This window comes from Rhizobium sp. 01T437 (assembly GCF_056398505.1).
Genome location: NZ_JBFTPM010000006.1, coordinates 1 through 225,105, shown reverse-complemented (window position 1 = coordinate 225,105; position 225,105 = coordinate 1). Strand labels below are relative to the sequence as shown.

The 225,105-nt window shown below is 60.0% G+C and carries 217 protein-coding genes, 5 tRNA genes, 1 pseudogene and 1 riboswitch (1 of these 224 only partly in view); of the genes and pseudogenes, 126 read left to right on the top strand and 97 right to left on the bottom strand.

Annotated features, from left to right (window positions below):
- The 4 genes from AC1DM5_RS14135 to truA form a co-directional block, all read left to right on the top strand.
- A protein-coding gene (locus AC1DM5_RS14135) for a methyl-accepting chemotaxis protein (protein WP_477975148.1) crosses the window boundary here: on the top strand, window positions 1-1,075 show its 3' portion. It extends 425 nt beyond the left edge of the window; only the last 1,075 of its 1,500 coding nucleotides appear in the window; the start codon falls outside the window, past its left edge; its stop codon occupies window positions 1,073-1,075.
- A gap of 96 nt (window positions 1,076-1,171) precedes the next feature.
- Window positions 1,172-1,687 (top strand): peptide deformylase, encoded by a 516-nt coding sequence (def, locus tag AC1DM5_RS14130; protein ID WP_007814989.1) that lies wholly within the window; start codon window positions 1,172-1,174, stop codon window positions 1,685-1,687.
- A 110-nt stretch (window positions 1,688-1,797) separates the two neighbouring features.
- Entirely contained in the window at window positions 1,798-2,733 is a 936-nt protein-coding gene (gene fmt, locus AC1DM5_RS14125) for a methionyl-tRNA formyltransferase (RefSeq protein ID WP_477975146.1), read from the top strand.
- Window positions 2,733-3,539 (top strand): tRNA pseudouridine(38-40) synthase TruA, encoded by an 807-nt coding sequence (gene truA / locus AC1DM5_RS14120; protein ID WP_477819071.1) that lies wholly within the window; start codon window positions 2,733-2,735, stop codon window positions 3,537-3,539. The genes fmt and truA overlap by 1 nt, the downstream gene beginning before the upstream one ends.
- 123 nt (window positions 3,540-3,662) lie before the next feature.
- Here the strand turns inward: truA and AC1DM5_RS14115 are convergent, their stop codons facing one another.
- The 3 genes from AC1DM5_RS14115 to dapD form a co-directional block, all read right to left on the bottom strand.
- Window positions 3,663-4,259, bottom strand: a complete 597-nt coding sequence (locus AC1DM5_RS14115) for a hypothetical protein (protein WP_477819070.1) — start codon at window positions 4,257-4,259, stop codon at window positions 3,663-3,665.
- A 2-nt stretch (window positions 4,260-4,261) separates the two neighbouring features.
- Complete coding sequence (dapE, locus tag AC1DM5_RS14110; protein ID WP_477819069.1) at window positions 4,262-5,455, bottom strand: succinyl-diaminopimelate desuccinylase; 1,194 nt, start codon at window positions 5,453-5,455, stop codon at window positions 4,262-4,264.
- Between the two features lie 102 nt (window positions 5,456-5,557).
- Complete coding sequence (dapD, locus tag AC1DM5_RS14105; protein WP_477975144.1) at window positions 5,558-6,415, bottom strand: 2,3,4,5-tetrahydropyridine-2,6-dicarboxylate N-succinyltransferase; 858 nt, start codon at window positions 6,413-6,415, stop codon at window positions 5,558-5,560.
- A 195-nt stretch (window positions 6,416-6,610) separates the two neighbouring features.
- Here dapD and AC1DM5_RS14100 point away from each other — a divergent pair, with 195 nt between their 5' ends.
- Window positions 6,611-7,477: an LOG family protein gene (locus AC1DM5_RS14100; RefSeq protein WP_113182119.1), complete on the top strand. Its 867-nt coding sequence runs from the start codon at window positions 6,611-6,613 to the stop codon at window positions 7,475-7,477.
- Between the two features lie 133 nt (window positions 7,478-7,610).
- Here AC1DM5_RS14100 and AC1DM5_RS14095 read toward each other — a convergent pair whose 3' ends face one another.
- On the bottom strand, window positions 7,611-8,240 hold the full coding sequence (locus AC1DM5_RS14095) for a calcium-binding protein (protein WP_477819067.1): 630 nt from the start codon (window positions 8,238-8,240) through the stop codon (window positions 7,611-7,613).
- A gap of 102 nt (window positions 8,241-8,342) precedes the next feature.
- The gene (locus AC1DM5_RS14090; protein WP_477819066.1) at window positions 8,343-9,050 is read right to left on the bottom strand and encodes a pyrimidine 5'-nucleotidase; all 708 of its coding nucleotides are present in this window, start codon (window positions 9,048-9,050) and stop codon (window positions 8,343-8,345) included.
- A 187-nt stretch (window positions 9,051-9,237) separates the two neighbouring features.
- On the opposite strand from AC1DM5_RS14090, the gene bchE reads away from it, so the two are divergent.
- The 3 genes from bchE to AC1DM5_RS14075 are packed head-to-tail and all read left to right on the top strand — an operon-like array spanning window position 9,238 to window position 12,660.
- Window positions 9,238-10,767, top strand: a complete 1,530-nt coding sequence (gene bchE, locus AC1DM5_RS14085; RefSeq protein WP_477819065.1) for a magnesium-protoporphyrin IX monomethyl ester anaerobic oxidative cyclase — start codon at window positions 9,238-9,240, stop codon at window positions 10,765-10,767.
- A gap of 55 nt (window positions 10,768-10,822) precedes the next feature.
- Window positions 10,823-11,893: a bifunctional transcriptional activator/DNA repair enzyme AdaA gene (locus AC1DM5_RS14080; RefSeq protein WP_477819064.1), complete on the top strand. Its 1,071-nt coding sequence runs from the start codon at window positions 10,823-10,825 to the stop codon at window positions 11,891-11,893.
- Window positions 11,890-12,660 (top strand): isocitrate lyase/PEP mutase family protein, encoded by a 771-nt coding sequence (locus AC1DM5_RS14075; protein ID WP_477819063.1) that lies wholly within the window; start codon window positions 11,890-11,892, stop codon window positions 12,658-12,660. Before AC1DM5_RS14080 ends, AC1DM5_RS14075 begins: the two co-directional genes overlap by 4 nt.
- Here AC1DM5_RS14075 and AC1DM5_RS14070 read toward each other — a convergent pair.
- A complete protein-coding gene (locus AC1DM5_RS14070) occupies window positions 12,645-13,562 on the bottom strand; it encodes a LysR family transcriptional regulator (protein ID WP_477819062.1) in 918 nt (305 codons plus the stop codon). The genes AC1DM5_RS14075 and AC1DM5_RS14070 overlap by 16 nt on opposite strands.
- A 119-nt stretch (window positions 13,563-13,681) precedes the next feature.
- On the opposite strand from AC1DM5_RS14070, the gene AC1DM5_RS14065 reads away from it, so the two are divergent.
- Window positions 13,682-14,527, top strand: coding sequence for an oxidoreductase (locus AC1DM5_RS14065; RefSeq protein ID WP_477819061.1), 846 nt, complete (start codon window positions 13,682-13,684; stop codon window positions 14,525-14,527).
- Window positions 14,528-14,558: 31 nt separating this feature from the next.
- On the opposite strand, the gene argB is transcribed toward AC1DM5_RS14065, so the two are convergent.
- Window positions 14,559-15,446 carry an acetylglutamate kinase gene (gene argB / locus AC1DM5_RS14060; protein ID WP_037100983.1) on the bottom strand — a complete coding sequence of 296 codons (888 nt, stop codon included), beginning with the start codon at window positions 15,444-15,446 and terminating at the stop codon, window positions 14,559-14,561.
- 156 nt (window positions 15,447-15,602) lie between these two features.
- Between argB and AC1DM5_RS14055 the strand changes: the two genes are divergently transcribed.
- The 3 genes from AC1DM5_RS14055 to AC1DM5_RS14045 all read left to right on the top strand — a co-directional run bounded on the left by AC1DM5_RS14055 (window position 15,603) and on the right by AC1DM5_RS14045 (window position 17,522).
- Complete coding sequence (locus AC1DM5_RS14055; RefSeq protein ID WP_477819060.1) at window positions 15,603-16,139, top strand: sigma-70 family RNA polymerase sigma factor; 537 nt, start codon at window positions 15,603-15,605, stop codon at window positions 16,137-16,139.
- Complete coding sequence (locus AC1DM5_RS14050; protein ID WP_477819059.1) at window positions 16,136-16,855, top strand: anti-sigma factor; 720 nt, start codon at window positions 16,136-16,138, stop codon at window positions 16,853-16,855. The genes AC1DM5_RS14055 and AC1DM5_RS14050 overlap by 4 nt, the downstream gene beginning before the upstream one ends.
- 109 nt (window positions 16,856-16,964) lie before the next feature.
- A complete protein-coding gene (locus AC1DM5_RS14045) occupies window positions 16,965-17,522 on the top strand; it encodes a fasciclin domain-containing protein (protein WP_477819058.1) in 558 nt (185 codons plus the stop codon).
- A gap of 44 nt (window positions 17,523-17,566) precedes the next feature.
- On the opposite strand, the gene yihA is transcribed toward AC1DM5_RS14045, so the two are convergent.
- From yihA to rpmH, 4 genes are all read right to left on the bottom strand, one after another.
- Entirely contained in the window at window positions 17,567-18,220 is a 654-nt protein-coding gene (gene yihA / locus AC1DM5_RS14040; RefSeq protein WP_007815033.1) for a ribosome biogenesis GTP-binding protein YihA/YsxC, read from the bottom strand.
- 129 nt (window positions 18,221-18,349) lie between these two features.
- Window positions 18,350-20,143, bottom strand: coding sequence for a membrane protein insertase YidC (gene yidC / locus AC1DM5_RS14035; RefSeq protein WP_477819057.1), 1,794 nt, complete (start codon window positions 20,141-20,143; stop codon window positions 18,350-18,352).
- Window positions 20,143-20,544, bottom strand: a complete 402-nt coding sequence (gene rnpA / locus AC1DM5_RS14030) for a ribonuclease P protein component (RefSeq protein WP_037100997.1) — start codon at window positions 20,542-20,544, stop codon at window positions 20,143-20,145. Before rnpA ends, yidC begins: the two co-directional genes overlap by 1 nt.
- A 22-nt stretch (window positions 20,545-20,566) precedes the next feature.
- Entirely contained in the window at window positions 20,567-20,701 is a 135-nt protein-coding gene (gene rpmH / locus AC1DM5_RS14025) for a 50S ribosomal protein L34 (protein ID WP_016552555.1), read from the bottom strand.
- Between the two features lie 454 nt (window positions 20,702-21,155).
- Here rpmH and AC1DM5_RS14020 point away from each other — a divergent pair, with 454 nt between their 5' ends.
- The 8 genes from AC1DM5_RS14020 to AC1DM5_RS13985 all read left to right on the top strand — a co-directional run bounded on the left by AC1DM5_RS14020 (window position 21,156) and on the right by AC1DM5_RS13985 (window position 28,672).
- Window positions 21,156-23,147 (top strand): methyl-accepting chemotaxis protein, encoded by a 1,992-nt coding sequence (locus tag AC1DM5_RS14020; RefSeq protein WP_477819056.1) that lies wholly within the window; start codon window positions 21,156-21,158, stop codon window positions 23,145-23,147.
- A gap of 153 nt (window positions 23,148-23,300) precedes the next feature.
- Complete coding sequence (locus AC1DM5_RS14015; RefSeq protein WP_477819055.1) at window positions 23,301-24,821, top strand: ATP-binding protein; 1,521 nt, start codon at window positions 23,301-23,303, stop codon at window positions 24,819-24,821.
- 123 nt (window positions 24,822-24,944) lie between these two features.
- Window positions 24,945-25,021: transfer RNA gene (locus AC1DM5_RS14010), tRNA-Arg, on the top strand.
- A gap of 495 nt (window positions 25,022-25,516) precedes the next feature.
- Window positions 25,517-25,831 (top strand): hypothetical protein, encoded by a 315-nt coding sequence (locus tag AC1DM5_RS14005; RefSeq protein WP_477819054.1) that lies wholly within the window; start codon window positions 25,517-25,519, stop codon window positions 25,829-25,831.
- A 201-nt stretch (window positions 25,832-26,032) separates the two neighbouring features.
- Window positions 26,033-26,404 carry a cell surface protein gene (locus AC1DM5_RS14000; protein WP_477975142.1) on the top strand — a complete coding sequence of 124 codons (372 nt, stop codon included), beginning with the start codon at window positions 26,033-26,035 and terminating at the stop codon, window positions 26,402-26,404.
- 155 nt (window positions 26,405-26,559) lie between these two features.
- A complete protein-coding gene (locus AC1DM5_RS13995) occupies window positions 26,560-26,838 on the top strand; it encodes a hypothetical protein (RefSeq protein WP_477819052.1) in 279 nt (92 codons plus the stop codon).
- Window positions 26,839-27,330: 492 nt separating this feature from the next.
- Window positions 27,331-27,996, top strand: a complete 666-nt coding sequence (locus tag AC1DM5_RS13990) for a class I SAM-dependent methyltransferase (RefSeq protein WP_477975140.1) — start codon at window positions 27,331-27,333, stop codon at window positions 27,994-27,996.
- A 16-nt stretch (window positions 27,997-28,012) separates the two neighbouring features.
- Entirely contained in the window at window positions 28,013-28,672 is a 660-nt protein-coding gene (locus tag AC1DM5_RS13985; RefSeq protein WP_477819164.1) for a TetR family transcriptional regulator, read from the top strand.
- On the opposite strand, the gene AC1DM5_RS13980 is transcribed toward AC1DM5_RS13985, so the two are convergent.
- Entirely contained in the window at window positions 28,669-29,598 is a 930-nt protein-coding gene (locus AC1DM5_RS13980; RefSeq protein ID WP_477819050.1) for a LysR family transcriptional regulator, read from the bottom strand. The two genes, AC1DM5_RS13985 and AC1DM5_RS13980, sit on opposite strands and share 4 nt — an antisense overlap.
- A gap of 128 nt (window positions 29,599-29,726) precedes the next feature.
- On the opposite strand from AC1DM5_RS13980, the gene AC1DM5_RS13975 reads away from it, so the two are divergent.
- The 5 genes from AC1DM5_RS13975 to AC1DM5_RS13955 all read left to right on the top strand — a co-directional run bounded on the left by AC1DM5_RS13975 (window position 29,727) and on the right by AC1DM5_RS13955 (window position 35,741).
- Window positions 29,727-30,566, top strand: coding sequence for an oxidoreductase (locus tag AC1DM5_RS13975; RefSeq protein ID WP_477819049.1), 840 nt, complete (start codon window positions 29,727-29,729; stop codon window positions 30,564-30,566).
- Window positions 30,567-30,593: 27 nt separating this feature from the next.
- Window positions 30,594-31,475: an aldo/keto reductase gene (locus AC1DM5_RS13970; protein WP_477819048.1), complete on the top strand. Its 882-nt coding sequence runs from the start codon at window positions 30,594-30,596 to the stop codon at window positions 31,473-31,475.
- Window positions 31,476-32,009: 534 nt separating this feature from the next.
- Window positions 32,010-33,287, top strand: a complete 1,278-nt coding sequence (locus tag AC1DM5_RS13965) for an alpha/beta hydrolase (RefSeq protein ID WP_477819047.1) — start codon at window positions 32,010-32,012, stop codon at window positions 33,285-33,287.
- Window positions 33,288-33,363: 76 nt separating this feature from the next.
- Complete coding sequence (locus AC1DM5_RS13960) at window positions 33,364-34,614, top strand: NAD(P)/FAD-dependent oxidoreductase (RefSeq protein WP_477975138.1); 1,251 nt, start codon at window positions 33,364-33,366, stop codon at window positions 34,612-34,614.
- An 89-nt stretch (window positions 34,615-34,703) separates the two neighbouring features.
- Window positions 34,704-35,741, top strand: a complete 1,038-nt coding sequence (locus AC1DM5_RS13955) for a 4-hydroxyproline epimerase (protein ID WP_477819045.1) — start codon at window positions 34,704-34,706, stop codon at window positions 35,739-35,741.
- A gap of 58 nt (window positions 35,742-35,799) precedes the next feature.
- On the opposite strand, the gene AC1DM5_RS13950 is transcribed toward AC1DM5_RS13955, so the two are convergent.
- A complete protein-coding gene (locus tag AC1DM5_RS13950) occupies window positions 35,800-36,276 on the bottom strand; it encodes an RbsD/FucU family protein (protein WP_477819044.1) in 477 nt (158 codons plus the stop codon).
- Window positions 36,260-37,507 carry an ROK family transcriptional regulator gene (locus AC1DM5_RS13945; RefSeq protein WP_477819043.1) on the bottom strand — a complete coding sequence of 416 codons (1,248 nt, stop codon included), beginning with the start codon at window positions 37,505-37,507 and terminating at the stop codon, window positions 36,260-36,262. The genes AC1DM5_RS13950 and AC1DM5_RS13945 overlap by 17 nt, the downstream gene beginning before the upstream one ends.
- Before the next feature lie 235 nt (window positions 37,508-37,742).
- On the opposite strand from AC1DM5_RS13945, the gene AC1DM5_RS13940 reads away from it, so the two are divergent.
- From AC1DM5_RS13940 to AC1DM5_RS13910, 7 genes are all read left to right on the top strand, one after another.
- Window positions 37,743-38,762 carry a substrate-binding domain-containing protein gene (locus tag AC1DM5_RS13940; protein ID WP_477819163.1) on the top strand — a complete coding sequence of 340 codons (1,020 nt, stop codon included), beginning with the start codon at window positions 37,743-37,745 and terminating at the stop codon, window positions 38,760-38,762.
- A 158-nt stretch (window positions 38,763-38,920) separates the two neighbouring features.
- Window positions 38,921-39,985, top strand: coding sequence for an ABC transporter permease (locus AC1DM5_RS13935; protein WP_477975136.1), 1,065 nt, complete (start codon window positions 38,921-38,923; stop codon window positions 39,983-39,985).
- Window positions 39,986-39,987: 2 nt separating this feature from the next.
- Window positions 39,988-40,770, top strand: coding sequence for an ATP-binding cassette domain-containing protein (locus AC1DM5_RS13930; protein WP_477819041.1), 783 nt, complete (start codon window positions 39,988-39,990; stop codon window positions 40,768-40,770).
- Window positions 40,767-41,399: a nucleoside triphosphate hydrolase gene (locus AC1DM5_RS13925; protein ID WP_477819040.1), complete on the top strand. Its 633-nt coding sequence runs from the start codon at window positions 40,767-40,769 to the stop codon at window positions 41,397-41,399. Before AC1DM5_RS13930 ends, AC1DM5_RS13925 begins: the two co-directional genes overlap by 4 nt.
- A gap of 64 nt (window positions 41,400-41,463) precedes the next feature.
- Window positions 41,464-42,504: a dihydroorotase gene (pyrC, locus tag AC1DM5_RS13920; RefSeq protein ID WP_477819039.1), complete on the top strand. Its 1,041-nt coding sequence runs from the start codon at window positions 41,464-41,466 to the stop codon at window positions 42,502-42,504.
- 176 nt (window positions 42,505-42,680) lie between these two features.
- On the top strand, window positions 42,681-43,859 hold the full coding sequence (locus tag AC1DM5_RS13915) for a GGDEF domain-containing protein (RefSeq protein WP_477975134.1): 1,179 nt from the start codon (window positions 42,681-42,683) through the stop codon (window positions 43,857-43,859).
- A gap of 187 nt (window positions 43,860-44,046) precedes the next feature.
- Complete coding sequence (locus AC1DM5_RS13910) at window positions 44,047-44,583, top strand: glyoxalase superfamily protein (protein ID WP_477819037.1); 537 nt, start codon at window positions 44,047-44,049, stop codon at window positions 44,581-44,583.
- Between the two features lie 86 nt (window positions 44,584-44,669).
- Here AC1DM5_RS13910 and AC1DM5_RS13905 read toward each other — a convergent pair whose 3' ends face one another.
- Together AC1DM5_RS13905 and AC1DM5_RS13900 are read right to left on the bottom strand one after the other, a co-directional pair.
- Complete coding sequence (locus AC1DM5_RS13905) at window positions 44,670-45,152, bottom strand: anthrone oxygenase family protein (protein WP_477819036.1); 483 nt, start codon at window positions 45,150-45,152, stop codon at window positions 44,670-44,672.
- 2 nt (window positions 45,153-45,154) lie between these two features.
- Window positions 45,155-45,979: an SDR family oxidoreductase gene (locus tag AC1DM5_RS13900; protein ID WP_477819035.1), complete on the bottom strand. Its 825-nt coding sequence runs from the start codon at window positions 45,977-45,979 to the stop codon at window positions 45,155-45,157.
- A 100-nt stretch (window positions 45,980-46,079) separates the two neighbouring features.
- On the opposite strand from AC1DM5_RS13900, the gene AC1DM5_RS13895 reads away from it, so the two are divergent.
- From AC1DM5_RS13895 to AC1DM5_RS13885, 3 genes are all read left to right on the top strand, one after another.
- A complete protein-coding gene (locus AC1DM5_RS13895; protein WP_477819034.1) occupies window positions 46,080-46,733 on the top strand; it encodes a TetR/AcrR family transcriptional regulator in 654 nt (217 codons plus the stop codon).
- A 75-nt stretch (window positions 46,734-46,808) separates the two neighbouring features.
- A complete protein-coding gene (locus tag AC1DM5_RS13890) occupies window positions 46,809-47,504 on the top strand; it encodes an orotate phosphoribosyltransferase (RefSeq protein ID WP_477819033.1) in 696 nt (231 codons plus the stop codon).
- A 62-nt stretch (window positions 47,505-47,566) separates the two neighbouring features.
- Window positions 47,567-48,493, top strand: coding sequence for a carbohydrate kinase family protein (locus AC1DM5_RS13885; protein WP_477975132.1), 927 nt, complete (start codon window positions 47,567-47,569; stop codon window positions 48,491-48,493).
- Window positions 48,494-48,607: 114 nt separating this feature from the next.
- On the opposite strand, the gene AC1DM5_RS13880 is transcribed toward AC1DM5_RS13885, so the two are convergent.
- Complete coding sequence (locus AC1DM5_RS13880) at window positions 48,608-48,973, bottom strand: metalloregulator ArsR/SmtB family transcription factor (protein WP_477819031.1); 366 nt, start codon at window positions 48,971-48,973, stop codon at window positions 48,608-48,610.
- A 169-nt stretch (window positions 48,974-49,142) separates the two neighbouring features.
- On the opposite strand from AC1DM5_RS13880, the gene AC1DM5_RS13875 reads away from it, so the two are divergent.
- Window positions 49,143-50,075 carry an acyl-CoA desaturase gene (locus tag AC1DM5_RS13875; protein ID WP_477819030.1) on the top strand — a complete coding sequence of 311 codons (933 nt, stop codon included), beginning with the start codon at window positions 49,143-49,145 and terminating at the stop codon, window positions 50,073-50,075.
- Window positions 50,076-50,099: 24 nt separating this feature from the next.
- Here AC1DM5_RS13875 and AC1DM5_RS13870 read toward each other — a convergent pair whose 3' ends face one another.
- The 3 genes from AC1DM5_RS13870 to AC1DM5_RS13860 all read right to left on the bottom strand — a co-directional run bounded on the left by AC1DM5_RS13870 (window position 50,100) and on the right by AC1DM5_RS13860 (window position 54,487).
- Window positions 50,100-50,903 carry an alpha/beta fold hydrolase gene (locus AC1DM5_RS13870; protein WP_477819029.1) on the bottom strand — a complete coding sequence of 268 codons (804 nt, stop codon included), beginning with the start codon at window positions 50,901-50,903 and terminating at the stop codon, window positions 50,100-50,102.
- Window positions 50,904-51,020: 117 nt separating this feature from the next.
- Window positions 51,021-52,646: a glucose-6-phosphate isomerase gene (gene pgi, locus AC1DM5_RS13865; protein ID WP_477819028.1), complete on the bottom strand. Its 1,626-nt coding sequence runs from the start codon at window positions 52,644-52,646 to the stop codon at window positions 51,021-51,023.
- Window positions 52,647-52,786: 140 nt separating this feature from the next.
- The gene (locus tag AC1DM5_RS13860; protein WP_477819027.1) at window positions 52,787-54,487 is read right to left on the bottom strand and encodes a long-chain-fatty-acid--CoA ligase; all 1,701 of its coding nucleotides are present in this window, start codon (window positions 54,485-54,487) and stop codon (window positions 52,787-52,789) included.
- 247 nt (window positions 54,488-54,734) lie between these two features.
- On the opposite strand from AC1DM5_RS13860, the gene AC1DM5_RS13855 reads away from it, so the two are divergent.
- Complete coding sequence (locus tag AC1DM5_RS13855) at window positions 54,735-55,127, top strand: PRC-barrel domain-containing protein (protein ID WP_477819026.1); 393 nt, start codon at window positions 54,735-54,737, stop codon at window positions 55,125-55,127.
- 49 nt (window positions 55,128-55,176) lie between these two features.
- Here the strand turns inward: AC1DM5_RS13855 and AC1DM5_RS13850 are convergent, their stop codons facing one another.
- The 7 genes from AC1DM5_RS13850 to AC1DM5_RS13820 all read right to left on the bottom strand — a co-directional run bounded on the left by AC1DM5_RS13850 (window position 55,177) and on the right by AC1DM5_RS13820 (window position 62,292).
- Window positions 55,177-57,627: a glycoside hydrolase family 2 protein gene (locus AC1DM5_RS13850; protein WP_477975130.1), complete on the bottom strand. Its 2,451-nt coding sequence runs from the start codon at window positions 57,625-57,627 to the stop codon at window positions 55,177-55,179.
- Between the two features lie 16 nt (window positions 57,628-57,643).
- Window positions 57,644-58,039, bottom strand: a complete 396-nt coding sequence (locus tag AC1DM5_RS13845) for a VOC family protein (RefSeq protein ID WP_477819024.1) — start codon at window positions 58,037-58,039, stop codon at window positions 57,644-57,646.
- A gap of 48 nt (window positions 58,040-58,087) precedes the next feature.
- The gene (locus AC1DM5_RS13840; RefSeq protein WP_477819023.1) at window positions 58,088-58,837 is read right to left on the bottom strand and encodes an ABC transporter permease; all 750 of its coding nucleotides are present in this window, start codon (window positions 58,835-58,837) and stop codon (window positions 58,088-58,090) included.
- Entirely contained in the window at window positions 58,834-59,778 is a 945-nt protein-coding gene (locus AC1DM5_RS13835) for an ABC transporter ATP-binding protein (RefSeq protein ID WP_477819022.1), read from the bottom strand. The genes AC1DM5_RS13840 and AC1DM5_RS13835 overlap by 4 nt, the downstream gene beginning before the upstream one ends.
- Window positions 59,775-60,941, bottom strand: a complete 1,167-nt coding sequence (locus tag AC1DM5_RS13830; protein WP_477819021.1) for an ABC transporter permease — start codon at window positions 60,939-60,941, stop codon at window positions 59,775-59,777. Before AC1DM5_RS13830 ends, AC1DM5_RS13835 begins: the two co-directional genes overlap by 4 nt.
- A 57-nt stretch (window positions 60,942-60,998) precedes the next feature.
- Window positions 60,999-61,907, bottom strand: coding sequence for a glycine betaine ABC transporter substrate-binding protein OsmF (osmF, locus tag AC1DM5_RS13825; protein ID WP_037101085.1), 909 nt, complete (start codon window positions 61,905-61,907; stop codon window positions 60,999-61,001).
- Between the two features lie 199 nt (window positions 61,908-62,106).
- A complete protein-coding gene (locus tag AC1DM5_RS13820; protein WP_477819020.1) occupies window positions 62,107-62,292 on the bottom strand; it encodes an acetyltransferase in 186 nt (61 codons plus the stop codon).
- A gap of 46 nt (window positions 62,293-62,338) precedes the next feature.
- Here AC1DM5_RS13820 and AC1DM5_RS13815 point away from each other — a divergent pair, with 46 nt between their 5' ends.
- Window positions 62,339-63,553 (top strand): LysR family transcriptional regulator, encoded by a 1,215-nt coding sequence (locus tag AC1DM5_RS13815; protein WP_477819019.1) that lies wholly within the window; start codon window positions 62,339-62,341, stop codon window positions 63,551-63,553.
- Window positions 63,554-63,586: 33 nt separating this feature from the next.
- Entirely contained in the window at window positions 63,587-64,309 is a 723-nt protein-coding gene (locus AC1DM5_RS13810) for a copper homeostasis protein CutC (protein WP_477819018.1), read from the top strand.
- A 98-nt stretch (window positions 64,310-64,407) separates the two neighbouring features.
- Here AC1DM5_RS13810 and AC1DM5_RS13805 read toward each other — a convergent pair whose 3' ends face one another.
- The 7 genes from AC1DM5_RS13805 to AC1DM5_RS13775 all read right to left on the bottom strand — a co-directional run bounded on the left by AC1DM5_RS13805 (window position 64,408) and on the right by AC1DM5_RS13775 (window position 72,371).
- Entirely contained in the window at window positions 64,408-65,427 is a 1,020-nt protein-coding gene (locus tag AC1DM5_RS13805) for a zinc-binding alcohol dehydrogenase family protein (protein WP_477819017.1), read from the bottom strand.
- A 65-nt stretch (window positions 65,428-65,492) separates the two neighbouring features.
- Window positions 65,493-66,467 (bottom strand): ABC transporter permease, encoded by a 975-nt coding sequence (locus tag AC1DM5_RS13800; RefSeq protein ID WP_037101094.1) that lies wholly within the window; start codon window positions 66,465-66,467, stop codon window positions 65,493-65,495.
- Between the two features lie 27 nt (window positions 66,468-66,494).
- On the bottom strand, window positions 66,495-68,048 hold the full coding sequence (locus AC1DM5_RS13795; protein ID WP_477819016.1) for a sugar ABC transporter ATP-binding protein: 1,554 nt from the start codon (window positions 68,046-68,048) through the stop codon (window positions 66,495-66,497).
- 103 nt (window positions 68,049-68,151) lie between these two features.
- A complete protein-coding gene (locus tag AC1DM5_RS13790; RefSeq protein ID WP_113322902.1) occupies window positions 68,152-69,141 on the bottom strand; it encodes an ABC transporter substrate-binding protein in 990 nt (329 codons plus the stop codon).
- A gap of 211 nt (window positions 69,142-69,352) precedes the next feature.
- Complete coding sequence (locus AC1DM5_RS13785; RefSeq protein WP_477819015.1) at window positions 69,353-69,799, bottom strand: RbsD/FucU family protein; 447 nt, start codon at window positions 69,797-69,799, stop codon at window positions 69,353-69,355.
- Window positions 69,800-69,808: 9 nt separating this feature from the next.
- Window positions 69,809-70,828 carry an aldo/keto reductase gene (locus AC1DM5_RS13780; protein WP_477819014.1) on the bottom strand — a complete coding sequence of 340 codons (1,020 nt, stop codon included), beginning with the start codon at window positions 70,826-70,828 and terminating at the stop codon, window positions 69,809-69,811.
- A 40-nt stretch (window positions 70,829-70,868) separates the two neighbouring features.
- Window positions 70,869-72,371 (bottom strand): UxaA family hydrolase, encoded by a 1,503-nt coding sequence (locus AC1DM5_RS13775; RefSeq protein WP_477975128.1) that lies wholly within the window; start codon window positions 72,369-72,371, stop codon window positions 70,869-70,871.
- A gap of 258 nt (window positions 72,372-72,629) precedes the next feature.
- Here AC1DM5_RS13775 and AC1DM5_RS13770 point away from each other — a divergent pair, with 258 nt between their 5' ends.
- Window positions 72,630-73,535, top strand: coding sequence for a GntR family transcriptional regulator (locus tag AC1DM5_RS13770; protein WP_477975126.1), 906 nt, complete (start codon window positions 72,630-72,632; stop codon window positions 73,533-73,535).
- A gap of 15 nt (window positions 73,536-73,550) precedes the next feature.
- On the opposite strand, the gene AC1DM5_RS13765 is transcribed toward AC1DM5_RS13770, so the two are convergent.
- Complete coding sequence (locus tag AC1DM5_RS13765) at window positions 73,551-75,044, bottom strand: MDR family MFS transporter (protein WP_477819011.1); 1,494 nt, start codon at window positions 75,042-75,044, stop codon at window positions 73,551-73,553.
- Between the two features lie 369 nt (window positions 75,045-75,413).
- Here AC1DM5_RS13765 and AC1DM5_RS13760 point away from each other — a divergent pair, with 369 nt between their 5' ends.
- The 4 genes from AC1DM5_RS13760 to AC1DM5_RS13745 all read left to right on the top strand — a co-directional run bounded on the left by AC1DM5_RS13760 (window position 75,414) and on the right by AC1DM5_RS13745 (window position 80,467).
- The gene (locus tag AC1DM5_RS13760; protein ID WP_477975125.1) at window positions 75,414-76,256 is read left to right on the top strand and encodes a glycosyl transferase; all 843 of its coding nucleotides are present in this window, start codon (window positions 75,414-75,416) and stop codon (window positions 76,254-76,256) included.
- 63 nt (window positions 76,257-76,319) lie between these two features.
- The gene (locus AC1DM5_RS13755; RefSeq protein WP_477819009.1) at window positions 76,320-76,823 is read left to right on the top strand and encodes a hypothetical protein; all 504 of its coding nucleotides are present in this window, start codon (window positions 76,320-76,322) and stop codon (window positions 76,821-76,823) included.
- 894 nt (window positions 76,824-77,717) lie between these two features.
- Window positions 77,718-78,884 (top strand): HlyD family secretion protein, encoded by a 1,167-nt coding sequence (locus AC1DM5_RS13750; protein ID WP_477819008.1) that lies wholly within the window; start codon window positions 77,718-77,720, stop codon window positions 78,882-78,884.
- A 20-nt stretch (window positions 78,885-78,904) separates the two neighbouring features.
- Window positions 78,905-80,467 carry a DHA2 family efflux MFS transporter permease subunit gene (locus AC1DM5_RS13745; protein ID WP_439014013.1) on the top strand — a complete coding sequence of 521 codons (1,563 nt, stop codon included), beginning with the start codon at window positions 78,905-78,907 and terminating at the stop codon, window positions 80,465-80,467.
- Between the two features lie 516 nt (window positions 80,468-80,983).
- Here AC1DM5_RS13745 and AC1DM5_RS13740 read toward each other — a convergent pair.
- Both AC1DM5_RS13740 and AC1DM5_RS13735 read right to left on the bottom strand, forming a co-directional pair.
- Window positions 80,984-81,059: transfer RNA gene (locus AC1DM5_RS13740), tRNA-Thr, on the bottom strand.
- Between the two features lie 125 nt (window positions 81,060-81,184).
- The gene (locus tag AC1DM5_RS13735) at window positions 81,185-82,144 is read right to left on the bottom strand and encodes an NAD(P)H-dependent flavin oxidoreductase (protein WP_477819007.1); all 960 of its coding nucleotides are present in this window, start codon (window positions 82,142-82,144) and stop codon (window positions 81,185-81,187) included.
- A gap of 280 nt (window positions 82,145-82,424) precedes the next feature.
- Here AC1DM5_RS13735 and AC1DM5_RS13730 point away from each other — a divergent pair, with 280 nt between their 5' ends.
- Complete coding sequence (locus tag AC1DM5_RS13730) at window positions 82,425-83,651, top strand: hypothetical protein (RefSeq protein WP_477819006.1); 1,227 nt, start codon at window positions 82,425-82,427, stop codon at window positions 83,649-83,651.
- Window positions 83,652-83,777: 126 nt separating this feature from the next.
- Here the strand turns inward: AC1DM5_RS13730 and ppk2 are convergent, their stop codons facing one another.
- On the bottom strand, window positions 83,778-84,659 hold the full coding sequence (ppk2, locus tag AC1DM5_RS13725) for a polyphosphate kinase 2 (protein WP_477819005.1): 882 nt from the start codon (window positions 84,657-84,659) through the stop codon (window positions 83,778-83,780).
- 245 nt (window positions 84,660-84,904) lie between these two features.
- On the opposite strand from ppk2, the gene phoR reads away from it, so the two are divergent.
- The 7 genes from phoR (at window position 84,905) to phoB (ending at window position 92,731) form a co-directional block, all read left to right on the top strand.
- Window positions 84,905-86,128 (top strand): phosphate regulon sensor histidine kinase PhoR, encoded by a 1,224-nt coding sequence (gene phoR / locus AC1DM5_RS13720; RefSeq protein ID WP_477819162.1) that lies wholly within the window; start codon window positions 84,905-84,907, stop codon window positions 86,126-86,128.
- Window positions 86,129-86,326: 198 nt separating this feature from the next.
- A complete protein-coding gene (locus AC1DM5_RS13715; protein ID WP_477819004.1) occupies window positions 86,327-87,361 on the top strand; it encodes a substrate-binding domain-containing protein in 1,035 nt (344 codons plus the stop codon).
- Window positions 87,362-87,528: 167 nt separating this feature from the next.
- Window positions 87,529-89,010, top strand: coding sequence for a phosphate ABC transporter permease subunit PstC (gene pstC, locus AC1DM5_RS13710; RefSeq protein ID WP_477819003.1), 1,482 nt, complete (start codon window positions 87,529-87,531; stop codon window positions 89,008-89,010).
- Window positions 89,007-90,329 (top strand): phosphate ABC transporter permease PstA, encoded by a 1,323-nt coding sequence (gene pstA, locus AC1DM5_RS13705; protein ID WP_477819002.1) that lies wholly within the window; start codon window positions 89,007-89,009, stop codon window positions 90,327-90,329. Before pstC ends, pstA begins: the two co-directional genes overlap by 4 nt.
- 14 nt (window positions 90,330-90,343) lie before the next feature.
- A complete protein-coding gene (pstB, locus tag AC1DM5_RS13700) occupies window positions 90,344-91,159 on the top strand; it encodes a phosphate ABC transporter ATP-binding protein PstB (protein WP_037101137.1) in 816 nt (271 codons plus the stop codon).
- Window positions 91,160-91,203: 44 nt separating this feature from the next.
- On the top strand, window positions 91,204-91,917 hold the full coding sequence (phoU, locus tag AC1DM5_RS13695; RefSeq protein WP_007821274.1) for a phosphate signaling complex protein PhoU: 714 nt from the start codon (window positions 91,204-91,206) through the stop codon (window positions 91,915-91,917).
- Between the two features lie 130 nt (window positions 91,918-92,047).
- The gene (gene phoB / locus AC1DM5_RS13690; protein WP_003570612.1) at window positions 92,048-92,731 is read left to right on the top strand and encodes a phosphate regulon transcriptional regulator PhoB; all 684 of its coding nucleotides are present in this window, start codon (window positions 92,048-92,050) and stop codon (window positions 92,729-92,731) included.
- A gap of 127 nt (window positions 92,732-92,858) precedes the next feature.
- Here the strand turns inward: phoB and AC1DM5_RS13685 are convergent, their stop codons facing one another.
- Both AC1DM5_RS13685 and AC1DM5_RS13680 read right to left on the bottom strand, forming a co-directional pair.
- A complete protein-coding gene (locus AC1DM5_RS13685) occupies window positions 92,859-93,647 on the bottom strand; it encodes a pyrroline-5-carboxylate reductase (RefSeq protein WP_477819001.1) in 789 nt (262 codons plus the stop codon).
- A 302-nt stretch (window positions 93,648-93,949) separates the two neighbouring features.
- Window positions 93,950-94,480, bottom strand: a complete 531-nt coding sequence (locus AC1DM5_RS13680) for a GcrA family cell cycle regulator (protein ID WP_113322922.1) — start codon at window positions 94,478-94,480, stop codon at window positions 93,950-93,952.
- A 424-nt stretch (window positions 94,481-94,904) separates the two neighbouring features.
- Between AC1DM5_RS13680 and AC1DM5_RS13675 the strand changes: the two genes are divergently transcribed.
- The 3 genes from AC1DM5_RS13675 to AC1DM5_RS13665 all read left to right on the top strand — a co-directional run bounded on the left by AC1DM5_RS13675 (window position 94,905) and on the right by AC1DM5_RS13665 (window position 98,151).
- Window positions 94,905-96,104 carry an acetylornithine transaminase gene (locus AC1DM5_RS13675; RefSeq protein WP_477819000.1) on the top strand — a complete coding sequence of 400 codons (1,200 nt, stop codon included), beginning with the start codon at window positions 94,905-94,907 and terminating at the stop codon, window positions 96,102-96,104.
- 45 nt (window positions 96,105-96,149) lie between these two features.
- Window positions 96,150-97,067, top strand: a complete 918-nt coding sequence (gene argF, locus AC1DM5_RS13670) for an ornithine carbamoyltransferase (protein ID WP_477818999.1) — start codon at window positions 96,150-96,152, stop codon at window positions 97,065-97,067.
- Window positions 97,068-97,158: 91 nt separating this feature from the next.
- Window positions 97,159-98,151, top strand: coding sequence for an Hsp33 family molecular chaperone (locus tag AC1DM5_RS13665; protein WP_477975121.1), 993 nt, complete (start codon window positions 97,159-97,161; stop codon window positions 98,149-98,151).
- 102 nt (window positions 98,152-98,253) lie between these two features.
- On the opposite strand, the gene apaG is transcribed toward AC1DM5_RS13665, so the two are convergent.
- Window positions 98,254-98,646: a Co2+/Mg2+ efflux protein ApaG gene (gene apaG / locus AC1DM5_RS13660; protein WP_037101151.1), complete on the bottom strand. Its 393-nt coding sequence runs from the start codon at window positions 98,644-98,646 to the stop codon at window positions 98,254-98,256.
- A 286-nt stretch (window positions 98,647-98,932) separates the two neighbouring features.
- Window positions 98,933-100,117, bottom strand: a complete 1,185-nt coding sequence (locus AC1DM5_RS13655; protein WP_477818997.1) for an O-succinylhomoserine sulfhydrylase — start codon at window positions 100,115-100,117, stop codon at window positions 98,933-98,935.
- A gap of 46 nt (window positions 100,118-100,163) precedes the next feature.
- Window positions 100,164-100,242, bottom strand: a riboswitch (SAM riboswitch).
- Window positions 100,243-100,315: 73 nt separating this feature from the next.
- On the opposite strand from AC1DM5_RS13655, the gene AC1DM5_RS13650 reads away from it, so the two are divergent.
- Window positions 100,316-101,410: a 2'-deoxycytidine 5'-triphosphate deaminase gene (locus AC1DM5_RS13650; RefSeq protein WP_477975116.1), complete on the top strand. Its 1,095-nt coding sequence runs from the start codon at window positions 100,316-100,318 to the stop codon at window positions 101,408-101,410.
- A 60-nt stretch (window positions 101,411-101,470) separates the two neighbouring features.
- Window positions 101,471-101,544, top strand: a tRNA-Gly gene (locus AC1DM5_RS13645).
- Between the two features lie 10 nt (window positions 101,545-101,554).
- On the opposite strand, the gene AC1DM5_RS13640 is transcribed toward AC1DM5_RS13645, so the two are convergent.
- From AC1DM5_RS13640 to AC1DM5_RS13625, 4 genes are all read right to left on the bottom strand, one after another.
- On the bottom strand, window positions 101,555-101,836 hold the full coding sequence (locus AC1DM5_RS13640) for a hypothetical protein (protein ID WP_477818995.1): 282 nt from the start codon (window positions 101,834-101,836) through the stop codon (window positions 101,555-101,557).
- Window positions 101,837-101,970: 134 nt separating this feature from the next.
- Window positions 101,971-102,936, bottom strand: coding sequence for a hypothetical protein (locus AC1DM5_RS13635; protein WP_477818994.1), 966 nt, complete (start codon window positions 102,934-102,936; stop codon window positions 101,971-101,973).
- Window positions 102,911-104,326 carry an MBOAT family O-acyltransferase gene (locus tag AC1DM5_RS13630; RefSeq protein WP_477818993.1) on the bottom strand — a complete coding sequence of 472 codons (1,416 nt, stop codon included), beginning with the start codon at window positions 104,324-104,326 and terminating at the stop codon, window positions 102,911-102,913. The genes AC1DM5_RS13635 and AC1DM5_RS13630 overlap by 26 nt, the downstream gene beginning before the upstream one ends.
- 383 nt (window positions 104,327-104,709) lie before the next feature.
- Window positions 104,710-106,707 carry a methyl-accepting chemotaxis protein gene (locus AC1DM5_RS13625; RefSeq protein ID WP_477818992.1) on the bottom strand — a complete coding sequence of 666 codons (1,998 nt, stop codon included), beginning with the start codon at window positions 106,705-106,707 and terminating at the stop codon, window positions 104,710-104,712.
- 451 nt (window positions 106,708-107,158) lie between these two features.
- On the opposite strand from AC1DM5_RS13625, the gene AC1DM5_RS13620 reads away from it, so the two are divergent.
- Window positions 107,159-108,034 carry a transporter substrate-binding domain-containing protein gene (locus AC1DM5_RS13620; protein ID WP_477818991.1) on the top strand — a complete coding sequence of 292 codons (876 nt, stop codon included), beginning with the start codon at window positions 107,159-107,161 and terminating at the stop codon, window positions 108,032-108,034.
- Window positions 108,035-108,096: 62 nt separating this feature from the next.
- Here the strand turns inward: AC1DM5_RS13620 and AC1DM5_RS13615 are convergent, their stop codons facing one another.
- The 5 genes from AC1DM5_RS13615 to AC1DM5_RS13595 form a co-directional block, all read right to left on the bottom strand.
- The gene (locus AC1DM5_RS13615) at window positions 108,097-108,510 is read right to left on the bottom strand and encodes a tellurite resistance TerB family protein (RefSeq protein ID WP_007821246.1); all 414 of its coding nucleotides are present in this window, start codon (window positions 108,508-108,510) and stop codon (window positions 108,097-108,099) included.
- Between the two features lie 48 nt (window positions 108,511-108,558).
- Complete coding sequence (locus AC1DM5_RS13610) at window positions 108,559-109,332, bottom strand: thermonuclease family protein (protein WP_477818990.1); 774 nt, start codon at window positions 109,330-109,332, stop codon at window positions 108,559-108,561.
- 10 nt (window positions 109,333-109,342) lie between these two features.
- Window positions 109,343-110,011, bottom strand: a complete 669-nt coding sequence (locus AC1DM5_RS13605; RefSeq protein WP_477818989.1) for a S24 family peptidase — start codon at window positions 110,009-110,011, stop codon at window positions 109,343-109,345.
- Window positions 110,012-110,230: 219 nt separating this feature from the next.
- A complete protein-coding gene (locus tag AC1DM5_RS13600) occupies window positions 110,231-110,878 on the bottom strand; it encodes a response regulator (RefSeq protein WP_113184061.1) in 648 nt (215 codons plus the stop codon).
- Between the two features lie 90 nt (window positions 110,879-110,968).
- Window positions 110,969-111,367, bottom strand: coding sequence for a hypothetical protein (locus AC1DM5_RS13595; RefSeq protein WP_439014028.1), 399 nt, complete (start codon window positions 111,365-111,367; stop codon window positions 110,969-110,971).
- A 113-nt stretch (window positions 111,368-111,480) separates the two neighbouring features.
- Between AC1DM5_RS13595 and AC1DM5_RS13590 the strand changes: the two genes are divergently transcribed.
- Window positions 111,481-111,834 (top strand): DUF952 domain-containing protein, encoded by a 354-nt coding sequence (locus AC1DM5_RS13590; RefSeq protein ID WP_477818988.1) that lies wholly within the window; start codon window positions 111,481-111,483, stop codon window positions 111,832-111,834.
- Window positions 111,831-112,919, top strand: a complete 1,089-nt coding sequence (locus AC1DM5_RS13585) for a quinone-dependent dihydroorotate dehydrogenase (RefSeq protein WP_477818987.1) — start codon at window positions 111,831-111,833, stop codon at window positions 112,917-112,919. Before AC1DM5_RS13590 ends, AC1DM5_RS13585 begins: the two co-directional genes overlap by 4 nt.
- On the opposite strand, the gene AC1DM5_RS13580 is transcribed toward AC1DM5_RS13585, so the two are convergent.
- From AC1DM5_RS13580 to AC1DM5_RS13570, 3 genes are read right to left on the bottom strand one after another with little or no spacing between them, the layout of a single operon-like run.
- A complete protein-coding gene (locus AC1DM5_RS13580; protein WP_477975114.1) occupies window positions 112,895-114,241 on the bottom strand; it encodes an MATE family efflux transporter in 1,347 nt (448 codons plus the stop codon). The genes AC1DM5_RS13585 and AC1DM5_RS13580 overlap by 25 nt on opposite strands.
- A gap of 32 nt (window positions 114,242-114,273) precedes the next feature.
- Complete coding sequence (locus AC1DM5_RS13575; protein WP_477975112.1) at window positions 114,274-114,771, bottom strand: CAP domain-containing protein; 498 nt, start codon at window positions 114,769-114,771, stop codon at window positions 114,274-114,276.
- A gap of 1 nt (window position 114,772) precedes the next feature.
- Complete coding sequence (locus AC1DM5_RS13570; RefSeq protein ID WP_442206011.1) at window positions 114,773-115,039, bottom strand: DUF6460 domain-containing protein; 267 nt, start codon at window positions 115,037-115,039, stop codon at window positions 114,773-114,775.
- 140 nt (window positions 115,040-115,179) lie between these two features.
- Between AC1DM5_RS13570 and AC1DM5_RS13565 the strand changes: the two genes are divergently transcribed.
- The 3 genes from AC1DM5_RS13565 to AC1DM5_RS13555 all read left to right on the top strand — a co-directional run bounded on the left by AC1DM5_RS13565 (window position 115,180) and on the right by AC1DM5_RS13555 (window position 117,246).
- Window positions 115,180-116,112 carry a class I SAM-dependent DNA methyltransferase gene (locus tag AC1DM5_RS13565; RefSeq protein ID WP_477975110.1) on the top strand — a complete coding sequence of 311 codons (933 nt, stop codon included), beginning with the start codon at window positions 115,180-115,182 and terminating at the stop codon, window positions 116,110-116,112.
- Window positions 116,113-116,306: 194 nt separating this feature from the next.
- Entirely contained in the window at window positions 116,307-116,942 is a 636-nt protein-coding gene (locus AC1DM5_RS13560) for a YitT family protein (RefSeq protein ID WP_477818983.1), read from the top strand.
- Window positions 116,943-117,075: 133 nt separating this feature from the next.
- Window positions 117,076-117,246, top strand: a complete 171-nt coding sequence (locus tag AC1DM5_RS13555; RefSeq protein WP_007821222.1) for a hypothetical protein — start codon at window positions 117,076-117,078, stop codon at window positions 117,244-117,246.
- Between the two features lie 65 nt (window positions 117,247-117,311).
- Here the strand turns inward: AC1DM5_RS13555 and AC1DM5_RS13550 are convergent, their stop codons facing one another.
- Window positions 117,312-117,773 carry a carboxymuconolactone decarboxylase family protein gene (locus AC1DM5_RS13550; RefSeq protein WP_477818982.1) on the bottom strand — a complete coding sequence of 154 codons (462 nt, stop codon included), beginning with the start codon at window positions 117,771-117,773 and terminating at the stop codon, window positions 117,312-117,314.
- A gap of 34 nt (window positions 117,774-117,807) precedes the next feature.
- Window positions 117,808-118,308, bottom strand: coding sequence for an RrF2 family transcriptional regulator (locus AC1DM5_RS13545; RefSeq protein ID WP_477818981.1), 501 nt, complete (start codon window positions 118,306-118,308; stop codon window positions 117,808-117,810).
- Window positions 118,309-118,404: 96 nt separating this feature from the next.
- On the opposite strand from AC1DM5_RS13545, the gene AC1DM5_RS13540 reads away from it, so the two are divergent.
- Window positions 118,405-120,915, top strand: a complete 2,511-nt coding sequence (locus tag AC1DM5_RS13540) for a ligase-associated DNA damage response DEXH box helicase (RefSeq protein ID WP_477975108.1) — start codon at window positions 118,405-118,407, stop codon at window positions 120,913-120,915.
- Between the two features lie 23 nt (window positions 120,916-120,938).
- Entirely contained in the window at window positions 120,939-121,664 is a 726-nt protein-coding gene (gene pdeM, locus AC1DM5_RS13535) for a ligase-associated DNA damage response endonuclease PdeM (protein WP_477819161.1), read from the top strand.
- Between the two features lie 36 nt (window positions 121,665-121,700).
- On the opposite strand, the gene AC1DM5_RS13530 is transcribed toward pdeM, so the two are convergent.
- Together AC1DM5_RS13530 and AC1DM5_RS13525 are read right to left on the bottom strand one after the other, a co-directional pair.
- Window positions 121,701-122,282 (bottom strand): transglycosylase SLT domain-containing protein, encoded by a 582-nt coding sequence (locus tag AC1DM5_RS13530; RefSeq protein ID WP_310378984.1) that lies wholly within the window; start codon window positions 122,280-122,282, stop codon window positions 121,701-121,703.
- Window positions 122,283-122,339: 57 nt separating this feature from the next.
- Window positions 122,340-123,287 (bottom strand): alpha/beta hydrolase family protein, encoded by a 948-nt coding sequence (locus tag AC1DM5_RS13525; RefSeq protein WP_477818979.1) that lies wholly within the window; start codon window positions 123,285-123,287, stop codon window positions 122,340-122,342.
- Window positions 123,288-123,370: 83 nt separating this feature from the next.
- Between AC1DM5_RS13525 and AC1DM5_RS13520 the strand changes: the two genes are divergently transcribed.
- Window positions 123,371-123,952, top strand: a complete 582-nt coding sequence (locus AC1DM5_RS13520; protein ID WP_477818978.1) for a TetR/AcrR family transcriptional regulator — start codon at window positions 123,371-123,373, stop codon at window positions 123,950-123,952.
- Here the strand turns inward: AC1DM5_RS13520 and AC1DM5_RS13515 are convergent, their stop codons facing one another.
- The 8 genes from AC1DM5_RS13515 to AC1DM5_RS13480 form a co-directional block, all read right to left on the bottom strand.
- On the bottom strand, window positions 123,953-124,513 hold the full coding sequence (locus AC1DM5_RS13515; RefSeq protein WP_477818977.1) for a dihydrofolate reductase family protein: 561 nt from the start codon (window positions 124,511-124,513) through the stop codon (window positions 123,953-123,955).
- 226 nt (window positions 124,514-124,739) lie between these two features.
- Window positions 124,740-125,540, bottom strand: a complete 801-nt coding sequence (locus AC1DM5_RS13510; protein WP_477818976.1) for a TIGR02186 family protein — start codon at window positions 125,538-125,540, stop codon at window positions 124,740-124,742.
- On the bottom strand, window positions 125,540-126,463 hold the full coding sequence (locus AC1DM5_RS13505; RefSeq protein WP_477818975.1) for a sulfite exporter TauE/SafE family protein: 924 nt from the start codon (window positions 126,461-126,463) through the stop codon (window positions 125,540-125,542). The genes AC1DM5_RS13510 and AC1DM5_RS13505 overlap by 1 nt, the downstream gene beginning before the upstream one ends.
- A 224-nt stretch (window positions 126,464-126,687) precedes the next feature.
- Window positions 126,688-130,455, bottom strand: a complete 3,768-nt coding sequence (locus AC1DM5_RS13500; RefSeq protein ID WP_477818974.1) for a peptidoglycan-binding protein — start codon at window positions 130,453-130,455, stop codon at window positions 126,688-126,690.
- A 285-nt stretch (window positions 130,456-130,740) separates the two neighbouring features.
- The gene (locus tag AC1DM5_RS13495) at window positions 130,741-131,106 is read right to left on the bottom strand and encodes a VOC family protein (protein WP_477818973.1); all 366 of its coding nucleotides are present in this window, start codon (window positions 131,104-131,106) and stop codon (window positions 130,741-130,743) included.
- 89 nt (window positions 131,107-131,195) lie between these two features.
- On the bottom strand, window positions 131,196-131,897 hold the full coding sequence (locus tag AC1DM5_RS13490; protein ID WP_477818972.1) for an SDR family NAD(P)-dependent oxidoreductase: 702 nt from the start codon (window positions 131,895-131,897) through the stop codon (window positions 131,196-131,198).
- Between the two features lie 77 nt (window positions 131,898-131,974).
- Window positions 131,975-132,658 (bottom strand): DNA-3-methyladenine glycosylase I, encoded by a 684-nt coding sequence (locus tag AC1DM5_RS13485; RefSeq protein ID WP_477818971.1) that lies wholly within the window; start codon window positions 132,656-132,658, stop codon window positions 131,975-131,977.
- A 96-nt stretch (window positions 132,659-132,754) separates the two neighbouring features.
- Window positions 132,755-133,144, bottom strand: a complete 390-nt coding sequence (locus AC1DM5_RS13480) for a hypothetical protein (protein WP_477818970.1) — start codon at window positions 133,142-133,144, stop codon at window positions 132,755-132,757.
- Between the two features lie 233 nt (window positions 133,145-133,377).
- Between AC1DM5_RS13480 and AC1DM5_RS13475 the strand changes: the two genes are divergently transcribed.
- The 5 genes from AC1DM5_RS13475 to AC1DM5_RS13455 all read left to right on the top strand — a co-directional run bounded on the left by AC1DM5_RS13475 (window position 133,378) and on the right by AC1DM5_RS13455 (window position 139,732).
- Complete coding sequence (locus AC1DM5_RS13475) at window positions 133,378-135,171, top strand: acyl-CoA dehydrogenase C-terminal domain-containing protein (protein ID WP_477818969.1); 1,794 nt, start codon at window positions 133,378-133,380, stop codon at window positions 135,169-135,171.
- Between the two features lie 140 nt (window positions 135,172-135,311).
- On the top strand, window positions 135,312-136,520 hold the full coding sequence (locus AC1DM5_RS13470; protein WP_477818968.1) for an acetyl-CoA C-acetyltransferase: 1,209 nt from the start codon (window positions 135,312-135,314) through the stop codon (window positions 136,518-136,520).
- A gap of 12 nt (window positions 136,521-136,532) precedes the next feature.
- A complete protein-coding gene (locus AC1DM5_RS13465; RefSeq protein ID WP_477818967.1) occupies window positions 136,533-138,746 on the top strand; it encodes a 3-hydroxyacyl-CoA dehydrogenase NAD-binding domain-containing protein in 2,214 nt (737 codons plus the stop codon).
- A 159-nt stretch (window positions 138,747-138,905) separates the two neighbouring features.
- On the top strand, window positions 138,906-139,253 hold the full coding sequence (locus AC1DM5_RS13460) for an ArsR/SmtB family transcription factor (protein ID WP_477818966.1): 348 nt from the start codon (window positions 138,906-138,908) through the stop codon (window positions 139,251-139,253).
- An 8-nt stretch (window positions 139,254-139,261) separates the two neighbouring features.
- On the top strand, window positions 139,262-139,732 hold the full coding sequence (locus AC1DM5_RS13455) for an SRPBCC family protein (RefSeq protein ID WP_477975106.1): 471 nt from the start codon (window positions 139,262-139,264) through the stop codon (window positions 139,730-139,732).
- An 82-nt stretch (window positions 139,733-139,814) separates the two neighbouring features.
- On the opposite strand, the gene AC1DM5_RS13450 is transcribed toward AC1DM5_RS13455, so the two are convergent.
- On the bottom strand, window positions 139,815-140,126 hold the full coding sequence (locus tag AC1DM5_RS13450) for an ArsR/SmtB family transcription factor (protein ID WP_477818964.1): 312 nt from the start codon (window positions 140,124-140,126) through the stop codon (window positions 139,815-139,817).
- A 258-nt stretch (window positions 140,127-140,384) separates the two neighbouring features.
- Here AC1DM5_RS13450 and AC1DM5_RS13445 point away from each other — a divergent pair, with 258 nt between their 5' ends.
- Complete coding sequence (locus AC1DM5_RS13445; RefSeq protein WP_477818963.1) at window positions 140,385-141,407, top strand: LLM class flavin-dependent oxidoreductase; 1,023 nt, start codon at window positions 140,385-140,387, stop codon at window positions 141,405-141,407.
- 73 nt (window positions 141,408-141,480) lie between these two features.
- Here the strand turns inward: AC1DM5_RS13445 and AC1DM5_RS13440 are convergent, their stop codons facing one another.
- Window positions 141,481-142,668, bottom strand: coding sequence for an MFS transporter (locus tag AC1DM5_RS13440; protein ID WP_477818962.1), 1,188 nt, complete (start codon window positions 142,666-142,668; stop codon window positions 141,481-141,483).
- A 206-nt stretch (window positions 142,669-142,874) separates the two neighbouring features.
- Here AC1DM5_RS13440 and AC1DM5_RS13435 point away from each other — a divergent pair, with 206 nt between their 5' ends.
- Window positions 142,875-143,438: a TetR/AcrR family transcriptional regulator gene (locus AC1DM5_RS13435; protein ID WP_477818961.1), complete on the top strand. Its 564-nt coding sequence runs from the start codon at window positions 142,875-142,877 to the stop codon at window positions 143,436-143,438.
- A gap of 3 nt (window positions 143,439-143,441) precedes the next feature.
- On the opposite strand, the gene AC1DM5_RS13430 is transcribed toward AC1DM5_RS13435, so the two are convergent.
- Window positions 143,442-146,942 carry a PAS domain-containing hybrid sensor histidine kinase/response regulator gene (locus AC1DM5_RS13430; protein WP_477818960.1) on the bottom strand — a complete coding sequence of 1,167 codons (3,501 nt, stop codon included), beginning with the start codon at window positions 146,940-146,942 and terminating at the stop codon, window positions 143,442-143,444.
- 219 nt (window positions 146,943-147,161) lie between these two features.
- On the opposite strand from AC1DM5_RS13430, the gene mscL reads away from it, so the two are divergent.
- Complete coding sequence (gene mscL, locus AC1DM5_RS13425; RefSeq protein WP_477818959.1) at window positions 147,162-147,602, top strand: large conductance mechanosensitive channel protein MscL; 441 nt, start codon at window positions 147,162-147,164, stop codon at window positions 147,600-147,602.
- 122 nt (window positions 147,603-147,724) lie between these two features.
- Window positions 147,725-148,891, top strand: a complete 1,167-nt coding sequence (locus AC1DM5_RS13420; protein ID WP_477818958.1) for a pyridoxal phosphate-dependent aminotransferase — start codon at window positions 147,725-147,727, stop codon at window positions 148,889-148,891.
- Here the strand turns inward: AC1DM5_RS13420 and AC1DM5_RS13415 are convergent.
- On the bottom strand, window positions 148,888-149,568 hold the full coding sequence (locus tag AC1DM5_RS13415; RefSeq protein WP_477818957.1) for a Type 1 glutamine amidotransferase-like domain-containing protein: 681 nt from the start codon (window positions 149,566-149,568) through the stop codon (window positions 148,888-148,890). The two genes, AC1DM5_RS13420 and AC1DM5_RS13415, sit on opposite strands and share 4 nt — an antisense overlap.
- A gap of 472 nt (window positions 149,569-150,040) precedes the next feature.
- Between AC1DM5_RS13415 and galE the strand changes: the two genes are divergently transcribed.
- The 3 genes from galE (at window position 150,041) to AC1DM5_RS13400 (ending at window position 154,270) form a co-directional block, all read left to right on the top strand.
- Entirely contained in the window at window positions 150,041-151,075 is a 1,035-nt protein-coding gene (gene galE / locus AC1DM5_RS13410; RefSeq protein WP_477818956.1) for a UDP-glucose 4-epimerase GalE, read from the top strand.
- Window positions 151,076-151,184: 109 nt separating this feature from the next.
- Window positions 151,185-153,140, top strand: a complete 1,956-nt coding sequence (locus AC1DM5_RS13405; protein WP_113184029.1) for an EAL domain-containing protein — start codon at window positions 151,185-151,187, stop codon at window positions 153,138-153,140.
- Between the two features lie 68 nt (window positions 153,141-153,208).
- On the top strand, window positions 153,209-154,270 hold the full coding sequence (locus AC1DM5_RS13400) for an enoyl-CoA hydratase/isomerase family protein (protein WP_477818955.1): 1,062 nt from the start codon (window positions 153,209-153,211) through the stop codon (window positions 154,268-154,270).
- 58 nt (window positions 154,271-154,328) lie between these two features.
- Here the strand turns inward: AC1DM5_RS13400 and AC1DM5_RS13395 are convergent, their stop codons facing one another.
- Together AC1DM5_RS13395 and AC1DM5_RS13390 are read right to left on the bottom strand one after the other, a co-directional pair.
- Window positions 154,329-156,389, bottom strand: a complete 2,061-nt coding sequence (locus AC1DM5_RS13395) for an ATP-dependent helicase (protein WP_477818954.1) — start codon at window positions 156,387-156,389, stop codon at window positions 154,329-154,331.
- A 114-nt stretch (window positions 156,390-156,503) separates the two neighbouring features.
- The gene (locus AC1DM5_RS13390; RefSeq protein WP_477818953.1) at window positions 156,504-156,782 is read right to left on the bottom strand and encodes a hypothetical protein; all 279 of its coding nucleotides are present in this window, start codon (window positions 156,780-156,782) and stop codon (window positions 156,504-156,506) included.
- A 212-nt stretch (window positions 156,783-156,994) separates the two neighbouring features.
- Between AC1DM5_RS13390 and AC1DM5_RS13385 the strand changes: the two genes are divergently transcribed.
- Both AC1DM5_RS13385 and AC1DM5_RS13380 read left to right on the top strand, forming a co-directional pair.
- Window positions 156,995-157,213: a BON domain-containing protein gene (locus tag AC1DM5_RS13385; RefSeq protein ID WP_477818952.1), complete on the top strand. Its 219-nt coding sequence runs from the start codon at window positions 156,995-156,997 to the stop codon at window positions 157,211-157,213.
- Between the two features lie 83 nt (window positions 157,214-157,296).
- Complete coding sequence (locus tag AC1DM5_RS13380; protein WP_007821148.1) at window positions 157,297-157,560, top strand: hypothetical protein; 264 nt, start codon at window positions 157,297-157,299, stop codon at window positions 157,558-157,560.
- 235 nt (window positions 157,561-157,795) lie between these two features.
- Here AC1DM5_RS13380 and AC1DM5_RS13375 read toward each other — a convergent pair whose 3' ends face one another.
- The 4 genes and pseudogenes from AC1DM5_RS13375 to AC1DM5_RS13360 form a co-directional block, all read right to left on the bottom strand.
- Entirely contained in the window at window positions 157,796-158,038 is a 243-nt protein-coding gene (locus tag AC1DM5_RS13375; RefSeq protein ID WP_007821147.1) for a DUF982 domain-containing protein, read from the bottom strand.
- Between the two features lie 749 nt (window positions 158,039-158,787).
- Window positions 158,788-161,189: pseudogene (locus AC1DM5_RS13370) on the bottom strand (arylsulfatase).
- A 481-nt stretch (window positions 161,190-161,670) separates the two neighbouring features.
- Entirely contained in the window at window positions 161,671-161,958 is a 288-nt protein-coding gene (locus AC1DM5_RS13365; protein ID WP_477818951.1) for a hypothetical protein, read from the bottom strand.
- A gap of 134 nt (window positions 161,959-162,092) precedes the next feature.
- Window positions 162,093-162,167, bottom strand: a tRNA-Thr gene (locus AC1DM5_RS13360).
- 154 nt (window positions 162,168-162,321) lie between these two features.
- Between AC1DM5_RS13360 and AC1DM5_RS13355 the strand changes: the two genes are divergently transcribed.
- From AC1DM5_RS13355 to AC1DM5_RS13310, 10 genes are all read left to right on the top strand, one after another.
- Window positions 162,322-162,531 carry a hypothetical protein gene (locus tag AC1DM5_RS13355; protein ID WP_037071850.1) on the top strand — a complete coding sequence of 70 codons (210 nt, stop codon included), beginning with the start codon at window positions 162,322-162,324 and terminating at the stop codon, window positions 162,529-162,531.
- Window positions 162,532-162,647: 116 nt separating this feature from the next.
- Window positions 162,648-163,940, top strand: a complete 1,293-nt coding sequence (gene murA, locus AC1DM5_RS13350) for a UDP-N-acetylglucosamine 1-carboxyvinyltransferase (RefSeq protein WP_477818950.1) — start codon at window positions 162,648-162,650, stop codon at window positions 163,938-163,940.
- Window positions 163,941-164,054: 114 nt separating this feature from the next.
- On the top strand, window positions 164,055-164,492 hold the full coding sequence (locus tag AC1DM5_RS13345) for a DUF2948 family protein (RefSeq protein WP_477818949.1): 438 nt from the start codon (window positions 164,055-164,057) through the stop codon (window positions 164,490-164,492).
- A 34-nt stretch (window positions 164,493-164,526) separates the two neighbouring features.
- Window positions 164,527-165,825: a histidinol dehydrogenase gene (hisD, locus tag AC1DM5_RS13340; RefSeq protein WP_477818948.1), complete on the top strand. Its 1,299-nt coding sequence runs from the start codon at window positions 164,527-164,529 to the stop codon at window positions 165,823-165,825.
- A 4-nt stretch (window positions 165,826-165,829) separates the two neighbouring features.
- Window positions 165,830-166,303, top strand: coding sequence for a UPF0262 family protein (locus AC1DM5_RS13335; protein ID WP_007821133.1), 474 nt, complete (start codon window positions 165,830-165,832; stop codon window positions 166,301-166,303).
- Entirely contained in the window at window positions 166,300-166,785 is a 486-nt protein-coding gene (locus AC1DM5_RS13330) for an arsenate-mycothiol transferase ArsC (RefSeq protein WP_193385624.1), read from the top strand. The genes AC1DM5_RS13335 and AC1DM5_RS13330 overlap by 4 nt, the downstream gene beginning before the upstream one ends.
- A 120-nt stretch (window positions 166,786-166,905) precedes the next feature.
- The gene (gene infA / locus AC1DM5_RS13325; RefSeq protein WP_003545338.1) at window positions 166,906-167,124 is read left to right on the top strand and encodes a translation initiation factor IF-1; all 219 of its coding nucleotides are present in this window, start codon (window positions 166,906-166,908) and stop codon (window positions 167,122-167,124) included.
- Between the two features lie 58 nt (window positions 167,125-167,182).
- Complete coding sequence (locus AC1DM5_RS13320; protein WP_007821131.1) at window positions 167,183-167,803, top strand: Maf-like protein; 621 nt, start codon at window positions 167,183-167,185, stop codon at window positions 167,801-167,803.
- Between the two features lie 122 nt (window positions 167,804-167,925).
- Window positions 167,926-168,138, top strand: a complete 213-nt coding sequence (yacG, locus tag AC1DM5_RS13315; protein WP_310378916.1) for a DNA gyrase inhibitor YacG — start codon at window positions 167,926-167,928, stop codon at window positions 168,136-168,138.
- Window positions 168,139-168,384: 246 nt separating this feature from the next.
- Window positions 168,385-168,460: transfer RNA gene (locus AC1DM5_RS13310), tRNA-Phe, on the top strand.
- Between the two features lie 536 nt (window positions 168,461-168,996).
- Here AC1DM5_RS13310 and AC1DM5_RS13305 read toward each other — a convergent pair.
- Window positions 168,997-169,230 (bottom strand): hypothetical protein, encoded by a 234-nt coding sequence (locus AC1DM5_RS13305; protein ID WP_477818947.1) that lies wholly within the window; start codon window positions 169,228-169,230, stop codon window positions 168,997-168,999.
- Window positions 169,231-169,413: 183 nt separating this feature from the next.
- Between AC1DM5_RS13305 and ku (AC1DM5_RS13300) the strand changes: the two genes are divergently transcribed.
- Window positions 169,414-170,220: a non-homologous end joining protein Ku gene (gene ku / locus AC1DM5_RS13300; RefSeq protein ID WP_477818946.1), complete on the top strand. Its 807-nt coding sequence runs from the start codon at window positions 169,414-169,416 to the stop codon at window positions 170,218-170,220.
- 33 nt (window positions 170,221-170,253) lie between these two features.
- On the opposite strand, the gene ligD is transcribed toward ku (AC1DM5_RS13300), so the two are convergent.
- The 4 genes from ligD to AC1DM5_RS13280 are packed head-to-tail and all read right to left on the bottom strand — an operon-like array spanning window position 170,254 to window position 174,163.
- Window positions 170,254-172,776 carry a DNA ligase D gene (ligD, locus tag AC1DM5_RS13295; protein WP_477818945.1) on the bottom strand — a complete coding sequence of 841 codons (2,523 nt, stop codon included), beginning with the start codon at window positions 172,774-172,776 and terminating at the stop codon, window positions 170,254-170,256.
- Window positions 172,777-172,778: 2 nt separating this feature from the next.
- Entirely contained in the window at window positions 172,779-173,621 is an 843-nt protein-coding gene (ku, locus tag AC1DM5_RS13290; RefSeq protein WP_477818944.1) for a non-homologous end joining protein Ku, read from the bottom strand.
- Between the two features lie 12 nt (window positions 173,622-173,633).
- Entirely contained in the window at window positions 173,634-173,867 is a 234-nt protein-coding gene (locus tag AC1DM5_RS13285; protein ID WP_007821093.1) for a DUF2188 domain-containing protein, read from the bottom strand.
- 32 nt (window positions 173,868-173,899) lie between these two features.
- A complete protein-coding gene (locus AC1DM5_RS13280; RefSeq protein WP_477818943.1) occupies window positions 173,900-174,163 on the bottom strand; it encodes a hypothetical protein in 264 nt (87 codons plus the stop codon).
- 156 nt (window positions 174,164-174,319) lie between these two features.
- Between AC1DM5_RS13280 and AC1DM5_RS13275 the strand changes: the two genes are divergently transcribed.
- The 4 genes from AC1DM5_RS13275 to AC1DM5_RS13260 all read left to right on the top strand — a co-directional run bounded on the left by AC1DM5_RS13275 (window position 174,320) and on the right by AC1DM5_RS13260 (window position 179,067).
- Window positions 174,320-174,748 carry an OsmC family protein gene (locus AC1DM5_RS13275; protein WP_477818942.1) on the top strand — a complete coding sequence of 143 codons (429 nt, stop codon included), beginning with the start codon at window positions 174,320-174,322 and terminating at the stop codon, window positions 174,746-174,748.
- Window positions 174,749-174,844: 96 nt separating this feature from the next.
- The gene (locus AC1DM5_RS13270) at window positions 174,845-176,296 is read left to right on the top strand and encodes an FAD/NAD(P)-binding protein (protein WP_477975104.1); all 1,452 of its coding nucleotides are present in this window, start codon (window positions 174,845-174,847) and stop codon (window positions 176,294-176,296) included.
- A gap of 114 nt (window positions 176,297-176,410) precedes the next feature.
- Window positions 176,411-177,304 carry a DMT family transporter gene (locus AC1DM5_RS13265; RefSeq protein WP_477818940.1) on the top strand — a complete coding sequence of 298 codons (894 nt, stop codon included), beginning with the start codon at window positions 176,411-176,413 and terminating at the stop codon, window positions 177,302-177,304.
- A gap of 65 nt (window positions 177,305-177,369) precedes the next feature.
- Complete coding sequence (locus tag AC1DM5_RS13260; RefSeq protein WP_477818939.1) at window positions 177,370-179,067, top strand: hypothetical protein; 1,698 nt, start codon at window positions 177,370-177,372, stop codon at window positions 179,065-179,067.
- 1 nt (window position 179,068) lies between these two features.
- Here the strand turns inward: AC1DM5_RS13260 and AC1DM5_RS13255 are convergent, their stop codons facing one another.
- The 4 genes from AC1DM5_RS13255 to AC1DM5_RS13240 are packed head-to-tail and all read right to left on the bottom strand — an operon-like array spanning window position 179,069 to window position 184,830.
- Complete coding sequence (locus tag AC1DM5_RS13255) at window positions 179,069-180,709, bottom strand: VOC family protein (protein WP_477818938.1); 1,641 nt, start codon at window positions 180,707-180,709, stop codon at window positions 179,069-179,071.
- A 22-nt stretch (window positions 180,710-180,731) separates the two neighbouring features.
- Window positions 180,732-182,327: a response regulator gene (locus AC1DM5_RS13250; protein ID WP_477818937.1), complete on the bottom strand. Its 1,596-nt coding sequence runs from the start codon at window positions 182,325-182,327 to the stop codon at window positions 180,732-180,734.
- Window positions 182,328-182,330: 3 nt separating this feature from the next.
- Entirely contained in the window at window positions 182,331-182,756 is a 426-nt protein-coding gene (locus tag AC1DM5_RS13245) for a response regulator (protein WP_007821084.1), read from the bottom strand.
- Window positions 182,743-184,830 (bottom strand): sensor histidine kinase, encoded by a 2,088-nt coding sequence (locus AC1DM5_RS13240; protein WP_477819160.1) that lies wholly within the window; start codon window positions 184,828-184,830, stop codon window positions 182,743-182,745. Before AC1DM5_RS13240 ends, AC1DM5_RS13245 begins: the two co-directional genes overlap by 14 nt.
- Before the next feature lie 258 nt (window positions 184,831-185,088).
- Between AC1DM5_RS13240 and AC1DM5_RS13235 the strand changes: the two genes are divergently transcribed.
- From AC1DM5_RS13235 to AC1DM5_RS13225, 3 genes are all read left to right on the top strand, one after another.
- Window positions 185,089-185,460, top strand: a complete 372-nt coding sequence (locus tag AC1DM5_RS13235) for a response regulator (protein WP_477818936.1) — start codon at window positions 185,089-185,091, stop codon at window positions 185,458-185,460.
- 455 nt (window positions 185,461-185,915) lie between these two features.
- Window positions 185,916-186,620 carry a response regulator transcription factor gene (locus AC1DM5_RS13230; protein WP_477818935.1) on the top strand — a complete coding sequence of 235 codons (705 nt, stop codon included), beginning with the start codon at window positions 185,916-185,918 and terminating at the stop codon, window positions 186,618-186,620.
- Window positions 186,621-186,650: 30 nt separating this feature from the next.
- A complete protein-coding gene (locus AC1DM5_RS13225; RefSeq protein WP_007821076.1) occupies window positions 186,651-187,088 on the top strand; it encodes a response regulator in 438 nt (145 codons plus the stop codon).
- Window positions 187,089-187,154: 66 nt separating this feature from the next.
- Here the strand turns inward: AC1DM5_RS13225 and AC1DM5_RS13220 are convergent, their stop codons facing one another.
- The 4 genes from AC1DM5_RS13220 to ybaL all read right to left on the bottom strand — a co-directional run bounded on the left by AC1DM5_RS13220 (window position 187,155) and on the right by ybaL (window position 192,870).
- Window positions 187,155-187,871, bottom strand: coding sequence for a sensor histidine kinase (locus AC1DM5_RS13220; RefSeq protein WP_477818934.1), 717 nt, complete (start codon window positions 187,869-187,871; stop codon window positions 187,155-187,157).
- A 96-nt stretch (window positions 187,872-187,967) separates the two neighbouring features.
- Window positions 187,968-190,520 carry a protein translocase subunit SecD gene (gene secD, locus AC1DM5_RS13215; RefSeq protein ID WP_477818933.1) on the bottom strand — a complete coding sequence of 851 codons (2,553 nt, stop codon included), beginning with the start codon at window positions 190,518-190,520 and terminating at the stop codon, window positions 187,968-187,970.
- 94 nt (window positions 190,521-190,614) lie between these two features.
- Entirely contained in the window at window positions 190,615-191,034 is a 420-nt protein-coding gene (locus AC1DM5_RS13210; RefSeq protein ID WP_477818932.1) for a hypothetical protein, read from the bottom strand.
- A 15-nt stretch (window positions 191,035-191,049) separates the two neighbouring features.
- Window positions 191,050-192,870 (bottom strand): YbaL family putative K(+) efflux transporter, encoded by a 1,821-nt coding sequence (gene ybaL / locus AC1DM5_RS13205; protein ID WP_477818931.1) that lies wholly within the window; start codon window positions 192,868-192,870, stop codon window positions 191,050-191,052.
- Between the two features lie 34 nt (window positions 192,871-192,904).
- On the opposite strand from ybaL, the gene AC1DM5_RS13200 reads away from it, so the two are divergent.
- Window positions 192,905-193,210 carry a helix-turn-helix domain-containing protein gene (locus AC1DM5_RS13200; protein ID WP_477818930.1) on the top strand — a complete coding sequence of 102 codons (306 nt, stop codon included), beginning with the start codon at window positions 192,905-192,907 and terminating at the stop codon, window positions 193,208-193,210.
- 6 nt (window positions 193,211-193,216) lie between these two features.
- Here AC1DM5_RS13200 and AC1DM5_RS13195 read toward each other — a convergent pair whose 3' ends face one another.
- Window positions 193,217-194,641 carry an ArnT family glycosyltransferase gene (locus tag AC1DM5_RS13195; protein ID WP_477818929.1) on the bottom strand — a complete coding sequence of 475 codons (1,425 nt, stop codon included), beginning with the start codon at window positions 194,639-194,641 and terminating at the stop codon, window positions 193,217-193,219.
- A 649-nt stretch (window positions 194,642-195,290) separates the two neighbouring features.
- On the opposite strand from AC1DM5_RS13195, the gene AC1DM5_RS13190 reads away from it, so the two are divergent.
- The 13 genes from AC1DM5_RS13190 to visR all read left to right on the top strand — a co-directional run bounded on the left by AC1DM5_RS13190 (window position 195,291) and on the right by visR (window position 207,638).
- On the top strand, window positions 195,291-196,919 hold the full coding sequence (locus AC1DM5_RS13190; RefSeq protein WP_477818928.1) for a globin-coupled sensor protein: 1,629 nt from the start codon (window positions 195,291-195,293) through the stop codon (window positions 196,917-196,919).
- A 63-nt stretch (window positions 196,920-196,982) separates the two neighbouring features.
- On the top strand, window positions 196,983-197,279 hold the full coding sequence (locus tag AC1DM5_RS13185; RefSeq protein WP_007821057.1) for an STAS domain-containing protein: 297 nt from the start codon (window positions 196,983-196,985) through the stop codon (window positions 197,277-197,279).
- Window positions 197,276-197,641, top strand: coding sequence for a chemotaxis response regulator CheY1 (gene cheY1 / locus AC1DM5_RS13180; RefSeq protein WP_003570362.1), 366 nt, complete (start codon window positions 197,276-197,278; stop codon window positions 197,639-197,641). The genes AC1DM5_RS13185 and cheY1 overlap by 4 nt, the downstream gene beginning before the upstream one ends.
- Window positions 197,642-197,659: 18 nt before the next feature.
- Window positions 197,660-199,954 (top strand): chemotaxis protein CheA, encoded by a 2,295-nt coding sequence (locus AC1DM5_RS13175; RefSeq protein WP_477818927.1) that lies wholly within the window; start codon window positions 197,660-197,662, stop codon window positions 199,952-199,954.
- A gap of 6 nt (window positions 199,955-199,960) precedes the next feature.
- Entirely contained in the window at window positions 199,961-200,428 is a 468-nt protein-coding gene (locus AC1DM5_RS13170) for a chemotaxis protein CheW (protein ID WP_477818926.1), read from the top strand.
- Window positions 200,425-201,336, top strand: coding sequence for a protein-glutamate O-methyltransferase CheR (cheR, locus tag AC1DM5_RS13165; RefSeq protein WP_477818925.1), 912 nt, complete (start codon window positions 200,425-200,427; stop codon window positions 201,334-201,336). Before AC1DM5_RS13170 ends, cheR begins: the two co-directional genes overlap by 4 nt.
- Window positions 201,333-202,379: a protein-glutamate O-methylesterase CheB gene (gene cheB / locus AC1DM5_RS13160; protein WP_477818924.1), complete on the top strand. Its 1,047-nt coding sequence runs from the start codon at window positions 201,333-201,335 to the stop codon at window positions 202,377-202,379. Before cheR ends, cheB begins: the two co-directional genes overlap by 4 nt.
- Window positions 202,379-202,768 carry a response regulator gene (locus AC1DM5_RS13155; RefSeq protein ID WP_007816129.1) on the top strand — a complete coding sequence of 130 codons (390 nt, stop codon included), beginning with the start codon at window positions 202,379-202,381 and terminating at the stop codon, window positions 202,766-202,768. Before cheB ends, AC1DM5_RS13155 begins: the two co-directional genes overlap by 1 nt.
- Complete coding sequence (gene cheD, locus AC1DM5_RS13150; protein WP_007816127.1) at window positions 202,765-203,319, top strand: chemoreceptor glutamine deamidase CheD; 555 nt, start codon at window positions 202,765-202,767, stop codon at window positions 203,317-203,319. Before AC1DM5_RS13155 ends, cheD begins: the two co-directional genes overlap by 4 nt.
- 16 nt (window positions 203,320-203,335) lie before the next feature.
- Window positions 203,336-203,725 carry a chemotaxis protein CheT gene (gene cheT, locus AC1DM5_RS13145; protein ID WP_477818922.1) on the top strand — a complete coding sequence of 130 codons (390 nt, stop codon included), beginning with the start codon at window positions 203,336-203,338 and terminating at the stop codon, window positions 203,723-203,725.
- 114 nt (window positions 203,726-203,839) lie between these two features.
- A complete protein-coding gene (fliF, locus tag AC1DM5_RS13140) occupies window positions 203,840-205,534 on the top strand; it encodes a flagellar basal-body MS-ring/collar protein FliF (RefSeq protein WP_477818921.1) in 1,695 nt (564 codons plus the stop codon).
- 602 nt (window positions 205,535-206,136) lie between these two features.
- Window positions 206,137-206,883, top strand: coding sequence for a transcriptional regulator VisN (gene visN / locus AC1DM5_RS13135; protein WP_477818920.1), 747 nt, complete (start codon window positions 206,137-206,139; stop codon window positions 206,881-206,883).
- Between the two features lie 8 nt (window positions 206,884-206,891).
- The gene (visR, locus tag AC1DM5_RS13130) at window positions 206,892-207,638 is read left to right on the top strand and encodes a transcriptional regulator VisR (protein WP_477818919.1); all 747 of its coding nucleotides are present in this window, start codon (window positions 206,892-206,894) and stop codon (window positions 207,636-207,638) included.
- A gap of 151 nt (window positions 207,639-207,789) precedes the next feature.
- Here the strand turns inward: visR and AC1DM5_RS13125 are convergent, their stop codons facing one another.
- The 6 genes from AC1DM5_RS13125 to motA form a co-directional block, all read right to left on the bottom strand.
- Window positions 207,790-208,230, bottom strand: coding sequence for a hypothetical protein (locus AC1DM5_RS13125; protein WP_112541535.1), 441 nt, complete (start codon window positions 208,228-208,230; stop codon window positions 207,790-207,792).
- Window positions 208,231-208,235: 5 nt separating this feature from the next.
- Window positions 208,236-209,315, bottom strand: coding sequence for a flagellar biosynthesis protein FlhB (flhB, locus tag AC1DM5_RS13120; RefSeq protein WP_477818918.1), 1,080 nt, complete (start codon window positions 209,313-209,315; stop codon window positions 208,236-208,238).
- A gap of 132 nt (window positions 209,316-209,447) precedes the next feature.
- The gene (fliG, locus tag AC1DM5_RS13115; protein ID WP_477818917.1) at window positions 209,448-210,485 is read right to left on the bottom strand and encodes a flagellar motor switch protein FliG; all 1,038 of its coding nucleotides are present in this window, start codon (window positions 210,483-210,485) and stop codon (window positions 209,448-209,450) included.
- Window positions 210,486-210,513: 28 nt separating this feature from the next.
- Window positions 210,514-211,140, bottom strand: coding sequence for a flagellar motor switch protein FliN (gene fliN, locus AC1DM5_RS13110; protein ID WP_477818916.1), 627 nt, complete (start codon window positions 211,138-211,140; stop codon window positions 210,514-210,516).
- Window positions 211,141-211,206: 66 nt separating this feature from the next.
- Window positions 211,207-212,154, bottom strand: a complete 948-nt coding sequence (locus AC1DM5_RS13105; RefSeq protein ID WP_477818915.1) for a FliM/FliN family flagellar motor switch protein — start codon at window positions 212,152-212,154, stop codon at window positions 211,207-211,209.
- Window positions 212,155-213,027, bottom strand: a complete 873-nt coding sequence (gene motA, locus AC1DM5_RS13100; protein WP_477818914.1) for a flagellar motor stator protein MotA — start codon at window positions 213,025-213,027, stop codon at window positions 212,155-212,157.
- A 249-nt stretch (window positions 213,028-213,276) separates the two neighbouring features.
- On the opposite strand from motA, the gene flgF reads away from it, so the two are divergent.
- From flgF to fliP, 13 genes are all read left to right on the top strand, one after another.
- Window positions 213,277-214,011 (top strand): flagellar basal-body rod protein FlgF, encoded by a 735-nt coding sequence (flgF, locus tag AC1DM5_RS13095; RefSeq protein WP_477818913.1) that lies wholly within the window; start codon window positions 213,277-213,279, stop codon window positions 214,009-214,011.
- 15 nt (window positions 214,012-214,026) lie between these two features.
- Window positions 214,027-215,427, top strand: coding sequence for a flagellar protein export ATPase FliI (gene fliI / locus AC1DM5_RS13090; protein WP_477818912.1), 1,401 nt, complete (start codon window positions 214,027-214,029; stop codon window positions 215,425-215,427).
- Between the two features lie 2 nt (window positions 215,428-215,429).
- Window positions 215,430-215,972, top strand: coding sequence for a hypothetical protein (locus AC1DM5_RS13085; RefSeq protein WP_007816102.1), 543 nt, complete (start codon window positions 215,430-215,432; stop codon window positions 215,970-215,972).
- Window positions 215,973-216,142: 170 nt separating this feature from the next.
- A complete protein-coding gene (flgB, locus tag AC1DM5_RS13080) occupies window positions 216,143-216,535 on the top strand; it encodes a flagellar basal body rod protein FlgB (protein WP_007816099.1) in 393 nt (130 codons plus the stop codon).
- 4 nt (window positions 216,536-216,539) lie between these two features.
- The gene (flgC, locus tag AC1DM5_RS13075; RefSeq protein WP_477975101.1) at window positions 216,540-216,959 is read left to right on the top strand and encodes a flagellar basal body rod protein FlgC; all 420 of its coding nucleotides are present in this window, start codon (window positions 216,540-216,542) and stop codon (window positions 216,957-216,959) included.
- Window positions 216,959-217,300 carry a flagellar hook-basal body complex protein FliE gene (fliE, locus tag AC1DM5_RS13070; RefSeq protein ID WP_310378846.1) on the top strand — a complete coding sequence of 114 codons (342 nt, stop codon included), beginning with the start codon at window positions 216,959-216,961 and terminating at the stop codon, window positions 217,298-217,300. The genes flgC and fliE overlap by 1 nt, the downstream gene beginning before the upstream one ends.
- Before the next feature lie 19 nt (window positions 217,301-217,319).
- On the top strand, window positions 217,320-218,108 hold the full coding sequence (gene flgG, locus AC1DM5_RS13065) for a flagellar basal-body rod protein FlgG (protein WP_477818910.1): 789 nt from the start codon (window positions 217,320-217,322) through the stop codon (window positions 218,106-218,108).
- Between the two features lie 16 nt (window positions 218,109-218,124).
- The gene (gene flgA / locus AC1DM5_RS13060) at window positions 218,125-218,607 is read left to right on the top strand and encodes a flagellar basal body P-ring formation chaperone FlgA (protein ID WP_310378842.1); all 483 of its coding nucleotides are present in this window, start codon (window positions 218,125-218,127) and stop codon (window positions 218,605-218,607) included.
- Window positions 218,604-219,725 (top strand): flagellar basal body P-ring protein FlgI, encoded by a 1,122-nt coding sequence (locus AC1DM5_RS13055; protein ID WP_477818909.1) that lies wholly within the window; start codon window positions 218,604-218,606, stop codon window positions 219,723-219,725. Before flgA ends, AC1DM5_RS13055 begins: the two co-directional genes overlap by 4 nt.
- Window positions 219,722-220,261 carry a MotE family protein gene (locus AC1DM5_RS13050; protein WP_477818908.1) on the top strand — a complete coding sequence of 180 codons (540 nt, stop codon included), beginning with the start codon at window positions 219,722-219,724 and terminating at the stop codon, window positions 220,259-220,261. Before AC1DM5_RS13055 ends, AC1DM5_RS13050 begins: the two co-directional genes overlap by 4 nt.
- Window positions 220,258-220,971: a flagellar basal body L-ring protein FlgH gene (gene flgH / locus AC1DM5_RS13045; RefSeq protein WP_477818907.1), complete on the top strand. Its 714-nt coding sequence runs from the start codon at window positions 220,258-220,260 to the stop codon at window positions 220,969-220,971. The genes AC1DM5_RS13050 and flgH overlap by 4 nt, the downstream gene beginning before the upstream one ends.
- 12 nt (window positions 220,972-220,983) lie before the next feature.
- Window positions 220,984-221,487, top strand: coding sequence for a flagellar basal body-associated FliL family protein (locus AC1DM5_RS13040; RefSeq protein WP_477975099.1), 504 nt, complete (start codon window positions 220,984-220,986; stop codon window positions 221,485-221,487).
- Complete coding sequence (fliP, locus tag AC1DM5_RS13035) at window positions 221,484-222,221, top strand: flagellar type III secretion system pore protein FliP (protein ID WP_007816083.1); 738 nt, start codon at window positions 221,484-221,486, stop codon at window positions 222,219-222,221. The genes AC1DM5_RS13040 and fliP overlap by 4 nt, the downstream gene beginning before the upstream one ends.
- A 107-nt stretch (window positions 222,222-222,328) precedes the next feature.
- On the opposite strand, the gene AC1DM5_RS13030 is transcribed toward fliP, so the two are convergent.
- Window positions 222,329-224,248, bottom strand: coding sequence for an O-linked N-acetylglucosamine transferase, SPINDLY family protein (locus AC1DM5_RS13030; RefSeq protein ID WP_477818905.1), 1,920 nt, complete (start codon window positions 224,246-224,248; stop codon window positions 222,329-222,331).
- Window positions 224,249-224,649: 401 nt separating this feature from the next.
- Between AC1DM5_RS13030 and AC1DM5_RS13025 the strand changes: the two genes are divergently transcribed.
- A partial coding sequence (locus tag AC1DM5_RS13025) for a flagellin N-terminal helical domain-containing protein (protein WP_477975097.1) occupies window positions 224,650-225,105 on the top strand: 456 nt, incomplete at its 3' end.

Sequence of the window (225,105 nt, the reverse complement as noted above, 5' to 3'; positions counted from 1 at the left end):
CGAAAAGCTGACCGCCGTCATCAAGGCGGCGATGCTCGACATGGATTATTCCATCTCCGTCTATCTGGAAGCGCTCGAGGAAAAGCGCCACACGCTGGAAGAAGAACGCGCCCGCTCAGAAGCTGATCAGGCGCTGGCACTGGAACATCTGCGCCGCGGCCTTGAAGCACTGTCGCGCGGCGATCTGGAAGCGACCCTTCCTGCCGATCTGCCCGGCAATTTTCGCCAAATGGCCGAAGACTATAACAGGGCCGTCAACGCTCTTCGCGAATCTTTCACGTCTGTCCGCACCACGTCCGGCCACATTCTCGAAGGTGCCGATGTGATGTCCAAGGCGACAGACGATCTCGCCTTGCGCACCGCGCAGCAGGCAGCCGGCGTCGAAGAAAGCTCGGCTGCGCTGCAGCAGCTCTCCGTCAGCGTCAGCCAGACCGCCGCCAACGCCGAAAAGGCGTCCGGTGCCGTGCGCGAAACGCAGGAGAAAGCCAAGAATTCCGGCGAACTCGTCACCAGCGCCGTTTCGGCCATGGCGGGTATCGAGAAGTCCTCCACCGAGATTGCCAAGATCATCGGCGTCATCGATGAGATCGCCTTCCAGACCAACCTGCTGGCACTGAATGCCGGCGTCGAAGCTGCGCGTGCCGGTGATGCCGGTAAGGGCTTTGCGGTCGTCGCACAGGAAGTCCGTCAGCTTGCCCAGCGCACCGCCGATGCCGCCAAGGCGATCAAGAATCTGATCTCCGAAAGCTCGACACAGGTGAACGAGGGCGTCAGCATCGTCAGCAGCACCGGTGAGGCGCTGAGCGACATGATCAGCCGTATCGACATCATCAATAGCTTCGTCGCCGATATTGCGGCTGCCGCTCGCGATCAGGCGACCGGCGTCAACGAGGTGAGCGTGGCGATCCGCAACATGGACACGATCACCCAGCAGAATTCCGGCATGGTCGAGCGTACGTCTGCCGAAACCCGCAGGCTGAAGGATGGGGTCGAGAACCTCATCGAACTGTTGCAGCGTTTCCGCGCTCGTGCTGAAGGTCGGCAGGTTGCCGGTACCGCCCGCCGCGCGGCCTGAATAATCCAGGCAAAATCCGGGCAGGCGCTGCAAAAAACCGCAATCCCTGCCCGGCGGATAATTCCCTAGTTTGAAAAGATGGGTTATGGGAACGCCATGACCATCAAGCCACTCATCATTCTTCCCGATCCCGTTCTCCGTCAGGTTTCCAAGCCGATCGAGCGGGTCGATGCCGATCTCCAGCGCCTTACGGACGATATGCTGGAAACCATGTATGACGCACCGGGCATCGGCCTTGCCGCAATCCAGGTCGGTGTTCCACGCCGCATGCTGGTCATCGATCTTTCGAAGGAAGGCGAGGAAAAGCAGCCGCTCGTCTTCATCAATCCGGAGATCGTCAGCTCCTCGGATGACCGTTCCGTCTATGAGGAAGGCTGCCTTTCCATTCCCGACTACTATGCGGAAGTCGAACGTCCCGCGAAGGTTACCGTCAAATATCTGGATCGCGAAGGCAAGGAACAGAGCGTAGAGGCCGACGGTCTCCTGGCGACCTGCCTCCAGCACGAGATCGACCACCTGAATGGCGTGCTCTTCATCGATCATATCTCGCGGCTGAAGCGTGAAATGGTCATCAAGAAGTTCACCAAGGCTGCCAAGTCCAAGGTACTCTGAGCGAGCCCTCAGCGGCGTGTACGAAAGATTTCGAGCGGGCTTGCGAGTGGGCTTGATTGTGAGCCCGTAAACCCGTTTGAAGACGGTTGATCCTCAATTGGCGAGATAGAATGTCTCTTCGTATCGTTTTCATGGGAACGCCCGACTTTTCCGTCCCGACGCTGCGCCTGCTCGTCGAAGCCGGCCATCAGATCGTGGCCGTCTATACCCAGCCGCCGCGGCCGGGCGGACGGCGCGGGCTCGATCTCCAGAAATCGCCGGTGCACCAGGCGGCCGAGATGCTCGGCCTCCCGGTCTTCACGCCGGTCAACTTTAAGGATCCTGAAGAGCGTGAGCGCTTCCGTGCGCTCGGTGCCGATGTCGGCGTCGTCGTTGCCTATGGCCTGCTGCTGCCCGAGGCTATCCTGACCGGCACGCGTTACGGCTGCTATAATGGCCATGCCTCGCTGCTGCCGCGCTGGCGTGGTGCTGCTCCCATCCAGCGGGCGATCATGGCCGGCGACGAGAAGACCGGCATGATGGTCATGAAGATGGACAAGGGCCTCGATACCGGCGATGTCGCGCTGACTCGTGAAGTCGAGATCGGCCCGAACATGACGGCTGGCGAACTGCACGACCGCCTGATGCAGACAGGCGCGAAGGCGATGGCCGAGGCCATGGTCAAGTTGGAGACGGACGATCTGCCGCTGACCCCGCAGCCAGCCGAAGGCGTGCTCTATGCCGCCAAGATCGACAAGGCGGAAACGCGTATCGATTTCAGCCGCGACGCCAAAGACGTTCACAATCATATCCGCGGCCTCGCACCTTTCCCGGGCGCCTGGTTCGAGCTCGAGAGCAATGGCAAGGCGGAGCGCATCAAGGTGCTCGGCTCCGAACTTGCGGCGGGTGAGGGCGCAGCCGGCGCACTTCTGACCGATGATCTCGTGGTTGCCTGCGGGGCGGGCGCCGTCCGCCTCACGAAGCTTCAGAAGGCCGGCGGCAAACCGCTCGCCGCTGCCGATTTCCTGCGCGGCACACCGCTTGCTGCGGGCACGAGGCTCGTCTGATGCCGCGATACCGCATGATCGTCGAATATGACGGCGGCCCCTATGTCGGATGGCAGCGACAGGACAACGGACCTTCGGTGCAGGGCGCGATCGAAAAGGCGATCTTCTCGGCAAGCGGCGATACCGTGTCCGTCCGCGGCGCGGGCCGCACCGATTCCGGCGTCCACGCCATGGGGCAGGTCATCCATGCCGGTCTTTCGAAGGACTGGTCGCCCTACAAGCTGCAGAACGCGTTGAACGCACATCTAAGACTTGCCGGCGAAAAGGTCGCGATCCTCGATGTCGAGGTCGCGAGCGAATTCTTCGACGCGCGCTTCTCCGCGCTCCGCCGGCATTATCTCTACCGCATCATCAGCCGTCGCGCTCCGCTGGCGCTGGAGGCGGGCAAGGCATGGTGGGTACCGAAGACGCTCGATCATGAAGTCATGCATGCCGCAGCCCAGACGCTCGTCGGCAAGCATGATTTCTCGACTTTCCGTTCGGCTCACTGCCAGGCAAACAGCCCCGTGCGCACGCTCGACCGGCTGGATGTGACCCGTAATGGTGAACTGATCGAGATCCGTGCCACCGCCCAGAGTTTCCTGCACAATCAGATCCGTTCCTTTGCGGGAACTCTGAAGCTTGCAGGCGAGGGCAAGTGGACGCCTGAGGATGTGCGGGCGGCACTTGAGGCGCGTGATCGCAAGGCCTGCGGCCCTGTGGCCCCACCGGATGGGCTCTATTTCATGCAGGTGGATTATCCCGAGGTGATCACTGATCGCCGCAAACCGGTGGATGAAAACGATGATGGTAACGATCTATCGTAGTCCGGCCTGCGGCACGTCGCGCAAAACGCTGGCCGTGATCCGCTAGTCCGGCGAAGACCTCCGAAGTCATCGAATATCTGAAGACGCCGCCGACGCGATGGCGAAGTCGTCAATCCACGCAGATCAAGCCGGATAGATGCCGAGGAAGTTCTGCAGATATTCCGACAGCACCATCGATGGCACCAGGAGTACCAGCGTCAGGGCGCCGACCATAAGGGCATGACCATGGCAGATCATCCTGAGGATGCGCGCCAGCACGAAGACCTGTGCCAGCATGAAGATGAGAAGCAGCATCGACACGAGGCCGACCAAGCCGGGCAGGAAGAAGACCAGCGCCAGCAGCAGCCCGTTAACATAGGCGAGCGGCACGTTAAGCCAGTTGACACTGACGACGACGGGCGCGAAGCGCTCACCCATACGGACGGCAAGCAGCAACAGGCCGGCAAAGACCAGCGGCACGAACCAGTTCGCAAGCTCCACGAGCCCAAGCCGGAAGTAGAAGGGAAGTCCGACGTCCGTCTCCGGCGGCATGGAGCGCAGATAGGCGTTGCGCCACCAGAGCCAGGAAATGCCTGTAGGCGGCAAGCACCAGATGATTGCCCAGAAGGATCGGTTGACGCCGCGATCCGATATGTCGAGGAAGCGGAAACCGCGCGGATCGAGCTTGATCAGCAGCCAGATGCCGGCGAGATAATATTGAACCTCTCTAAAGCCGGGCATTCTCAAACCCCGGCATTTTGAAACCAACGTTCGATGAAAGTCTCGTAGATCGCCGTCAGCGTCTCCATATCCGCAACGGCGACCCGTTCGTCGACCATGTGCATGGTCTGGCCGACAAGGCCGAATTCCACGACCGGGCAATAATCCTTGATGAAACGCGCGTCCGAGGTGCCGCCCGTGGTCGACAGCGCCGGCGATGCGCCGGTGACGCTCTCGACCGCCGACGACAGCGAGGCGATCAGCGCATTGTTGCGGGTCAGAAAAACATGGCTCGGGCGGTCGGCCCAGATGATCTCGTATTTCACCGGCTCGCGGCCCGGCCGCAATGTGCCGTCAGTGGCAGCTGCATCAAGGCGCCGGACAATCTCGGCTCGGAGTGTATCGGCCGTCCAGGTATCGTTGAAGCGAATGTTGAAGCTCGCCGAAGCCCTGGCCGGAATGACGTTCGTCGCCGGATTGCCGACATCGATGGTCGTCACTTCGAGGTTGGACGGCTGGAAATTGTCCGTGCCGGCGTCGAAGGGCGGATCCATGAGCGCCTGGGTGAGTTGCAGCATGCCGCGCACCGGATTGTCGGCAAGATGCGGATAGGCCGCATGCCCCTGTACGCCGTGCACGACGATCTTGCCGGACAGCGAACCGCGCCGGCCGATCTTGATCATGTCGCCGAGCTTGTTCGGATTGGTTGGCTCGCCGACGACGCAGGCATCCCACGTCTCGCCGCGCTCAGTCGCCCACTGCAACAGCTTGATCGTCCCGTTGATCGACGGGCCTTCCTCGTCGCCGGTGATCAGGAAGGAAATCGAGCCCTTGGGCGCTCCATGTTTTTCGACATGCCGGGCAACGGCTGCGGCAAAGCAGGCAATGCCACCCTTCATGTCGACTGCGCCACGGCCGAAAAGCTCGCCATTGGCAATCTCGGCGGCAAAGGGCGGATGCGTCCAGGCGGCTTCGTCACCGACGGGTACCACATCGGTATGTCCTGCAAACATCAGATGCGGTCCCTCGGTGCCTAGGCGGGCATAGAGGTTCTCGACATCAGGCGTGCCATCTTCCCTCGCGATCATTCGGTCGACCTTGAAACCGAGCGGAGCAAGCATCGCTTCCAGCGCGGAAAGCGCGCCGCCTTCTGCCGGCGTCACGGACGGGCAGCGGATCAGGGTCTGAAGATTGGCAACAGGATTCGTGGCGGTCATGGCGGTCGAATTATCCGGTGGGAATGGCAAAGGCGTGGCAAGGCGTGAGACCGCCTCGCCCAAAAGACGCCGATTGTTTACCGAATCAATATCGGGCTGTCATCAATCTCGGAGCAGTTCGTTGATGCCCGTCTTGGAACGGGTCTTCTCGTCGACGCGCTTGACGATCACGGCGCAATAGAGGTTAGGCGCCTGCTGGCCGTTTGCCATCGTCTTGTCTGATGGCAGCGAGCCCGCAACGACGACCGAATAGGGCGGTACTTCGCCATAGCTGATCTCACCGGTAGCACGGTCGACGATCTTGGTCGACTTGCCGATGAAGACGCCCATGCCGAGCACCGAGCCTTCACGCACGATGCAGCCTTCGACGACTTCCGAACGCGCACCGATGAAACAATTGTCCTCGATGATCGTCGGACCGGCCTGCATGGGCTCCAGAACGCCGCCGATGCCGACGCCGCCGGAGAGATGCACATGCTTGCCGATTTGTGCGCAGGAACCGACGGTGGCCCAGGTGTCGACCATCGTGCCTTCGCCGACATAGGCGCCGAGGTTGACGAAGGACGGCATCAGGATGGCGTTCGGAGCGATATAGGCTGAGCGGCGCACGACCGCATTCGGCACGGCGCGGAAGCCGGCGGCGCGGAACTGGTTCTCGCCCCAGCCTTCGAACTTCGAGGGCACCTTGTCCCACCAGGTCGCCTGACCGGGACCGCCCTTGACGACTTCCATGTCATTAAGGCGGAAAGACAGCAGCACCGCCTTCTTAAGCCACTGATTGACCTTCCAGACGCCGTCGGCGCCGCGCTCGGCCACACGTGCCTTGCCCTCGTCGAGCAGGTTGAGAGCCGCCTCGACCGCATCGCGGACCTCGCCCTTCGTCGACGTGTTCACATTGTCGCGATTGTCGAAGGCAGTTTCGACGGTCTTTTCGAGGGATGCGAGGTCGATGGCGCTCATGGGAATTCCTTAAACTTCGATCTTTATCGTGGAGACAGCGGAGTCTCCGGAATTGCGGTTGGCGGGCTGTAACCCGATCTACAGCATGCGCCCGTAAAATGGAATGATTTTTCGGACAAGATCATATCTGGATTCAAGGCGTTATAGCGACATATCCGATCACTTGTGACCGGTGATACTGAAAGGCATTTCGATATGGCAAAAGCAAGAAACGGCGGCGGACGGCGCAAGGACGGCGTCTGGGATCCGTTGAAGAGCAGTTCGAGCGACAGGCAGCGCGCGGAAGCGGTTCCGAAGACGCCGCAGACGCTCTCGCCGGCCTATCGCCTTGCCTATGTGGATGAGGATTTCCTCTGCCGCGAGGAGCTGCGACCGATCCGCCTGCAGCTCGAACTTCTGAAGGTCGAGATGATGATGGCCGAGCGCGGCATCAAATCGACCGTCGTCATGTTCGGCGGCGCCCGCATTCCGGCCCCCGGCCAGAGCGCCTGGGCAGCCCGCAACGAGACCCAGCGTGCAAACCTCGAAGCCGCATCGGTCTATTATGACGAAGCTCGCAAATTCGCCCGCCTCTGCTCGCGTTATGCAGCCGGTTTCGATTTCCACGAATATGTCGTCGTCACCGGCGGTGGCCCGGGCGTCATGGAAGCGGGAAACCGTGGTGCGGCGGATGAGGGAGCCCCTTCGATCGGCCTCAACATCGTGCTGCCGCACGAGCAGGCGCCGAATGCCTATGTGACGCCCGAGCTCAGCTTCAACTTCCACTATTTCGCGATCCGCAAGATGCATTTCATGGTCCGCGCCAAGGCGGTCGCAGTCTTCCCCGGCGGCTTCGGCACGCTGGACGAATTCTTCGAATGCCTGACGCTGATCCAGACCGGCCGCATGGAGCGCATCCCGCTGTTGCTCTTCGGCTCGAAATTCTGGCACAGCATTATCAATTTCGATGCGCTCGCCGAATTCGGAACGATCGCGCCTGAGGACGTAAACCTGATCAGCTTCGTCGATACTGCCGATGAGGCCTGGAAGATCGTGCAGGACTTTTACGAACACCGCGAATAGAGCAGTTCAAGCCAAACTGGTCAGCGGCTTTACGCCCGGTACAAACGAAAAACCCTCCTCCCGTGGACGGGAAGAGGGCTTCGGGTGAGGGGCAAACCCCTCGCGATATCCAGGGAACGCTTTGTTATTCCCTTCAAAGGAAGGGCTGGTCCGGCATATCGTCGATCGAGATCACGCCGTCCTTGTTGCGGTCCATGCGATCGAAGAATTTGTTGAAGGCGGTTTCCGCTTCCTGCTTGCTGATCTGGCCGTTCTGGTCAGTGTCGATGCGGCCCATCATCATGGTGATTGCCATGAAGCGGGCATTGCCATGCATCCAATGGTGACCGTCGTGGCCGTGACGGCCATGGTCCTTGTCGTCGCCTGCCTGCGGCGCCGCATTCTGATCCGCATCGCCCTGCTTGGCCGATACCGCTTCACGACGCGCCTTGAACTGTGCTTCGCGGTACGCGCGGATTTCGCCTGGCGTCAGCGAGCCGTCATGGTTGGTGTCGATGGCGGCGAAGATCTTCTCCATGCCATCGGTCGCCTCCTGCTTGGTAATCTGCCCATCCTTGTTCGTGTCGAACTGTTTCAGCATGCGCACGAAGAGGATTTCGCGGAAGGCCGCGCCACGCGGACCATCCATCATGCCATGCTCCATTTTTCCATGGTGGCCTGGATGATCAGCCTGATCGCCTGGTGCTGCGAAGCTGGCCCCGGCGGCTGCGCCGAGAAGAAGAACAGAGGAAAGCGCCGTCAGGATAAGCTTGTTGCGGTACATGTCAGTGCGTCCTTTCGTAGGATGTCCCTCGATACGAAAGGTAGGACCGAACCCTGCCACAGCCCAATTAAACATCTGTAAGATGGATGAAACTTTGGTAAGTTAGGTCGTAATCTTCTTCAGGAAATCAGCGAGATCGTCGGTAACGAAATCGATGTGGTCGTCCTCGCCGCTCGTTCTCTCCCACCATTCGACGACAGTCTCTTCCAGATTGCGCGGCACGAGCAGAACGGTCTGCATGCCGAGCGCTTTCGGTACGGTGAGATTGCGCGGCAGGTCCTCGAACATCGCAGCCCTGCCCGTCTCGACCTTCTTCAGCGCCGTGAACTTGTCATAGGTCGCCTGTGCCGGCTTCGGCAGGTAGTCGGCCGCAACGATATCGAAGATGTCGTCGAAATGGTCGAGGATACCGAGCGCGCCGGCCGTCGCCTGCGCATGCTGGACGCTGCCATTGGTGAAGATGAACTTGCGGCCCGGCAGGGATTTGATGGCTTCGGCAAGCTCCGGCTGCGGGGTGAGCGCTGAATAATCGATCGCATGCGCCTTTTCGAGGAAGTCGTTGGGATCGACCCCGTGATGGATCATCAGGCCCTGCAACGTCGTGCCGTGATCGTAGTAGTACTGCTTCTGCAGCTTGCGGGCCTCTTCCTGCTCCATTTGCAGAAGCGCCGAGACATAGGCCGTCATGTTCTTGTCGATCTGCGCAAAGAGATTGACATGATGCGGATAGAGCGTGTTGTCGAGGTCGAAGACCCATTCGGTCACATGCTCGAAATCGTTTTTGGTAGGCGTGCGGTCGATCTTTGTCATAGCCGCCCTTATGGCACGGTCGCGGCGGGAAACCAAAGGCTTTTGCTCGCAGGCCCAGCCTGCCAAGGCTCTCCCAAAAATGCCGCCAGATTTTCACAACTTTAGAGAGATTTTGACTGACTTTCGCCATTGATCACTGGTGACCTCTGCCTGCGTCAGACAGGGGGACCCGCAAGGGTGAAGTCGCATGAAGATCGTTCTGATAAACCCGCCGCATACCGCAATCGGCAGCCGTATTCCCGATGATCATCTTCCACCGCTCGGCCTTCTTTCGGTTGGAGGTCCGCTGATCGACGATGGTCACGCCGTCAGCCTCATCGATGCAGAATTCGGGCCGATGACGGTTGCAGACATTGTCAGCCGAGTGATGGCTGACAGTCCCGATCTGGTGCTGATCGGCCATTCCGGCTCGACGTCGGCGCATCCGACTGCCCGCGTGATCGCAGAAGCTATCAAGCGCAGCGATCCAAAAATCTCCATCATCTACGGCGGCGTGTTCCCCACCTATCACTGGCGGGAGGTGCTGGCCGAGACTGAGGCATTCGATATCCTCGTGCGCGGCGAGGGCGAGGAAACCATGCGACGCCTAGCCGATGCGCTGGTGACGAATCGCCCGCTCGCGACCATCCCCGGAATCGCCTTTCGCGATGGCCATGGCGAAATCCTGGCAACGCAGCCGACACAGGCGATCGCCGATCTCGATGCCTATCGTGTCGGCTGGGAACTGATCGACCATCGCAACTATAGCTACTGGGGCGGCAAGCGTGCCGTCGTCATGCAGTTTTCCCGCGGCTGCCCGCATCTCTGCAATTATTGCGGCCAGCGTGGTTTCTGGACCCGCTGGCGTCACCGCTCGCCGGAGCTTTTCGCCCGCGAGATTGCCAGGCTCTATCGCGAAGAGGGCGTCGAGCTCATCAATCTCGCCGACGAGAACCCGACATCCTCGCGAAAAGCCTGGCTGGCCTTCCTCGAAGCGATGATCGCCGAGAACGTACCGGTGCAGATCGTCGGCTCGACACGAGCGGATGATATCGTCCGCGATGCCGACATCCTCCACCTCTACCGAAAGGCTGGTGTCGTGCGCTGGCTGCTCGGCATGGAAAACACCGATGAGGCGACGCTTGCCCTGATCAAGAAGGGCGGCGCCAAGACGACCGACCGAGAAGCGATCCGCCTTCTGCGCAAGCACGACATCCTTTCCATGGCGACCTGGGTCGTCGGTTTCGAAGAGGAGAGGCTGAGCGATCTCTGGCGCGGCTTCCGGCAGTTGCTCTCCTATGATCCCGACCAGATCCAGGCGCTCTATGTGACACCGCATCGCTGGACGCCCTTCTTCCGCATCGCTCGCGAGCGGCAGGTGATCGAGACCGATATCCGCAAATGGGACTACAAGCATCAGGTCCTGAAGATGCGGCATCTGAATCCGATCGTGCTGGTCGCCTGCGTCAAGCTGATCGAGGTCGCGGTCCAGGCGCGGCCGAAGGCGCTGCTGCGCATCCTCTTTCATCGCGATCCGCAACAGCGTCATTCCATGCGCTGGTACACGCAGATGGGCCGCCGCGTCTGGTTCCACGAGATCCTCGAATTCCTCTTCCGCCGCCGCCATCTCAAGGATGGTCCGACGCTTGAGAGCTTCTGGGGAGCACCACAGGATGCGGAGGAGGAATCCATGCTTCGCCCGCTGCGGCATGTGAAGAGCCTCGACGCTGCGGAATAAAATAGACGCCCGATTTTCGGCGGACGACACAGGCGCGGAGTGCTAGAAAGCGGACATGCTTTTCGAACGCCCCGATGATGACACGCTCTATGATACCCTGATCGCGCGCAGCGCCGATTACGAGGGCCAGGCCTATGTCTGCGTGAAGACGACAGGCATCTTCTGCCGTCTGACCTGCCCGGCGCGCAAGCCGAAGCGGGAAAACACCATCTTCTTCGACACGATCGCCGCCTGCATGTATTCGGGTTTCCGCCCGTGCCAGCGCTGCAAGCCGCTGGAGCAGCCGGGCAGGGAGCCGATCGTTGACGAGCTGCTGACCCGGCTCGACAGCGATCCAGAGGTGCGCTGGACAGAGGAAGAGCTGGTGCGCAGGGGCTATGATCCCTCGACTGTGCGCCGCGCCTTCAAGCGGGGGCTTGGCATGACCTTCCACGAAATCGTCCGCTATCGGCGGTTGGGCGAGGCGGCCCGGCAGCTTGCCGATGGCGCCCGCGTCATCGACGTGCAATTCGAGGCGGGGTATGAATCGGGAAGCGGTTTCCGAGCGGCTTTCCAGCGGCTAGTCGGCAAGGCGCCGGCGCTTTCGCAAAACCGCGAACTGCTCTTTGCCGACTGGTTCGATACACCGCTCGGACCGATGATAGCAGTCGCCGACAAGACGCATCTGCATCTCCTCGAATTTCACGACCGCAAGGCTTTGCCGACCGAACTCGAAGCCCTGCAGAAGCGTGTCCGTTCCTCGGTCGCGATCGGCCGCACGCCTGTTATCGACCAGATCGAGGCGGAGACCAGGGACTATTTCGAAGGGCGGCTAACCATGTTCAAGACGCCGCTGGCGCTTGGCGGCACACCCTTCGAAAAGCATGTCTGGGCAAAGCTCATCGAAATTCCCGTCGGCCAGACGCGCGCTTATGGCGATCTCGCAAGAGAGATGGAAAGGCCGGAGGTGGTGCGTGCCGTCGGCCGCGCCAACGGTGCCAATCAGCTCGCCATCATCGTGCCCTGCCATCGCATCCTCGGTGCGGACGGCTCACTGACGGGTTACGGCGGCGGGCTCTGGCGCAAGCAATGGCTGCTGCGGCACGAGGAAAAGATCAATGCGCATAAGATGGAGAGGACAGCATGAACCAGATTGAGAAGGCCGAGCTTTTCGGCACGCTGCATCGCAAGGGCAATCCCGTTATTCTCTACAACATTTGGGATGCTGGAACGGCCAAGGCTGTAACGGAGGCCGGTGCGAAGGCACTTGCGACCGGAAGCTGGTCCGTCGCGGCCGCCAATGGTTATGGCGACGGCCAGAAGCTGCCGATGGATGTGCTTATCGAGACCGCGCGCTCGATCACGGCCGTCAACGACCTGCCGCTCTCGGTCGATTTCGAAGGCGGCTATTCCACGGAACCCGCCGGTGCCGCGGCCAATGTTGCAAAGCTCATCGAGGCCGGCGCCGTTGGGATCAACTTCGAGGACCAGCGCGTCGGCGAGACTGGTCTTCATCCCATCGAAGCGCAGGCAGCACGCATCCGCGCGATCAGGGAAATGGCCAAGGCACGGGGCATCGATTTCTTTATCAACGCCCGCACCGATCTCTTCCTCCAGGAAGGTGACGGCTCCAGGCATGCAGGGTTGGTCGATGCAGCGATCGAGCGCGGCAAGGCTTATGCAGCAGCAGGCGCCAGCGGCTTCTTCGTACCGGGCCTGATTGAACCGGCCTTAATCGAAAAAGTCTGCGCTGCATCCACGCTGCCGGTCAATATCATGATGAAGGCGGGTGCACCCGATCCGGCAGCCCTCGCAAGGCTCGGTGTTTCGCGCATCAGCTATGGTCCCGGACCGTATCGGGCCATGATGGAAAAGCTGAAGGAAGCCGCGACCGCGATCTATTCGGCGATCTGATTATTGTTGGCGAAGCTTTTCTGCGTGGCGATGGCCTGAGCTATGAAGTTACGAATGATGGAAGAGCGCTCGTCACGTCGGGTGGCGAGCGCCAACCGTGCTGCGGGTGCTTCGCCCGCAATTGCAATGTAGCGAACGCCGGGAACATTGATCTTTGCCATTTCCGCCGGCACGATCGAGACGCCGAGACCGACTGCGATCAGGCTGGCGATCGAGGTGATCTGCGGCGCCGACTGGCCGAGCTGCGGTTCAAATCCCGCTCGCCGGCATGCGGCCATGATATCGTCGAAGAAGCCGGCACCCGCCTCGCGTGGAAAGAGAACGAACCTCTCTCCGGCCAGCGCGTCGAGGCGCAATGTCCGTGCCTCTGACAGCGGGTGCCTTTCTGGAAGCACGATGACCATGGGGTCTTCGGCCAGCAGCTGACATCGGACCTGCAGCTCATCACCACTACCCGGGCGGATAAAGACAGCGTCTAGCTCTTCCCCATCGAGCCGCTCCAGCAGTTGCGTGGTAGGCGCTTCCTCCAGGCTGAACTCGACGGCTGCATATTTCTCGCGAAAGGCGTTCACGATGGCGGGCACGACCGGATTGAACACCGCAGAGCTGGTGAAGCCAATCCGCAGCCGCCCGCTCTGGCCGCGCGCCGCCCGGAGGGCGGATTGTTTGGCCTGTTCCGCCTGAAGCAAAATCGCCTGGGCCTCCGGCAGGAAAGCCTTGCCTGCCTCCGTCAGTTCCGCACCGTTCGACAGGCGGCGGAAAAGGGGCGCGCCAATCTCGTTTTCAAGATCGCGTATCTGATTGCTGAGTGGCGGCTGGCCGATGCCGATCTTTCGTGCGGCGCGCGTGAAATTGAGTTCTTCTGCGACAGCGATGAAATAGCGAAGATGACGAAGCTCCATGCGATACTTTTAAAGTATCGCATTCACTTGTGCAATATATTGGAACTACCTCTCCTGCGCCGCCACATGACGGGGCGAGCCGTTTGTATGTCGCGGCTGCATCAGGACAGGAGTTCACGATGAGTTCGATCGAAAAGCAGTTTCTCATTACCGGTGTCAGCTCGGGCTTTGGCCGTGCCTTTGCGCAGGCCGCATTGGAGAAGGGGCATCGCGCGGTGGGGACAGTGAGGAATGAGGAAGCCGCAGCTCTGTTCGAGAGCTTGGCACCGGGTCGTGCAACGGCGGTCCGCCTAGACGTTACCGATATCGAAGCAATCGAACCGGCCGTTGCTGGTATCGAGAGAACAATCGGTCCGGTGGACGTTCTCATCAACAATGCCGGCTACGGGCACGAGGGGACATTGGAGGAATCGCCGATCGAGGAAATGCGTCGGCAATTCGAGGCCAATGTCTTCGGCGCTGTCGGAATGATGAAGGCCGTTCTGCCGTTCATGCGCCAGCGACGGGCGGGCCACATCATCAACATCACATCGATGGGCGGGTTCATCACCATGCCGGGCATCGCTTATTATTGCGGCAGCAAATTTGCGCTCGAAGGCATCAGCGAGGTTTTGGCGAAGGAAGTGAAGGCGTTCGGCATCGCAGTCACGGCGGTCGCTCCCGGCTCATTCCGCACCGACTGGGCTGGACGATCGATGATCCGCACCGACAGGAGCATCGCCGACTATGATTCGCTCTTCGATCCCATCCGCAGGGCCCGCGAGGAAAAGAGCGGCAAACAGGCAGGCGATCCTCGCAAAGCGGCTGCCGCCGTGCTGGCGCTGGTCGAGGCTGAAAACCCACCCGTGCATCTCTTGCTCGGCGCCGATGCGCTGGCGCTCGTCCGCGACAAGCTGAAGAACCTGAGCGCTGAAATCGATGCCTGGGAAGATCTGACGCTCTCGACGAGCTTTGCCGAAGCATAAGAAAAGGCGCCCGGAAGGGCGCCTTTTTCGATCAGGGAACGATCAGCGTGCCGACGCCGTGCTCGGTGAAGATTTCGAGCAGCACGGAATGGGCCGTCTTGCCGTTCAGGATGACGACGCCCTGCACGCCCGCCTTGATGGCGTCGATGCAGGTCTCAACCTTCGGGATCATGCCGCCGGAAATCGTGCCGTCGGCAATCAGCGCATGCGCTTCGGCGACGGAAAGCTCCTTGATGAGCTTGCCCTGCTTGTCGAGCACACCGGGCACATCCGTCAGGAACAGCAGGCGGGTGGCGTTCAGCGCACCGGCGATGGCGCCCGCGAAAGTGTCGGCGTTGATGTTGTAGGTCGCGCCGTCGCGGCCGGGAGCAACGGGAGCGATGACTGGGATCATCTCGGAGCGGGCAAGAAGGTCGAGCAGCGTACGGTCGACTTCGACGACTTCGCCGACGAAGCCGAGATCGAGCACACGCTCGATGTTGGAATCGGGATCCTTGACGGTCTTGCGGGCCTTTTCGGCGAAGACCATGTTGCCGTCCTTGCCGCAGAGGCCGATCGCCCATTCGCCGGTCTGGTTGATCAGCGCGACGATTTCCTTGTTGATCGAGCCGGCAAGCACCATTTCGACGATCTCGACCGTCTTCTGGTCGGTAACGCGCAGGCCGCCTTCGAATTTGGATTCGATACCCATCTTCGTGAGCATCGCGCCGATCTGCGGACCGCCGCCATGCACGACGATCGGGTTGACGCCGGATTGCTTCAAAAGTGCGATATCGCTGGCGAAGGCCTTGCCGAGCTCGGGATTGCCCATGGCATGGCCACCGTACTTCACGACGATCGTCTTGTTTTCGTAGCGCTGCATGAAGGGCAGCGCCTGCGCGAGAAGACGCGCCTGGATTTCGCTTTCGGACTCGTTCATGGGGGACCCCGCGGAATTGATCGCGGCCTTTTATCTCAAGTTTTTGACAGATGGAATAATCCGGCACGCAATAGTTTTTCGTATCTAAGGCCGACCTGGGAACCTGCCAGCTCATATTGAAACTATCGAATCGGAAATCGTTCATTCGAGGGCGACATGACTGGGGATTTTGCAGATTTAATCAGCCGCGTAGCGCTCGGCGACCGCAAGGCCTTCGCCGCACTCTATAACCAGACCAGTCCGAAACTTCTGGCGATCTGCCTTCGTATTCTTGGAAGCAGGAACGAGGCGGAAGAGGTGCTGCAGGAGGTCTACATCAAGATATGGCAGCGCGCCGGTGCCTTTACTGCTGGCTCCTCGACATCGGTCGCCTGGCTTGCGGCAATTGCCCGCAATCAGTCGATCGATGCGTTGCGGGCGCGCAAGCCGGTAGCCGACGAAATCGACAAAGCGCTCGATCTTGCCGATGCCGGTCCCGATCCTGAAGCGCAAGTCGTGATTAAGGATGAAGGAAGGCGGATTGACACCTGCATGGAAGAGTTGGAAGCTGATCGTGCGGTCGCGGTGAAACGGGCTTATGTCGAAGGGCTAAGCTATCAGGAACTGGCCGATCAGTTTGGTGTCCCGCTGAACACGGTGAGGACATGGCTAAGACGCAGCCTGCTGAAACTGAGAGAGTGCATGGAACGATGACATCGCCCGACAAAAGCAAGGGAGACCGCTCCCGGGATGAGGTTCTCGCCGGCGAGTATGTGCTGGGCGTCCTCTCTCTTCAGGATCGCAGGATCGTCGAGGAGCGCATGCGCCGCGACCGGCAGTTTGCCGCCATCGTCAGCCGCTGGGAGGTCAACCTCTCCAGCTTCAACGACGAATATGGCACGGCTGCTCCAAGCAGCGAGACCTTCAAGCAGATCGAGGCGCGCCTCTTCGCCAATGCAGAAAGTGAGCCGCGCTTTTCGCACGGCCTCTGGAATTCCGCCGGTTTCTGGCGCTCGCTGACATTTGCCTCGCTTGCGGTCACCTTGGGCGTCATCGCCTTTGCCTCCGGTCTCGTGCCCCAGCCCCCGGCATCGCCGCCGCTGGTGGCGGATCTCTCGGGACAGAACAATCAGGTCAATCTGACGGCCTCCTACGATATCCAGAGCGGCCGATTGAAGATCGTGCCGGTTGCGGCCGGCAACCCGGAGGAGAAATCTCTGGAGCTCTGGCTCGTGCCGGGTAGCGGGACGCCCCGTTCTCTCGGCGTTTTCCAACCGGGCATGAACGGTGCATTGCTGATCCCGACCGATATGCGCAGCCAGATTTCCGATGGCACGACGCTGGCCGTCAGCCTGGAGCCATTCGGCGGTTCGCCCACACATCAGCCGTCGGGGCCTGTCATCGCCAGTGGTTCGATCCACAGGCCGTAAAATAAAATCATTTTCTGAAACTCTTCTGCAGCGCCTTCCGTAGTTGCTGATATCCGGGCGGCGCAGGGCATAAAGCCGGCGGCTGCGACCGGGTGCAGAGGAGAAAACCATGATCAAGTCCGCATTGCGTGCCGCAGCGCTCGCCGCCGCCTTTTCCGCTATCGCCTTCGCCGCTCAGGCAAAGAACCCGATGGTCGGCGGCGCCGCGATGTATGCGAACAAGAACATCGTCGAGAATGCCGTCAATTCCAAGGATCACACCACCCTGGTTGCTGCCGTGAAGGCAGCCGGCCTCGTCAGCACGCTGGAAGGCAAGGGGCCTTTCACTGTCTTCGCGCCGACCAATGAAGCCTTCGCTGCCCTGCCGAAAGGCACTGTCGATACGTTGCTGAAGCCAGAAAACAAAGGCAAGCTTGTCAAGGTTCTGACCTGCCATGTCGTTGCCGCAGATGCCATGTCGAAGACCGTCGCCAAGATGATCAAGGACGACGGCGGCGAGCACGACATCAAAACGGTCGGCGGCTGCGTGCTCAAGGCAAAGGAAAGCATGGGCAAGATCACGCTGACGGATGAAAATGGCGGTGTCGCCCACGTCACCATCGCCGACGTCAAACAGTCGAACGGCGTCATCCACGTCGTCGACGAAGTGCTGCTGCCGAAGATGTAAATTCAAATACCGGCTGTCAGGGGCGCCCTTCTGGGCGCCTCTTTTTATTTCCAGTTGCTGACGCCGACCGTTTCGGCAATCGCCTGCCGCAACTCGTCCAACCCTTCGTTCTTTTCCGAGGAGGTGGAAAGCACGGCCGGATAGGCGGCGGGACGCTTGCGGATCTTCTCCGATGTTTCGGCCAGCAGCTTTGGCACGGCAGGCGCTTTGATCTTGTCCGTCTTGGTCAGCACGATCTGGTAGGAGACGGCCGCCTTGTCGAGCAGCGTCAGGACGTCATCGTCGTTCTTCTTGATGCCGTGACGGCTGTCGATCAGCACATAGACGCGCTTCAGCGTCGAGCGGCCGCGCAAATAGTCGAAGACGAGCTTTGTCCAGTTATCCACCTGCTCCTTCGGCGCCTGTGCATAGCCATACCCCGGCATATCGACCAGCGCCATCGGCGGCAGGTCGTTGCCCTCGCCGGAATAGCCGTCCGGAACGAAGTAGTTGAGTTCCTGCGTGCGGCCCGGCGTATTGGAGGTGCGCGCCAGACCTTTCTGACCGACCAGCGCATTGATCAGCGACGATTTGCCGACATTCGACCGGCCGGCGAAAGCGACTTCCAAGGGGCCCTCCGGCGGAAGGAATTTCATGGAAGGCACGCCGCGGATGAATATCCAGGGGTGGCCGAAGAGCGGCTTTGCGATTTCAGTCATTTGAATTCTGCAATCTCCGGGTTCGGTATTGAAACCGGCTTCATGTTTTTAAGACGTATTGTCAAGGTTCGCACGGTTGAGCGCTTTGCGGCCCGCAACAAAAAGCCCTGCCGAAGCAGGGCTTTTCGACTATTTCGATGGCGCCGGTTTTCGCTTGAACAGGCCCTTCAGATTGTCGAAGAGCTCGATCTTCACGCCGTGGCGCTTCATGATCACCGACTGCTGCAGCACCGAGAGCGTGTTGTTCCAGGCCCAGTAGATCACGAGGCCGGCCGGGAAGCTTGCCAGCATGAACATGAACACCAGCGGCATCCAGTTGAAGATCATTGCCTGCGTCGGATCCGGCGGGGTCGGGTTCATACGCATCTGCACGAACATGGTGACGCCCATGATCAGCGGCCAGACGCCGAGATGCAGCAAGGCCGGTGCCTCGAAGGGCAGCAGGCCGAACAGGTTGACGATCGTCGTCGGGTCGGGCGCCGAAAGGTCGCGGATCCAGCCGAAGAACGGCGCGTGCCGCATCTCGATGGTGATGTAGATCACCTTGTAGAGCGAGAAGAAGATCGGAATCTGCAGCGCCACCGGCCAGCAGCCGGCGATCGGGTTGATCTTCTCTTCCTTGTAGAGCTGCATCGTCGCCTGCTGCAGGCCCATCCGGTCGTCGCCGAATTTTGCCTTCAGCTCTTCCATCTTCGGCTGCATACGCTTCATGTTCGCCATCGAAGCGTATTGCTTGCTGGCGAGCGGGAAGAACAGCGCCTTGACGACGATGGTCGTGCAGAGGATCGCCACGCCGAAATTGCCGAAGTAGCGGAAGAAGAAGTCCATCAGCTTGAACATCGGCTGCGTGAGGAACCAGAACCAGCCCCAGTCGATCAGGCGATCGAAATTCGGGATGGAATATTTCGTTTCATATTCATCGACGACAGGCACTTCCTTGGCGCCGGCAAAGACGAGGTTCTTGACGTCGACCGTCGCTCCGGGAGCGATCGACAGGCCTTCACCCTTGAAATCGGCTTGGTAGCGCGGCTGACCGTCCGTGAAATGCGAGAAGCGGGAATCGAAGGGAATAGTCTGGCTCGGAATGAGAGCCGCGGCCCAATACTTGTCGGTAATGCCGATCCAGCCGCCGGTGACCGTCGGGTTGGACTGGTTTTCCTTTTCGATCGCCGTGTACTTGCTCTCGGAAATGCCGCTGCCGGCGCCGAGCACGCCGAGGAAGCCCTCATGCAGCACATAGACCGAAGGCGTGGTCGGCTTGTTGTAGCGCGTCACGCGGCCATAATTGGACAACGATACGGCGGCCTCGCCGCTATTGGTGATCTTGTCGACGACCGTGAACATGTACCGGTCATCGACGGAAATCGTCCGGGTAAAGGTAAGGCCCTTGTCATTGGTGTAGGTCAGCGTCACCGGCGTCTTTTCGGTGAGCTTCGCACCCTCGGGCGCGGTCCAGATGGTAGACGGGCCGGGAACGGCGCCTGTCGCTTCGGTGCCTATATAGCCGAACTCAGTGAAATAGCCGTCCTTGGTTTCAGCCGGCGAGAACAGCGTAATGATCGGGCTCGAGTTGTCGACGGTCTCGTGATAGCCCTTCAGCCTCAGGTCGTCGAGGCGCGCACCGGCGAGATTGATGGAGCCGGAAAGGGCAGCCGTATCGATGGCAACACGCGGCGATTTTGCCAGAGCTTCCTCGCGGGTAGCCGTCGCCGTGGCCTGCCCGGTGGGAGCTGCGCCGTTCGGCTGCGCGCTCTGGCCGCCGGCGGCAGGCTGTTGCGTCTGCTCGGTCTGCTGCTGTGCCTTCTGGGCTTCCTGAGCCTTGCGCTGAGCCTCGATGCGCGGGTTCATATAGAGGAACTGCCAGCCAAGGACGATCAGCACCGAGAGAGCGATCGCAATGAGGTAATTGCGGTTGTTTTGCATCATACGTTCCTGGGGCGCTCGTCTTTCGGGCGCCTGTGTTTCGGCCTGGTTTCCACGCGGGTTTTCAGTTCCGCGGCCAGTTCATCGAAGGACGCTGTCAAGACGTCCCTGCGGGCGACAACCACATAGTCGTGTCCGGGCTGCATTGCAAACCCTGCATGAAGCCGCACCGCCTCTTTCAGGCGTCGCCGCATGCGGTTTCTTTCGACCGCGTTGCCATGTTTTTTGGTGACTGTGAAGCCGACGCGGGCTTCGCTTTCTTCTTCCTTGCGGTTCAGGACCTCGAGAAGGAAGAGAGGGCCGCGGCGCTTTTCGCCTTCGCGGACTGCAAGAAATTGCGGGCGGCTCAAGAGCCGCCCGACAATCTGTTTGTCTTCTTTGGTCTTCAAGTCGCCCGTCATTTGCTATCGGGCAATTCCGGCCTTAGGCCGAAAGACGCTTGCGGCCGCGTGCGCGGCGAGCAACGATGACCTTGCGGCCGCCCTTAGTGGCCATACGCGCACGGAAACCGTGGCGGCGCTTGCGAACAAGCTTCGAGGGCTGATAGGTACGCTTCATTTATTTAAACACCGCGGAGTGCGGCCCTTCTTGAATTTGCATAATGCAAGGAGCGTGGTTTTTCGAACGGGCGAGGTCATAAAAGACCTGAAATGACCGGACGTGCGGCGGCTTATACAAATGAAGCCTGCCAAAGTCAATTATGACTGGCGGATTCCCTGGAGCTGCAGGGCGTATGGCAAGATTTCGCACTCTGGTGTTAACGAATTTGGTTATTCACTATATAGTTGTATATTTCATCCATAAGCTTCCAAAAGCTTTCAGCCGCAACTTTTATTCCTTGAAGATGCTCGGCCCGAGACAAAGCATAATGCGCGCAACAGTAAATATGGGTAATTTCTTGTAGTCGATATTGTTAATATTCGAAATACAACATTAACGAATTTACCCGATCTTTCGGTGCATCGGCTGGGAATTTGCTTTCCAGCCATTGTGCGAAGCGAGGGAGCGTTCAGTGAAAATTCGCGGCAAAATCAATCTTCTTGTCTCCGTCATGGGTGGCGTTGCGCTTCTGATCGGTGCCACCGCGCTGTCGGCGATGAGCGAGTACAACGCGAACCTGACTGCTTATGAGCATGCTGCGGCCCGCGCCTACGCAGGCGAACGTCTCAACCGCTTCGTCACCGCCGTCGTCATGGAATCGCGCGGCATCTATGCTGCAAAGAGCCTGGAACAGACGCCGGCCTTCGCTAAGGGCCTGATGGCCGATCTGGATGAGATCGACAAGGTCATCGCCGGTTGGGCGCCGCTTGTGCCTGACAGCGAGAAGGATACCTTCGCCAAGCTCATCGACCGCGCCAAGGAATTCCGCACCTTCCGCAGTGAGACAGCCCGTCTCGGCACGCAGGTGAGCCCGCAGGCCGCCAACGAGCAGGGCAACAACGACGCCAACCGCGCCAACCGCAAGGCTTTCCAGGCCGAGATCGACGCGATCGTCAGCACTGACAAGGCCGAACTGACTGCCGTCGACGACCAGATCGAGAGCTTCCGCAGCTGGATCCTGATGCTGGTGCTCAGCATCACCGGCATCGGTATTGCAGTCGGCGTTGGCATGGGCTTTTACATCGGTACCAGCCACCTGAGCCGGCCGATCAAGAAGGTGACCCAGGCGATCAAGGACGTCGCAGACGGCAATTTCCAGGCGGAAGTGCCCTTCGCCGGTCGCAAGGACGAAATCGGTGAGATGGCCGCTGCCGTCGCCATCTTCAAGGAAAACGGCCTCGTCATCCAGCGCATGAACGCACAGGAAGCGGCAATGCGTGCAAAGAGCGACGACCTGCAGTCCAGCATGTCCGTCGTCGTTGCAGCTGCTGCTGCCGGCGATTTCAGCCACCGCATCAACAAGGATTATCAGGACGAAAGCCTCAACCAGTTCGCCGGCAATATCAACACGCTGCTGTCGAGCGTCGATGCCGGCGTCGACGAAACCCGCCGCGTCATAGCAAGCCTTGCTGAAGGCGACCTGACGCAGACTATGCGCGGTCAATTCCAGGGCGCCTTTGCCGAATTGCAGAAAAACGTCAACAGCACGTTCGTGACGCTGCAGACGACTATGCGCGAAGTGCGCGAGACGACCGAAGCGATCAACGGAAATACCAACGAACTCAGGAACGCCAGCGACGATCTTTCCAAGCGCACGGAACAGCAGGCTGCCGCACTTGAGGAAACCTCTGCTGCTCTCGATGAGATCACAGCCGTTGTGCAGAACTCGACGGAACGCGCCCAGGAAGCAACCGTCATGGTCTCCGAGGCGAAGGACAATGCCGGTCGCTCCGGCGTCGTGGTCCGCAACGCCGTCGATGCCATGGGTCGTATCGAGCAGGCCTCCCGCGAAATCAGTCAGATCATCAACGTCATCGATGAGATCGCCTTCCAGACCAACCTGCTGGCACTGAATGCCGGCGTCGAGGCCGCACGCGCTGGTGAAGCCGGCAAGGGCTTCGCTGTGGTCGCCCAGGAAGTGCGCGAGCTCGCCCAGCGCTCGGCAACGGCCGCCAAGGATATCAAGGCGCTCATCAACAAGTCGGGCGACGAAGTGCAGGTCGGCGTCAAACTGGTCCAGGCGACCGGCAATGCGCTCTCGGAGATCGAGACGCGGGTCATCGCCATCAACGACCATATCCATTCGATCGCGACTGCGGCAAAGGAACAGTCGACCGGCCTCAAGGAAGTCAACACCGCCGTCAACCAGATGGACCAGGTGACCCAGCAGAACGCCGCGATGGTGGAAGAAACCTCGGCTGCGACCCACAAGCTGTCAGCCGAAGCCGATGGCCTCGTGCGCCTCATCTCCCGCTTCAAGGTTTCCAACGAAGCGCCCGTTGCCGTTGCCCGCCAGCAGCATCACCAGCCAGTCGCCTCTCCGGCGCGCCGCGCTATCGGTCGCGTCGCCCGCGCCTTCAGCGGCAATGCCGCTGTTGCGGAGCAGAGCTGGGAAGAGTTCTGATAGCCTTTACGACCGGGATCGGAACGCCGCCTGCGGGCGGCGTTTTCGTTTGTGACGACTTGCCGCTCCTCGCAAAGATTTGAAAGCGGAGCATTCTCGTCTAATATAAGAGCTCATTCTGATGGCGGCCTTTCGCCGCACGGACAAGACGAGATGCCGGTTCAAGACCAGGGCGAGCCTTCCAAGGCGGAAAACATCGTGGCCGGTGAGGCTGCCAAGGGTTCCTATCCGCGTGCCGGCATGTTCAGCCGCCTTTCCGGCAAGCTGCTCTGGCTCACCGTCTTCTTCATCATGCTGGCGGAAATCCTGATCTTCTTTCCCTCGATCGCGAGCATGCGCGTGCGCTGGCTCGAGGATCGGCTGAATACGGCCGCCGCTGCCGCAATCGTCATCGACGGCCTGCAGCCGGTGGATCTGCCGCGTGCGCTGCAGAAGGAGACGCTGGAGGCGACCGGCACCAAGGCGATTGTGCTGCGCAAGGACGGCACTTCCCGCCTGCTTGCCATGAGCGAAATGCCGACCTCGGTCGACGAATCCTACGATCTCAGCAACATCCCGCCATTGACCGCGATGCGCGACGCGCTGGACACGATGATCTTCGGCGGCAACCGCATGATCCGCGTCTATGGTGCGGTGGGCGAGACCAATACCGGCGTCGAGGTGGTCATGAAAGACCGGCCTCTGCGTAAGGCGATGTTCGTCTATGCCCGTAATGTGCTGCTGCTGTCGATCCTGATCTCGCTCTTTACCGCGACACTGATTTTCTTCTCCATCAACCGCATTCTCATCCGCCCGATCCGCAGACTGACGGGCAGCATGCAGCAATTCGCCTCCGATCCGGAAAATCCGCTGCACGTCTATGTCGGCGATGGCGGCCGTGACGAACTGGCTGTTGCCGGGCGCAATCTTACATCCATGCAGCTCGAACTGCAGAAGACGCTGAAGCAGCAGAAAAACCTTGCAGCACTCGGCCTCGCAGTCTCGAAGATCAATCACGACATGCGCAACATCCTGGCATCCGCCCAGCTCATGTCTGACCGCCTCGTCGATGTCGACGATCCCTTGGTGAAAAGCTTCGCGCCGAAGCTGCTGCGCACCATCGATCGCGCCGTCGGCTATACGACCGAGGTCCTCTCTTATGGCAAAGCGACAGAATCGGCGCCGCGCCGCCGCCGCATCCGTCTTTACGAGCTTGTGCAGGAGGTCAAAGATATCCTCGCCATCGAGCCACAAAGCGGCGTCGAGTTCATCGAGCAGATGGGGTCGGATCTGGAAGTGGATGCCGATAGCGAGCAGTTGTTCCGGATCATCCACAATCTCTGCCGCAACGCCCTGCAGGCCCTGACCTCGCCGGGCGAGCAGGGGGCTGGGATCGTCAGGCGCATCACGGTCGCCGCCCAGCGCGTCGGCAGCGTCGTCAGCATCACGGTGGACGATACAGGCCCCGGCATGCCGCTGAAGGCGCGCCAGAACCTGTTTGCGGCCTTCCGCGGCTCGGCTCGCTCCGGCGGCACCGGTCTCGGCCTCACCATCGCCCGCGAGCTGGTGCTGGCCCACGGCGGCACGATCGCGCTTGTGGAAAAGCCCTCGGTCGGCACGCAGTTCCGTATCGAAATTCCGGATCGCCCCGTTTCACTGGAAGATTACCGCAGCCGGTCGCACGGCGAAAAGTGATGCAATTTCCGCAAGTGAGCCTTGCCGAACCAAAGTCGCGATTTTTTTCGAATTGCTCTTGCATTGCCCGAAAAGACCCTTTAGAGAACCGCCCACGCAAGCGGCACGGCCGCCACTGCAGACGCACCCGTAGCTCAGCTGGATAGAGCACCAGACTACGAATCTGGGGGTCAGGAGTTCGAATCTCTTCGGGTGCGCCATTTTCCAATTGTTCATGGACATGACTTGGCAGCGGGCTCTTGATTGCGCCTGGCGCCGTTTGTCTTGTCGCAAGCAAATCGGCTTCGGCCAAATTGGGCCTTATTAGTCCCGGCCTCTCCACCACATCGACGATGTAAAATAATTAGGTGCGAACGCCATTGCGGCGACCGCAATTCCGGCGCCGATTACGCTCGTTGGCTTTATTCTGAAACTGGCGTGCAAGGTAATGCTATTCCCCGCGCGTAGATCGAACACTGACTTGATTTGCCGAGGATGCGAAGGACCGCAATCAAAGGCTCTTCTTCCTGAACAGCTGTTATTTTGACGCTCCGGTGCAGATAGTGCCGTGACCGAGCGGCCATTCTGAGGCCTGCCTCAAGCTTCGATGGGCGCACGATACCATAGCTCCCCACCTCCGCGCCTAGTTTCGCGCAACCTTCGGCGTCTATCTGCGGAAGCGATGGATTGTATCAGGCGAGAAGCCGGAGGGTTGGATGATGACGAGAATTGTTGGTGTCGTTGGTCTCGTCGCGATGATGGCTGCTCTGTCAGGCTGTGTCGATCGCGCCAATGCGCCGGTGCTCGTGCCGGTCGCTTCACCCGTCAATCCGCCTGGTGTCACCCACAGCCTCTGTATGTCCGATGCCAACGCAATGTATGATGAGGCAAACAAGCAGTACGACCTGCGTGCGCAGATGACCGGTCACCGCGACGCGGTGGAACGGGAAACCAATGCAAGCGGCGCGGCTCACAGGCAATATGTCTCCTGTGTCGCAAGCCAGGGCTACCGTCCTTTGTACGCGAATTGAGAACGGTGAATTCACACGGCTGATGAATTGTCGCAGGCGCCTGCTCCCGCGGCTTTTGCAAATCGCAATTTTTGATTTTTTGTGTCTTTCAGTCACGCCGGATCGCCTGCAATCACAAGTGTAGGAAGCCGCGTGTCGTGATGGAACTTCGCGCGCATAGAACGCATTTTTCTTGGGTAAATCCAGTAAGGAGGGTTTATCATGAAAATGCTTAATCTAGCCCCGTCCACCTTTGCGCTCAGCGCTCTTCTCGCCCTCTCGTCTACCGTTCCCGCGCTGGCGGCGCCCGTTCAGCAGGCCCGGATTCCGGTCCCGTCGAATGTGGAAATGGTGCAATATAAAGCACATGCCGGCTATTGGCATGGCTATCATGGATTCCGCACGGAACGCCCCGGTACCCGCCGTCACTCCGACGGCTACTGGTATCCGCTTGCCGCGTTCGGCGTTGAAGCCGGCACCACGGGCTCGATTGTCCGCGAACCCGTTAACCGCCCCGAGCCGAAAACTATGTGCAACCCCTCGTTTAGTGGCACGATCGGTCCCGGAAGCATGCCGTGCGACGACGGCTATTGAGCCGGCAAAGAAAAAGGCGGCCAAAAGCCGCCTTTTTCTTGTCCGCAATCGGAACTCACGTCGTCGTGATCGCCGTTTCAAGGCAGTAGAATATGACAATTCCGCTTCCTAGCTCCTTGGCGTAAATTCCAACCATCCTCCCAAGGAGACAAGAAATGATCAATGTCGTGAAGAATGGCTTCGTGGCCGTAGCCTTTGGCGCAATCATCAGCGTTTCGGCTTTCGCATCTGCCAACGCTGCCCCGGCGCAACAGCAACAGCAGGTCGTAAAGCAGCAGAAGAACACGACCGCTCGCAATGAGCCCCACACCACGGGTTCGGTCAATGGTGCTTCCAGCAGCTCCGAACCTTACCAGTATGGCCGGAAGAAGTCGCTCAACATGGCTTGCGGCCTGCGCTTCAACCCGACCAGCAGCTCGGGCTGCAACTACTGAAGGCGGCTTGAAGGATAAGGCGAGGGGAAGGGACTGACATCCCTGTCGCGAAAAGAGGGCAGCCTTCATGGCTGCCTTTTTCGTTGCGACGCCGCTCTTCGCATCCGGCAAGCGCCTGGCCGCTGTGGCTCCGCCAGCGCTTTTTCGCCTTTGGCAATGTCGCGGTCGGCAATCATCACGCGCGCCCCCTTTCTGACCATCCGCTCGCCACCTGGAAGCCGATTCCGGAAGGCCCGCCTGTTGCCTCTGCGCGCCTTTCGTCCTGCCGGGCCATATCCCTCGCGGCCAAATTGCCGTCTGTCACTCTCCGCAGTCGTCGAAATGCGATAGATTGCACTTATTGCAAAAATGCAATAGATACAAAAATACACAAAATGTTGATAGGGAAGACGTGCGTAAAGACCATGGATTGACGGGCCTGCCTTGGAATTGCCATGCTGCAAGAGATCGTCGCTTCGATAGTCAATCGCATTTCAAACGGGTGGGAAAATCATGATAGCAAAGACTGCATACTCCGATTTCCTGCATTTTTTTCGCTCCTGGCTGAGTAACCCGCTGAGGGTGGCGGCCATTGCGCCCTCCGGCGATTCGCTCGCGCGGATCATGACCAGCGAGATCGCGGCGCTGGACGGTCCGATCATCGAGCTCGGGCCAGGCACCGGCGTCTTCACCCGCGCGCTGCTTGCGCGCGGCATCAGCGAATCCGATCTGACGCTCATCGAATATGGTCCTGAATTCATCGGGTCGCTTCAAAAGCGTTTTCCTGATGCACGCATCCTGCAGATGGATGCCGCCCATCTGGCGCAGGCCGATATTTTCGAGGGTGAACCTGTCGGCGCCGTCGTGAGCGGTCTGCCACTGCTTTCCATGTCGCCGCGCAAGATCGCTTCGATCCTGGCAGGCGCCTTCGTCTATATGCGGGCGGGCGGCGCCTTCTATCAGTTTACCTATGGACCGCGCTGTCCTGTGCCGCGTCCGATCCTCGATCGCCTGGGCCTGAAGGCGACGCGCATCGGCGGCACGGTCCGCAACCTGCCGCCGGCTTCCGTCTACCGGATTTCGCGCCGCAAGCCGCTGGAGCTCTCGCGTGAGCGTTTCAAATATCGCAGCAGCGGAGTGGATATGGAGATCGCCGCTTTCTCCGAAGCGGATGACTGAATAACATCTGATGGAAATGACAGAGAAGAAATTGCCTGAAGGCGTCGAGGGCAGGCGCGAGCGCAAGCGGCGCCAAACCCGCGAGCGCATCGAGCAAGCAGCGATGAGCCTCTTTCTGGAGCGCGGCTTCGACGCGACGACCATCGAGGAGATCACCGAAGCAGCTGACGTTTCGAAGCGCAGTTTCTTCGATTATTTCCCGTCGAAGGAAGAAGTTGTCTTCGCCTGGCAGGATTCCTTCGCTGACCGGTTGATGGCGGCGATCGCCGCCCGCCCGGCCGGTGAGTCTGACGTCAAGGCGGTCGAGGAGGCCCTGATCGTCACTGTGACCGCTTCGGCCGACGAGCGCGCCATGGCGCTTGGCGAACTCATCCATTGCACGCCGACCCTCAAGGCCCGCGATCAGCTCAAATATGCCAAGCTGGAGCAGAAGTTGACCGAGGCGCTGATTGCCCGCAAGGGCGGCGATCCTGAAGCGCGGGCGCACATGCGTTTGCTTTCGGCAATCGTCATCGGCGCACTGCGCGTTGGCAGCGAGGTCTGCCAAGAGCGCACCCAGGGTGTTTCGATGGAGGGCGTTTCAATGGAAGCCTTCGCACGCGAGATCTTTGGCGAACTCTGGACGATGCTTGCCGAATTCGGCGAAGAGACGAAAGCCCTCAATTCTATACGCTAGATAATCACGCTTTCCGTTGCCGGCGGCGCTTCGGATCGATGCTTTCTCAGGAAATCGATGAGCGCGCGCAGCTTTGCAGGCACCCGCCGGCGATCCGGATAATAGAGCGTCAGGCCTGACAGCGGCGGGCTCCAGTCGGCAAGGATCCGTACGAGCCGGCCATCTTCAAGAAAACGCTCGATATAGCCGTTGATCATGTAGGAAATGCCAATCCCATCGAGGGCTGCCTGTGTGAGTGCTGCGGAATCGTTGAGGATCAGCCGTGGATGGAGCGTAATATCGACGCGCTCGCCATCTTTCTCGAATTCCCAGCGTTCGACCTGGCCGCTCGTCACGAAACGAAAGCCGATGCAATCATGCTGCAGCAGGTCGCGTGGATGCTTCGGCATGCCGCGCCGGCCGAGATATTCCGGCGAGGCGATCACATGGGCGCTGATCGGCGGGCCGATCGGAATGGCAACCATATCCTTGGCCACCGTCTCGCCGAAGCGGATGCCGGCGTCGAAGCCTTCCGCGACGATATCGTTCATCGAGGCTTCCATCTTCACCTCGACCTGAATGTCAGGATAGGCATCCAGAAAATCGCGAAGCAGCGGTTGGATGGCGATCATATAGCCGGCGCGCAGCACATTTAGCCGCAGAAGGCCCGCCGGCCGGCCGACATCCGCGTCAAGATCCTTGCTGGCGGCCGCAAGTTCGCCGAGGGCGGGAAGCACCCGCTCCAGATAGCGGCCGCCGGCTTCCGTCAAGCTGACGCTGCGTGTGGTGCGGTTGAAGAGCGGCATGCGCAGCCGGCTCTCCAGCTTGCTGATCGTCTGGCTGATGGCTGATGGCGAAACACCAAGCCGCACGGCGGCGGCTGAAAAACTCTTTTCCTCGGCAACGACGACAAAGGTCGCCATGCCGTCGAGCATGTCCTGGCGCATTCTATCCTCCATTTCCCGACGTGAGATTAGTAAGTTTCTCTAAAAAGGCTATCGCCAATTAATGAGATTATCGAAATTATCCGGAAGGCCTACCTTCCCTCCATCAGCAGCACAATGGAGTGAAGGCCATGACAGAAAAAACCAAAATCCTTTTCATAACAGGCGTTTCCACCGGCTTCGGCCGCGCTCTCGCTCAGGCCGCTCTCGATGAAGGCCACAAGGTGGTTGGCACTTTGCGCAATGAAGAAGCCCGCAAAGCGTTCGAAACACTGAAGCCAGGCTTTGCTTTCGGCAAACTCCTCGATGTCACCGACACCGCCGCGATCGCGCCTGTCGTCGCCGAAATCGAAAAAGAGGTCGGCCCGATCGACGTTCTCGTCAACAATGCCGGCTACGGTCATGAAGGCCTCGTCGAGGAATCGACGATGGAAGACCTGCGCCACCAGTTCGAGGTCAATGTTTTCGGCCCGGTGGCTGTCATGCAGGCGGTGCTGCCCTATATGCGCAAGCGCCGCAGTGGCCATATCCTCAATGTCACCTCGATGGGCGGGATCATCACCATGCCAGGCATCGCTTTCTACCATGGCAGCAAGTTTGCCCTCGAGGGCATTTCCGAGAGCCTCGGCAAGGAGGTCAAGAGCTTCGGCATCCATGTGACGGCCGTCGAGCCTGGTGGTTTCCGCACTGATTGGGCCGGCCGCTCGATGGTGCGTGCGGAGCGTTCGATCGAAGATTATGATGAGGTTTTCGAGCCCTTGCGCCAGCGTCGCCTCGAACGCAACGGCAACCAGCCGGGCGACCCCAAAAAGGCTGCAGCCGCAATGCTGACGCTCATTGCATCCGATAATCCGCCGGCCCATCTCTTGCTGGGGCGGGACGCAATCAGCCTCGTTCGTGAGAAGCTTGGGTCTCTCAAGACCGAGTTCGACGCCTGGGAGCAGGTCTCCAGCTCCACCGATTTTGAGTGATTTGATTGACCAAGAGAGGAAAATACGATGACTGATTACAACGCAGCGAAATCCGGCACCTTCAAGATTGGTGGCGATATGGAGGTCAACCGCCTCGGTTTCGGCGCCATGCGTATCACCGGCGACGGCATCTGGGGCGAGCCCAAGGATCACGCCGAATCGATCCGCACGCTGAAACGTCTGCCGGAACTCGGCATCAACTTCATCGATACGGCCGATTCCTACGGTCCTGACGTTTCCGAACAGCTGATCAAGGAAGCGCTCCACCCCTATAAGAAGGGTCTCGTCGTCGCCACCAAGGGCGGCCTCACGCGCCACGGTCCGAATATCTGGCTGCCGCTCGGCCGTCCGGAATATCTGATCCAGCAGGTGCACAAGAGCCTGCGCAATCTCGGCGTCGAGCAGATCGATCTCTGGCAGCTTCACCGCATCGACCCCAAGGTTCCCGCCAAGGAACAGTTCGACACCATCAAGTCGCTGCTCGATTCCGGCCTGATCCGCCATGCGGGCCTCAGCGAAGTCTCTGTCTCCGATATCGAAGCCGCTTCCAAGGTCTTCAAGGTCGCCACGGTCCAGAACCGCTACAATCTCGTCGACCGCACCAGCGAGGATGTGTTGGACTATTGCGCAAAGCACAATATCGGCTTCATCCCTTGGTATCCGCTGGCTGCCGGCGATCTTGCCAAGCCGGGCTCACTGCTCGACACGATTGCCAAGAAGCACAATGCCGCCCCGAGCCAGATCGCGCTCGACTGGGTGCTGAAGCGCAGCCCCGTCATGCTGCCGATCCCCGGCACCTCCAAGGTCAAGCACCTGGAAGAAAACGTCGCGGCCGTAAACATCACGCTGTCGGACGAGGAATTCAAAGCCCTCGATGCCGAAGGCAAGAAGCTATTCAAGGCTGCCTGATAAGCATAAAATCAGTCGTGAAACGGCCGCGGTTTCAGCCGCGGCCGTCTTCGTTTCGCGCCTTCATTTCCCACGCGACACCGGTCCCCACCTTTTGCCTTGGACGATCAGCCCTATGTCGACTTCATGCGCGAGCATTTTTTGCCCAATAATTTGACCAACTGATCAAAGATGCCGCAAAATGAGGCGGAGGCGTGACGCCAGTGAAGCAAGCATTGCGCCAAATGCATTGCTGCATTGCGGTAATTTCGCTATTCTCCATCAAATGAATTAGGTATTAATGATCTCGAAGGCAGCGCACTCCTCCTCCCAGCGCTCCTTCATCGGACTGACAACACTCCTCCTCCCAGTTGTCAGTCAGGATCAAGAGCCCGATGCACCTCCTCCCGCGTCGGGCTCTTTTCTATTCCGGATTATCTCTCTCCCAAACCTTCGTAAAATTGACTCCGCCCTTGGCCTCGGACTATCTGGAGGCGCGCGGGCAAGCGCATGTCGGTGGCTTGGCGCGATGACGCCTGAACCTGCGGAGATGTCATGATCGGCAGATGCGGCGTTTCGTGCAAAGCTCTCGCAGCCCTGCTCGTCTTGTGCCTTGGTCTTGTTTCCTGCGGGCGGCCGATCGGTGTCATGCAGGCGGCCGGCACGGTTCCACCGGGTACGTCGCGCGTCGACTTGCTGGTGGCGACCACGCGTGCTGCTGATGAAAATCCCGCCGTTCTCTTCTCCGGTGAGCGTGGCACCGGGTTGATGGTCGATGCCGTCGATATCTCCATTCCGCCGGACGCCAATCGCAAGGTCGGGCAGGTGCAATGGCCCCGCCGTCTGCCAGGCGATCCTCTCAAGGATTTCGTCACTGTCGCTGTCGATCCGCTCAATGGAGAGAAGGCGGGCGAGAACTGGTTGAGAACGCATATGCCGAAGAGCAAGCGCGTCCTCATCTTCGTTCATGGCTTCAACAACCGCTACGAGGACGCGGTCTATCGTTTCGCGCAGATCGTCCATGACTCGCGTGCCGACGTTGCGCCCGTCGTTTTCACCTGGCCGTCGCGCGCCAGCATCTTCGACTACAACTACGACAAGGAAAGCACCAACTATTCGCGCGATGCGCTGGAAGAGCTGCTGCGGCGCACGGCCAACAATCCGGCCGTCGGCGACATCACCGTCATGGCCCACTCCATGGGCACGTGGCTGACGGTCGAGGCTCTGCGCCAGATGGCGATCCGCGACGGCCACGTCGCCTCCAAGATCAACAATGTCATTCTTGCCTCACCGGATCTCGATGTCGACGTGTTCGGCCGCCAGTTTATGAGCCTCGGTAAGGACAAGCCGCATTTCACCATCTTCGTATCCCAGGATGATCGGGCGCTGGCGCTTTCGCGCCGCATCTCCGGCAATGTCGATCGCCTCGGCCAGATCGATCCTTCCGCCGAGCCCTATCGCAGCAAGCTGGAAGCGGCCGGTATCACCGTGCTTGACCTTACCAAGCTGAAGACCGGCGATCGCCTGAACCACGGCAAGTTCGCCGAAAGCCCTGAAGTGGTGAAGCTTATCGGCGACCGGCTGATTGCCGGTCAGACCATCACCGATTCTGAAGTCGGGCTCGGCGAAGCGGTCGGCGCGGTCGCCATGGGTGCTGCCCAGACGGCGGGCAGCGCAGTCAGCCTTGCAGTCAGCACGCCAATCGCCATTTTCGATCCCCGCACCCGCCGCAACTATGACGATCAGGTGCGCCGTCTCGGCCAGTCAATGAACAATACTGTGGGTTCCGTGGGCGATAGCGTCGGCGCCGGACTGCCGGAAGATGCTCAGTAAAAAATCATAGGCATTCGCTTCGTTGTGATATATCACATCTCCAACGGCATCGACTCTGCCGTGCGGTGGACAAGACATGGCGAATGAAACGAATAGGACGGTAGCCGTCGTTGGCGCCGGTGTGATCGGCGCTTCGATTGCTTTCGAACTGCAGCGGCGCGGCTTTCAAGTAACGCTGATCGACAAGGGGGAGCCGGGCAGGGGAACCTCCTACGGCAATATGGCGAGCATCGCGCTCGACTTTGCAGCCGGTTCCGGTCCCTCGACCTGGAAGAAGCTGCCGCGCTGGCTGATCGATCCGGAAGGCCCGGTCTGGCTGCGGCCAGGCTATGCGCCGAAAATCCTGCCCTGGTTCCTGCGCTTCCTCGCTGCCGGCCGGCCTTCTCGTCTCAGGGAGATCGAGGATGCGGGCATGAGCCTCTCCAAGATCGCTCTCGGCGATATCAGCACCATGCTCGATGCCATCGGGGCGCCCGAACTGATGACCGAAGAGGGTTGCCTTGCGATCTACGAGACTGAGGCCGAATTCGATGCGGACCGTAGCCATCTCGAACTGATGCGGCGCTACGGCCTCGAATTCGAAGTGCTGAGCAACGGCGCGATCCAGTATTACGAGCCGACTCTGTCGCCGAAAGTCGCCAAAGCTGTGCTGATGCCGGACAACAAGTCGATCCGCGATCCCTATAAGCTTGTCGTAAAACTCGCCGATGCCGCAAAGGCCGCGGGCGCCAACTTCGTATCCGGTCAGGTAAAAAGTGTCGAACGCAAGAGTGATGGCAAGACTGCTGTCCTTCTCGAAAACGGCAACCGCATCGAAGCCGAAAAGGTCATCCTGGCAGCCGGCGTCCACACGCGCTTCCTGGCAGAAAGCCTCGGCGAGCCGATCCCGCTTGAAACCGAGCGTGGTTATCACACGCAGATCATGCAGCCCGGCATTTCCATGCGCTATTCGGTCATCTGGCCGCATCGCGCCTTTATGGTCACGCCGACGGCGGGCGGCATCCGTGTCGGCGGCAATGTCGAGCTCGCCGGACTGACGGCCGCCCCCGATTTCCGCCGCCCGCGCGTGCTCGTGCGCCATGCGCAGCGCATCCTGCCCGATCTAAAGGTTCAGGATACCAGCGAATGGATGGGGCACCGCCCGGCGCTGCCGGATACGATCCCGATCATCTCGCCCTCGTCGAAAATGCCTGGCGTCTTTTATGCCACCGGCCACGGCCATCTCGGCCTGACCTATTCGGCAACGACAGCTCGGCTGATCGCGGATATGGTGGCAGGTGTCAAAACATCAGTTGATATCAAGCCATTCCGCATCAACAGGTACTAGGACTGGTCATGGCCGGAACCTTCGTCACCCGCAAAAATATCCGCGTCGATGGCGGCATCGCGCGTCACGTCTGATTTGGAGTTTGAAAGATGAGATGGAAGCGTACGATCCAGCTTCTGGATGTTCACGCCGAAGGTGAAATCGGCAAGGTCGCCATCGGTGGCGTGCCGAAAATTCCAGGCGAGACGGTCGCCGCCCAGCTTCACTGGCTGAACACCGACCCCAAGGGGCAGGAGCTTCGTCGCTTCCTCTGCCTCGAGCCGCGGGGTGCACCGATCGGCTCGGTCAACCTGTTGCTGCCGCCGAAGCATCCGGACGCGGATGCGGCCTTCATCATCCTGCAGCCTGATCAGGCGCATGCGAGCTCCGGCTCGAACTCCATCTGCGTGACCACCGCTCTCCTGGAATCCGGCATCGTCGAGATGAAAGAGCCGGAAACCATCGTCACGCTTGAGACCGCAGCCGGCCTGGTCAAGGCGACGGCCACTTGCCGCGACGGTCGCTGCGAGAAGGTGAAACTCACCATGGTGCCGTCCTTCGTCCACGAGCTTGATGTCGAGATCGACACACCGCATTGGGGAAAGATCACGGCCGACATCTGCTATGGCGGCATCTTCTACGCGTTGGTCGATGTCGGCCAGATCAACCTGACGATCGAGAAGGCCAATGCCGCAGCACTGGTGCAGGCCGGCATGATCCTCAAAGATCTGATCAACCGCAATATCCACGTTGTGCATCCGGAAATCCCGGCAATCTCAGGCGTGGCCTATGTGATGTTCCGCGATATCGAGGCTGATGGCACGGTGCGCACCTGCACCACGATGTGGCCGGGCCGCGCCGACCGTTCGCCCTGCGGCACAGGCAATTCGGCCAATCTCGCGACCCTCTACGCCCGCGGAAAGGCCAAGGTCGGCGACGTCTTCAARTCGAAGTCGATCATCGGTTCGGAATTCGAGGTCGGCCTGCAGGGGGTGACGGAAGTCGCCGGTAAACCGGCCGTCATCCCGACGATCACCGGCCGCGGCTTCACCTTCGGCCTGTCGCAGGTCGCACTCGACCCCTTCGATCCGCATCCCCTCGGCTTTGCCCTGACGGATGTCTGGGGGCCGTCGGCCGGCGAGATCTAGAGCAATTCCAGCAAAAGCGCGCAGCGGTTTTGCATCTGGAATTGCTCTACGGCAGACCTCAATAGACGAAGGGATCGACTTCGGCCTTGACGGGGTCGTCAGCAGCCGAGGGATAGATTACGCCCTTGCGCAGGATGATATTGGCATAGAGCCGCGGCTCACTGGTCTGGATGACTGCATGGGCCGCGCGCACGCGGCCATAGAAATCCTGCCCGACGAGTGGAACGACCTGACGCTCCGGCTCATGCCTGGCGCAGCAGGCGATCATTTCCTCATGGACGGGGTCGAGCTTGTCGCGTTCGGTCTTCACCGTTGAGCGGAAGATTGCTTCTGCCACGAAGTCGTCGATCGGCAGCACGCTCAAAACGGCATCAAGAACCGGAATGAGATGATGTCCGTCGAGCCGGATCAGCCGCCGCGCATGCTCGATGCCGGGATAATTGCCATCGACGATGGCGATTTCATCGCCATGGCCCATGCCCCGCAATGTCGCGAGCAGGTCCGGGCTCAGCAGCGGGTCAAGCCCTTTCAGCATTGTCGATCTCCTTGAAAAGCACATTCTGGTCGGTGAGATAACGCGCAAAGATCGGCAGGCTGGCGCCGCCGATGGCACGCGCCTGTGCGCCGACCACGCCTTCGACGATATCGGGCATGACGACCCCCTGCAGATCGAGCTTTTCAGCTTCGTAGATCGTCGCATGCACGATGCGCCGGCGCACCCAGTCGGGAAAGCCGCCATCGATGACGGCGGCACTGAAATCGATGATCGAGGCCGCGGCCACGATCGCCTGTGCCAGCGCCTTGGCCGTATCCTGGATCCAGGCCTCCATCGGTTCGCCGAAATCAATCCAGTCGTCGGCCGAATACCAGAGCGGCTGCGGGTCGATGCCCCGCTCGCGCAGCATGTTTTCCAGCACGAAGATCGAGGCGATCTCCAGAAGCTGCAGTGTCTCGCCGTTCTTGCCGCGCACCGGCAGCGGGCCGATGGCTCCTGCCGTTCCCGTCTTGCCGGAAAAAATCGACGAATTCAAAACGATCCCGCCACCGATGAAGGAGCCGATGAAGAAATAGACGAAATCCGGATAGGACGGACCGATGCCGAACACCAGTTCCGCACCGCAGGCGCTGGTCGCGTCGTTCTGCAGGAACACCTGGTAGGATACCTGCGTGGCGATTTCCGACTGCAGGTCGAAATCGCGCCAGACCTCCATCGCGCCCTCGGGTGCGCCCACCTCATCGGCCCAGTTCCAGAGCTCGAAGGGGGCCGCGATGCCGAGGCCGGCGATGCGGCTGCGCTCGCGCTCGTCCAGCTTGCCTTCCAGCTCCTTGATCCCATGGGTCACGAAAGACAGGATCTCGTCGGGCAGGGGATAGGCATAGATTCTGTGCAGCTGCAGCCGAATTCTGCCGACGAAATCCATCAATACGAGGTCGGCGCTCCGCCGGCCGATCTTCACGCCGAAGGAATAGACGGCATCCGGATTGAGCCGCATGGGTATGGACGGCTGGCCGACGCGACCGCGGATGGGCTCGCCACGCGAAAGCAGCCCTTCCTTCTCCAGCACCCGCATGATGACGGAGACGGTCTGGGCAGACAGCCCGCTACGACGTGCGATATCGGCCTTCGACAGGGCACCGTAGAGGCGCACCAGCGACAGCACGAGCCGTTCGTTATAGGCGCGCACCCTGATCTGGTTCGCGCCTCCGGACGGATTCAGAATTGGCGGTGGGGCCGGCATGGAATCCGGACCATCCAAGGACGACATTGGCCACTCCTCCCGATTAACGGCCTATGCCCGATTTCCCGCCAGCATGCCACATCGAATTAATAATTCAATTGGATTTATTTATTGACAAGCAGTTTTCTTTCGCTCTTAATTACCAGCGTCAAGGGCACGGGACGGCTTTTGGAGGGGGCTGATGTCACATTCCGCAAGTCTCGCCGTGCATGAATTCCGGCACCGCCTTGGGGGTGGGCCGGCTAATCTCTGGGAGGAGTTCATGAAGAAATCAGTTCTCGCTTTCGGCGCTCTCGCGCTCGGCGTCGCCTTTTCCGCTCCGGCGATGGCGGCAGATGTTTCTGCATGCCTGATTACCAAGACCGACACCAACCCCTTCTTCGTGAAGATGAAGGAAGGTGCTACGGCCAAGGCCAAGGAACTCGGCGTTTCGCTGAAGTCCTATGCCGGCAAGATCGATGGCGACAGCGAAAGCCAGGTCGCAGCGATCGAAAGCTGCATTGCCGACGGCGCAAAGGGCATCCTGCTCACCGCTTCCGACACCAAGGGCATCGTCTCTTCGGTTAAGAAAGCGCGTGATGCCGGTCTGCTGGTCATCGCGCTCGACACACCGCTAGAGCCGGCCGATGCTGCCGACGCCACCTTCGCCACCGACAACCTGCTCGCTGGCAAGCTGATCGGCCAGTGGGCCAAGGAAACGCTCGGCGCCAAGGCCAAGGACGCCAAGGTCGGCTTCCTCGACTTGACGCCGTCGCAGCCGACGGTCGACGTTCTGCGCGACCAGGGCTTCATGATCGGCTTCGGCATCGACCCGAAGAACCCGAACAAGATCGGCGATGAAGATGACAAGCGCATCGTCGGCCATGACGTGACGAACGGCAACGAGGAAGGCGGCCGCAAGGCCATGGAAAACCTTCTGCAGAAGGATCCTGGCATCAACGTCATCCACACGATCAACGAACCGGCTGCAGTCGGTGCCTATCAGGCGCTGAAGGCCGTCGGTATGGAAAAGAACGTGCTGATCGTATCGGTCGACGGCGGTTGCCCGGGTGTCAAGTCGGTCAAGGAAGGCGTCATCGGCGCTACCTCGCAGCAGTATCCGCTGCTGATGGCGTCGCTCGGTATCGAGGCGATCAAGAAGTTCGCCGACAGCGGCGCAAAGCCGAAGCCGACCGAAGGCAAGTCCTTCTTCGACACCGGCGTTTCGCTCGTCACCGACAAGCCGGTCTCCGGCGTCAAGTCGATCGACACCAAGGAAGGCACGGCCAAGTGCTGGGGCTAAGCCCTGCCTGAATAAGTGTGAGAAGTGGCCGGGGCTTGATCCCCGGCCGTTTTGGGCGGACCATATGCCGTCGCCCGACAAACCGTCTGAACAAAGACCGGAAAACGATCGGCGACGGCTTTCGCGTGAGTTCGGCGCGCGGCTGCGGAGGAGGAACAATGACCGGAGCACAGGAATTTGAACGCGTCCTCGACGAAAGCGACAAGAGCGTCGCCTCGTTCGAGCACGAAAGTGTCTCGCTGATAAAGCGCGCGCAGCATTTTCTGCACTCGACGCCGGCCGCCGTGCCGCTGATCGTGTTGATATTGTCGATCGTGATCTTCGGATTGGCGATCGGCGGACGTTTCTTCTCGTCCTATACGCTGACGCTGATCCTGCAGCAGATCGCCATCGTCGGTATTCTCGGCGCCGGCCAGACGCTGGTTATCCTGACCGCCGGCATCGATCTTTCGATCGGCGTCATCATGGTCATCTCGGCCGTCATCATGGGCAATGTCGCCATCACCTATGGCATACCGACACCGATCGCGGTCGTAGCCGGCCTCGTCGTCGGTGGTCTCTGCGGATTGCTGAACGGTTTCCTCGTCGCCTTCATGAAGCTGCCGCCGTTCATCGTGACACTCGGCACCTGGAACATCGTCATGGCGACGAATTTCATCTATTCCGCCAATGAGACGATCCGCGATACCGATGTCGATGAGCAGGCGCCTCTGCTCCATCTCTTCGCCACAAGCTTCAAGCTTGGCAGCGCAGTGCTAACCCTCGGCGTGATCGCCATGGTGCTGCTCGTCGTGCTGCTCTGGTATGTCCTCAATCACACCGCCTGGGGCCGGCATGTCTATGCCGTCGGCGATGATCCGGAAGCTGCCAAGCTCTCCGGCATCCAGACCAAGAAGGTGCTGCTGACCGTCTACACTATATCCGGTGTCATCGCTGCCTTCGCCGCCTGGGTCTCGATCGGCCGCAACGGCTCGATTTCTCCGTCTTCGGCCGTCACGGACTATAACCTCCAGGCAATCACCGCGACTGTTATCGGCGGCATCTCGCTGTTCGGCGGCCGTGGCTCCATTCTTGGCACGCTCTTCGGCACCATGATCGTCGGCGTCGTGTCGATGGGTCTCAACATGCTCGGCGCCGACCCACAATGGAAAGTCCTGCTGACAGGCGTGCTGATCATTGCCGCCGTCGCTATCGATCAGTGGATCAGAAAGGTTTCGGTGTAATCATGGCTGGCGAACCCATTCTCACTGCCCGGGGCCTCGTCAAGCGTTACGGACGTGTGACGGCGCTCGACAATGCCGATTTCGACCTCTATCCGGGTGAAATCCTTGCCGTCATCGGCGATAACGGCGCCGGCAAATCCTCGCTCATCAAGGCGATATCGGGCGCAATCACGCCCGATGACGGAGTGATCACCCTGGAAGGCCAGCAGATACAGTTCAGATCGCCGATGGAAGCGCGCGAAGCTGGCATCGAAACCGTCTATCAGAACCTCGCCCTTTCGCCGGCGCTGTCGATCGCCGACAACATGTTCCTCGGCCGCGAGATCCGCAAACCAGGTGTGCTCGGCTCCTGGTTTCGCATGCTCGACCGGCCGACGATGGAAAGAAAGGCACGCACCAAGCTGTCCGAACTCGGCCTGATGACCATCCAGAATATCAACCAGGCGGTGGAAACGCTCTCCGGCGGCCAGCGTCAGGGCGTGGCCGTTGCCCGTGCGGCCGCCTTCGGCTCAAAGGTCATCATCATGGACGAGCCGACTGCCGCTCTCGGCGTCAAGGAAAGCCGCCGAGTGCTGGAACTCATCCTCGACGTGCGCGCCCGTGGCATTCCGATCGTGCTCATCTCGCACAACATGCCGCATGTCTTCGAGGTGGCGGACCGCATCCACATCCATCGCCTTGGGCGCCGCTTGACGGTCATCAACCCCAAGGAATACACGATGTCCGATGCCGTCGCCTTCATGACCGGGGCCAAGGCGGTCCCTGCGGAGTCCGTCGCTGCATGAGTGCAAGAATAGACGAAATTGTCGGCGAGGTTCTGAACCGCGCCGGCAACACCAGGCGCTTCCTCATCGCGATCGCCGGCCCGCCTGGCGCCGGCAAATCCACCATGGCCGACAATGTCGCCAGCGCCCTGAAGGCCAAGGGCGAGAGTGCCTCGGTGCTTCCCATGGATGGCTTCCATATGGACAACGCCATTCTCATCGAGCGTGGTCTGCTGGCCCGCAAGGGCATTCCGGAAACCTTCGATGTACGCGGCTTCCTCGATATCGTCAAAGCCGTGCGCCCCGCCGATCAGGAGGTTCTCGTTCCCGTCTTCGACCGTTCGCGTGAGCTTGCCATCGCCTCTGCCCGGCCGATCGATCCCCAGGACCGCTTCATCATCATCGAGGGTAATTATCTGCTCTTCACGCAGGGCAAATGGGCCGAACTCGACGGTATCTTCGATTACACGATCATGCTTGCCCCGCCGATGGAGGTTCTGGAAGAGCGCCTCTGGGATCGCTGGCGCGGCTACAAGCTGACCGAGGAAGAAGCAAGCGCCAAAGTCTATGGCAACGACCTGCCGAACGGTCGCCTCATCCTCGAAAATCGCCGGCCTGCAGACATCACATTGGAAATCGCGCTGGCCTGAACAGTTGTTTCCGCACCGGTGTTGATGCTATCGAGGCGAAACCCGCATCGCTTCGGAGGCTCCCATGCAATCGATCACAATCCGCCGTCCTGACGACTGGCATCTGCATCTGCGCGACGGCGCCATGCTGGAAGGTGTGATCGGGGATACGAGCAGCACCTTTGCGCGCGCCATCATCATGCCAAACCTGGTGCCGCCCGTCGTCACGACATCTGATGCGACCGCCTATCGCGAGCGCATCATGAAGGCGCTTCCGGCTGGCCATCGTTTCCAGCCGCTGATGACGCTCTATCTCACCGAGAATACGAGCCCCGACGACGTGGAAGAGGGAAAGAAGAGCGGCCTCATCACCGCCGTGAAGCTTTATCCGGCCGGCGCCACGACGAATTCACACGGTGGCGTGCGCGACATGGAAAAGGCCATGCCGGTGCTGGAGCGCATGGCCAAGATCGGCCTGCCGCTCTGCGTCCACGGCGAGGTGACGACACCTGACGTCGATATCTTCGATCGTGAAGCCGTCTTCATCGAGACGGTGCTCGACCCGCTGCGCAAGCGCTTGCCTGAGCTGAAGGTGACCATGGAACATGTCACGACATCAGATGGCATCGACTACATCAAGTCGGCCAAGGCCAATCTCGCCGGCTCCATCACGACCCATCACCTGATCATCAACCGCAACGCCATCCTCGTCGGTGGCATTCGCCCGCATTATTACTGCCTGCCCGTCGCGAAACGCGAGAACCACAGGCTCGCGTTGCGGGCCGCGGCGACGAGCGGCGATATCAGGTTCTTCCTCGGCACGGATTCCGCGCCCCATGTCGACCCACTCAAGGAATGCGCCTGCGGCTGCGCGGGGATCTATACCTCGATCAATACGATGAGCTGCCTTGCCCATGTGTTCGAGCAGGATAGTGCGCTCGACAAGCTGGAGGCCTTTGCCTCCCTGAATGGCCCGGCCTGGTATGGGCTGGCGCCCAATGAGGAGCGCATCACGCTGGAGCGCCAGGCCGAACCCGTAGTCTTCCCCTCCAGGATTGAGACCGGCGCCGGGCCGGTTACCGTCTTCGATCCGATGTTTGCACTGTATTGGCAGATCAAAGCCTGAGAAAAGACGTTGCGGGCTTAAATATTATTCTTCTTATAGTTGCTGCCGAATGTTGAGTTTGTAACGCTCGGCTGCGAAATCCATGTTTTTAACGGAATGCGTAAGACATTCGTCAGCAATGACGAGATAGATTTCAGAACGTTATCGGCGCGGCAGGAGCCGCGGAGATTTAAAGCATGATGCTTGACTATAATTCATTGCTTCTGGCGCTTGGCGTGTCAGCAACCTGCCTTGCCGTGACGCTCACGGGAAGTTGGCTCGCGCGCCGGGCCGAAACCTTTCTTCTCACCGGCGCATTCGGCCTCGTTCTCGTCGTCGCCGGCATTTTCGCCTATGCCTTCTATGTGGAGCAGCCCGGGCGCCTGCTTGGTGCCGGCAATTTCGTGCTGTTTCACGCGGGTTTCGCGACCATCTGGGGCGCTGGCTATCAGTTCCGCACCGGCAGGCTCCCGATACCAGGCATCGTCGTCCGTGCACTTGTCGCCATGGCCACATCCGTTCCGCCGATGATCGCCGGGCTGGATGGTCTGGCCTTCATGGCCGATAATCTCGCCATTGCCTTCCTGCTCTTCACCACCGCCTGGCAATATTGGCTCGACCGCGCCGAGGCACCTGCGCCAATATCAGGCATTACCGCCCTCTATACATTGACGGCGATTTCCTTCGTTCTCTGTGCCGCCGTGTTGATCTGGGATGGCAAGCTGGTGCTGGGCGCCGCACCCAGCAATTGGGCGGAAGACCTGAGCCTTGCCATATGCATTGCCGGCATGACCGGCATCGGCGCCCTGTCGCTGGCGCTGCATCAATGGCGGCTTGCCGCCCGTCACCGCATGGATGCGATCACCGATCCGCTGACCGGCTTGCTGAACCGCCGCGCTCTGTTCGATCAATATGGCGTCCGCACCATGGGCGTTTCGACCGCCGTCATCGTCTTCGACATCGATCATTTCAAATCGGTCAACGACCGCTATGGTCATGCGGCCGGTGATCATGTCCTGAAGGTCTTTGCCGGCGAACTCTCGGCCAATTGCCGTAGCGGCGATACGGCCGCCCGCCTCGGCGGTGAGGAATTCGCGCTGGTGCTGAAGGAAATCATGCCCGGCCGCGCCGAGCTTGCCGGCGAGCGCATCCGCAAGGCTTTCGAGGAGCGCGACATCTATATCGAGGACGAAGTGCTGAAATGCACCGTCAGCGTGGGGGTCGCGCCCGGTCGCTCCAAGCCGCTGGATTTCGATGCCATGCTGAACGAGGCGGACAAGGCGCTCTATGCCGCCAAACGCGCCGGCCGCAACCGCGTCGAGCTCGCCAGCCACCTTCATTCGGTGCCGGCAGGTGTTGCGCGATCGGCCTCTTGATCCCTCTCCCGACCTTTCGTAAGCTGATAGCCGGCCGGATGCAGCCAGCCGCCCCGCGATGCGCAAGCATTATGGTGAATGCGTCCAAATCCACCTTCACATCCTTGCTCTTGGCAATCGATGGCGAACGGGTCAGCAGACGCGGGCACTGATCTTCCTGTTTGCCGCTAACGGAGAAGGATGAACTATGCGCGATTTTCGCGATGCCAAGCTTATGGCAAAAAACCTGCGGCAGGCGCTTGCCGACCGCGATATTTCCCTCACCCATAGCGAAACCCTGGAGATTGTCGCCAGGCAATTCGGCTTCGACCAGTGGAATATTCTCTCCGCAAAACTGGATGAGGCGGAAGGGGCAAAGTCCGCAATCGGCATCGAGCCGCCGGTGCCGATCTTCCGCATCTTCTCGGTCGAGAAGGCGATGGAATTTTATTGCGGTTTCCTGGGCTTCACGCTGGATTGGGAGCATCGTTTCGGCGAAAACTCCCCACTCTATTGCCAGGTCTCGCGCGAGAATATGCAATTGCACCTGAGCGAACATTCCGGCGATGCCAGCCCCGGCGCGCGAGCCTTCGTTCGGGTGAGGGATGTCAGAGCCTATCAGGCAGAACTCGCCGCCAAACGCTACCGTTATATGAACCCGGGTGTCGAGGAAGCGCCCTGGGGTCTCGAAATGGGCGTCATCGATCCCTTCAACAACCGCATCACCTTCTGCCAACAGAACTGAGCAATTCCAGGAAAACTGTGCAGCGGCTCTGTGTCCGCAATTGCGTGAAAACAAAGGAAGGGCGGAGGGCATTCCCTCCGCCCTTTTCAGATCAGCATCAGCGCACGGACGAACGCGACCGAGGCCAGCAGCGAGGCGATGGTGCGCACATGGTTCCACCAGGTCCAGTCCCTGAGATAGGTCATCCAGAGCTGCACCGCTTCTGGCCCGTTGCCGCTGACTTTCGCCAGCGCATCATTCATCGGCACGTTGAAGACGATGGTCGAGAGGAAGGACGCGATGACATAGAGTGCAGCGCCGGCCAGCATCATCGAGGAGGCGCCGCCGCGCCAGTTCAGGAAAGCGAGCACTGCGATGACGACGCAGAGGATCGCCGTCGGTACGAAAAGTAGCATGAAGGGCGAGCGGACGATGGTCACGTTGATGGAATTCATCGCAGCAATGCCCTGCTCGGCCGGGATGCGCGAAAAAGCAGTCATGATGAAGGTGGAAAAGGCAAAGAAGATGCCGGCGACAAGGCCGCTGCCGATCGCGGCGGCAATGAGGGAAATGACGAGAACGATCTGCATAGTCAGGCGCTCCACAATCCGGTTGCCGCGGTCTCCCGCGCATATTGGCTGAAATCCCTTGCCGGGCGGCCGAGTATCTCTGTCACACCACCCATGACCTCAGAATTGCGCCCATCGAGCACCTGTCCGAAGAGTTCTTCCAGAAGTGCCACGATAGGCTCGGGCATTCCCACAGCGGCAAGCCCGTCCTTGAAATCCGCCATCGATACCTGTGCATATTCTATCGGACGGTCCGCGGCCGCGGCAATCTCGGCAACGGCTTCGCGGAAGGTCAGGGCGCGAGGGCCGGTCAGCTCATAGATCTTGTTGCGATGCCTGATATCGGTGAGTGCCGCCACTGCCGCATCGGCAATGTCATCGGCATCGATGAAGGGTTCCTTGATATCGCCAGCCGTCAGCTCCAGCCTGCCGGCAATGAGTGGCTCCACGAAAGCGCCCTCGCTGAAATTCTGGCAGAACCACGAGGCGCGCAGGATCGTGTAGTCGATCCCCGCTGCCTTGAGCGCTTCCTCACTCCGCTGCGCCCCTTCTTCGCCCCGGCCGGAAAGCAGCACGAGATGCTGCAACCTGCACTCCCTTGCGAGCTTTGAAAGCGCTTCGATGGCCTCTGCCGCCCAGGAGACGGAAAGGTCCGGCTGGAAGGCGACATAGGCGCTCGTTGCACCCGTGAGCGCCCCGCGCCAGGTCGCGCGATCCTCCCAGTCGAAGGCCGGTCTCGTGGAGCGGGATGCCCTGCGCACGTCAAGTCCCAGCTCTTCCAGCCTGGCTGCAATGCGTCCGCCGGTTTTCCCCGATCCGCCGATCAGAACGATTTCGGAATTCTGCATGTCGAAACTCCTCCTCAGTTTAAAACAAGAGAAACTCTCTCATTTGCAAAATGAGATAAACTCTCTTATTTTCTTTGTCAACAGTCGAGGGAAGTGGAAGATGGCGGAAGAGATGGTCGCAAAACGTAGGCGCCAGCAGGAGTCGACCGGTCAGCCACGCCGCATCCCGAGCCAGCAGCGCGGCCGCGAGCGCTTCGAAAAAATCCTGACGGTCGCCTCCGACCTCATCGAAAAGAATGGCAGTGATGCCCTGAAGATGAGCGAGATCGTTGAAAAAGCTGAGCTTTCCTTCGGCGCTCTCTATCAGTATTTCCCGGACAAAACCTCGATCATCCGCACGCTCGCTGAGCGCTTCAACGAGCAGGGCCGACAATGTGTAGCCGACGAACTGGCCAAGGTGACGGACGCCGACAATCTGCGGACGGCTCTCTGCGTCATCGCCGATGAATATTATGCCTTCTTTCGCCGCGAGCCTGTCATGCGCGATATCTGGCATGCGACCCACACGGACAAGCTCCTTCAGGAAGTCGATGCCGAAGACATGGAATTTCACGCGCAGGCCCTGCTTTCAGTGCTAAAACAGCTATGGCCGGAGCGGACCGAGACGGAGCTTCTGGCCATCGCCCGGCTGACGATGCAGCTCCTCGCCGCCGCGGTGCGATATGCGGTTTCGCTCGATGAGAAGGAGGGCGCGCAGGCAATCGCGCTCTTCAAGAAGATGCAGATTGCGGATATCGGCCGGCTGCTCGGCTGACGGCCCTCTTCCGTCTGGAAACCGGCCGCTCTTGCTGCTATTGCCGCTGGAACGTCAGCCGAAGGAGTAAGCCGCATGATCCAGACCACATTTCCCGACCGCGCCGTCATGGCAGAGCTGCTGGCAAAGATGCTCTGGGAGATCAAGGCTGTTCATTTCAACGCCGAGACGCCCTATAAATATGCCTCCGGCATCATGAGCCCCGTCTATATCGACTGCCGCAAGCTGCTCTCCTTCCCGCGCGTCCGCTCCACCGTGATGGATTTTGCCGCCAGCACCCTGCTGCGCGATGCCGGCTTTGAGCAGTTCGATTGCATCGCCGGCGGCGAGACCGCAGGCATTCCCTTTGCCGCATTGCTTGCCGATCGCCTCGGCCTGCCGATGATCTATGTCCGCAAGCAACCGAAGGGCCATGGCCGCAATGCGCAGATCGAAGGCGACATGAAGGAAGGCTCGCGCGTGCTCGTCATCGAGGATCTGACGACGGCCGGTGGCAGCATGTTCAAATTCATCGATGCCATCCGTGCCGCCGGCGGCATTGTCGATCACGGCATCGCGCTCTTCTTCTACGGCATCTTCCCGGAGGCACAGCAGCGCTTTGCCAGTGGCAAGGTCCTGCTCCATCATATCGCCACCTGGCGCGAGGTTCTCGCAATCGCCAAGCAGCAGAAGCTCTTCGACGACAAGACGCTGCAGGAAGTTGAAGCTTTCCTTGATGCGCCGCTCGCCTGGTCGGCAAGGAATGGTGGCGTAAGTGAGCTTTCGCTCTAGCCTTTTGACAAAAGCTCGCTTAATCGATTGAGAAACGCGCAAGTCCTGTTGGGAGGAATTCGATGATTTTGTGCTGCGGCGAAGCCCTGATCGACATGCTGCCGAGGGATAAGACCCTGGGCGAAAAGGGCTTTGCGCCCTATGCCGGCGGCGCGATCTTCAATACCGCGATTGCGCTCGGCCGTCTGGGTATCCCGACGGCCTTCTTCACCGGCATCGCCGATGACATGATGGGCGAAATCCTGCTCGATACGCTGAAGGCGAGCAACGTCGATTACAGCCCCTGCGCCATCACGCCGCGCCCCTCGACGATCGCCTTCGTCAAGCTCGTTAATGGTCAGGCGACCTATGCCTTCTACGATGAAGGCACGGCCGGCCGGATGATCACCACCGATGATCTGCCGACCCTTGGCGATGATTGCGAGGCCCTGCATTTCGGCGCGATCAGCCTGATCCCGAGCCCCTGCGGCGAAACCTACGAAGCATTGCTCGATCGCGAGGCCGCCAAGCGCGTCATCTCGCTCGACCCGAACATCCGCCCCGGCTTCATCAAGGACAAGCCGGCGCACATGGCCCGTATCAAGCGTATGGCCGCCAAGTCAGACATCGTAAAATTCTCCGACGAGGATCTCGAATGGTTCGGCCTGGAAGGCGATCATGATGCGCTGGCAGCCCACTGGCTGAACCACGGCGCCAAGCTCGTCGTCATCACCAAGGGTGCGGAAGGCGCGACTGGCTACACGAGCGAGCGCAAGGTCACGGTCCCGAGCGAACGCGTCACTGTGGTTGATACGGTCGGCGCCGGTGACACGTTCGATGCCGGCGTTCTCGCCTCGCTGAAGATGGATAACCTGTTGACCAAGGCGCAGGTCGCCAATCTTGACGAGCAGGCTCTGCGCAACGCCCTGGCTCTCGGCGCCAAGGCTGCCGCCGTCACCGTCTCACGCGCAGGTGCCAATCCGCCCTGGGCGAAAGAGATCGGGCTTTAAGGCCCGAGCCGCAGTCTCTCGATTCCTCTTCTCCCCGAGGCGGAGAAGAGGATATGCCTCAACGTCTCAACACCCTTTTCTCGCGCCACGCCCAGCACAGGATCTGTCCGGTGCTTAAGGCAATTCTTTCGCGCGGGCGCGCGCCTGGCTTTCCTTCTTGATCGGCCGACCGACCGGGCAGACCTCCTGCACGAAGCCATTGAGCGTGTTCACGAGATTGTTCTCGATCAGGGAATAGTGGACGAACTGGCCCTGTTTCTCTCGCCGGATCAACCCCGCGTTCTCAAGAACAGAAAGATGCTGCGAAACGGCTGGCTTGGACATGCTGAAGCGGTCGGCGATCTCGCCGGCGGTCAGGCCCGATGCCGAGAGATAGGCAAGGATCTTCCGGCGTGGCGCGCTGGAGAGCGCGTGGAATACCCGCTGGGCGGCGCTGACGGAGCCGTCTTCTACAGCATCCTCGAAAATCTCTTCGTCCAAGTCCGGTCTCCGTGCCTGCGGCGCCGTTGCATCGATCCATTAACGAATTAAGCAATTAATGTATTGCTTAATTATATCGGTTGATACAAAGTAATTAGGTAATTCCTTAATTAATGAACTGGCGGGCGATGTTCAAGTGCTGAATGCGCCCGAGGGGAAGGAGTTTGCTATGAGAAGTATTTCCACCGGACGCATGATCGATGACAACAGCGATCCAGTGAAGGGCAGAGTGGTCTGGATGCCTGCAAAGTCGATCTGGATTGCCGCCATCACCCTGATTGCCGTCGTGGGCGGGCCATTGACCTTCACCTGGAGCGCACTCGCCGTCTTCATCCTTCTGACCGCCATCACGATCTGCCTCGGTCATTCGGTCGGCATGCACCGGCTGCTGATCCACCGCTCATTCAGCACGCATATCTGGATCGAGCACTTTCTCGTCTACCTCGGTACGCTGGTGGGCATGGCCGGCCCCTTCGGCATGATCTACGCACACGACATTCGTGATTGGGCGCAACGGCAGCGAGACTGCCATGATCTCTTTGCCCATCGGCGGTCTTTCTTCGTCGACGCCTTCTGGCAAATGCATTGCACGGTGGTGCTGGACCATCCTCCGCGTTTCGTCCTTGGGGAGCGAGAGCGGCGCGATCGCTTCTATCACTTCCTGGAGGCGACATGGATGGCGCAGCAACTTCCCCTGTCGCTCGTGCTCTTCACGCTCGGTGGATTGTCGTGGGTGGTCTGGGGCATTGCCGTTCGGATATCGGTGTCGCTGACCGGACATTGGCTGGTCGGCTATTTCGCCCATCGAGACGGCCATCAGGGCTGGAGTGTCGATGATGTCGCGGTGCAGGGCTATAACCTTCCGCGTTTCGGGCTGGTGACCTTTGGCGAGAGTTTCCACGGTAACCATCACGCCTTTCCGGAATCCGCCCGGCTCGGTATCGAGCCCGGCCAGTTGGATCTCGGCTGGTATTTCATTCGGCTGCTGGCAAGGCTCGGTCTGGCTTCGGCGATCAAGCTCCCACATACGATTGCGCTAAGGCGAGGGTTGAAGCGCGTCAATGCATCCGGAACCGCTGGTGACGACGCCAATCCGACCTAGGCGCACGAAAGCCGTCTCTGAGCCTCACTCGATCCGGTCGAGAAAGGCATAGACCTCGCGATTGAAGAGGTCCGGTTGCTGCAGCGGCGCAAAATGGCTGACGCCGGGCAGCAGCACGAATTCCGTATCCGGAATCGTCCTTGCCAGGTAATCGGCGTGCTCAGGCTTGATGAACTCGTCGTTTTCACCGAGCACGACGGAAACCGGCACCTTGATGCTTGCCAGTTGCTCGGCGGTATAATTCGGCTCCGTCGACATCATCTTCGACACGTCGGCGACGAAGGCCTCGAACTGGTCGGGCGTTGCCGATAGCGCCTGATAATCCTTCCTGTGGCGGCTGAAGCAACGATCGATGACGGGCGTCGCCTTGAATTCCTTGGTACCGCTGGGATCCATGTTGCAGGCGAAGAAGAACACGCCGCAAACGCGCTCCGGCTGTTGGTCGGCAAGGATAAGCGCCGTGCAGGCACCGTCGCTCCAGCCGACGAGGGCCGCTTCCTCAAGTCGGATGTGATCCATGACGGCAAGCACGTCGGAAGCCATGAGGTGATAAGTATAAGGCCGGTCGTCGCGCGTGCTGCGGCCATGTCCGCGGCTGTCGATCACCACGACCCGATGGCTGGCGTTGGTAAGCGCAGGAACCTGATAACCCCAGTTGCCGCTATTGCCGAGCCCGCCATGCAGCAGGATGACAGCCGGGCCTGCGCCGTAGCTCGCGTACCAGATGCTGGCACCCTTGTTTTCGACAAACCCCTGCTCATTCGTGGGGGGCAATGGCAGTGCGCCGTTTGCCTCGAAATTCACCAGTTCGTCATCATCAGCGGTCATGGGCTCCTCCTCTGTCGGTTCTTCTATAGACGACGACACGCCCTGCAATTCGACAGGGTCAAATAAAAAAGCCCACCCGCGTCACGGATGGGCTTCGATAGCCGCGTAATTGCCGAATTACTTCGCGAGCTTTGCCAGCGCGGCAACCAGACCTTGCGTCGAGGAGTCATGGCCGGCGGCGCTTTCCTTGCCTTCGACGACGGGCAGCAGGCCAGTCGCCAGTTCCTTGCCGAGCTCCACGCCCCACTGGTCGAAGGAGTTGATACGAAAGAGCACGCCTTCGACGAAGACGCGGTGTTCATACAGCGCGATCAGGCGGCCGAGCGCATAGGGCGTCAGCTTGTCATAGACGAAGGTGATCGACGGGCGGTTGCCGGTGAAGACGCGGTGCGGGGCGATGAAATCGGCCTGCTTGTCTTCCATGCCCTTGTCGGTCAGCTGCTTCTTGGCTTCCGCGAAGGTGCGGCCCTTCATCAGCGCTTCCGACTGGGCGAGAACGTTCGACATTAGAAGCTGGTGCTGGTGGCGCAGTTCCGGCTCGAAGCCGTTGGCGGCGATCATGAATTCGGCCGGAATGATGCTCGTGCCCTGGTGGATCAGCTGGTAGAAGGCGTGCTGGCCGTTGGTGCCGGGCTCGCCCCAGACAACCGGGCCGGAATTGCCTTCAACCGGCGTGCCGTCGATGGTCACACCCTTGCCGTTCGATTCCATGTCGAGCTGCTGCAGATAGGCCGGGAAGCGCGACAGGCGCTGGTCGTAGGGCAGGATGGCGCGCGTCGGATAGCCCAGCACATTGCGGTGGTAGAAGCCGATGAGGCCGAGCAGCATTGGCAGGTTTTCGGTAATCGGCGCCTTACGGAAGTGGTTGTCGACGGCATGCGCGCCATCGAGGAACTTGCCGAAATTCTCCGGACCGATCGCGATCATCAGCGGCAGGCCGATCGCCGACCAGATCGAGTAGCGACCGCCGACCCAGTCCCAGAAACCGAAGACGCGTTCGCTTTCGATGCCGAAGGCGGCAACCTTCTCAAGCGCCGTCGAAACGGCGGCAAAGTGATGCTGAACGGCCGCTTCGCCAAGCGCGCTGGCGATGAACTTGCGCGCCGTCTGCGCATTGGTCATCGTCTCGACGGTCGTAAACGTCTTGGAAGCGACGATGAAGAGCGTCGTTTCCGGCTGCACCAGCTTCAGGATGTCGGCAATATGCGCGCCGTCGATATTGGAAACGAAATGGGCGCGCGGGCCGTCATGGAAGGGCGCGAGCGCCAGTGTGGCCATGACCGGACCGAGATCCGAGCCGCCGATGCCGATATTGATGACGTCGGTGATCTTCTTGCCGGTCGCACCCTTCAGGGCGCCAGAGCGCACACCATCGGCAAACTTGCCCATGGCGGCTAGCACGGCGTTGACATCAGGCATGACGTCCTTGCCATCGACCAGAACAGGCGTGTTGGAACGGTTGCGCAGGGCCGTATGCAGAACGGCGCGGTCTTCGGTGAAGTTGATCGCTTTGCCGGAGAACATCTCCTCGCGCTTCTTCTCGACGTCGCCTTCTTCGGCGAGCTTCACCAGAAGCTTCAGGATCTCGTCGTTCACGGCCGTCTTGGAAAAATCCATCAGCAGGTCGTCAAGCGATACGGAAAAGCGCGAGAAGCGCTTCGGATCATCAGCGAATGCGGCGCGCAGATCAGTGGCCTTGGTGGCTGCCGCGGTGCTCTTCAGTTGTTCGACGATGGCATTCATGGGAGACTCCTTTGGAGGCGGAGAGGGTTGCGGAAACTATTCTCTTTCCCGCGGTCAAATCAAGTTCAGCCATCTGTCGAAATATGAAAAAAGCCACCCGCGACAAGCGGATGGCCCTCAATTTCACGAGACCGTCAAATTCAGCCGCGCAGGTCCTTGCGCAGGATCTTGCCGACGGGGCTCTTCGGCAGCTCGGTGCGGAATTCGATGAAGCGCGGCCGCTTGTAATTGGTGAGATTGGCCGCGCAATGCGCCTTCACATCGGCTTCGGTGAGAGCAGGGTCCTTGCGCACGATGAAGAGCTTCACCGCCTCGCCGGAATGCCCGTCCGGCACGCCGATTGCCGCCGCCTCCAGGATCCCGGCATGCATGGCGGCCACTTCCTCGATCTCGTTCGGATAGACGTTGAAGCCGGAGACGAGGATCATGTCCTTCTTGCGGTCGACGATCTTGGTGTAGCCGCGCTCGTCCATGAAGCCCATGTCGCCGGTGCGGAAATAGCCATCCGGCGTCATCACCTTCGCCGTTTCCTCCGGCTTGTTCCAATAGCCGGCCATGACCTGCGGGCCGCGAATACAGATCTCGCCGATCTCGCCAAGCGGCAGCGAATTGCCGTCCTCGTCTCTGATGTCGAGTTCCGTCGAGGGGATGGGAAGACCGATCGAGCCGGTGAATTCAGGCGAATCGAAACGGTTTGCCGTTGCAACGGGCGAGGTCTCGGAGAGGCCGTAACCCTCGGTCACGTGCGAGCCGGTCACCTTCAGCCAGCGTTCCGCCACCGGCCGCTGCACGGCCATGCCGCCGCCGAGCGACATGACGAGAGAGGAGAAATCGAGCTTGGCGAAATCGGCATTGTTGAGCAGCGCGTTGAAGAGCGTGTTGAGCCCGGGGAAGATATGGATATCAGACTTCTCGAATTCCTTCACCAGCCCTGGAATGTCACGCGGGTTGGCAATCAGCACATTATGGGCGCCGAGCGACATGCCCATCAGCGAATTCACCGTCAGTGCGAAGATGTGATAGAGCGGCAGCGCGCAAAGGAAGTTCAGTACATCAGGCTGCTTCTTCTTGTCGAAGGCGGATTTCAGCCAGAGCTGCAGCTGCATCTTGTTGGCAAGCAGGTTCTGATGCGTCAGCATCGCACCCTTGGCAATACCTGTCGTCCCACCCGTATATTGCAGGAAGGCAATGTCGCTGCCGGTAAGCGCGACAGGCGCAAGCGTCCTGTTCGCCCCCGCCGATAGCACCTGCCTGAAACTTTTATGTTGCGGAATGGACCAGGACGGAACGAGCTTCTTCACTCGGCGGACGACGAAATTGACGATATGCCCCTTTGGGCCGAGCATTTCGCCGAGAGAGCTGACGACGACGTGGCGGAGGTCCGTCTTGTTGATGACCTGTTCGACAGTGCGTGCGAAGTTTTCCAGAACGAAGATCGCCTTGGCGCCGGAATCGTTGAGCTGGTGCTCGAGCTCGCGCGGCGTATAGAGCGGGTTGACGTTCACGACGACAAGTCCGGCACGCAGGATGCCGTAGACCGCGACTGGGTTCTGCAGCACGTTCGGCATCATCACGGCGACACGATCGCCTTTTTGCAGGCCCGCACTTTGCAGCCAGGCAGCCACCTTGCGGGTCTGAGCCTCTAGTTCGCGATAGGTCATCGCTTTGCCCATGCTGGAAAAGGCTTTGCGATCGGCAAAACGGGAGCAGGCCTTTTCCAGAAGATCCGGAAGCGATGCGAATTCCAGTGGGGGAATCTGGGCCGGAACGATGTCCGGATAGGTGGCAAGCCATGGTTTTTCCGGTTTCGCACCACCAGGGTGGACGGAAATACTGTTCATTGTGTCTCTCTCCCATTCGGCCGCCGAAACCGGATGACACCGGTCGATCGGAAGATCCTCCATCCTCCGTCAAGGCAGCTTATGCCATTGCTTGAGCGGTTCAAGCGGATTGAGGCTACAATAACCTTAACGTAAACGTCAATATCGCGAGTGTCGCATATGAACTGCACGCGGGAGGGAACTTTGAGGCATAGGGCACGTTTTCTCGATGTGGAAGAACCACGAGGAAACGACAAGGAGGTGCACAATGCTGAATCAGGATACTGACGCCACCCGACGCGACCCGAATGTGAGGGATACCCCGACGCTGATCGCCAGCGACCGGGTTGAAGGCACGCGCGTCTATGGCGCCGATGGTAAGCACATCGGTTCCATCGAGCGCCTCATCCTCGGGAAGCAGGACGGCCGCGTTGCTTACGCTATTCTGAGTTTCGGCGGCTTCCTCGGCATCGGCAATGACCACTATCCGCTGCCGTGGGAAAAGCTGAACTACGATACCCAGCTGGACGGTTACCGCATCGATCTCACCAAGGAGCAGATCGAAGGCGCGCCGAGCTACGCGGATGATGATGACACCTGGTACAACGATAATGGCCGCCGCGTTTATGATTATTATGGCGTGCCACCCTACTGGATGTAACACCGTCCGCGAGGACGAGCCGGCAGAGGCCCCGCCAGAGCGGGGCCTTTCAGTTTTTATTCGCGAGATCATTGGCAGTGCGAAGCACCGTTCCAACCATGATATCTTCAGCCGACAGGGACTTGTCCGTCGTCACACGGAAGACATGGCTTTCACCCGGCAGCAACGTCACCAGCATGGAATCCACGACCGCCGCAGGGTCGAGCCGATCCGCCATCAGGCAGAGATCCTTCAGGAAGCTCTTGGCACTCACCGTCATATCATAGCCATCCGGCGATCTCGCCAGCGATATGCTGATGTCTGGCACCGGGAGCTTCAGCTCGATATCCTCGACGAAATAGTGGAAGGCGCGCTTGTCCAGCATCTGGACAACGATGACTTCCTCATCCGCCCTGCCGGCCTTCGCGATATCCTCAGGCAGAGGAAATTCCTTGGCTTCGAACCGATCGCAGAGCAGCCGCCAGAATTCAAATTCCGCCAGCACCGTGCCATCCAGCCGCATGCGCTTGCCGCTGATCTTCGAGCGCCAGAACAGTGTCTGCTCATTAACCGCGACCGCGGAAAGGCCCTCGCCACGCGGCTGGATCGTCAGCAGGCGGGGATGGAAGGCCTGTTGCATCGCATACCAGAGCGGCTTGCGCCGGCCGGCAGAATCGAGCGCTGCCCAGGAGGTGACCGGCCAGCAATCGTTGAACTGCCAGACGACCGCGCCTTTGCAGATATCGCGATGCGAGCGCATGTGCTCGACGGCGAAGCGGATGGCACGTGCCTGATTGAGCTGTGTCGCAAAATGCCAGTCATCCATCGTCTGCGGCACGGGCAGGTGTCCGGCAAGGCCCTTGATGAGCTTGTCATTGCCCTGCGTCGCCTTTTGATGATGGAAGACGCCGCGCGATTCCGGCGTCAGCGGTTCGTCATGCACGCTCTCCTGCAGCGTTGCCCATGCCGGCGGCGCCTGCCAGCCGAATTCGGAACAGAAGCGCGGAATGTAGTTACGATAGACTTCGTAACCGACGTCGTTCCACACGTCCCATATATGCTTGCAGCCATGTCGGTCGTCATTCGGCTCGATATCCATGGAGCCTGAATAGGGACTGCCGGGATAGTAGGGCCTGATGGGATCGAGGTCGGCGCAGAGCTTTGGCAGGACATCGAGATAATAGCCGAGCCCCCAGCTGACACCGTCCTTGATGATCGGCCGCCAGCCCCACTCGTCAAAACCCCAGATATTCTCGTTATTGCCGTTCCAGATGATGAGCGATGCATGCGGCATCAGCCGCACCACATTGTCCCGCACCTCAGCGACGATTTCGCTCCGCAGCGGCTCTTCCTCCGGATAGGAGGCGCAGGCAAAGAGGAAATCCTGCCAGACCAGCATGCCGGCCCGGTCGCAGGCCTCATAAAACTCGTCCCGCTCGAAGATACCGCCGCCCCAGACACGCAGCAGATTGATATTGGCAGCCTTCGCCTCATCGATCCGCGCCGCATAGCGTTCCGCCGTCACGCGCGAAGGGAAGCAATCATCCGGTATCCAGTTGGCGCCACAGGCAAAGATCGGCACGTCGTTGATGACGAAGGTGAAGGCCGAGCCATGCGCATCCGGCGACGTGTCGAGCCGTAGCGACCGGAAGCCGATCTGCTTCGAATAGCTGTCGAGGATATTTCCACTCGCATCTTGCAGCCGGATCTCCAGCGGATAGAGCGGCTGCGCGCCGAGATGATGCGGCCACCAGAGCTGCGGTGAGGGGACACGAAGCTCGAAGGAAACCTCCTCTGCATCCGCTTCGACTGTGACCGTCTGCTTCACGCCGCCGATCTCGGCCGTGAGCTTCGCCGGCGCGACCTCGCCATGTCTCGCCAGCCGCGCATGCACCTTGATCAGCCCATCGCCACCGGCAAGCGCGGCGGAAACCCTGATATCGGCAAGCCGCACCCGATCCCAGCTCTCCAGCCGCACCGGCTTCCAGAGTCCGGCCGTCACAAGCGTCGGCCCCCAGTCCCAGCCGAAATTGCAGGCCATCTTGCGCATCAGGTTGCCCGGTCCCGGATAGTTGTTCGGGCGATAGCCGTAATGCTTCTCCATCTCCGCGCCATAGGCATAGGCGGAATGGAAGGTGATGCTGAGCTCGTTTTCGCCATGCCGGAGCAGCGACGAAACGTCGAAGCGATAGGTGCGGTGCATGTTGACGGTGCGGCCGATCTCCTCGCCGTTCAGGCGGATCGTCGCAATCGTGTCGACGCCATCAAAGACGAGTTCCTGCACTTGGCCCGCATCAGGCTCGGCTTCGAAGTCCAGCCGGTAGACCCATTCCGTCTTGCCGATCCAGTCATTGGTAATCTCGTTTATGTCGAGATAGGGATCGGGGATCAGCCGGTTTGCGAGCAGGTCGAGATGCACGCAGCCGGGCACCGTTGCCGGAATCGAAGCGGGCAGACCGGTTCTTCCTGTATCGTTACAGGAAAGCGTCCAGCCGTTATGAAGGTCTCTCCTCCGAATCATTTCAGCCTCTTATGTTTTATTGAAAACGGCCGTAGCGCTGCAGCACTTCGATCTTGTAGCCGTCGGGATCGGTGATGAAGAAGAACAGCCCGAACAGCTTGCCGTCGCGGTTGAGTTCCACGAGCTTGCCAGGGTTGAGGCCGAGATCCGTCAGCCGCTTGTGCTCGACCTGCACTTCCTGAACGGAAACAGCGAGATGGCCATAGGCATCGCCGAGATTATAGGGCGCCGTGCGACCCTTGTTGACCGTCAGCTCCAGCTCGAAACCGGTCTCTTCATTGCTCATATAGATCAGCGTGAAGGTCTCGAAATCGACACGGTCGGCAACCTTAAGCCCGAAGACTTTGCTGTAGAAATCGACCGAGCGCGCCTCGTCCAGAACGCGGATCATGGAATGGATCATCTTGGCCAAGGCGGTCTCCCATTTCTGATATCTCAGGCAGCCTTGGTAGCCGTCCTCTCAAGCCGGACGCAAGCCCATTCTGCGCGTTATGACGCTCTCGAGCATGCCGACGACATCATAGATCAGCACCGCCATCAGACCGACGATCAGGCCGCCCTGCAGAATGAAGGCGGTATTGTCGGAGATCAGGCCGGCAATGATGACCTCGCCGAGACCCTTTGCCGCAACCGTCGAGCCGATCGTTGCCGTGCCGATATTGATGACCGTCGCAACCTTCAACCCTTCAAGGATCAGCGGCAATGCCAGCGGCAACTCGACCTTGAAGAGCCGCTGCGTCCCGTTCATGCCCATCCCGTCGGCAGCATCCAGCACCTGCGGCGAAACCTGCTTGAGACCGGCGACCGTATTTTCGAAGATCGGCAGCAGTCCGTAGAGAAAGAGCGCAATCAGCGTCGGCGCAGCACCAAAACCGGTGGCGGGAACGGCAAGCGCCAGCACGGCGACCGGCGGAAAGGTCTGGCCGGCATTGGCGATGGCGCGCGACAGCGGCAGGAAGTCGGCGCCGCTCGGGCGGGTGACGAAAATGCCGCCAAGCACGGCAAGCACCGCGCTGCCGATAATCGAAATGAAGACCAGCTCCAGGTGCCCGAGCGCCAGCGAAGCGAGGCTGTTCTGCATGTAGACCGGCGGTGCATTGTTGTTGGTCAGCGGCACCAGCATGAAGGAGAGCCATTCTGTCCTGAAGATCAGGATGAGCAGCATCACCAGCGCCAGCGCGCGAAACAGGTTGGCGAGGAGAAATTTCATGCCTTGCGGCCCAGTTCGAGCAGCCGATCCATGGAGATGGAACCGACGGGCGCCTTGTTCGCATCCTGCACGGCAGCTTCGTCGAGACCCTGCCAGATCATTTCGGCCAGCGCATCGCGAAGACTCAGAGATTGCGCCAGCGAATAGGGCAGGCCCGGCTTGGCCGGCTGCATACTGTCTTTCAACGGTGTCAGCGACATCAGCTTCAGCGCCCGGTCGGATGTGCCGGTCAATTGCTGCACGAAGGGATCGGCCGGTTCCGTCAGGATCTTCTCCGGCGTTGAGCACTGCAGGAGCTTGCCGCCGCTCATGACGGCGATCTGGTTGCCGAGATGAAAGGCCTCGTCCATGTCATGCGTGACGAGGACGACCGTGGTGCCGAACTGCTTCTGGATTGCCAGCAGATCGTCCTGCGCCTTGCCGCGAATAACGGGGTCGAGCGCGCCGAAGGGCTCGTCCATCAATAGCAGCTCCGGCTCGGCTGCCAGCGCCCGCGCGACGCCGACGCGCTGCTGCTGGCCACCGGACAGCTGGTGCGGATACTTCTCGGCAAAGATCGCCGGGTCGAGATTGAAGAGGCCGAGCAGTTCCGTCACACGGCTGCCGATGCGGGCCGTATCCCAGCCGAGAAGCTCCGGCACGGTTGCAATGTTCTGCGCCACCGTCCGGTGCGGAAACAGGCCGTGGCCCTGGATGGCATAGCCGATCTTGCGGCGAAGCTCGGTCGCCGGCACGTCCATGATATCATGGTCGCCGACGAAGATCTGACCCTCGGTGATCGGCACCAGCCGGTTGATCATTCGCATCAGCGTCGATTTGCCGGAGCCGGATGTGCCGACGATGACGGTGATCGAACCTTTTTCGACGCTCATGGAGACGTTGTCGACGACGGTTGCCGAGCCGTAGCGCTTCGTGACGTTCCTGATCTCGATCTTGCTCATGCGGCTGGCCCCTGAATGCTTTCGATGACCGCATCGAGGATGACGGCCGAGGAGAAGGCGAAGAAAACGGTCGGCACGGCGCCGAGCAGGACGAGGTCCATGGCCGTTTGGCCAAGCCCCTGGAAGATGAAGATGCCGAAGCCGCCACCGCCGATCAGCGCGGCAATCGTCACCATGCCGATCGCCTGCACCAGCACGATGCGGATGCCGGTGAGGATGACGGGAAAGGCGAGCGGCAGGTCTATACCGGTCAAGATCTGCCGGCGTGTCAGTCCCATGCCGGCGGCAGCATCACGCACGGAGGGATCGACACCTTCGAGGCCGACGACCGTGTTGGCGACGATCGGCAGCAGCGAATAGAGCACGAGCGCAATCAGCGCCGGCGCGGTGCCGATGCCGCGAATGCCGATATCGGCCGCAAGCGGCACGTTTGCAGCGAGATAACCGAGTGGCAGCATCAGGAGGCCGAAGAGTGCCAGGCTCGGAATGGTCTGGATGAGGCTCAGCGTCCGCAGCACGATGGCGCGCAGCTTCGGCACCCAGAAGCAGAGGATGCCGAGCGGCAGCCCGAGAACGATGGCGATGGCGAGCGAGCCGAATGCCAGCATCAAGTGGGAGACCGCCTCGCTCCAGAACTGGTTTGCCCGGGTCGAAAACTCCCTCAGGATCGAAAGGCTGTCGAGCAGGCCGGACGAGAGAAATATCGCGAGCAAGGCGGTGTAAGCCACAAGTGACGCAACACGCATCCAGGGCGTCAGCCTTATCTTCACCAATGCGTCGGAAATGATGAGGCCGATGACGCCGAGGAGGACCCAGAAGCTGCCGCCAGGCGTCATGCGCGCCACGGTGCTGCCTGGCGGTGTGGAGGCCGTTGCCGTGAGCCCGATTGCGGCAATCAGCGCGATGAGGCAGAGCGTGCCCAGTCCCAGGCGAACGAAAGCGTTCTTCAGGAAAAGCGTCGCCAAGGCAGTGGCAATCAGGAGGACCAGCAGAATGACGACGGAAGGCTGGGGAAGAAGCTGCGTCAGCAGCATCGGCTTGCCGGCGGCGATACGGTTTGCCTTCACATAGATGAAAGGCAGAAGCGCCGTCGCCACAATGCCGCCTGCCACCAGTACCACGCCGAGCCGGTCCAGCTTGCGGACCGCTAAGGTTTCTTCCATCGATCCAACCCTGTCCGGAGAGTGCCCCGCCCGAATGCCGGGCGGGGCATCAGGCGATTACTTCAGGAAGCCTTTTTCCTTCAGATAGGCTTCGGCAACGGACTTCGCCGGCTCGCCATCGACCTGGATCTTGGCGTTGAGCTTGCGCAGTTCGTCTGCCGTCAGGCTCTGGAAGATCGGAGTGAGGATTTCCTGGATCTTCGGGTTTGCCTGCAGCACGGCCTCGCGGATGATTGGGGTCGGTGCATAGACCTGTTGCACGCTCTTGTCGTCTTCGAGAACGACCAGTTCGGCAGCCTGAATTGCGCCGTCAGTACCATAGACCATGGCGGTATTGACGCCGTTGGTCTGGTCGGCCGCAGCCTTGATCGTTGCAGCCGTGTCGCCGCCAGAAAGCACGACTTCCTGATCCGGCTTCAGCGTGAAGCCATAGGTGGTCTGGAAGGCGGGCAAGGCGCCGGCGGAGTTCACGAATTCGGCGGAAGCCGCAAGCTTGGCAGCACCGCCACCGGAGACCCACTTGCCGAAGTCGGACAAGGTCTTGAGGTTATTCGGGCCGGCAACATCGCTGCGCACGGCAAGCGCCCAGGTATTGTTGGCGGGCGAGGGCGTCAGCCAGACGATCTTGTTGGCGTCATAGTCCAACTTCTTCGCCAGCTGATAACCCTGGTCGAGGTTTTTCCAGGCGGCATCATCGGCCTTGTTGAAGAAGAAGCCGGCATTGCCGGTATATTCCGGATAGATGTCGATTTCGCCAGCGGTGATCGCCTTGCGCACGACAGGCGTAGCACCCAGCGCGATGCGGTCCTGCGTCTTGATGCCGTTGGCATTGAGTGCCAGCGCGATGACGTTGCCGAGCAGCGTGCCTTCGGTGTCGATCTTCGACGAAACGACGACGTCTGCGGCGTGGGCGGCGCCGGCCGCAAAGGCGGCAAGCGAAACGGCAAGTGCGAATTTCTTCAGCATGATTATCCCCTTGGTTGAACACCGTTAAACGTCGCGAAAGCCCCGGACGCGAAGCCTGCGCGCATAAAACCAGCCGGCATGGTCAGCCATCAGGCCATCATGCCGGAAATACGTGCGTCATGGAAATAGTGTGCATGCCCGAAAAATCGATGCCCGAAAATCGAAGCAGCCCCCTCCAGTATTCGCTCTCGCGACGCGATTATGGCGGCGAATGCAGGTCCATGCGCGGAATTGCATTCCCTTTTCCAAGGCCGGCGCGATTTGTTTTTGTCCCCTTGCGTGTTTCCACGGTGTTCCGGTGCTTTTGATCGGTTCTTTCGCCGCCCGGATTTCTTATGAGTGAACGATAGCCTGCGCGTTTATGGGCAGGGATATCTTTTTTCACGAACACGTCATATCCTCCGCCTTTTCAGTAGTTTCCGGAGAAAGCCTTGCATCTCGGCGCCCTCTTCATCGCAAGCCATGTCCTGTCGTCCGGCTCCATGCGCGAAACCGCGCGCCGCTTCAACATCTCAGTCTCGACCGCATCGGCGGCCGTCGGCAATCTGGAAACGGCGCTTGCCTTGAAACTCGTCGAACGCTCTTCGGGCGAGCTCGTCATCCTGCTCGCCGGCGGCAGAGTTCAGGAGGGATTGGCGCCGATCCTCGATGCGACAGAACAGCTTGGTGATTTGCTGGGCCAACAGGAGCCGGACGCTTACGAGCAATGGGCTGCTCGTATCCCAGTAAAGCTCGTCACAATGGAGCGCTACTTAGAGGTTGCCGATCAAGGCAGCATCAATAGAGCCGCCCGCCGCCTTCGCCTTGGTCAGCCGCAGCTTTCATTGCAGATTGCCAATCTTGAGAAATTCTTCGGCCGCCGTCTCTTCGAGCGTCAGGCGCAAGGCTCTGCGCTGACGGAGGAGGGCCGCTTCGCCTATACGGTCTTTTCGACCATCAGCCTCGCCTGGAACGAACTGAAATCCACAGCAGACGAACGCTATCAACGCACGGCTCGTTCGCTGCGCATCGGCGCCATTATCCCGACAGGCTCGGAAAGCTGGGTCGCGCGCTGCCTGGGCAGCCTCGTTGCCGAGTGGAATGCCGGCCGCAACAAGAATGCTTTATCGCTGGTCTCGATGACTGCCGACGATCTGCGCGAGGCGCTGAAATCCGGGCGCATCGATGTTGCGATCCTCGATTCCGTCTTCGGCCTGGAAAGCTTCCGTCATCGCGAATTGCTGCGCACCGATATGGTGGCTATTGCACCGCCTGACAGCACGGAAGTGACGGTCGCTGACCTCGTCGCCAGCCATCCGATCTGCACGCCGAGTCCGCGCACCGGCATCGGCCATGCCGCCATGACCTTCGGCTATGACCGCACCCTGCATCGCCGCCTCCGCGATCGAGACATCACCGCTGCGGATTCGCTGCCCGTCATCGTCGATCTCGTCGCTAATCACGGCTATGTCTCCTTCCTCGGCCGCGTCAGCGCCATGCCGATTGCCGACCGGGTGCGCATCGTCGAACTCGCCGAGCCGATGCCCATGTCCTATCACGTGTCCTTCAATCATCGGAAAGCCGCGGCCGACGCTTGTGACTTGCTGATCGCGACCGCGGCAAAAATTGTGCCGGCGCCTGTCGCGAAAGATGCCGCCTTCGCATAAATAGGCTGCGACGGAAGAAGAGGGATTCGGGATATGACGGTTTTGCTGGAAGTATGCGTCGATAGCGCTCAGGGCCTTGCGGCTGCAATCGAGGGCGGTGCCGGACGCATCGAGCTTTGCTCGGCGCTGGAGCTTGGCGGGCTGACGCCATTGCCGAGCCTGATGCGAATCGCGGCGCAAGCGCCGATCCCCGTCTACGCAATGATCCGCCCGCATGCCGGCCCCTTCATCTTCGATGCCACGGATGAAAAGGCGATGCTGGCAGATATCGATGCTGTCAGGGCCGCTGGCCTCGCCGGCGTCGTCATCGGCGCCAACCGACTGGACGGCACGCTCGACATGCCGCTCATTCATCGCCTGAAGGCGCATGCTGCCGGCCTCGGTTCGACGCTGCATCGCGCTTTCGATCTCGTGCCCGATCCGGATGCAGCACTGGAACAGGCGGTCGAACTCGGCTGCGAGCGCATCCTTACTTCAGGCTGCGTACCGAAGGCGGTGGATGGGCTCGAAACGCTGAAGCGCATAGCCGCCAAGGCAGCCGGCCGCATTTCCATCATGCCGGGCAGCGGCGTGCGACCGGCCAATGTCGTCGAGATCCTGCGGGCAACAGGTGCGCACGAAGTTCACGGTTCCTGCAGTTCTGCCGTTGCCAGCGCTGATCCGCGCGCTGTCTCTTTCGGCTTCGATGTGCCGACCTCGAACCGAACCGATGCCGCGGTCGTCAGGCAGATGCGCGCGGCAATCGACGCGGCCTAAAGCATGTCGCGCAAAAGTGTGCAGCGGTTTTGCGATAACGACATGCGAAAACAAAAGCTTAAAGTGTGGCAAGCGAATCCGAAGGATCGCGACACGCTTTAACCTGCAATCTTGATCACCGCCTTGATGAGGCCGCTCTTCTCATGTGCCCAGCGGGCGAGATCGCGCGGCACATCGGCAAGCGTCGTGCGATGCGTGATCAGCTTATCGACCGGAACGAGACCCTTGGCGATCGAATCCGCGACGTGTTCGAAGTCGACGCGCGTCGCATTGCGGCTGCCGATAACCATCATTTCCCGCTTGTGAAACTCCGGATCGGAGAAGCGGATATCGTCTTTCACGACGCTGACAAGCACCAGCGCGCCGCCATGGGCGACAAAGCTGAAGGCCTTCTCTATCGAAGGTCCAAAGCCTGTCGCGTCAAAGACGACATCAAAACCATCGCCGTCCGTCCCGGCCTTCACGGTATCGGCTGTCCCATCATTGGCGACGATCCCTGACGTAAAGCCGAAGCGCTCCGACGCCATCTGCAGCCGTTCCGCACTCGTATCCAGCAGCGTCACGTCATGGCCGGCAATACGCGAGAAGATTGCCGCGCCAAGGCCGATCGGACCTGCGCCGATGACGAGCGAGCGGGAACCCGCAGGCGCCATGGATCGGCGTACAGCATGCGCCCCGATAGCCAGGAATTCGACGGTCGCCGCGGCCTCAAGGCTGAGGCCCTTGGCGGCATAGAGATTGCCCGCGGGCACTACGATTTCCTCGCAGAAAGCACCATCCGTATGCACGCCGAGAACCTTGATATTGGTGCAGCAATTCGGCTTGCCCTGCCGGCAGGCGACACAGCTTCCGCAGGAGAGATAGGGATTGACGATGACGGGCGTACCGACGGCCATCGCCACCCCGTCGCCGGTCTCCAGCACCGTCGCTGAGATCTCGTGTCCCATGACGCGCGGATATTCGAGAAAGGGGTGCTTGCCTTCAAAGATATGATAATCCGTGCCGCAGATGCCGACATGGCTGACGGCAAGCCGTACCCAGCCGGGCGCCGGTTTTTCGGGGGAAGGGCGCTCGACGAGATCGAGGACACCGGGTTCGCGGCAAAGGACAGCTTTCATGATGGTTCTCGCATTGCTGAAAAGAAGAAAGCCGGCCTTTGGGCCGGCTTCGTTTTGCATCTCGCTCAGCCCGCCCGGCGCCGGCGAAGCTGGTCGAAGTAGACGATGACGATGATCAGCAGGCCGGTGATGATGCGCTGCCAGAACGAGTTGACGTTCAGGAGATTTGCGCCGTTGTTGATCGTCGCCAGAATGAACGCACCGATCAGCGGACCATGCACGGAGCCGACGGCTCCGAAGAGCGACGTGCCGCCGATGACCGAGGAGGCGATCGCCTGTAGTTCCCAGCCGTCGGCCTGTGTCGCGTTACCGATTGCGATACGCGAGGCAAGCAGCACGCCGACGAAAGCCGCAAACGAGGCCGAAAGGATATAGGCGAGGTAGATCATCCCCTTGACGTTGACGCCGGAAAGGCGCGCCGCCTCGGCATTCGAACCGACGGCGAAGAGATAGCGGCCCCAGCGGCTCAGATGTAGGAAGACGAAGGAGGGGATCGCAACCAGGATGACCATCCAGAACAGGCTTGGGACGCCAAGGAAATCGGCGCGGGCGAAGTTGCTGAAGCCCTCGTCGGTGATGCTGATCGTAGAGCCGTTGGTGATCAGCAGGCCAATGCCGCGCAGCGATGTCAGCGTCGCCAGCGTGATGATGAACGGCGGCAGGCCCATATGCACAATGCCGAAGCCATGGAAGGAGCCGATCGCGACACCGATTGCCAGCGTCAGCAGGATTGCCGCCCAGAGCGGTACGCCCGCCTGCAGCAGCCAGGCGATGATAACCGTGCAGAAGCCGACGATTGCGCCGACAGAAAGATCGATGCCGGCGGTGATGATGACGAAGGTCTGGCCGAGCGCCAGGATCGCCGTCATCGCGCCTTGGCGCAGCAGGTTGGAGATGTTGAGCGGCGTCCAGAAGCTGGCTGTCGAGAAGCCGAGCACGACCCAGAGGAAGATCAGCAAGCCGATCAGCGTCAGGCCAAACAGGATGTTCATCTTCCGGCGCGGCGGCGGCGCGACGATTTCAGTGGGGGTTACAGTCATGAATTTTCTCCCTCTTATTCTTCTTGCTCAGACGCCGATCGCTTCGCTGAGCACTTCTTCATGCGTCGCCGCGTGGAAATCATGGCTTGCGACAAGCTTGCCGCTGCGGAAGACGTGCAGCCGGTCGGCCAGTTCGTAGACCTCAGGCAGGTAGGAAGAGATCAGGATGATGCCTGCCCCCTCCTTCAGAAGCTTGGCGAAGAGCCGGTAGATTTCCGCCTTGGTGCCGACGTCGACGCCGACGGTCGGCTCGTCGAAAATGAAAAGCCGGGCGCCGTGGCTCAGCCACTTGCCGATGACGATCTTCTGCTGGTTGCCGCCCGACATGCTGGAGGCCGGAACGCGCCGGCTCGGCGTCTTGATGCTGAGATCGCGGATCTGCTTGTCGGCATTCGTCGATTCGCGTGTGTGATTGATGACCGGGCCCTGGCTGAGGCGTCCGAACACCGGCAGATTGATGTTGAGGCCGATCGGCAGGTTGAGGCAGAGCCCCTGGTCGCGCCGGCTTTCGGGCGCCAGCGCAATGCCGAGCTCCATCGCAGTGCGTTCGTTCTTGATATCGACGCGCTTACCCATCCAGTGGATTTCGCCCGCGCTTGTCGGCTGGCGGCCATAGAGCCCGAGAGCAAATTCGCTGCGCCCGGCGCCGATCAGGCCATAGAGCCCGACGATCTGTCCTGCCTTGACGCTCAGCGACACGTCTTCGAAGCCCGGGCCGCTAAGACCCCTGACGTCGAGGATCGTCTCGCCGATCGGAATCTCTTCCTTGTGGTAGATCTGCTCGATCGAGCGATTGATCATCAGCGCGATCAGCTCGGCGTCATTGGTTTCGCCGATGAGGCGCGTGCCGACATGCGTGCCGTCGCGCAGCACCGAGACACGGTCGGCAAGCTCGAAGACTTCCTCCATGCGGTGGCTGATATAGACGATGGTGACGCCCTCGCCCTGCAGGCGGCGGATCAGCTTGAACAGCTGTGCGGATTCCTGGCGGGTGAGATAGGCGGTCGGCTCGTCGAAGATCAGGAACTGCGTGCCGCGCATGGCCGCGCGCGCGGTGGCGACGAGCTGCTGCTGACCGATCGTCAGCGAGCTCAGAAGCGCACCGGCCGGCAGGCCGAAGCCGAGATCGTCGAGAACGGCCTGCGCCATCTTCTCCATCTGCTTCTTGCGCATGATACCGAAGCGATTGACCTCGTCGCCGAGGAAGAGATTGGCGGCAACAGTCAGGTGCCGGCAGAGCACGACTTCCTGGTGGACGGCGTTGATGCCGCGGGCGATTGCCTCGTTCGGCGTCGACAGCCCCACTGGATGGCCGCACCACAGTACCTCGCCGGCCGTGCGTGTGATGACGCCCGTGAGCAATTTGATGAGGGTGGATTTGCCGGCGCCGTTTTCGCCGACGATGGCGTGGATTTCACCGGCAAGGAAGGTCAGCGTCGCCGGCTTCAGCGCCTGCACGTGACCGTAATTCTTCTGCAGGCCTTTCAATTCGAGGATGGGCGATCCGGCGGGAATTCGATTGGCTTCTTTCAGCGTCGCGCTGTCATCGTGGCGATGACTGACCTCTTCCAGTCCGACCATGGACCTCTCCTCCTCTTGTCACGTCTGCTCCATCCCTGGTGAAACATACCATGGATGAGAAAGGCCGCGCCGGTTTTTGAAGCCGGCGCGGCCGCTTGTTGTTTTACTTGATCTTCGGGTTCAAGAGCGCGTCGATCTTCGGCTCGGCCATATTCGCCTTGGTGACGAGGTTTGCGCCGGTGTCGACGTTCTTCTCGACCTTTTCGCCCTTGGAGACGGCAAGAGCGGTCTTCACGCCGTCATAGCCCATGCGATAGGGGTCCTGAACGACGAGGCCGGCAATCGCACCATCCTTGAGGAAGCCGACCGTCTTGTCGTCGCTGTCGAAGCCGATGACCTTGATCTTGTCGCCGAGCTTGTTTTCGGCGATCGCCTGGCCGACGCCCTGCGCCATGATGAGGTTCGAGGCGAAGACGCCGACGAGCTTCGGGTTTGCCGTGATCAGGTCGGTCATCATGTTGAGGCCGGTCGTTGCCTGGCCGTCGCCGTACTTGTCGGCAATCACCTTCAGGCCGGGATGCTTGGTCTTCACCTGATCCAGGAAGCCTTCGCGGCGCTGTTCCAGCGAACCGACGCCGGGAAGGTTGGTCAGGATGACGACTTCGCCCTCTTCCTTGCCGGTGGCGCCCTTGATGGCGGCGGCAAGACCGTCGGCAGCGATACGGCCGCCCTGGACGTTGTCGGTCGTCAGGAACGACTTGAATGCCTTGGAGTCGGCGCCAGAGTCGATGCCGATGATCGGAACCGACTTGGCGGCTTCATCGATCGGCTTGCCGAGCGCCTTGAACTCGGTCGGGGAGATGACGACGGCGGCCGGCTTGCCGGCAACGGCGTTCTCAAGAATGCTGATCTGGCCGTTGATGTCGGATTCGGCCTGAGCGCCGAGTTCCGGCACGTTGACGCCGAGATCCTTGCCGGCCTTGCGCGCGCCGGCCAGAACGATCTGCCAGTAGAAGGACGTCGTGTCCTTCACGATGATCGGGATCGTCACCTCGGCCGCAAAGGACGTGGCCGGCATTGCCGTCGCAATGACAGCGGCGCCTGCAAGTGCCGTAAAGGCACGGCGAGACAGAATGGATTTCACTATGCTCATAAGGGTTCTCCTCTCAGGGTGCGTTCTCCTCCAATGAAACCGGACCGCTGAACGCTGGCGGACGATTTTTATCGATAAAAAACATTTACGATCAGAAGCTAGCTGAGGCGCAGGCAAATTGCAAGTGTGCCCAATTCGCTTTTTTAACCGCTAAATTCTCTCCCAAGCAATTGTTTTTATTTTAAATACATAAGGACCTAAAATAAGGTCCTCAGTCGAATTGCACCTCGTGCGGATGGACGACGCCCTTCTTCAAGATCAGGTTGCCGTAGAGCCGGAACTCAGTCGTCGCGACGATATAGGCGGCCTTCCGTGCCATCTCATAGAAGGCGAAGCGTTCGACGGATGCGATGGAAAAATCCCCGGCGCGTCGGGTGACGATCGCCTGGAATTCGGCGCAAACCTCCGGCACCGCCTTGGGGTCGCCAACCACCTCCATCCGCCATGCCGTTTGCGGCACGAACGTATCGAGTGGCATGTGGGTGAGGATCGCCTCGGCCATATCAGTGGCACTGACGCCATCGGCACGGATGACATCGGGTCCCATGCTGCTTGCCGGGAAATTGGCATCGGCAATGACGATATCGTCGCCATGCCCCATGCTTTTCAGCGCATAGAGCAGATCGGGACCGAGAAGCGGATGAATACCTCTAAGCATGGTGTCTCCTTAGACCCGCACGGCCTCTTCGCCGAGCGGTGCGGCGACAAGCGTATAGGGTTCGAATTCGGGATAGATATCGGCGGGAAGCTGCGGCTCGAAATTCTCCATATTGCGCACGAGGCTTGAGGGCCTCGCCGTGCCGATCAGCACCGAGGAGACGACCGGGTCGCGCAGCGGAAACTGCAGGGCGGGAGCGGCAAGCGGCAGGCCGTGGCGCTTGGCCACCTCTTCCATCGCGCCCACCCTGCCGAGCACTTCGTCATTTGCCGGCATGTAGTCGAAATGTGATCCCGGCACCGGGCCGGTTGCAAGAATACCGGAATTGAACACACCGCCGACGACGAGCGACGTACCCTTCTGCCGGCAGAGCGGAATGAGCTCGGCAACCGCCGAGCGGTCGAGCAGCGTGTAGCGGCCGGCAAGCAGGATGACGTCGATATCGCCATTGCGCATCACGTCGAGGCAGACCGGCACTTCGTTGACGCCGAGGCCGAAGGCCTTGATCGCGCCGGAGGATTTCAGCTGTTCCAGCGCCTTGATGCCGCTATCAAGGAAGTTCCTCAGATGCACGGCATTCTTGGCGGCGCCATGCGTATAGGCGCCGATGTCATGGACGAAGAGGATATCGATGCGGTTGAGGCCGAGGCGCGCATAGCTGAATTCGACCGAACGCATGATGCCGTCATAGGAATAGTCGTAATCGGCATCGAAGGAGAGCGGCTCGACATAGCCATAATCAGGAACGGTGCCCGTCGGTACCGGGCGCATCAGACGACCGACCTTGGTGGACAGCACATAATCGTTTTCCGGCTTGTCGCGCAGGAAATCGCCGACGCGTCGTTCGCCAAGCCCAAGGCCATACCACGGCGCTACGTCGAAATAGCGGATGCCGTGGCTCCATGCGGATTCCAGCGTCTCCATCGCCTGCTCGCGCGGGCAGGCGCGGTAAAGGCCGCCGAGTGCCGCCGCGCCGAAGCTGATTTCGGTTACCTCGAGCGCCGTCTTGCCAATCTTCCTCGTCTTCATCATTCCTCCTTGTGAAGACCCTGATATCAATAAGTATTATTTAGAGCGTGGCGCCGAGATGCCACGGGACGAATTCGTTATCGCCGTAACCGAAGATTTCACTTTTCGTCTTCTTGCCTGAGGCAGTATCGACGATCAGCTCGAAGATCTCGCGGCCCTTGCCGCTGATGGTCGCGTCACCCGTAACGATGGTGCCGCAATCGATGTCCATATCCTCTTCCATCGAGGTATAGAGCGCCGAATTGCTGGCGAGCTTCAGCGAAGGCGCCGGGCGACAGCCGAAGCAGCTGCCGCGGCCGGTCGTAAAGGCGATCATGTTTGCGCCGCCGGCAACTTGGCCGGTGGCTGAAACCGGGTCATAGCCGGGCGTATCCATGAAGACGAGGCCGGGTGCGGTGACGCGCTCGGCATAACCATAGACGGCGGTCAGCGGCGAGCGGCCACCCTTGGCAACCGCGCCGAGCGACTTTTCGAGAATGGTCGTCAGCCCGCCGCGCTTGTTGCCCGGAGACGGGTTGTTGTCGAGCGAGGCGCCGTGCAGGGCGACATAGTCTTCCCACCAGGCGATCTTCTCATCGAGCTTTTTGGCGACATCATCACTGACGGCGCGGCTGCGCAGCAAATGCTCCGCGCCATAGATCTCGGAGGTTTCCGAAAGGATTGCCGTACCACCGGCTGCCGCCAGCAGATCGGCTGCAACACCGAGCGCCGGATTGGCGGTGATGCCCGAAAAACCGTCCGAACCACCGCATTGCAGACCGATGATGATCTCACCGATCGACATCGGAACACGCTTTTCACGGCCGACATCGGCGGCGATTTCGCGCAGCATGCCCATGGCGCGCTCGACAGCGCGGCGGGAGCCGCCAGCGTCCTGAATGTTGAAATGCCGCTTGGAGGCGCCGGCACCGCTCTGGCCGTAAAGCGTCAGCTGGTTGACTTCGCAGCCGAGGCCGATCATCAGCACACCGCCGAAATTCACATGGCGGGTGTAACCGGCAAGTGTGCGGTGCAGCACGTTCATGCCGTCACCCGTCGAGCTCATGCCGCAGCCCTGGTCGTGAACGATCGGCACGAAGCCGTCGATGCCGTCATAATGCGGCAGGATCGTACGGTTGGCCTCGTCGGCGATTGCCCGACAGACCGTGGTGGAACAGTTCACGCTGGCGATGATTCCGATATAATTGCGCGTCGCCGCCCGTCCGTCGGCACGGCGATAACCCATGAAGGTACGCGCCCTGTCCTCGGCACTTGCTTCTTCCGGAGCGGAATTGGCCGTCGCTGCAAGGCGGTCGTTTTCGAAATGCAGATTATGGCTGTGAACATGGTCGCCGGCCTTCACATCAGCCGTGGTGCGGCCGATCGCCTGGCCGTATTTCACGACCGGCGTACCGAGCGGAATGTCTGCTATGGCGACCTTGTGGCCGGGGTCGATCTTCTGGCGCGTCGTGACACCGGCGACGGTCGATCCTTCAGCAATCGGTGCCGTTGCGACCGCGACATTGTCTCCGGTCGACAGGATGATCCAAGGCTGTCTGTCCAATTTCTTCTCCCTGACGAAACGCCCGCTACATAGACGAATGCGCATTGCTTTTGTTTTTTATCTACAATAAACATTTTCAAGTCAACGGGAATATTGATCCTGTGGACGAGGGAGGCAAACAGCCGCAGGCGACTGAAAATAAGATAGAGGTCGCTTGAAGAGGCTCCTGGTCCGGCTGTGCCCGTTGTTGGTGGCGGGTATCATCGCTGTGTCGCTCGGGCGGAAAGCCCGTATCGCTTGGGCGGAAAGCAAGGTCTGATGGCAAGGCAGAATACGGTCTTCAAGGAAGCCTATAACCGGTATGCGGCAGCATTGCGCACGGATACGGCGCTGCCTTCGGAGCCGGAAATCGCAGCCCAGCTCGGCGTCAGCCGCAGCACGGCACGCGCCATTCTGACACGTCTCAGCGAAGAGGGCATCATCCGCTGGAACAAGCGCCAGAAGATCGTGCTGCGCCAGCCGATCGACCGCGACTTCTTCCCCTCCGAAGAAACGGATTCACTGCATGACATCATCGAGCGCAGCTTCATGCAGCGCATTCTTTCCGATGAGGCAGCCCCTGGCATGCAGATCAACGAGCTGGAGCTTGCCCGCGAGATCGGCACAGGCACGACCAGCGTGCGCGAATTCCTCATCCGCTTCTCGCGTTTCGGCTTGATCGAGAAACGCCCGAACAGCCACTGGACGCTGAAGGGCTTTACCCGTGAATTCGCGCTTGAACTTGCCGATGTGCGCGAAATGTTCGAGCTGCATTCGGCCGCCGAATTCGGCAGGCTACCTGCCGACCATCACGCCTGGTCGGATTTGGCGGCGATCAAGGAGGAGCATCTCTCGGTGCTCGCAGACATCAACAATCGCTTCAAGGAATTCTCGGCACTCGACGAGCGCTTTCACTTGCTGATCCATCGCGCCTCGAAGAACCGTTTCATCGCCGACTTTTATGACGCGATCGCCATCATCTTCCACTATCATTATCAGTGGAACAAGGCGGCCGCCCGCGAACGCAACGAACGCGCGATCCACGAACATCTCGATTATATAGCGGCGCTCGAAGCCAACGATCAGGCGAAGATTGAGGCCGCCTGTCGCATCCACCTTCGCTCCGCTCGCCAGACCCTGCTGCAATCCATCCCGCAGAGCTCCGCGGAAGGCGCTCCTGGCTGAAAGGTTGGCATCCGATCAGTGCGAGGCGGCTTCGCTCGCCGCACTCCCCGCGCCCCCGGTCTTCACGCCGCGGCCGATCGGAATAAGCCAGGTGGTCGCAAAGGTCAGCACCGCCACGACAACGACACCCCAGAAGCTCCAATGCAGCGCCGCATCGAAGATGCCGCGCACTGCCGGATCGTTTGCAAGCGCCGAGAGGCCGGTCGGCTCGTTCAGGACATTGTGCAGGCTGTTTGCCGCGTCGCCCGTCGCATAGTGGTCGATACCGGCATTGAGGATGGCGCCGAGCACGGTGGCACCCAGCGTATTGCCGAGGCTGCGCGCAAAGATGATCGAGGCTGTGGCGCTTCCGCGCATCGACCATTCCACGCTGTCCTGCACCAGCGCGATGCTGGTGAGGTTGATGAGCCCCATGCCGAAGCCCATGAAGAAGGAGCCGGCGCCCGCAACGGCCGGATGGCTTTCCGGCGTGAGGAAGAGAAGGAAGAAGGCGCCGAAGGGGAACATGAAGCTGCCGACCCGGAGCGTATTGCGAATGCCGAAGGCCTTGAAGAAACGGCCTGATAGCATCACCGACAGCGGCCAGCCTACGACGAGCATGGTGAGCGTGAAGCCGGCGACGATCGGCGAACGGCCGAGCACACCCTGCACATACATCGGCAGGATCGTCGAAAGGCCGATCAGCGCCATGCCGGCCAGCAGCATGCAGGCATTGCTGGTCGCCACCAGCCGGCGGCTCCAGAGCGCGATGGAAATGATAGGCTCCGGCGTGCGCTTTTCCTGCAATACAAAGAGAATGCCGGTCACGACGAAGAGGGCGGCAAGCGAGAGAAGGACCCAGGCCGGGGCGTCCGTTTCCGTCAGCATCGTCAGCAGCGCGATGATGGAAATCGAAAACAGGATGGCGCCGAGATAGTCGATCTTCGCATCCTTATGCGCCACATCCTCCTTCAGGAACATCATGAAGGCGATGATGGAGAAGATGCCGATCGGCAGGTTGATCCAGAAGATCCAGGCCCAGGAGATAGTATCGACGATGATGCCGCCGGCGAGCGGTCCGACGACCGCCGAAGTCGCCCAAACTGTCGCCATCACGCCCTGCACCTTGCCGCGTTCCTCCAGCTTGAACAGGTCGCCGATGATTGTCATCGTCACCGGCTGGATCGCGCCGGCACCAAGGCCCTGCACCAGACGAAAGGCGATGAGCGAGGCCATCGACCAGGCAAGCCCGCAGAAGAGTGAACCGACGAGGAAAACGAGGATACCGCCGATCAGCACCGGCTTGCGTCCAAAAATGTCGGAAAGCTTGCCGTAGATGACTGTCGTCGTGGACTGCGCCAGCAGGAAGGCGGAAAAGACCCAGCTGTAATAGGTGAAGCCGCCGAGCTGGCCGACGATCCGCGGCATGGCGGTCGCCACGATCGTGGCCTCGATCGCCACCATGAAGGTCGCGAGCATGATCGTGGCAACGACGAGCGTGCGGTTGGATTGCTTCGATGTAGCGGACATGATGAACCTCTCGAAGCTTTCTCCGTGAAACGGGAAAACCGCTGTCGGCTGGTGGGGCAGGTGCAACGCGTGATGTCGGCAAGTCTTTTATGCTCCTGCTGATAGCAGGTAAAGCGCAAGTGATATGCTTTCTTTGGTGTCGACGCTTAAACCGCTTCCGACCCTGGCAAATTTAAAATACAACGCATTCTGCGAAGGAAGTTTCGGTGGGTATCCGCCGGAAATAAAGAGATCTGGCAGGCCAGGCCTCTCGGATCTCAGGATTGCATTTCCGCCAGGTTATTCCCACTTGAAAACCTGATGCAGGCCTGTGAACCGCGCCATCGCGGCTGCAAAGGGTTTCGGATCCGGGCACGGAAATGGCGAGCTATGATGACGCATGTTTTGGCTGCGAGCGGCGGCGTTAAACAGGTAATTTGCATCAATTGGGGTACAAGATACGGGCCGACTTTCATCAACCGGCTGTATGCGATGGTGGCGCGCAACATCACGCCGCCGTTTACCTTCACCTGTTTCACCGACTGCCGGGATGATCTCCATCCCGGTATCCTGTGCGAGGACCTGCCGCCTCTGGATGTCGAAATGCCCGTCAATACGAGGGGCATCTGGCCGAAGGCGAGGCTTTGGGGACCGAAGCTCGGAAGCCTGAGCGGGCCGGTCCTCTATCTGGACCTCGACCTTGTTATCGTCGCCTCTCTTGATGACTTTTTCAAGGTTGGAGGGCCTGATGATGTCGTCATGGCCCGCAACCAGACAACGCCTTTCGAAAGGCTCGGCCAGAGCTCGCTCTTTCGCTTTCCGGTCGGCAAGCTCCTGCCGCTGCAGGAAAAGTTCAGGGCCAACCCGCAGAAAGTGGCCGATGAGTATCAGTATGAACAGCGCTTCGTCACCCGCAATGCGCCGGGAGGCGTGAAATTCTTCCGGCGCAACTGGGTTCTGCACTTTCGTCAGGACTGCCACTGGGCCTTTCCGCTGAACTACTTCCTCGCACCGCGCCTGCCATCGCGTGCCCGCGTTGTCCTCTTCCCGCGTGGCTTCCACCCGCAGAACGCCATCGAAGGGAAATTCGGCCCGAAAGGCCGGGCCGAAACAAGGCTCGATCATATCAAGGGCGTCTTTGACGTCAGCAAACGCGACGGCAAACAACCCTTCCGCTACCTGCGCCACTATATCCTCCCGACACCTTGGGTGGCGGATCACTGGCACGAGTGACGCTCTAACGGAACAATTTCGSACGTCRGATGTTGTAAGCCCAGGGAAACCTTGGGTGCTCTCATGCGTCCTCTTCTGATCGCAACATTGCTCTCGCTTTCATGTTTGTCTGCCAACGCGAATGCGGCCGACGCCGACTTTTTGAACTCGCTGGCAGGCGACTGGGATGGAGGCGGAATGGTCCTGACCAAGATCGGCGGCCCGAAGGTCAATGTGTCGTGCAACCTGAAATCCAACGCGAGTGCTTCCGCAGTTTCCATGAATGGCAGTTGTCGCGCGCTCGCCGTCATCACAAGAACCTTCTCGGCAAATGTAAAGGCGGCCGGTCAACGCTACACCGGCAACTACACGGGACCATCGGGCCAGCCTTCCATGCTCATAGGCAGCAGGAAAGGCGATGCTCTCAACTTCAATGTCACCTGGGCTCACATCACCAATGGCGACCGAAGCGCAAACTTGATGATCGAAAAGGTGGGGCAGAACGGGCTTCGCCTACAGACTGTTGATCGCGACCTCGCCTCGGGCCGATCCGTGGTGACGAGCCGCATTGATCTGCAGCGGCAATGACTGCTGAGATCGTTACCCCAAGCAGTCGTTTCGATTTTCGGACGTATCGCATTGAAATGCATTGTGTTTATTATAAACAACTGTCGTCGCGCATGCTGCCTCTAGTCTGAAAAATAGAGGAATAAGCATGACTGGCAGCGCAATCTCCTACACACTTTTAAGTACCAGCGACGTTCAGAAGATTGCTCCGGTTTCGAACGTGACGCTCTGGCGCTGGGTGAGAGATGGCAAGTTTCCCGCTCCCATACAGGTCGCGAAAAACAATTTCTGGAGGTCTGACGAAGTTGGCGCTTGGATGGATGCAATGTCCTCCAGACGCGCCGCACCTCGGCAAAAGGCTTTCTGATCGGCGAATCGGAAAGCCTTTGTTTTGCCGGGCGCAGAGTGCCGTCGGCTCCCATATTTCATGCGGATATCTAATGGATAGAATATCGCAATACGCGCCGTCGTCGAGGACGGGCGCGTCTCACCGCCTCGAACGGCTGCGCCGCGCCGGTAAGATTATGGCCGTCAGGGGTTTTCGCGAAACTCGCAATGTCAGCGTGTGCCGCGATACCAGAGCGCAACTCATGCGGCGAGTAGCAAGTCTACCGATGATCTCGGTAAGGTGGGGTCGGCCCACCGCTTACCGTCAACGGGCATCCAAACAGCCAGATCAACGACCTGCTGCAGTGGGTCTACGTCGCAAGCCCGAACTCAAAGCCGTGACCAGAAAGCACGGCATATCCTACACCAACGTATGGTTATGGAACACACACTAACGGGATAATTTTCACCCATCGCATCACTGCCTTCCCAGTCGGGTCGGCCGGCCGGCTGAACCCAACTTGCTGGAATCACTAAATCCCGGTGCAGCCCAAACCGCCAGTTGGCTATTCAGGGGCAGGAGCCCCCATGAACATGAATGTCACCAATCATCCTGCGAACACAAACCTAAAAACTTCAGATGAGAGCGATCAAGCGGAGACAGGGACACCTGCTCCGCCGACGCGAAAGCCGAAATGGCGAATGCTGGTGCTGGGTACGATAGGGATGGTGGCGCTTGGTGCAGCGGCCTATGGCGGCTGGGAATACTGGACGGTGTGGCAATTCGAACAATCGACGGACGATGCATATGTGCAGGCCGACGTGGTCGCGATAGCGCCACAGGTGGCGGGTTATATCCAGACGCTTCTTGTCAATGACAATCAGCCGGTCAAAGCCGGTGACATTCTCGCTACGATTGATCCGCGCGACTTTCAGGCGGCGGTCGATCAGGCCAAGGCGGATGTCGCCGAGGCCGAAGCGGCCATCGTCAGTATTGCCGCCCAACTCAGCGAACAAAAGGCCCTGATCGATGAAGCGCAAGCGACGATCAATACCGACCAGGCATCGGAGGTGTTCGCTGAACAGAACAACCAGCGCTTCATGACCCTGTCAAAAACGGGTTCGGCAACAGTGGAAGAGGCCCAACAGGCAGCGTCGCAGGCCGATTCGGCGAAGGCCGTCGTAGTCAAGGACAAGGCTGCACTGGTCGCCGCGCAGAAGCAGATCGCTACGCTGGACGCTCAACAGTCCGAAGCAAAAGCAACTCTTGGTCACAATCGTGCCGCGCTGGATCAGGCCGAACTCAGCCTCGGATACACGGTGCTACGAGCACCCGTCGACGGAGTTGTCGGCGCGCGGGCAGTCCGGGTTGGCCTCTACGCCCAGCCTGGTCAACTGTTGCTGGCTGTGGTGCCGCTCCAGGCGGCCTATGTCGTCGCCAATTACAAGGAGACCCAGCTCGCCAACGTCAAGCCAGGCCAACCGGTCAGGATCGACGTGGATACATTTTCAGGTATCACCGTGCGCGGCATCGTAAACAGCCTAGCGCCGGCAAGCGGTCAGGAGTTCGCCTTGCTGCCGCCCGACAACGCGACCGGCAACTTTACCAAGATCGTCCAGCGTGTTCCCGTCAAGATCACCATCGACAAGTCGGATCCACTTGCCGGTCGCCTGCTTCCGGGGATGTCGGTAACGACCACAATCAAGGTTGGACCGGCCGTTGATGGCAACCCTCCTGGGAACGCAAGCAAGTAATTCTTGGGAGGTCTACGGCGATGGCGGGCATGGAGACATCTGGAGTTGAGCGCGAGGCGGGCGCCAGCATGCGCACTTGGATCGCGGTTGGCGGCTGTATGGTGGGGGCGCTGATTGCCGTCCTCGACATTCAGATCACCAACTCCTCGCTTCCACAGATCGAAGGCGGAATCGGTACCGGTTCCGACAACGGCACCTGGATCTCGACCGCCTATCTGATCGGCGAAATCATCATGATCCCGCTGACGGACTATCTCAGCCGCGTCTTCACCTTCCGCCGCGCATTGCTCGGCAATCTCGGCCTGTTTCTGTTGTTTTCCGTCTGCTGCGCCTTTGCCACGAACCTATCGGAAATGATCATGTTCCGTGGATTGCAGGGCCTCACGGGCGGGGTGATGATTCCGATGGCCTTCACTCGCGTGTTGACGACGATCCCGCTGCGCCAGCAGCCGACGGGGTTAGCGGCTTTCGCGCTGACTGCGACCTTCGGACCAGCAATCGGGCCGACCATCGGCGGCTACCTGACCGAAAACTACGGATGGCAGTATATCTTCTTCATCAACCTTGTCCCCGGGGCGTTGATGTTTGGCTTGCTCTATCCGACGCTGGAACGATCCAAGATGAACCTCGCATTGCTGCGCGACGGCGACTGGCTCGGCATCGCATTCATGGCGGTTGGCTTGGCATCGCTGCAAACAGTGCTCGATGAAGGCAACAAGGACGACTGGTTCGGGTCACCCTACATAGTGCACTTGGCCATCCTCGCAGCCATTGCACTGACGATTTTCATCATCATCGAGTTGGTCGTCGAGAAACCTGCTGTCCAACTACGTCTGCTCGCCCGCCGAAATTTTGGATTGGGTACCCTCGCCAATATCATTGTTGGCTTCGCCCTCTATGGCTCGGTGTACGTGCTGCCTGCGTACCTGAACGGAGTTCAAGGCTACAATGCCGAACAAACGGGCTTGGTGCTGGCCTGGGCCGGCCTGCCGCAGCTTCTGATCATCCCCTTCGTGCCTTTGCTGCAAAAGCACTTCGATCGGCGTGCCATCGTCTCCGTCGGTCTGGCTATCTTCGCAGCAAGCTGCTTTCTGAACACGCATCTGAGCTTCGACGACGGTGGTCCCCAGTTCATGATTACCAACATTGTGCGTGCAATTGGTCAGGCCGTGGTGATCGCACCGTTGATCGGTATCGCAACTATTGGAATCCCCAGAGAGCAATCAGGAGCGGCATCCGGGCTGTTCAACATGATGCGAAGCCTCGGTGGCGCAGTGGGAACGGCCACACTGGCAACGATCATCACCAAACGTGAACAATTCCATTCCAACATCATCGGCCAGTCGGTCACGCCCTATGGAAACAACGTCGGGCAGTTTCTGACGGACATGCAGCAGTATTTTATGGCGCATGGCGCCGGTGATATAGGTCATGCACATCATGAGGCCGAGATCTTGCTCGGCACGCTCGTCCAGCAACAATCCTTCGTCATGGCGTTTTCCGACACATTCTATATACTCGGAGTGCTCCTGTCGCTCGCAGTCGTCGTGGTCCTTTTGACACGAGGGCCTTCGCCGACTTAGGCTGGTTCGGCGGGGTGCCCAGGCGCTATATGGCCTGCACTCGTTGTACAACGCGGCGTTAGAACACCTTTGGCCAATGTAAACGAACGTTTGACCATCGTCGTCCGGATTGGGGCCAACAAGAAAGTACACTCCCGCCTTTTTGACTTCGGGCCATGATAGAAGACCTGCGAGCTTAGAGCGCGGTACACTTAGGACGTGACGTGTCCAGTTTATGATCTCAGCGGTCGGGATGCCCTGGGGTCCCTCCACAAGGTGGAGCCGAACCGACTTTCCTTGCGCTCATAATTTTCCCTGAAACATTCCTAGAATCACGATTCCAATACAACTAACGCGATTTCGTAGAGTCAATGACAATCGAACGCTGACATTTTACGCGCCGAGTTCGTATTGACAGACCCGAGTGGTTACGACGTTCTGGCAGGCAATTGCGCTACATGCGTGGCGACTTGAGCGCGTCGTCGGCGGGTAATATCTGAAGACGTCGAGAATTTATACTTACAATCAAGAGGCTAATGGTGCCGCTTAGGTGACTCGAACACCTGACCCCATCATTACGAATGATGTGCTCTACCGACTGAGCTAAAGCGGCAATCCGGCGGGCGAAGCATGCGGCCCGCGATTTGCATGGGGCTGATACAGCCATTGTCCGAAGATTTCAAGCACCCTCTTATGCCCTCGGGCAAAAAAGCTGAAGCCTGTGGAAAGGCCCGCACTTCAGAGCGCCAGCCGGGTGCGGGCGGCTCGATATTCCGCTTCCAGCCGGTCGACCAGCTTCGCGACCGGCTCCACCGCCTTGATCGCGCCGATGCCCTGGCCGCTGCCCCAGATGTCCTTCCAGGCCTTTGCGCCGTCCGTCGCCTGTTCGAAATCCATCTTCGAGGGATCGGCGTCAGGCAGATCGTCCGGGTCGAGGCCTGCTGCCCGAATGGAGGGCTTCAGGTAGTTGCCGTGCACGCCGGTGAAATAGTTCGAGTAGACGATATCGGCGGCGGCACCCTCGACGATCGCCTGTTTGTAGGCATCGGAGGCGCGCGCCTCCTCGGTCGCGATGAAGGGGGTGCCGATATAGGCCATGTCAGCGCCCATCGCCTGTGCTGCCAGAATGGCGCCGCCGGTCGCAATCGAGCCGGCAAGCAGAAGCGGGCCGTCGAACCAACTGCGGATCTCCTGCACCAGTGCGAAGGGAGAAAGCGTGCCCGCATGTCCGCCCGCACCTGCCGCAACCGCGATCAGTCCGTCCGCACCCTTGCGGATTGCCGAATTGGCATGGCGGTTGTTGATCACGTCATGCAGCACGATGCCACCATAGGAATGGACCGCTGCATTCACTTCCGGCACGGCGCCAAGCGAGGAAATGACAACAGGCACCTTGTATTTCACGCAGAGCATCAGATCGTGCTCCAGCCGCTTGTTCGACATATGGACGATCTGGTTGACCGCAAAGGGTGCGGCCGGCCGTTCCGGATGCCTGGCATTATAATGTGCAAGATCTTCGGTGATCATGGCCAGCCACTCGTCGAGCTGGCTTTCCGGCCGCGCGTTCAAGGCCGGAAACGCGCCGATCACGCCGGCCTTGCATTGCGCCAGTGTCAGCGCCGGATGGGAGACGATGAAAAGCGGCGAGCCGATGACCGGCAGTCTCAGATTATCCCTAAGGATCGGGGGCAGGGCCATGCTTTCACCGCTTTTTGACGTTTACGAAAACGTCAATTGATTAGCAGAGCCAGCGCCTGAGGAAAAGAGTGTGGTCTTCTTCTTGCTGCCTTTTCCGTAATCCTGTCCATTTTCACTATATCTAATGGAGAATTCGGAACGCCCGGCGGCTGCTTTTCCCCCGCCGATGCGTTCCGGAAGGGCTGCAAGGCTTGCGGTTTGCCGCACTTGCCGCTACCGAATTTTGACAGGCATTCAATCTTTTGGTGTTGATGCCGGCACGAAACGTGAAGGGCCTGATGTGAGCGGACTAGAAACGGCTATCAGAACTGCGCTCGATAATTCCGACCGCGACAGTGCGGAAGTTCGTGCACGCATCTATCAGTCCGCGCGTCAGGCGCTGGAAGCCGGCCTGCGCAAGCAGGATATCACCGATGCCGATGTGGTGGCCCATCACCGCCACCGCCTCGAAACGACGATCCACACCATCGAGAGCGAAGAGCGTGCCCGCCTTCACCCGCGGCAGGGACCTCCGGAAGTTCCGGTTCCGCCCGTTGTGGAGATCCCTGAGCCCGCCCATCACGTGGAAGAGCCCGCCTATCGTCCGGAAGAGCCCGTCTATCGCGGGGGCGAGGATGACAGCCTGGCCGTTACAGGTGAAACACGCGGCTACAACGCCACTTCCCGGCGCACGGACGATGCAAGCCTGGATGACGTCCACGCCAGCAGCGCCGATCAGCTGGGGGCGGCACCTGATGGAGAGATGCGCGGAGAGACGCGCGCGACGCCGGAGAAGCGCAGCGGCATGGATTTCCGCCCTGAGCGGGCCGCTGTTCGCCGCAAGCCGCGCAAATTCTTCTCGCGCCTGCTTGTCTGGTGCGTGCTGCTCGCCTTCATCGGCACAGGTGGCTGGTGGGTCTATAGTTCCGGCCTGCTGATGACGGCGGCTGAGCGCGACACCAGCGTCGCCAATCCGCCCGCCAGCACGCAGCCGGAAGATTTCGATGGCGAGGACGGCGCCGGTGACGCGTCTTCGCATGTCGACCAGCCGGTCACGATCGATCCGCAGAACGGTTTCTCGGCAGACTGGATCGAGGTCTTCAAGCCCTCGGATGCCGACAAGATCGAGAGCGGCCCGCGTGCCCGCATCGAAAATGTCACTGAAACCGAAGGCCCGGCCCTCCGCCTGACCTCTCAGAGCGGCAATACGGATGGCAATGTCTCCATCACCATTCCGGCCAATGTCCTGCAGCAGCTCGCCGGCAAGTCCTCGACCATCGCGCTGACCCTGCAGTCCACCACGGACGAGCCTACACAAATCACCGTCGAGTGCGATTTCCAGTCGCTCGGCAATTGCGCCCGCCATCGTTTCAACGTCACGCGTGAAAAATCGGACGCGCTGCTGCAGGTGCGCTTCGACCGCTCCCTGGCGCCGAATTCTCCGGGCCGGCTGATGATCAACAGCGATGTCGACGGCAAGGCCCGTGGCATCAATCTCTTTGCTGTGCGCATCCTGCCGGGCCAGTAAGCGACCCGGTTTGCCAGAGCGCCGTGCGTCCATTCGGACGCACAAAGGACGCTCTGCCTCTTTTAATCTACACATCAGGCTTTCCGAAAATCGATTTCGATTTTCGGGCCGATGCCGTAGGGACGTTTATTTCAGGAAGCCGGGACCCGAGCCGATGATCTTATCATCAAGCGCGCCGATCGCGTCCTTGTCCTTGCCGTCATAGTCGATGGTTTTCAGCATGTGGCGGATGAGGTTGAGCCTCGCCCGGTGTTTGTCATTGGCGTGGATCACGGTCCAGGGCGCAAACTCCGTGTGGGTTTCCTTCAGCATGCGATCGCGCTTCTCGCTGTAGTCGCCCCATTTGCTCAATGCGGCTATATCCATCGAGGAGAGCTTCCAGACGGCGAGCGGATCGTGCCGCCGGTCATGGAACCGCTTGATCTGCATTTCCCGGCCGATATCCAGATAGAACTTGAAGAAGAATATGCCTTCGTGGGCGATGACCTTTTCCACCTGCGGCGCCTGATTGAGAAAGTCCTCATATTGTTTCGGCGTGCAGAAGCCCATGACCGGCTCCACGCCGGCGCGATTGTACCAGGAGCGGTCGAAGAGCACGAATTCGCCCGATGTCGGAAACTGTGCGATATAGCGCTGGAAGTACCATTGACCCTGTTCCCGCTCCGTAGGCTTGGCGAGCGCCACCACGCGGGCAAGACGCGGGTTCATGTGAGCCGAGGATGCCTGGATCGCGCCGCCCTTGCCGGCCGCGTCGCGCCCTTCGAAGAGCGCCATCACCCGCTTGCCCGTCGCCTGCAGCCAGAACTGCACTTTTACGAGCTCGGCCTGCAGCTTCCTGAGCTCTTCGAGATATTCGTCGTCCTTCAGCTTCTTCTTGTAGGGGTAGCCGCCGGATTCCAGCGCATGCTCATCCACCCAGTCGGGCAGCACGGGATCATCGATATCGAAGACGCGTCTCTTGCCCCTGATCTCCAGCTCCACAACTCTGCTTTCGACATCCTCGGCCATCGTCTTCTCCTGCGCTCAATGATTTCGTTTTTCAGCAGGCGAGCATATTTATCATTGAAAATCAAATCCGCTGCGTAAGCAAAGCGCAATTCGGTGTCACGCGCTGCGGCTTTTCGCGCAAGTTTCTCAAATGGAAAACTTCTGTCATGAAACGCGGCTATCAGGCAGAGTTTGAATACAAAGAAAAACGAATCGACGCCGTGAGGGGCAGCTTGGAAGACGAAATGCCGTGGACAAAAAGCCTGTTGGCGCGCATCCGGCGCGAACGCCCGGTTTTGCTGGCGACGCTGCTGAGCGCGTTGGTGGCGCTTGCCGCGGGCATGAACAAATGGATCGTGCTCGCCCTGCTGCTTGTGATGATCTTCACCTCGCTCTTCAACGAGGCGCCGGTGATCAGACCTGATGTCGTCGAGCCGGTCGAACCAGAGCCTGAAGTGCCTCTGAGCCGCCTGCCGGAGGTCTCCGCCACGCTGGCCGGCCTCGATATCCCGGTCATGGTGCTCTCGGAAGATGCCTCGGTGCTGTTTCAGAACCGCGCGGCTGAAAAGGCCTTCGGCGAGGTGGCGCTCGGCTCCCATATATCGGCGAGGCTGCGTTCGCCTGGTGTCTTGGACATGGTGCGCGAAACCATCGCCACCAACGCCCCGAACCAGATCGAGCATTCCGAGCGGCTGCCTTCCGAGCGCGTGTATATCGTTCGCAGCGCTCCTGTCGAATTCAAGGATGATGACGGCCGCAATGAGCGCTATTACATCCTCTCCTTCCGTGATATTTCCGAAATACGCCGCATCGATCGCATGCGCTCGGATTTCGTCGCCAATGCCAGCCATGAGCTGCGCACGCCGCTTGCCTCGCTGCGCGGCTTCATCGAGACGATCCAGGGCCCGGCCAAAAACGATCCGAAGGCGCAGGCGCGTTTCCTCGGCATCATGTTCGACCAGACGACGCGCATGAGCAGGCTCGTCGACGATCTCCTGTCTCTGTCCAGGCTTGAGCTCAAGTCGCATATCGCCCCCGATGAGAAGGTGGATCTCGTGCCGCTTCTCGGCCACGTCAGGGATTCGCTCGTGCCGCTTGCGAAGGATGTCGGCGTCTCGATCAACCTGCACCTGCCGGAAGGCAAGGTCGAAGTGCTGGGAGACCGCGACGAGCTCGTCCAAGTCTTCGAGAACCTGATGGAAAACGCCTGCAAATACGGCCAGGAAGGCGAAGTCGTCGATGTCTGGCTGAAGAACGGGTCGGGCCAGCCGGTGGAGGTCAGCGTCGTCGACAAGGGGCCGGGCATTCCGGCCGAACATGTGCCGCGCTTGACGGAGCGCTTCTACCGCGTCAGCATCGAAGACAGCCGTTCCAAGAAGGGCACGGGGCTCGGGCTTGCCATCGTCAAGCATATTCTGACGCGCCATCGTGCACGGCTGATCGTTAAATCAGAGGTGGGCAAGGGAACGGAGTTTACCGTGCGTTTCTGACGCAATATGTCGCACACAATTTTTAAGCGCCATATTTTTATATTTAAAATCAAGAATTTATCTTGTCATAAATGTTTCATCGATTTGACATAAAAGGACGGGGCTTAAGGCGCTAAGAGAGTCCTGCCGATGAAAAAAGGCAATGCGAGGGCCTCTTTGAGGCCGCACTCACACAAGCCCAAATGCCGGGAGATTCAAATGAACACCTTTAAACTTACTGTTGCCGCGCTCGCTGCAACCGCCGCTTTCGCTGGCGTTGCAGTTGCTCGCGACCAGATTCAGGTTGCTGGTTCGTCCACCGTCCTGCCGTACGCAAAGATCGTCGCCGAGTCCTTCGGTGAAACCTTCTCCAAGTTCAAGACGCCGGTCGTCGAATCCGGCGGCACGGGCGCTGGTCTCAAGGAATTCTGCAAGGGCGTCGGTGAAGACACGATCGACGTTGCCAACGCTTCGCGTCCGATCAACAAGAATGAAGCGGAAGCCTGCAAGGCTGCCGGCGTAACGGACATCCAGGAAGTCAAGATCGGTTATGACGGTATCGTCTTCGCAACCGACTCGTCCAACCCGGATGTTGCCTACGTTCCGGCCGACATCTACAAGGCCCTCGCTGCCCAGGTTGTTGTTGACGGCAAGCTCGTCGCCAACCCCTACAAGAAGTGGTCTGAAGTCAACCCGAAGCTTCCGGCTGTTGATATCGCTGCTTACATCCCGGGCGAAAAGCACGGTACCCGCGAAGTCTTCGAACAGAACGTTCTCGCTGCCGGCTGCAAGGCTTCCGGCGCTCAGGAAGTCATCGCCAAGGAAATCGCCGACAAGGCTGCCCAGGGCAAGGCTTGCGTCGCAGTTCGCAAGGACGGCGCTGCTGTCGACATCGACGGCGACTATCCGGAAACGCTGGCACGCATCGCTGCCAACAAGACCGGCGTTGGCGTATTCGGTCTCTCCTTCTACGAAAACAACGCTGACAAGCTCAAGGTTGCCAGCGTGAACGGCATCGTTCCGTCGACGGAAACCATCGCTAACGGCACCTACCCGGTTTCCCGTCCGCTGTTCTTCTACGTCAAGAAGGCGCATCTCGGCGCCGTTCCGGGCCTGAAGGAATATGTCAACTTCTTCGTATCCGACCAGATGATCGGCCCTGACGGCCCGCTCGCTGAATACGGCCTCGTTGCTGCTCCGGATGCAGAGCGTGATGCGATCCGTAAGGCCGTAGAAGCCGGCAAGACCATGTAATGACTTTGCCGGCGCGACACTTGGGGGTGTCGCGCCGGCATCACCTTATCCGCCCGGCTCCATTTGGGCGCCGGGCGGATGAACTTCTTCTCCATGATATTGAAGCCAATGGCACGCTCCTGGAGCTGCCGGGCTCTTTGGGGGCTGTGGGCCTGGGGACGTAACGAATGAGCACATCCATCATACTCTTGTGCCTGGTAGTGATCGGCGCCGTTGCCTATGTGGCTGCGCGCAGCCGCGCGATGGCGCTTTCCGGAGGCAGGTCTTCTGCCCTGCATTCGCGGCCGGTCTATTACGGCTCTTATGCCGCGATCTGGGCTGTTCTGCCTTCCCTGATTGTTCTGTTCGTCTGGCTTGCTGTCAGCCCGGGCATCGTCTCTTCCTCCGTTCGCGGCGGTTTTCCCGATGATGTGAAGGCGCAACCGGCCGTCCAGCAGGATCTCGCCTACAGCATGGTCGCCACGGTTGCCCGCGGCATGAACATGCTGACTTCGGATGAGGTCTCTTCTCTCTCCGGCAATCCTGCTGGCCTGCAGGCAAAGCTCAGCGAGAAGGGCGTACCGCTCGCCGGCGAGCCGCAGCCCTATATGATCGCTGCCGCAAAGACCCTGAACTCGGAGAGCATGACGAGCCGCGTCATCATGACGGCGATCGTGCTGCTCATATCTGTCGCAGGTGCTTTCTATGCGCTGCGCTCCGTTGCTCCGCGCTTCCGCGCCCGCAACCGTGTCGAGCGCGTTATGCTCTGGGCGCTGCTCGTTGCATCCTCCATCGCCATTCTGACGACGATCGGCATCGTGCTCTCGATGCTGTCTGAAGCGGGCCGCTTCTTCGCGGTCGTTCCCTTCTTCGACTTCTTCTTCGGAACGGTCTGGGATCCGCGTTTTGCCGGTGCGGGCAGCTCCTCCTTCGGCCAGTTCGGGCTCATCCCACTTCTGCTCGGCACGCTCTATATCGGCCTGGTCGCCATGCTGGTCGCCGTGCCGGTCGGCCTCTTTGCCGCCATCTACATGGCCGAGTATGCTTCTTCGAAGGTGCGCTCGATCGCCAAGCCGCTTCTCGAAGTGCTCGCCGGCATTCCGACGATCGTCTATGGCTTCTTTGCGCTCGTCACCGTYGGGCCGTTCCTGCGTGATTTCTCGGCGCAGATCAGCGGTCTTCTGAGCGGCAGCTATACGAACTTCATCCAGGCACAGAGCGTCATCACCGCAGGCATCGTCATGGGCATCATGCTGATCCCCTACGTTTCCTCGCTGTCGGACGATATCATCACCGCAGTTCCGCGGGCACTGCGTGACGGCTCGCTCGGTCTCGGCGCCACACGCTCCGAAACCATCAAGAAGGTGGTCTTGCCCGCAGCTCTTCCCGGTATCGTCGGCGCGCTGCTGATGACTGCTTCGCGCGCCATTGGCGAAACCATGATCGTGGTTCTGGCGGCCGGTGTCGCCGCCCGCATCCAGATCAATCCCTTCGAGCCGATGACGACAGTGACCGTCAAGATCGTCAACCAGCTGACCGGCGACCTTGAATTCACATCGCCGCAGACGCTGGTTGCCTTCGCACTTGGCATCACGCTGTTCTGCATCACGCTTTGCCTCAACATCTACGCGCTCTATATCGTGCGCAAATACCGGGAGCAGTACGAATGACGAATATTGTTTCCCCCGTCGCCGGCGTCACCGTTTCCAAGGCGCCCGCGCGTCGCGATATCGGCATCAAGCGTCGCTACGCTGCCGAGCGCCGGTTCCAGGCTTATGGCATCGCAGCCATAGCATTCGGCCTCGTCTTCCTCTTCATTCTGCTGTGGACCGTCATCAGCAACGGCTATACCGCCTTCCTGCAGACGTCGATCACCCTGCCGATCGAATTCACCGAGAAGACGATTGACCCGGACAACAAGCGTGCGACCGACCCTTCGGTGCTGGTCTCCGCCAACTATCCGGTTCTGCTGCGCGACGCGATCGTCAAGCAGCTCAACATCAATGCGTCGAGCCGTCCGGACGTACGCGACGCATCCGCCATGCTGTCCAAGGGTGCGCCCATTCAGCTGCGCGACATGGTCGTTGCCGACCCGTCGATCATCGGCAAGACCGTCAATGTCACGGTGCTTGCGGATGCCAATATCGACAGCGCCAACAAAGGCCAGATCGATCTCTCGGTCGATGAGAAGAACCGCAAGGTCAACGACAAGCAGGTTGCCTGGATGAATGAGCTGAAGGCGAGCGGCGCTCTCCACAAGCAGTTCAACACCGGCCTCTTCGTCAACGGCAATTCCAGCCGTCCGGAAGCCGCAGGTCTCGGCGTCGCCCTTATCGGCTCGCTCTATCTGATGCTGATCGTTCTCGTCCTTGCGCTGCCGATCGGCGTTGCCGCCTCGATCTATCTCGAGGAATTCGCGCCGAAGAACAAGCTGACGGACCTGATCGAGGTCAATATCAACAACCTCGCCGCCGTTCCGTCGATCGTCTACGGTCTGCTCGGCCTGTCGGTCTTCATCAACTTCGCCGGCCTGCCGCGTTCGGCACCGCTGGTCGGTGGTCTGGTGCTGACCCTGATGACACTGCCGACGATCATCATCGCGACGCGTGCGGCTCTGCGCGCCGTGCCGCCGTCGATCCGCGCGGCTGCCCTCGGCCTCGGCGCCTCGAAGATGCAGATGGTGTTTCACCACGTGCTGCCGCTTGCAATGCCCGGCATCCTGACCGGCACGATCATCGGCCTTGCCCATGCACTCGGCGAAACTGCGCCGCTGCTGCTGATCGGCATGGTCGCCTTCGTCGCCCAGGCGCCGAGCAGTCCACTCGATCCCTCCACGGCACTTCCGGTTCAGGTCTACATGTGGGCCAACGAAGCCGAGCGCGCATTCGTGGAAAGAACCTCGGGTGCCATTATCGTCCTGCTCCTGTTCCTGATCGTCATGAACATGGGAGCTATCCTCTTGCGTCGTCGCTTTGAGCGCCGCTGGTAAACGGAGTAGAGATCATGAACATGTTGACGGAAGCCGCAGTTGAGAAGGCGCTGGACCAGAAAATGAGCAACGTCCCGTATAAGATGATCGGACAGGATGTCTCCGTTTATTACGGCGAGAAGCGCGCGCTTTTCGATGTCAATCTGAACGTCCGCGAAAACACCGTGACCGCCCTGATCGGCCCGTCGGGCTGCGGCAAGTCCACCTTCCTGCGGTCGCTGAACCGCATGAACGACACGATCGACGGTTGCCGGGTCACCGGCAAGATCACGCTCGACAGCGATGATATCTACGATCCTGACATCGACGTCGTCGAACTCCGCGCCCGTGTCGGCATGGTGTTCCAGAAGCCGAATCCGTTCCCGAAGACGATTTATGAAAACGTTTCTTACGGCCCGCGCATCCATGGCCTTGCCAAGTCCAAGGCCGACCTGGACCAGATCGTTGAGACGAGCCTGCAGCGCGCCGGCCTCTGGAATGAGGTGAAGGATCGCGTGCATGAATCCGGCACCGGCCTTTCCGGCGGTCAGCAGCAGCGTCTGTGCATCGCACGCGCCGTTGCCGTCAGCCCGGAAGTCATCCTGATGGACGAGCCCTGCTCGGCGCTCGACCCGATCGCGACTGCCAAGGTCGAAGAGCTGATCCACGAGCTGCGTGAAAACTACACCATCGTCATCGTGACGCATTCCATGCAGCAGGCCGCGCGCGTATCACAGCGTACGGCCATGTTCCACCTCGGCAACCTGGTCGAGGAAAACGATACCGACAAGATGTTCACCAATCCGGACGATCCGCGCACCCAGGATTATATCATGGGCCGGTTCGGCTGATTTTGGCGATGTGAAGCCTTCCCGATTTTCGAGGACAAAGCCCCATGGCATCGACACATATTTTTTCCGCTTACGATGACGATCTGAAATTCCTGTCCCGGCGCATTTCCGAGATGGGTGGTCTTGCCGAACAGATGGTCGGCGAGGCCGTCCGTGCGCTTGTCAACGGTGACACTGCGCTCGCCCAGAAGGTCATTTCCGATGACGTGATCCTTGATCACGCGGAACGCGAAATCAACGACAAGGCGATCGTCACGATTGCTCGTCGCCAGCCGATGGCCTCCGACCTTCGCGAGATCATGGGTTCGATCCGCATCGCCGCCGACCTCGAGCGCGTCGGCGACCTTGGCAAGAACACCGCAAAGCGCGTCATCGCCGTCCAGAGCACCGGCGTTCCGCGCAAGCTCGCCCGCGGTCTCGAGCATCTCTCCGAACTGGCGCTCGTCCAGCTCAAGGAAGTGCTCGATGTCTATACGACGCGTTCCGCTGATAAGGCCAAGTCCATCCGCGAGCGCGACGATGAGATCGACGCGATGTACACCTCGCTGTTCCGCGAACTCCTCACCTACATGATGGAAGATCCGCGCAACATCACGAGCTGCACGCATCTTCTCTTCTGCGCCAAGAACATCGAGCGTATCGGCGACCATGCGACCAACATCGCAGAAACGATCTACTACATGGCAACCGGCGCCCAGCCGGAGGGCGAGCGTCCGAAGGACGATAGCTCCAATACCGTTGGTGCGGTGACGGAGTAATCCTGAACTGCCGATTGCATGCGCGCCCCGCGCGGGGGCGCGCAAAGGTGCAGCCAATTCCGAGTTCCTGCATGGTCCCTTGCTTAAATCACCCCCGGTTTAAGGATCATGCATTAGGAGACTGACACGCATGATCCCAAGAGTTGCAGTTGTTGAAGATGAAGAGGCGCTGAGCGTGCTTCTCCGCTACAACCTCGAGGCTGAAGGTTTCGAGGTGGATACGATCCTCCGTGGCGACGAGGCCGAAATCCGGCTTCAGGAGCGCACCCCGGACCTGCTCATCCTTGACTGGATGCTGCCGGGCGTTTCCGGTATCGAGCTCTGCCGCCGGCTGCGCATGCGGCCGGAAACCGAGCGTCTGCCGATCATCATGCTGACGGCCCGCGGCGAAGAAAGCGAGCGTGTTCGCGGTCTTTCGACCGGCGCGGACGACTATGTCGTCAAGCCCTTCTCCACGCCGGAACTCGTCGCCCGCGTCAAGGCGATGCTGCGCCGCGCCCGCCCGGAAGTTCTCTCCACCGTTCTGAAGTGTGGTGATATCGAGCTCGATCGCGAAACGCATCGCGTTCATCGCAAGAGCCGCGAAGTCCGCCTCGGCCCGACCGAATTCCGCCTGCTCGAATTCCTGATGTCGTCGCCGGGCAGGGTCTTCTCCCGCTCGCAGCTTCTGGATGGCGTCTGGGGCCACGATATCTACGTGGACGAACGTACTGTCGACGTCCATGTCGGCCGCCTGCGTAAGGCGCTGAACTTCTCCAACATGCAGGATGTCATCCGCACCGTCCGCGGCGCGGGATATTCCATGGAAGCTTAATCCGAGTGATCGGAGGTCCAGACGGGTCGCTCGCTTGCCGGGCGGCCCGTTTGTCTATCTGGCACCCCGAGCTTCTTATGAAAGCCGACACCAGGCGCCGAAAGCGGACCTCGAGAGAACCTGCTTTCTACAGACGAATGCGTGCGAGAACTCGATCAAGAGCCTTTTGCAGAGCCGCAGTGCCGCCGAACTCGCGAAAGTCTTCGAGCACCTGTTCATTCAATCCGCCCTTGGTCGAATGCTCGCCGATGAGTTCATCAAAACTCGCGACAGGTTTTGAACGGGCAGCATGGGCGAGGCCGGAAAACAATTGACGGAGGTAGGCGTCGCCAGCCGTTCCCGAAAGCCCCTGGCTCTGCAGCCAGGTCGACGTCTCGTCCAGGATGCCGAAATAGGTGGCCATCAGGCAGCTCGCCACCGCGAGAAGTTCGAACTCAAGTTTGTTTTCAACCTGGATCGCCGTTCCGAGCGCCGAAAAGAGGGCGTGGGAAACCTCGTCGAGCGGGTAGATCGCGGTCGCGCCCTGAAGATCTGCGACGAACGGAAGTGGAATTGCCAGGCTCAGGCGAACTGGTTGATCGATCCACGCCAGCAGTTGATCCATTGGCGTGGCCGCGACAAAGCTGATGACATGGTGACCCGGCCGAAATCGGAGCGAGCGGATCACCTCCTCGGCAATTTGCGGCCTCACTGCCACAAATACGAGATCGGATCGGTCGAGAACATCCTGGTTGCCCAAAGCGATCGACACATTCCGGTTTGCCGCCGCAAGGCGGGCGGCGACGCTCGCGCTGCGCGGTGACAGCACGATCGGTGTGTCGCGAAACGCTGTCTTGCTCAATCCGGTGACGACGGCCTCGGTAATCGTGCCCGTCCCGACGAACCCCATTGTCATCCGCTTTGGATCGATCTCCATTGGCACCCCTGAGCGACTGTTTGCGCCGTGCTACTCCACGAGAATACCGCATCTGTATCAGAAAATCGCGTTACAGCGCCATGACCACCGTTCCATACCGGTCTAGGGCTGAAACGCATCGGTGGCGTTGGGCCACATAAGTTCGCATCGTCAGGCATGGTGAACGGCAGGCAGAGATCGGCCTCCGGCAGATCGTGGTCAGGAGCCGTTTTCCAGCCCTCCTGTGCCGGCTAAAAAAATACGCCCCTCTGCGCGTCAGCGAAGAGGGGCGGCGGATGCTGCATTTGTTGAGAAGGTGCGGGTCAGGCGACCCGGACAGCCTTGCGGCGTTCGCTGACCGGCTGGTAGGCGAGGCGCTGGTGATAGTTGCAATAGGGCGAGGAATCCGGGGAGTCGCAACCGCAGAAGTAGAAGTCGTCCTTCAGCGGATCGCCGACCGGCCACTTGCAGGTGCGCTCTGTCAGTTCCGTCAGGCCGAGGCGGCGGGAGATCGGCACGACCACGTTTTTGGCCGGCACATATTCCATTTCCTCGACCGTTTCGATCTCGATCTCTTCCTTCAGCATCGTTGCGCCCTGCTGGCGGGTAACGGTGCGGGTGGTGATGCGAGACGCATAGTTCGGGGCGCGCGGAGCCGACGTATTGCGCTTGGGTGCGCGCGCAGCGGTTGCCGTGCCGCCGGCCTTGGCGCGGCCGGGAAGACTGAGCCGGTGAACCTTGCCGATAACAGCGTTTCTACTCACTCCGCCAAGCTGCGCAGCGATCTGGCTGGCGCTCAGCCCCTCTGACCAAAGCTTCTTGAGCTTCTCGACACGCTCGTCTGTCCAGTTCATTGCCCTGTCTCCACCTTTCGCGTTGGTGATGGCAGAATCCCTCACCGTTGCCTCGGAAGTCTCCGAAGCAAGAAACGCCTGATCAATTTTGGTGACTAGTTCCGCCGCATGCAGTCTAGTAATTGAACTTTAACCTAGTGTGAGCCTGACTCTGTGACAAGAGTCGCAGGAATCCGATGAATCCGAATTCGGGGTTTTCCCCAACTTGCTTCCCCGGCGAGTCATTTCTGCAACATTAGCTGTTGATAGACCTGCAAGTCTGATTTGAGGCTTGACGCATGTGCTAAATCCTCAGTTTTGTTGACATTGCAGTGCGAAAAGTAAATAGTGCTCCCTGCCGCCGCAAGGCGGCATTTTTGATTTTTCGGGCCTGGTTTTCTTAGCCGGAGTCCGTTGCCTTAGAGCCTGACCAGGAGATTGCGCCATGGCTGAAGCCTCGCCGCTTTATGATACCTATTCTCGTGCCCCGCTGCGGTTCGAGCGAGGCGAGGGCGTGTGGCTGATCACCGAAACGGGCGAGCGATATCTGGATTTCGGCGCGGGCGTTGCCGTTACCTCCGTGGGGCATAGCAATCCGCACGTTGTGGCCGCTCTCAAGGATCAGGCTGACAAGGTCTGGCATCTCTCCAATATCTATGAGGTGCCGGGACAGGAGAAGCTTGCCAAGCGCCTGACGGATGCCACTTTCGCCGACAAGGTGTTCTTCACCAATTCAGGCGCCGAGGCGCTCGAATGCGCCATCAAGACTGCGCGCCGTTACCAGTTCTCCAAGGGCCATCCCGAGCGCTTCCACATCATCACCTTCGAAGGCGCCTTCCACGGCCGCACGCTCGCGACCATCGCCGCCGGCGGTCAGGAGAAATATCTCGAAGGTTTCGGCCCCAAGGCCCCCGGCTTCGATCAGGTGCCTTTCGGCGATATCGAGGCCGTCCGCGCGGCAATCACCGATAAGACGGCCGGCATCCTCATCGAGCCGGTCCAGGGCGAGGGCGGCATTCGCCCGGCGACCCCGGAATTCATGAGGGCGCTCCGCGAGCTCTGCGACGAGCATGGCCTGCTGCTGATCCTCGACGAGGTGCAGACCGGCGTCGGCCGTACCGGCAAGCTCTTTGCTTATGAATGGTCGGGTGTTTCGCCTGATATCATGGCGGTTGCCAAGGGCATTGGCGGCGGCTTCCCGCTTGGCGCTTGCCTCGCAACGGCAGAAGCTGCCTCCGGTATGAAGGCCGGCACGCATGGCTCCACCTATGGCGGCAACCCGCTGGCCATGGCTGTCGGCAGCGCGGTGCTGGATATCATCCTGGCCGATGGCTTCCTGCAGCATGTGCGCGATATCACCCTCGTCTTCCGTCAGGGCCTCGCCTCGCTCAAGGATCGTTATCCCGATGTCATCGAAGATATCAGAGGCGAAGGCCTGATGCTCGGCATCAAGGCTGCCATCCCTTCGGCAGAACTTCTGAAGGAAATCCGCGCCGCCCATCTTCTGGCGATTCCGGCAGGCGATAATGTCATCCGTCTGCTTCCGCCGCTGGTCGTAACCGCGGAAGAGGCGCGCGAGGGAATTTCCCGTATCGAGCGCGCCGCCGAAAGCATCCGTGCCGCCAAGGTCAAGAAGACCGCTTGATAGGACAATGCCCCGCCCGACGGCGGGCGTAGCAGGTAACGAACAATGGCTTCCCCCAAACATTTCCTCGATCTCTCCGCGGTCACCGCATCCGACCTCAGAACCATCATGGACGATGCCAAGCTGCGAAAGCAGGCATTCAAGGCAGGCAGCGGCGACAAGCCGCTCGCCGGCAAGATGCTGGCCATGATCTTCGAGAAGCCGTCCACCCGAACCCGCGTCTCCTTCGATGTCGGCATGCGCCAGCTCGGCGGCGAGACGCTGTTCCTGTCGGGTACAGAAATGCAGCTCGGCCGCGCCGAGACGATCGGCGACACCGCCAAGGTTCTGTCGCGCTATGTCGACGCGATCATGATCCGCACGACCGACCACAATCGCATGCTGGAGCTTGCCGAGCATGCGACCGTGCCGGTCATCAATGCGCTGACGGACGATACCCATCCCTGCCAGATCATGGCCGATATCATGACCTTCGAAGAGCATCGCGGCCCGATCAAGGGCAAGACGATCGCCTGGACGGGCGACGGCAACAACGTGCTGCATTCGCTCGTCGAAGGCGCTGCCCGTTTCGGCTATCGCATGAACATGGCCGTACCCCTTGGTTCCGAGCCGAAGGATCACTATCTGAACTGGGCCCGCAATGAGGGCGCCGAAGTCATGCTTTACCATGATGCAGACCGTGCGGTCGCCGGCGTCGATTGCGTGGTGACCGATACCTGGGTCTCCATGAATCAGGAACATCGGGCCCGCGGTCACAATGTCTTCCAGCCTTATCAGGTCAACGCGCATTTGATGGCGCAGGCCGGCAAAGACGCATTGTTCATGCACTGCCTCCCCGCTCACCGCGGTGAGGAGGTGACGGATGAGGTGATCGATGGTCCGCAATCCGTGGTCTTCGATGAGGCGGAAAACCGTCTTCATGCGCAGAAGTCGATTCTTGCTTGGTGCCTGGGCGCGATCTGAACCATAATCGGATGTCGCGAGTTCCAAACTCGCGGCTGCGCAAGCAGCCGGTACGCTAGCCGGCTGCTCTGACAAAACAGGAGTGAAAGCCATGGCAGAAGCTGCCGCCGCCCTCGGCGAGTTCGATTTCGCCGGCGATGATCATGTCGTCCCCTTCCAGGTGGAAGGGCTGGATGTGCGCGGTCGCGCCGTCCAGCTCGGCCCAATGCTGGATTCAATCCTCGAACGCCATCATTATCCCACGCCCGTCGCCCGCCTCCTGGCGGAAGTGGTGGTGCTGACCGTGCTGCTCGGCACCTCGCTGAAATTCGACGGCAAGTTCACCGTCCAGACCAAGAGCGACGGCCCCGTCGATCTGCTGGTCGCCGATTTCTCGACGCCGGAGAATGTCCGTGCCTATGCCCGTTTCGATCAGGCGCTGCTCGATCAGGCGATCGCATCGGGCGAGACCGAGCCGGAACAGCTCCTCGGCAAGGGCGTGCTCGCCTTCACCATCGACCAGGGCAAGTTCAGCCAGCCCTATCAGGGCATCGTGGCGCTTGACGGCACCTCGCTGGAAGACATTGCCGGCGTCTATTTCCGCCAGTCGGAGCAGATCCCGACGCGTGTTCGCCTTGCCGCCGCCGAGCTCTTCGACCGCGACGAGAACGGTAAGCCGCGTCACCGCTGGCGGGCAGGGGGCCTCGTCGCCCAGTTCCTGCCGGAAGCGCCGGAGCGTATGCGCCGGCCCGATCTTCACGGCGGTGATGGTGACACGGCTGCGCGCGCCCATGTCGAGGATGATGCCTGGACGGAAGCCCGCTCGCTCGTTGAAACCGTGGATGCCGATGAACTGACCGATCCGCTTGTCGGCACCGAGCGCTTGCTCTTCCGCCTCTTCCACGAGCGCGGCGTGCGCGTCTACGAACCGCGAGCGGTCTTCGATCGTTGCAGCTGTTCGCGGGAAAAGATCGGTGGCGTGCTGAAGGGCTTCAGCGCCGAGGAAATCGAGGCGAGCCAGGAAAACGGCGAGATCTCGGTCACCTGCGAGTTCTGCTCCACGACCTACCGCTTCCCGGTGCACGAAGTTGCAGCGGCGGAGTGACTAAAAGCATGTTGCGCAAAACTGTGCAGCGGTTTTGCGATAACGACATGCGAAAACAAGGTCTAAAGCGTGGTAAGCGAATCTGAAAGATCGCGCCGCGCTTTAGTTAAGCACCCTGAGCAGGCCGGGTGAATCCAGCGAGAAGGCGGGTATGTCGACATTGAACATCTCGCCTTCGTCCGTCTCCATCTGGTAGTGGCCGAACATCAGGCCGGATGGCGTATCAAGCGGGCAACCGGAGGAATATTCATAGGTGTCACCTGGCTGCAGCCGCGGCTGTTCGCCGACGACGCCGGGGCCGCTGACCTCGTCGATCTGCCCGTTCTGGTCGGTAATGTTCCAGTAGCGGTTGACGAGACGCACGGCGATGCCGGAATTGTTGCTGATGACCACACGGTAACCCCAGACGTAACGATCGTCCTCCGGATCGGATTGCTCCTCCAGATAAAACGGCTCGACAACGACTTCGATATCTCGTGTGAGGGCGCGATACATGCCTTACACCTTAGTCAGGATATGTTACCCGTATCTTATAAGAGGCCTCTGCCGTCAAGAAACGGTACAGTGATCGCGGCCTCACCACCCCCGGTTGGACCGCCTTTCGTTCATTAAGCCTAACTCTCAGTGTTAATTTCAAGGCAAATGCCACGACCGCGGTGCTTTCCGCTGCCGTGCCTAGAACGCCGTGCGTCCTTTCGAACGCACAAAGGACGCTCTGCTCTTTGAAACTACGCATCGGCCCGAAAATCGATTCCGATTTTCGGGCCGATGCTGGAGAAGATCAGGCCGAGACCTTGGCGAGCGCGCGGGCGAAATCCTCGATGAGATCGTCCGTGTCTTCGATGCCGGCCGACAGGCGCACGGTGCCAGGCGAAATGCCGAGCTCGGCACGCGCCTCGTCCGTCAGGTTCTTGTGCGTGGTCGTCGCCGGATGGGTGATCAGGCTCTTGGAATCGCCGAGATTGTTGGAAATCTTGACGATCTCCAGCGCGTTCTGCAGCGCGAACGCCGCATCCTTGCCGCCCTTCAGTTCGAAGCAGACCAGCGTCGAGCCGCCGGTCATCTGCTTGGCGATGATATCGGCCTGCGGATGGTCCTTGCGGCCGGGATAGATGACCTTGGCGACCTTGCCCTGATCGGCGAGGAAATCGGCGATCTTTGCGGCATTCTGCGTCTGTTGCTTGACGCGCAGCGGCAGCGTCTCGATGCCCTTCAAGAGCGTCCAGGCATTGAAGGGCGACATGGCGGGGCCAGTATGGCGGAAATAGTCATGCAGGTTCTCGTCGATCCATTCCTTGTCGGAAAGAACCACGCCGCCGAGGCAGCGGCCCTGGCCGTCGATGTGCTTGGTCGCGGAATAGACGACGATATGAGCGCCGAGCTCCAGCGGCTTCTGGAAGAGCGGCGTCGCAAAGACGTTGTCGACGACGACCTTCGCACCGATCTGGTTGGCGAGCTTGGCAACACCAGCAATATCGACCACTTCCAGTGTCGGGTTGGTCGGGCTTTCCAGGAAGAACACCTTGGTCTTCGGCGTAATTGCCTTTTCCCAGTTCTCCAGATAGCGGCCGTCGACCAGCGTGCAGTCGATGCCATATTTCGGCGCCAGCGTCTCGACGACCCAGCGGCAGGAGCCGAAGAGGGCGCGCGCGGCAACGATGTGATCGCCGGCCTTCAGCTGGCAGAGAATGGCGGCGGTGACGGCGGCCATGCCGGAAGCGGTGGCGCGCGCGTCTTCGGCGCCTTCCAGCATGCACATGCGCTTTTCGAACATGTCATTGGTCGGGCTGCCGTAGCGCGCATAGATGAAACCTTCGGTCTCGCCCTTGAAGCGCGCTTCTGCCGCTTCCGACGTATCGTAGACGAAACCCTGCGTGAGATAGATTGCCTCGGATGTCTCACCATATTGCGAGCGGAGCGTTCCGCCGTGGACGAGTTGGGTTGCCGGGCGCCAAGTCTTGCTCATGCCATCACCACTTTCAAACAACAAAAAAACCGGCCGCAAATGCAGACCGGTTTTCAACCCGGTCTTTTTAGCCACTTATTTAACGTGGCTGCAAGCCGACCGGCCAAATCACCACGGGATAAATTTGCAATACTGCCGTTCTAAGCTTGCGTCAATTCCCCGACTTTGGTTTTGTCGGCTGCAAATTATGGATGGAGCATGATGGCTCGCGAAACTGGAATTTTGGCCGACCGCGCAATTGCCGCGCTGTTTGAGACGGGGCGTCTTCAAAGCGAGCGCGAGCTGGACCGCGACCAGATCCAGCCTGCCAGTCTGGATCTGCGGCTGGGCGCCAAGGCTTTCCGTGTGCGCGCCAGCTTCATGCCCGGCCCGTCCCATCTCGTTTCAGACAAGCTCGACCGGCTGAGCCTGCATGTCATCGACCTCAGTGAAGGCGCGGTGCTGGAAACCGGCTGCGTCTACATCGTACCACTGATGGAGCGCCTCGATCTGCCGGCCGACATGTCGGCCTCGGCCAATCCGAAGAGTTCGACCGGCCGCCTCGATATCTTCACGCGCGTCATCACCGATTACGCGCAGGAATTCGACAAGATCCCATCAGGCTATTCCGGCCCGCTTTATCTCGAAATCAGCCCGCGCACGTTCCCCATCGTCGTGCGCCGCGGCTCGCGCCTGTCACAGATCCGCTTCCGCGTCGGCCATTCGGTTCTGGGCGAACCGGAGCTTTTGAAGTTGCACGCAACGGAAACGCTCGTCGCCTCCAAGCTGCCGAACGTATCCGGCGGCGGCATTGCGCTGTCGATCGATCTGACGGGCGACGAAGAAGGCCTGATCGGCTATCGCGGCAAACACCACACGGCCGTCGTCGACGTCGACAAGAAGGCCCAGCACGATATCTACGATTTCTGGGAGCCGCTCTATAGCCGCGGCCGCACTGAACTGATCCTCGACCCGGATGAGTTCTATATCCTCGTCTCGCGTGAGGCCGTGCACGTTCCCCCGCATTATGCGGCGGAAATGACACCTTTCGATCCGCTCGTCGGCGAATTCCGCGTCCACTATGCCGGCTTCTTCGACCCCGGCTTCGGCCATGCGCCGGCCGGCGGGCGCGGCAGCCGCGCCGTGCTGGAAGTGCGCAGCCACGAAGTGCCCTTCATCCTGGAGGACGGCCAGATCGTCGGCCGCCTGATCTACGAACACATGCAGGAACAGCCGTCGAGCCTCTACGGTTCGGGCCTCGGTTCCAACTATCAGGCCCAGGGCCTCAAACTGTCGAAGCATTTTCGCATTTGATGCCCGATGGCGCCGTCACTTGACAGCGGCGGCCATCTGTTGGAAGTCTCAAGCCATCAGGCGGGTGTAGCTCAATGGTAGAGCAGCAGCTTCCCAAGCTGAATACGAGGGTTCGATTCCCTTCACCCGCTCCAGTTACATCTCTCAATCTCTTCCGAAAATGTTGATCGGCCGGTACTGGCGGTGAGCGATCGCCAGCGTGCGATCCGGGCGGATGATATAGGTCTCTTCGACCTGACGGCCGTACTGATCGATGAAATTATGCGGGAAAGTCGAGCCGACAGGCGACTTCGTCAGTTTGGTGCGCGGCTGGCCGTTATAGGTGATGCTGCCGGGGATGGGCTCGATGCCGGGACCGGTATATTCGACAGTCGTGCAGCCAGCGAGCGCCAGCGCGCCGATCAGGCCAAGTGCGATCAGTTTCATATTGGAAGCCTTTCTTTCCGCAGCACGGTGCCATTGTACCGCAAATCGTGGAAAGCTCACGATAGAAACGGTGCCGATGTCGATCGCATCCTCACCAATATGCGACCAACGGTGCTTGCGGTTAGATCGCACCGCTACCTAGTCTGCTTGGCAATGACTTGCTCAAGCTGTCGCGCGACAATCGCGGCTGATCTTGCGTCGAGGTGAGCGCCATCCGGTTCCCATCGGATTTCGTCATTCCAATCAATCTTGAGCAACCGATCGCTGAATTTTGGATCAGCGGCGATCATCGCATCCTTACTCCGCGTTTCATATTCAGTCGCAGCGACCAGAGGATGCATCGGCATGAGAAGATAGAAGGCCTTGCCTCCTGAAGTTTCGATCCGGTCTGCAATCGCCCGCAAATCTTGCGCAGACTGGCTTATCGTCCCATCGACGGGCCGCTTATTCAGCGCCCTTGCCGCTGACGAAACAGCTTCGCCGGAGTTTAGTGGCTCCGGTGTTCGATCGATAAGTTGTCGCGCCGCATCCGCTGTCGCCCTTGCCTGCTGATCAACGATCACATCGAGGTCGAATGCGCGAGATACGACTGATCGAACCGGGCTGTAAGCGAAGTTTAAAGCTTGCAGACCGAGCGGCGGCGAAAAGATACGCCTGGCAAATCCCTCAAGTTCAAGATTGCGTGGGCGATCTAGGATATTTATCTCGATAACGAGTATCCTGGGGTTTCTTTCTGACGCAATCATCGCACTCGACACTGGCGACTGCCCAGGTAAGGAAACGTTGGCCGTCTTTACGTCGAAAAGGCGCGAGGAGAGCCGGTAGAGTAGGGATGTACCGGCGAGTGTAATTGACGAGATGTCATCTCGCTCGAAATCCACGATGACCTGCCGATTGCCTTCCGATTGGTTGAGTGTTGGAAGGTATTTTGGAAGGTACGGGATTGCGAGGCTCCACAGCACAAAGAAAAATAAGGCGGCTGCACCGATCGAGGCTATGAATATCCAGTCCCGCGGGCCCTGTGCCATCGAGATAAGACGCTCGTCATACTGGCGACGCCGTGCGGCGATGTTCTCAGAACTGGAAATAGATGAAGGCATCCGTCGGCCCCTTGTCGAAGATCGAGAACGTCAGCATCGCGCCATAGCATATTGCCATGAACATGCTGTCTTTCTCACTTATCTGTTTCGGGACGAGATGAGCGAACATGACTGGCACAGCATAGACTGCAACTATCGCGTATTGATAGGGCTGAAAGGCGAGCCGTATTGGTGTATTCGCGATCGCCTGAATGTAGAGCGAGGCGTGGTCGAAATTCTGCAGCTTGAAGAACAGCCATAAGCAAGACACCGCCAAAAAAATAAGTGCTGTATAGGCAACTTGCAAAGTGACGGTAATTGCCCCTCGGGATCGAACGACATTGGCGAATGGACTGAGCGCTCTTTCTATGCATAGGGCCACTCCATGCGCTGCACCCCAGAGAAGAAACGAGATTTCTGCGCCATGCCAAAGGCCGCCGAGCGCCATCGTGATGAATAGGTTCAGATATGTTCGGATTGGACCGTGCCTGTTACCGCCAAGCGGAATATAGAGATACTCGCGCAGAAAACTTGACAAGCTGATGTGCCATCTTCGCCAGAAGTCGGAAAATGACCTAGCCGTGTATGGCCGATTGAAATTGATCGGCAGCCGATAGCCCAACAGGGCGGCCGATCCGATTGCGATGGCCGAATAACCGGCAAAATCTGCGAAGATCTGAAAGCTGTAGCAGAACAGAAGCGCGAGGAGGTCGTAGCGCCCCAGGCCCTGAAATGTGGCGGGTTGATCCATCCAGACTGTAAATTGCGCCAGATTGTCGGCAACAAAGGACTTAAAGAACAGGCCCCAGATAATCCATTTCGCCGCCTCGGCGAAGGGCACGTCTCTGATTTTCTTCTTACCGATCTGCGGCATGAACTGATGGGCCTTGACTATCGGCCCTGCAACGATTTGCGGAAAGAAGACGAGATAGAGCAGGCCATTGCGCATGAAATGCCAATATCTCAGGCCGCCGGCGAGATCCTCCTCCGTGAATTGCCGCCGATAAGCGTCACCAATCAGACTGATGCAATGAAATGTATAAAATGAGATCCCGATCGGGAGCGGGGCATACAGGATGCTCTCAATTAACCCGTTCGTGCTGGAGGCTGCGGCGAGCTTTGGGTCAATGAAAAGGAACTTGTATTTGAAAAAAGCAAGGACGGAGAGATTGGCGGCAACTCCGTAGATCATAAGCCTCTTGGGATCGGCACGGCCTTTGAGAATGAGATATGTTGCTGTACTGGAGCCAAACGAAACTGCCAACAGCAGCGGAATCTCCAGAGGCTGCGACCAGCCGTAAAAGACAAGGCTTGCCACCAACAGAATGGCAATCTGTAGACGAGGAAACAGGTAGTACAGCGCGAATACCACGCAGAAAAGCAGCGCGTATTCAGGCGAGATGAAGTTCATTTCTACCCCAGATGTGAATAATGCGTCGTGCGTACACGATGGCGGTACTCCTCACAATCCCGACATAAACAACGGAAGTGCATTGCCGCTTCGTCTGATCAGGTATTTCTGTCAGCCACCCTCGATGCGGCGAAGGCTTCCTAAGATCCGGCAGCGCGACCGTCAATCGCCGCAGGGAACAGCTCCATGAAATTGATAGGACGCTCGAGCCCTGCGTTTTTACGCGCCGGGCCGATCCCTCTCATCGTCCTCACCGCCGCCCTTCTCGATTGTAAAGTGGCTCTGTCGCCCGTCGGTCCGACAAAGTCGGCCTGAGGTGACAAGGACGTGAAACGAAAATGGGCGGCCGAAGCCGCCCATTCTCATTCAATCAGACTATCAGCTCAGAATTCCGTCCAATCGGCTTCCTGGCTGCTGACGGGGGCTGCGCTGTTCGCACCGAAAGCGCTGGCGAGCTTCTGGCCGAGGGCGCGGGCCGGCGAAGCCTTCGGGCGTGCGGTGCTTTCGGCAACGCGGACCGGAGCTCTGGCAGCCGGCCGTGCGGCAGCACGCGGCGCGGCCGGTGCCGTCGAGATCGGCGCGCTTGCAACGAAGCCGCCGGTGCCTGTCAGGCGGAACTGGCCGAGCAGGTTGTTGAGCGCCGTCGCTTCCGTGGCAAGGCTATGGCTTGCCGCGGTGGATTCCTCGACCATGGCTGCATTCTGCTGCGTGCCCTGATCCATGGTGTTGACGGCTGTATTGATCTCCTGCAGTCCGGTCGACTGCTCGCGGGCAGCTTCGGCGATCGCATGGACGTGCTGGTTGATTTCCTGCACCTCGTGGACGATCGCATCGAGCGCCTTGCCCGTTTCGCCAACCAGCGAGACGCCGGTCTGCACATGCGTGCCTGACGTGGTGATCAGCGCCTTGATTTCCTTGGCGGCGTTTGCAGAGCGCTGGGCGAGTTCACGCACTTCCTGTGCGACGACCGCAAAGCCCTTGCCGGCTTCACCGGCACGCGCTGCTTCGACACCGGCGTTCAGCGCCAGCAGGTTTGTCTGGAAGGCGATATCGTCGATGACGCCGATGATATTGCCGATCTCGACGGAAGACTGCTCGATCTGATGCATGGCAGCGACCGCCTTGCGGACGACGTCGCCGGACTTCTCGGCACCGAGGCGGGTGCGGGCGACGAGCTGGCTTGCCTCTTCGGCACGCTTTGCCGCGTCCTTCACCGTTATGGTGATCTCCTCAAGGGCTGCTGCCGTTTCTTCGACGGAAGCGGCCTGCTGTTCGGTGCGCTTCGAAAGCTCGTCGGCAGACGACCGGATCTCGTTGGCGCCGGCACTGATGGCACGGGCGTTGGAGCCGACGGCGTGCAGGGTTTCGTTGAGCTTCTCGACCGAATTGTTGAAGTCCTGGCGCAGCGCGTCGAGATGGGTGACGAAAGGCGTTTCGATATGTGAGAGGAGGTCGCCCGCCGAGAGCCGGCGCAGGCCGTCTCCGAGCGCGTTGACCGCGCGCTCGAGATCGGCGGCTTCCGCGGTCTTCTGCGCTTCGCGTTCACGGCGCTCGTTGTCGCTGAGGCTGCGGTCGGCTTCGGCGCGCGCCTCGATCTGGGCACGCTCGATCGCGTTGTCGCGGAAGATCAAGACGGCCTTCGCCATCTGGCCGACCTCGTCGCCGCGGTCGAGACCGCTGATCTCGCTCGCGGTATCGCCTTCGGCAAGCCGCGTCATGCGCAGGCGCAGCTGCATCATGGGGCCGGCGATGCCGATCTGCGCCACGGCCACGCTGACGCCGACAGCTGCGAGAACCGCAATGCCGATCAGGATGAAACAGAAGACGATCCGCTCATTGACGGAAGCCGAAAGAGCGTCGCCGCCGTCGTTGAGCATCGCCATCATCGCATCGTTGTTGGCGATCATTTTCGGCGTCAGTGCGTTGAGCTTGGCATTGATCAGGGCGACATTCGCCAGGGCGCCGGCGCTGTCTTTGGCCTTGCTCTGCTCGATGATCTTGTTCGCCAGAGTTTCGATTTCATCGATACCGGCCTGGATTTCATCGATCGCGGCCTTGCGGCTGGGCACAAGTGCCAGCGCCTGCTTCATGCGGTCGCGTGCCTGCGGCAGCTTGCTTGGTGTGGCGAGCGCCGTTTGGAATGCCGGCGTATCGGGCTTCATATCGGCAAGCAGGCTCACTTGCAGCACCGAGGCGACGATCGATGCGCTGGCGCGCGCACTCTGCATGGAGGCCAGCGCCTCATGATCGATGAAGGCGCTGTAGGTCGCGTCCGCCTGGCGGAACTCGGACATGACATAGACCAATCCGACCATGGTGATCAGCCCCAGGAGCGCCACGACCGATATGACTTTTGTGCGGATTTTCAGATGTTTCAGCATGGAAATGTCACCCGATTGGCCGGGTGTGTTGCGGACCCGGTGCTTTTGAAATCATTTGTTGCAGAACAATTCTTCGGTATTGCGGTGTGGGAGATACCTTGAGAGGTTCGACATGCGCATCATGCGGTCGGCCGTTGAGGTCGGTGTCGTCGCAATAAATAAGATCGGATATTGCTTAATTCCGCGCTAACGGGCTTGGAGGATTGCCCGTAAATTTTTGGGGCATGGTTGTCATTTGTGCTTGGGTGTTCGAAAAATGCAATTTATGCGGAATTTTTTTGCGACTGGCGCGGAGCCGAGTCTTCCGAAAGGCTTGCTTTGAAGACCTGCGCGTATCGCAATTCTGTCCGATCGCCGTCTGTCGCCCGCCAGGCTATATTCCCCGTTGGGCGTGATTCTGTTACATCTCGGCCTGTGGCAAGCGCCGCTCTTACTCCCGAGGCAGGTTATCATGGTGCAATCTAGACCGGCGTTTCTGGCCCTCCGAGGGATTTTCGTCCTTTGCCTATTGTCGGTTGCACTGTTTTCGGCTTTTTCCGCTTTTGCGCAGCAATCGGGCCTGTCCGTGCCACTGCTTTTCGATTCCCGCGAGCGTCTGGCGAAGCCTGATCTCTCCTCGCTCGTGCGCCTGCGTTTCCTGACCTCGGTGGACTTTCCGCCCTTCAATTTCATCGACCAGAACGGCAAGCTCTCCGGCTTCAACGTCGATCTCGCCCGCGAGATCTGCACCGAGCTCGAGATCGCTGATAAGTGCCAGATCCAGGCGCTGCCCTTTGCCGACCTGCAGAAGGCGCTTGCCGGCTTACAGGGTGACGCCGTCATTGCCGGCCTTGCCGTCACGCCCGAGCTGCGTCGCGAGTTCCTCTTCTCCCGCCCTTATCTGATGCTGCCGGCCCGCTTCGTCCGCAACACGGGCGCCTCCGTGACCGGAACGACGGCTACCGGCCTCGCTGGCCATTCCGTCGGCGTCGTCAAGGGTACCGTGCATGAGGCGATGCTTGCTGCCTTCTTCCCTGCCATCAAGGCTCAGCCCTTCGACAATAGGGAAGCGCTGCTGACGGCCTTGAAGGAACACAAGATCGATGCTGCCTTTGCCGATGCGCTGCAGCTTTCCTTCTGGGTCGCTTCGTCAGCTTCAGACAAATGCTGCGCCCTGTTCGACGGTCCCTATATGTCCGAGCACTTCCTGGGCGAGGGAATGACGATCATGCTGCGCCAGAACGACAGCGTGCTGACGGCAGCAATCGACCATGCGCTGGCAACGCTCTCGCGCAATGGCCGCCTGCAGGAAATCTATCTGCGTTATTTCCCTTACGGGCTGTACTAGAGCAATTCCAGCAAAAGTGTGCAGCGGTTTTGCGTCCGGAATTGCGTGAAGAAAAGCAGAAATCAGCCCTTGCGGAAGCGGGCGATCGCGCTGCGTTCGATGGCGGCGCAGGTCAGCTTGTCGAGGCCGAGGCGGTCGCGCAGCAGGCTGAGCAGCCGCAGTTCTTCGGCCTTGACGGAAAGGTCGGCCGAAGCGACTTCGACCGCCAGTGCATAGGCCGTGTCATAGAGACGGGCAGGCAGCGTATCGCGAACGGTCTCCAGCACGACGTCAAGCCCCTCGGGCCCCGCCAGCAACGAGGCGCAGTCGCGGGCGATGGAAATCAGATTGTCGTCGTCGAAATCGCGGAAAACCGGCAGGAAGCCGATGAGCTGACCAATCCTCTCCATTTCCCGGTCGTTCATGGTGCTGTCGACGGCGGATGCCATCACCATCACATAGATCAGCGCGTCATGGGCGGAAAGCGGCTTGTTCATGTCTGATTCCCTCTTCGATGAGCGGAGATTAGGAATTGGCGGTCTTTATTACAAGGGAGCGGCGGTTTCGGGCCGGGGCGCAGCCGCCGGCCTGCGGCGCGGATCCTCGCCGTGAATGCCTTGCTTTGCCTGTTTTGCTTTTTCGCCGGCAGCGGCAAGCGGTGAGCCCGGCTGCGCCTCCACCCAGCCGTTTTCAACCAGCCACGTGCCGATATCCTGCTGTCCCAGCCGGCAGGCCGCAGTCGCCATGTCCTCCCACGCATCGGAAGGCAGGTCGCAATCGATCGTGCGGTTGCGCAGGTAAAGCCGCAGCGCCGTCTTCGCCATCATGCCGCATGGCCACTGCTTGCCATCCGAACCGCAGCTCTTGTCGGCGGGCGTCTCGATGACATTGGCAATCTGCAGCCTGCGTTTGCCGAAGGAGAGAAGGCCGGCGCTCTCCACTGTCGGCCGCAGCAGTTCCACGCTGTCCTTTCCAGCAGGCGCGGTTGATGGTGCCTCGGTCGGCGCAGGAGCGCTTTGCGCCGTTGCATCCGCTGGCGCATTTTCGGAAGAGGCCTCTGCTGTGTTTCCGGATGGAGCCGCCGCCGGCTCGGTTGGCGCAGGCTCTGTTGCCCGAGCGATCAATTCAGCATCTTCGTCTGTGATGGATACAGGCGGTTTTGCCACATCGGCGGTCGTATCGGGCAGCACCGCGGCTACGCCGGCTTCGGCGTTAGATGACAGGCCCTCGCCCCCATTGAGCCGCGCTTGCCCGGCCAGCAGCAGACCAACCACAGTCGCCATCCCCGCGATACCTGTGATGAAGGCTGCAGGGCGCATGATTATTTTCCTATTGGCTGGCCCAGATGATACGGGCAATCCATTCGACGTCGGAAAGCTCGATCGTCCGGTTAGGATGTTCGGGATTGAGCGACAAAAGTTCGATGAAGCGCGGGCTCTGGCGTAGAAGCACCTTGGCCATGACCTCGCCCTCGCGTGTCTTGACGACGACACGGTCGTTGCGGCGCACCTGCGCACCGGGCTCCACGATCAGCACATCGCCGTCGCGATAGAGCGGCATCATGCTTTCGCCCTGTACCTCGAGCGCGTAGACGCCAGCCTTCTGCGAGGGGCCAGCCGGAAATTCCACCACATCCCAGCCTTGGCCTGCAGGAAAGCCGCCATCGTCGAAAAAGCCGCCTGCGCCCGCCTGCGCAAAGCCGAGCAGGGGAATGGAGTTTCCCTGTGAGGCAAAAATACTGTCCGGCAGGCTGGCGGCGGCAGCACCCGCCGGCCGCATGAAGCCGAGGAACTGCTCCATGCTCGCCCCCGTCGCCTCCAGCACCTTGGCGATGGATTCCGTCGAAGGCCAGCGCAGGCGCCCGTCCGCCGAGAGCCGCTTGGACTTATTGAAGGAGGTCGGATCGAGACCCGCCCGCCGCGCAAGACCAGACGGCGTCAGGTCATGCCCTTCGGCAAGCCTGTCGATCGCTCCCCAGATCTGGTCATGTGACAGCATATGCGTCCGGTTCCGCGGTCCATCCGGCCGCTTTCTATCTCCGGCAGATTAACCGAGGCTCTTCCCCGAGTAAAGTGAGAATGAGGAATAAAATCCTGTCTCCTTAGAGCGCCGTGCGTCCATTCGGACGCACAAAGGACGCTCTAACTGTTTAAATCTACGCATCAGGCTTTCCGAAAATCGATTCCGATTTTCGGGCGGATGCTGTAGGGCGCAGGCTCAGGCGACCATCGCCATATTGATCTTGCCGAGCTGGATGACCGCCTGCGTGCGGCTGTCGACGTTGAGCTTCAGGAGGATTGCCGAGACATGTGCCTTGATCGTCGCTTCGGAAACGCCGAGTTCGTAGGCGATCTGCTTGTTTAGGAGTCCTTCGCCGAGCATGGTCAGCACCCGGCTTTGCTGCGGTGTCAGCGTGTGCAGGCGATGGATGAGGTCGGCGACATCGGGGTCCTGTTCCTGTCCATCGCGATAGCTCTCCGGCGTGGCAATGTCGCCCGCGAGCACCGTCAGGATGCCGCGGCGGATATCCTCGATGCCTGAGGATTTCGAGATGAAGCCGGAAGCGCCGAGCTCCAGCGCCCGGCGGATCGTCGTGGTGTCATCGGTTGCCGAGATGATGACGATCGGCAGGCTGACGAATTCGGAGCGCAGCGCCATCAGGCCGGAAAAACCGCTGACTCCGGGCATGGCAAGATCGAGCAGCATCAGGTCCGCATCCGGGTGCTCGCCCGCAGCCGTTCTTGCCGCGGAGAAATCTCCGGCTTCGACGATTGCCTGCCGTCCTTCCATACCGGTCACCGCCTGACGCAACGCGTCGCGGAAAAGCGGGTGGTCGTCAGCGATGATGATGGTCTGTTCCTGCATCGAAAACTCCCTCCCAAGAGCTCGATCCCGTCGGTCATGTTCGGCTCCCCCGCACGAACATGACTCTCCACTTATATGAATATAACCAGATCAACTCCGTTGCGGAAGGGGATTGGCCTTGTCTTCCGCCTGGAATTCCCGAACTATACCCATGAAACTGCGCATCATCCGCTCCATGATGCCGATCGAGCGGTCGACTTCCGCATCCGTCGGCAAGGCGGGCCGGGCGGCTGTATTCTTCTCCAGCGCGCTCACCCGGTCGGCAAGCCGGTCGAGTTCGTCCTCATAGGCGGCGCGTTCATCGGCCGCCATGCGGCAGACCAGCGCCCCGTCTTTTTCGGTGCAGAGCGACATCGCCCCCGTCTGCCGGTCGAGGCGCACGAAATGGTCGCCGCTGCGCTCAAGCTGGAAGCGGGCTGCGTCTGGCTCCGCCGCCAATGCCGCAAGCGGCAGAAGACCGGCGGCAAGCATGATTGCAAATGCCTTCATCGTCTCATCCTCCGCAAAGCGTGGTGCCTGTCCGTTTTTGCGCCCGCAGGCGTGGACATCGCCGTCTCTTTGGGGCAAAGCCCTCATCAGGAAGGCCAGCCAATGGGATCATCATGACCGCGACACTGACCCTTTACAAGATCGTGCCGGAGGCGCTCTGGCAGGAAGCCAGACAAACCGGCGTTTTTCATGGCGCCGGCATCGATCAGAAGGACGGCTTCATCCATTTCTCGACGGCAGACCAGGTCAAGCAGACGGCAGCCCTGCATTTTGCCGGCCAGACTGGCCTTGTCCTCGTCGCCATCGATGGCCGCAATTTCGGCGACAAGCTGGTCTTCGAACCCTCGCGGGGCGGCGCGCTCTTCCCGCACCTTTATGCCAATCTGCCGCTTTCGGCCGTACTCTGGGAAGCGCCTTTGTTGGTCGACGATGCCGGTACCCATATTTTTCCGGAGCTTGCACCGTGATCGATCCTTTCAAGCGCATCGCCCGCCGAGGCCTCTTTCTTTTCGATCCGGAAACCGCGCACGGCATGTCGATCGCGGCACTGAAATCGGGCGTCGTGCCCGCCTGCCGCATCGCGCCGGATTCGCGTCTGCGCCAGACCGTTGCTGGTCTCGACTTTGCCAATCCGCTCGGTATGGCGGCAGGCTATGACAAGAATGCGGAAGTCCCGGAGGCACTACTGAAGCTCGGTTTCGGCTTTACTGAGATCGGCACCGTTACACCGAAGCCGCAATCGGGCAATCCGCGCCCGCGCATCTTCCGCCTGGTGGAGGATGAAGGCGTCATCAACCGCCTTGGCTTCAACAATGAAGGCCATGAAGCGGCCTTCCGCCGTCTGTCGCAGATCGGCCGCGCCGGCATTATCGGCGTCAATATCGGTGCCAACAAGGACAGCGAGGATCGTATCGCCGATTATGTCGCCGGCATCCGCCGCTTCTATTCGGTCGCCCGCTATTTCACCGCCAATATTTCCTCGCCCAACACGCCGGGCCTGCGCGATCTGCAGGCAGGCGAAAGCCTCGCGGCTCTCCTGTCGGCCGTGCTGACGGCACGCGACGAGGAGGCAGAGAAGGCCGGCCGGAAAATCCCGGTCTTCTTGAAGATCGCTCCGGATCTTACCGAAGAGGGCATGGATGACATTGCCGCGGAGGCGCTGTCGCATGCGCTGGATGGTCTCATCGTATCCAATACGACGCTATCGCGCGACGGCTTAAAGGATCAGCTCCAGGCGAAAGAGGCCGGCGGCCTCTCCGGCGCACCGCTCTTCGAGAAATCCACCGCTGTGCTCGCCAAGATGCGCAAGCGCGTCGGTCCTGCCCTGCCGATCATCGGTGTCGGCGGCGTCTCCTCGGCCGAAACGGCGCTGGAGAAGGTCAGGGCAGGGGCAGATCTCGTGCAGCTCTATTCCTGCATGGTCTATGAAGGCCCGGGCCTTCCCGGCACGATTGTCCGCGGCCTGTCGAAGCTGCTCGACCGCGAAAAGGTTGCCTCGATCCGCGATCTCAGAGATAGCCGCGTCGATTACTGGGCGGCGCGGAACGTCTGAGCCGCGCGCGGCTTGATCAGCACTGCCAGGAAGAAACCGCGAAGCAGCAGGAAGGCATTCATCGCGAGCCATAGGCCATGATTGCCGAACAGCGGCACGAAGACGGCGAGCATGGCGAGATATCCTGCAAAGGACATCAGCATCCGGTTGCGCATGTCGACGGACCATGTCGCGCCGATGAAGACGCCGTCCATCAGGAAGGCAAGCGCACCTGTCAGCCCCGTCACCGCCGCCCAGGGCAGATAGGTTTCGGCCGCTGCCTGGAYCTCCGGCGAACTGGTCAGCCCGGAGATCAAAGAGGGGCCGGCGAAATAGAAGAAGGCGGAAATGATCGCCGCCAGCCCGAAGGACCATAGAGTCGTGAGCTTCAGGCCGCGGTCGAAGGCCGGCTTATATTGTGCCCCGATCGCCCGCCCGGTGATCTGCTCGGCGGCATTGGCAAGACCGTCGAGATAATAGCCAGACAGCAGGAAGAAGTTCATCAGCACCGCATTGGCCGCAAGCGTGATCGCGCCGAAGCTGGTGCCGATGCGGGTCATGATCGCGAATGAGCCGATCAGCACGAAGGTGCGGATCAGGATGTCGCGGTTCAGCGCGAAAAGGTCGGCGAGCTTGCTCCGCGAAAAGATCTCCATCCGGCTTGGCCGATACGCCCCATCGAAACCGCGCAGCACGATGAAAAGACCGGCAAGCGCCCCTGCCGTTTCACCCGCCATCGTGCCCCAGGCGACGCCTGAAACGCCCCAGTCGAGCGAAAGCCCGAGATAGATGGAAAGCAGGATGTTGATGCCGTTGATCAGCGCCTGCAGCAGCAGCCCTGTCCGACCCTGACCGCGGCCGAGGACAAAGCCGAGAAGGGCGTAATTGGCAAGCGCTGCCGGTGCGGCGAGAATGCGGATCGAGAAATAGGTGCTGGTTGCCTCGGCAATCCGTCCCTCCGCCCCCATCAGCTTCAGGCCGATCAGGATCAGCAGAGGCGACAGCACGAGAAGGGCCAGGCCGGAGCCGAGCGCCGAGACGATCGCCCGCCAGAAGACGGCCTGCTGCTCATGCGCGTCACGCCGCCCGAGCGCCTGCGCCGTCAGCCCGGTCGTGGACGCCCGCAGGAAGTTGAAGCTGCCCATGATGAGGTCGAACAGCATGGCGCCGATGGCGAGCCCCGCCAGCGCTTCCGGATCGCCCATATGGCCGACGACAGCGGTATTGGTGATGCCGAGCAGCGGCGTGGTCATGAAGCCGAGCGTCATCGGAATGGCGATCGACAGCACCAGCCAGTGCGTCACGTCGAAGGCCAATGTATTTCTGTTGCCGCCGGTATCCATATCCGCCTCTTGGGGAAAGAGGCGGGTTCGCCTCAGTTGGAAAGCACCATCGCCCAATAGGGCAGATTCTTGGAAGACGTATTATGTGCAACGGCAACGCCGATACCGCTATAGCGTCCGAGCATATTTTCCAGATGGTGGGGGGAGTTGATCCAGGCGGTGACGACCGCATCGACGCTCTGCTGGCCCGAAGCGATGTTTTCGGCGGCCGGCAGGGCAACACCGCTCGCCTTCACGCGGGCGCCGAAACTGTCTGTCATGCCCATCAGATGCTTCATCCTGCCAGCACTTGCCATGCGCTTGGCCTGGAAGATCGCGGCGGCACTTGCATGCGGATCGACGCTGAGCGGCGGCAGGCCGTTCTTGGCGCGAAGCTGGTTGACGAGCGGCAATGCAGAAGCCGTCTCGTCTGCGGCATTGGAAGGCGTGGTCGCAAGTTTCGGGGTCGTGGTGCAGCCGGCAATGCCAGCCACCAGTGCAAGACCTGAAAGCTGCAGCAGGCCGCGGCGAGAAAGGATGGTTGAGTTCATATTATTTACGATAGCTGAAAAGACGGATGATGATGAAGATCGGAATGACGATGGTCGCACCCAGGATCAGATAGTCACCGACGCGGCCAAGCGCAGAGAAGCCCTGCCGCCATAGATGGATCACGAAATCACGGAAGTTGTAGATAAGTTCCCAGGGGGTCAGCCCGAAGATGGCCATGACGAAGCCGACGACCAGCGACACCACCAAAAGTTTGATGATCGTACGGCCAATGGAATCGCCGAGGAACCTGTTCACCTGATCGGACATGCGCCATCTCCTGTTTGCCTTGAGATACGGTCGCGGCGATTCGCCTGCAAGCCTTTTCCGCCAAGACAGCACCGCCTCTGAAATAGGACTTGAGTTTTTTTGTGGCCGAAGCCAAATGCCGCCAGCCAAAGGGTCCAATCATGCAGCCAAGCCAGCTCTCCTCCGGCGATGTCATCGCCGACCGTCGTGCCGATTACGCCAGGATGCTGGATGAGGGCGGCGAGCCGGATGCTGCGGCCGAACTGATGGAACAGGCGCTGGAATTGGTACCGGCCTGGGCGGCAGGTTGGTACCGCCTTGCCACCTACCAGGAAAAGGTGGGCAAAACGGATGCCGCCGTCGAAGCCTATCGCCGTACGCTGGAACTCGATCCCGAGGATGTTTTCGGCTCGAGCCTCAAGCTTGCTCTGCTCGGCGACACTGAGACGCCAGCCCAGCCGCCAAGCCGCTATGTCGAACGCCTCTTCGACGATTATGCCGATCGTTTCGAGACCTCGCTCGTCGAGAAGCTGGACTATTCCGTTCCGCAGAAACTTGCGGCGCTCGTCGCATCGACTGGAAGGCAGTATCGGCGTGCCGTCGATCTCGGCAGCGGTACGGGCCTGCTTGGCCCTGAAATCCGCGCCCAGGTCACAGAGCTCGAAGGCTTCGACCTGTCGCAGAACATGCTGGCGAAGGCTGCCGAAAAGCATATCTACGACCGTCTCGCCCAGGCAGACCTGTCGCTGGCGCCCGAAGCCTCCGGTCTCTTTGCCGATGGCGGGCGGCACCGCGCCGATCTCGTCACCGCCGCCGATGTGCTGATGTATCTCGGCAATCTGGAAAGCGTCTTTGCGATCGTCGACGACCTCGCCATAGCGGGCGCCGATTTTGTCTTTTCGGTCGAGGATGGCGGCGAAGGCTATAGCTTCAGCCTAGCCCCGTCGCTGCGTTACGCCCACTCGCAAACCTATGTGGAAGGGCTTGCTGCAGCCCACGGTCTCCAAATCATCGACATCGTCAAAACCATCATTCGCAAAGATGGCGGCAAACCGGTTTCCGGCATTCTGTTCCTTACGCGCAAGACCGACTGAACGCATATTTCTTGCGATTTTAAAATAGGTCAGTATTGCTTACATATTTCGCTTGCGTGCAACCTTGTAAGGCCTGATAATCCGGCCATTCAGCGAGAAGCGACGCGCTCCCAAAGAGCAGCACGCGCCGTATCCACCCTTACATTCCCTCTTCCTCCGGCCTGTCCGGAGCAGCCGCTATTGGAGATCGCGCCATGAGCCAACTCATCAATGCCCTTGGCTTCTGGAATACCACCGCGACGCGTCACACGCCGGTCGAGGATGTGCAGGGCATATTCTCCGGCAGCCTCGTGTCTGCGCTTGGCCTCTATGTGCTCGCGAGCGCCGGCCTGCTGACCGGCAGCACCGCCGGCATTGCCTTTCTGCTGCATTATGCCTTTGACGTAAATTTCGGCATTGCCTTCTTCATGCTCAACCTGCCCTTCTTCTACCTGTCGTGGAAACAGCTCGGCATCGCCTTTACGATCAAGACCTTCATCGCCATCGGCCTGACCTCGCTGCTCACCAGCCTGCAGCCGAAGGTAATGGAAATCGCTGCCATTCATCCGGCGTGGGCGGCTCTCCTCGGCGGCCTGCTGCTGGGTTACGGCCTTCTTGCGCTCTATCGTCATCGCGCCAGCCTCGGTGGCGTCGGCATCCTCGGCATCTATATGCAGGAGCGTTTCGGTATCCGCGCCGGCCTCGTGCAGCTTGCCATCGACATGTGTGTCCTGACCGCCGCCTTCTTCGTCACCACGCCGCCGGTCGTTTTCTATTCCGTGCTCGGTGCCGTCGTGCTCAATCTGTTCGTCGCGATCAATCACAGGGCCGACCGCTACATCGCTCTCTAGAGTTTTCCGGGTCAATCTGACCAGGAAAGACTCAACATTACAAATCGGTAAGCCATTCTAAACAAAACGTAACTTGCCCGTGATCGGTCCTGGCGCGACACTTCTCCTCGCGCCGGATATGATAAGGTGAGCTATGTCAGATCTGGAAAAGCTTGTCAGACGCCGCATGCAGGAAGAATACGCCAAAGGCTCTTCCGCAAAGGAAATCGCCAAGGTCGTTCGCGACATATTCAACAGCATGGACCTCTCGGGCAAATTGCCTGAAGCCGTTGCCGTGAGGTCCGATACGCACCACAGACGATGAAATATTCAACCGACCCGATCTCTCGGGTCGGTCACCGGGACAAAGCCCTTATCAGCAAAGAGGTCTCAGGCCGCCTTCTGCGGTGCATCGATCGGATGCTGGCTACGGAAGCCGACGGCAAGCCGGTTCCAGATATTGATCGTGCCGATCGCAACCGTGATCTTGGTCATTTCTTCTTCCGAGAAATGCGCCTTCAGTGCCTCGTAATCGGCATCCGGCGCACCGGTCTCTGCAATCTTCGTTACAGCATCGACCCAGCCGAGCAGGGCGCGTTCGCGGGCGTCGTAAACCGGCGATTCCCGCCATACGCACATCAGGTTGATCCATTGTTCCGAAAGCCCGTGATGGCGCGCTTCCTTCACATGCATGTCGACGCAATAGGCGCAGCCATTGATCTGCGAGGCACGAAGCTTGATCAGGTGAATGAAGCGCTTATCCAGTCCGGATTCCTGCACATACTGCTCCAGAGCGACGACGGCCTTATAGGCATCCGGAGCGGCTTTGCCGAAGTTGAAACGTGCTTGCATGGTATTTCTCCTTGGGTTGGGGTTTGTGTGGGGCTCAGCGAGCCACTTTTCTTTCATGCATTTCCATGAAGGCGCAGCCTCTGGCGGCGATCCCGCCGTCATCATCAGCGGAAAGCTCTGTCAGAATGTCGGCGATGCTGGTGCTCGCGAGTTCGGCGCGATAGGCGTGCTCGGCTCTGAGCATTGCCGCCGTGACCTGGCAGGGCTTGGTGAAATAGCGCTGCGGCAGCGGGTTCGGGCCACGTTGGCGGATTTCGGCGCAGCGGAAGGCCGGCGCCGGGCCTTCGACCGCGAGCACGATATCGAGCAGCGAAATGTCTTCCGGCTTCTTCGCCAGCCGGTAACCGCCCTTTGGCCCCGGCACTGTCTCCAGAATTCCGGCTCCCGAAAGCGCCTGCAGGTGCTTCAGCAGATAGCTCGTCGATACGCCGTGATATTCGGCGAGGGCTGCGGCCGATAGCACGCCGCCCTTGGAAAGCCCTGATAGTACCGCCGTGCAATGAATGCTCTGTTCGACGCCGTCACCAAGCTTCACAGCTGATCTCCTTTAATCATGGACATTATTTATCCACGATTATACCGGGGAGTCAATACCGCTTCTATTCGTCCGCGTTTGAACTACATTTGCCCCGTGGATCAGATCGATGCCGAGACCAGCCTTGCCTTGCCTACACCCTTCCTCCGCTGGTTTGCGGAAAAGGGCTGGCGCCCGCGCGCCCACCAGCTTGAATTGCTGGCCCGTGCCGAAGCCGGCGAGAGCACGCTGCTCATCGCGCCCACCGGCGCCGGCAAGACGCTCGCCGGCTTTCTGCCGTCGCTGACCGACCTCACGCGCCGTGGCAAGATCCCGCCTGGCTCGGCCTTCACTGGCATCCACACGCTCTACGTTTCGCCGCTGAAGGCGCTGGCCGTTGATATCGAGCGCAACCTGATGAAGCCTGTCACCGAGATGGGCTTGCCGATATCGATCGAGAACCGCACCGGTGATACGCCGAACGCCAAGCGCCAGCGCCAGAAGCTCAACCCGCCCGACATCCTGCTGACGACGCCGGAGCAGGTCGCCCTGTTATTGGCAAACCGGGAGGCCGAACGCTTCTTCAAGGATTTGAAATATGTCATCTTCGACGAGCTGCATTCGCTCGTCACCTCAAAGCGCGGGCACATGCTCTCGCTCGGCCTTGCTCGGCTGCGCAGGCTTGCGCCCGATTTGAGGACCATCGGGCTCTCCGCCACCGTTGCCGAACCCCTGGATTTGCAGAAATGGCTGGTGGCGCAGCAGGAGGGCAGGGAAAACCATGCCGGCCTCGTGCTCGTCGAAGGCGGCGCCAAGCCCAATATCTCCATTCTCGATACCGAGGAGCGCATCCCCTGGTCCGGCCATGCCGCCAAATATGCGATCCCGGATGTCTACCGGCAGCTGATCGATCACAAGACGACGCTGCTCTTCGTCAATACCCGCTCGCAGGCCGAAATGCTCTTTCAGGAGCTCTGGACGGTCAACGAGGAGAACCTGCCGATCGCGCTCCATCATGGTTCGCTGGATGTTGCCCAGCGCCGCAAGGTCGAAGCCGCGATGGCCGCCAACCGACTGCGGGCCGTCGTCGCCACATCGACCCTCGACCTCGGCATAGACTGGGGCGATATCGACCTCGTCATTCATGTCGGCGCGCCGAAGGGCGCCTCGCGCCTTGCCCAGCGCATCGGCCGCGCCAATCATCGCATGGACGAGCCGTCGAAGGCGATCCTCGTCCCCGCCAACCGCTTCGAGGTCATGGAGTGCCAGGCAGCACTCGATGCGAATTACATCGGCGCGCAGGATACGCCCCCCGTCGGCCGCGGTGGACTCGATGTACTTGCCCAGCACGTGCTCGGCATGGCCTGTGCCGAACCCTTCGACATGCTGGAACTCTATGATGAGATCACCAGCGCCTCGCCTTATGCCGATCTTCCGTGGGAGACATTCGAGCGCGTCGTCGACTTCGTGGCGACCGGTGGCTACGCTCTGCGCACCTATGAGCGTTATGCCCGCATCCGCAAGACCAAGGAAGGCCGCTGGCGCGTCTCCAATCCGCAGGTGGCACAGCAATATCGCCTGAACCTCGGCACCATTGTCGAGGATCCGATGCTGAACATCCGCATGGCTAAACGCGGCGAGGGTGGCAGGCTCGGCCGTCCGGGTGCCGTGCTCGGCAAGGTCGAGGAATATTTCCTCGAACAGCTCGCACCGGGCGATACGTTCATCTTCTCCGGCAAGGTGCTCCGCTTCGAAGGCATCCGGGAAAACGAGGCGCTTGTGAGCCAGGCCTATTCCTTCGATCCGAAAATCCCTTCCTACGCCGGCGGCAAGTTCCCGCTCTCGACCTACCTTGCCGATCAGGTCCGCTCGATGCTGGATGATCCCGATCGCTGGCACCGTCTGCCGGATCAGGTGCGAGACTGGCTCTCACTGCAGAAGGAAAAATCTCTCCTGCCGAAACGTGACGAGCTGTTGATCGAGACCTTCCCGCGCGGCAGCCGCGATTACATGGTCATCTATCCCTTCGAAGGGCGGCTCGCACACCAGACGCTCGGCATGCTGCTCACCCGCCGGCTGGACAGGACAGGGGCAAAACCCCTCGGTTTCGTCGCAACGGATTATTCCCTCGCCATCTGGGGGCTTGAAGATATCGGTCTGATGATCGCCAACGGCCGCCTCAGACTTTCCGATCTCTTCGACGAGGACATGCTAGGCGACGATCTGGAATCCTGGCTGAATGAATCCTTCCTTCTGAAGCGCACCTTCCGCAATTGTGCCGTGATTGCAGGCTTGATCGAGCGGCGCCATCCGGGAAAGGAAAAGACCGGCCGGCAGATCACCGTCTCCGCCGACCTGATCTATGATGTGCTCCGAACCCATGAGCCCGACCACATCCTGCTGCAGGCGACGCGACAGGATGCGTCCACCGGTCTTTTGGATATTTCCCGACTTGGCGATATGCTGAGACGAATCAAGGGCCACATCACCCACCGGGCGCTGGACCATATTTCGCCGCTCGCCGTGCCGGTCATGCTGGAAATCGGCAAGGAATCGGTGCCGGGCCAGGCCCATGACGCGCTGCTGGCCGAAGCCGCCGACGACCTGATCGCCGAGGCGATGGCCTGAAATTTTTAGGAATGACGAGAGTGATGAATCGCCTTGCGCTCGCGCGCGACATGACTGGCCTTGCCGCAATACCGGGCGTCGAAACCGCCATTCACGGTGTTGCCGCGGTCTGTGATCCGCTCGGCGCGCTCTATCTGCCGGATGCCGGCATTCTCGTCGTCTCCGACCTGCATCTGGAAAAAGGGGCGGCCTTTGCCCGCCGCGGCATGATGTTGCCGCCTTACGATACGCTGGCGACGCTCACTGTGCTCGCGGCCGTCATCTCCCGCTACGACCCGAAAATCGTCATTTCGCTCGGCGACAATTTTCACGACCGCGTCGGCTCCGAGCATCTGCCGGATGCCTTCCGCACGCTGATCGTCGAAATGGCCCGCGGCCGCGAATGGATCTGGATCAATGGCAACCATGATCCTGACGGCACCGTCAACCTGCCGGGTACCTGCTCCGACGAGCTCTATTATGCCGGCCTGACCTTCCGTCATGAGCCGCGCGATGGCTTGCAGAAGGGTGAAATCGCCGGCCATCTGCATCCGGCAGCCACCGTCCGCCGCCGCGAAAAATCCGTTCGCCGTCCCTGTTTCGCGACGGACGGCGGCCGCCTGCTGATGCCCGCCTTCGGCGTCATGAGCGGTGGTCTCGACCTTGGCCACAAGGCCATGAAGGGCCTCTTCGACAAGGCGTCGCTGATTGCTCATCTGCTCGGCCGTGACAGGATCTATTCGGTCCGGTACGACAATTTGCGGGGCTGACACCGTCTCCCTTTCCCACTGGGAGAAGGGAATAACTCAATTACATCCCTGCAGTTGCTGCTGATAGGTCCCGGCCATCCGCGCAAATTTCTGCGCCGTCTGCTGCAACTGACCATTGTTGCGCCAGTCGCCGCGTTTGTATCCCGTCGGACCGGAGTAATAGGCAAGGTAGAGACCATAGGCGTCGTTGAGCGGAATACCCGTCGCCTGACTGTTGCTGTAGTGGTACCAGCCGATGAAATCGATCGCGTCGGCGAAGTTGGTACGCGTTGCGGCCCAGTTGCCGGTTTCGGACTGGTAGTGGTCCCAGGTCCCGTTCAGCGCCTGCGAATAGCCATAGGCCGTCGAAGGCCGCGTCCAGGGAATGAAGCCGAAGAGTTTCGTGCGCGGCGGCCGCGCATAAGGCTGGAAGCCGGATTCGACATACATGGTCGCCATCAGGATTGGCACCGGCACGCCGTATTTCTTCTCCGCACGCTCTGCAGCACCCTGCCAGCTTGTGAAGAGACCATCCTTCTGATCGAAGACGGCGCAGATATTTCTCGTCTGGCGGGGCGCCGTCGCGCAGCCGGCAAGCAGGGCCAGCCCGATGACCGCGAGCACGATACGAGTACGCATGATACAAACCTCTCGTTTCCGAGAGATTACTAACTCGTAAACGTTAAAGAGCGGTTTTTATGCGAATACGAGATGTTCCGACGGCTTTTTACCAGGCCAGGGATTGGTGCCGTCCCGCAGCCAGAGCAGAGTGTCGAGCCAGAAGCCGGCGGCGTGGCGGGCGTGGAAAAGATCGAAATGCCCGATCTTCGGAAATCCGAGATCTTCAGGCATCAGCAGCACTTCTTCCACCTTTGCATTGCGATAGTGAGAAAGACCGCGCCTGATAGCCCGGACGGTCGCAATCTCATCATCGGTGACGGTGAGGCTCAGGATTGGCGCATGAAAATTTTCAAAGGGCTTCGACGCGCCGGCCCTTTCGGCAGCCGATGGATGAGGATCGATCCATTCCCGCTGGAACGCCCAGTCGAGCGCAACGCCCTTCGGAAGATCCTCGAGCCAGCCGAGACGCCGCCCCGGAAAATAGCCGAACAGCAAGGTCGCCGCTGGCATGAAAAGATGCCATTTCAGGAGCAGCCGCCAGCGGTGCGCGAGGGCATAGTCTCGCCAGTTCCCATATTGCGCGCCGACCGCAAGCATGCGCGTGATGCGGTCGGCATGCGCCGAAAGGCCGGGCAGAAAGCCGCCGATACTGTGTCCGACGACGAAAAGCGGCTGGCCGGGCCGCTGGCCCTCCATGAAGAGCAGCGCCGCATCGAAATCCCGTTCGCCCCAGTCCCGCCAGCGATAGCCGCAGCCGCGTAACCGTTCCGGGTGCGACAGGCCGATGCCGCGATAATCATAGGTCAGCACGTCAAAGCCGTGTTCGGCGAGAAAGCGCGCATAATAGTGATAATAGTGTGCCGCAACGCCGGTTGCCGGATTGATGACGACGCTGCCATTGTTGCGGTCGCTGATTGCACTCCAGAGATGGCCGCGAAGTTCCACGCCGTCACGGCAGCCGATCGCGACAGCTGCCGCCTCCCGTGCAAGGTCGCTCTTCCCCCGTTTTTCTGCAGCCGGCATATATCTCTCCCTTGCCTGCACTTGGGGGACAGTAGGCGACAGTTGATGTTGAGCATACTCACTAGTCGGTATACATTGCCGACATGGTCAAATCCGCTTCCGACACACGCGAACGCATCGTCGCCGCTGCGGCCAAACTGTTCTACAGCGAAGGCATTCGGGCCGTGAGCGTTGATGCCGTGGCGGAGAAAGCTGATGTCACGAAGCGCACCCTCTATTATCATTTCGACAGCAAGGACGACCTGATCGCCGCCTATCTGGAAACCCGCGACCAGCCCAATCTTGCAGTCTATCGGCGCTGGTTTGCGGAAACGGATGGGGATCTGGCGGCGAAGGTGAAGGGTATATTCGACAATCTGGCTCGCTCGGCCCGGCATCCGAAATGGAAGGGCTGCGGCTATCTCAGGACCTCGGCTGAACTTGCCAATATGCCCGGCCATCCCGCCATCAAGGTTGGTGCCGCGCATAAGAAGAATGTCGAGCAATGGCTCGCTGCTATCTTCGAGGAGCAGCATCTTGTCGAGCCGCCAAAGCTCGCCCGCCAGGTCGTTTTGCTGCTCGACGGCTCCTTTGCCGCCGTGCTCCTGCATCGCGATCCCACCTATATGGAAACGGCAGGCGAAGCGGCCGCAGCCTTGGTGGCTGCAGCCGGTAAAGGCAAATGATCAGACTGCCCTGACGGGCTCGTAGCGCAGGATCACCGCGCCGCTCTTCGTCACAGACGAGTCGAGCAGCTTCAGGGACTGCTGTGCATCCGCAGGCTTGAAATGCGGATTACCGCGACCGAGAATGACGGGCACGAGGCAGATGCGGATTTCATCCACCAACCCCGCCTTCAGCAGGGTATCGGCAAGTTCGGCGCTGCCGAAGATGAAGATCGTCTTGCCATCCTCTTCCTTCAGCCGCTTCAGTTCGAATACCGGATCATTGACGACGCGCGTGTTGTTCCAGTCCGCCTTTTCCATGGTCCGCGAGACGGCGATCTTGGCGATGCTGTTCATATAGGCCTTGATCTTGTCTTCGCTCTCCGCGCTCGGCCAGTAGGCGGCCATGCCCTCATAGGTCTTGCGGCCGAAGACCAAGAGGTCGCCTTCCTCGCCGAACTGCTCGGCATATTTCTCCAGCTCCGGCCCCCAGGCCAGATTGTGGAACTCGATGTCCCACGGCTTCGTCCCTTCGAAGTAACCGTCCAGCGTCATCAGGTTCCAGACAACAAGCTTCCTCATCTCATCCTCCAATGGATCACGCCCTTCAAAACTAGTTGCTATAAACAACTGGTTTTCAAGCTAGCTCGACTGATGGCAAAATGCAAGCGGTTCTCAGCAAGAAGAGTTTGAATGGTGGCTGTGGCGGGCATCGGGACAAGCGTCCGCCACCGGGCACGTCACCGTCCCCGGACGTTTGATAAAAGCCCATTTGAAAGTCATCGCCCGATGGCGGAAATCCGCCCGATCAATCCTTGCGGAAAATCAGGCTTGCACCCCATCCCGTCAGCACGGCCAGCAGCACCGCAAAGCAGCCGTAGAAAATCGGTTGCTCATGCGCCGCATCGGTAATCGTTTGCTCGATGCCCGTCTTGATGACGCGCAGCGGCTGCGATTTCTGCGTCACGAACTTCCCGCTCTTGAACAGATAGGCACGCACCGTGTGTACGCCGTTCGGAATATTGGCCGGCAGCCGCAGGCTTGCCTTGAAGAGGTTGGAGGAGACAAAACGAACGCCGCTCGGATCGCGCTCGTAAAGCCCGCCCGACTGCTGCAGACGCCGGAAGGCGGTGCGGAATTCGTTGAGACTGTTGAAGTTGCCGGCAAAATCGATCGGCCGCAGCGGAATATGATCGATGCCGATACCCTCTCCGGTCAGGTCGAGTGGCGTCGTGATGTCGTCGATGGAGCGCGAACTCGACATCGAATAGGAATGCGGTACGTCGGCAAAGGTCATTGACGAGGTATTGATCCAGATGCCGAAGACCCGCTCCTTCTTGCGCACCGTGGCATCTTCGCGCGGGCCTTCCAGAACCACGATGACGTCATACTGGCCGATGGCGAGCAGCAGGTCGTCGGTATTCGTCACTGCGCCGAAAATCGTCAGATCTGCGCCGCGGAAATCGGAGGTAATGGCGATTTCGCTGGTGGAGGTACCGATTTCCAGCCCTTCGCGCTCGGCCCGCGTCGTTCCCTGTCCGGGCAGCAGCACCTGTGCCGAGGCGGCGACAGGCATGAGAAGGGTAAGGAGCAGGAGGAGCCGAAGCATCAGTTCCCCAATCCCATGACCACCGAATAGATGTCTTCCGGTGTCACGATCAGCGCGACCGCGAGGCGCAGGCCGACGGCAAGAACCAGTAGGCCGAGCAGGGCGCGCAACTGTTCGCCACGCAGCCGCTGGCCGACGCGCACGCCATATTGCGCACCGATGACGCCGGCGAGCATCAGGAAGAAGGCGAGCACGATATCGACCGAATAGTTGGTCGCCGCCTGCACGATCGTTGTATAGGCGGTCACGAAGATGATCTGGAAGAGCGAGGTCCCGACGACCACATTGGTCGGGATGCGCAGCAGATAGATCATCGCCGGCACCATGATGAATCCGCCGCCGACACCCATCACAGAGGTGAGGATGCCGATCGAAAATCCGAGTGTCACGATCGGGATCACCGAGAGATAGATCTTCGATTTCTTGAATCGTACCTTCAGGGGCAGCTTGTGCACCCAGTGCTGATGGCCCGGCCGGCGTGGGGCAGGCGCTTCGTTACGGGCGGCACGACGCATGGCGTTGACGCTTTCCCAGAGCATCAGCCCGCCGACCGTGCCGAGGAAGACGACGTAAAGCAGGGAGATGAAGAGGTCGAGCTGACCGATGGCGCGCAGCAGCGAGAAAATCCAGATGCCGACCGTCGCGCCCGAAAGACCGCCGACAAGCAGCACCGTGCCGAGCTTCACATCCAGCGTGCCGCGCCGGAAATGCGTGATTGCCCCCGATATCGAGGAAGCCACCACCTGGTTGGCGCCTGTCGCGACGGCGACGACCGGGGGGATGTTGTAGAAGATCAGAAGAGGCGTGATCAGGAAGCCGCCGCCAACACCGAACATGCCGGACAGGAAGCCGACGGCAGCCCCCATGCCGAGAATGATGAAGATGTTCACCGACAATTCTGCGATGGGCAGATAGATTGTCACAGCCGACCCCGCTTGTCGCCGCGCCCGCCGCGGCGGCCCGTCTCACGTCCCGTTCGAATGGCGCATCCTACTGTGAAATCGTTGCCAGAGGCTTTCGAAGGAAAAAAGCGCGATCAGCCGGATGCGGGCCTCGATATGTCCCGCATAATCCGGCTTTTTTCAGGTTTTGTGACAGCCGGCCCTAAAAGGCGGAAAGCCCTGCGGCAGAGTGCCGCCGGGTTATTTCAGATAGCCTTGGCGCCTGGTTTGTTACGCTCCAGAAGCGCCTTCACCGTGTCGTCATTGACCTTGCCGGTCGGTTCCTGACCGATCGATTTCTGGAAGTTCTTGATGGCGGTCACCGTCTTGGCGCCCATCTCTCCGTCCGGCGGGCCGGCGTCGAAGCCGTTATTGTTGAGGATCGCCTGGATGTTGCGGATGGCCTTCTTCATGTCGACAGTTGCCGTCTTCGGCGCAGCGCCGCTTGCCCATGCATCGGGGATTTCGATGCCGTTCGCCTTGTTGTCGAGCGGCTGCGGCTTCCAGAGGTCGGCCTTGGCGCGAGCGCGTTCGAGCTGGTCCGGCTTCATGGCATTCGCCACTTCGTCGCGCTTCTGAGCGGCGTCCTTGTCACCGGCCCTGGCGGCGATCGCAAACCACTTGTAGGATTCTTCCAGATCCGCCGGCACGCCATTGCCGCGGGCACAGAGGATGGCGAGGTTGAACTGGCTGTCGGTGATGCCGAGGTCGGCCGCTTTCTGGAACCATGAGGCGGCCGTAGCATAATCCTGCTGGCCGAGCGCGCCGGAGGCGTAGAGTACGGCGAGATTGTGCATGGCGCTGGCATTGCCCTGGGCTGCAGCCTGTTCGTAGAGGGCCTTGGCCTTCTGCACGTCGCGGCCGACGCCATTGCCCTTCTCATACATGCTGCCGAGACGGTACTGCGCCGGCGCAAAGCCCTTGTCGGCGGAAAGCTGGTACCAGCTCGCGGCCTGCTTCTGGTCGGCGGCAAGGCCGTTGCGGCCTTCGGTATAACGCGCACCGATCTCGAAAAGCGCCAGCGCATCGCCGTTGCGTGCTGCGTCGGCGAGCGGCTGCGGCTGGATCGTGTCGGGAACGATGATGGAGGCAGCAGCAGGAGCTGCCAGCGTCGTTGCCTCCGGTGCGGTCGGCGCGTTCGGAACGAAGCTGGATGTCTCCTGTGCCGGTGCCTGGTCGAAGGATTCAGCTCCTTCGCCGTCAAGCGGCGCGGCGTCGGTCAGGTGGTCGGGTGTCGCCGCCTGCGGCTCTGCAGGAGCGGCCGCCTCGGGAGGTGTTGTCTCCGGCGTCATCGTCGGCGCCTGGGCACCGATTTCCGGTGCGATTGCTTCCGGCGCAACCGGTGCAGGGGCTGCCATGTTGGCCTGCGGCATTTCGGTCGCACCGGTCAGGGCCGAGACTTCAGCCGGTGGCGGGGCCTTTTCGCCCGTCGTCAGCGTGCGCGCAAGCGGGAAGGCCATGATGGCGAGCAGGATGGCGCCGACTGCCAGCAGGATCGGCCGGCGGAAGCGCGAGAAGGCGCCACCCTTGCCGGCTTTTTCAGGCTTGGCGGCACGACGCTCGGCGCGCGTCGCAGGCTTTGCGTTGCTGTCGATCTCCATGGCGGCAGCCTGCGCGGCGCGGCGCGCAGCGGCGATGTAGTCCGCCCGATCGTTTTCGGTGGCCGGCTTGCCGCGCTGGGCGTTCTGGCTGGCGCGCACGCGCTCTAGGATCTTCTTCACATCAGGTGCGCCCGAGCCCGGTTCCAGCAGTTCGTTTGCCGCCTCGGTCGGCATCACGTCGACGGGATCGATCGACGGAGCGGGATCGATGACCGTGCGCTCGGCAACCGCCTTTGCTTCCGTCTTGCGCGATGGCACCAGCTTGCGGCCAAGGGTTGCGAGCAGGCCGCCTTTGGCGGGAACAACTGGCTTTTCCTGCTGGCTGGTGGCTTCGATGGCGATCGCGCTGGTGCTGTCGGCCAACGCCGCTTCCGGCATGCGCGGCGCGGCCTCGTCAGCGATGGCGGCCGTGCGCAGCACAGGCGAAGCCTTCGCCGCCTGCATCACCGGAACTTTAGCCGGCTCCCGGGCTGCGTCGACCAGTGCGTAGGGATCGACGTCGAAATCGACTTCTGCCGCCGGTATGCGGGCGGCCGGGCGAACCCGCTCTTCCATCGTATCCAGCCGGTCGGCAATATGCACCAAAGTCTCGTGCAGGGCCTGGAAGGTCTTGTGGGTGCGCTCTTCGCCGTCGCGGCTCAGATCTTCGAGATGCCGCAGATCTTCGGCAAGCGCGACCAGGGCCGACATGTCGGCTGCTGCAGGTGCAGCGCCCTGCGCTCCGCCATTGCGCGAATAAGCATCGACCACCGCTTCCGCCGCCTGCCGCGCTGCCTCGATGATATATTCGTCGTTCGTCGCGATATAATCTTCGATCGCGCCCATGCGGCGGTCGAGATTTGCCGACACTTCGGCGTTTTCGCGTGGTGCGCTCAAGAGTTCGGAGAGATTGGCGATCTGATCTTCGAGGTTCTTCAGCGCGCGCGTGTCGGTCGGCGCGGCCGCCGTGCTTTCTTCGAGCCGCGCGGCGATGTCGCTGAGCCGCCCTTCGAGACGCTGAAAGGCGCTGTCGTCGATAACAGGCGCCGGAGCGGGGCGGATTTCCATTTCGTCGATGCGGCGTGCGAGATAGTCGAGCCGCTTGGCGAGCGCATCATTGACCGAGCCGCTTTCCAGCGCATCGATCTTGCGGGAGATGTCGGAAAGCGTGCCGGTCAGGTCCGGCTGCGGCGCGGCCTTCTGCGTGCGTTCGAGCAGATAGGAAAGGTGCTCAAGCCGCTCGTCGAGACGTGAAGTCGCTTCGGTATTGGCGAGGTCTTCAACGCGCGCCGTCAGCGCTTCCAGCCGGCCCGCCATGTCGTCGGCTGGACCGGGCCGGCTCATGGTGGCCCGACCCATCAGCTCGATCTGGTCGCCAAGTGCGGAAAGGCGGTTTTCCAGCCGCTGCATCAGTACCGGATCGGTACCCGTGGCAGTGCGTCCGCTGGCGGCGATCGCGCGGCTGATCTCGTCGAGCCGCGTATCCATGGCGGCGAACTGTTCGGACATGATCCGGTCGTGCGGCTGGATCAGATTGCCGAACTGCTCGACGGCGGAGGCGATGGTGATTAGCTTGTCTTCCAGCGCCTGCACGGCCGGGCTTTCGCCCATGCCGCCAAGATGCCGCTTGATGTCGTCAAGCCGGTAGGCGAGCGATACCAGCTCTTCCTGCAGCCCGGCCGTGTCGAGCTCTGCCAGGCGATTTTCCACATTGTCCCAGCGCTGTTCCATGTGGCGCATCGAATCTTCGCGCGCCAGCCCGTCCATCAGCGAACGTAGTTCCTCGAAGTCGCTGCGCAGGCCGGTAGCCTCCGGTCCGGCCGAGCGGTTGGTGAGCTGCGCAATGCTCTGCGACAGACGACCCATGTCGGCGCGGATGTCGTCGGCGAAATGCCGGTCCTGCGCGCTGGTCTTGATCTCGCGCAGTTCCGTGCGCAGCGCATTCATCTCACGCGTGACACCTTCGGAAATGTCGCGTTTCAGATCCTGCCGCAGGTTGACGAGTGCCTGGGCGATTTCGTTCATCGTGTCGTTGGAGGCGCGGAAGGCGGGTGCCGCCGGCTGCGGCGCCGGAGCGCGCTGCAGGGCAGGCGCGAGGGCCGGCTCACGCAGAAGGGCCGGCGCCGCTTCGCGCGTATAGGCGCGCTCGCGGTTTTCTCTGGTAGCGTCAAGCGCGCGCTGGCGCTGGCGGATTTCTGCAAGCGGATCGGCTGCGCGCGGCGCATAGGAACTGGCGTAGGGATCACGGTCGGGCGTCGGATTGCGGGGCTGCTGTTCGCGCCCGCTGCCCATCAGGCCTTCTATCCGCGCTTCCAGCCCTTCGATGGTGCGGTTCAACGCGTCGAGCGAGGTCCTGTCGGAATGCCGGGAAGAATGTGATCGCGATCCGTTCATGTTCTTGCTCGCTTCGATTGCCCGGTCTGGGCCCGATCATTGCCTTTTCCGAAGCGTACCCAGGTACACGTCGGAGAGCGCCATCCATAAGGAAATAGTCAATTAGACTTTCCTCAAGCTGGATAGATTTTTGGCGGCACTCCTGAAACGCGAGACAAAGAAAAGGAATGCAGATCGCCAATGCTCACCGCGCACCTTTTACGAAACGTGGTAAAGAACTCGTTAACCCGGATTGGAATTTTTTAACTTTTGCCCTTTTCGGGCCAGTTTGGAGCGCGGAAATCTTCAGATCGGACGCTTGTACTGCAGCTCGATCTTCACGCCCTCTGGCCCATAGACGAAGACCTGGCCGAGATCGGTATCCGGAATGTCGAGATATTCATAGCGATAGCCGCTCGCCTTGATGCGGGCGAGTGCCGATTCGAATTCGAAGAGGCTGAAGGCGACATGGTTGAATATGCCGGGCGGAAAGTCAGCTGCGCGTGAAGTAAGGCTTAGGTGGATGACTGGCCTGTCATCCAGATAGAGCCAGTGGCCGGATGTAGGGAAGGGTGGTCGGTAGCCTTCCTTCACACCGAGAATGCTTTCCAGAAAGCTGATCATGACCGGCGCATTGCGGGTATCGATCGTGACATGGTCCAGTCGCGGCATCGTTCCCTCCCAAGCTGTCGAAGCCGGCCTGATCTTACCGATTTCCATGCTTGCGGAAAAGAAAATATACCGCGCCGTAACCGGCCGGATCAGAAGCTCTCCGTCCAGGGCCGCAGTTCCACCTCTTGCGACCAGGCGCTTCGGTGTTGCAGCAGCACATCGATGTAGGATTGCGCGACCGCATCAGGCGAAAGCGTGCCATCAGGCTTGTCTTCGCGGTCGGGTCTGGTGGTCGATCGCACGCCGCCGTCGATAATGAAATGTGCCACATGGATGCCCAGCGGCCCAAGCTCGCGGGCGGCACTTTGCGCCAGGCCGCGCAGGGCGAATTTTCCCATGGCAAAGGGCGCCGATTGCGCAAATCCCTTGATGCTGGCCGTCGCCCCTGTCAGCAGGATCGCCCCGCGCCCCTGCGGGATCATGCGTTTTGCCGCCTGTTGCGTGACGAGGAAGCCGCCGAAGGCACTGGTCGCGATCGCCTGTTCCACATCAGCAGGATCGAGCTCGGCGATCGGCCCGCGCACCCGGCCGCTGGCATTATAGATCACGATATCAGGCTGGCCGATCTCCGCATCCACGCGCTCGAACAGCGCCGAAACCGCCGCCGGTTGTGCGGCATCAGTGGCGAAGGCCTTGGCCCCGGTTTCGTCGAGCAGCGGCCCGAGCTTGCCGATATTGCGTGCTGCAAGGCCAACCTTCACGCCGCGGTCTGAAAGCTTGCGGGCGAGCGAGCCGCTGATGCCGGAACCGGCGCCGACAATCAGCGCGCTGCGATAGGGAAACTCGGCCATGATCTTCTCCTTGGGATGAACCTTTCGAGAGAGGTAGGCAGTCCCGGCCCTTCAAAAAACCGTCGGGCGGAAATTTTTCACGCTTCCGGCGCGTCGATCGAAAGCCCGCAGATACGTGAGAGATAGGCGAGCGGCTGCCCCGTTTCCTTGGCCCAGCGGTTAAACGTCTGCTGGATCAGTTGCTGATCCTTCTTGCCGGTCCCGGACGCCGAGAGCGGCACGCCCGCATCCCTCAGGCAGGCGAGCACATCTGATGTCATGATGAAACTGTCGCGGCCGATGCCGCGCAGGAAATATTGACCCGTGCCTCCGCCCAGCCGGCTGCCGCGCTTGGTGAGCACTTCGAGCAGGCCGATATGGTCCTCGCGCGGCCAGTTCGCGAAGAAGGCGCCGGCGCTGCCCGCTTCGTTCGCCAGTTCGCGCACGAAGGCCGCATTGGCGCGTACCGACATGATCTTCGCACCGTTCTTGACGATGCGGTCATCACCAGTCAGATCATGCCAAAATTCGTCGGGAGCGATGTTGAGGGCGGCGGGATCGAAGCCATCGAAAGCTTCTTCGAAGCCCGGCCATTTATTATCGATGACCTTGTGAACGAAGCCGCTGTAGAAGATGCGCCGGGTCATCTGCGAAAGAATGCGATCGTCGGGCAGCGCGCGCAGCGCCTCATGATCAGGCATGGCCGGCAGCATCGCTTTCAGCGCATCGGCTCCGCCTTTTCTCTCTTCGGCGCGTCGCCGTATGATATCGAAATCGCTCAAGGCTCCGCTCCCCGAATGGACTTTGCTTACGCAAGCCTATTCCGGGAGCTGTCCTGCCTTCAAGCGGTTTGGACCTTCAAGCCGTAAGATCCATGCTCAGGCTGCTACGGTTTCGCGCACCTCATCTAAGAGGAAATGCACGATCAGATAATCGATCTTGTAATGCCGTCCGCTATCGCTGACTTTCTCCTCGCTGCCGCCATCGGCAGGGTGCCAGGGGTGATAGTGCGGGTTGGTGGCGATCAGTGTCACCGCCTTGCCGGCGTAGGGACCTTCGCCCGGCCGGAACCGCATCTCTGCCAGCGGCCAGATGCGTTCGTAGGTTTCCATGGGAATACGCACTCTCAGCGCCTTACGCAGAGCCGGAGGCTCGTCATGCGCAACAAGCCGTTCGCCGTTGACCGGCTCGACTGTTATGGGCTCGATGGTCACTTCCTCCGCCGTATCGAAAATGGAATTGAACTCCGCAGGCCACGCTCTCTTCATGAAACAGCTCCTCCCAGGCTTCTCCAAAGTCGCAAGAGGAGTGTAGCGCGCTTAGCCGGAGAAGCAACGGACTATTCCCGCCGAAGCGATAATGGCGCTGCATGGTTGCCCCTCTCCACACACTTCACAAAATTGCGCGCACGCGGAATTTGACGTTTACGCAAACGTCAATATTTTGTAAGAGAGTCTCAAGGCCGGAGCGATCCGGTTGCCGAATTGGAGGAATTCGAACGATGCCAGTCTACAAGGCCCCGGTGAACGACACGCTCTTCGTGCTGAACGACGTGCTGGGTCTCGAGCGCTATAATAATCTGCCGGGTTTTGCCGATGCGACACCCGATATGATCGAAGCGATCCTCGGCGAGGCCGGAAGGGTTGCCGAGGAAGCTCTTTTTCCGCTGAATTATTCCGGCGATCTGGAAGGCTGCACTCGCCACGACGATGCCAGCGTCTCTACGCCGAAGGGCTTCAAGGAGGCCTATAAAGCCTATCGCGAAGGGGGCTGGATCGGCCTTGCGGTGCCGGCGGAATTCGGTGGGCAGGGGCTTCCCTATACGCTGCATACCGCCGTCGGCGAATATACCTCCGCCGCCAACATGTCGCTGATGATGTATCCCGGCCTGACTCAGGGCGCCATCGCTGCAATCCTCGTCCACGGCACCGAGGAGCAGAAGAGCACCTACCTGCCGAAGATGGTGGACGGCAGCTGGTCCGGCACCATGAACCTCACCGAGCCGCATTGCGGCACCGATCTCGGCATGCTGCGCACCAAGGCAGTGCCGCAGGCTGATGGCAGCTACAGGATATCAGGCCAGAAGATCTTCATCTCCGCCGGCGAGCATGACCTGGCCGACAACATCATCCACCTGGTGCTGGCCCGCATCGAAGGCGCGCCTGAGGGCACCAAGGGCCTCTCGCTTTTCATCGTCCCGAAGTTCCTCGTCGGCAAGGACGGCGCGCAGGGCGCCCGCAACGGCGTTTCCTGCGGCGCCATCGAACACAAGATGGGCATCCATGCCAACGCCACCTGCGTCATGAACTACGACGAGGCGACGGGCTTCCTGATTGGCACCGAAAACCGCGGCCTCAACGCCATGTTCGTGATGATGAACGAGGCCCGCCTGATGGTCGGCCTGCAGGGCATTGCCATTTCCGAGATCGCCTATCAGAACGCCGCCAATTACGCCCGCGATCGCATCCAGGGCCGCTCGCTGTCAGGTGTGAAGGCGCCGGACAAGAAGGCCGATCCGATCATCGTCCATCCCGATATCCGCCGCTCGCTGATGACTATCCGCGCCTTCAACGAGGCCGGCCGCGCCTTCCTGCTCTGGACCGCGCTCAAGTCTGATATCGCCCATCGCGCCACCGACGAGAAGGAGCGCCAGACGGCCGACGATATTCTCGGCCTCGTCACCCCGATCCTGAAGGGAGTGATGACCGACAAGGGCTTCGATCATGCCGTCATGGCCCAGCAGGTCTTCGGCGGTCACGGCTATATCGAAGAGCACGGCATGAGCCAGTATGTGCGCGATGCCCGCATCGCCATGATCTATGAAGGCGCCAACGGTATCCAGGCACTCGATCTCGTCGGTCGCAAGCTGGCGCTGAACGGCGGCCGCGCGGCCATGGCGCTCTTCAAGGAGATCGGCGATTTCTGCGAAGAAAATCGCAATGACGAGCAACTCGGCTTCTTCACCAAGCACCTGAAAAAGGGCTTGAACGATGTGCAGGGTGCGACCATGTGGTTCATGCAGAACGCCATGGCCAAGCCCGACAATGCCGGTGCCGGCTCCACCGATTACATGCACCTCTTCGGCCTTGTCGTTCTCGGATATATGTGGGCGCGCATGGCAAAAGCCGCCAACGAGCGTCTTGCCGCCGGCGATGCCAGGGAGGACTATCTGAAGAACAAGCTGATCACGGCGAAGTTCTTCATGGAGCGCGTGATGCCGGAAACCGCATTGCGCAAGACCCGCATCGAAACCGGCGCCGACACGATGATGGAACTGGCCGCCGAAGCGTTTTGATTGCGATCCCCTTCTCCCCCGGGGGAGAAGGTGGCCCGAAGGGCCGGATGAGGGGGCCGCAAGCGCAACCTTCTCCGGCTCTGGCCTTGCCGGAAGAGCAAAATTCACCGGCGCCTTTGCGCCGCCAGGGAGATGAGACAATGACCGAGGTTTTCATTTACGATCACGTCCGCACGCCTCGCGGCCGAGGCAAGAAGGATGGCTCACTCCACGAAGTGCCCTCCGTCCGCCTCGCGGCAAAGACGCTGGAGGCGATCCGCGACCGCAACGGCCTGAATACCGAAACGGTCGACGACATCATCATGGGCTGTGTCGACCCGGTCATGGATGCCGGCGCCGTCATCCCAAAGGCTGCCGCCTTCGAGGCCGGTTATTCGACGAAAGCACCCGGCATGCAGATCTCCCGCTTCTGCGCCTCCGGCCTCGATGCCGTGAATTTCGGCGCCGGCAAGATCGCGCAGGGCGCTGACGATATCGTCATCGCCGGCGGCGTCGAAAGCATGTCGCGCGTCGGCCTCGGCATGTCCGGCGGCGCCTGGTTCATGGACCCCTCGGTCAACTTCCCGGCCTATTTCATGCCACAGGGCGTGTCGGCCGATCTCATCGCCACCAAATACGGCTTCTCCCGCGACGACGTCGATGCTTACGCCGTCGAAAGCCAGAAGCGCGCGGCGAATGCGTGGAACAACGGCTGGTTCAAGAATTCCGTCATCCCGGTCAAGGATCAGAATGGCCTGACCATCCTCGCCCATGACGAACACATGCGCCCCGGCACAGATATGCAGGCGCTCGCCTCCCTCAATCCCTCCTTCCAGATGCCGGGCGAAATGGGCGGCTTCGAAGCTGTCGCGATCCAGGCCCATCCGGAAGTCGAGCGCGTCACTTACGTCCACCATGCCGGCAATTCCTCCGGCATCGTCGATGGCGCCGCTGCTGTCCTGCTCGGCTCGAAAGCCGGGGGGACAAGCATGGGCTTGAAGCCGCGCGCCCGCGTCAAGGCCTTCGCCAATATCGGCTCCGACCCGGCTCTGATGCTGACCGGCCCCGTCGATGTCACCGAAAAGCTCCTGAAGCGCACGGGCATGACGCTTGCCGATATCGACCTCTTCGAATTGAACGAAGCCTTTGCCGCCGTCGTGCTGCGCTACATGCAGGCCTTCGACATTCCGCATGACCAGATCAACGTCAATGGCGGGGCGATCGCCATGGGCCATCCGCTCGGCGCGACCGGCGCCATGATCCTCGGCACCGTGCTGGACGAGCTTGAGCGCCGCGATCTCAACACCGCGCTGGTCACCCTCTGCATCGGCGCCGGCATGGGCACGGCAACCATCATCGAACGCGTTTAAGGGAGAGAGACGATGAGCTACACCAACTTCACCGTCGAGACCGATGCGGATGGTATCGCGCTGGTCACCTGGGACATGCCCGGCAAGTCGATGAACGTCTTCACCGAAGAGGTGATGAACGAACTCGATGCGATCATCGGTGCCACGGTTGCCGACAGCGCCGTCAAGGGCGTGGTCATCACCTCGGGCAAGTCCTCCTTCTCGGGCGGTGCCGATCTCTCGATGATCAAGTCCATGTTCACACTCTACCAGCAGGAGAAGGCCGCAAATCCTGACGGTGCGGCACAGAAACTCTTCGATCTGGTCGGCCGTATGACCGGCCTGTTCCGCAAGCTCGAAACCTGCGGCAAGCCCTGGGTTTCCGCCATCAACGGCACCTGCATGGGTGGCGCGCTGGAAATGTCGCTTGCCTGCCACGGCCGCGTCGCCTCCAATACCAAGAGCGTCAAGATCGCCCTGCCGGAAGTCAAGGTCGGCATCTTCCCCGGCGCCGGCGGCACACAGCGCATCTCGCGGCTGACCGATGCCCAGTCCGCCTTGCAGATGATGACGACGGGCCAGTCGCTGAACGCCTCGCGCGCAAAGGCCATGAACCTCATCCATCAGGTGGTCGATCCGGATCAGCTCATTCCGGCCGCCAAGCAGATGATCAAGGACGGCCTAAAGCCCGTCGCCCCCTGGGACGAAAAGGGCTTCAAGGTGCCGGGCGGCGGCATCTGGACACCCGCCGCTGCCCAGCTCTGGCCGGCAGCGCCGGCGATCCTGCGCCGCGAAACAGCGGGCAATTATCCGGGTGCGCTCGCCATCCTGAAATGCGTCTATGAAGGCCTGCAGGTTCCCTTCGACACCGCGCTGAAGATCGAGCAGCGCTATTTCACGCAGGTGCTGCAGACCACCGAAGCCTTCTCGATGATCCGCTCGCTCTTCATCTCCATGCAGGAGCTCAACAAGGGCGCCCGCCGCCCGGCCGGTGTGCCGAAGATGGAACTCAAGAAGGTCGGCGTCGTCGGCGCCGGCTTCATGGGCGCCTCGATCGCCTATGTCACGGCCGCCGCTGGCTTCGAGGTCGTGCTGATCGACCGCGATATTGAGGCTGCCACCAAGGGCAGGGGTGTTGGCGAAGGCCTTGTCAAGGATTCCATCGGTAAGGGGCGTCTTACGCAGGAAGAGGGTGCCGCACTTCTCGCCCGCCTTACACCCTCCGCCGATTATGCGGATCTGAAGGATGCCGATCTCGTCATCGAAGCAGTCTTCGAGGACCGCGCCGTCAAGAAGGCGGTCATCGAGCAGGTGGAGGCCGTCATCCCGGAAACGACGATCTTCGCCTCCAACACCTCGACCCTGCCGATCACGGGCCTTGCCGAAAATTCGAAGCGCCCGGACCAGTTCATCGGCGTGCATTTCTTCTCGCCGGTCGAAAAGATGATGCTGACCGAGGTTATCCTCGGCAAAAACACCGGCGACAGAGCGCTTGCCGTTGCCTTGGATTACGTGGCCGCGATCAAGAAGACGCCCATTGTCGTCAACGATACCAGAGGCTTCTTCGTCAACCGCTGCGTCTTCCGCTATATCCACGAAGCCTATGACATGCTGATCGAAGGCGTGCCGGCGGCGATGATCGAGAATGCCGCCAAGATGGCAGGCATGCCGGTCGGTCCGCTCTCGCTGAACGATGAAGTGGCGATCGATCTCTCGCAGAAGATCCTCAAGGCAACCGTCGCCGATCTCGGCCCCAAGGCCGTAGACGAGCGTCACCTCGCTCTCATCGACAAGCTGGTGGACGAGCTCGATCGCCACGGCCGCAAGAACGGCAAGGGTTTCTACGAATATCCGGCCAAGCCAGCCAAGAAATTCCTCTGGCCGGAGCTGAAGACCTTCTATCCGCAGAAGCCGGCGGACGAGATTGACGTCAATACCCTGAAGCAGCGCTTCCTGGTCACGATCGCGCTCGAAGCCGCCCGCACGATGGAAGAGGGCATCGTCACCGATCCCCGCGAAGCCGACGTCGGCTCCATCCTCGGCTTCGGCTTTGCGCCCTATACCGGCGGCGCGCTGAGCTACATCGACGGCATGGGTGTAAAGGCCTTCGTGGACCTCGCCGAAAAGCTGGCCTCCCGCTATGGCGACCACTTCAAGCCGACGCCGCTCTTGAAGGACATGGCTGCCAAGGGCGAAACCTTCTACAGCCGCTTCGATCCCTATCCGGCAACTGATAAGGCTGCATAATTGGTGAGGCGCCGCGGCTCGCAAGGGCCGCGGGCGCCGCTCTCACATTCCCTCCATCTCTGGCTGGGCTTGAGCGGAGAATCCTGCTGCAGGCACACGAACAGCCAACTCAAAACACTTAGCTCTTGCGCTAAGTATCGGATCCTGATACTTAGCCTTATGGATTACTATTCACATCAACTCGACAGCCTCTTCCTGGCACTGGCCGATCCCACGCGCCGCGCCGTCATCGGTCGTTTAGGCACCGGCCCGGCCAGCATCAGCGACCTTGCAAAGCCTTTCGACATGGCCTTGCCGTCCTTCATGAAACACATTCACCTGCTGGAAGAGACAGGCCTAATCGAAACGAGAAAGCAGGGCCGCGTGCGCACCTGCACGCTTGAAAAGAAGCGTTTCGCGATGGTCGATGTCTGGCTTTCGGCCCAGCGTGCCATCTGGGAAACCCGCACGGACAGGCTCGAAGCTTTCGTTACCGCCACGCAATCGACGGAGGAAAAATCCCAATGAATGCCCCAGTGAACACTCAAATTAATCCGGATCTCGATCTGACCATTTCGCGCATCATCAAGGCACCTGTGGCCACTGTCTGGAGCGCCTGGACCACGCCAGCAAAATTCGAAAAATGGTGGATCCCAGCGCCGGCGCTCTGCCGTGTCGCCGCCATGGAAGTCAAACCCGGCGGCGCCCTAGTGACCGAGATGAGTGAGGATGGCTCCCCCTTTCAGCCGCATCTCAGCGCCTGTTTCCTGGATGTTCAGGAAGGCCGTCGCCTCGTTTTCACCAATGCGCTCCTCGGCGGCTGGCGCCCCGCGCCGACCCCTTTCATGACAGCCATCATCACCTTCGCCGACCATCCCGAAGGCACAGACTACAACGCCCTCGTCATGCACAAGGACAAGGACACCCGCAACACGCATGTGGAGTTGGGCTTCCACGACGGCTGGGGCACGGTCGCCGAGCAGCTCGCCAAGCTCGTGGAGAAATAAAGAATGTTCATGCCCGGCGTAGCAGGCCAGGCTAGAGCAGATAACCGGTGACGGCGGAGAATGCTGGGTGACAAGAAGTCTCCTAACCTGCCAGCAGGCGATCCGTTGTCTGGCCCTCGTCGAACATTTCGCTCAGCATATCGAGGATCACATGGACCTTCTCGGATTTGACTGAGTAGTAGATCGTCTGCGCATCGCGTCGCGTCTTGACGAGGTCTCTGCTGCGGAGCTTGGCAAGGTGTTGGGAGAGTGCCGATTGGCTGATTCCGATAATATCGGCGAGGTTGTTGACCGCCACCTCGCGCTCGGCAAGCGTCTTCAGCATCCGCAGTCGATGAGCGTTTGCCATGACCAGCAGCAGGTCGGCTTTCTTTTCAAAACTATCTGTATTCATTGCTTTCCCTTCACAATCTAGCGGACGGCAATTTATATGACTAATTAAGAATTGTCTTAAGAGTGTGGCCGGGAACAAATTTTTCCCCGTGCTTTTACGAGGTTTCCCGATAGACCGCGTTCTGTGCTGCAACTGCGCGGCGCCGAATTCGCATTTGATCTGTCATCCGGTTCAGAAATCTCCTGCGAGCGCCTATATGCCTGTCAGGAATCATGACAAGAAGCGTGCAGGGCACACTTCAGTTTAAGCGATGGAATCATGAAGAAGATCGGTTTTCTCTCGTTCGGGCATTGGACGCCCTCGCCGCAATCCCAGACGCGCTCGGCAGGCGATACGCTGCTGCAGTCGATCGATCTCGCGGTCGCCGCTGAAGAACTTGGCGCTGACGGCGCCTATTTCCGCGTCCATCATTTTGCTCGTCAGCTTGCTTCGCCATACCCGCTGCTGGCGGCCGTCGGCGCCCGCACAAGCCGCATCGAGATCGGCACCGCGGTCATCGACATGCGCTACGAGAACCCGCTCTACATGGCTGAAGATGCCGGCGCGGCCGATCTGATTTCCCGCGGACGCCTGCAGCTGGGCATCAGCCGCGGCTCGCCCGAGCAGGTCATCGATGGCTGGCGCTATTTCGGCTACAACCCGCCGGAAGGCCAGAGCGATGCCGATATGGGCCGCCGCCATGCCGAGGTCTTCCTCGAAGTGCTGCGGGGCGAAGGCTTTGCTGAGCCTAATCCGCGGCCGATGTTCCCCAATCCGCCCGGCCTGCTGCGCCTCGAGCCGCATTCCGAAGGGCTGCGTGAGCGCATCTGGTGGGGCGCAGGCTCGAACGCTACGGCCGTCTGGGCCGCCAAACTTGGCATGAACCTGCAGAGTTCGACGCTGAAGGATGACGAGACGGGCGAAGCCTTCCACATCCAGCAGGCCAAGCAGATCCGTGCTTATCGCGAAGCCTGGAAGGAGGCCGGCCATCAGCGCGAGCCGCGCGTTTCCGTCAGCCGCAGCATCTTCGCGCTGGTGAACGATCGCGATCGCTCTTATTTCGGCTATGGCAATGAAGGGCAGGACAAGATCGGTTTCCTCGACGAGAATACGAGGGCGATCTTCGGCCGTTCCTATGCCGCCGAGCCCGATGCTCTCATCGAGGAGCTTAAGAAGGACGAGGCTATCGCCGAGGCCGATACGCTCCTGCTTACCGTCCCCAACCAGCTCGGCGTGGAATACAATGCCCACGTCATCGAATCGATCCTGAAATATGTCGCGCCGGCGTTCGGCTGGCGCTGACTGCGATTTTGCGATAACGACGTGCGAAAACAAGAGCTTAAAGCGTGACGGATTCGAAAGATCGCGACACGCTTTAAGCCGGCGTCGTCTCCCTTGTCGTGCGCATCACCATCAGCCCGGCAAGGCTGACGAGGACGATGGCGGTTGCGTAGATGTCTGTGGTCATGCCGTAGCCGATCGACTTAACGAGGAAGCCGGCAAGGATTGCCGGCAGGCTGAAGGCGAGATAGCTCTGAATATAGAAGGCCGAAAGCAGGCCAGCCCGCTCTTCCGGCTTAGCAAGCGGCATGATCGTGCCGATTGAGCCGAGGAAATTAGTGCCGAAACCGGCACCCGTTAAAAGCGTGCCGACGAGCAGCAGCGGCACATTGGCAAGATGCACGCCCGCGACCACCGTTGCGATGCCTGATGTTTGGGAAGCGACTCCGAAGAAGAGATTGGCTTTCGGGCTGCGGTTGCGGCGCAGGAAGACGGCGATTGCGCCCGACAGCATCAGCGCTGCCACGACCGCCCCACCCGTGAGCGGCGCGCGGCTGCCGGTGGTCGAAGCGACCAGCGAAGGCACGAGCGACAGGTAGAAGCCGCCGAGTGTCCAGTTGGCGATATTGATCGGCGTCACCAGCGACAGAGGCTTCTTCACCTGCTGCGGAATAAAAATCGTCGGCTTCAGCGAATTGAAGACACCGGGCCGCGTGCCGCCCGTCTCTCGCGTCAGCCATAGCGCAACGGCCTGTACGGCAAAGGCGGCAAGCAGCAGGGTATAGACGAAATGCAGTGGCTCGGGTCCATACTGGATCAGCGCGCTGGTGCCGATGGCGCCGATCGCCATGCCGGAAAGCGGTGCGAGCGAGTTGACGATCTGCCCCTTTGTCCGGTCGATGTCGACAAGGGCGGCACCCAGCGAAGCGCCGGCAATACCGGTCGCAAGCCCCTGTACGATACGTGCTGCGATCAGCCATTCCGGCCCGCTGGCAATGGAAAACAGCGCCATGGCGATGATTTCGAGCACCAGCGCGCCGAAAATGACGGGCCGCCGTCCGAGATGGTCGGAAATGGAACCGGCAATCAGCAGGGCTGCGAGCAGTGCGAAGGCGTAGACTGCGAAGATCACGGTGATCAGGATGGGAGAAACGGCAAAGCTTTCCTGATAGATGCGATAGAGAGGCGTCGGCGCTGCTGATGCGCCGAAGAAGATCGCAAGCGTCAGAGCATGGAAGCCCATGGGCGACGAATTCTTGATGGATTCGGAAGCGGCGACCATATAAGCTCCTTAAAGCTAATTTATTGCGTTAGCTCTATCTAGGACGCGTAAAGTCTAAAAGCAAATAATTTGCGTTTATGGGTACATGAAGGTTTCTGAACTGTTGGCCGCGGTTTTGCACTCGGAATTGCGTAAAAGGAGCTGGAAGCGTGCTAGGCGAATCTGAAAGATCGCAGCACACTTCAGGCGGATAAGGTTGGTTCGAAATGGCAGTGAAAGAGAATATCCGTCCGGGTGGCAGAAGCGCGCGTGTTCAGGCTTCCGTGCATGCCGCGGTGCGTGACCTCCTCGTAGAGATGAGCCGTGCAGAGATAACCGTGCCGCTGATCGCGACGCGTGCAGGCGTGACGCCTTCCACCATCTATCGCCGCTGGGGTGACCTGCAGGAATTGCTGGCCGACGTCGCCGTGGAGCGCCTGCGCCCCGATATGGAGCCGGCCGATACCGGTACCGGCGCCGGTGATCTGGAGGCCTGGGCCGAGCAATATGCCGAGGAAATGTCTTCTGGTCCTGGCCGTGAATATGTCCGCGATGTGCTCTCCGCCCAGACCGGCGACAATGCCAGCAAATGTTGCAACTTCACCCGTCAGCAGATCGAGGCGATTGCCGGTCGGGCGAAGGAGAGAGGCGAGGCGTTCCCCGATGTCGATGCAGTGATGGATCGCGTAGTCGCCCCCATCATGTACCGTATCCTGTTCGGCGATGTCCCGACCGCCGTCCGCGTCCAGGAGCTTGTCGGCCACGTCTTCGGCCGGCGCAAGGCAGCCTGATCTTCACTCCGCGGCGGTGCGCTTCAGGCCGGAAATCTGGGTGATATAGGCGCGAAGTGCCGCCGGCCGCACCGGCTTGTGCTGTACGGCGATGCCATGCTTCTCCGCCTCGGCGCGCACCTCCGGCGTCCTGTCGGCAGTGACGAGTAGGGCCGGAATATCGACACCGAAATGCTGCCGCAGATGCAGGATCGCTTCGACCCCGGTCCCGTCCGCAAGATGATAGTCGGCAATGACGAGATCGGGCGGCTGGCGCATCGACAGCGCCTGAACAACGGAAAGCGAATCCGCTGCCTGCGTGTCGCAGCCCCATCCGTCGATCAGCAGTCGCATGCCTTCGAGGATCTTGGTTTCGTTATCGATGCAGAGGATGCGCAATCCCTTCAGCGGCTGCGCCGTGCGGTCAACGGGAACGACGGCTGCCGCGGCTTCCGCGCTCTTCGAGATATCGAGCGGCATGAGAATACGGAATTCCGTGCCCTTGCCATGCGTTGAATGAAGCTCGACCTTGTGATTGAGCACGCGCGCGATGCGATCGACGATGGAGAGGCCGAGCCCGAGGCCCGACGCGGTCTTGGCACCCTCATCCAGCCGCGCGAATTCCTTGAACACCGTCCGGAATTTCGAAGGCGGTATGCCGATGCCGGAATCCATCACCTGGATCATCACTTGATTGCCACGTCGCCTTACCCCGACCAGCACCTTGCCGCTGACCGTATATTTGATGGCGTTGGAAACGAGGTTCTGTACGAGACGGCGCAGCAGGTTCGGATCGGAGCGCACCCGCAGCGAAGTCGGGATGACCTTGAGCTTCAGTTTCTTCTCGCGGGCGATCGGCGCAAAATCGGTCTCGATGCGTTCCAGCAGATCGGAAAGCGGCACGGACGCCAGCCGCGGGCGCATGGCGCCGGTATCAAGCCGGGAAATATCGAGCACGGCGCCGAGAATGGATTCGACCGATTCCAGCGCGGAATCGATATTGCGCACGATTAGGCTGTTTTCCGATTGCGCCATGCGTTCGACGAGCGCGGAAGAATAGAGCCGGGCCGCATTGAGCGGCTGCAGAATATCGTGGCCGGCGGCAGCAAAGAAGCGCGTCTTGCCGATATTGGCCTCCTCGGCCGCTGCACGCGCCTCGGCGAGTTCCTTGTTGACGCGTGTCAGCTCCGCGGTGCGCTCGACGACACGCTGCTCCAGCGTCTCGTTTGCCTGTTTCAGCGCGCGGTCGGCGGCCACGCGCTGGGTGATATCGGTGAAGGTGGCGACGATGCCCTTGTCCGGCATGGCATTCGAGCGAACTTCGATGATGCGCTCGCCGCCGCCGAGCACCAGCGGGAAGGGCTTGTCGAGCGTCAGGAAATGCCGCACTGCTTGGCCCTGGTCGCCCGGTGCGATATCGCCGCGCTGGCTGAGGATACTGACGATTTCCGATAGCGGAAAACCCACCTGGCCGGCATTTTCCGGCAGGTCCAGCAATTGCCGGAAGCGGCGGTTCCAGATCGTCAGCCGATTGGAACTGTCGAAGACGGCAATACCCTGATCCATCTGCGAGAGCGCCGTCTGCAGCATGTCCTGATTATATTGCAGTGCTTCACTCGCCTGATCGAGCAGCCAGGCCGTGTCGGAGGAAGCATCCTCGATTTTTTGCAGGATCAACGACAGCACGAGCCGCGCCGAGGAGGAGCCGATGGCGCTGCCGAGAAGCTGCTCGGTGAAATGGATGAGCGCCATATCCGCCGGCTGGTCGTCCTCCAGCTTGCGGCCGGACGTCTGTTCATAGGTCGCAAGCGAGCGCTGCATGCGCTCCTCGCCGAGATAGCGGGAGATCGCCGTCTTGAGATCGCCCACGCTGATGCGGGTCTTCCAGCCCCGCGTGGCAAATTGCGAGCGCGAATGCCGCTTGACGAAGATGCCGGCCTGGATGCGTTCCAGCGGCTTGGCATTGCGCGTCAGCGAGCCGACGATGAAGGCGGCGGTATTGACGAGCAGGCTCATTGCCGTCGCATTGACGAGCGGATCGGCATCCTGCCCGGTGAAGAGCGTTGTACCGGGAAAGATGAAGCCGAGGAAACTGCTCGCCACATAGGAATAATCCGGGCCTCCGAATGAGGGCAGGAACAGCAGGTAGACCCAGATGATGAAGCCGGACGAGAGGCCGAGGATGGCGCCGCGCGCATTCGCCCGCCACCAGATCATGCCGCCGAAGAGGGCGGGCGCAATCTGCGCGATGGCGGCAAAGGAGAGCAGGCCGATCGAGGCGAGCCCTGCCGTGCTGTCGGTCGAACGGTAATAGGCGTAGCCAAGCAGCAGCACGGCGAAGATGGCGCTGCGGCGGATATTGAGCAGGCTCTTTGCGAAGTCGTCGCGCTGGCTCGCAAGGCCCGCGAGCTTCCGACGCAGGAAGAACGGCATGACGATGTCGTTCGACACCATGATGGAAAGCGCCACGGAATCGACGATCACCATGGCGGTCGCCGCCGAAAATCCGCCGATGAAGGTGATCAGCGAGACAATAGGCATTTGCCCCACAAGCGGCAGAGAGAGCACGTAAAGGTCTGCATTGCCGTTACCGCCGAAGGTCAGCAGCCCGCCGATAGCAACCGGCAGCACAAAGAGATTGATGGCGATCAGATAAAGCGGGAAGAGAAAGCCCGCGAGCCGGAGCTGCTTTGCGGTGCGGTTTTCGACGACGGTGACATGGAACTGGCGCGGCAGCATGATAATGGCGAAGGCCGAAAGCAGCGTCAGCGTGATCCATCGGCTAAGCGGTGTCTGATAGTCGAGTGCGGCGGTGACCAGGGCGTTCTCCGATCCTTTCTGCCACAGATCGCTTGGCCCGTCGAACAGGAACCAGATGACGCAGATGCCCGCCGTCAGGAAGGCAACCAGCTTCACCATCGACTCCATCGATACTGCGAGGATGAGCCCGTCCTGATGTTCCGTCGCATCGGTGTGGCGTGTGCCGAACATGATCGCGAAGCAGGCAAGCACCAGCGTGACGATCAGCGGAAGGTCGAGGAAGTAGAGGTTGCCGCTGCCGATGCCATAGTCGGACGGATTGACCATGGCCGTGACCGTCGCCGAAATGGATTTCAGCTGCAGCGCGATATAGGGGATGGTGCCGATGAGGCAGATCAGCGCCACGATGGTCGCAACGGTGGAATTCTTGCCGTAGCGCGCGGCAATGAAATCGGCGACGGATGTAAGCTTCTCCGCCTTGGCGAGTTCGATGATGCGCTTCAAAAGCGGCATGCCGAGGGTGAAGACGAGGATCGGCCCGATATAGATGCCGGCAAATTCCAGCCCGTGATGAGCCGCAAGGCCGACGCCTCCGAAATAGGTCCAGGAGGTGCAGTAGATCGCCAGGCTGAGCGCATAGACCACAGGCCGGCCGCCTTCCGGCACGCCGAATTTCCGGCTCCGGCGGTCGCCATAGCTTGCTACTGCGAAGAGCAGCAGAAGATAACCCAAGGCAAACGCAAATATGACCCAGCCTGGAAGCATTGACCCTCCGCCGACGGACAATCCGCCGTCCTCCCGGAACAGTCCGAGATTAGGGCAATTCAGCAAGTTTGAAAATTCCCGCGGCCTTGGTCTTAAGTTCTACGCGGATGGGGGCAGTGTCCGAATATTTCCAATTGCCGATTGATTAATTGAGATGAAGGTGTAGCTAATGAAAACAACGGCATGTCTTTGAAAATGCATCAAGGGGAGGCAGATCGGATGCTCAATGAGTTCAAAGCTTTCATCGCCCGCGGCAATGTCATGGATCTCGCAGTCGGTGTTATCATCGGCGGCGCCTTCGGCGGCATCGTCAAGTCGCTGGTCGAAGACATGATCATGCCGATCGTCGGTGCGATTTTCGGCGGTTTCGACTTCTCCAATTACTACATCCCGCTGTCTAAGGACGCCTATGGGCAGCCAACCCTTGCACTTGCCCGCAGCCACGGCGCCGTTTTCGCGTACGGCAATTTCATCACGGTCCTCATCAATTTCGTGATCCTCGCCTGGATCATCTTCCTGATGATCAAGGCTGTGAACATTCTGCGCGAGCAGGTTGAGCGCAAGGCGAAGGAAGCGCCTGCAGAGGTTCCGCCGCCGCCGGCAGATGTCGCGCTGCTGACGGAAATCCGCGACCTTCTCGCCAAGCGCCCAGCCGTCTGATTCGGCTCGGAGCCCGTCCGCTCCGGCCGGGCTCATCCATCACGGAAATCAATATGCCATCACGCTTTGTCATGGGATTTGCGTCTGCAAATCCACTATGAAGGCGTGAACTGGAGATATGCATGTCGATTATAAGCAGCCTCAGCCCGCGCGCCATTGCAGCGCCAGAAAGCGGGATCGTCGAAGTCGTCAATTATGCCCGTGGCCGTGAGGGCCTCTTGCCGCTCTGGGTCGGCGAAGGTGATCTTCCCACTCCCGATTTCATCAATCAGGCCGCCATGCAGGCGCTCGCTGCCGGCGAGACCTTCTATACTTGGCAGCGCGGCATTCCCGAACTGCGCCAGGCGCTGTCGGATTATTATTTCAGGCATTTCGGCATCCGCCTGCCGCCAGAGCATTTCTATGTCACCGGCTCCGGCATGCAGGCGATCCAGATCGCCGTCCAGGCGCTGACTTCGCCCGGTGACGAGCTCGTCTACCTCACCCCGGCCTGGCCGAATATCGCTGCTGCGCTTGAAATCGCCGGCGCCCGTTCGGTCGGCGTCGAGCTTCAGTTCGAAGGCGGTACCTGGGCTGTCGACCTCAATCGCATCGAAGCGGCGATCACGCCGAGGACCCGCGGCCTCTTTATCAATACCCCATCAAACCCGACCGGCTGGACCGCGACGAAGAAGGATCTGGCCGATATCCTGACGCTGGCACGCAAACATGATCTCTGGATCATGGCGGACGAGATCTACGCGCGTTATTTCTATGCTGGCGGCCGCGCGCCGTCTTTCCTCGACGTCATGGAGCCAGGCGACAAGATCATCTTCGTCAACTCCTTCTCCAAGAACTGGTCTATGACCGGCTGGCGTGTCGGCTGGATCGTCGCGCCGCCGGAAACCGGGCAGGTGCTGGAAAACCTGATCCAGTATTCGACCTCGGGCGTCGCACAGTTCATGCAGAAGGGCGCGGTCGCAGCCCTCAACGAGGGTGACGCCTTCGTGCAGTCGAACATCGACAAGGCAACCCGCTCCCGCGATATCCTCTGCGATGCACTGATCGCCACCAATCGGGTCGAAACACTGAAGCCCGATGGCGCGCTTTACGCCTTCCTCAAGATCGACGGCGTTACCGACAGCCGCAAGGCTGCGATCGACATCGTCGACAAGACCGGCGTCGGCCTTGCTCCCGGCACGGCCTTCGGACCCGGCGGCGAGCTTTTTCTGCGCGCCTGCTTCCTGCGCGATCCGGCGCAGGTGACAGTCGCGGCCGAGCGGCTTTGCGACTATATCCTGAAGCTCTAGGCGGAGCGACGCATCGCTTCCGGCAGCACCGGTAGCAGCGTCACATTCCGGCCCTCGACGATGATGACTTCGCCGTCTCTCAGCGGCTGAAAGGGCGTGCCGGCTTCTTCAAGGAACTGGACGGTCTTTTCGGCAGCTTCGGCCTCATCATGGTCAGAGCGGTAATGCGGGACGATGGAGAAATCGACGAGTCCGAGACCGTCCCACAGGATTGCTTCGTCGTAATCCGGTGCAAGCTGCTGCGGATCGTCCATGATGTCGATACCCTTTAGCGAGGGCGTTGCAACGACCGCCCCGGCGCTGAAGCCGCCATAGACGAGCGCATCCTGGCGCAGCAATTCCCCGATGATGCGATCGAAGCCGCTCTGCCGCATGGCCCGCCGCAGAAGAAATGCATTGCCGCCGACGGCCCAAACGAGGTCGAAGCCGGCGAGCGCCTCTTTCAGCGCGTGCGGTTGCCCAAAATAGTCTCGCAAATCCACTTCTTCCGCCTCGATCCCCCAATCGGCAAGTTCTTCCTTGGGATCGTAGATATTGGCCTCGTAGGCACGCCGGGAATCGGCCGAAATGAAGTCCAGCGCGTTCTGGATGACGGCGGCGCGCCGTCCGCCATTGAGAAGTTTCCTCAGCCGGAAGGCGCTGGCGCCGAGCCGGTAGGATGACAGGTAGAGTCTCATCGCTGCCGCTCCCTGTTTTGGAGAAGCGGGTTACGAACCGGCATTGAGAGAAGATCTTGTGCCACGAGAAGTCCTTTGCATGGGGCGGACATCGGGGCAGAAACAGAAAACCCCGCGCGTGTCCGGCGGGGTTGGGTCGGGTGTAGTGAACAGTTTCAGGTCACAAGCCGACGCCCTCACCGCAAAGGGTGGTCGTCATGCCCATCGTCATAGCCTGGAACGCGAAGTTGTTCATGACACTAATTTGCCCCACCGCCTGCTTGATGTCAACGAACCCAAAAAGAGGGGTCGCGAGGCGTTTTCGTCCCAAAACCAGCTGGTCGATAAAATTGTAGCAAAGCCTGAAATGCGCCTCTAACCACATGTCAAAACATACCGGCCGCAAAGGCTTTCCGAGGCCGTTTGATAATAAAATCGGAAAGGAAAAAGCCGTTCTGATGCTCCCGAAAAAGATAAAACAGGGAATGCAGACATGGCGGTTCTGGTGACAGGTGGGGCTGGATATATCGGCAGCCACATGGTTTGGACGCTGTTGGATGTCGGTGAAGATGTCGTCGTGCTCGACAACCTCTCCACCGGCTTTCGCTGGGCCGTGGCGCCGGCCGCGCGCTTCTATCTCGGCGATGTCGCCGATCCGGACGTGCTGAAGAAGATCTTCATCGAAAACGATATCGAGGCGATCATCCATTTCGCCGGCTCTGCCGTCGTGCCGGTCTCGGTCTCTGACCCTCTTTCTTATTACGACAACAATTCCGGCAAGACACGCGCCCTGCTGAGTGCTGCGATCAAGGCGGGCATCCGTAACTTCGTCTTCTCCTCGACAGCCGCTGTTTACGGTCAGCAGAAGGGCTCCGTGCCCGTGAAGGAAACGGCACCACTCAATCCGGAAAATCCATACGGCCAGTCGAAGCTGATGACCGAAATGATGCTTCGTGACGCTGCCGCCGCCTATGACTTCGGCTATGTGGCACTACGCTATTTCAACGTTGCAGGCGCCGATCCGCAGCTGCGTACCGGCCAGTCGACCTCGGGCGCGACCCATCTCATCAAGGTCGCCTGTGAGGCCGCACTCGGAAAGCGCGACAGCGTCGCCGTCTATGGCTTCGACTACCCGACCCATGACGGCACCGGTGTGCGCGACTACATTCATGTGAGCGATTTGACGGCGGCGCATTTGAAGGCGCTCCAGCATCTGCGCCAGGGCAGGGGGCCACTTGTCGCCAACTGCGGCTATGGCAGCGGCTATTCCGTGCTCGATGTGTTGAACATGGTCACCCGCTTGAACGGTCACTCGTTCAAGATCAACATGGCGCCACGCCGGCCGGGCGACGCGGCAAGCGTCGTCGCCGATGCGACGCTTGCCCGTCGCGTGCTGGACTGGGCACCGAAACACGACTCACTGGAAACCATCGTCCGCAGCTCGCTCGATTGGGAACTCTTCCTGATGAACAGGAGCGTCGACGATCTGCATAGCATTCATCGCGCACTGGCTGCGGCTTCTTTCTGAAATGCAACCGAACATTTACCATCCCGGCGCAGTGCGGGTGGCCTGACGTTACGTGAATAAGGAATAATCAAGCTTTCTCTGGCTCGTTTCCGCCAAGGGAAAAGGGATCATGAAGAACTTCATAGCGTCATTACGGCTGCAAAAAGATAATCCAAAGTTTCTGGTGGCGCAGTTCGAAGCTTTGTCATCACAGATTCCGATTCTGTACGTTCTCCTCGTCATCAATGCGCTGGCTGTGGCCATCACACACATCAAGTCAGCGCCTCTTTGGCTTTCGCTCTACATCCCCGTCGGTCTCAGCATCGTCTGCGTCTTCCGCCTCTGCTGGTGGGAGATCAGTGGCAAGGAAAACGTCACGCCGGAGCGTGCGCTACGGCTGATGAAGGTGACGCTGGTCGGCGCGGTTATCCTCACGATCGGCTTCGGCGGCTGGGCTATCGCGCTCTATCAATATGGCGATGCCTCGCAGCAGGGACAGATCGCCTATTTCCTGGTCGTAACCGGCATTTCCTGCGTCTTTTGCCTGATGCATCTGCCGCTCGCCGCGGCAATCACCACGGTCATCACTTTCACAGCCATGATCGTGACCTTCCTCTTTTCCGGCAACCCGGTCTTTGTGGCCACGGCAGTCAGTGGCTTGTTCCTGGTGCTGCCCTTCCTGCGTGTCATCAACAGCTACTTCCAGAACTTCGCGCACCTGGTGCGGCTTGCCGAAGAGCTCAAGCAGAAACAGGCAGAAGCCGAGGAACTGAACCTCGTCAACAGCCGCAATGCGCTGCAGGACCAGCTGACGGGCCTTGCCAATCGCCGCAGCTTCTTCCTGTCGCTCGAAAAGATGCTGCTGAAGGATCCGTCTTCACCGCCCGTCATCGGCATCGTCGATCTCGATGGCTTCAAGCCGGTCAATGATGTCTTCGGCCATGCGGCCGGCGACGTCGTATTGAAGGAGACGGCACGCCGCTTCGTCTCGTTGTTGGGTGATCAGGGCATCGTCTCGCGTCTTGGCGGCGATGAATTCGGCATCATCTTCCCCTCCGGCATGACGCTCAGGGCCGTCTCTGACCTCGGCGTGGCGCTCTGTGCGGCAGTGCGTGAACCCTTCGACATTCCTGACGGTTCGGTGCGCGTTTCCGGCTCCTGCGGCATCGTCTATCCTGACGCTGGCGAGTACACGGCCGAAGATCTCTACGAGAAAGCGGATTTCGCGCTCTACCAGGTCAAGAGCAAGCGCATCGGCGGTGTGGAATTCTTCTCGCCGGAACACGAAAAAATCCTGACACAACGCTACCTGATCGAGCTGGAGCTGCAGGCCGACAATTTCGCCAAGGAGTTGAAGCTCGAATATCAGCCGATCCTGGAGCTGCGCAGCGGCCGCGTCGTCGGTTTTGAGGCCCTTGCGCGCTGGGATAGCGCCCGCTTCGGCCGCATCAGTCCGGACGCCTTCATTCCGGCTGCCGAACGCACGGCGGTGATCGGCCGCATAACACGCATTCTCTTCGGCCAGGCGCTCGACGCACTGAAGATCATGCCGGCGCATCTGCGCGTCTCCTTCAACCTGTCGGCCCGCGACATCTGCGATCATGAAACATCGATGGCATTGCTCGCCATGATCAGCCGCTCCGGTGTCGATCCGAAACGCATCGAGTTCGAGATCACCGAGACGGCACTCCTGTCCGATTTCGACACTGCCGATCAGGTGATTGGCATGCTGCGTGCTGCCGGCATCTCGATCGCGCTTGACGATTTTGGCACCGGCTATTCGAGCTTGAGCCACATCCACCGCCTGGCCTTCGACAAGCTGAAGATCGACAAGGCCTTTGTGATGAATTTCGACCGCGATGCGCGCTGCATGAACATCACCCGCTCCGTCGCCAGTCTCTGCCAGAACCTCGGCATCGCCTCCGTGGCCGAGGGTGTCGAAAGCGAGGATGTCGCCGAGTCGCTGAAAGGCATCGGCGTAAGATTGGCGCAGGGCTATTATTTCTCGCGGCCGCTGCCGCTGGAACTGGCGATCGATTACGCGGTGCGGCGCGATGTCGCCGTTTCGCAGTCCCTTTCTGCCTGATTGGTCAGACAGCCACTGGAACCCTGGCTCAACCCCGTTTATTCCTAGGGAAGGAGCGAGGTGGGATCATGGACAACAGCAATCAAAGCGAAGTCATCGTTGAACGACGGGGCACGACGGGTCTTATCCGGCTTAACCGCCCAAAGGCGCTGAACAGCCTAGTCATCCCCATGGTGCGCACGATTGCCGCCGCCCTTGATGATTTCGCTGGGGATCAAAGCGTGGCGAGCGTTGTCATAATGGGCGAAGGCGAGCGCGGTTTCTGCGCCGGCGGCGATATTCGCGCCATTCACCAGAGYGGTCGCGCCGGCGACGGTATGGCGGAAACCTTCTGGCGCGAGGAATTCCGCCTCAACCATAGGATCGCCAATTATCCGAAGCCCTATGTGGCACTGATGGACGGCATCACCATGGGCGGCGGCGTCGGGCTTTCCGCCCATGGCCGCCATCGCATCGTCACCGAGCGCACCCGCCTTGCCATGCCGGAAACCGGCATCGGCTATTTTCCCGATATCGGCGCCACATGGCTGCTGCCGCGCACCTCGGGCGAAAGCGGCACGTGGATGGCCTTGACCGGCCTCGACATCAATGCTGCCGATGCGATCTATTCCGGCCTCGCCGATCTCTGTATCTCGTCCTCTCGTCGTGAAGAGGCCATCGAGGCTCTTGCGAACCTGCGTGCAGGAAGTTCCTCGGCGGATGTGGACGCCCTCCTGCTTGACCTCTCGGCTCATCCGGGCGAGGGAAGATTGCAGGCAAATGCTGCATTGATCGACCGCGCCTTCCACTTCAACAGCGTCGAGGAGATAGTCTCGGCGCTCGCGAAGGAAGAGGGCGAGTTCGCCGCCGAGACCCGCCGCGTGATTCTGACACGTTCACCGACCAGCCTAAAGCTGGCGCTGCGCTTGTTGCGAGCCGGGCGTCAAAGCCGTACGCTCGGCGAATGCCTTGCCCGGGAGCTCGGCGCCTGTATGCAAATCCTGCTTGGTCACGATTTCTATGAGGGCGTACGCGCGGCCGTGGTCGACAAGGACCGTAATCCGAAATGGTCGCCAGCGACAATCGCTCTGGTAAACGATGAGATGATCAGCCGCTTCTTCGAGCCTGCCAAACCGCCGCTCGCGCTCTAACCTTTTATTTTAGCGCAATTCGGGACAGAAAACCGCTTCGCACTTTTCCTGGAATCGCTTAGCGCCACATGCCGCGCATACGCGCGCCGACATCGATACGCACTTGCCGCGCCTGCTGGGCGGCTGCCGTATCGGTCTTGACCTGCGGCCAGCCGCAGACCTCGAAGAATTGCAACAGCGTGGCTGGAATGAAGCGGCTGCGCGACGCATAGACATGCCGGTCGCCCTGCGAATTCTGCCCATAGGTGAAGAAACGCTGTGGTACGACGAGATCGAGGCTGTCCTTGGCGCGGGTCATCGCTACATAGAGTAATCGCCGCTCCTCCTCGATTTCCGCCGTCGTGCCGACTGCGAGATCCGAGGGGATGCAGCCGTCGATGACGTTCAGCATGAAGACCTTGGTCCATTCCTGCCCCTTGGCCGAATGGATGGTCGAGAGGATGAGATAGTCCTCGTCGAGCAGCGGCACGCCCGCCTGATCCGAAGTCGCATCGGGCGGATCGAGCGTGAGCTCCGTCAGGAAGCGCTCACGCGAGGCATAACCACCGGCGATCTGCTCGAGTTGCACGAGATCGGCAAGCCGCGCGCTCGCATCCTCATGCAGCCGTTCCAGATGCGGCTCATACCATCGCCGTACCAGCTCGATCTCGGCAGGCCAGCCGGCCTTGCCGGTTTTCAGCTCCCGCATGGTGGAAACGAAGGAGGTCCAGTCCTCGCCCGAGCGCGGCGGTGCGGGCATGACGGCAAGCGCTGCCATCGGGCTCGCATCCTCGGCCATCTGGTCCAACACCTTCTGCGCGGTGGAAGGGCCAACACCTGGAAGGATCTGCATCAGCCGGAAACCAGCCACTCGGTCGCGCGGGTTCTGGGCGAAGCGAAGCGCTGCCAGCATGTCCTTCACATGCGCACTGTCGAGGAATTTCAGCCCACCAAACTTCACGAAAGGAATGTTGCGGCGGGTGAGTTCCACCTCAAGTGGGCCGCTGTGATGCGAGGCGCGGAAGAGCACGGCCTGGCTTTTCAGCTTCACGCCCTCCTCGCGATTGTCGAGAACCTTGTCGGCCACATAGCGCGCCTGATCGTTCTCGTCGCGCACCGTCACCAGCCGTGGCCGTTCCGGCGATTCCCGCTCCGTCCAGAGGTTCTTGGTGAAACGCTCGGAAGCAAGGTCGATCACCGCGTTGGCGGCGGCAAGGATCGGCTGCGTCGAACGGTAGTTGCGGTCGAGCGTGACGATATTGGCAGCCGGGCTGAAGGACGCCGGAAAATCGAGAATGTTGCGCACTGTGGCCGCGCGGAAGGAATAGATCGACTGCGCATCGTCGCCGACAACGGTCAGGCCCTGGCCATCAGGCTTGAGGGCAAGCAGGATCGAAGACTGAAGCCTGTTGGTGTCCTGATACTCGTCAACGAGCACATGGTCGAAGCGGCTGCCAATATCCTCGGCGATCATGGGTTCGGCCACCATCTGTGCCCAGTAGAGCAGCAGGTCGTCGTAATCGAGCACATTCTGGCTCTGTTTCGACTCGACATAACAGGCAAAAAGCTCGCGAAGCTGCTTTTCCCAGGTGGCGCACCAGGGGAAGGCGTCGCGCAGCACCAGCGGCAGTTCCGTTTCGGAGTTTACGGCACGCGAATAGATGGCAAGGCAGGTGCCCTTCGTCGGAAACCGGCTTTCCGTCTTGGAGAAGCCGAGATCGTGGCGCATGAGGTTCATCAGGTCGGCGCTGTCTTCCCGGTCATGGATGGAAAAGGCCGGGTCGATGCCGATCTGCTCGGCATAGTCGCGCAAGAGTCGCGCGCCGATACCGTGAAACGTGCCGCTCCAGGCGAGCGCATCCGCCATGATGCCGGAATTTTTGCCGAGAACCTCGCCGCAGATACGTTCGACGCGCCGGCCCATTTCGGCAGCCGCCCGGCGCGAAAAGGTCATCAGCAGGATACGGCGCGGATCGGCACCCTTGAGAATGAGGTGCGCAACACGATGCGCGAGCGTATTGGTCTTGCCTGATCCGGCCCCGGCGATGACCAACAGCGGCCCGGCCACATGGCTGCCGTCTGTGAGTGTGCCGTGCTCCACGGCCATGCGTTGCTGGGGATTGAGTCTTTCGAGATACATCCAGCCGTCCGGTTGGGCTTCGCGGGAGAATCAGCGCCTGCGAATAAAATCAGATGTTCCTTGGATGTTCTCGATTGGCGCCGCTGTCAAGCAGGCGTAGGTCGCCATGCACTATTACGGAAAGTCCGGCACAATCTGGCGCCGCACCAGCTTCAGGCTGCGGTCGGGCTGGAGAATATAGGTTTCGTAGACGCGCTGGCCCTGCTGATCGTAGAAGTCGTTGTGGACGGCACTGCCGATCGGCGATTTCGTCAGCTTCGTGCGCGGCGGCCCGCCATAGGTGATGCTGCCGGGAATGGGCTCCAGCGCAGGCGCGTCCGCGGCGGAACAGCCTGCCAGCAGAGGTGCGGCCAGAAGGGTCGTGGCAAGAAGTGCGGGCACCAGCGCTTTCATCATTATTTTCCTCGGCCGCAATTGCATGGGCTTCTGCCGATGGCGCCGGCAGGGACGGGAGTATCGGAGCACCACCATCGCGGCGACTATGCATCCAGCCGGCTGCGTATGGCAACAAACGTCGTCTTCTTGCGTTAAATCCCCATTAGCCAATGTCAGGAACGGTCATGGTGCCGCGGTTTCATAGCTCGCCACTCCACAAGGAAGCCTGGATGAAGGGCCACAATACGGCCGCTATGCGTGCGTCCGTGGAAAGCGCCCTGCATGCCGCAGCCGATGTCGATGCGACCGAAATCATCGTCTCCACTATTGGCCCCTCCGTCATACTCGAAGGTTTCGTAAGCCAATGGGGTGATAGTGAGCGGGCCCTGGCAATAGCCGAGGACATTGTCGGAAGCGGTTACGTGCATTGCCGCCTGCTGGTGAGATAAATCGCGATCCGCAACAGGAATTTCCAAGGAACCAACCCCCTGTCCCGCGTGTTGAAGAGCGGATTTCAATACTGGAGACAATAATGCAAACGCTTATACGCCTGTGGGCCACGGCCCTTCTTCTGGGATGCGGTGCCTTTGCCGGCTCCGCCTATGCCTCACTTGAAACCGACATGAGTTATTCGGCCCTGCCGAAAGACGAAATAGCGCTGAACGAATATACCAGCGCCGCCGTCTGCAAGCCCGCCGAACCGCATTACCTGCCGTCCTTCATCCGTGCTGCAGATGGCACAATCATCGGTGTAGGATATATTCAGGTGGAGGATGAGGATACTTCGGATTGCTGATCGAATATTCGAAGTTTCTTTCGGACGAGGCTCGTCTGCAGTCTCCCGCAGAGGGTGACGAGCCTCTAACCATCATCATGATGGCTGGCGTCGTTCTATTGATGAACAGATGAATGGCGCAACGTCTTTCGAGGCAAAGCCCTGCGCGAGCTCCGTGCAAGGTTAAGTGAAAATTAAGCATTGCTTCGTTTCGGAACAGATCGGACTTTTATTGTCCGATACCGCCGCCGAAAGCTTAATGCACTTTAAGCTTTGCTTCCTCGGCCGCCGCCATAAACTCCGCGCGGGCCTCTTCGACAGTCTTTCTTCCATCGAGTGCGGCGCGGCAGGCGCTGCGTGCCTTGAGATATTTCAATCCGCGCACGGCAGGCCAGAGATCGGTCAGGCAGGTCAGCGCGTCAAACGGTCCGTTAACCGTGCGTGCTCCCGCCTCTTCGAAACCTACCTTGATCGGACTATTCCATCGTTCAGTTGCCATCGACGCTCCTCCAGCATGTCTCGATAGAAACATTGAATGAAGCCTTCGGGTTCCTCCGCAAAGGCTTCAGAATGCTAATATTCTAGCGAGATTTTTGCCGGCAGCAATGGCGCCGATTGGCGCGGGGGATAATGCTAAAGGAGAAAACTGGTGCTGCCGAGTGGCATTGAACCACCGACCTCACCCTTACCAAGGGTTTCCGCTAGATCGCGCAAGCGATTGCCAGCCTTGAGGTATTGCCCTTGGGAATATTGGACTGCACGGATTTTGCACATTTTTCACCTATGCAGTCTTAGCGCTGGCAGCCATCTCTTTTTGGTTCGCAGTAGACGTCGGGACCAATAGAGAGGCTCACTCCACCACCAGAGATCACGCCACAACTGTGGCACCGGAAGCGTGTTGATTGCGGGAGGTTCACAAGCCATTGATATGGCCCCAATGCAGTACTCCGGCACGAAGTCCCACTCTAGTTAGAGCCTTCGAAGGCCTTCTTACTGTCTTTTTGAGTGAGATTGCGTGAAGTGGTTCGGGATGACAAAAATACGCGAGTGAATTTAGGTCTCGGCTCGTGCATAGATAGCTCGATTATGCCGAAGGCTCGTACCACTCTCGAACACTATGATGAGACTAGCGCCGCCGGTCCCTCGTAAGCATTTGCGGGCACCCCGGAAAGGGAGCCCGCCGTCCTATAGTGCCTTAGTTGTTCGCTTTGGCGAGCCTACTACGGGTAATTGCCTGATCATTTGCTCCTAGCTGGGTCCGCCCAGCTTGAAGGCAACCTTGTCGAGCTTTCCGGTGAAGGGGAAAGGCACACTGTAGTCACCGTCATCGACGGGAGTGCGGGTATCGACGCCCACGTCGAAGGTTTCATCGATTGACATGAGGAAGGGCACGGTGTGCGGGACTTTCTGGTTGGCGACTTCCTTGTCGTCCACCTTTAGCACGCCGGTGCCGCCTTTTCCGAAGCCGGGGCCATCGTAGGTGAAGTCGAAAACGATGGTGTGCTTGCCCGGTGCCAGCGCGTCCTGCCCTTCCCAGCGAAAGCGTTCAAGGTCGACGAGGTTGTAGAGGAACACCGGCTTGCCCTTAAGCAGATAGAGGCCGTAGCCACCGAAGCGGCCACCCAAAGTGGTGATCATTCCCTCTGCTCCGCCCTGGGGAACATCCACATCGGCGGTTATGGTGTAAGACTTGTTCAGGATGCTGGGTGCGTCACTAACCGGTATGCCGGACACCTCGCCCGGGTAGGTGAAGAGGGTTCGCCCTGCTGTCGCGCTCGGCCGTGGCGCAATGATGCGTGGCAGGACGGAATTGTCGAGAGGGAAGACATTGTACTTCTCAGCCTCCACCAGGAAAAGCTGCTGCAGTTCGCGCAACTTGTCGGGCATTTTGGCGGCGAGGTCGTTGTTCTCCGAATAGTCGTCAGTGAGGTTGTAGAGCTCCCATTTATAGCCATTGATCACATCCTCGGGTAGCTTCGCGGTGCCGAGGAGCCAGGGTGGGGCTGGTGGGGTCGTCGCCGCGATCCAGCCATCGTGATAGATCGCGCGATTCGCGAACATCTCGAAATATTGCGTGGTGCGTTTCGAGGCAGCGTTGGCGTTTGCCTTGTCGAAGGTGTAGGCCATGCTCACCCCTCGATGGGCTTTTGCGCAATGCCGTTAACGACCAGAGGCGCCGGGATGCCGGTCACCTCCAGGATGGTTGGCACGATGTCGATCATGTGATGAAACTGCGTGCGGATGCCGCCGACGTCGTTGATATGGCCGGGCCATGAAATGGCCATGCCCTGGCGAGTGCCGCCGAAATGCGACGCCACTTGCTTGGTCCATTTGAACGGTGTGTCAAACGCCCATGACCAAGCAACTGACATGTGCGGATAGGTTGGGGGGAGCCCCCAAGCATCATAGGCCTTCAACTGATCCGCGATAGGAAGATCGAGAATGCCGTTGTAGGCGGTGTACTGGTTTGGCGTGCCGACGGTGGTGCCTTCGGCGCTGGTGCCGTTATCGCCGCTGATGTAGATAATCAGAGTGTTGTCGAGCTTTCCCTCATCCTCGACCTCCTGGATTACCCGGCCAATCTCATGGTCGGTGTAGGCTGCATAGGCGCCGTACACTTCCGCTTGATGCGCGAACAGTCGCTTTTCGTCAGCGGTGAGCGTGTCCCACTTCTTCAGATCATCCGGCCAGGGCGTCAGTTCGGTGTTCGCGGGGATCACACCGAGCCGCTTCTGGTTGGCGAAGATCTGGTCGCGCAGGGCGTTCCAACCCATGTCGAACTTGCCCTTGAACTTGTCGATCCACTCCTTGGTTGGCTGGTGCGGTGAATGGGTGCCACCCGGGACATAGTAGAGGAAGAACGGCTTGTCGGGCGCGGCTGAGTTAAGCTGCCGTAAATGCCGGATCGCTTCGTCCGCCAGATCGGTGGTGAGGTTGTAGTCGGGCTTCCCGACCCAGGGGAAAATCTGCGTCATGTTCTGAAAGAGGTAGGGCGTCCACTGGTCGGTCTCGCCACCCATGAAGCCGTAGAAATAGTCGAACCCCATGCCAATCGGCCATTGGTCGAATGGCCCGGCCGCGCTGTACAGGTAGCTCGGGGTGTTGTGGTTCTTGCCAAACCAGGATGTCGCGTAGCCATTTTGCTTGAGGATCGTGCCGATGGTGGCATTGTCGAGGCCAAGGACGCTGTCGTAGCCAGGATAGCCGGTGGATTGTTCGGAAATGATGCCGAAGCCGACCGAGTGGTGGTTGCGTCCGGTGATCAACGCGGCCCGTGTTGGTGAGCAGAGAGCAGTTGAGTGGAACTGCGTGTAACGCAATCCGGCGTTTGCGATGCGATCCATTGCAGGAGTTGGGATGACACCGCCGAAAGTCCCCGAAACGCCATAACCCTGATCGTCTGTCATGATCAGGAGCACGTTGGGCGCACCCTTGGGCGGCACCACTTGCGCGGGCCAATACGGTTTCGACTGGCTGGCCTGAAGGTTGATCTCGCCGCCGAACGCTGGCGGTTGTGGGGGCAAGTATCTCCCATCAATCGTCGTCGTTGCCCCGGGCGAGCCTGGGGTGCCGGTGACCTGCTGTGCGCATGCCGAGCCGAACGAAAAGGCCAAGGCAGCGGCCGTCGAGGCCAGTGAAATCAGTCTCATAGGTTTCATGACGGTTTCTCTCCAACTAAGTGATGATCGAATTTCCTTTCATTCCATACGCTTCATTTACATGCAGGAGACGAGGTCTTGACATCGGGCCCAAAACCTGTGCGCGAATATAGCACATGGTCGAGCGGTTCGGCCGTAAAAACCAATCCCGTCTCGGTCGCAGCGCGAAACGCCAGCGATTGCAGCGCTCGTTAATGTGGTCGATTTCAGCGTCAGCCCCACAAGATTCTAGTCGAGGGCCGTCATGTTGCCGTGGCGGCGGGCCATGGCAGCTTTTGAGCGCAAAGCCGCCTTCGAGGGAGGCACTGATCGGCACCAGTAGCACGCCCAACCCCACCGGACGAAGGGAGGGCTGGATCGGTGAAATGTAGGCGTCAGATTTACACCCCATTGATCTTGTTCAGTAATTTCCAACAGAAATTCCGCAGTTTTACCCTTAAGTGCTTGAAAAGGGTCGAATAAGTCGAGCTTCCTAAGCTGCTGTCATTTGAGCGTGCGCCGCCTCGGCGATTTGATGTATTAAAGGCGGATGCGACCACTTGATGGCCAGATCCTTGATTATACCAGCCCCTTCGTCGAGTTGATGCGTGAAGACTTTGAGAGATCCTTCGGGCTGAGAGAATTCAGCGTCCATGTCGGGGCCGAGCTTGGGATTGAAGCTTGCGAATGGAATTACGATCTCGAATTGGCAATCATTCAGCGGTTTGATGCGCACTACGATCTTGCGCGCGGGACCTTTGGATAAGGCAAGGGCGAACAAGCGGAGAACGCTCTGCACGGATATTGCACGGATTGTGTGTGCAATTCCTGTTTTGTTCCGCCGCTTTATGCTGTTTAGCACACGATGGCGCAAACCATGGCAACAGTCTTCTGGCTGATTTTGTTGAGGAAAACTGGTGCTGCCGAGTGGGATTGAACCACCGACCTCACCCTTACCAAGGGTGTGCTCTACCACTGAGCTACGGCAGCAGGACCAGACGCGAGAAGCGGAAACGCTCAATTCGCGTGAACGGGGCGGCTATTGCCACAGCTTCGGCAGGAGTGCAAGCCGCAAATTCCAACTTCTCTCGGAATAACGTCCCGCCCACTTTTGGAATGGCGCGAATTCGGGTAGTTCTGGGGGATGAACGAAGAGACTGAGAAGGCCCGGCAGAGCCGGAAAGCGGCCATGGAAGCACAAGCGGCATTGCGCCGCGAGCGGGCTGCCGAAAAGCTGAGAGAAAATCTTTCAAGACGCAAACAGCAGGTGCGCGCTCGCCGATCCGGCCAGGCGGACGAGACGAATGGGTTGCCCGCTGCAAAAACGCCTGCCGCAAAAATGGACGAATCGTAATGTTCGGTCCGCGACGAATTGAAGCGTCGGGGGATTTGCTCTAAAGACCCCCACTTCTTGCCTTGCCCCCACAGGCAAAACTTTTGAGGAAAGGCGGGCCTCGCCCGTAAGTGCACATGGATCGTATCAGAATTGTCGGCGGTAATGAGCTTAACGGCATCATTCCGATTTCCGGCGCCAAGAATGCCGCGCTGCCGCTGATGATCGCCTCGCTGCTGACGAGCGATACGCTGACGCTGGAAAACGTGCCCCATCTTGCCGATGTCGAATTGCTGATGCGCATCCTCGGCAATCACGGTGTCGACGTTGCCGTTAACGGTCGCCGCGAGCGCCAGGAAGATTCCTACGCCCGCACGATCCATTTCACCTGCCGCACCATCGTCGATACGACCGCCCCCTACGAGCTGGTCTCGAAGATGCGCGCTTCCTTCTGGGTCATCGGTCCGCTTCTGGCGCGCGAAGGCTATTGCCGCGTGTCGCTGCCGGGCGGCTGCGCGATCGGCACGCGCCCGGTCGATCTCTTCATCGACGGGCTGACCGCTCTTGGCGCGACGATGGAAATCGACGGCGGCTATATCAATGCTAAGGCGCCGCAGGGCGGCCTCATTGGCACACATTACACCTTCCCGAAGGTCTCGGTTGGCGCCACGCATGTGCTGATGATGGCGGCAACGCTTGCCCGCGGCACGACCGTCATCGGCAATGCCGCCCGCGAGCCTGAAGTCGTAGACCTTGCCAACTGCCTGAACGCCATGGGCGCGAAGATTTCCGGCGCAGGCACCTCGACCATCACGATCGAAGGCGTCACCTCGCTCTCGGGCGCGCGCCATCGCGTCCTGCCGGACCGTATCGAAACCGGCACCTATGCTATGGCCGTCGCCATGGCCGGCGGCGATGTCGTACTCGAAAATACCGATATTGCCCTGCTGGAAACGGCGCTGGAAACGCTGCGCCGCGCCGGCGCGGATATCTCGTCGACCAACAATGGCATGCGCATCAAGCGCAACGGCGCCGGCATCAGTCCGGTCGATATCGTCACCGATCCCTTCCCGGGCTTCCCGACAGACCTGCAGGCGCAATTCATGGCGCTGATGACCCGCTCTTCCGGTGTCTCGCATGTCACCGAAACCATCTTCGAAAACCGCTTCATGCATGTGCAGGAGCTTGCCCGCCTTGGCGCGAAGATCTCTCTGTCGGGCCAGACGGCCAAGATCGAGGGTGTCCAGCGGCTGAAGGGCGCCCCGGTCATGGCGACCGATCTTCGCGCTTCCGTTTCGCTCGTTATCGCCGGGCTTGCCGCCGAAGGCGAGACCACGGTTTCCCGCGTCTATCACCTCGATCGTGGCTTTGAGCGGCTGGAAGAAAAGCTGACCCGCTGCGGCGCTATCGTTGAGCGCGTCAGCGAGTAAGAAAAGGGCGCTTATGCGCCCTTTATCCCGGTTGCGTATTTGGTCTGAGCGCCTTATCTCCCTTGTCTGACAGATCGCCGCAGGTGCGGCTGAAAGACATGGGATAGAGGCTGGATGACCGACCTGAAGCTTGTTGCGCTCGATAGCGAAGACTTGGCCGTCATTTCCGCACATATGCAGGACAGCGTCCTCAAGGTAGCCGATATCGACTGGTCGCCGCGCGACAAGCAGTTTTCGCTCGCCGCCAACCGCTTCGTCTGGGAAGAGGCGGCCCGCAAGCGCAAGGGTTTCGAACGCCGCCGCGCTGCTCTCGTTTTCAAGCGCGTACTTTCCGTCCGCTCGATCGGCATCGACCGTGCTCGGCGCGACGACGTGCTGTCGCTGCTGGCCTTGCGTTTCGAGCAGGAGGGCGAAGGCCCGGAAGGCACGCTGGAGCTCTCGCTGTCCGGCACGGCCTCCATCGTCCTCGATGTCGAATGCATCGAAGTGCAGCTTGCCGATATCGGCGGCGCCTGGGAAACGACTTCCAAGCCGCGCCACCCCGGCACCTGAGCCCAACAGTTTCGATCAGAGAAGGAATACCGCCTTGGCAATCTGGCTCAATCAGGCATCCGATGGTTTTGAGCAGCGTTTCGCGGCYTTTCTGACCACCAAGCGGGAAGTCTCCGAAGACGTCAACGCCGTGGTACGCGCCATTATCGATGACGTGCGCACCCGCGGCGATGTCGCTCTCGCCGAATATTCGAAGAAGTTCGACAGCATCGACTACGCCACCGTGCCCATGCGCGTCACCGAGGAAGAGATCGACAATGCCGTCGAGGTTACTCCATCCGAAGTCCTCGGCGCCCTGAAGGTCGCCGCACTCCGCATCGAATCCCATCACCGCCGTCAGCTTCCGAAGGACGATATCTACGAAGACAATATGGGTGTCGGTCTCGGCTCGCGCTGGACGGCAATCGAAGCCGTCGGCCTCTATGTGCCCGGCGGCACGGCGAGCTATCCGAGCTCGGTCCTGATGAACGCCGTACCGGCGAAAGTTGCAGGGGTCGATCGCATTGTTATCGCTGTGCCGGCGACGGGCGGTTCGGTCAATCCAGCAGTGCTGGCCGCGGCTAAACTTGCCGGCGTCAATGAAATCTACCGCGTCGGCGGCGCGCAGGCGATTGCTGCCCTTGCCTATGGCACGGAAACGATCGCCCCGGTTGCCAAGATTACTGGCCCCGGCAATGCTTATGTCGCCGCCGCCAAGCGCCATGTCTTCGGCACTGTTGGTATCGACATGATCGCCGGCCCGTCAGAAGTGCTCGTCATCGCAGACAAGGACAACAATCCCGATTGGGTTGCCGCTGATCTGCTCGCCCAGGCCGAGCATGACGAGAGCTCCCAGGCCATCCTGATCACCGACGACGAGGAATTCGGCAAGGCGGTCGAAGCGGCCCTCGAACGGCAGCTGAAGACGCTGAACCGTGCAGAGACTGCTGCGGCTAGCTGGCGCGATTTTGGCGCAATCATCCTTGTCTCCGATCTCAAGGATGCCATTCCGCTCGCAAACCGTATCGCCGCCGAACATCTGGAACTCGCCGTTGCCAATCCCGATGGCTTTGTGGACAAGATCCGCAATGCCGGCGCGATCTTCATCGGCGCCCATACGCCCGAAGTGATCGGCGATTATGTCGGCGGCTCCAATCACGTGCTGCCGACGGCACGTTCCGCCCGTTTCTCCTCCGGCCTTTCGGTTCTCGATTTCGTCAAGCGCACCTCGATCTTGCGGCTCGGTCCGCAGCAGCTCCGTGATCTTGGCCCGGCAGCGATTGCGCTTGCCGTTTCCGAAGGCCTCGATGCCCATGCGCGATCGGTCGCGATCCGCCTGAACCTCGAAAGGTGAGGGAATGGTGAAGGACGACTTTCGGCTCTGCGACGTTGTCCTTGACGATACGATCGGCCGTTCGACTCCTGATGTCGAGCATGAGCGGGCGGTGGCGATCTTCGACCTGATCGAGGAGAATTCCTTCACACCCGTCGGCCATGCCGGCGGGCCTTACCGGCTGAACATTTCTCTGGTCGATTCCAAACTGGTCTTTTCCATCACCACGGAAAAGGGCGAGAATGTTGCAACCCATATCCTGTCACTGACGCCATTCCGGCGGATCGTGAAAGACTATTTCATGATCTGCGAGAGCTATTACGAGGCGATCCGCTCGGCCTCACCGAGCCGCATCGAGGCGATCGACATGGGCCGACGCGGCATTCACAACGAGGGATCGCAGACCCTGAAGGACCGGCTTTCCGGTAAGATCGATGTCGATTTCGACACTGCCCGGCGTCTCTTCACGCTGGTCTGCGTGCTCTATTGGCGTGGATGACGGCGATGGAGCCGCACGTCGAAACGGAGGACGGAAAGCGGCCGGGCGCCATCCTCTTCATGTGCGGGCTGAATGTCATCCGCTCGCCGATGGCGGAAGCGATCGCCCGTAGCATTCTCCCCGGAAATACCTATATAAGGTCTGCCGGCGTTCGCGCCGGCGAACGCGATCCTTTTGTCGATGTCGTGCTGGAAGAAATTGGCCTGTCGCTCGGCCGCCGCCAGCCACAGACGCTGGAGGAGCTTGAGGACGATTATTTCGACCTCATCATCACGCTCTCACCGCAGGCCCATCACGCAGCACTCGAGCTGACCCGCTCCAGCGCCGTTGACGTGGTCTACTGGCCGACCATGGATCCGACGGTCGTGACCGGAACGCGCGAGCAGATATTGGACAGCTATCGAGAGGTTCGCGATCACCTCGCCGGCCTCATCGAAAGCCGGCTACTCAAGAGAAATGGCATCGCCGCGCAATCGGCGTGAAACAAAAGATAGAAAGCCCGATCTACGAGGTTCACAAATCCCCGTTGATTGTGTAGTTTCCGCGCAAATTTTGAGGCGCCCAGCGCCGCTTTACCCAACACACAGGAAGAAAACCCTTATATGCCTAAAGAAGAAGTCCTCGAATTCCCGGGCATCGTGACCGAACTTCTGCCGAATGCGACATTCCGCGTGAAGCTCGAAAACGAGCATGAGATCATTGCCCACACTGCCGGCCGCATGCGCAAGAACCGCATCCGCGTTCTCGCCGGCGACAAGGTTCTGGTCGAAATGACGCCCTACGACCTGACGAAGGGCCGCATCACCTACCGCTTCAAGTAAGCTTGGTCTGCGAAGCTCCCCGGAGTTTCCGCTCCCGCCTGCCGATGGTCGAGGTTCCATGGCGCTGAAATACAAGCTCATTCTGGCCTCGGGCTCGCCCCGCCGCGTCGATCTGCTCAATCAGGCCGGCATCGAGCCTTCGCGCCTGATGCCGATGGATATCGACGAGGCACCGAAGAAGTCGGAGCATCCGCGCTCGCTCGCTCGCCGCCTCTCGGGCGAAAAGGCGGAAGCGGCACTTGCCGCCATCAAGGGCGATATCACCTGGAAGGGCAGCTATATCCTGTCCGCCGATACGGTGGTCGCCGTCGGCCGCCGCATTCTCGGCAAGGCGGAATTTGCCGATGAGGCGTCAAACTCGCTGCACCTGCTCTCCGGCCGCAACCACGTTGTCTATACCGGCATCTGCCTGATCACGCCCGACCGCAAGGTGCGCCAGAAGATCGTCGAGACCAAAGTGCGCTTCAAGCGCCTGTCGAGCTTCGAGATCGAAAACTACATTGCCTCGGGCCAGTGGCGCGGCAAGGCCGGCGCCTACGGTATCCAGGGGCTGGCTGGCACCTTCGTGCAGAAAATGGTGGGTTCCTACACCAATGTCGTGGGACTGCCGCTTTATGAAACCATTCTGCTTTTGACCGGCGAGGGCTTCGATGTCCACAGCCGTTGGCCCGAGGGCTGATCTCCTGCTAGAGCGCCGTGCGTCCATTCGGACGCACAAAGGACGCTCTACCTTGTTGAATCTACGCATCAGGCTTTCCGAAAATCGGAACGATTTTCGGGCCGATGCTGTAGGAGGAAACCATGTCTGATGAAATGAAGACCGACGACAAGGTCAAGCCGCTGCGCAAGACGCGCCCCTGCCCGGAATGCGGCAAACCGTCGAACCGCGAACACTATCCCTTCTGTTCCAACCGCTGCCGCGAAGTGGACCTGTCGCGCTGGCTGACGGGCTCCTACGCCATCCCCGTGGCCGACGACGAGACGAAGGCGGATTATCCCGACGAGGAAAACTAGGGCAATTCCAGCAAAAATGTGCAGCGGTTTTTGCGTCCGCAATTGCGTGAAGACCAAGGAACAGAGCAGGTTTTCCACCGCGAAGCCTTTATTTTTCCTCGCAAATCGCCAAAATCCGCAGGACCGTCAAAAAACTATCATTTGATGCTTGCCATGGGCGAACAAGATGCTATAACCCCGCTCGCTTCCGGGGCGAACCAAGGCCCTGACATTCTCAAGCAGGATGTTTCCTAAGAAGCATGGCTAGCCCAGGTAGCTCAGTTGGTAGAGCAGCGGATTGAAAATCCGCGTGTCACTGGTTCGATTCCGGTCCTGGGCACCATTCAATCTCTGAAGCATTTTTGTCTAAATAAACATGGCATTGTAGAATGCGGCTGTCTGGGATAGCGCGCGCTATACACTGAACCCTACGCCATCCTCATCTCCTCTGCACAATCCCGCCTAACCTTCGGACCTTAGTCCGTTTCGGATAGGCGCATTTTTGCGCATGATCCGAAATTGGATCGCAACAATGGGGAGGAATACTGTGATCTACGAAAAGCGGAATATTACCGACAGCCCGAAAGAACGGACGCTCTTCGAGAGGGAAGCGGCCGATGCCCTCAACAAGCACTATCGGCGTCCGATCGCTATCTGGTTTTCCTGGCAGCCAGGGCAGAAGCCGAACACCATCGATCTGCGGGCCACTCCCCAGATACTAACTCAAGCTGAGGGTCGAGGTCAAAGAGGGCTTCCATGATTTGAGAAACCCTGCCAAACGAGCTGCGGGATGATGCCCATGCAATCTCCCGACCCTTTGCGTTGACGTTCGACGGCCGCTTCGGCTCTTATCGGCTGCGACGCTCCGCACCGCATCATTCAAACGGAAATGTCGTGCGGCTCTTCAACCGGTCGGAATTCCGGCGGACGAGACAAAGGCGAAGGTCCGAGGTCGAAGCTCGAGAACCAGCCTGGCGGTCCATATCTTGTTTCGTCGCTCAAATCCGGCGGCGGAAACAGTCCGGCAAACTTCGCGTAGGATATCATCACACCAAAAAACAGCGTGAGGACGAAAGCGACTTTCTTGGCTCGGGAGACATCATCTTTTTGCATTTGTTTGCCTGCTGACAACGACATCGAACCAATTGGTACGAAGATCGTGTCAGGAAATTGTCGAAACGAATATGTGATTGCAACCGGGCCTCTTAGGCGTTGCATTCCGTTGGAATGTCGCCGGAATTTTCTCTCCAATAGGTAATGGACGGAACCTCTCGCGACCATTTCCGTTTATGACCCATGGCCCGTCAAACATTCTGGAAAGGTTATCTCAAGCTCTCGCTTGTCACCGCGTCCGTTTCGCTGACGCCGGCGACGACGGAGTCGAGCAAGGTGCGGTTTCATGTATTGAACCGCGCAACGAAAAACCGCGTCGAAAGCCGCTATGTCGATAGCGTCACACACAAGCCCGTTGCGGAGAGGGATCAGATGAAAGGCTATCCGCGCGGCGAAGACGACTATGTTCTGCTCGAGGACGAGGAGATCGAAGAGGTGGGGCTGGAAAGCACGCGCACAATCGATATCGATACTTTCGTGCCGCGCGGGTCGATCGACTGGATCTGGTACGACAAGCCGCATTTCCTGGCGCCGGAGGACAAGGTCGGCATCGAGGCCTTCTGCGTGATCCGCGAGGCGATGAAAGCCAACGATGTCGTCGGCATCGCCCGGCTGGTGCTTTACCGGCGAGAGCGTGCCGTGCTCCTGGAACCGCAGGGCAAGGGCATCATTCTCTGGACGCTGCGTTATGGAGACGAGGTGCGCGAACCGGCGGCCGAACTCGATATGAAGGCCAAGGTCGATAGCGAGTTGCTGACCTTGATGAAAAAGCTGGTCAAGGAAGAGACGAAGGAATGGAGCCCTTCGATGGTACAGGATCCGGTTCAGAAGCGGCTGAAGGCGTTGATCCGCAGCAAGGAAAAGAGCCTCAAGAAGGCTGCCCCGGCTCGCAAGCCTGCACCGGTGAAATCGACGGGCAATGTCATCAACATCATGGATGCACTGAAGAAGAGCCTGGCCGCTGAAGGCGGTCGCGGGAAGTCGCGGTAATCTTAAAAAGTCCGCAGGGTTGAAAGTGAAGCCCTATCGCTTCCGCTTCTGCAATGGCTTTGCCGCCGCAAAGAACCCATCCCAAGGATCCTTGCCAAGCACATCGAGCCTCGCCGGCGTATTATCGATGGTGAAATAGGCGGGGCCGATTTCGGTGGTCAGTTCACTCCATTCCAGCGGCATGGAAACGGCCGCACCCGGGCGAGCGCGCGCGGAATAGGCGGCAACGGCGGTGTTGCCGCGGCCGTTCCGGAGATAGTCGATGAAGATCTTGCCGCTGCGCTTCGCTTTGGTTGCGGTTGCAAGATAGCGGTCGGGATCATCTTGCGACATGCTGTCTGCCAGCCATTTGGCAAAGCCCTTCACATCCGCCCAACCGGCCTTCGGCTCAAGCGGCGTCACCACATGCAGGCCTTTGCCGCCGGATGTTTTGACAAAGGCTGCAAGGCCTTCGCCTTCGATGCGCTCCTTCAATTCGTAAGCCGCCGCTATCACATTTTCCCATGGCACATCCTCGCCGGGATCGAGGTCCATGGTGATCATATCGGGCTTTTCCCAATTATCCGTCGTCGTGCCCCAGGGGTGGATTTCCAGCACGGCCGATTGCACCAGCGCCACGAGACCGTCGAAATCGGTAATGCGCAGCAGCTTCTCGCCACCCTTGTCTTTGGGGTCGGTAATTTCCTCGATATGGTCGTTCATGCCTTTCCAGGCATGTTTCTGGAAAAAGCGCTGATGGCCGGAAATCCCATCGGGCAGGCGCAGGAGGGCAAGCGGCCGGTTGACGACATAGGGCGCTATGAGGTGCCAGACCTGCGCATAGTAATTGGCGAGGCCTTCCTTGGTGACGCCCTCATCCGGCCAGTAGATGCGGTCGGGATGAGTGAGCTGCACGGTCGATTTCGGCAGGTTTTTCGCGGTCGTCTTTTCCATCTCGCGCACAACGTCCTTTACCGGCTTGTCCTCCCGCAATCCGCGGAAGGCCGCGTGGCGCAGAATACCATCCGCCGACCATGCGCGGAACTCCACTTCGGCAACGAGCTGCGGCTTGACGTAATGCAACCCGCGCCGCTCCTCGGCGGTCAGCTTGTCGTCGAAGGAATTCTGCTCCATCTCCATCGCCGAGAGCCGCTCGTAAAGCATCTGCCCCGTCGCGACCGTGTAACCGGTGCCGACACGGCCGACATACTTCAGCGCGCCATCCTCGTAATAACCCATGGCGAGTGAGCCGATGGCATTCTTCATCGCGGTCGAGGGCACATAGCCGCCGATGACGAATTCCTGCCGCTGCGAGCATTTCGACTTGATCCATTCACCGTTGCGGCCGGAAATATATTTGCTGTCGCGCGGCTTGGAGACGACGCCTTCGAGGCTGAGCCGGCAGGCGTGATCCAGCACCAGCCCGCCGTTCTCGTTGAAATGCGTGCTGTAACGCAGCTTGCCACTATCTTTGGGAACCACGGTCTCCAGCAGATGTTTGCGTTCGAGGAGGCTTACGTCGAGCAGGGTATATCCGTCGAGATAGAGCAGGTCGAAAGCATAGAAGACGAAGCGGTCGTAACGACCTTCGCTGAGGTCGTGCTGCAGGGCAGAGAAGTCCGACGCGCCGTTATCGCGTTCGACGACGAGTTCGCCATCGATGACGGCCGTTTCGGCCGGCAAAGATGCAAAGGCATCGACAAGGTCCTTGCCGAATTTCTCCGTCCAGTCGAGACCGCCGCGTGTGAGCATCGTCACCCGCCCATTCTCGATCTTCACCTGTAGCCGGTAACCGTCGAACTTGATCTCGTGGATCCAGCCCTCACCGGCCGGTGGCTTGGGCTTCAGCTTGGCGAGCGCCATCTCGATGAAGTCGGGCATATCAGCTTTTTTTGCGCTCTTCGGCCAATCCCGCTCTTGCGAGGCAGGGGACTTTGCCCTTCTCGCCGGCGCCTTGGCCTTTGCGGCAACGGCCTTGCCACCCTCCGGTCTGGAGTGCCACGTGGCGTTGGGATTCTTCGCCACCTCTTCGAGTTGCCGACCGGTTTTGGCGGATTCGGGGCGCTCTTCGAGGATATCGGCTTCACCCTCACGGCGGGCTTCCTCGTCGTCGCCCTTGATGAGCAGCCAGTTCTCGCGCTTCTCATCGGGTTTTCCATGCATGCGCACCAGATGCCAGCGCCCCTTCAGCTTGTCGCCGTCGAGTTCGAATTCCATGTGCCCCTTGCGATAGGCCTTATGGGGATTGCCTGTTGGAGTCCAGCTGCCGCGATCCCAGACGATGACCGTGCCGCCGCCATACTGGCCCTTTGGAATGATGCCTTCGAAATCGCCATAGGAGAGAGGATGATCCTCGACATGGACGGCAAGGCGCTTATCTTCAGGGTTGAGGCTCGGTCCCTTGGTGACGGCCCAGCTTTTCAGCACGCCGTCCATCTCTAGCCGAAAATCATAGTGTAGCCGCGTGGCGTCGTGCTTCTGGATAACGAAGCTGTTGCCCTTCGTGCGGCCTTGCCTGCCGCGTGGCTCCGGCGTGATCTTGAAATCGCGTTTGGTCTGATAGGTCTCGAGCGCCATGATCAGCTCGCCTTTCTGCTGCTTCTATCAGAGGTTTTGCGTGCGGCAGGCTTCTTCGCCGGCGCCTTGCCGCCCATTTTCGCACTTTGGCGCAGCGCCTCCATGAGATCGACGACCTTGCGTTCCGGCTCGCGCTTGCGTTTCGGCGGCGCGCGCCCTTCGATCTTGGCTTTTACCAGCTCGACGAGCGCGGCCTCGTAGCGGTCGTGGTATTCACTCGGGTCGAAACGGCCCTCTTTGGTGCCGATGATATGGCCGGCGAGGTCCAGCATCTCCTTGTCGAACTTGATATCGGGAATGTCCTTGAAGACGGAGCTTGCTGAGCGCACTTCATAGTCGAAGTTCAGCATGGTCGCGATGATATGGTCGTCATGCGCGCGGACGAGCAGCGTGCGGTTGCGGCGGAAGAGCACGGCTTCGGCAAGGGCTGCCACCTTGCCGTCAAGCATGCCTCTGGCAATCAATGCGAGGGCTTCCGCGTCATGTTCGTCGACTGGTGCCAGATAGTAGGGGCGGTCGAAATAGAGCTTGTCGATCCCATCGAAGGGAATGAATCCCTTCACGTCAAGCACCTTGTCGCTTTCGGGCATGATCTCCGAGATCTCATCACCTTCGATGAGGATGTAGTCGCCGCTCTCCATCCGATAGCCTTTGACCTGGTCGTCGCGCTCCACCGGCTTGCCGGTTTCGCTGTCGACGAACTGCCGCTCGACGCGGTGCCCAGTCCTGCGGTTGACGATGTTGAAAGAGAGGCGGTCGGAAGAGGAAACAGCCGTATAAAGGCCGACGGCGCAAGCAAGGTCGCCGACCTTCAGATGGCCCTTCCAGCTTGCGCGTCCCGCCATCGCCTCCTCCGTTTAGAGCCTGCTATTGCTTTTGTCGGTTTCGATCTGCTGGAATTTCCAGCCGCTTCCATCCGGCGCCGGATAGGCGAGCAGCGCATCGCCCTTGCCGATCTTCTGGCGCGCGGCTGCGTTTCTTGCGCGATCCATCGCCTGCTCCGCCGTGGCATAGGGTTCAGACAATGTGTTGCCGAGCTTGTAGGCCCAGCCATTGTCATGCGGAACGATCTGATAGGTGATGTCGGCCATGTGCTTTCCTCCTTGTCAGCCGTTCTGGTCATTTATTGCCGGGACGAGTTGCTGCGCCGCTCGTCAAGCGCGATGATCTTTTCAAGCGATGCGATATCCTCGCTGGTGACGACAGGAACCGGATCGGCGGCGATCGCTTCCAATACTTCCTTGGATACCGCACCATTGCGGATTGCCCATTCCAGCGTCTCACGTGTCTCCCGCTCGGCCTTGAGCTGGGCATAGAGCGCGACAATCAGGCGGTCACGCGCATCCATACTGCTGTGTTTGCGGTCGATCTTGCGGATGCCAGGCATGGGAAAGTCCTGCCTCCTCATGAGGTTTTTCAGGTGAAAAAACCGCTGAACAGTGGAAAGGTTCCGCTGAGCGGTGCAACGAAAATCAAAATCGCCGCATTGCGGGTTTGCGGCCAAGACACTATCTGAAAGCTCTATTCAATAGAGGATTTCAAAATGGCCGATCTCAAGGCGCGTCCCCGTCCCACAGGTGCAAATGCCGTTCTTGGTCGTACCGGTTTCCCGCATGTCACGTCGGTCACCGGCGGTGAGATCGATATCGTCACCGGCCCATCACAGCCGGGCTTCAACCCGCTCGACCTGCTCTATTCCTCGCTTTCGGCCTGTCTCGTGCTGAGTGCCCGCATGGCGGCAAGCCAGCTCGGCATCCTCGACAAGATCACCGAGATCACCGCTGATGTGACCGGCGAAAAGGCGGTGGAAGGGCTGTCGCGCGTCGCCAAGTTCAACATCGCCTTTTCTATCAAAGGCGATATCGACGAGGAAACGCTCAGCAAGATCGCACATATGGCCGAAGACGAGATCTGCACCGTCAGCAACACCATCAGAGGCACTCCGGAATTCGCAACCACGATCTCCGGCTGATCGGGTCGCTGCAGGTTTCTGCATGAAAAATATAGACAATAGGACCGGAGCATTGCATGGCCTTCGCGCTCCACCTATGCTCCGGCATCAATTGAAATGACGCCGGCTGAGATGCAGTTCCAGACAGAACCTTCGACTGAACAGAAATCCCAGCGGCCGCTCGTCGCCATCATCGGCGGCGGCGTTTCCGGGGCGGGCGTCGCCTATCATTTGCTGAAACTTGCCGGCAACGATGCACCCGATATCGTGGTCTTCGAGCCGCGCCCTATGCTGGGCCGCGGCCTTGCCTATGACACCGCCGATCCGGCGCACCGCATCAATGTGCCGGCCGCCAAGATGAGCCTGCAGCCGGATGATCTGGAAGAGTTCCAGCGCTGGATCGAGGCGAACAATGCCGTGCGCGACGATCCCGAAGCTGCGCGCGAGAACGGCCAGCTTTTCCCGCGCCGGCGCGTGTTCGGCGATTATGTCGGTGCACTTCTGAAGCCCTTCCTGAAGTCGGGTGCCATCACTCATCGCCGCGCCACAGTGACGGCCATCCGCCGCCAGCGCGATAGCTGGGTGATCCTCGACGATAAGGGCGGGCGCACTGAGACCGATATTGTCGCCATCGCCACCAGCCATCCGCCGCCGGTGGCGCCGGGCAGGCTGGCGGCTATTCTTGGCGATCATCCTCGTTTCGTTGCCGATACCACGAAACCAGGTTCCCTTGAGGTCGTGCGGCCGCAGGACAGAGTTCTCGTCATCGGCAACGGGCTGACGGCGGCAGACGTGATCGCCTCGCTTGCGCGAAACGGCCATGAAGGTCCTGTTGTGGCGATTTCTCGCCGCGGCCTGCGCTCTCGCGGCCATGCCGAGGCTCCGCAGGAACCCTTCGGCGATTTCATCGCCGATCCCGCATCCTCGGCAGTCGCGCTGTTGCGCAAGATCCGGCTGACCATTCGCCAGGCAGCCGGACAGGGCTTGAGCTGGCATACCGTCATCGATCAGGTGCGCTCCCAGGGACACGATCTCTGGCGCGCTTTGCCGGTCGCCGAGCGGCGGCGCATCGTCCGGCATCTCAGGTCCTACTGGGATGTTCACCGTTTCCGCATCGCCCCGCAGGTGGAGGCGGTGCTCGATTCAGCAATCGAAGCCGGCCGGCTGGAAGTGCTTGCGGCATCCGTCGCCGATGCCAAGGTCGAGGGTGAAACGATCCGCGTAACCCTGCAGCCGCGGCATGCCCGCGAAAGATTGGAACGAACGTTCGATGCCGTCATCGTCACGACCGGCCCCGCACATGGTGGCATTTTGCAGACGCAGCCCTGGCTCGGTGAACTCGAGCGTGAAGGCTATCTCGTTCTCGATCCGACCGGTCTCGGACTTGCTTGCTCCGAGCGTTCCGAAGCGCTCGGGGCGGATGGTCAGGTAATCCCCTCGTTGCTCATTTCCGGTCCGCTTGCGCGTGGAACCTTCGGTGAATTGATGGGATTGCCGCAGATCACCGAACATACGGTCCTCGTTGCCCGCGAGATCACAGACAAGCTGCAGGCCGCGGCCGCGGGATAATTGGCGACCTATTTCTGATCGATCTGTCGTTCTCTGACTGTCTTCGAGGCGCGACTCCTGATAGTCGCTGCGTCAATCGCGGCTGAGATCGGCCGCGCAGAAAGCATCGAGATCATGTCGCAGGCCGCTTCCTCCGTTTCCGAAACTCCATCTTCCAGCCGTCTCCCGCTGGCCGCCCTTATTGTCGGCGGCGCGGCGATCGGCGGATCGCCGATCTTCGTGCGGCTTTCCGAGGTCGGGCCAATGGCAACGGCCTTCTGGCGTGTGGCGCTGGCGCTGATCCCGATCTTCATCTTCTCGCTTCTGCGCAAGGATACCGGCCCGAAGCCGAAAAGCCTCGCCGATTATGGTATGCTGATCCTGCCGGGCGCCGTGCTGGCGCTTGATCTGTCGGCCTGGCATCTGTCGATCACCATGACCTCGGTTGCCAATGCGACGCTGCTCGCAAACCTTGCGCCGGTCTTCGTGACCGCCATCGGCTTTCTGTTCTTCGGCACAAAAGTTACCCGCGTCTTCGTGCTCGGCCTCATCCTGGCATTGGCCGGCGTGGTCGTGCTGAAGGGCGGGCCTGCTGCCTTTGGAAATGGCGACCTGCGCGGTGATGGCGTCGCCATGATCGCCGCCTTCTTCTATGCCTGCTACATCCTGGCGATCGGCGCGCTGCGCAGTCGTTTCGATACGATCCGTATCATGCTGTGGAGCACAGCCTCTGCCGCAGTCGGCGTCTTCCCGCTTGCGTTCTTCTTCGAAGGCCACATGCTGCCGGTAAGCCTTTACGGCTGGTCGGTGGTCTTCGGCCTTGCCTTCGTCAGCCATGCCGGCGGGCAAGTGGCGATCGCCTATGCGCTTGCCTATCTGCCGGCAGCCTTCTCTTCGCTGACGCTGCTTCTCCAGCCGGTCGTGGCGGCCATCCTCGCCTGGGCACTGCTCAACGAATCGATCACGGCAATGCAGGCCTTGGGCGGCCTGATCGTTCTTGCCGGTATCACGGTCGCAAGGCGTGGATAATCCCGTTTAAAGGAAGCTTGACCATTGGCTGATAGATCTGTCCCGGAGTTTGGGCAGGATCGGCCATGGCGAACCTTGATCAGGTATTTTCAGCTGAAGTTCACAAGGCGGAAAAGCCGCAGGAAGTCGCTGCGCGGCAGGCTTCGACTGCGCCCTTGCTGGCTTTCATGGCTCTTGCCGCCATCCTTGTCGCTCTCTTCAAATTTCCGCCACTCCTCGATTATGCAAACCACTATGCCCGCATGTGGCTGCTTGCCGGCGGCATAAAGGAAGCACCCTTCCCCGAAATCTACGCGATCGAGTGGAACCGCACTTTCACCAATGTCGGCATTGATCTGCTCGCCCGCTTCATCGGTCCCGTCATCGGCGTCTCGCTGCTCGCCCGCATCCTGCTGTTCCTGGCGATTGTCCTGCCGCCGCTCGGTGCCTTCGTGCTGCATCGACGCCTGTTCGGCGGCAGCTACTATTGGCAGATCGGCATGCTGTACTTCGCTTGGTGCGCTACGCTGATCGGCGGTTTCATCAATTTCCAGATCGGCCTCGGCTTTGCATTGCTGTTTTCAACGGTGGATTACCGACTGGAGTCCGGTTCTGCGGTCAGGCTCTTCTTATGGCGGGTGGCCGTGTCGCTGCTCCTCACCGTCGTCCATATATTCTCCGTAGGTTTCTTCCTGGCGATCGTCTGTGGGTTGGAATTTTCCTGGCGCTTTGATGTCCTCAAATCTCGTTCGGCGGTCCTGCACCTTGCCGGCAGGCTCGCGGCGGCAATGATCGCCTGCCTGCTGCCGCCGGTCGCGCTGGCGCTGAACGCTGCCGATCTTCCGGGAAGTCAGGTTGGCGATATCCTGGCGGTCTGGAACGACAGCCCAGTGCTGCTGGTTTCCAATCTGCTCTCCGCCATCTGGACATATGCTGCATTTGTCGACGCGATTTTCCTCGTGCCGATCCTGCTGATCTGTAGCAGGGCGCTTGCGGGCAAAAACCTGCGCGTCCACGCGGGCCTTGTCGTCACCGCGGCAGGCCTTCTTGTCCTATCCATCCTTTCGCCACGGCATGCCTTTGGCACCGGTTGGATAAGCTGGCGCTTTCCCATCATGGCCGCCCTTGTCGGCATGGTGATGATCTGCCCCTTTCAAAAGGTCGGTCGGCGTCAGGCTATCATCCTGTTCCTCGCATTGAATGTCGCAGTCTTTGGCCGAACCGTCTGGATCGGTTTCAACTGGTGGCGGGGGCAGGCCGATGTTGCGAGCGTCGAGAAGGTGCTTGAAGCTGTTCCCTCGGGAGCTGCGATCCTGCCGTTGCAGCACGATCCGGCCTTTGCCGAGATAAAACTCGATCAGCGGCATTACGCATTCACCGAGGATACGTTCCGGCATCTGCCGACATTGGCGGTTCCACTGGCGCATGCTTTCGTTCCGACGCTCTTCAGTGCGCAGGGCAAGCAGCCTCTTGCCGTCCTTCCATCCTGGTCAGATCGCTCCGTACCGGAAGGAAATCTCTTTTCAACCGGCGTTCTGTCCTGTCCAGGTCTGATGGCGGAGGCCGCCAGCTTCACTCCCTACCTTGTCGATTGGCGCCGCAAGTTCGATTTCATCCTGGTCGTCAACGCCGACGTCGTCGATCAGTATGTCGGCGACGTCATGCCGGCGGGTGCCCATCTCCTGAAAGACGCCGGTTTTGCAAGGCTTTACGGGATCGATCGCAACACGCCGCCGGCACTGGATGCCGTTCCGGCATCATGCCCAGATAGCTTCCACTGGTAGCCTATTGGATTCCCTGCAGTTTGTTTTCCTGCAGCAGCCATTTTTGAATGATCGGCACGTCGGCATCGCCGAGATCGTGACCGCCGGGGATGACGTCGGAATCGACGGTCGCACCCGATGTCTTCAGGCGCTCTTCCAGCTCGCTCGCATATTTGCCATAGGCATCCATCTTGCCGCTGATGACAAGCAGGTCCGTGCCCTTCAAGTCGGCATGCGGATAGGCGCTGAGCACCGGCATGGAGCGCAGAAGCACAGCCTTGTGCACCAGGTTCGGGTGCAGGTAGAGAAGCGAATTCAGAAGGTTAGCGCCATTTGAGTAGCCGACATAAACGATCTTCTTCGGATCGAGACCATAAGATTTTACCGCACCTTCGATGAAAGCGGCGAAGGCTTCGGCTTCGTTCTTGATGTCGTCCTGGTCGAAGGCGAAAGGCGTGATGCGCTTGTACCAGCGCGGGAAGCCTTCCTCGGTCGCGCGCCCACGCACGCCGAGAAGGGTGGCGCGTGGCGCGACCTTGTTCAGCAGCGGCATCAGCGTCGTCTCGTTGCCGCCGGAGCCATGCAGCAGCACGAAGACGCTGCCGTCGGGATCGGGCGGCGTATAGAAACGATGGACGAAAGGCAGGTCGCGATAATTGATACGCGGCTGGCCGGGCATGGAAAACTGCGGCAGCACGACCTTCAGGTCGCTAAGATTGGTGATCGAATCCTTCGGCGGAATGAAGAGCTTGGTCCCGAGTGTGGCTTTCGGCTCATCCACCATCATGCCCGGCTGGTTGGTGGCAAGCTCTATCAGCGTGCCGCCGGGCTCGCGGGCATAGAGCGAGCGGAAGTATTTGCGATCGTGCAGATTGGTCGCCGATGCATTTTCCTTTCCGAGCGCCTTGTGGACGGCAAGCACGGCTGCGTCGTCATCTGCGCGAAAAGCCACATGATCGACGGTGCCGGTACCCGGCGCGCCGGACCAGAAGCCACGCGCGTCGCGCACGTCGATGATATCGCCCGACTGCGAGACGAGGCGGTCGATCGTGCCGCGATTTGCCTGGAACCTGTAGCCGAAATGGCTTTCGATGAAATGGCGGCTCTCGTTCGGCTTTTCGGTCAGCATGGTCGCACCGCGCACGCGCTGCACGGCATGCTCGATCGGCACATCGCCGCCATTCCAGACGGCCGGCGACTTCAGATCCTTGGCGCCGGCAAGCTTGACGATGACATTGTCGGGGTCCTTCAACCGCAGCACCGGCTCGCCGAATTCATCCGCGGGGCCTTCCGAGCGGAAGCCGAAGCGCATGGCACGCGTCAGCCAATAACCGATACTGGTCGGATCGATCGCCAGCGACATCTCGTTGATCTGGCCGTAGCCAGCGCGGCCGGGCGCACCGTCCTCCCAGACGAGGAAGGTGACGAGCGAGCCCGGAGTGCCCTCGGCATCGCCATAGAAGAGATGAAGCTGTGTGGCGTCCTCGAAACCGGCCGTCTGTTTGACGAGCCGCATGCCGAGGAATCCGGCGTAGAAATCCACATTCGCCTGCACCTTGCGGGTGATCAGCGTGATATGGTGTATGCCTGAAGCCATGGATGAAAGCCCGAATTGAAAAGGCGAGGCCAGAAGCGCGAGTATGAGGGTCGTTGCTAGCGTCATACCGTTGCCAATGACCTTTTCTCTAATTTTGTTCCGCAAAAAGTACAAGTGCGTCACCACGCGGCAGGAGCTCCAGCGTGTCGACTTCCTCCAATGCTTCTTCGAGTTGTTGCAGCGTCGGCGGCTTGATCATATAGGCGAGCGCGCCGAGGTCTTTTGCCCGTTGCATGTCGCTTTCGTCACTCGACGTGCTGAGCACACAGACCGGAATCCGGTTCAGCCGGTGATCGGCTGAGAGCGCGTTCAGCACCTCGAAACCATCCATGATCGGCATGTTGATGTCGAGCAGCATCAAGTCGATCTGCGGCTCGTCCGGAACGCCGGCGCGCTGCTCCAGAAGCCGCATCGCCTCGCGGCCGTTGGTCGCCACATGCAGGTTGAAGTTCACCTTCTCGCGCCGCATCAACTTGATTTTCAGAAGCTGGATATCGGCCGGGCTGTCTTCCACCAGCAGCACTTCGGCGAGCCTGCCGCGGCTTTCGTTCGTATGGTCGGATGCTTTTGCCGCCTGTGGCTGTTCGCTGGTGACCGGCTGATCGCCTGATATCTTCGCGAGCGGTACTTCGAGCAGGAAGGTCGCACCCCTGCCGGTCTTCGCCTCGCACCAGATCGATCCGCCATGCAGCTGCGCGATGCGACGGCATATGGCAAGGCCGAGCCCTGTGCCTTCGATGCCGCGGCCGACGAGGCGCTTGAAGGGTTGGAAGATCAGTTCACGATGATTAGGGTCGATGCCCGGCCCGTTGTCACCCACCGTCAGGCGGCATATCCCCCTGTCTGCTATGGCCGAAACGCGCACTTCCGGAACGATATCCTCGCAATAGCGGATCGCATTGGAAACGAGGTTCTGTAAAAGCTGGATCAGCAGCGTCGCGTCGCCCATCACCTCCGGCAGCCGACCGCGGATGATGATCGCCTGCCGGCTTTCGATCTGCTGATGCAGATTGTGCTCCACCTGATCGAGCACGGCCGACAGCGAAACCGGCTTGAGCTCGAGCTCGCTCGAAACCTCCAGCTTCGTGAAGCCCGAGACCTTGACGATCAGGTCTTCCATGTGATCGGCGGCGCTGAGGATATAATCGAGAAGCTCACGGTCCTCGGTCGGCAGCTCGGCCGAGCCGTGCAGGATGCGGCTGAAGGATTTGATCGTTCGCAGCGGCTCTTTGAGATCGTGCGCCATGGCACGGGTGAAGATTTCGAGCGATTGCCGCTTCTGTTCAAGTTTTGCTTCCAGCGCGCCATGCATCATGGCGTTCTGGATGCAGCGATGCAGCGTCTCGGGCGATAGCGCATCCTTGGTGAGATAGTCGCGCGCACCGCTCTTCATCACTTCGACGGCAACGGTCTCGTTGCCTTGGCCGGTCAGCATCACCACATTGGCGGCCGCATCTTGGGCGAGGATTTCCGAGAGCACGCCAAGGCCGTCGCGGCCGGGAAGCGAATAGTCGAGCAAGATACAGTGAGGGTGCCTCTGGCTGTTGAGGGCGAGGCCCTCGTCACCGCTCTCGGCCTCGATCACGGAATAGCTCGTGCCGGAGACGCGCGCCAGCATGCGGCGATAGACTTCCCGGTCGTCTATGTTGTCATCGATGATGAGAACGCAGCAGTCTTCCGCCAAACGTCAGTCCTCTAGGGGCAGGATTGCGATTTCGAACCAGTATTCCTTGAGTCGCTGGATAGCGGCGAACAGTCCGTCGAGATCGACCGGTTTCTGTACATAAGTGTTGGCGCCCAGCGCATAGCAGCCCTCGATGTCTCGCTCGTCGTCCGATGTCGTGAGGATCACGACCGGGATCTTCCGCCAATGCGCATTGGACTTGATCGCCTCAAGCGTCTTGCGCCCGTCGAGACCCGGCATATTGAGATCGAGCAGAATGAGGCCGGGCTTCGGCGCCATGGTGGCGAGCACGTCGAGCGCTTCCTGACCGGAGGCGGCCCAGCGGATGGGGTTGCGCAGATTGGTGCGCTTGAAGGCGCGCATCGTTGCTTCGAAATCGTCTTCGCTGTCCTCGACGATGAGGATCGGTTGCGTGTCACGCTGCAGCATTCTGACCCTCGCGCTTCCTTCCCAAGGTAAAGTAAAATGTCGTGCCGATGCCGACGTCCGACTCCAGCCATATCTCACCATTGTGACGCCCAATGATCTTGCGCACGAAGGTGAGCCCCGCGCCGGTGCCGTCCTCGGAATCCTGCGATTTTTCAAGCCGTTTGAAAATGCGGAAAATATCCTCGTGGAATTCTTGGGGTATGCCCTTGCCGTTGTCCTTCACGTAGAAGACGTTGCGGGCCGCCGTTCCGTCCTTGCCGACATAGCGTTCCAGATAGCCGACGCTGACGAGCGGCACGGGTTTGTCATTGTATTTGATGGCATTGGTGACGAGGTTGCGGAATACCTCGGTTAGCCGCGGGGCATCGCAGACGACCTCTGGCAGCATCCCGTCGATGACGACCTTCGCATGCCGCTCCTCCAGAAAAAGCTCCATGGTGGCGACGACGTCGCGGATGATCGAACCGATATCGGTTCTTTTGACCGCAAGCTGCTGGCGACCGATGCGCGAGAAATAGAGAAGATCGTTGACAAGCTTTTCCATGCGCTGACTGAGCCGGACGAGCCGATTGAGCCGGCGCACGCCGTCTTCATCGAGCTTCTCCTCATAATCTTCCAGCAGGAAACGCGAATGATTGTGCAGGCCGCGCAGCGGTTCCTTGAGGTCATGCGAGGCGATATAGGCGAACTCATCGAGATCGTGGTTGGAGCGTTCGAGATCGGCCGTATAGGCCTCGAGCTGCGCAAGCGTCGTCTTCATCCGCTCTTCTTGCCGCATGCGCTCGCTGATATCGCGCACGATGCCGACGAAGGTCCTTCCCGGGTCGCTGCCGACAGCGCTGACCGAGAGGTCGATTGGGAAGACCACGCCGTTCTTGCGCCGACCGGAGACCATGCGCGTCGTGCCGATGATGCGTTCCTCGCCTGTGCGCCGGTAATTGCCAAGATAGGCGTCATGTTCGGAATGATAGGGTTCCGGCATCAGCATCTTGATGTTGTTGCCGATCACTTCCTGCGGTGTGTAGCCGAACATGGTCTCGGCGGCTGGATTGAAGCTCATGATCCGCCCCACCTCGTCGATGGCGATCACCGCGTCAGGCGTATTGCGCACCAGCGCGCTGAAGCGGATGCGCTCGGTTTCCAGATGCTGGTTGTTGCGCATGAAATAGAAGACGAAAATGGCAATCAGCCAGAGCGTCGCTGCCGTGATCGAGCGATTGGTGGCTTCCCGCCAGTATTCGTTCTCGGCATGGTTGACGGCGAAAAAGCCGAGCAGAATCAGGACAGTGCAGACGAAGGCGAATAACATCGGCGCGTTGCGATTACCGAACCAGAGCGCCGTCAGCACAAGCGGGACATAGAGAATACCGTTTGCCACGCCAAGCGGTGTGTAGAGATCGACGATGAGGCCGGTAAAACAGATTGATGCCGGTATCCAGAGGGGGATCTCTGCCCTGCTGGTTGGCGACATCCACCAGGATCTGGCGAGAAGCCCGCAACCGAAAGCCACCAGACCGATAGCCGTAGGCAAAGCCATCGCGGCATAGGGACCCCAGCGATATCCCTGTTCGGCATCGGTGACGTATCCGGCAAGCGCGATCATGCCGAGCGTGATCGCGATATAGCTGGTGAGTTCCTGTACGAGCTGGCCGCGCCGCTCCTTCCCATAGAGCGCGAAGAGAATGGAAAGATTTGATATCAGGAAGATCAGCGCCGTGTTCGGCCCCATGCCGCCGCCGATCTGTTCGACAAAGGTTGGAGAGATGAAAAACTGCGTCAGGAACACATCGACATTATGTATCGTGCGGCCGAGCGTGATGATCTCTGTCAGGCGCACCGCGGAAAGCAGGGCGGCAAGGCCGCAAGCAAGGACGGGCACGATGCGGTTAGGCCTGCCTGTTTCCATCGACGTGGCAAGCCCGATACCCGACAGCACGAAGCAGACGGCGGTATTGAATGCCATGGACGGAAAGCCGGGCACGATCGAGATGATGATTTCGACCTCCAGCAGCCACCCGGTCAGCGCCGTCAGACCGAGCAGGACCAGCAGGTAGCCGATGACGAGCGCGACCATGCGGTAGCGACCGCTTTCCGCCCCGTCTCGTCCTGATGTAGCAGCATCCCGCACCTGCATCACCTCTCCGCCACGTCCTTGTTGGCGAGTCATCTTTTCCGAAATCGCCGAATACTCAATAGGCAGATTGTTGCGCAAAACATGCTTTTTCGACAGTAAATCCCTAAAGGTCGATATCGAATTTTAGTGAAGTGGCGTTAATGTCTCAGTGAAGGACAGTGCAGAACATCAGAAACAATATCCGAATTGTGGTGCCAGATGCCAACCTTGTTTTACGTCGACGATAGCAGGGATGATCTCTTCTATCTCGACTATATCCGAAAGAAACAACAGGTAGATGTTGATCTATTCTGTTTTCCTACCGCACAGGCTGCATTCGAGGCGCTTGAGGAGCGTCTGGAAAGTGGCGAAGGCGTGCCGGATATACTGATCGCCGATCTCTACATGCCTCTCGACAGCGGAAGCGGGCTGATCGCGCGGCTGCGACAGGATGATCGCTTTTCCGCCATGCAGCTCGGCGTGTGCAGCGGTTCGGATGCGGTGGAGGACCGAGAACGGGCACTTGCCGCCGGTGCCGATTTCTACCTTGAGAAGCCGCTGGACTTTGCCAGGATCACCAGCAATAGGTGATTGCAGAAAGCGCGACATATATGCACGCAAAAAGTGCATAACGCCTGCAGAATGCACAATTGACAAGCCTGGCAGTGCATTTCAAACTGCAGCCGAAGAGAAGAAAACCAAAAAGCACTGAGAGAGCCGCCCGATCCCTGTTCGCCGCCACGAACGTCAGCCAACCCCTTAGCTGATGGCCCGACCGGCTCTCCCGCGCTTACTTCTGGCACTGTCTTCCGCATCCATGGATGTTGAATACGGAGAGATTGGGATACCTAGGTAAGAGCTACTATCGAGTAAACTGTCCTACGCATCACCTGTAGTTGAGATGTCTCCGCCTGCGATATCGAAAGTCCCCATTTCGTTATCGATCATCAACCATCTCGCAATTTTTGTAGCTGTTCGCGTTTAAGACGTATATCCCAAGATTTCGGGATCGTCGGAATGAGAATTGGGGAGGAGGAAGGGTGGGAATGACCAGTGCTGCCGCAGTTCCCTTTCATGCCGGTCCGGAACTTAGCCGGGCTATCAATCGCACGGATTTTTTTCGCCTGCTGAAGGCGGCCGCACAGCACTACAATTTCGACAATTTTACTCTGGCGCGCATTTCGGAGGCTGCAACTCCTTTCGGCGAACGCGATGTCGTCATCACCAATGTCGTCGAACGGCGCATGAGCCTCTTTGTCAAGACTCTCAAGGAAGCGCTGGGAACCGCCAAGGCGCGGACGGCGCAGTTTTTGACGACGCCAGTGCATGGAAAAAGTGCGACGATAGAAGGCTACCCGTCTGATCTCGTCTTTAATGAATTCAGCGGCAACACATTCCTTTTCATTCCACTGTTTACGCCGGAAGGACGTCGCTACTGCCTGGTGCTCGCCGGCCAGCGTCAGGAGCCGGACCAGGGCGAGGTGGCGGATATTCTGCTCGATGCCATGCGCATCTTCGACAAGCTGTATGAGGAAATCCTGACGCAGGAAATATCCGGTCGGCTCACGCAGCGCGAAACCGAAATCGTCAAGTGGACGAGCGAAGGCAAGACCTCTGCAGAGATCGCCATCATCCTCGGCCTTTCGGAACACACGGTCAATTCCCATATCACGGCCGCAGTCCGGAAACTCGATGCCGTCAACCGCGTTCATATGGTGGCGATTGCGTTGCGGAACGGTCTGGTTTCGTGAGCTGGTTTCATTTCGGGGAAAGCTGAAACGATGAGTGCGGAAGCAACGCGCAGGAATGCCGTAAAGGTATTATTCGTCGATGACGAGTTTATCGAATTCCGTTCGCTCAAAAAGAAGATCGCCGATCTCTCCGAACCGCGTGTCGATGTCGAATATTCTCAATCGATTGGCGATGCGCTGGACAAGATAAAGGCCGCTCGATTCGATCTCATCCTTCTCGACAACCGCCTGTTGCCGAATGCTGATTTTCGCGAGACCGTGCCTGAACTTCGGGGCATCGGCTATACGGGCCCGATCGGTGTCGTCTCGACCGATATATCGGGTAACTATTTCCAGGAATTCCCCGATTACGGCGTCGATTTCCGCATCGGCAAAGATGAGATCGACGTCCAGACGCTACAGCACATCATCCGGGAGTACGTGACCTATGATGTCCCGGATTTCTGGAAAGATGATTACAGCATCTGACCGGAAAGCCTGATGCTTGGCCTCCAAGAGTTAGAGCGCCGTGCGTCCGAATGAACGCACGGCGCCCTAAGCCGGCAGGCGGATCGCAAAGCGGCTGCCGCTCTCATCGGAATGGTCGAGCCTGATATCACCGCCGAACGCGCCGAGCAGGTCCCTCGTGGTCGTCAGGCCAAGCCCCGGTCCGGGCACGCTGCCTGCTTTCGGCAACTTCCAGAAGGCATCGAAGATCTTCTCCCGATAGGCAGGTTCGATGCCGCAGCCGTTGTCGGCAACGATGACGCGCCAATCCGCACCTTCCCGTGCGGCCGTCACGGTGACATGCGGCGCTGCGGCGCCATGATATGTCAGCGCATTGGAGAAGAGGTGCCTCAGAACAATGGTCAGAAGTGCTGCATCGCTGCGGATGAGAGGTAGATTGTCCGCATCAAGTGTCGCGCCGCTCACCGGAAATTCCTCCAGCGACTGCTTCCACGCCTCTTGCGCAACGTCGGTGAGGCGCACGTCGCTGATGGTGATCTGCGGTGTCGTTCCCGCAAGGCTCATCAATGCCTTGGTCAGCCGCTGCGCCGTCTGGGCCTTGTCCATGATCATCCTGAGGCTCTGCAACTGTTCGCTGTCGAGCGTCGGCTCCAGATCGTCGAGCAGCATTTCCGCATACATGGCGATATGGCGGAGCGGCGATTGCAGGTCGTGCGAGGCGGTCGCAAGGAAGCGTTTGATGCGCTCCTCCTGATCGCCAGTGGAACCGGTTGCCGGCTTTTTCGCCGTCGGGTTGGAAGACATTTGGCGGTGCTCCCGATCTCTTTGAACCGAACATAGAAAGAGGGCGCCGGCTGTGCAACCGGCGCCCTCTCCAAGTCCACCTTAAATATTGGCGGTTTAGCCTGCCGTTTTGCGCGGCTGGCCTGCATCCGGCGGAATGATTTCCACGGCTGCATCGTTCGAAGCTGCCACTGCCTTGGCATGGCGGCGGCGCCAGTCGCCGAGGAAGAGCAGGATCGGCGCTGCGATGAAGACCGACGATGCAGCGGCGACGAGAATGCCGAAAGCCATCGGTACAGCGAAGCTTTCCACCGCACTGCCGCCCCAGATTGCCATCGGCAGGAGCGAGAGGAAGGCTGTCGCATTGGTGTAGAGGCTTCGGGCCAACGTCTCGTTGATCGACTTGTCGATGATCTCGCGCAGCGGCATCGACTTGTAGAGGCGCATGTTTTCACGCATGCGGTCGTAGACGACGACCTTGTCGTTCACCGAGTAGCCGACGAGCGTCAGGATGGCGGCGATAGCCGTTAGGTTGAAGTCGAGACCCGTCAGCGCGAAGAAGCCGATCACCTTCGTCACGTCGAGCACGAGCGTGACGATGGCGCCGACCGCGAAAGGCCATTCGAAGCGGTACCAGATGTAGAACAGCATCGCGAGGCTGGCGATCACGACGGACAGGATACCTGCCCAGGCAAGCTCGCCGCTGACCTTCGGACCGATGACATCGGTGCCGGTGACGGTTGCCGACGGGTCGATCTTGACGATCTCGGCCTTGAGCTTGGTCACCGCTGCAGTCTGTGCCTCTTCGCCGCCTTCCTGGCGCTGCGCGCGCACCAGCATCGTGTTGTTGTCACCGAAGGACTGCAGGGCCACTTCGCCGAGGCCGAGGCTGTTCAGTTCTTCGCGGAAGCGGCCGAGATCGGCAGCGTCCTGTGTCTTCACCGACATCTGGATACCGCCACGGAAATCGACGCCGTAGTTAAGGCCCGGATAGATGAAGAGTGCGATCGAGGCGATCGACAGCAATGCGGAGACGGTCACGCCGAGGAAGCGGGCCTTCATGAACTGGATATGCTTGTCGTAGGGGCTGAAGAAGGAGAACATCGGCTTGATGTTGATCGTCTTCATCTTCTGGCGGCGGGTGATCTCGATCATCGTGACGCGCACGAAGGCGACCGAGGTGAACATCGAGATGATCAGGCCGAGCGCCATGGTTACGGCAAAGCCGCGAACTGGGCCGGAGCCGAACCAGAACAGGACGGCTGCGGCGATCAGCGCCGTCATGTTGCCGTCGATGATGGTCGAATAGGCGCGGCGGAAGCCGGTGTCGATTGCCGCAAAGGCGCTCTTGCCCTTGCGGCTTTCTTCGCGGATGCGCTCGTTGATCAGGACGTTCGCGTCGACCGCAAGGCCGATGCCGAGCACGACGCCGGCGATGCCGGGCAGCGTCAGCGTCGCGCCGACAAGCGTCAGCGCCGAGAAGGTCAGGATCGTGTGGATGAGAAGCGCGGTGTTCGCCAGAATACCCCAGGTGCCGTAGAGCACGAAGATGAAGGCGGCGACGAGCGCGAAACCTACGACGCCGGCATAGAGGCCCATCCGGATCGCATCCGCGCCAAGGTCGGCGCCGACGGTGCGTTCTTCGATGACGGTGAGTTTGGCGGGCAGGGCGCCGGCGCGCAGCATGGCGGCGAGCGTGTTGGCGCTATCAGTCGAGAAGTTGCCCGAGATCTGGCCGGAACCGCCGGTGATCGGCTCGCGAATGACGGGCGCGCTCAGCACCTTGTCGTCGAGGACGATCGCGAAGGGATTGCCGACGTTCTGGCGGGTAATTTCGGCAAAGCGGGTTGCACCGGCGCTGTCGAAGCGGAAGGTGACGACCGGCTGCTGGCTCTGGTCGAAGCTGACGCGGGCATCCGAGAGGCGGTCGCCTGAAATCTCGACGCGGTCGAGAACCGGGTAGCTGTTGCCCTCGTCATCCTTCATGATCGTCACACCCGGACCGGCCTGGCCGTTCGGGGCGAGCATGTGGAAGGACATCTTGGCGGTGGAGCCGAGAAGCTCGCGAAGACGAGATGGATCCTGCGCACCAGGAAGCTGCACGAGAATGCGGTTTGCGCCGATGCGCTGGATCGTCGGCTCGGCAACGCCGACTTGGTCGACGCGCTGGCGGATGACTTCAAGGCTCTGTGTGACGGCATTGTCGACATTCGTCGAAATACCGGCCGGGGAGAAGCCGATGGTGATGTTGCCGCCGTCAGCGGTGACCGAAAGGTCCGACTGGCCGGCGCTGATGCCACTGGCGATCGTATTGCCGAGCGTGCGAAGCTGAGTGACGGCCGCATCGCTTTGCGACGGATCTGCGAGCGAAACAACGATGTTGTTGTTGTTGCGGACGACCGACTTAGGCTGGATGTTCTTTTCGCGCAGCACACGGCGTGCGTCCTGCAGGAGCGAATTCAGGCGCTCCTTGGTGAGGTCGGCTTCATCGACTTCGAGCACGAGGTGCGAACCACCGCGAAGGTCGAGACCGAGAGAAACCTGGCTGTGCGGCAGCCAGGAGGGGATGCGCTGCAGCACGCTCTGCGGCAGCGCATTCGGCAGGGCGATCAACAGGCCGAGCACGATGATCACCGTATAGGTGAACACCAGCCATGGTGAATTGCGCATGTTTTAAATCCTTGGATAATGCTTGGGCCGGCGCAACCGCGCTGCGGCATGTCTACATGTCTATTGGATCAGAAGCGCCCGAAGGCGACGTGATTCAGGCAACCTGCGGCGGTGCGCGGGGCTGGTGAGCCCGGGCAGCGACAGGGCGCAGCGGGGTCTCGAATTCAGAGGCCGGAGCGGCTTGGCACCAGTCGGCGAATTGCAGTGCGGGTGCGGCATTCAGCGATGCCGGGCCGGCATCGTGGACCTGTTGCTTCGGCGCCACCTTGCGGTCGCTGATCAGCAGGCCGCGAATGGCATCGCGCGCAGTCACCTGCGTCTGCTGCGAATCCCGGCTGGAGGAAGACAGGCTGTTCGGCGCCGATGAAGGGCCGATGACAATATTGCCGCCGAAGAGCAGGCCGAGATAGGCGACGATCGCAACGACGACGGAAGCGGCAATACGGCTTGCCAGACGGCGCTGTTCCAGCACCGTCTCCCCTGTCTCTGCGATTTCTCTCCCAAATCGGCTCAAAGGCGCGGCAATCTCTCATTCTTTTTCAGGCGGATGTTCCACCGATGGCACGATTGTACCAGCCGAAGGTCCGTCTTCATAGGGTGCACTGTCATGATGCACTTGGGCGAGCCGGTCAACCATGCCAAGCGCAATTTCCCGCTCTCCCATGATCACCGTGTCGGCGCCGTATTGCCGCAGTTCGTCCACTTCGGCGTCGGAATGGGCGCGTGCAACGATCAGGATCGATGGATTGATGGTACGGCCCTGCTCGGCAATGCTACAGGCCTCGAAGGCGTTTGGGATGGCGATGACAAGGCTGCGGGCGCCTGCAATGTTGGCGAGATCAAGTGTTTCGCGAGAAACGGCGTTGCCGGGGACGACTTCGACGCCTTGCGCGCGCAATTCGATGATGCGCTTGTCTGAATCCTCGATGACGAGGAAGGGCGTGCCCGATGATTTGAGATTCTGGCCGACGATGCTGCCGACACGGCCGTAACCAATAAGGATCGCATGGCGGTTCAGCGCCGTCGGATGGACCTCGTCGCTATCGGCCGCAGCCTCTTCCGGTGCCGGCGAAACCTCAGTGGCCGGAGCAGTCTCAGTGGCCGGTTCCTCGCGCTTCGGGCTTTCCAGCAGTGGCCGGATGCGATCGCAGACGAAGAAGAGCAGCGGGTTGATGATGATCGAGATGATCGCGCCGGCAAGGATAAGGTCGCGCCCTTCCTCCGGCAGCAAGCCGAGATCGACGCCGAGGGCGGCGAGAATGAAGGAAAATTCGCCGATCTGCCCGAGGCTCGCCGAGATCGTCAGCGCCGTACTGACCGGCTTCTTGAAAAGCAGGACGATCAGGAAGGCTGCGATCGACTTGCCGATCACGATGATGAAGACCGTCGCAAGCACCGGCAACGGCCGCTCGATCAGGATGTTCGGATCGAAGAGCATGCCGACGGAGACAAAGAAGAGCACCGCGAAGGCATCGCGAAGCGGCAGGCTTTCCTGGGCGGCGCGATGGCTAAGCTCGCTCTCGGCGAGAACCATGCCGGCAAAGAAGGCGCCGAGCGCCAGCGATACGCCGAAAAGCTTGGATGCGCCGAAGGCGACACCAAGAGCAATTGCCAGCACGCCGAGGCGGAAGAGTTCACGCGAACCGGTGTGAGCGATGCGGTGCATGGTCCAGGGGATGAGCTTGCGGCCGAAGACCAGCATCAGGGCGACGAACAGCGCCACTTTGACCAGCGTCATGGCGATGATGCCGCCGACGCCGAGATCGAGGCCGAAAAGCCGGTTGAGGCCCGCCGAGAGAGGCTCGACTGGGCCATGACCATCGCCGGTGATGCTGGCGGCCGCCGGGATGAGCACCAGCGCAAGCACCATGGCAAGGTCTTCGACAATCAGCCAGCCGACTGCGATGCGCCCACGCTCTGTCTCGACGAGACGCCGCTCCTGCAGGGCTTTCAGCAGCACGACCGTGGAGGCGACGGAAAGCGCTAGGCCGAACACGAGGCTGCCGCCCGTCGGCCATCCCATGAAAGCGCCAAGACCCCAGCCGAGCAGCGTGGCAAAGCCGATCTGCACAACCGCACCCGGCACCGCGATGCCGCGCACGGAAAGCAGGTCCTTGAGTGAGAAATGCAGGCCGACGCCGAACATCAGCAGGATGACGCCGATTTCCGCAAGCTCAGGCGCAAGGCTCTGATCGGCAACGAAACCCGGCGTATGCGGACCGACGAGAACGCCTGCGACAAGATATCCTACGAGGGGAGGCAGGCGCAGGCGATTGGCGATCGCGCCCAGGATAAATGCCAGCACAAGGCCGCCGACGATTGTTGAAATCAAAGGCGTATCGTGGGGCATCGCTCTCTCCCGATCTGGAAATCCTGTTCAAAACATGACATATATGATTTATATTGACCAATATGGGTGGTTTGAAATTATGGGTCAAGGTGCAAAAGAAACAATTCTGACGCCCGCTTTGTGCCGCGCGGCTCGTGGTCTGCTTGATTGGACGCAGGCAGACCTCGCCGAGAAGGCTGCCGTCTCCCGTAGCACGATACGCGACTATGAAGGCCGTCACCACGAAATCCATCGTGCGACGGAGGCGCAGCTGCGCCTTGCCTTCGAGGAGGGTGGCGTAAAATTTGTCGAAATAGAAGGCTGCGGAACCGGCCTCTGCCTGCCCGGCCCCGTGAACTGAGCTGTTTTAGGGCTGCATCAGGCAGGCCGCACCGGCCTTATAGACATAGATCGTATCGCCCCTGTAGTTGCCTTTTTCCGGCTGCCAGCTTTTCAGCATTTCCGGCGTTTCGTTCGCGCAACTCAGCAGCTTGGAGGTCAGGAACAGAACCTGCCCGCTGGTATCGGCCGGGAGCGCAAATTCCTGTTCGTAATAGCTGTCCGGCAGATCGGCCGGCGGACGGGCATAGATCTTGTAGGGTGCGGCTCTCAGCGTGTGGAAGAGATCGGCGACCATGTCCCTGTTGTCGGTGACGATGATGCCGGTGCCGGCCTGCGCGGCGAGATCGGCGGCTGCGCGGCTTACTTCGGCCCGGCCGAGATAGCGCTGCATGACTTCCTTGCCGTTTGGTAGCACCAGTTGATGTGCGAAGATCGTTGCGAAGGGGAAGAGCAGGCAGGCAACGCCATTGATGGTGAGCGAGGTTCTGAGACCTTTCGGCCACAGGCGGTGAAGCAGCCAGACCGCCAGCACGATACCCGCCACATAGGCCGTGACGCCCCAATTGGCATAGGCCTTGGCGACGGTCGCCTGCAGGGTAATGAGCAGCACGACCGGGATCGAGAGCCAGACGAGCATCTTCTCACGCGGCTCGCTGCGGCCGCGGATCATGTTCCAGACAGCCCAGAGCATGGCGAAGAAGACGATCGGGCCGACGACGCCGAACTGCGCGGAGAAGAATTCCAGCCCGCCGCGAATATTGCTGCCGAGATCGTTCCAGTGGGCGATATCCTGCGTATGGCGTACTGTCGTATTGTTGTTCTGGAGGTTCCACCACAGATTCGGGAACGCGATGACCGCGGAGGTGACGACCGCGATGATGAAATCGCGCACCGAAATACGCGCCGCCGGAATGAGCAGCAGCGCAATCGCTCCGCCGGGCACAAGGAAGAGCACGGCATATTTCGTAAGAAACGCCAACCCGACACCGACACCCATGAGAAGTGCAAGCCCGACGGAGCGACGCTGCGTCAGCTCGAAATAGGCAATGAGCGCAATGGCTATGAAGAAGAGCAGGATGACGTCGGTGGAGAAGAAGACCGAAGAAAGCGCAACCGCCGGCAGCGTGATATAGGTCGCGCCGACCCAGCCTTCGATCTCAGGCCCGATGAAGCGCTTTGCCATTTTCATCAGCACCAGCGCGGTCGCCATGTGGAAGAGGGGGCCGGGAAGCCGCAGCCAGTAAATGTCGCTGGAGCCGGCAAGCTCGGTGAAGATCCTGAGCACCCAGGCGATCATCGGCGGCTTGGAATAATAGCCGAAATCGAGATTTTGCGACCAGAACCAGTATTGCGCCTCATCGACGAAAAGGTCCGTCGTATCGAAATGCAGCGTCACGATGCGGAAGATCGTAAACGCCAGAATGATGAGGAGGCCGGTCCGAGCTGACATAATCCCTTACTTCCGCTGACACAGGAGCGCGTGTCGATACACCAACGGTGCCGGGCTGCCAACGGGAAAGGTAAAGGGAGATTTAAGACGCAGTGGCCTCTTAGAAGACGCGAAGCGTGCGGTTGTCGCGGTGTGTCGCGATCAGATCGAGGAGGGCAAYGGCTGCGGCGATCGAGAGGGCGATCAGACAGGAACCCATTCCGAGAACTATCATTTCTCTTTCCTTATTGACGTCATGTCAGGCTCTATAAAACGGGTCTATAACATAAAGCTTGCGTGTGCCTTGTAGCAGCGATGCAACTCTGCGCCAGTATTTGCTAGGTGAACTCTCCCAATTGTCTCAAAAGCTACCGGCGGGAATGGCTTATTAACCTTCAAGCAAGGAATTAACCATAAACATTGGGTTACACGTCGGAATGGGAAGATGCACTCGTTCCCACCAGGCATGACGCCGTACCGCCGTACCGGGTCGATCCGGTATCCATCTTCTTCAGGCAACTCCGAAACAGAATTGCTGATCAGGAGGCTTCAGTCCCCGGTTGCGACCGGTGGCGAAGAGCATCTCTGCGTATCGCATTCATCGGAAGCTGCGAAGGTTTTTGGCCGGGTTCGCCCGGAAAGTGGTTGGGGATAGGCGTTGAGGCAGGATATGCCATCAGATCAGGCTCGTGGAGCACAGGCAGGCAGCCTGCGCGACCGCCTGCGCTTTGCCGGCCTCGACTCCGACCAGTGCGAGATGGTTCGCCGTAACCGGCCCGCCCTTGAAGCCCATCTGAAGGCCGGCCTGCGCGATCTCTTCCATCGTTTCCAGTCCTTCCCGGATGCCTCGCGCAATTTCGAGAGCGAGCGTCAGATCGAGCGTCTCCACGACCTGCAGTCCTCGCACTGGGACGTGCTCACGGATGCGCGTTTCGACAGCCTCTATGCGGAGCGCGTCAAGGTTCTCTCCGATACCGAAAGCAAGATCGGCCTCGACCCTCGCTGGCACGTGGCCGGCCACGGCGTCATGCTGGAACACGTGATTTCCGGTCTGGCCGATGAGCTGGCCGGCCGCCCGGTACTGCCGTCGGCCAAGCGGCGAGCGCGCGAGATCACTGACCTGATGACCTCAATCATCCGCATCGTCATGGTCGATGTCGAAATCGCCGTCTCGCTGCGCTTCAACGCGCTGCGCTCCACGCAGCAGCGTGCACTCGCCGATCAGCGTGCCGAAGGTGAAGCGGAAGTCGCCCGCATCTTCAGCGATGTCATCGAAGGCCTGTCGGCCCGCGACTTGACGCAGCGCGCACCGGTCGATGGCGCTCACACCGACATTGCTGCCGCGCTGAACGCGGCACTCGACAACCTCCAGACGGAATTTGCCGCGATTGCAGAACGCAATGCGAAGGCTGAGGCCGCAACACAATCGCTCGCCGGCGCATCCCGCAGCTTCGCCGGCAATGCTTCCGGTCAGGCCGGGCGCCTGCAGCTTTCCGCCGCCGCCCTTGCCGGCATCGCCGAGCGAGTCCGTGAGGGTGCAGCTGGCAGCCGCGCCGCCGAACAGGCCGCTGCCGCGACGCGTGCGGCCGTCGAGGAAAGCGGCGAGGTCGTCGGCCGCGCGATCAGCGCCATGGCTGATATCGAACAGTCTGCGGAGAAGATCGGCCAAATTATCGGTGCAATCGACGAGATTGCCTTCCAGACGAACCTGCTCGCTTTGAACGCCGGCATCGAAGCTGCCCGCGCCGGCGAATCCGGCCGCGGCTTTGCCGTCGTGGCGCAGGAAGTGCGGGCGCTCGCCCAGCGCTCCGCAGAAGCTGCCCGTGAAATCAAGACGCTGGTGACCACCACCAAGACGCAGGTGGATGCCGGCGTGCAGATGGTCGGCCGCACACAGGATTCGATTGCCAGCATCGTCCGCCAGGTGACCGACATCAATGCCGCAATCGCTGGTATCGCAGGCGAGACGGGTGAACACGCCGCCGGTCTCGAAGCCGTGACCGCAGACGTTAAGGACCTCGGCGGCGAAGTCGCCGACAATGCCGGCTTTGCGGAACGTTCGGCCGAAGGCGCCGATCATCTTCACACGGTCATTCTGGAACTGGGCCAGACGATCCGTGAATTCCGCGTCGCGCGGGAAAATGCCTATGCAACCCGGCCTCATCAGGTGCGTGTTTCTGCCTCCCGGACGGTTGCGATCGCAGCTCGCCCGGAAGTGGTCGAAGACGATTACGAAAATGACGATTTCAGCATGCTTCAGCCTCTCGCAAGCGCCGGAGGTGGGCGGAATGTTTACTAACCTATCGGATTATAACGCCGGCTCGCTTTCGCGGGTTGGGGACAAGGGGACAAGGAAAAGCTGATGGCAGCAAAGAAGAGTGCCAAGACGCTGGAGTTGCCAGCGGTTCTTGATCTCAATGAGGCTTCCGCATTGCGCGACAAGCTTCTCTCCATGCGAGGAAACCCTCTGGCGATCGATGCTTCGGCAGTCGAACGCATCGGCGCTCTTTGCGCCCAGGTTCTGATGGCCGCCGAGAAGACCTGGGACCAGGACAAGCAGTCGATCACCTTCTCGAAGGTGTCCGACGCATTTCAAAAAACCATGCAGCTGGTTGGCGTCAATATCGACCATCTGCTTGCCAAGGAGATCCGGCAATGAAGAAGAAAGTACTGACGGTGGACGATTCCCGCACCATCCGAAACATGCTTCTCGTAACGCTGAACAATGCAGGTTTCGAGACGATCCAGGCTGAAGACGGCGTTGAAGGCCTCGAAGTTCTCGAAGAGTCCAATCCTGATGTCATCGTCACCGACATCAACATGCCGCGCCTCGATGGCTTCGGCTTCATCGAAGGTGTCCGTCGCAACGAGAAGTACCGTGCGATCCCGATCCTGGTGCTGACCACCGAAAGCGATGCGGAAAAGAAGAACCGCGCCCGCCAGGCTGGTGCCACCGGCTGGATCGTCAAGCCCTTCGACCCCGCCAAGCTGATCGATGCCATCGAGCGTGTAACCGCTTAAAGCCCAGGATTTGCTCCTATGGATATGAACGAAATCAAAGAGATCTTTTTCCAGGAGTGCGAGGAACAGCTCGCCGAACTGGAATCCGGTCTCCTGAAAATGAATGATGGCGATCGCGACCCGGAAACCGTCAATGCGGTCTTCCGCGCGGTGCATTCGATCAAGGGCGGTGCCGGCGCCTTTGGCCTGGATGACCTCGTCGCCTTCGCCCACGTCTTTGAGACCACACTTGATTGCGTTCGTTCCAACAAGCTTGAGCCTAACCAGGACGTCCTGAAGGTCATGCTGAAGTCGGCCGACGTGCTCGCCGACCTCACCAATGCTGCCCGCGATGGCGGCAGCGTCGATGAGAGCAGAAGCCGCGGCCTCGTCAAGGAACTGGAAGCGCTTGCAAATGGTGAGCTGCCGTCTCCGTCGGCAGTTTCCGATGCACCTGCGCCGAAGCCGGTCGCGAAGGCCGCTCCTGCTCCGGTTGCCGCAGCTCTCGCTCCCAAGCCGACCGACGAAAGCGGCTTCCAGCCGATCCCCTTCTCCTTCGGCGACTTTGGCGGCGAAGAAATGCCGATCGATCTGCCGGCTTACGAAATCACCTTCAAGCCGCGTTTCGAACTCTATTCGAAGGGCAATGACGCTACCCTTCTGCTGCGTGATCTCTCCCGCCTCGGCGAGATGAGCATCTACTGCAATACCGATGCGCTGCCGGGCCTCGATGAACTCGATGCAGAAGGTGCTTATTTCTTCTGGAATATTACGATCAAGACGGACAAGGGCGAAGATGCCATCCGTACCGTCTTCGAATTTGCAGAATGGGATTGCGATCTCACGATAAAGCCCGCCGAGGACGCAAAGCCCGGCGAGACCAACGAAGAGCTGCCGATGATCCCGGTTCCCTTCGATCTCTCGATCCTCGACGATGGCGCAACGGAAGCCTCTTCCGCTCCCGAGCCTAAGGCCGACGACACTGCCGCTGCCGTTGCCGCCGCTGAAACGGCGACCAACGTCACACAGATGGCCGCTGCCGCCGCGCGCGTCGAGAAGAAGGAATCTGCAGCCGCTGCTGCCGCCGCCGCAAGTGCCGCGGCAGCGAACAATGCCGCTGCCGGTGCAGGCCAGACGATCCGCGTCGATCTCGATCGCGTCGACCGTCTGATCAACCTCGTCGGCGAGCTTGTCATCAACCAGGCGATGCTCTCCCAGAGCGTCATCGAAAACGACACGACCGGCACGTCCTCGATCAACATGGGCCTCGAAGAGCTGCAGCAGCTCACCCGCGAGATCCAGGACTCGGTCATGGCGATCCGCGCCCAGCCCGTGAAGCCGGTCTTCCAGCGCATGTCGCGTATCGTCCGCGAAATCGCCGACATGACCGGCAAGTCGATCCGCCTGATCACCGAAGGTGAAAACACCGAAGTGGACAAGACGGTCATCGACAAGCTGGCCGAGCCGCTGACGCACATGATCCGCAACGCCGTCGACCACGGTATCGAAACGCCCGAAAAGCGTGCCGCCGCCGGCAAGAACACTGAAGGCACGGTCCGCCTCACGGCAAAGCATCGTTCGGGTCGCATCCTGATCGAGCTTGCCGACGACGGCGCCGGCATTAACCGCGAAAAGGTTCGCCAGAAGGCGATCCAGAACGATCTCATCCCGGCGGACGCCAACCTGTCGGATGAAGAAATCGACAACCTGATCTTCCTGCCGGGCTTCTCCACGGCCGACAAGATCTCCGACATCTCCGGCCGCGGCGTCGGCATGGACGTCGTCAAGCGCTCGATCCAGGCACTCGGCGGTCGTATCAACATCACCTCGAAGCCGGGCCACGGTTCGGTCTTCACCATGAGCCTGCCGCTGACGCTCGCCGTCCTCGACGGCATGGTGGTCACGGTTGCCGGCCAGACGCTGGTCGTACCGCTGACGGCCATCGTCGAGACCCTGCAGCCGGAAGCTGCTGCGATCCACTCCTTCGGTGCGAGCCACCGCCTGATCTCGATCCGCAACTCCTTCTGCCCGCTGGTCGATGTCGGTCGCATCCTGAACTTCCGCGCCACCCAGGCCAATCCGGTCGAAGGTGTCGCACTGCTCGTCGAATCGGAAGGCGGCGGTCAGCGCGCGCTCATGGTCGATGCGATCCAGGGTCAGCGCCAGGTCGTCATCAAGAGCCTCGAGGCGAATTACACCCACGTTCCGGGCATTGCCGCAGCAACCATCCTTGGCGACGGCCGCGTGGCCCTCATCCTGGACGTGGACGCAGTGGTCGGCGCCTCGCGCGGTCAGTCCCTGAAGGCTGAAATGTCTCTGGCGGCAGTAGGATAAGAGGCAATGTCGTACACGGCAAAAAATCTGACCCTCAGCGGAAGCGAACTCATCGCGTTTCGCATCGGCGATCAGGAATTCTGCGTGAACATCATGGCGGTCCGCGAGATCCGGGGCTGGACCCCGGCGACCGGAATGCCGCACTCGCCATCCTATATGGTGGGCGTCATCAATCTGCGTGGCGCAGTGATGCCGATCGTCGATCTGTCGGCCCGGCTCGGCATGAAGCCGACCGACCCGACGGCCCGTCACGTCATCATCGTCGCTCAGGTCCACAGCAAGGTGGTCGGCCTGCTGGTCGATGCGGTCTCCGACATCCTGACGGTGACTGAAAGTGACATCCAGCCGACGCCGGAGATCTCCTCGGACCTCCAGCGCCAGTTCGCCCGCGGCATTCTGTCGATCGAAAAGCGCATGATCTGCCTGATCGAACTCGAAGCCCTGTTCCCCGACATCGAAAGCGAAGCCGCATGAGTGCACTTGGCGTAAAAGATCAGAGGCAGACCGGTGCCGACGAGGTTCTGGCGAGCGGGGAATACCCGCTGACGCGCCGCGATCTCTCGGAAATCGCCGCCATGATCTATGCGGATGCCGGAATCTATCTCAATGAGACGAAGGCCTCGCTGGTCTACTCTCGTCTGTCGAAGCACATCCGCAATCTCGGCCTTTCGGGGTTTCGCGAATATTGCGAGCTTGTCGCCTCGCCGGCAGGGGCGGCCGCCCGGCGCGAGATGTTGTCGCACCTGACGACAAACTTTACGCGTTTCTTCCGCGAAAACCATCATTTCGAACACTTGCGTGACCACGTGCTGCCCGATCTTCTGAACCGGGCGCGCGCCGGCGGCCGTGTCCGGATCTGGTCGGCTGCGTCCTCGGATGGGCAGGAGCCCTATTCGATCGCACTGACCGTTCTGTCAATGATGCCGAACGCTGCCGACTACGACTTCAAGATTCTCGCGACCGACATCGACCCGAAGATCCTGGCGATCGCCCGGACCGGCGCCTACGACGAAAACGCGCTGGAAACCGTCTCGCCCGCCATGCGTAAGCAATGGTTTACGGAAGTCGAGATGCAGGGACGCCGCAAGTTCCAGGTCGACGACCGTGTGAAGCGCCTCATCACCTACAACGAGCTGAACCTGATGGCCCAGTGGCCGTTCAAGGGCAAGTTCGACGTCATCTTCTGCCGCAATGTCGTAATTTACTTCGACGAGCCGACGCAGATGAAGATCTGGCAGCGCTTTGCCGGCCTGCTGCCGGAGGGCGGCCATCTCTATATCGGCCACTCCGAGCGCGTCTCAGGCGAGGCCAAGCACGTTTTCGACAATATCGGCATCACCACCTATCGCTATACGACCAAGGGTATCGGGAGGAAGGCATGAGCGCTCCGGCAAGAGTTCTCGTCGTTGACGACTCACCGACCATGCGCGGCCTGATCTCGGCCGTCTTGAGTTCGGATCCCGAAGTCAGCGTCATAGGCCAGGCCGGCGACGCCATGGAGGCGCGCGAGGCGATCAAGCGGCTGAACCCCGATGTCTTAACGCTGGATATCGAGATGCCGAACATGAACGGCCTCGACTTCCTCGAAAAGATCATGCGCCTGCGGCCCATGCCCGTCATCATGGTCTCGACCATGACGCATCGTGGCGCGGAAGCGACACTCGCAGCCCTCGAAATCGGTGCCTTCGATTGCGTCGGCAAGCCGCAGCCGGGCGAGCCGCGCCCCTTCGGCGACCTCGTCGAGAAGGTAAAGGCTGCCGCCCGCACGCAGCGCAATTTCGCCAAGCCGGCCACGCCTGCCGCCGTCACGCCGCTCGCAGTCGCCGATTTCCGCGTCGGCCGCAAGATCGTGGCAATCGGTTCTTCGACCGGTGGCGTGGAAGCCCTGATCGCCGTGCTGCAGAAATTCCCGGCGAATTGCCCGCCGACCGTCATCACCCAGCATATGCCGCCGACCTTCACCAAGAGCTTTTCCGAACGGTTGAACCGCCTCTGTGCGCCGGTCGTGGAAGAAGCGACCGATGGTGCCCGTCTGGAGATCGGCAAGGTCTATCTTGCGCCTGGTGGCGAGCGTCATCTGCAGGTCTCCAATGCATCGGCGCCTTGCTGCCGGCTGGTCGAGCGGGGGCCGGTCAATGGCCATCGTCCATCGGTCGATGTGCTCTTCGATTCGGTTGCCGAACTCGCCGGACGCAATGCCGTCGGCGTGATCCTCACCGGCATGGGTCGCGACGGGGCCGCCGGGTTGTTAAAAATGCGACATGCAGGGGCCAGAACGCTCGGTCAGAACGAAAAAACCTGCGTCGTTTACGGAATGCCAAGAGTTGCCTACGAACTTGGCGCAGTTGAACAGCAGCTCCCGCTTGCTGCTATCGGCGAAGAAATATTGAAAATGACAGCCGCCCGAAAGGAAGGGACCGAATAATGTCGATCGCGGAGAAAATCAAAGTTCTGATCGTTGACGATCAGGTTACGAGCCGCCTGCTGCTTAGCGACGCGCTGACGCAGCTCGGCTTCAAGCAGATCACCTCCGCCGGTGATGGCGAGCAGGGTATGAAGATCATGGCGGAGCAGCCCCACCACCTCGTAATCTCGGACTTCAACATGCCGAAGATGGACGGCATCGGCTTCCTGCAGGCAGTCCGAAGCAACCCGAACACCAAGAAGGCGGCCTTCATCATCCTCACCGCACAGGGCGACCGTGCGCTGGTGACCAAAGCAGCGCAGCTCGGCGCAAACAACGTTCTGGCGAAGCCCTTCACCATCGAAAAGATGAAAGCGGCTATCGAAGCCGTGTTTGGAGCCCTGAAATGATCACTGAGGGTGCGGCCCGCCGCGTGCACATCATTCAGGGTGAATATAAGGTCCTGAGCGACCCGGATGCGGTGCTCACGACCATCCTTGGGTCGTGCGTGGCAGCCTGCCTCAGAGATCCTGTCGCTGGTGTTGGCGGCATGAACCACTTCCTGCTGCCGGGGACAGGCAACACCCCGATGACCGGCGGCGATGCCACGCGATACGGCGTACATCTCATGGAACTGCTGATCAACGGCCTCCTGAAAAAGGGCGCGCGACGCGACCGGCTGGAGGCCAAGATCTTCGGAGGAGCGAAGACGATCTCGACATTCTCGAATGTCGGTGAGCAGAACGCGGCCTTCGCCGTGCAGTTCCTTCGGGATGAAGGCATTCCGGTGGTCAGCTCCAGCACCGGCGGTGAGCATGGACGCAAGATCGAATATTGGCCGGTGTCCGGCCGTGCCCGGCAATACCCCCTGACCGGCGCCGAAACGCAGAAAACCGTCGCTCTCGAGCAGCGTCCCGCCGCTCCGCAGAAGCCCGCCGAGACCAGTATCGAATTCTTTTAATGGCGAGGATTTTTATATGACTTTTACACCAATCATCGAGCCGCCATCGCCGGTCGAGGCACTGAGCGACATATTGATGCGCATTGTCTCCGAGCTTCACGACGTTGCCTACCTGATGGAACGGATCGAGCCGCAGCTGATCGAACTGGGCGGCTCGGAAATCCTGAATTCCCCTGATAGCATGAAGGTGATGCAGGGCATCGATCTCGCCGTGCAGAAATCGCGCGGTCTGGCCGAATTCATCGACACCATCACCGGCGAAATTCCGCAGGGCTGGTCGATCGATGTTGCCACCGCGCTGAGCCTTGTGAAGCTTGCCGAAATGCAGAAAGCACTCGGTGGCGGCACCCGTCACGGCCACTCCCAGCCGCTCAGCAAGGCGGCAGGCGACTTCGATTTCTTCTAATACCGCAATTCATTTCCGCATGCGCTGAACGAAACGCTCGCACAAGTTTCGGCGTCTATTCGTCAAATGAGGCAATAAGCCTGCTTTGTCTTTGACGGATCGTGCGAGAACAGAATGAATCTGTTAAATCAATTAGTTCAGATTATTAAGAACTTTGGTTCGCTTGGGCGGACGCGTTTAATGATCCTTGGTGGGGTCGGCGCCGCTTCCATCGCAATCATCCTGGCGGCCGCAATTTTCGTCAACAAACCGGCCCAGGAAACGCTTTATGTCGGCCTGGACACGCCTGATCTCAACCAGATCAGCATGGCGCTCGCCGAAAGCAACGTCGATTTCCAGGTTGGAACAGACGGCTCCAGCATCACCGTACCAGCGGGCATGACGGGCAAGGCCCGGCTGCTGCTTGCCGAACGCGGCCTGCCGAACAGCGCTAATGCCGGTTACGAACTCTTCGATAATGTCGGTTCGCTCGGCCTCACCTCCTTCATGCAGGAAGTGACCCGCGTCCGCGCCCTCGAAGGTGAAATCGCCCGTACCATTCAATCGATCTCAGGCATCACCGCCGCACGCGTTCACATCGTCATGCCCGAGGTCGGCAATTTCCGGAAGGCTGAACAGAAGCCGACGGCCTCCGTCATGATTCGCGCCAGTGCCGCGACAGGGAGAAACGCCGCCACCTCGATCCGACATCTCGTCGCCTCGGCCGTGCCGGGGCTTGATATCGCTGACGTGACGATCCTCGATTCCGCCGGCCAGCTTCTCGCCTCCGGCGATGACGCCTCGAACGGTACGCTGAACCGCTCGCTCAATATCGTCCAGAACGTCCAGCAGGAAGTCGAATCGAACATCGACAAGGCGCTCGCCCCCTTCCTCGGCATGGACAACTTCCGCTCCAGCGTAACGGCCAATCTGAACACCGACGCCCAGCAGATCCAGGAAACCACCTACGATCCGGAATCCAAGGTCGAGCGCTCGGTCCGCTCCACCAAGGAAGCCCAGCAGTCGCAGCAGAACCAGGCCGACAACGCGACGACGGTCGAGCAGAACATTCCGCAGGCCGCACCTCAAGCCGGCGGCGCCACCGGCCCGCAGTCGCAGGACAAGTCCGACAAGCGCGAAGAACAGACCAACTACGAAATCAACAGCAAGACCACGGCCACGACGCGCAACAGCTACCGGGTCGAAAAGCTCTCGGTCGCCGTCGTCGTCAACAAGGGCCGTATCGCCAAGATGGTGGGCGAACCGGCAGACCAGGCCAAGATCGACGCTTATCTCGCGGAGATGAAAAGCATCGTTGCCTCGGCCGCCGGCCTCGATACCAACCGCGGCGATGTCGTCACCGTCACCGCAATGGACTTCCTCGAGAACCAGCTTCTCGACGATGCCAACAGCGGCGTCCATGTCATGGACATGCTGAGCCGCAACCTCGCAGGCATCATCAACTCGCTGGCCTTCGTCGCGGTCGCCTTCGTGGTGGTCTGGCTGGGCGTGCGTCCTCTCATCCGCACCGTCAACGGCTCGGGTTCATCCGCCGCAGTTTTCGGCGACGCCACTCCGGAATCGGCTGGCCTGGAACTGCCGGACTTCGCACCGGCGGGCGCTTCCGCGGGCGGCGCGCTCATGGATGGCTTCGGCTCCGACTTCGGCTTCGACAGCACCGAGGATCTGCTCAGTCTCGGCGACGACGACGGCAACTTCAACCGCCGCGTCAAGGAAGGTCCCGAACGCAAGCTCGCCCGTATGGTGGAGATCAACGAGGAGCGCGCCGCGAAGATCCTCAGGAAATGGGCCATCGACGAAGCTGCATAATGAAAAGGTCGGGAAACCGGCCTTTTTCTTTCTCGTCTGTGGATACATCGGCCGGTAACAAGAACGTTACCGGCACTCGTGACCGGCTCGTAAGGAGCCGGTTACTCTATTGCAGAGAGTTCTGATGTAGAGATCGCCAGGCAGCGGGATGACGCCGTTCGCATGATGCTCAAGCCGTGCATAAGGCGGATGGCGTAAGTATGTCTCCAGTAGAACAATAGATCGTTGCTTGCGTGCGTTTGAAATCTGCTTTTGCCGGGGCATTCGGTTGCGGCACTTCCTTGGCCGGAACTGTGATAATTACGTCATTCAGACCGATAATTCCGCTCAGCGCAACTCGCGCATAAGGCGAGAAACGTTGCGGCCAATGCCAGAATCATCCTAGTTTTATACATCTTCGCGAGAGCGGAGTGGTGATCGAATCACCGCATGGAAGGTCGCAAAAGTAAATCCCCAGAAGTCGGAGATGGTGATTTACGATGGTTGGCTTACCCTTAAGTGATTCGAAGTGGGATTCGTGTGGGGCATGTGTTTGAATCCCTTTCACAAAAACAGAACTTCTTTGCGAGAACCGACAGTTTCTCAGCCGCAGGTCACTGCCAATGGATATGGACATATTTCAGGCGAATAAAGGCGAGAAGCAGATGGCGAACTTCGTCGGCGCCAATGTGCCGGATCTTTTGCCGCGCGACGAACTGATCGATCGCCTTCGCGTCATCGCCGAAACCGGCAAATTGCATGCCGGCTTGCTGGCACTGACCGAGTATGTCGGCGCCATGCACTATCTGATGGCGCGCTGCGATCTCATTCAGGAAAGCGGTCTGGACTTTATCGTTTCGTCCGACTGGCCTTTCGATCTGGTGAAGGAGGTCGCCAATGACCTGGTTGTCGGTTATGCGCGCTCGACTGAATTCGAGAAGTGCATGCAGGTGCTGCAGCCGGGCTTCGCACTCCTGCCGGACAGCGCCGATGTGCCGTATGGCGCGAGCCGCCAATATTGCTCGCTGACCTTGAATGTCGGCCGCTCTCGCTTGGTGCTGATGTTCTTGTTCAGGGAAGGTTTCGTTCTTTCGCCGGAACGTCTCCGGGACGTAGGCCTGCTTGCAGGCTATTTCGCAAGCTTCCTTCGGTGCGGGGGCACGAAGGTCGATCGCGATTTCGAGTTGACCGACCGGGAGCTGGAGTGCCTCTTCTGGATTGCCGAAGGCAAGACAAGCGACGAGATCGCCATGATCCTCGGCATCTCCCGGAATACCATCAATAACTATATTACCAGCGTGATGCGGAAGACTGCAACGAAGACGCGTTCCGAGGCGATAGCCTTCGCCGTTCGCAACAATCTCGTTTGAGGGGAATTATGGGGCATCAACCAGGCAGGGCGATAGGCAATACGGACCAGATGCGCATGGTACGTGTGAACAGGATTTCCAGCCGGTCTGACCTTTTCCCGCGCCTGATTGCCATGCAGAAGCTCGCGGATGCGCAAGGCTTCGCCGTCTTTCGTGTCACCGGCTCTGGCGTGCCGGCAAAGCAGCGACTGATCTGCGAGCTGGAAAATTGGGGGGCCTCGAATGCCGGCTTCGGCAAGGGCTTCGTCGATGCCCATGGCGAGGCTTTGCTCGACCATATCGATCGCTCGCTGCTGCCTTTGTTCTGGGCCGGTAGCCATGATCGTGCAGCTCCTGGTCCTGCCGACTTCTCTCCCTTCATGGTGAGGCTGAAAGACGGCATGGTGCCTTTCTCCGGTCTCGCATTTCCAGTGCGCCTTGGCGCCATTGGCAATGGCTTCGTGCTTTTCACCGGCGACGATATCGATCCGTCGAGCGATACGATCATCGAGCTCCATGGCCGGTGCTGCAATGTGATGATGGACCTGCTGTCGCTCGATGAGCGGCGTGCGGCGGCGACCGAAGCGCTGAGCGAGCGTGAGATCGCCTGCCTTCAGCTTGCCGGCGACGGCCGTATCAGCGAAGAAATCGCCGACAAGCTCGGCCTGTCCGTCCACACCGTGAACGCCTATCTCGGCTCGGCGACCATCAAGCTCGATTCGGTCAACCGTATCCAGGCGATCGCCAAGGCGATACGCCTCGGCTACATCAGCTAGAGCAATTCCAGCGAAAGCGTGCAGCGGTTTTGCGTGCGGAATGGCGTGAAACAAGGAGCATTTCGCGATTCGAAGAAAAGCGGAAGGACTCTGAGAACGGCAAAGCCCGGCGCCTTGCGGGCCGGGCCTGATATTCTCAAACGGAAGTGTTTTAGCCGGCGAGCGCTTGCGGCTTTGCTACGATATAGCGCGCTTCGTGCAGGCTTCTTTGGAGAAAAGCCGTGTTTGCGTCCGGATCGCTGGAGGCGTTCTGGAAGGAAATATGATTGATCTCGATGCCAGCATGGTCTTCGGCGAGTGTCAGCTGCGCATAGACGGTCACGCCGCGCGGCTTGATTTCGAGATCGAGCACAACTTCAGGCTTGCCGCCCCATTCCAGCGTATAATTTCCCCCCAGGCCGAAGTTGACAGTGCCAGGATGGAAAAACAGTTCCGCTGCGGAAGCGACGAGGTCGGCGAGATTGCCGTAATACTCGAAACGCAGCAGAGAAATGAGATCGGATGCGTCCAGAAGCCTGAGCTCGGTTGCGACCGGGCTGATCGCTTCTGCAAGGATTTTTTCACGCTGGGCAGAGTAGGGGCATTTTTTCATTCGACTTATCTTACCCGTTTGTTCTTGGCCTCCGCGGCGTAAACCCGATGAATGAGTTCCGCGACGGCCTTATAGAAGACTGACGGTATGACACTATCCACCGAGACTTGCGCAAACATGGAGCGTGCGAGAGGTGGATCCTCGAAGACGGGGATGTCGTTCTTCTCGGCGATCTCTCTGATTTTTAACGCAATAAGGTCCTGGCCCTTGGCAAGGACGACCGGTGCATCGTTTTCTTCGCGTACGTAGCGCAGCGCTACGGCATAGTGCGTCGGGTTGGCGATGACGAGGGTGGCACGCTGGACACTGGCGATCATGCGTCGGCGGGCGCGGTCACGCATGACAGAGCGCTGCCTGCTCTTGACGAAGGGGTCGCCCTGCGACTGCTTATTTTCTTCCTTTATCTCGTGCTTCGTCATCTTCAGTTCGGTGAACCAATGATAACGCGTCCAGAAGACGTCGGCGATCGCAACGATCGCGGTGGCGACCAGCATGACGATGATGATCTTGCGCATCGCCGTCATCATACGAACCATGATCGTCTGCGGATCGGAGAACATCGCATCGATCGAGCCGAAATATTCGCTTCTGAGGACGAAGAAGAGAATCACTCCGACGACAACCACCTTGAACAGCGACTTACCGAATTCGACGAGGCCTTGAAGGCTGAAGAGCCGCGACCATCCCTTGATGAGCGAAATACGCGAGGCCTGCGGACGGATGCGTTCGAGAACCGGCGTCGGCAGGTTCTGAAAGATCGACGAGGCGATACCGAACGCTATGAACATGATGAAGGCAGGGGCCAGAAGCGCAGCCATAGCCCAGCCGAGCTTCGCAAAGAGTGAGATGACGTCAGGCCCGGTCTCGATCTTCCACTGGTCCGGCTGCTCGAAGACGTCACGCAGGGTCTCGGCCATGTGTGACGTCGCGTCGGGAAGGAAGAAGACGAGATAGATGAAGGTCGCCAGAATCGTCGTGAAGATCGAGATTTCGCGCGAGTGGGGGGTATTACCTTTTTCGGCAGCATCAGACCGCTTTTTCGCGGTAGGGGCTTCTGTTTTGCTGTCCTTGTCTTCATCGGCCAAGTCTGCGGCCCTCCGTCAAAGAAAAAGGCCGCGACTGGAGCGCGGCCCATTTCCCCGAAGGGTAGTCTTGTGCGTGCTGCTGATCAACCGCCGCCTTGTGGGCGAGGGGCTTTGTCAACAACTGCGATGGCTCTAGGCCGCGGCCGGGCCGCCTTCCTTTTCCTTGAGCTCGATCTGGCCGGCATTGGCCAGGCGAATCGCTTCCTGGGCGACGGCGCGGCGCGCAATCGCGATCTCGCGCGGATTGACGCCGGCCATGCCGCTCTGCAAATCCGATTCGATCATGCGACGCTGGCGCGGACTGATGGAGGAAAGCACCGATTCGCGGATTTCGGCCGATGCGCCGCGCAGTGCGACGGTGAGAACGTCGGACGAGATATCGTTGAGCAGCATGACGCGGCTGCGCTGCGGCATGAGCATGAGGTCTTCGAAAAGGAAGATCTTCGGACGAACCTTGTTGACCGCTTCGCGGCTGATTGATTCGAGCGAGGTAAGCAGCGTATCGACCTGCGGTTTATCCATTTCGTTCATCAGGTCGGCGACCTTGGTCGAGCCTGATGCGTTGCGTTCCGCGTCGATCTCGGCAAGCAGCGTCATCACCTGGTTTTCGATGATCTGCGCGGCCTTCGGGCTGACGCCCTTCATGTTGACGGTGCGGTTCATGATGTCGGCGCGGCGGTTGTCGGGAAGCTGCAACAGCACCTTCGCGCCGAAGGACGACGGCATCATGGACAGGATATAAGCAACGGTCTGGGGATGCTCGCGCAGCAGGAACTGGGCGACGAAGGCAGGTTCCGCCTCGGCGAGACGGTCCCAGATGGAAGTTTCGTAGGCCTGGAAGGCGGTACGGCGGCCAAGCAGGCTGTCGACTTCGTCAGGCGTCAGCCCTTCCTCGAGGATGGCCTCGATCGCCTTGGCGTTGTCCATCAGACCGGCGCCTTCGGTGAAGAGATCTTCAAATTCGCCGACGAGCTGAAGCAGCTCGTCCGGCGGGATGGCGCGAAGCGCCTGGGCAGATCCGATGATGGTCTGCAACTCGGCCTGCGTGAAATATTTCAGCAGTCGGCCGGCGACGCCCTTCCCCATAGCGAGAAGAACTGCCGCCGCCTTTTCAGCCTGGGTCAACGGTTTCCCGGCAAGTGCGCCGCCGAAATCGTCAAAGTCCATCATGGTCTAACCTCTCCGTCCCGCACAGGGATCAGGCTTTTTTCGTGCTCAAAACTTCTATCAGTTTTACACCGAATCGCGTGTCGTCGTTATCAAGAACCGTAATCTCGCCGCGTGCAATCCTGCGGCCATTCACCATTATCTCGACCGGCTCGCCGATCTTCTTGTCGAGCGCGATGGTAGCACCCTCGGTGAGGTTCATCAGGCCGGAAACCTGCATGCGGCTCGTCCCGAGCACGATCTGGACATCGATAGGGATGTCCATGATCAGGTCGAAGTTCGAGTTCAGTGCGCTCCCGAGCGGTGCCGGAGCGGACTGGAAGGAGTTGCCGCCGAAGCTCGGCGCGGCGTCAAGGCTGGGAAAGCCTGCTGCACCCATGCCGGCAGCATTGTCGCCGAAATCACCGCCCCCGAAATCGCTGCCTTCGAAATCGGCACCGCCAAAGGAGGTTTCGCCGGCATCACCACCGAACGGCGAAAGGTCCGTTCCTGCTGCGAAAGCATCGTTCTGCAGGTCGTCGCCGAACTGCGGAAGGTCGCCGTCCGAATCTTTCTTCAGCACGCCGCGCAGATCGTCGATAGCCTGATCCAGATCGGCTTCATTGCCCGGCATGTCCAGGGAGAGGTCACTATTCTGCTGTGTCTTCTTCGTAGCCATGAAATCACTATTCCAGTTGAAACTTGCCTCAAACTGCCTTTGTGGCGCTGAGAGCGAGAGAACCGATTAATTCATTAAGTGCCGGATCAGCTCATCATCCGAATTCATGGTGTCTTTCACTCGCACCATGTAGTTGTCGCCTGAACGCCCGAACTCGCACACATACAATTCTCGGCTGTTGGCGCTGACTTCGACGCGTACGTCGCCGCTGTCGCGGAAAGGAATGACGTCGCCGGCCATCAGTTTGGAAATCGTTCTGAGCGTCAGATCCTGCAGGCGGATCTTCGCTTCGAGGGTCACCTGCGACCGGCGAACCTGGTCGCCGATCTGCTCCGTCCACTCTGGCGATTTGCTTGGCTGCTTCTTCGGCTTCGGGGCAGAGACCTTGGTCTTGAGCAACGCTGCCTGGGGGACGATCAGGCTGAATTCGGAAGCGATGCCGGCAAGCGTGATCGACATGTTGATCGCAGCCGCGAATTCATCCGGACGGTCTTCCGGCGGACGGATGCGTGCTTCAAGAGCGAAGGGAGCCGATAGGCTCGGCTCGAATCCGCCCGGCGCGTTGACGGCCGAACGCAGCACCTTGGAGATCTTGTCGAACACCATGCAGGCGAGGTCGATCTCGATAACGGAGAGAAGCCGGTCGGCTGGCTCCTCGATCGTTTCGGCAGCAGCGCCAAGCAGATGTTCCATCAGGGTAATGATGAAACCGTTGCCACAGGCGATGGTGATGTTCTGGGACCAATTGCGCAGCGTTGCATCGACCAGCGTCATGTTGGTGCTGAGATCGTCGATCAGATGATTCTTGTAGCCKATCTCGCAGCCGAGATAGCCGACTGTCACRTCGAGGCCGGTTTCGCTCTTCAGGATRTCRGGAAGGAATTCGCTGTAGATATCGCTGAAGGAACTGCAGAGCTTGGCAACCCTGCCCTTGTCGCCGAGACCGCCGGTCAATTTGGCAAGGAGGACGGGATCCATTGTCGGGTTGTCATGCGAAGCATTGCTCATAGTCATTTAAGCTGCCTTGTTTTCGCCACCTGGGTTCATCATTTCCTGTTCCACCGCGTCGATCGAAGGGCGTTCATACGCCGAGATCGTCTTGCGGCCATATTCGAGGGCGACCTGCGGCACCGAGCCGTTCATGTAGGCAAGCAGGGTCTGCTTGACGACGACGTAGAGGCGGTGCTGCTTGGAGCGGACGACCTTGATCTGCGAGACCAGCGGTGAGCAGACGCAGTAGGAAAGCAGAATGCCGAGGAATGTGCCGACGAGTGCCGAACCGATGAGGTGGCCGAGCACTTCCGGCGAGTCGTTGATGTGCGCCATGGCCTTGATGACGCCGAGAACCGCCGCGACGATACCGATAGCGGGGAACGAATCGCCCATGATCTGGATCGCATGGTAAGGCTTCATCTTGTCATGAAGGATGGTGTTGATTTCTTCGTCCATCAGCGCCTCGATCTCGTGGGAGCGGGCGTTGCCGATGATGATCAGGCGCACGTAGTCGCAGATGAAGGCCGTCAGTTCCTTGTTCTTCAGAACTGTGGGGGCTGACTGGAAGATCGTCGATTCGGCCGGATTGTCGATATGCGCTTCGATTTCGTTGCGCGATTTCGTACGCAGGTCGCGCATCAGCGAATAGAGCACGCCGAGCGTATCGAGGTAGTTGCGCTCCTTGGGAACGGAGTGCTTGAAGGCCTCGCCGAGCGCCTTGCCGGAGTCCTTCACCACCTTCATGGGGTTCGCCATGATGAAGCTGCCGAGGCCGGCGCCGCCAATGATCAGGAATTCGAAGGGCTGAAAAAGAGCATCGACTTCGCCGCCCATGGCCATGAAGCTACCGACGATACAGCCGCAGACAACTACAAATCCGATAATAATATTCATCGTCAGCCCAATCTGAACGTTGCTTTTCTTTGCGACGGATAGGATTTGTGCCTTGCGTGAGGCTGATGAACGCGGCTTTTGCGCATTCATTTGCGCTACCAGCTTCGCGCAAGGATTTGCCTTCATATTGAACGTGACGAGTGGGCCTATGCGCGCCCATGTCTGAGATGCCGCTCAGCGGAACCCGTGGCCGAACTAAAAGGAGCCCGGTGTTTCGTCCCGTTTATCGCCAATGTGGAGCTTACCGACATGCAATCCGGTCTTTACGTTTCCCTGTCGTCGCAAATGGCTCTCGAGAAACGCCTGACGACGATCGCCGACAATATGGCCAACGTGAACACGACCGGTTTTCGCGGCACCGAGGTAAAGTTCGATGAAATGATGGCGAACAACGAGAACAAGACGAACACCAAGGTTGCCTTCGTCTCCCAGGGCAACGACTACCTGGACACCACTCATGGCGAAATGCAGCACACCGGCAACATGCTCGACTTCGCCATCAAGGGCGATGCCTGGTTCTCTCTCGATACGCCCGCCGGCCGCGTTCTGACAAGGGACGGCCGCTTCACGATGCGTGATACCGGCGAACTGGTTTCCATCCGCGGCTATCCGGTTCTCGATGCAGGCGGTGCACCGGTCGTGCTCAACACCGCCGGCGGCGAGCCGAAGGTCGGCACTGATGGCATCATCTATCAGAATGACCGCCAGGTCGGTTCACTCGGCCTCTTCGAAGCCGATATCAGCAAGGGTTACCTGCGCTACGAAAACAGCGGCATCATGACGACCGAGCAGCCGCGCGCCGTCGTCGACCGCTTCAATGTCGGTGTCGAGCAGGGCTATCTCGAAAATTCCAACGTCAATGCGATGCACGAGATGACGCAGCTGATCGAGGTGAATCGCGCTTTCGATAGCGTATCGTCGCTGATGCGCGACAGCGAAGACTCCTTCAAGGAAGCGGTTCAGACGCTGGGCGGCAGCCGCTAAGGCAGGGTGTGAAGCATGAACACCACCCTGTTGACCGAGGACGCGCTCTCGCCGAAGCTCACACATCTCGGCGACCTTGCAAAGCGCTACACGTCGCCGGAATTCTCCGTCACCCATGGCGGTCGCGTGCACACCATCGCCGCCGGCCACTATACCGTCCGTGGCCTTTCCCGGCATGTGCGGCTTGGCGAGTTCGTGGCGCATAAATCCGCGACGGGTGTCCATCTTGGCGAAGTGGTCAGGGTAGAGCCGGACCTGGTTTACGTCTGCCCGATCGAACCGGGCGAGCCGATCGGCATCCATGACATCGTCATCCGCAAGGGTGCATTCCGCATCTCTCCGTCAGACAGCTGGTGCGGCCGCACCATCAATTCCCTCTGCGAGCCGATCGACGGTCTCGGCCCGATCACCGAAGGCCTGGACCACCGTTCGATCTCGAACACTGCCCCGCCCTCGATGACGCGTCAGCGCGTCGAAAACGGCTTCAAGACCGGCGTGCGCGCGATCGATATTTTCTCGCCGCTCTGCCTCGGCCAGCGCCTCGGCATTTTCGCCGGCTCCGGTGTCGGCAAGTCGACGCTGCTGTCGATGCTGGCCCGCGCCGACGCCTTCGACAAGGTGGTGATCGCGCTGGTCGGCGAACGCGGTCGCGAAGTCCGCGAGTTCATCGAGGATACGCTCGGCAGCAACATGAAGAAGGCGATCGCCATCATCGCCACCAGCGATGAGAGCCCGATGCTGCGAAAGATGGCGCCGCTGACGGCCGTGACGATCGCCGAGCACTTCCGCGACAAGGGCGAAAACGTTCTCTTCATCGTTGATAGTGTCACGCGTTTCGCCCACGCCATCCGCGAAGTGGCGACCGCTTCCGGCGAGCCGCCGATTGCGCGCGGCTATCCGGCTTCCGTCTTCACTGAGCTGCCGCGTCTTCTGGAGCGCGCCGGTCCCGGTCCGGAAGGCGCCGGCACCATCACCGCGATTATCTCCATCCTCGTCGATGGCGACAATCATAACGACCCGATCGCCGACTCCACGCGCGGTATTCTGGACGGTCATATCGTTCTCCAGCGCAGCCTGGCGGAGGAGGGGCGTTACCCGCCGATCGATCCGCTCGCCTCCATTTCGCGTCTTGCCCGCAAGGCCTGGACGCCGGATCAGGAAAAGCTGGTTTCCCGCCTCAAGGTGCTGATCCATCGTTTTGAGGAAACACGCGACCTGCGCCTTATCGGCGGCTACCGTCCAGGCGCCGATGCCGATCTCGACATGGCGGTCAAGCAGGTGCCGATCATCTATGACGTCCTGAAACAATCTCCGGGAGACCGCGAATCGCTTGATGCCTTCGCCGATCTTGCCGGGGCTCTCAAGGCCGCCGCCGGCGTACCGACTCCGAGTGCGCCTATTCAAAGGAGGGCCTGATTATGGCCGATTTCGAAGACGAACGGATCGCCGCGCTGAAAGAGCGTAACAAGGGAGTGCTGCTCGACCGCGCGCTGACCTTTTTGGGTCTGGCACTTGCCGGCGCTTCCGCCTTCTTCCCCTGGTACGTCTTCTTCAACGCGGACAAGTTCGGCATCAGCGTTGCCGATAGCAATGCCTCTCGTGAATTGCCGAATTGGCCGGCGCGCAACGTCTTCAGCGTTTCACCGCTCGCCATGGTCAACAAGAACGATGAAGGCAAGAAAGTTCCACCGATCGACAATATGACGACGGCAACCGTTTCCGAGCTCGGCAAGGAGCGCAACGGCGACGCCTCGATGGAGGATCAGCCCTTCCCCGGAAAAGGCTCTTTCCGTTTGCTGCACGTGGCCAACGGCCGGGCGCTCATTGAAGATCCCTCGGGCATGTATGTCGTGCGCGTCGGCTCGATCCTGCCTGACGAAAGCCGCCTTGCCACATTGGAACAGCGCGACGGCAAGTGGGTGATCGTTACTTCCAAGGGTGAGATCTACCAGAACAACTAGTTCAGGCAAAAAGACGAATCGCTGCGAGGCCCTGTCGGAGAAACGGCCGGGCGGCGGTTGGTCGCTGTCTGCAAGTAATCTCGAAGAATGGCTTGTAAAGCCTGCATTTACCGTAAGTCCCACGCAAGATTACCGCCCTAGGTTCGGCATAGTAAAAACGGAGAGTTCTCATGCAACCGATTCAACTTTTCGACTTGGCTTCAAAGCAGGCGGAATGGCTGACGATTCGTCAGGAGGTTGTTGCCGGCAACATCGCGAATGCAAACACGCCGAAGTTCCGCGCGAAGGACGTGACGCCTTTTCAGGCAGTGCTCGACCAGTCGGACGTCACCATGGCGCGCACCAATCCGATGCATCTGAGCGGCAACGATTTCAGCACGAGCGGTGACATCGACGTGAAGGATGCAGCACTCGATCAGGAAATCGGCGTGCAGGAATCCGGCAACACCGTCGGTGTGGCCGAAGAACTCTCCAAGTCCGGCGAGATCAAGCGTCAGTACGACCTGAACACCTCGCTGGTCAGTTCCTTTCATCGAATGATGTTGATGACCGTAAGGAAGTAGACTCATGGATCCGCTTTCAGCAGCAATGAAAATCGCAGGTTCCGGGCTCGAATCGCAGTCGACACGTCTGCGCATCGTCTCGGAAAACATCGCCAACGCCCGTTCGACTGGCGACACACCCGGTGCCGATCCCTATCGTCGCAAGACCATCACCTTCGGTCAGCAACTGGATCGCGCGAGCGGCGTCGAGACCGTCAACGTCAAGAAAATCGGTACGGACGAAGGCGATTTCACCAAGGAATATGATCCGAGCAATCCGGCTGCGGACGAGAAGGGCGTCGTCAAGATGCCGAACGTCAACATCCTGATCGAGATGGCCGACATGCGCGAAGCCAACCGTTCATATGACGCCAATCTGCAGACGATCAAGCACACTCGCGACCTCATTTCCTCGACGATCGATCTCCTGAAGAGCGGACAATAATGATCAGCAGCGTACAGAACGTAAGCAATCTCTCGATGACCCGAGCCCTCGGCGCCATCGATACCGAAAATTCCGCCTCCTCTTCGACCGCAACCTCATCTGCTGCGGCCGGCGTATCCAACGGCCTGAGCTTCGCCTCCGTCATGGGCAACATGGCGACCGAAGCCGTCAGCAGCCTGAAGGGCGCGGAAAACATGTCCTTTGCCGGCATCAAGGGCACGGCTTCCACGCGCGAAGTCGTCGATTCCATGCTGCAGGCGGAGCAGACGCTCCAGACTGCAATCGCCATTCGCGACAAGGTCGTCTCGGCCTTCCTCGAAGTCACCAAGATGCAGATGTAACTGATTTGAGGACGAACACATGAGAGCGCTCGCCATCGCAGCAACGGGCATGGATGCCCAGCAGACCAACCTGGAAGTCATCGCGAACAACATCGCGAACATCAATACGACCGGTTTCAAGCGCGCCCGCGCCGAGTTTACCGACCTTCTCTATCAGACCGAACGTGCCAAGGGTGTCGCCAACCGCGCCAACCAGGCTGTCGTTCCCGAAGGCGCCAACATCGGTCTCGGCGTCCAGACTTCGGCCGTGCGCAACCTGCATCTCCAGGGCGAATTGACCCAGACCGGCAACGACCTCGACGTCGCAATCGTCGGCAAGGGCTTCTTCCAGATCCGGTCGACGGATGGTACGACGCTCTATAGCCGTGCCGGTGCGCTCAACAAGAACGATCAGGGCCAGCTCGTCAACATCGACGGTTATGAAGTCATCCCCGGCGTCACTATTCCGCAGGGCTCCACCGAACTGACGATCAGCCGCTCCGGCGAAATCACCGCCAAGTTGCCCGGCCAGACCACGCCAACCACTCTCGGCCAGCTTACGCTCGCCGATTTCGTCAACGAAGCCGGCTTGCAGCCGATTGGCGACAACCTCTTCCAGGAAACGCCGGCATCCGGCGAAGCGGTTGTTAGCAATCCTGACGAAGACAATATGGGCTATCTCAAGCAGGGCTACCTGGAATCCTCGAACGTCGATCCGGTCAAGGAAATCACCGAGCTGATATCGGCCCAGCGCGCTTACGAAATGAATTCCAAGGTGATCACGACAGCTGATGAAATGGCATCCATCGTCAGCAAGAACCTGAAGTAAGAGGGAAGGGCCGAACATGATGTTTCGCCGGGCAGGACACATCCAAGGATGGGTGGCTGCGGCCACGATCGCAATCGCTGGCATGGTCATGCCGGCAGCAGCGGATGCCGGCATGGGTTATGCCGTCGTCCCCACGACGATCATCTATCCCGGCGACACGATTTCGAGCGCTCAGCTTCAGGAAGTCGAGGTCACCAATCCCAACCTCGCCGGAGACTATGCAAAGTCGGTCTCCCAGGTCGAGGGTCTGGTTTCCAAGCGCACGCTCCTGCCGGGGCGGACGATTTCGATCTCCGCCCTGCGCGAGCCCTATACGGTCACGCGCGGTTCCAATATCCGCCTGGTCTTCCAGCTTGGCCAGATGACCATTTCCGCTGCCGGCTCGCCTCTTGAAGATGGTGCGACCGGCCAGATGATCCGTGCACGCAATATGGATTCCGGCGTCATCGTCAGCGGCACCGTGCTCGCCGACGGTACGGTCCATGTGAGGGCAAAATGAAGTTCTTCTTTCGTATCCTGAGCTTGGTTGCGGTTCTGGCGATGAGCCTGATTGATGTCGCGCCTGCATGGGCGTTGACGTCCCGCATCAAGGACATTGCCTCGCTTCAGGCCGGCCGCGACAACCAGCTCATCGGCTACGGTCTGATCGTCGGCCTGCAGGGAACCGGTGACGGTTTCCGTGCTTCGCCTTTCACCGAGCAGTCCATGCGCGCGATGCTGCAGAACCTCGGCATCTCCACGCAGGGCAGCCAATCGAACGCCAAGAATACGGCGGCCGTCATGGTCACCGCCAACCTGCCGCCCTTCGCAAGCCCCGGCAGCCGAATCGATGTGACAGTCAGCTCGCTCGGCGATGCGACCTCGCTACGCGGCGGCACGCTCGTCATGACTTCGCTGTCGGGCGCTGACGGCCAGATCTATGCTGTCGCCCAGGGCGCCGCCATCGTCACCGGCTTTCAGGCTCAGGGACAGGCCGCGACCGTGACTGAGGGTGTGACGACGGCCGGCCGCGTGCCGGGTGGCGCCATCATCGAGCGCGAGCTGCCGTCCCGCTTCAAGGATTCGGTCAATCTCGTCCTGCAGCTCCGCAACCCGGACTTTTCCACCGCGATCCGCATTGCGGATATCGTCAACGGCTACGCCAAGGCACGCTTTGGCGGTCCGGTCGCGGAAGCCAAGGATTCGCAGGAAGTCGTCATCGAGAAGCCGCGCGAGGCCGATCTCACGCGCCTGATGGCCGATATCGAAAACCTCGTGGTCGAAACCGACACGCCGGCCAAGGTCGTCATCAACGAACGCACCGGCACGATCGTCATCGGTTCGGATGTCCGTGTCTCGCCGGTCGCCGTCAGCTACGGCACATTGACCGTGCAGGTGACCGAAACACCGCAGATCATCCAGCCGGAGCCCTTCTCGCGCGGTGAGACCGCTGTCCAGCCGCAGACGGATATCCAGGCGCAGAAAACGGGCGGACGGGTCGCTATTATCGACGGTCCTGACCTGCGCACTCTCGTTGCCGGTCTCAACAATATCGGTGTCAAGCCGGATGGCATCATCGCCATTCTCCAGGGCATCAAATCTGCAGGCGCCCTGCAGGCGGAGCTTGTGCTGCAATGAGCAAGATCACGAACCAGAACCCGATCGTCGAACTGTTGCGCCGGCTGGCATTGCCGGCCGCAGGCCTCGTGCTGCTTTCCATTCCCGGCGCCTTCGCCCAGGAAGTGGCGCCGGCAGGCGACATCACCTCGACGGACGAGGTCAAGCAGTTCTGCACGAATATCGCCGATCCGGCCCGCGATCAGCGCTATCTCCTGCAGAAACAGGAGCTCGAGAAGCTGCGCGCCGATATCGACAGCCGCGTTGCCGAGATGGACAAGCGCAAGGCCGAATACCAGGACTGGCTGAAGCGGCGCGATGATTTCCTCAAGCAGGCCGAGGCCGGCCTGACGGATATCTACAAGAAGATGAAGCCGGATGCGGCAGCGCTGCAGCTGCAGGACGTCAGGCCCGAACTGGCTGCGGCCGTCATCATGCGGCTCGGGCCGCGTCAGTCGAGCCTGATCCTGAACGAGATGGATTCCACTAAGGCCGCCAAAATCGCCGGTATCATTGCAAGTGCATCTGATCCCAATACCTCGAAGGATCCTTCATGAATAAGCGTTTACCGGCTGTGATTGTCGCCGTCGCACTCCTTGCAGGCTGCCAGTCCACGGCAGTCAACGAGATCGGCCGCGCGCCTGCCATGAGCCCGATCGGCAGCGGTCTCGCCTACGGCCAGACGCCGCAGATGGCGCTCTATCCGAAGCAGCCGCGCGCCGTCGCGCAGGGCTATTCGCTGTGGAGCGATTCGCAGGCCGCGCTCTTCAAGGATGCGCGCGCGCTCAACGTCGGCGATATCCTGACGGTCGATATCCAGATCAACGACAAGGGATCCTTCGACAACGAGACCAATCGCAGCCGCAAGAATTCGAGCGGCATGAACTGGGATGTCAACGCCCAGGTCTTCGGCTGGACGCCGCAGTCCAAGACGGATCTGACCTACGGTTCCGACACGAGCACGGACGGCAAGGGCAAGATCGAGCGTACCGATAAGCTCAACCTTCTGGTTGCCGCCGTTGTCACCGGCATTCTCGAAAACGGCAACCTGGTTATCAGCGGTTCGCAGGAAGTTCGCCTGAACCAGGAACTGCGTATCCTCAACGTCGCCGGCATCGTGCGTCCGCAGGACGTCAATTCCGACAACCAGATCTCCTACGACAAGATCGCCGAAGCCCGCATCTCCTACGGTGGCCGTGGCCGCCTGATGGAAGTGCAGCAGCCGCCGCGCGGCCAGCAGGCCGTCGATCTCTTCTCGCCGCTTTGAGGCTGAACCAAGATGGCAGACAACGAAACAGGCGAAGGCAAAAAGAAGTCGAGCGGCATGGTGATGACGATCATCGGCCTTGCCGTGCTGACGGTGGTCGGCGCCGGCGGCGGCTGGGCGGTCGGCAACATGGTAGCCCCGAACATCCGCAGTGCCGCGGAGGCCGAACAGGCTAAGGAGGCCGAGGCCAAGAAGAAGGCCGAAGGCGGTCTTCCGAAAATCGCCAACGAAGCCAACAACATTGTGCTGCTCGATCCGGTTACCTCGAACCTCGCTTATCCCTCGGAAAACTGGATCCGACTCGAGGTGGCGCTGATGTTCAACGGGCCGCCGGATGTCAAGGTCGCCGAGGATATTCACCAGGATATCCTCGCTTATGTCAGGACCATTTCCCTTCAGCAGATCGAAGGGCCGCGCGGCTTTCAATATCTCAAGGATGACATCCAGGAACGTGTTGACCTTCGCTCTCAAGGGCGCGTATCGAAGGTCATGTTCAGGACCTTTGTCATCGAATGATTCGACTTATAGTTTTCCTTGCCGCCATGATGGCGGTGCCGGAACTGGCGGTAGCTCAGCAGCTGCCGACTGATCTATTGAACATCCCGGTCGACGGCTCTGTCGCCGCCTGGATCATCCGGACGTTCGGCCTTCTGACCGTGCTTTCGGTTGCGCCGGGCATCCTCATCATGGTGACGAGCTTCCCGCGCTTCATCATCGCCTTTTCGATCCTGCGTTCGGGCATGGGCCTGTCGTCGACCCCCTCGAACATGATCCTTCTCTCGCTTTCGCTGTTCATGACCTTCTACGTCATGTCGCCGACCTTCGATAAGGCCTGGCAGGACGGCGTTCAGCCGCTGCTTGCCAACCAGATCGATGAGGCGACCGCGGTTCAGCGCATTGCCGAGCCGTTCCGTACTTTCATGTCTGCCAATACCCGCGATAAGGATCTCGCGCTCTTTGCCGATCTTGCCCGCGAGCGCGGCCAGAATATCCAGACGACCGAGCCCATCGACTACCGTATCCTTCTTCCCGCCTTCATGATCTCGGAGATCCGGCGCGGTTTCGAAATCGGCTTCCTGATCGTCCTGCCCTTCCTCGTCATCGACCTGATCGTTGCGACGATTACCATGGCAATGGGTATGATGATGCTGCCGCCGACCTCGATCTCATTGCCGTTCAAGATCCTTTTCTTCGTGTTGATCGACGGCTGGAACCTTCTGGTCGGCAGTCTCGTGCGCTCCTTCAGCTGACGGACAACTGACCAGTAAAACCGGTCTGGCAACATTCTTTCTCTTACAAACACAAAGCCCGCCGGATCGATCCGGCGGGCTTTGCGATATTGGATGCGCCTCCTCGCTCAACTGTTCGAGCCGAAAGGCTCGGTGCGTGGCGGCAGCGCCGGTACGTCTATATGATCAGGGGCAAGACCCTGCTTGGCTCGGTCCGCCATCAGTTCATAGGCATGTTCGAGGTGATGGCAGAAGCGTTCGGCATCAAAGAGCGGCGCGATAAAGCGCTTCTCCTGCAGGTGCTCTTTGTAGCCGGCGACGCGCTCGGGCTTGAGAGCAAGCTCGACTGCGAGATCCTCGTAGGCCTGGAGATCGTCGGCGACGAGTTCCGGCAGGTCGATAGCCCTGAGCAGGCTTTCGCTGACGCGCGAGGCGAAGTTGGTACCTTTCACCGTCAGGACGGGCAGGCCACCCCAGAGCTGCTCCGAGGTGGTGGTGTGACCGTTGACAGGGAATGTGTCGATGCCGAGATCGGCCGCCTGCTGACGGCTGATATGTTGCTCGTAAGGTGCACGCGGGCAGAAGATGATCCGCTTTGCCGAGATACCATTGGCCTGGAAACGCTCCAGCAGGTTTTCCTTGTTGCGGGTCGTATTCGCCATCAACCAGAGTACGCTGTCAGGCGCACGCTTGAGGATCCGGCACCAGCTGTCGACCACTTGCGCGGTGAGCTTACGGTTACCGTTGAAGGATGCGAAGATAAAGGCGTTTTCCGGTAGGCCAAGCTGTTCGCGCGTGACCGGCTGCGGCCGAGGGCGGTTCGCCGGATCGTTCGGCTGATAGCTCTCCGGCAGGCGCAGGAATTTCTCATGATAGAAGGGCTTGGCGATGTCAGGCAGCACCGAGTGATCGCCGATGACATAGTCGAGGTCGACATTGAGCGTGCTGCCGGGGAAACCCAGCCACGCCACCTGGATCGGCGCCAGCGGCTGATTGAAGGACGAGGCGCGGCTTCCGGAGGTGTGGCCCTTGAGGTCGACCATGATGTCGATGTTCTGGGCGCGAACGGCATTCAGGACAGCTGCGTCCGACAGGCCGTATGTATCGACGATCTTGCCCCACCGGCTGCGATCGGTGACGTTCTTCTCCAGAAACTCGGGTTGCGTGTGATCGAAGAGCGTAATTTCGAACCGGTTGCGATCATGAAGCTCGAGAACCCGCTGCAGCAGCTTCATCGTCGCGTGACCGTCCCACAAGTCCGAGGACATATAGCCGATGCGGATCTTGTCGGACCAGGTATGCGGCAGACCGCGTCGATAACCCACGCGCACCGGGTCCAGAGGCTGCGTGCCGATCGTCGCATAGCGATTGAAATCCTCGTTGCCGCACCAATGCAGATGATAGAACGGGTTGTCTTTCCTCAGCGTATCGACCTCGCCCTTGGCAAGGGCGGCGTCGATAGGCGCCTGATGTTTGTTCGCCTCATCGAATTCGTTGAATTCGCGCACGCAGACGAGATACAGAAAACGGAAGGCGAGGTTGCCCGGGAAGCGCCGGAAGAGGTTGCGGGCGAGCTGCTGGTTCGTCTCGTCCATGAGGTCGTCGCTGAGCAGCAGCGCGGCGAGACGCATATGATCCGGGTTCATGCTTTCGGACAGGATCTTCTTGAAGGGGCGCAGCAGATCCCGCCGCTGCCGGCGCACATAGATCGTCGCGATAATGAACGCGAGTTCCGCATCCTCCTGCGCCTTGCCGAGATTGCGCATCGCGATCAGCAGGGCGTCGTCCTCGTTGCCGGCCTCCAGGTGGAGTTTAGCGGCAGTCTTCAGGAATTCGAAGGCGCCTTGGGGTGCGCAGTCGGCCGCAAGGCCATAAGCCTTGGCCGCGTCGGATTTGAAGCCGAGTTGCAGCAGGTTCTTGGCCAGGAGAGCGTAAGTCTTGGCGTCCTTCTGGGTATCGATGAGCTGGTTGAGCGTCGCGAGGGACTGTGTATAGCGGCCCGCCTGATAATCCCGGGATGCCGCCGAGAACGAAACTTTGCTGTTCAAAACCTAACTCCGTGAGGAAATGTTCCGGCATGAAATGTGATCGACGGGATAAGCAGTCAGGCTCCCGCAGAATGCAGGTTACCCTCCGATACTATCCCGGCTTCTGCCATACTGGCATTCGAAGCTTGCTTGAAACCGGTGCGGTTGAATGCTCGCTTTCCGAGAAAAGCCGACACTTCAAAATAGAATTCAAACAACGTTAACTATACAACTGGAGCGGCTTGGCGAGGAACTCCGCTTTTAAGAAGTTGGCAAGCATTGGCTGCGAGATTGCGCTGGACATGACGGGTTTGGGCCAAGAAACAAAGGCACCGAGTAGCATGAAGCTGGTCCGTCATCGCCGGTATTCATAGTCCGGTATGTCCTCCTTTTTTGTATCTAGTTTTCTAGGGGACACACTTATGACGAGCATTAACACGAACAACTCCGCCCAGGCCGCTCTCCAGACGCTGCGCAACGTCAACCAGGGCCTCAACACCACGCAGAACCACGTTTCCACGGGTTATCGCGTCGGCAAGGCTTCCGACAACGCTGCTTACTGGTCGATCGCAACGACCATGCGTTCGGACAACAAGGCTCTCGGCGCTGTTTCTGACGCTCTCGGCCTCGGTGCTGCCAAGGTTGACACTGCCTACACCGCCATGGACAGCGCTATCGACGTCGTCGGCGAAATCAAGTCCAAGATCGTTGCCGCTACTGAAAACGGCGTCGACAAGAAGAAGGTTCAGGAAGAAATCGACCAGCTGCAGGACCAGCTCGTCAGCATCGCTCAGTCGGCTTCCTTCTCCGGTGAAAACTGGGTTGCAGGCGCCAACGGCACGAAGAGCGTTGTGTCACGGCACGAAGAGCGTTGTGTC

Bases quoted from the DNA above. Each gene is read 5' to 3' on its own strand.
- def (WP_007814989.1), top strand. From the start codon at position 1,172: ATGACCATCAAGCCACTCATCATTCTTCCCGATCCCGTTCTCCGTCAG.
- fmt (WP_477975146.1), top strand. From the start codon at position 1,798: ATGTCTCTTCGTATCGTTTTCATGGGAACGCCCGACTTTTCCGTCCCG.
- truA (WP_477819071.1), top strand. From the start codon at position 2,733: ATGCCGCGATACCGCATGATCGTCGAATATGACGGCGGCCCCTATGTC.
- AC1DM5_RS14115 (WP_477819070.1), bottom strand. From the start codon at position 4,259: ATGCCCGGCTTTAGAGAGGTTCAATATTATCTCGCCGGCATCTGGCTG.
- dapE (WP_477819069.1), bottom strand. From the start codon at position 5,455: ATGACCGCCACGAATCCTGTTGCCAATCTTCAGACCCTGATCCGCTGC.
- dapD (WP_477975144.1), bottom strand. From the start codon at position 6,415: ATGAGCGCCATCGACCTCGCATCCCTCGAAAAGACCGTCGAAACTGCC.
- AC1DM5_RS14100 (WP_113182119.1), top strand. From the start codon at position 6,611: ATGGCAAAAGCAAGAAACGGCGGCGGACGGCGCAAGGACGGCGTCTGG.
- AC1DM5_RS14095 (WP_477819067.1), bottom strand. From the start codon at position 8,240: ATGTACCGCAACAAGCTTATCCTGACGGCGCTTTCCTCTGTTCTTCTT.
- AC1DM5_RS14090 (WP_477819066.1), bottom strand. From the start codon at position 9,050: ATGACAAAGATCGACCGCACGCCTACCAAAAACGATTTCGAGCATGTG.
- bchE (WP_477819065.1), top strand. From the start codon at position 9,238: ATGAAGATCGTTCTGATAAACCCGCCGCATACCGCAATCGGCAGCCGT.
- AC1DM5_RS14080 (WP_477819064.1), top strand. From the start codon at position 10,823: ATGCTTTTCGAACGCCCCGATGATGACACGCTCTATGATACCCTGATC.
- AC1DM5_RS14075 (WP_477819063.1), top strand. From the start codon at position 11,890: ATGAACCAGATTGAGAAGGCCGAGCTTTTCGGCACGCTGCATCGCAAG.
- AC1DM5_RS14070 (WP_477819062.1), bottom strand. From the start codon at position 13,562: ATGGAGCTTCGTCATCTTCGCTATTTCATCGCTGTCGCAGAAGAACTC.
- AC1DM5_RS14065 (WP_477819061.1), top strand. From the start codon at position 13,682: ATGAGTTCGATCGAAAAGCAGTTTCTCATTACCGGTGTCAGCTCGGGC.
- argB (WP_037100983.1), bottom strand. From the start codon at position 15,446: ATGAACGAGTCCGAAAGCGAAATCCAGGCGCGTCTTCTCGCGCAGGCG.
- AC1DM5_RS14055 (WP_477819060.1), top strand. From the start codon at position 15,603: ATGACTGGGGATTTTGCAGATTTAATCAGCCGCGTAGCGCTCGGCGAC.
- AC1DM5_RS14050 (WP_477819059.1), top strand. From the start codon at position 16,136: ATGACATCGCCCGACAAAAGCAAGGGAGACCGCTCCCGGGATGAGGTT.
- AC1DM5_RS14045 (WP_477819058.1), top strand. From the start codon at position 16,965: ATGATCAAGTCCGCATTGCGTGCCGCAGCGCTCGCCGCCGCCTTTTCC.
- yihA (WP_007815033.1), bottom strand. From the start codon at position 18,220: ATGACTGAAATCGCAAAGCCGCTCTTCGGCCACCCCTGGATATTCATC.
- yidC (WP_477819057.1), bottom strand. From the start codon at position 20,143: ATGCAAAACAACCGCAATTACCTCATTGCGATCGCTCTCTCGGTGCTG.
- rnpA (WP_037100997.1), bottom strand. From the start codon at position 20,544: ATGACGGGCGACTTGAAGACCAAAGAAGACAAACAGATTGTCGGGCGG.
- rpmH (WP_016552555.1), bottom strand. From the start codon at position 20,701: ATGAAGCGTACCTATCAGCCCTCGAAGCTTGTTCGCAAGCGCCGCCAC.
- AC1DM5_RS14015 (WP_477819055.1), top strand. From the start codon at position 23,301: ATGCCGGTTCAAGACCAGGGCGAGCCTTCCAAGGCGGAAAACATCGTG.
- AC1DM5_RS14005 (WP_477819054.1), top strand. From the start codon at position 25,517: ATGATGACGAGAATTGTTGGTGTCGTTGGTCTCGTCGCGATGATGGCT.
- AC1DM5_RS14000 (WP_477975142.1), top strand. From the start codon at position 26,033: ATGAAAATGCTTAATCTAGCCCCGTCCACCTTTGCGCTCAGCGCTCTT.
- AC1DM5_RS13995 (WP_477819052.1), top strand. From the start codon at position 26,560: ATGATCAATGTCGTGAAGAATGGCTTCGTGGCCGTAGCCTTTGGCGCA.
- AC1DM5_RS13990 (WP_477975140.1), top strand. From the start codon at position 27,331: ATGATAGCAAAGACTGCATACTCCGATTTCCTGCATTTTTTTCGCTCC.
- AC1DM5_RS13985 (WP_477819164.1), top strand. From the start codon at position 28,013: ATGACAGAGAAGAAATTGCCTGAAGGCGTCGAGGGCAGGCGCGAGCGC.
- AC1DM5_RS13980 (WP_477819050.1), bottom strand. From the start codon at position 29,598: ATGCGCCAGGACATGCTCGACGGCATGGCGACCTTTGTCGTCGTTGCC.
- AC1DM5_RS13975 (WP_477819049.1), top strand. From the start codon at position 29,727: ATGACAGAAAAAACCAAAATCCTTTTCATAACAGGCGTTTCCACCGGC.
- AC1DM5_RS13970 (WP_477819048.1), top strand. From the start codon at position 30,594: ATGACTGATTACAACGCAGCGAAATCCGGCACCTTCAAGATTGGTGGC.
- AC1DM5_RS13965 (WP_477819047.1), top strand. From the start codon at position 32,010: ATGATCGGCAGATGCGGCGTTTCGTGCAAAGCTCTCGCAGCCCTGCTC.
- AC1DM5_RS13960 (WP_477975138.1), top strand. From the start codon at position 33,364: ATGGCGAATGAAACGAATAGGACGGTAGCCGTCGTTGGCGCCGGTGTG.
- AC1DM5_RS13950 (WP_477819044.1), bottom strand. From the start codon at position 36,276: ATGCTGAAAGGGCTTGACCCGCTGCTGAGCCCGGACCTGCTCGCGACA.
- AC1DM5_RS13945 (WP_477819043.1), bottom strand. From the start codon at position 37,507: ATGTCGTCCTTGGATGGTCCGGATTCCATGCCGGCCCCACCGCCAATT.
- AC1DM5_RS13940 (WP_477819163.1), top strand. From the start codon at position 37,743: ATGAAGAAATCAGTTCTCGCTTTCGGCGCTCTCGCGCTCGGCGTCGCC.
- AC1DM5_RS13935 (WP_477975136.1), top strand. From the start codon at position 38,921: ATGACCGGAGCACAGGAATTTGAACGCGTCCTCGACGAAAGCGACAAG.
- AC1DM5_RS13930 (WP_477819041.1), top strand. From the start codon at position 39,988: ATGGCTGGCGAACCCATTCTCACTGCCCGGGGCCTCGTCAAGCGTTAC.
- AC1DM5_RS13925 (WP_477819040.1), top strand. From the start codon at position 40,767: ATGAGTGCAAGAATAGACGAAATTGTCGGCGAGGTTCTGAACCGCGCC.
- pyrC (WP_477819039.1), top strand. From the start codon at position 41,464: ATGCAATCGATCACAATCCGCCGTCCTGACGACTGGCATCTGCATCTG.
- AC1DM5_RS13915 (WP_477975134.1), top strand. From the start codon at position 42,681: ATGATGCTTGACTATAATTCATTGCTTCTGGCGCTTGGCGTGTCAGCA.
- AC1DM5_RS13910 (WP_477819037.1), top strand. From the start codon at position 44,047: ATGCGCGATTTTCGCGATGCCAAGCTTATGGCAAAAAACCTGCGGCAG.
- AC1DM5_RS13905 (WP_477819036.1), bottom strand. From the start codon at position 45,152: ATGCAGATCGTTCTCGTCATTTCCCTCATTGCCGCCGCGATCGGCAGC.
- AC1DM5_RS13900 (WP_477819035.1), bottom strand. From the start codon at position 45,979: ATGCAGAATTCCGAAATCGTTCTGATCGGCGGATCGGGGAAAACCGGC.
- AC1DM5_RS13895 (WP_477819034.1), top strand. From the start codon at position 46,080: ATGGCGGAAGAGATGGTCGCAAAACGTAGGCGCCAGCAGGAGTCGACC.
- AC1DM5_RS13890 (WP_477819033.1), top strand. From the start codon at position 46,809: ATGATCCAGACCACATTTCCCGACCGCGCCGTCATGGCAGAGCTGCTG.
- AC1DM5_RS13885 (WP_477975132.1), top strand. From the start codon at position 47,567: ATGATTTTGTGCTGCGGCGAAGCCCTGATCGACATGCTGCCGAGGGAT.
- AC1DM5_RS13875 (WP_477819030.1), top strand. From the start codon at position 49,143: ATGAGAAGTATTTCCACCGGACGCATGATCGATGACAACAGCGATCCA.
- AC1DM5_RS13870 (WP_477819029.1), bottom strand. From the start codon at position 50,903: ATGACCGCTGATGATGACGAACTGGTGAATTTCGAGGCAAACGGCGCA.
- pgi (WP_477819028.1), bottom strand. From the start codon at position 52,646: ATGAATGCCATCGTCGAACAACTGAAGAGCACCGCGGCAGCCACCAAG.
- AC1DM5_RS13860 (WP_477819027.1), bottom strand. From the start codon at position 54,487: ATGAACAGTATTTCCGTCCACCCTGGTGGTGCGAAACCGGAAAAACCA.
- AC1DM5_RS13855 (WP_477819026.1), top strand. From the start codon at position 54,735: ATGCTGAATCAGGATACTGACGCCACCCGACGCGACCCGAATGTGAGG.
- AC1DM5_RS13850 (WP_477975130.1), bottom strand. From the start codon at position 57,627: ATGATTCGGAGGAGAGACCTTCATAACGGCTGGACGCTTTCCTGTAAC.
- AC1DM5_RS13840 (WP_477819023.1), bottom strand. From the start codon at position 58,837: ATGAAATTTCTCCTCGCCAACCTGTTTCGCGCGCTGGCGCTGGTGATG.
- AC1DM5_RS13835 (WP_477819022.1), bottom strand. From the start codon at position 59,778: ATGAGCAAGATCGAGATCAGGAACGTCACGAAGCGCTACGGCTCGGCA.
- AC1DM5_RS13830 (WP_477819021.1), bottom strand. From the start codon at position 60,941: ATGGAAGAAACCTTAGCGGTCCGCAAGCTGGACCGGCTCGGCGTGGTA.
- osmF (WP_037101085.1), bottom strand. From the start codon at position 61,907: ATGCTGAAGAAATTCGCACTTGCCGTTTCGCTTGCCGCCTTTGCGGCC.
- AC1DM5_RS13810 (WP_477819018.1), top strand. From the start codon at position 63,587: ATGACGGTTTTGCTGGAAGTATGCGTCGATAGCGCTCAGGGCCTTGCG.
- AC1DM5_RS13805 (WP_477819017.1), bottom strand. From the start codon at position 65,427: ATGAAAGCTGTCCTTTGCCGCGAACCCGGTGTCCTCGATCTCGTCGAG.
- AC1DM5_RS13800 (WP_037101094.1), bottom strand. From the start codon at position 66,467: ATGACTGTAACCCCCACTGAAATCGTCGCGCCGCCGCCGCGCCGGAAG.
- AC1DM5_RS13795 (WP_477819016.1), bottom strand. From the start codon at position 68,048: ATGGTCGGACTGGAAGAGGTCAGTCATCGCCACGATGACAGCGCGACG.
- AC1DM5_RS13790 (WP_113322902.1), bottom strand. From the start codon at position 69,141: ATGAGCATAGTGAAATCCATTCTGTCTCGCCGTGCCTTTACGGCACTT.
- AC1DM5_RS13785 (WP_477819015.1), bottom strand. From the start codon at position 69,799: ATGCTTAGAGGTATTCATCCGCTTCTCGGTCCCGATCTGCTCTATGCG.
- AC1DM5_RS13780 (WP_477819014.1), bottom strand. From the start codon at position 70,828: ATGAAGACGAGGAAGATTGGCAAGACGGCGCTCGAGGTAACCGAAATC.
- AC1DM5_RS13770 (WP_477975126.1), top strand. From the start codon at position 72,630: ATGGCAAGGCAGAATACGGTCTTCAAGGAAGCCTATAACCGGTATGCG.
- AC1DM5_RS13765 (WP_477819011.1), bottom strand. From the start codon at position 75,044: ATGTCCGCTACATCGAAGCAATCCAACCGCACGCTCGTCGTTGCCACG.
- AC1DM5_RS13760 (WP_477975125.1), top strand. From the start codon at position 75,414: ATGATGACGCATGTTTTGGCTGCGAGCGGCGGCGTTAAACAGGTAATT.
- AC1DM5_RS13755 (WP_477819009.1), top strand. From the start codon at position 76,320: ATGCGTCCTCTTCTGATCGCAACATTGCTCTCGCTTTCATGTTTGTCT.
- AC1DM5_RS13750 (WP_477819008.1), top strand. From the start codon at position 77,718: ATGAACATGAATGTCACCAATCATCCTGCGAACACAAACCTAAAAACT.
- AC1DM5_RS13745 (WP_439014013.1), top strand. From the start codon at position 78,905: ATGGCGGGCATGGAGACATCTGGAGTTGAGCGCGAGGCGGGCGCCAGC.
- AC1DM5_RS13735 (WP_477819007.1), bottom strand. From the start codon at position 82,144: ATGGCCCTGCCCCCGATCCTTAGGGATAATCTGAGACTGCCGGTCATC.
- ppk2 (WP_477819005.1), bottom strand. From the start codon at position 84,659: ATGGCCGAGGATGTCGAAAGCAGAGTTGTGGAGCTGGAGATCAGGGGC.
- AC1DM5_RS13715 (WP_477819004.1), top strand. From the start codon at position 86,327: ATGAACACCTTTAAACTTACTGTTGCCGCGCTCGCTGCAACCGCCGCT.
- pstA (WP_477819002.1), top strand. From the start codon at position 89,007: ATGACGAATATTGTTTCCCCCGTCGCCGGCGTCACCGTTTCCAAGGCG.
- pstB (WP_037101137.1), top strand. From the start codon at position 90,344: ATGAACATGTTGACGGAAGCCGCAGTTGAGAAGGCGCTGGACCAGAAA.
- phoU (WP_007821274.1), top strand. From the start codon at position 91,204: ATGGCATCGACACATATTTTTTCCGCTTACGATGACGATCTGAAATTC.
- phoB (WP_003570612.1), top strand. From the start codon at position 92,048: ATGATCCCAAGAGTTGCAGTTGTTGAAGATGAAGAGGCGCTGAGCGTG.
- AC1DM5_RS13685 (WP_477819001.1), bottom strand. From the start codon at position 93,647: ATGGAGATCGATCCAAAGCGGATGACAATGGGGTTCGTCGGGACGGGC.
- AC1DM5_RS13680 (WP_113322922.1), bottom strand. From the start codon at position 94,480: ATGAACTGGACAGACGAGCGTGTCGAGAAGCTCAAGAAGCTTTGGTCA.
- AC1DM5_RS13675 (WP_477819000.1), top strand. From the start codon at position 94,905: ATGGCTGAAGCCTCGCCGCTTTATGATACCTATTCTCGTGCCCCGCTG.
- argF (WP_477818999.1), top strand. From the start codon at position 96,150: ATGGCTTCCCCCAAACATTTCCTCGATCTCTCCGCGGTCACCGCATCC.
- AC1DM5_RS13665 (WP_477975121.1), top strand. From the start codon at position 97,159: ATGGCAGAAGCTGCCGCCGCCCTCGGCGAGTTCGATTTCGCCGGCGAT.
- apaG (WP_037101151.1), bottom strand. From the start codon at position 98,646: ATGTATCGCGCCCTCACACGAGATATCGAAGTCGTTGTCGAGCCGTTT.
- AC1DM5_RS13655 (WP_477818997.1), bottom strand. From the start codon at position 100,117: ATGAGCAAGACTTGGCGCCCGGCAACCCAACTCGTCCACGGCGGAACG.
- AC1DM5_RS13650 (WP_477975116.1), top strand. From the start codon at position 100,316: ATGATGGCTCGCGAAACTGGAATTTTGGCCGACCGCGCAATTGCCGCG.
- AC1DM5_RS13640 (WP_477818995.1), bottom strand. From the start codon at position 101,836: ATGAAACTGATCGCACTTGGCCTGATCGGCGCGCTGGCGCTCGCTGGC.
- AC1DM5_RS13635 (WP_477818994.1), bottom strand. From the start codon at position 102,936: ATGCCTTCATCTATTTCCAGTTCTGAGAACATCGCCGCACGGCGTCGC.
- AC1DM5_RS13630 (WP_477818993.1), bottom strand. From the start codon at position 104,326: ATGAACTTCATCTCGCCTGAATACGCGCTGCTTTTCTGCGTGGTATTC.
- AC1DM5_RS13625 (WP_477818992.1), bottom strand. From the start codon at position 106,707: ATGCTGAAACATCTGAAAATCCGCACAAAAGTCATATCGGTCGTGGCG.
- AC1DM5_RS13620 (WP_477818991.1), top strand. From the start codon at position 107,159: ATGGTGCAATCTAGACCGGCGTTTCTGGCCCTCCGAGGGATTTTCGTC.
- AC1DM5_RS13615 (WP_007821246.1), bottom strand. From the start codon at position 108,510: ATGAACAAGCCGCTTTCCGCCCATGACGCGCTGATCTATGTGATGGTG.
- AC1DM5_RS13610 (WP_477818990.1), bottom strand. From the start codon at position 109,332: ATGCGCCCTGCAGCCTTCATCACAGGTATCGCGGGGATGGCGACTGTG.
- AC1DM5_RS13605 (WP_477818989.1), bottom strand. From the start codon at position 110,011: ATGCTGTCACATGACCAGATCTGGGGAGCGATCGACAGGCTTGCCGAA.
- AC1DM5_RS13600 (WP_113184061.1), bottom strand. From the start codon at position 110,878: ATGCAGGAACAGACCATCATCATCGCTGACGACCACCCGCTTTTCCGC.
- AC1DM5_RS13595 (WP_439014028.1), bottom strand. From the start codon at position 111,367: ATGAAGGCATTTGCAATCATGCTTGCCGCCGGTCTTCTGCCGCTTGCG.
- AC1DM5_RS13590 (WP_477818988.1), top strand. From the start codon at position 111,481: ATGACCGCGACACTGACCCTTTACAAGATCGTGCCGGAGGCGCTCTGG.
- AC1DM5_RS13575 (WP_477975112.1), bottom strand. From the start codon at position 114,771: ATGAACTCAACCATCCTTTCTCGCCGCGGCCTGCTGCAGCTTTCAGGT.
- AC1DM5_RS13570 (WP_442206011.1), bottom strand. From the start codon at position 115,039: ATGTCCGATCAGGTGAACAGGTTCCTCGGCGATTCCATTGGCCGTACG.
- AC1DM5_RS13565 (WP_477975110.1), top strand. From the start codon at position 115,180: ATGCAGCCAAGCCAGCTCTCCTCCGGCGATGTCATCGCCGACCGTCGT.
- AC1DM5_RS13560 (WP_477818983.1), top strand. From the start codon at position 116,307: ATGAGCCAACTCATCAATGCCCTTGGCTTCTGGAATACCACCGCGACG.
- AC1DM5_RS13555 (WP_007821222.1), top strand. From the start codon at position 117,076: ATGTCAGATCTGGAAAAGCTTGTCAGACGCCGCATGCAGGAAGAATAC.
- AC1DM5_RS13550 (WP_477818982.1), bottom strand. From the start codon at position 117,773: ATGCAAGCACGTTTCAACTTCGGCAAAGCCGCTCCGGATGCCTATAAG.
- pdeM (WP_477819161.1), top strand. From the start codon at position 120,939: ATGAATCGCCTTGCGCTCGCGCGCGACATGACTGGCCTTGCCGCAATA.
- AC1DM5_RS13530 (WP_310378984.1), bottom strand. From the start codon at position 122,282: ATGCGTACTCGTATCGTGCTCGCGGTCATCGGGCTGGCCCTGCTTGCC.
- AC1DM5_RS13525 (WP_477818979.1), bottom strand. From the start codon at position 123,287: ATGCCGGCTGCAGAAAAACGGGGGAAGAGCGACCTTGCACGGGAGGCG.
- AC1DM5_RS13520 (WP_477818978.1), top strand. From the start codon at position 123,371: ATGGTCAAATCCGCTTCCGACACACGCGAACGCATCGTCGCCGCTGCG.
- AC1DM5_RS13515 (WP_477818977.1), bottom strand. From the start codon at position 124,513: ATGAGGAAGCTTGTTGTCTGGAACCTGATGACGCTGGACGGTTACTTC.
- AC1DM5_RS13510 (WP_477818976.1), bottom strand. From the start codon at position 125,540: ATGCTTCGGCTCCTCCTGCTCCTTACCCTTCTCATGCCTGTCGCCGCC.
- AC1DM5_RS13500 (WP_477818974.1), bottom strand. From the start codon at position 130,455: ATGAACGGATCGCGATCACATTCTTCCCGGCATTCCGACAGGACCTCG.
- AC1DM5_RS13495 (WP_477818973.1), bottom strand. From the start codon at position 131,106: ATGCCGCGACTGGACCATGTCACGATCGATACCCGCAATGCGCCGGTC.
- AC1DM5_RS13490 (WP_477818972.1), bottom strand. From the start codon at position 131,897: ATGGCCGAGTTTCCCTATCGCAGCGCGCTGATTGTCGGCGCCGGTTCC.
- AC1DM5_RS13480 (WP_477818970.1), bottom strand. From the start codon at position 133,144: ATGAAGAGAGCGTGGCCTGCGGAGTTCAATTCCATTTTCGATACGGCG.
- AC1DM5_RS13475 (WP_477818969.1), top strand. From the start codon at position 133,378: ATGCCAGTCTACAAGGCCCCGGTGAACGACACGCTCTTCGTGCTGAAC.
- AC1DM5_RS13470 (WP_477818968.1), top strand. From the start codon at position 135,312: ATGACCGAGGTTTTCATTTACGATCACGTCCGCACGCCTCGCGGCCGA.
- AC1DM5_RS13465 (WP_477818967.1), top strand. From the start codon at position 136,533: ATGAGCTACACCAACTTCACCGTCGAGACCGATGCGGATGGTATCGCG.
- AC1DM5_RS13460 (WP_477818966.1), top strand. From the start codon at position 138,906: ATGGATTACTATTCACATCAACTCGACAGCCTCTTCCTGGCACTGGCC.
- AC1DM5_RS13450 (WP_477818964.1), bottom strand. From the start codon at position 140,126: ATGAATACAGATAGTTTTGAAAAGAAAGCCGACCTGCTGCTGGTCATG.
- AC1DM5_RS13445 (WP_477818963.1), top strand. From the start codon at position 140,385: ATGAAGAAGATCGGTTTTCTCTCGTTCGGGCATTGGACGCCCTCGCCG.
- AC1DM5_RS13440 (WP_477818962.1), bottom strand. From the start codon at position 142,668: ATGGTCGCCGCTTCCGAATCCATCAAGAATTCGTCGCCCATGGGCTTC.
- AC1DM5_RS13435 (WP_477818961.1), top strand. From the start codon at position 142,875: ATGGCAGTGAAAGAGAATATCCGTCCGGGTGGCAGAAGCGCGCGTGTT.
- AC1DM5_RS13430 (WP_477818960.1), bottom strand. From the start codon at position 146,942: ATGCTTCCAGGCTGGGTCATATTTGCGTTTGCCTTGGGTTATCTTCTG.
- mscL (WP_477818959.1), top strand. From the start codon at position 147,162: ATGCTCAATGAGTTCAAAGCTTTCATCGCCCGCGGCAATGTCATGGAT.
- AC1DM5_RS13420 (WP_477818958.1), top strand. From the start codon at position 147,725: ATGTCGATTATAAGCAGCCTCAGCCCGCGCGCCATTGCAGCGCCAGAA.
- AC1DM5_RS13415 (WP_477818957.1), bottom strand. From the start codon at position 149,568: ATGAGACTCTACCTGTCATCCTACCGGCTCGGCGCCAGCGCCTTCCGG.
- galE (WP_477818956.1), top strand. From the start codon at position 150,041: ATGGCGGTTCTGGTGACAGGTGGGGCTGGATATATCGGCAGCCACATG.
- AC1DM5_RS13405 (WP_113184029.1), top strand. From the start codon at position 151,185: ATGAAGAACTTCATAGCGTCATTACGGCTGCAAAAAGATAATCCAAAG.
- AC1DM5_RS13395 (WP_477818954.1), bottom strand. From the start codon at position 156,389: ATGTATCTCGAAAGACTCAATCCCCAGCAACGCATGGCCGTGGAGCAC.
- AC1DM5_RS13390 (WP_477818953.1), bottom strand. From the start codon at position 156,782: ATGAAAGCGCTGGTGCCCGCACTTCTTGCCACGACCCTTCTGGCCGCA.
- AC1DM5_RS13385 (WP_477818952.1), top strand. From the start codon at position 156,995: ATGAAGGGCCACAATACGGCCGCTATGCGTGCGTCCGTGGAAAGCGCC.
- AC1DM5_RS13380 (WP_007821148.1), top strand. From the start codon at position 157,297: ATGCAAACGCTTATACGCCTGTGGGCCACGGCCCTTCTTCTGGGATGC.
- AC1DM5_RS13375 (WP_007821147.1), bottom strand. From the start codon at position 158,038: ATGGCAACTGAACGATGGAATAGTCCGATCAAGGTAGGTTTCGAAGAG.
- AC1DM5_RS13355 (WP_037071850.1), top strand. From the start codon at position 162,322: ATGAACGAAGAGACTGAGAAGGCCCGGCAGAGCCGGAAAGCGGCCATG.
- murA (WP_477818950.1), top strand. From the start codon at position 162,648: ATGGATCGTATCAGAATTGTCGGCGGTAATGAGCTTAACGGCATCATT.
- AC1DM5_RS13345 (WP_477818949.1), top strand. From the start codon at position 164,055: ATGACCGACCTGAAGCTTGTTGCGCTCGATAGCGAAGACTTGGCCGTC.
- AC1DM5_RS13335 (WP_007821133.1), top strand. From the start codon at position 165,830: ATGGTGAAGGACGACTTTCGGCTCTGCGACGTTGTCCTTGACGATACG.
- AC1DM5_RS13330 (WP_193385624.1), top strand. From the start codon at position 166,300: ATGACGGCGATGGAGCCGCACGTCGAAACGGAGGACGGAAAGCGGCCG.
- infA (WP_003545338.1), top strand. From the start codon at position 166,906: ATGCCTAAAGAAGAAGTCCTCGAATTCCCGGGCATCGTGACCGAACTT.
- AC1DM5_RS13320 (WP_007821131.1), top strand. From the start codon at position 167,183: ATGGCGCTGAAATACAAGCTCATTCTGGCCTCGGGCTCGCCCCGCCGC.
- yacG (WP_310378916.1), top strand. From the start codon at position 167,926: ATGTCTGATGAAATGAAGACCGACGACAAGGTCAAGCCGCTGCGCAAG.
- AC1DM5_RS13305 (WP_477818947.1), bottom strand. From the start codon at position 169,230: ATGCAAAAAGATGATGTCTCCCGAGCCAAGAAAGTCGCTTTCGTCCTC.
- ku (WP_477818946.1), top strand. From the start codon at position 169,414: ATGGCCCGTCAAACATTCTGGAAAGGTTATCTCAAGCTCTCGCTTGTC.
- ligD (WP_477818945.1), bottom strand. From the start codon at position 172,776: ATGGCGCTCGAGACCTATCAGACCAAACGCGATTTCAAGATCACGCCG.
- ku (WP_477818944.1), bottom strand. From the start codon at position 173,621: ATGGCGGGACGCGCAAGCTGGAAGGGCCATCTGAAGGTCGGCGACCTT.
- AC1DM5_RS13285 (WP_007821093.1), bottom strand. From the start codon at position 173,867: ATGGCCGACATCACCTATCAGATCGTTCCGCATGACAATGGCTGGGCC.
- AC1DM5_RS13280 (WP_477818943.1), bottom strand. From the start codon at position 174,163: ATGCCTGGCATCCGCAAGATCGACCGCAAACACAGCAGTATGGATGCG.
- AC1DM5_RS13275 (WP_477818942.1), top strand. From the start codon at position 174,320: ATGGCCGATCTCAAGGCGCGTCCCCGTCCCACAGGTGCAAATGCCGTT.
- AC1DM5_RS13270 (WP_477975104.1), top strand. From the start codon at position 174,845: ATGACGCCGGCTGAGATGCAGTTCCAGACAGAACCTTCGACTGAACAG.
- AC1DM5_RS13265 (WP_477818940.1), top strand. From the start codon at position 176,411: ATGTCGCAGGCCGCTTCCTCCGTTTCCGAAACTCCATCTTCCAGCCGT.
- AC1DM5_RS13260 (WP_477818939.1), top strand. From the start codon at position 177,370: ATGGCGAACCTTGATCAGGTATTTTCAGCTGAAGTTCACAAGGCGGAA.
- AC1DM5_RS13255 (WP_477818938.1), bottom strand. From the start codon at position 180,709: ATGACGCTAGCAACGACCCTCATACTCGCGCTTCTGGCCTCGCCTTTT.
- AC1DM5_RS13245 (WP_007821084.1), bottom strand. From the start codon at position 182,756: ATGCTGCAGCGTGACACGCAACCGATCCTCATCGTCGAGGACAGCGAA.
- AC1DM5_RS13240 (WP_477819160.1), bottom strand. From the start codon at position 184,830: ATGGTCGCGCTCGTCATCGGCTACCTGCTGGTCCTGCTCGGTCTGACG.
- AC1DM5_RS13235 (WP_477818936.1), top strand. From the start codon at position 185,089: ATGCCAACCTTGTTTTACGTCGACGATAGCAGGGATGATCTCTTCTAT.
- AC1DM5_RS13230 (WP_477818935.1), top strand. From the start codon at position 185,916: ATGACCAGTGCTGCCGCAGTTCCCTTTCATGCCGGTCCGGAACTTAGC.
- AC1DM5_RS13225 (WP_007821076.1), top strand. From the start codon at position 186,651: ATGAGTGCGGAAGCAACGCGCAGGAATGCCGTAAAGGTATTATTCGTC.
- AC1DM5_RS13220 (WP_477818934.1), bottom strand. From the start codon at position 187,871: ATGTCTTCCAACCCGACGGCGAAAAAGCCGGCAACCGGTTCCACTGGC.
- secD (WP_477818933.1), bottom strand. From the start codon at position 190,520: ATGCGCAATTCACCATGGCTGGTGTTCACCTATACGGTGATCATCGTG.
- ybaL (WP_477818931.1), bottom strand. From the start codon at position 192,870: ATGCCCCACGATACGCCTTTGATTTCAACAATCGTCGGCGGCCTTGTG.
- AC1DM5_RS13200 (WP_477818930.1), top strand. From the start codon at position 192,905: ATGACATATATGATTTATATTGACCAATATGGGTGGTTTGAAATTATG.
- AC1DM5_RS13195 (WP_477818929.1), bottom strand. From the start codon at position 194,641: ATGTCAGCTCGGACCGGCCTCCTCATCATTCTGGCGTTTACGATCTTC.
- AC1DM5_RS13190 (WP_477818928.1), top strand. From the start codon at position 195,291: ATGCCATCAGATCAGGCTCGTGGAGCACAGGCAGGCAGCCTGCGCGAC.
- AC1DM5_RS13185 (WP_007821057.1), top strand. From the start codon at position 196,983: ATGGCAGCAAAGAAGAGTGCCAAGACGCTGGAGTTGCCAGCGGTTCTT.
- cheY1 (WP_003570362.1), top strand. From the start codon at position 197,276: ATGAAGAAGAAAGTACTGACGGTGGACGATTCCCGCACCATCCGAAAC.
- AC1DM5_RS13175 (WP_477818927.1), top strand. From the start codon at position 197,660: ATGGATATGAACGAAATCAAAGAGATCTTTTTCCAGGAGTGCGAGGAA.
- AC1DM5_RS13170 (WP_477818926.1), top strand. From the start codon at position 199,961: ATGTCGTACACGGCAAAAAATCTGACCCTCAGCGGAAGCGAACTCATC.
- cheR (WP_477818925.1), top strand. From the start codon at position 200,425: ATGAGTGCACTTGGCGTAAAAGATCAGAGGCAGACCGGTGCCGACGAG.
- cheB (WP_477818924.1), top strand. From the start codon at position 201,333: ATGAGCGCTCCGGCAAGAGTTCTCGTCGTTGACGACTCACCGACCATG.
- AC1DM5_RS13155 (WP_007816129.1), top strand. From the start codon at position 202,379: ATGTCGATCGCGGAGAAAATCAAAGTTCTGATCGTTGACGATCAGGTT.
- cheD (WP_007816127.1), top strand. From the start codon at position 202,765: ATGATCACTGAGGGTGCGGCCCGCCGCGTGCACATCATTCAGGGTGAA.
- cheT (WP_477818922.1), top strand. From the start codon at position 203,336: ATGACTTTTACACCAATCATCGAGCCGCCATCGCCGGTCGAGGCACTG.
- fliF (WP_477818921.1), top strand. From the start codon at position 203,840: ATGAATCTGTTAAATCAATTAGTTCAGATTATTAAGAACTTTGGTTCG.
- visN (WP_477818920.1), top strand. From the start codon at position 206,137: ATGGATATGGACATATTTCAGGCGAATAAAGGCGAGAAGCAGATGGCG.
- visR (WP_477818919.1), top strand. From the start codon at position 206,892: ATGGGGCATCAACCAGGCAGGGCGATAGGCAATACGGACCAGATGCGC.
- AC1DM5_RS13125 (WP_112541535.1), bottom strand. From the start codon at position 208,230: ATGAAAAAATGCCCCTACTCTGCCCAGCGTGAAAAAATCCTTGCAGAA.
- fliG (WP_477818917.1), bottom strand. From the start codon at position 210,485: ATGATGGACTTTGACGATTTCGGCGGCGCACTTGCCGGGAAACCGTTG.
- fliN (WP_477818916.1), bottom strand. From the start codon at position 211,140: ATGGCTACGAAGAAGACACAGCAGAATAGTGACCTCTCCCTGGACATG.
- motA (WP_477818914.1), bottom strand. From the start codon at position 213,027: ATGAATATTATTATCGGATTTGTAGTTGTCTGCGGCTGTATCGTCGGT.
- flgF (WP_477818913.1), top strand. From the start codon at position 213,277: ATGCAATCCGGTCTTTACGTTTCCCTGTCGTCGCAAATGGCTCTCGAG.
- fliI (WP_477818912.1), top strand. From the start codon at position 214,027: ATGAACACCACCCTGTTGACCGAGGACGCGCTCTCGCCGAAGCTCACA.
- AC1DM5_RS13085 (WP_007816102.1), top strand. From the start codon at position 215,430: ATGGCCGATTTCGAAGACGAACGGATCGCCGCGCTGAAAGAGCGTAAC.
- flgB (WP_007816099.1), top strand. From the start codon at position 216,143: ATGCAACCGATTCAACTTTTCGACTTGGCTTCAAAGCAGGCGGAATGG.
- flgC (WP_477975101.1), top strand. From the start codon at position 216,540: ATGGATCCGCTTTCAGCAGCAATGAAAATCGCAGGTTCCGGGCTCGAA.
- fliE (WP_310378846.1), top strand. From the start codon at position 216,959: ATGATCAGCAGCGTACAGAACGTAAGCAATCTCTCGATGACCCGAGCC.
- flgG (WP_477818910.1), top strand. From the start codon at position 217,320: ATGAGAGCGCTCGCCATCGCAGCAACGGGCATGGATGCCCAGCAGACC.
- flgA (WP_310378842.1), top strand. From the start codon at position 218,125: ATGATGTTTCGCCGGGCAGGACACATCCAAGGATGGGTGGCTGCGGCC.
- AC1DM5_RS13055 (WP_477818909.1), top strand. From the start codon at position 218,604: ATGAAGTTCTTCTTTCGTATCCTGAGCTTGGTTGCGGTTCTGGCGATG.
- AC1DM5_RS13050 (WP_477818908.1), top strand. From the start codon at position 219,722: ATGAGCAAGATCACGAACCAGAACCCGATCGTCGAACTGTTGCGCCGG.
- flgH (WP_477818907.1), top strand. From the start codon at position 220,258: ATGAATAAGCGTTTACCGGCTGTGATTGTCGCCGTCGCACTCCTTGCA.
- AC1DM5_RS13040 (WP_477975099.1), top strand. From the start codon at position 220,984: ATGGCAGACAACGAAACAGGCGAAGGCAAAAAGAAGTCGAGCGGCATG.
- fliP (WP_007816083.1), top strand. From the start codon at position 221,484: ATGATTCGACTTATAGTTTTCCTTGCCGCCATGATGGCGGTGCCGGAA.